This window comes from Ruegeria sp. BB1 (genome assembly GCF_056539465.1).
Genome location: NZ_JBQFVB010000002.1, coordinates 1 through 230,686, shown reverse-complemented (window position 1 = coordinate 230,686; position 230,686 = coordinate 1). Strand labels below are relative to the sequence as shown.

The 230,686-nt window shown below is 56.9% G+C and carries 194 protein-coding genes and 2 tRNA genes (1 of these 196 cut by a window edge); 93 read left to right on the top strand and 103 right to left on the bottom strand.

What is annotated here, in order from left to right; translation table 11 throughout:
* From ACR0AL_RS08810 to ACR0AL_RS08795, 4 genes are all read right to left on the bottom strand, one after another.
* On the bottom strand, window positions 1–773 hold the beginning of the coding sequence (locus ACR0AL_RS08810) for a sulfatase-like hydrolase/transferase (RefSeq protein WP_480662701.1). The gene continues 916 nt to the left of window position 1, outside the view; 773 of the gene's 1,689 nt are visible here — the first part of the coding sequence; the start codon lies at window positions 771–773; the stop codon falls past the left edge of the window.
* A gap of 64 nt (window positions 774–837) precedes the next feature.
* Window positions 838–1,080, bottom strand: coding sequence for a (Na+)-NQR maturation NqrM (gene nqrM / locus ACR0AL_RS08805; protein ID WP_170350034.1), 243 nt, complete (start codon window positions 1,078–1,080; stop codon window positions 838–840).
* Between the two features lie 15 nt (window positions 1,081–1,095).
* Window positions 1,096–2,121 carry an FAD:protein FMN transferase gene (locus ACR0AL_RS08800; RefSeq protein WP_480662699.1) on the bottom strand — a complete coding sequence of 342 codons (1,026 nt, stop codon included), beginning with the start codon at window positions 2,119–2,121 and terminating at the stop codon, window positions 1,096–1,098.
* A 66-nt stretch (window positions 2,122–2,187) separates the two neighbouring features.
* Entirely contained in the window at window positions 2,188–2,373 is a 186-nt protein-coding gene (locus ACR0AL_RS08795) for a hypothetical protein (protein WP_170361640.1), read from the bottom strand.
* Window positions 2,374–2,498: 125 nt separating this feature from the next.
* On the opposite strand from ACR0AL_RS08795, the gene ACR0AL_RS08790 reads away from it, so the two are divergent.
* Window positions 2,499–3,023 (top strand): CBS domain-containing protein, encoded by a 525-nt coding sequence (locus ACR0AL_RS08790; protein WP_170350031.1) that lies wholly within the window; start codon window positions 2,499–2,501, stop codon window positions 3,021–3,023.
* Between the two features lie 75 nt (window positions 3,024–3,098).
* Here ACR0AL_RS08790 and nqrF read toward each other — a convergent pair whose 3' ends face one another.
* Genes nqrF through ACR0AL_RS08760 form a run of 6 tightly spaced genes read right to left on the bottom strand, consistent with a single transcriptional unit; the run spans window position 3,099 to window position 8,971 of the window.
* Window positions 3,099–4,322: an NADH:ubiquinone reductase (Na(+)-transporting) subunit F gene (gene nqrF / locus ACR0AL_RS08785; protein ID WP_170394674.1), complete on the bottom strand. Its 1,224-nt coding sequence runs from the start codon at window positions 4,320–4,322 to the stop codon at window positions 3,099–3,101.
* A 10-nt stretch (window positions 4,323–4,332) separates the two neighbouring features.
* Window positions 4,333–4,941 carry an NADH:ubiquinone reductase (Na(+)-transporting) subunit E gene (gene nqrE / locus ACR0AL_RS08780; RefSeq protein WP_170350029.1) on the bottom strand — a complete coding sequence of 203 codons (609 nt, stop codon included), beginning with the start codon at window positions 4,939–4,941 and terminating at the stop codon, window positions 4,333–4,335.
* Complete coding sequence (locus ACR0AL_RS08775) at window positions 4,941–5,594, bottom strand: NADH:ubiquinone reductase (Na(+)-transporting) subunit D (protein WP_170350028.1); 654 nt, start codon at window positions 5,592–5,594, stop codon at window positions 4,941–4,943. The genes nqrE and ACR0AL_RS08775 overlap by 1 nt, the downstream gene beginning before the upstream one ends.
* Window positions 5,594–6,421, bottom strand: a complete 828-nt coding sequence (locus ACR0AL_RS08770; protein WP_170394677.1) for a Na(+)-translocating NADH-quinone reductase subunit C — start codon at window positions 6,419–6,421, stop codon at window positions 5,594–5,596. Before ACR0AL_RS08770 ends, ACR0AL_RS08775 begins: the two co-directional genes overlap by 1 nt.
* The gene (locus tag ACR0AL_RS08765; RefSeq protein WP_170394680.1) at window positions 6,414–7,622 is read right to left on the bottom strand and encodes an NADH:ubiquinone reductase (Na(+)-transporting) subunit B; all 1,209 of its coding nucleotides are present in this window, start codon (window positions 7,620–7,622) and stop codon (window positions 6,414–6,416) included. The genes ACR0AL_RS08770 and ACR0AL_RS08765 overlap by 8 nt, the downstream gene beginning before the upstream one ends.
* Before the next feature lie 5 nt (window positions 7,623–7,627).
* The gene (locus ACR0AL_RS08760; protein WP_480662697.1) at window positions 7,628–8,971 is read right to left on the bottom strand and encodes a Na(+)-translocating NADH-quinone reductase subunit A; all 1,344 of its coding nucleotides are present in this window, start codon (window positions 8,969–8,971) and stop codon (window positions 7,628–7,630) included.
* Window positions 8,972–9,259: 288 nt separating this feature from the next.
* Between ACR0AL_RS08760 and ACR0AL_RS08755 the strand changes: the two genes are divergently transcribed.
* Window positions 9,260–10,375 carry a THUMP domain-containing class I SAM-dependent RNA methyltransferase gene (locus tag ACR0AL_RS08755; protein ID WP_480662695.1) on the top strand — a complete coding sequence of 372 codons (1,116 nt, stop codon included), beginning with the start codon at window positions 9,260–9,262 and terminating at the stop codon, window positions 10,373–10,375.
* 114 nt (window positions 10,376–10,489) lie between these two features.
* Window positions 10,490–10,566 (top strand) — tRNA-Pro (locus ACR0AL_RS08750).
* A gap of 820 nt (window positions 10,567–11,386) precedes the next feature.
* On the opposite strand, the gene ACR0AL_RS08745 is transcribed toward ACR0AL_RS08750, so the two are convergent.
* The 3 genes from ACR0AL_RS08745 to ACR0AL_RS08735 form a co-directional block, all read right to left on the bottom strand.
* Entirely contained in the window at window positions 11,387–12,283 is an 897-nt protein-coding gene (locus ACR0AL_RS08745; protein ID WP_480662693.1) for an EamA family transporter, read from the bottom strand.
* A gap of 58 nt (window positions 12,284–12,341) precedes the next feature.
* The gene (wrbA, locus tag ACR0AL_RS08740) at window positions 12,342–12,965 is read right to left on the bottom strand and encodes an NAD(P)H:quinone oxidoreductase (RefSeq protein ID WP_170350022.1); all 624 of its coding nucleotides are present in this window, start codon (window positions 12,963–12,965) and stop codon (window positions 12,342–12,344) included.
* Window positions 12,966–13,071: 106 nt separating this feature from the next.
* Window positions 13,072–13,962, bottom strand: coding sequence for a LysR family transcriptional regulator (locus ACR0AL_RS08735; protein ID WP_170350021.1), 891 nt, complete (start codon window positions 13,960–13,962; stop codon window positions 13,072–13,074).
* Window positions 13,963–14,779: 817 nt separating this feature from the next.
* Here ACR0AL_RS08735 and ACR0AL_RS08730 point away from each other — a divergent pair.
* Window positions 14,780–19,897 carry a RecQ family ATP-dependent DNA helicase gene (locus ACR0AL_RS08730; RefSeq protein ID WP_480662691.1) on the top strand — a complete coding sequence of 1,706 codons (5,118 nt, stop codon included), beginning with the start codon at window positions 14,780–14,782 and terminating at the stop codon, window positions 19,895–19,897.
* A 242-nt stretch (window positions 19,898–20,139) separates the two neighbouring features.
* Here ACR0AL_RS08730 and ACR0AL_RS08725 read toward each other — a convergent pair whose 3' ends face one another.
* Window positions 20,140–20,541, bottom strand: coding sequence for a helix-turn-helix domain-containing protein (locus ACR0AL_RS08725; protein ID WP_480662689.1), 402 nt, complete (start codon window positions 20,539–20,541; stop codon window positions 20,140–20,142).
* Window positions 20,542–20,681: 140 nt separating this feature from the next.
* A complete protein-coding gene (locus ACR0AL_RS08720; RefSeq protein ID WP_480662687.1) occupies window positions 20,682–21,170 on the bottom strand; it encodes an Lrp/AsnC family transcriptional regulator in 489 nt (162 codons plus the stop codon).
* 82 nt (window positions 21,171–21,252) lie between these two features.
* Here ACR0AL_RS08720 and ACR0AL_RS08715 point away from each other — a divergent pair, with 82 nt between their 5' ends.
* On the top strand, window positions 21,253–22,452 hold the full coding sequence (locus ACR0AL_RS08715; protein WP_480662685.1) for a methionine gamma-lyase: 1,200 nt from the start codon (window positions 21,253–21,255) through the stop codon (window positions 22,450–22,452).
* Window positions 22,453–22,466: 14 nt separating this feature from the next.
* Window positions 22,467–24,839 (top strand): 1-deoxy-D-xylulose-5-phosphate synthase N-terminal domain-containing protein, encoded by a 2,373-nt coding sequence (locus ACR0AL_RS08710; RefSeq protein ID WP_480662683.1) that lies wholly within the window; start codon window positions 22,467–22,469, stop codon window positions 24,837–24,839.
* 291 nt (window positions 24,840–25,130) lie between these two features.
* On the opposite strand, the gene ACR0AL_RS08705 is transcribed toward ACR0AL_RS08710, so the two are convergent.
* From ACR0AL_RS08705 to ACR0AL_RS08690, 4 genes are all read right to left on the bottom strand, one after another.
* On the bottom strand, window positions 25,131–26,237 hold the full coding sequence (locus tag ACR0AL_RS08705; RefSeq protein WP_480662681.1) for a lyase family protein: 1,107 nt from the start codon (window positions 26,235–26,237) through the stop codon (window positions 25,131–25,133).
* Window positions 26,230–27,744, bottom strand: a complete 1,515-nt coding sequence (locus ACR0AL_RS08700) for a tripartite tricarboxylate transporter permease (protein ID WP_170361827.1) — start codon at window positions 27,742–27,744, stop codon at window positions 26,230–26,232. The genes ACR0AL_RS08705 and ACR0AL_RS08700 overlap by 8 nt, the downstream gene beginning before the upstream one ends.
* Before the next feature lie 6 nt (window positions 27,745–27,750).
* Window positions 27,751–28,218: a tripartite tricarboxylate transporter TctB family protein gene (locus ACR0AL_RS08695; protein ID WP_480647388.1), complete on the bottom strand. Its 468-nt coding sequence runs from the start codon at window positions 28,216–28,218 to the stop codon at window positions 27,751–27,753.
* Between the two features lie 65 nt (window positions 28,219–28,283).
* On the bottom strand, window positions 28,284–29,243 hold the full coding sequence (locus ACR0AL_RS08690; protein WP_480647386.1) for a tripartite tricarboxylate transporter substrate binding protein: 960 nt from the start codon (window positions 29,241–29,243) through the stop codon (window positions 28,284–28,286).
* 103 nt (window positions 29,244–29,346) lie between these two features.
* Here ACR0AL_RS08690 and ACR0AL_RS08685 point away from each other — a divergent pair, with 103 nt between their 5' ends.
* From ACR0AL_RS08685 to ACR0AL_RS08675, 3 genes are all read left to right on the top strand, one after another.
* On the top strand, window positions 29,347–30,264 hold the full coding sequence (locus ACR0AL_RS08685) for a LysR family transcriptional regulator (RefSeq protein ID WP_170350012.1): 918 nt from the start codon (window positions 29,347–29,349) through the stop codon (window positions 30,262–30,264).
* 324 nt (window positions 30,265–30,588) lie between these two features.
* On the top strand, window positions 30,589–32,319 hold the full coding sequence (locus ACR0AL_RS08680) for a type I secretion system permease/ATPase (RefSeq protein WP_170350011.1): 1,731 nt from the start codon (window positions 30,589–30,591) through the stop codon (window positions 32,317–32,319).
* On the top strand, window positions 32,309–33,625 hold the full coding sequence (locus tag ACR0AL_RS08675; RefSeq protein WP_480662679.1) for an HlyD family type I secretion periplasmic adaptor subunit: 1,317 nt from the start codon (window positions 32,309–32,311) through the stop codon (window positions 33,623–33,625). Before ACR0AL_RS08680 ends, ACR0AL_RS08675 begins: the two co-directional genes overlap by 11 nt.
* A gap of 12 nt (window positions 33,626–33,637) precedes the next feature.
* Here the strand turns inward: ACR0AL_RS08675 and ACR0AL_RS08670 are convergent, their stop codons facing one another.
* Entirely contained in the window at window positions 33,638–35,677 is a 2,040-nt protein-coding gene (locus ACR0AL_RS08670; protein WP_480662677.1) for a hcalcium-binding protein, read from the bottom strand.
* Between the two features lie 156 nt (window positions 35,678–35,833).
* On the opposite strand from ACR0AL_RS08670, the gene ACR0AL_RS08665 reads away from it, so the two are divergent.
* The 5 genes from ACR0AL_RS08665 (at window position 35,834) to ACR0AL_RS08645 (ending at window position 45,394) form a co-directional block, all read left to right on the top strand.
* Window positions 35,834–39,730 (top strand): beta strand repeat-containing protein, encoded by a 3,897-nt coding sequence (locus ACR0AL_RS08665; RefSeq protein WP_480662675.1) that lies wholly within the window; start codon window positions 35,834–35,836, stop codon window positions 39,728–39,730.
* A 56-nt stretch (window positions 39,731–39,786) separates the two neighbouring features.
* Window positions 39,787–40,605: a SapC family protein gene (locus ACR0AL_RS08660; protein ID WP_170350007.1), complete on the top strand. Its 819-nt coding sequence runs from the start codon at window positions 39,787–39,789 to the stop codon at window positions 40,603–40,605.
* A 106-nt stretch (window positions 40,606–40,711) separates the two neighbouring features.
* A complete protein-coding gene (locus tag ACR0AL_RS08655; protein WP_170350006.1) occupies window positions 40,712–41,956 on the top strand; it encodes a TolC family protein in 1,245 nt (414 codons plus the stop codon).
* Window positions 41,953–44,100 (top strand): type I secretion system permease/ATPase, encoded by a 2,148-nt coding sequence (locus ACR0AL_RS08650; protein WP_480662673.1) that lies wholly within the window; start codon window positions 41,953–41,955, stop codon window positions 44,098–44,100. Before ACR0AL_RS08655 ends, ACR0AL_RS08650 begins: the two co-directional genes overlap by 4 nt.
* Window positions 44,084–45,394: an HlyD family type I secretion periplasmic adaptor subunit gene (locus ACR0AL_RS08645; protein ID WP_480662671.1), complete on the top strand. Its 1,311-nt coding sequence runs from the start codon at window positions 44,084–44,086 to the stop codon at window positions 45,392–45,394. Before ACR0AL_RS08650 ends, ACR0AL_RS08645 begins: the two co-directional genes overlap by 17 nt.
* A 66-nt stretch (window positions 45,395–45,460) precedes the next feature.
* On the opposite strand, the gene ACR0AL_RS08640 is transcribed toward ACR0AL_RS08645, so the two are convergent.
* The 4 genes from ACR0AL_RS08640 to ACR0AL_RS08625 all read right to left on the bottom strand — a co-directional run bounded on the left by ACR0AL_RS08640 (window position 45,461) and on the right by ACR0AL_RS08625 (window position 51,691).
* A complete protein-coding gene (locus tag ACR0AL_RS08640) occupies window positions 45,461–47,227 on the bottom strand; it encodes an ABC transporter ATP-binding protein (RefSeq protein WP_170376926.1) in 1,767 nt (588 codons plus the stop codon).
* A gap of 270 nt (window positions 47,228–47,497) precedes the next feature.
* Window positions 47,498–48,199: a response regulator transcription factor gene (locus ACR0AL_RS08635; protein ID WP_170350002.1), complete on the bottom strand. Its 702-nt coding sequence runs from the start codon at window positions 48,197–48,199 to the stop codon at window positions 47,498–47,500.
* A complete protein-coding gene (locus tag ACR0AL_RS08630) occupies window positions 48,199–50,064 on the bottom strand; it encodes a hybrid sensor histidine kinase/response regulator (RefSeq protein WP_480662755.1) in 1,866 nt (621 codons plus the stop codon). Before ACR0AL_RS08630 ends, ACR0AL_RS08635 begins: the two co-directional genes overlap by 1 nt.
* A gap of 94 nt (window positions 50,065–50,158) precedes the next feature.
* Window positions 50,159–51,691 carry a sulfatase-like hydrolase/transferase gene (locus tag ACR0AL_RS08625; RefSeq protein ID WP_480647374.1) on the bottom strand — a complete coding sequence of 511 codons (1,533 nt, stop codon included), beginning with the start codon at window positions 51,689–51,691 and terminating at the stop codon, window positions 50,159–50,161.
* Window positions 51,692–51,967: 276 nt separating this feature from the next.
* On the opposite strand from ACR0AL_RS08625, the gene ACR0AL_RS08620 reads away from it, so the two are divergent.
* The 4 genes from ACR0AL_RS08620 (at window position 51,968) to ACR0AL_RS08605 (ending at window position 55,866) form a co-directional block, all read left to right on the top strand.
* Entirely contained in the window at window positions 51,968–53,080 is a 1,113-nt protein-coding gene (locus ACR0AL_RS08620) for an ABC transporter permease (protein ID WP_480647372.1), read from the top strand.
* Between the two features lies 1 nt (window position 53,081).
* A complete protein-coding gene (locus tag ACR0AL_RS08615; protein WP_170349998.1) occupies window positions 53,082–53,897 on the top strand; it encodes an ABC transporter ATP-binding protein in 816 nt (271 codons plus the stop codon).
* Between the two features lie 5 nt (window positions 53,898–53,902).
* Window positions 53,903–55,219 carry an MlaD family protein gene (locus ACR0AL_RS08610; RefSeq protein WP_170349997.1) on the top strand — a complete coding sequence of 439 codons (1,317 nt, stop codon included), beginning with the start codon at window positions 53,903–53,905 and terminating at the stop codon, window positions 55,217–55,219.
* A gap of 95 nt (window positions 55,220–55,314) precedes the next feature.
* Window positions 55,315–55,866 (top strand): ABC-type transport auxiliary lipoprotein family protein, encoded by a 552-nt coding sequence (locus ACR0AL_RS08605; protein ID WP_254428493.1) that lies wholly within the window; start codon window positions 55,315–55,317, stop codon window positions 55,864–55,866.
* A 46-nt stretch (window positions 55,867–55,912) separates the two neighbouring features.
* On the opposite strand, the gene ACR0AL_RS08600 is transcribed toward ACR0AL_RS08605, so the two are convergent.
* The 3 genes from ACR0AL_RS08600 to ACR0AL_RS08590 all read right to left on the bottom strand — a co-directional run bounded on the left by ACR0AL_RS08600 (window position 55,913) and on the right by ACR0AL_RS08590 (window position 60,040).
* A complete protein-coding gene (locus tag ACR0AL_RS08600; protein WP_480662669.1) occupies window positions 55,913–57,862 on the bottom strand; it encodes a vWA domain-containing protein in 1,950 nt (649 codons plus the stop codon).
* A complete protein-coding gene (locus ACR0AL_RS08595) occupies window positions 57,859–58,398 on the bottom strand; it encodes an RNA polymerase sigma factor (RefSeq protein WP_480647370.1) in 540 nt (179 codons plus the stop codon). Before ACR0AL_RS08595 ends, ACR0AL_RS08600 begins: the two co-directional genes overlap by 4 nt.
* 61 nt (window positions 58,399–58,459) lie before the next feature.
* Window positions 58,460–60,040, bottom strand: a complete 1,581-nt coding sequence (locus ACR0AL_RS08590) for an FMN-binding glutamate synthase family protein (RefSeq protein WP_480647368.1) — start codon at window positions 60,038–60,040, stop codon at window positions 58,460–58,462.
* Window positions 60,041–60,237: 197 nt separating this feature from the next.
* Between ACR0AL_RS08590 and ACR0AL_RS08585 the strand changes: the two genes are divergently transcribed.
* Window positions 60,238–60,645, top strand: a complete 408-nt coding sequence (locus tag ACR0AL_RS08585; protein WP_368040139.1) for a CrcB family protein — start codon at window positions 60,238–60,240, stop codon at window positions 60,643–60,645.
* Window positions 60,642–61,004 carry a fluoride efflux transporter FluC gene (locus ACR0AL_RS08580; protein ID WP_170349992.1) on the top strand — a complete coding sequence of 121 codons (363 nt, stop codon included), beginning with the start codon at window positions 60,642–60,644 and terminating at the stop codon, window positions 61,002–61,004. The genes ACR0AL_RS08585 and ACR0AL_RS08580 overlap by 4 nt, the downstream gene beginning before the upstream one ends.
* Here the strand turns inward: ACR0AL_RS08580 and ACR0AL_RS08575 are convergent.
* Genes ACR0AL_RS08575 through ACR0AL_RS08545 form a run of 7 tightly spaced genes read right to left on the bottom strand, consistent with a single transcriptional unit; the run spans window position 61,001 to window position 67,418 of the window.
* On the bottom strand, window positions 61,001–62,524 hold the full coding sequence (locus ACR0AL_RS08575; protein WP_170349991.1) for a DHA2 family efflux MFS transporter permease subunit: 1,524 nt from the start codon (window positions 62,522–62,524) through the stop codon (window positions 61,001–61,003). The two genes, ACR0AL_RS08580 and ACR0AL_RS08575, sit on opposite strands and share 4 nt — an antisense overlap.
* Window positions 62,521–62,865, bottom strand: coding sequence for a hypothetical protein (locus ACR0AL_RS08570; RefSeq protein ID WP_480662667.1), 345 nt, complete (start codon window positions 62,863–62,865; stop codon window positions 62,521–62,523). The genes ACR0AL_RS08575 and ACR0AL_RS08570 overlap by 4 nt, the downstream gene beginning before the upstream one ends.
* Before the next feature lie 20 nt (window positions 62,866–62,885).
* Entirely contained in the window at window positions 62,886–63,503 is a 618-nt protein-coding gene (locus ACR0AL_RS08565; RefSeq protein WP_480662665.1) for an HlyD family secretion protein, read from the bottom strand.
* A gap of 22 nt (window positions 63,504–63,525) precedes the next feature.
* Window positions 63,526–63,852: a cytochrome o ubiquinol oxidase subunit IV gene (locus ACR0AL_RS08560; RefSeq protein ID WP_170349989.1), complete on the bottom strand. Its 327-nt coding sequence runs from the start codon at window positions 63,850–63,852 to the stop codon at window positions 63,526–63,528.
* On the bottom strand, window positions 63,845–64,477 hold the full coding sequence (locus ACR0AL_RS08555; protein ID WP_170349988.1) for a cytochrome c oxidase subunit 3: 633 nt from the start codon (window positions 64,475–64,477) through the stop codon (window positions 63,845–63,847). Before ACR0AL_RS08555 ends, ACR0AL_RS08560 begins: the two co-directional genes overlap by 8 nt.
* A complete protein-coding gene (locus ACR0AL_RS08550) occupies window positions 64,474–66,558 on the bottom strand; it encodes a cbb3-type cytochrome c oxidase subunit I (RefSeq protein ID WP_480662663.1) in 2,085 nt (694 codons plus the stop codon). The genes ACR0AL_RS08555 and ACR0AL_RS08550 overlap by 4 nt, the downstream gene beginning before the upstream one ends.
* Window positions 66,555–67,418 (bottom strand): cytochrome ubiquinol oxidase subunit II family protein, encoded by an 864-nt coding sequence (locus ACR0AL_RS08545; RefSeq protein WP_480662661.1) that lies wholly within the window; start codon window positions 67,416–67,418, stop codon window positions 66,555–66,557. Before ACR0AL_RS08545 ends, ACR0AL_RS08550 begins: the two co-directional genes overlap by 4 nt.
* On the opposite strand from ACR0AL_RS08545, the gene ACR0AL_RS08540 reads away from it, so the two are divergent.
* From ACR0AL_RS08540 to ACR0AL_RS08505, 8 genes are all read left to right on the top strand, one after another.
* On the top strand, window positions 67,417–67,692 hold the full coding sequence (locus ACR0AL_RS08540; RefSeq protein ID WP_480639259.1) for a hypothetical protein: 276 nt from the start codon (window positions 67,417–67,419) through the stop codon (window positions 67,690–67,692). The genes ACR0AL_RS08545 and ACR0AL_RS08540 overlap by 2 nt on opposite strands.
* Window positions 67,692–68,927, top strand: coding sequence for a lytic murein transglycosylase (locus tag ACR0AL_RS08535; protein WP_480647353.1), 1,236 nt, complete (start codon window positions 67,692–67,694; stop codon window positions 68,925–68,927). Before ACR0AL_RS08540 ends, ACR0AL_RS08535 begins: the two co-directional genes overlap by 1 nt.
* A gap of 391 nt (window positions 68,928–69,318) precedes the next feature.
* Window positions 69,319–70,947 (top strand): peptide ABC transporter substrate-binding protein, encoded by a 1,629-nt coding sequence (locus ACR0AL_RS08530; RefSeq protein WP_170349985.1) that lies wholly within the window; start codon window positions 69,319–69,321, stop codon window positions 70,945–70,947.
* 66 nt (window positions 70,948–71,013) lie between these two features.
* Window positions 71,014–71,937 carry an oligopeptide ABC transporter permease OppB gene (gene oppB / locus ACR0AL_RS08525; RefSeq protein ID WP_170349984.1) on the top strand — a complete coding sequence of 308 codons (924 nt, stop codon included), beginning with the start codon at window positions 71,014–71,016 and terminating at the stop codon, window positions 71,935–71,937.
* Window positions 71,938–71,947: 10 nt separating this feature from the next.
* Window positions 71,948–72,877, top strand: a complete 930-nt coding sequence (locus ACR0AL_RS08520) for an ABC transporter permease subunit (protein ID WP_170349983.1) — start codon at window positions 71,948–71,950, stop codon at window positions 72,875–72,877.
* A gap of 1 nt (window position 72,878) precedes the next feature.
* Window positions 72,879–74,684: an ABC transporter ATP-binding protein gene (locus tag ACR0AL_RS08515; protein WP_170349982.1), complete on the top strand. Its 1,806-nt coding sequence runs from the start codon at window positions 72,879–72,881 to the stop codon at window positions 74,682–74,684.
* Between the two features lie 305 nt (window positions 74,685–74,989).
* Entirely contained in the window at window positions 74,990–75,883 is an 894-nt protein-coding gene (gene galU / locus ACR0AL_RS08510; RefSeq protein WP_170349981.1) for a UTP--glucose-1-phosphate uridylyltransferase GalU, read from the top strand.
* Between the two features lie 206 nt (window positions 75,884–76,089).
* Window positions 76,090–77,166: a DUF2793 domain-containing protein gene (locus ACR0AL_RS08505; protein ID WP_480662659.1), complete on the top strand. Its 1,077-nt coding sequence runs from the start codon at window positions 76,090–76,092 to the stop codon at window positions 77,164–77,166.
* Window positions 77,167–77,199: 33 nt separating this feature from the next.
* On the opposite strand, the gene fcl is transcribed toward ACR0AL_RS08505, so the two are convergent.
* The 3 genes from fcl to ACR0AL_RS08490 form a co-directional block, all read right to left on the bottom strand.
* Window positions 77,200–78,177, bottom strand: coding sequence for a GDP-L-fucose synthase (gene fcl / locus ACR0AL_RS08500; RefSeq protein ID WP_170349979.1), 978 nt, complete (start codon window positions 78,175–78,177; stop codon window positions 77,200–77,202).
* A gap of 10 nt (window positions 78,178–78,187) precedes the next feature.
* Entirely contained in the window at window positions 78,188–79,312 is a 1,125-nt protein-coding gene (gene gmd, locus ACR0AL_RS08495) for a GDP-mannose 4,6-dehydratase (protein ID WP_170349978.1), read from the bottom strand.
* Window positions 79,313–79,453: 141 nt separating this feature from the next.
* On the bottom strand, window positions 79,454–80,335 hold the full coding sequence (locus ACR0AL_RS08490) for a phytanoyl-CoA dioxygenase family protein (RefSeq protein ID WP_480662657.1): 882 nt from the start codon (window positions 80,333–80,335) through the stop codon (window positions 79,454–79,456).
* Between the two features lie 103 nt (window positions 80,336–80,438).
* On the opposite strand from ACR0AL_RS08490, the gene ACR0AL_RS08485 reads away from it, so the two are divergent.
* Window positions 80,439–81,329: a LysR family transcriptional regulator gene (locus ACR0AL_RS08485; RefSeq protein WP_170394828.1), complete on the top strand. Its 891-nt coding sequence runs from the start codon at window positions 80,439–80,441 to the stop codon at window positions 81,327–81,329.
* Here the strand turns inward: ACR0AL_RS08485 and ACR0AL_RS08480 are convergent.
* Genes ACR0AL_RS08480 through ACR0AL_RS08470 form a run of 3 tightly spaced genes read right to left on the bottom strand, consistent with a single transcriptional unit; the run spans window position 81,302 to window position 83,749 of the window.
* Window positions 81,302–82,381: a helix-turn-helix domain-containing protein gene (locus tag ACR0AL_RS08480; protein ID WP_170377159.1), complete on the bottom strand. Its 1,080-nt coding sequence runs from the start codon at window positions 82,379–82,381 to the stop codon at window positions 81,302–81,304. The two genes, ACR0AL_RS08485 and ACR0AL_RS08480, sit on opposite strands and share 28 nt — an antisense overlap.
* 58 nt (window positions 82,382–82,439) lie before the next feature.
* Window positions 82,440–83,180 carry a hypothetical protein gene (locus ACR0AL_RS08475; protein WP_480647346.1) on the bottom strand — a complete coding sequence of 247 codons (741 nt, stop codon included), beginning with the start codon at window positions 83,178–83,180 and terminating at the stop codon, window positions 82,440–82,442.
* Window positions 83,177–83,749, bottom strand: a complete 573-nt coding sequence (locus ACR0AL_RS08470; protein WP_480647344.1) for an RNA polymerase sigma factor — start codon at window positions 83,747–83,749, stop codon at window positions 83,177–83,179. Before ACR0AL_RS08470 ends, ACR0AL_RS08475 begins: the two co-directional genes overlap by 4 nt.
* A 48-nt stretch (window positions 83,750–83,797) precedes the next feature.
* Here ACR0AL_RS08470 and ACR0AL_RS08465 point away from each other — a divergent pair, with 48 nt between their 5' ends.
* From ACR0AL_RS08465 to ACR0AL_RS08455, 3 genes are all read left to right on the top strand, one after another.
* The gene (locus ACR0AL_RS08465; protein WP_480647342.1) at window positions 83,798–84,736 is read left to right on the top strand and encodes a c-type cytochrome; all 939 of its coding nucleotides are present in this window, start codon (window positions 83,798–83,800) and stop codon (window positions 84,734–84,736) included.
* An 85-nt stretch (window positions 84,737–84,821) separates the two neighbouring features.
* Window positions 84,822–85,853, top strand: coding sequence for an Ldh family oxidoreductase (locus ACR0AL_RS08460; protein WP_480662655.1), 1,032 nt, complete (start codon window positions 84,822–84,824; stop codon window positions 85,851–85,853).
* Window positions 85,854–85,917: 64 nt separating this feature from the next.
* A complete protein-coding gene (locus ACR0AL_RS08455) occupies window positions 85,918–88,224 on the top strand; it encodes a Tex family protein (RefSeq protein WP_302477249.1) in 2,307 nt (768 codons plus the stop codon).
* 35 nt (window positions 88,225–88,259) lie between these two features.
* On the opposite strand, the gene ACR0AL_RS08450 is transcribed toward ACR0AL_RS08455, so the two are convergent.
* Window positions 88,260–89,519 (bottom strand): replication initiation protein, encoded by a 1,260-nt coding sequence (locus ACR0AL_RS08450; RefSeq protein ID WP_170412243.1) that lies wholly within the window; start codon window positions 89,517–89,519, stop codon window positions 88,260–88,262.
* A 580-nt stretch (window positions 89,520–90,099) separates the two neighbouring features.
* Between ACR0AL_RS08450 and ACR0AL_RS08445 the strand changes: the two genes are divergently transcribed.
* Window positions 90,100–91,485: an AAA family ATPase gene (locus tag ACR0AL_RS08445; protein ID WP_170349970.1), complete on the top strand. Its 1,386-nt coding sequence runs from the start codon at window positions 90,100–90,102 to the stop codon at window positions 91,483–91,485.
* A complete protein-coding gene (locus ACR0AL_RS08440) occupies window positions 91,478–92,563 on the top strand; it encodes a ParB/RepB/Spo0J family partition protein (RefSeq protein ID WP_170376975.1) in 1,086 nt (361 codons plus the stop codon). Before ACR0AL_RS08445 ends, ACR0AL_RS08440 begins: the two co-directional genes overlap by 8 nt.
* Window positions 92,564–92,738: 175 nt before the next feature.
* On the opposite strand, the gene ACR0AL_RS08435 is transcribed toward ACR0AL_RS08440, so the two are convergent.
* Window positions 92,739–93,722 (bottom strand): LacI family DNA-binding transcriptional regulator, encoded by a 984-nt coding sequence (locus ACR0AL_RS08435; protein WP_170349968.1) that lies wholly within the window; start codon window positions 93,720–93,722, stop codon window positions 92,739–92,741.
* A 152-nt stretch (window positions 93,723–93,874) separates the two neighbouring features.
* Here ACR0AL_RS08435 and ACR0AL_RS08430 point away from each other — a divergent pair, with 152 nt between their 5' ends.
* The 4 genes from ACR0AL_RS08430 to ACR0AL_RS08415 all read left to right on the top strand — a co-directional run bounded on the left by ACR0AL_RS08430 (window position 93,875) and on the right by ACR0AL_RS08415 (window position 99,841).
* Entirely contained in the window at window positions 93,875–96,196 is a 2,322-nt protein-coding gene (locus ACR0AL_RS08430; protein WP_480662652.1) for a DUF1989 domain-containing protein, read from the top strand.
* Window positions 96,197–96,231: 35 nt separating this feature from the next.
* On the top strand, window positions 96,232–97,200 hold the full coding sequence (locus tag ACR0AL_RS08425) for an ABC transporter substrate-binding protein (RefSeq protein ID WP_170349966.1): 969 nt from the start codon (window positions 96,232–96,234) through the stop codon (window positions 97,198–97,200).
* A 63-nt stretch (window positions 97,201–97,263) separates the two neighbouring features.
* Entirely contained in the window at window positions 97,264–98,313 is a 1,050-nt protein-coding gene (locus ACR0AL_RS08420) for a quaternary amine ABC transporter ATP-binding protein (RefSeq protein WP_170349965.1), read from the top strand.
* A gap of 10 nt (window positions 98,314–98,323) precedes the next feature.
* Entirely contained in the window at window positions 98,324–99,841 is a 1,518-nt protein-coding gene (locus tag ACR0AL_RS08415; protein ID WP_480662650.1) for an ABC transporter permease, read from the top strand.
* A gap of 59 nt (window positions 99,842–99,900) precedes the next feature.
* Here ACR0AL_RS08415 and ACR0AL_RS08410 read toward each other — a convergent pair whose 3' ends face one another.
* The 5 genes from ACR0AL_RS08410 to ACR0AL_RS08390 all read right to left on the bottom strand — a co-directional run bounded on the left by ACR0AL_RS08410 (window position 99,901) and on the right by ACR0AL_RS08390 (window position 103,585).
* On the bottom strand, window positions 99,901–100,407 hold the full coding sequence (locus tag ACR0AL_RS08410) for a hypothetical protein (protein ID WP_480662648.1): 507 nt from the start codon (window positions 100,405–100,407) through the stop codon (window positions 99,901–99,903).
* A gap of 162 nt (window positions 100,408–100,569) precedes the next feature.
* Window positions 100,570–101,133 carry a TetR/AcrR family transcriptional regulator gene (locus tag ACR0AL_RS08405; protein WP_480647333.1) on the bottom strand — a complete coding sequence of 188 codons (564 nt, stop codon included), beginning with the start codon at window positions 101,131–101,133 and terminating at the stop codon, window positions 100,570–100,572.
* Window positions 101,134–101,249: 116 nt separating this feature from the next.
* On the bottom strand, window positions 101,250–101,918 hold the full coding sequence (locus tag ACR0AL_RS08400) for a cupin domain-containing protein (RefSeq protein WP_480662646.1): 669 nt from the start codon (window positions 101,916–101,918) through the stop codon (window positions 101,250–101,252).
* Window positions 101,919–101,956: 38 nt separating this feature from the next.
* Window positions 101,957–102,577: a glutathione S-transferase family protein gene (locus tag ACR0AL_RS08395; protein ID WP_170361783.1), complete on the bottom strand. Its 621-nt coding sequence runs from the start codon at window positions 102,575–102,577 to the stop codon at window positions 101,957–101,959.
* A gap of 120 nt (window positions 102,578–102,697) precedes the next feature.
* Window positions 102,698–103,585, bottom strand: coding sequence for a LysR family transcriptional regulator (locus ACR0AL_RS08390; protein ID WP_170412265.1), 888 nt, complete (start codon window positions 103,583–103,585; stop codon window positions 102,698–102,700).
* 126 nt (window positions 103,586–103,711) lie between these two features.
* Here ACR0AL_RS08390 and ACR0AL_RS08385 point away from each other — a divergent pair, with 126 nt between their 5' ends.
* The 5 genes from ACR0AL_RS08385 (at window position 103,712) to trhA (ending at window position 110,740) form a co-directional block, all read left to right on the top strand.
* On the top strand, window positions 103,712–104,335 hold the full coding sequence (locus ACR0AL_RS08385; protein WP_170349959.1) for a glutathione S-transferase family protein: 624 nt from the start codon (window positions 103,712–103,714) through the stop codon (window positions 104,333–104,335).
* A 64-nt stretch (window positions 104,336–104,399) separates the two neighbouring features.
* Window positions 104,400–106,457 carry an FAD-binding oxidoreductase gene (locus tag ACR0AL_RS08380; RefSeq protein WP_480662644.1) on the top strand — a complete coding sequence of 686 codons (2,058 nt, stop codon included), beginning with the start codon at window positions 104,400–104,402 and terminating at the stop codon, window positions 106,455–106,457.
* Between the two features lie 79 nt (window positions 106,458–106,536).
* A complete protein-coding gene (gene cysK / locus ACR0AL_RS08375) occupies window positions 106,537–107,616 on the top strand; it encodes a cysteine synthase A (RefSeq protein ID WP_170361779.1) in 1,080 nt (359 codons plus the stop codon).
* A gap of 69 nt (window positions 107,617–107,685) precedes the next feature.
* Window positions 107,686–110,034 carry a fatty acid cis/trans isomerase gene (locus ACR0AL_RS08370; protein ID WP_480662642.1) on the top strand — a complete coding sequence of 783 codons (2,349 nt, stop codon included), beginning with the start codon at window positions 107,686–107,688 and terminating at the stop codon, window positions 110,032–110,034.
* 37 nt (window positions 110,035–110,071) lie between these two features.
* Window positions 110,072–110,740, top strand: coding sequence for a PAQR family membrane homeostasis protein TrhA (trhA, locus tag ACR0AL_RS08365; RefSeq protein ID WP_170349956.1), 669 nt, complete (start codon window positions 110,072–110,074; stop codon window positions 110,738–110,740).
* A gap of 12 nt (window positions 110,741–110,752) precedes the next feature.
* On the opposite strand, the gene tolA is transcribed toward trhA, so the two are convergent.
* The 5 genes from tolA to ACR0AL_RS08340 are packed head-to-tail and all read right to left on the bottom strand — an operon-like array spanning window position 110,753 to window position 115,278.
* The gene (gene tolA, locus ACR0AL_RS08360) at window positions 110,753–111,571 is read right to left on the bottom strand and encodes a cell envelope integrity protein TolA (protein ID WP_480662640.1); all 819 of its coding nucleotides are present in this window, start codon (window positions 111,569–111,571) and stop codon (window positions 110,753–110,755) included.
* Complete coding sequence (locus ACR0AL_RS08355; RefSeq protein WP_480662638.1) at window positions 111,568–111,951, bottom strand: ExbD/TolR family protein; 384 nt, start codon at window positions 111,949–111,951, stop codon at window positions 111,568–111,570. Before ACR0AL_RS08355 ends, tolA begins: the two co-directional genes overlap by 4 nt.
* Before the next feature lie 4 nt (window positions 111,952–111,955).
* Window positions 111,956–112,327 carry an ExbD/TolR family protein gene (locus tag ACR0AL_RS08350; RefSeq protein ID WP_170412279.1) on the bottom strand — a complete coding sequence of 124 codons (372 nt, stop codon included), beginning with the start codon at window positions 112,325–112,327 and terminating at the stop codon, window positions 111,956–111,958.
* 4 nt (window positions 112,328–112,331) lie between these two features.
* Window positions 112,332–113,165, bottom strand: coding sequence for a MotA/TolQ/ExbB proton channel family protein (locus ACR0AL_RS08345; RefSeq protein WP_480662637.1), 834 nt, complete (start codon window positions 113,163–113,165; stop codon window positions 112,332–112,334).
* A gap of 58 nt (window positions 113,166–113,223) precedes the next feature.
* A complete protein-coding gene (locus ACR0AL_RS08340) occupies window positions 113,224–115,278 on the bottom strand; it encodes a TonB-dependent receptor (RefSeq protein WP_480662635.1) in 2,055 nt (684 codons plus the stop codon).
* A gap of 316 nt (window positions 115,279–115,594) precedes the next feature.
* Between ACR0AL_RS08340 and ACR0AL_RS08335 the strand changes: the two genes are divergently transcribed.
* The 10 genes from ACR0AL_RS08335 (at window position 115,595) to ACR0AL_RS08290 (ending at window position 124,809) form a co-directional block, all read left to right on the top strand.
* Window positions 115,595–116,641, top strand: coding sequence for a hemin-degrading factor (locus tag ACR0AL_RS08335; RefSeq protein ID WP_480662633.1), 1,047 nt, complete (start codon window positions 115,595–115,597; stop codon window positions 116,639–116,641).
* The gene (locus tag ACR0AL_RS08330) at window positions 116,638–117,489 is read left to right on the top strand and encodes a heme/hemin ABC transporter substrate-binding protein (RefSeq protein ID WP_170361772.1); all 852 of its coding nucleotides are present in this window, start codon (window positions 116,638–116,640) and stop codon (window positions 117,487–117,489) included. Before ACR0AL_RS08335 ends, ACR0AL_RS08330 begins: the two co-directional genes overlap by 4 nt.
* Window positions 117,482–118,546 carry a FecCD family ABC transporter permease gene (locus tag ACR0AL_RS08325; protein WP_170361771.1) on the top strand — a complete coding sequence of 355 codons (1,065 nt, stop codon included), beginning with the start codon at window positions 117,482–117,484 and terminating at the stop codon, window positions 118,544–118,546. Before ACR0AL_RS08330 ends, ACR0AL_RS08325 begins: the two co-directional genes overlap by 8 nt.
* A gap of 3 nt (window positions 118,547–118,549) precedes the next feature.
* Complete coding sequence (locus ACR0AL_RS08320) at window positions 118,550–119,320, top strand: heme ABC transporter ATP-binding protein (protein WP_480662631.1); 771 nt, start codon at window positions 118,550–118,552, stop codon at window positions 119,318–119,320.
* A gap of 106 nt (window positions 119,321–119,426) precedes the next feature.
* Window positions 119,427–120,407: a biotin synthase BioB gene (gene bioB / locus ACR0AL_RS08315; protein WP_170349946.1), complete on the top strand. Its 981-nt coding sequence runs from the start codon at window positions 119,427–119,429 to the stop codon at window positions 120,405–120,407.
* Window positions 120,404–121,537 carry an 8-amino-7-oxononanoate synthase gene (locus ACR0AL_RS08310; protein WP_480662629.1) on the top strand — a complete coding sequence of 378 codons (1,134 nt, stop codon included), beginning with the start codon at window positions 120,404–120,406 and terminating at the stop codon, window positions 121,535–121,537. The genes bioB and ACR0AL_RS08310 overlap by 4 nt, the downstream gene beginning before the upstream one ends.
* Window positions 121,534–122,154: a dethiobiotin synthase gene (gene bioD / locus ACR0AL_RS08305; RefSeq protein WP_480662627.1), complete on the top strand. Its 621-nt coding sequence runs from the start codon at window positions 121,534–121,536 to the stop codon at window positions 122,152–122,154. The genes ACR0AL_RS08310 and bioD overlap by 4 nt, the downstream gene beginning before the upstream one ends.
* Complete coding sequence (gene bioA, locus ACR0AL_RS08300) at window positions 122,151–123,437, top strand: adenosylmethionine--8-amino-7-oxononanoate transaminase (protein WP_480662625.1); 1,287 nt, start codon at window positions 122,151–122,153, stop codon at window positions 123,435–123,437. The genes bioD and bioA overlap by 4 nt, the downstream gene beginning before the upstream one ends.
* Window positions 123,434–124,054 carry a pimeloyl-ACP methyl esterase BioG family protein gene (locus ACR0AL_RS08295; RefSeq protein WP_170412309.1) on the top strand — a complete coding sequence of 207 codons (621 nt, stop codon included), beginning with the start codon at window positions 123,434–123,436 and terminating at the stop codon, window positions 124,052–124,054. The genes bioA and ACR0AL_RS08295 overlap by 4 nt, the downstream gene beginning before the upstream one ends.
* Window positions 124,051–124,809: a methyltransferase domain-containing protein gene (locus ACR0AL_RS08290; protein WP_480662623.1), complete on the top strand. Its 759-nt coding sequence runs from the start codon at window positions 124,051–124,053 to the stop codon at window positions 124,807–124,809. Before ACR0AL_RS08295 ends, ACR0AL_RS08290 begins: the two co-directional genes overlap by 4 nt.
* Window positions 124,810–124,815: 6 nt before the next feature.
* Here the strand turns inward: ACR0AL_RS08290 and ACR0AL_RS08285 are convergent, their stop codons facing one another.
* Window positions 124,816–125,424 carry a GntR family transcriptional regulator gene (locus ACR0AL_RS08285; RefSeq protein ID WP_170349940.1) on the bottom strand — a complete coding sequence of 203 codons (609 nt, stop codon included), beginning with the start codon at window positions 125,422–125,424 and terminating at the stop codon, window positions 124,816–124,818.
* 273 nt (window positions 125,425–125,697) lie between these two features.
* On the opposite strand from ACR0AL_RS08285, the gene ACR0AL_RS08280 reads away from it, so the two are divergent.
* Window positions 125,698–126,939, top strand: coding sequence for an acyl-CoA dehydrogenase family protein (locus ACR0AL_RS08280; protein WP_170349939.1), 1,242 nt, complete (start codon window positions 125,698–125,700; stop codon window positions 126,937–126,939).
* A 4-nt stretch (window positions 126,940–126,943) separates the two neighbouring features.
* On the opposite strand, the gene ACR0AL_RS08275 is transcribed toward ACR0AL_RS08280, so the two are convergent.
* Genes ACR0AL_RS08275 through ACR0AL_RS08265 form a run of 3 tightly spaced genes read right to left on the bottom strand, consistent with a single transcriptional unit; the run spans window position 126,944 to window position 130,905 of the window.
* Window positions 126,944–127,723 (bottom strand): carnitinyl-CoA dehydratase, encoded by a 780-nt coding sequence (locus tag ACR0AL_RS08275; protein ID WP_170349938.1) that lies wholly within the window; start codon window positions 127,721–127,723, stop codon window positions 126,944–126,946.
* A gap of 3 nt (window positions 127,724–127,726) precedes the next feature.
* Window positions 127,727–129,742, bottom strand: a complete 2,016-nt coding sequence (locus tag ACR0AL_RS08270; protein ID WP_480662621.1) for an acetate--CoA ligase family protein — start codon at window positions 129,740–129,742, stop codon at window positions 127,727–127,729.
* A 2-nt stretch (window positions 129,743–129,744) separates the two neighbouring features.
* Entirely contained in the window at window positions 129,745–130,905 is a 1,161-nt protein-coding gene (locus tag ACR0AL_RS08265) for an acyl-CoA dehydrogenase family protein (RefSeq protein ID WP_170349936.1), read from the bottom strand.
* A 97-nt stretch (window positions 130,906–131,002) separates the two neighbouring features.
* Here ACR0AL_RS08265 and ACR0AL_RS08260 point away from each other — a divergent pair, with 97 nt between their 5' ends.
* Entirely contained in the window at window positions 131,003–131,926 is a 924-nt protein-coding gene (locus tag ACR0AL_RS08260) for a GlxA family transcriptional regulator (RefSeq protein ID WP_425081932.1), read from the top strand.
* 17 nt (window positions 131,927–131,943) lie between these two features.
* Here the strand turns inward: ACR0AL_RS08260 and ACR0AL_RS08255 are convergent, their stop codons facing one another.
* Genes ACR0AL_RS08255 through napF form a run of 8 tightly spaced genes read right to left on the bottom strand, consistent with a single transcriptional unit; the run spans window position 131,944 to window position 138,450 of the window.
* Window positions 131,944–132,201 (bottom strand): hypothetical protein, encoded by a 258-nt coding sequence (locus tag ACR0AL_RS08255; RefSeq protein WP_170349935.1) that lies wholly within the window; start codon window positions 132,199–132,201, stop codon window positions 131,944–131,946.
* A gap of 13 nt (window positions 132,202–132,214) precedes the next feature.
* Window positions 132,215–132,916, bottom strand: a complete 702-nt coding sequence (locus ACR0AL_RS08250; RefSeq protein WP_425081933.1) for a NapC/NirT family cytochrome c — start codon at window positions 132,914–132,916, stop codon at window positions 132,215–132,217.
* A 29-nt stretch (window positions 132,917–132,945) separates the two neighbouring features.
* A complete protein-coding gene (locus tag ACR0AL_RS08245; RefSeq protein WP_170349933.1) occupies window positions 132,946–133,383 on the bottom strand; it encodes a nitrate reductase cytochrome c-type subunit in 438 nt (145 codons plus the stop codon).
* A gap of 12 nt (window positions 133,384–133,395) precedes the next feature.
* A complete protein-coding gene (napH, locus tag ACR0AL_RS08240; protein ID WP_480662618.1) occupies window positions 133,396–134,313 on the bottom strand; it encodes a quinol dehydrogenase ferredoxin subunit NapH in 918 nt (305 codons plus the stop codon).
* Window positions 134,310–135,128 (bottom strand): ferredoxin-type protein NapG, encoded by an 819-nt coding sequence (gene napG / locus ACR0AL_RS08235; protein WP_170349931.1) that lies wholly within the window; start codon window positions 135,126–135,128, stop codon window positions 134,310–134,312. Before napG ends, napH begins: the two co-directional genes overlap by 4 nt.
* A 27-nt stretch (window positions 135,129–135,155) precedes the next feature.
* Window positions 135,156–137,648, bottom strand: coding sequence for a nitrate reductase catalytic subunit NapA (gene napA, locus ACR0AL_RS08230; protein ID WP_170361756.1), 2,493 nt, complete (start codon window positions 137,646–137,648; stop codon window positions 135,156–135,158).
* Entirely contained in the window at window positions 137,645–137,938 is a 294-nt protein-coding gene (locus ACR0AL_RS08225) for a chaperone NapD (protein ID WP_170361755.1), read from the bottom strand. Before ACR0AL_RS08225 ends, napA begins: the two co-directional genes overlap by 4 nt.
* Window positions 137,935–138,450, bottom strand: a complete 516-nt coding sequence (gene napF / locus ACR0AL_RS08220; protein WP_480662616.1) for a ferredoxin-type protein NapF — start codon at window positions 138,448–138,450, stop codon at window positions 137,935–137,937. Before napF ends, ACR0AL_RS08225 begins: the two co-directional genes overlap by 4 nt.
* A gap of 312 nt (window positions 138,451–138,762) precedes the next feature.
* On the opposite strand from napF, the gene ACR0AL_RS08215 reads away from it, so the two are divergent.
* Genes ACR0AL_RS08215 through ACR0AL_RS08205 form a run of 3 tightly spaced genes read left to right on the top strand, consistent with a single transcriptional unit; the run spans window position 138,763 to window position 143,730 of the window.
* A complete protein-coding gene (locus ACR0AL_RS08215) occupies window positions 138,763–141,174 on the top strand; it encodes a DUF3141 domain-containing protein (protein ID WP_480662614.1) in 2,412 nt (803 codons plus the stop codon).
* A complete protein-coding gene (locus tag ACR0AL_RS08210) occupies window positions 141,171–142,565 on the top strand; it encodes a bifunctional enoyl-CoA hydratase/phosphate acetyltransferase (protein ID WP_170349926.1) in 1,395 nt (464 codons plus the stop codon). Before ACR0AL_RS08215 ends, ACR0AL_RS08210 begins: the two co-directional genes overlap by 4 nt.
* Complete coding sequence (locus ACR0AL_RS08205; RefSeq protein ID WP_170377040.1) at window positions 142,558–143,730, top strand: acetate/propionate family kinase; 1,173 nt, start codon at window positions 142,558–142,560, stop codon at window positions 143,728–143,730. Before ACR0AL_RS08210 ends, ACR0AL_RS08205 begins: the two co-directional genes overlap by 8 nt.
* A gap of 3 nt (window positions 143,731–143,733) precedes the next feature.
* Here ACR0AL_RS08205 and ACR0AL_RS08200 read toward each other — a convergent pair whose 3' ends face one another.
* The 5 genes from ACR0AL_RS08200 to ACR0AL_RS08180 form a co-directional block, all read right to left on the bottom strand.
* Window positions 143,734–144,207 (bottom strand): hypothetical protein, encoded by a 474-nt coding sequence (locus tag ACR0AL_RS08200; RefSeq protein WP_170551961.1) that lies wholly within the window; start codon window positions 144,205–144,207, stop codon window positions 143,734–143,736.
* Window positions 144,208–144,217: 10 nt separating this feature from the next.
* Window positions 144,218–144,475 carry a hypothetical protein gene (locus tag ACR0AL_RS08195; protein ID WP_170349923.1) on the bottom strand — a complete coding sequence of 86 codons (258 nt, stop codon included), beginning with the start codon at window positions 144,473–144,475 and terminating at the stop codon, window positions 144,218–144,220.
* A 145-nt stretch (window positions 144,476–144,620) separates the two neighbouring features.
* Window positions 144,621–145,292, bottom strand: a complete 672-nt coding sequence (locus tag ACR0AL_RS08190; protein WP_480662612.1) for a D-lyxose/D-mannose family sugar isomerase — start codon at window positions 145,290–145,292, stop codon at window positions 144,621–144,623.
* 17 nt (window positions 145,293–145,309) lie between these two features.
* Complete coding sequence (locus ACR0AL_RS08185; protein WP_480662610.1) at window positions 145,310–146,236, bottom strand: carbohydrate kinase family protein; 927 nt, start codon at window positions 146,234–146,236, stop codon at window positions 145,310–145,312.
* Between the two features lie 38 nt (window positions 146,237–146,274).
* On the bottom strand, window positions 146,275–147,330 hold the full coding sequence (locus tag ACR0AL_RS08180; RefSeq protein WP_170349920.1) for a glucokinase: 1,056 nt from the start codon (window positions 147,328–147,330) through the stop codon (window positions 146,275–146,277).
* A 372-nt stretch (window positions 147,331–147,702) separates the two neighbouring features.
* Between ACR0AL_RS08180 and ACR0AL_RS08175 the strand changes: the two genes are divergently transcribed.
* The 7 genes from ACR0AL_RS08175 (at window position 147,703) to ACR0AL_RS08145 (ending at window position 155,765) form a co-directional block, all read left to right on the top strand.
* Entirely contained in the window at window positions 147,703–148,254 is a 552-nt protein-coding gene (locus ACR0AL_RS08175) for a hypothetical protein (protein WP_170349919.1), read from the top strand.
* Between the two features lie 74 nt (window positions 148,255–148,328).
* Window positions 148,329–149,081, top strand: a complete 753-nt coding sequence (locus ACR0AL_RS08170) for a sugar phosphate isomerase/epimerase family protein (protein ID WP_170349918.1) — start codon at window positions 148,329–148,331, stop codon at window positions 149,079–149,081.
* Entirely contained in the window at window positions 149,081–150,127 is a 1,047-nt protein-coding gene (locus tag ACR0AL_RS08165) for a LacI family DNA-binding transcriptional regulator (RefSeq protein WP_170349917.1), read from the top strand. The genes ACR0AL_RS08170 and ACR0AL_RS08165 overlap by 1 nt, the downstream gene beginning before the upstream one ends.
* Before the next feature lie 22 nt (window positions 150,128–150,149).
* Window positions 150,150–150,899, top strand: a complete 750-nt coding sequence (locus tag ACR0AL_RS08160) for a basic amino acid ABC transporter substrate-binding protein (RefSeq protein WP_170349916.1) — start codon at window positions 150,150–150,152, stop codon at window positions 150,897–150,899.
* A 65-nt stretch (window positions 150,900–150,964) separates the two neighbouring features.
* Window positions 150,965–152,608, top strand: a complete 1,644-nt coding sequence (locus tag ACR0AL_RS08155) for an amino acid ABC transporter permease (protein ID WP_425081947.1) — start codon at window positions 150,965–150,967, stop codon at window positions 152,606–152,608.
* Window positions 152,605–154,569, top strand: coding sequence for a beta-galactosidase (locus tag ACR0AL_RS08150; RefSeq protein WP_480662608.1), 1,965 nt, complete (start codon window positions 152,605–152,607; stop codon window positions 154,567–154,569). Before ACR0AL_RS08155 ends, ACR0AL_RS08150 begins: the two co-directional genes overlap by 4 nt.
* Before the next feature lie 71 nt (window positions 154,570–154,640).
* Complete coding sequence (locus tag ACR0AL_RS08145) at window positions 154,641–155,765, top strand: ABC transporter substrate-binding protein (protein ID WP_226689454.1); 1,125 nt, start codon at window positions 154,641–154,643, stop codon at window positions 155,763–155,765.
* A 3-nt stretch (window positions 155,766–155,768) separates the two neighbouring features.
* Here ACR0AL_RS08145 and ACR0AL_RS08140 read toward each other — a convergent pair whose 3' ends face one another.
* The 10 genes from ACR0AL_RS08140 to ACR0AL_RS08095 form a co-directional block, all read right to left on the bottom strand.
* The gene (locus ACR0AL_RS08140; protein ID WP_480647280.1) at window positions 155,769–157,688 is read right to left on the bottom strand and encodes a beta-galactosidase; all 1,920 of its coding nucleotides are present in this window, start codon (window positions 157,686–157,688) and stop codon (window positions 155,769–155,771) included.
* On the bottom strand, window positions 157,685–158,545 hold the full coding sequence (locus tag ACR0AL_RS08135) for an SMP-30/gluconolactonase/LRE family protein (protein ID WP_170349911.1): 861 nt from the start codon (window positions 158,543–158,545) through the stop codon (window positions 157,685–157,687). The genes ACR0AL_RS08140 and ACR0AL_RS08135 overlap by 4 nt, the downstream gene beginning before the upstream one ends.
* Window positions 158,542–159,147 carry a 2-dehydro-3-deoxy-6-phosphogalactonate aldolase gene (locus tag ACR0AL_RS08130; RefSeq protein ID WP_170349910.1) on the bottom strand — a complete coding sequence of 202 codons (606 nt, stop codon included), beginning with the start codon at window positions 159,145–159,147 and terminating at the stop codon, window positions 158,542–158,544. Before ACR0AL_RS08130 ends, ACR0AL_RS08135 begins: the two co-directional genes overlap by 4 nt.
* Window positions 159,144–160,037 carry a 2-dehydro-3-deoxygalactonokinase gene (locus tag ACR0AL_RS08125; RefSeq protein WP_480639312.1) on the bottom strand — a complete coding sequence of 298 codons (894 nt, stop codon included), beginning with the start codon at window positions 160,035–160,037 and terminating at the stop codon, window positions 159,144–159,146. The genes ACR0AL_RS08130 and ACR0AL_RS08125 overlap by 4 nt, the downstream gene beginning before the upstream one ends.
* A gap of 4 nt (window positions 160,038–160,041) precedes the next feature.
* Entirely contained in the window at window positions 160,042–160,809 is a 768-nt protein-coding gene (locus ACR0AL_RS08120) for an SDR family NAD(P)-dependent oxidoreductase (protein WP_170349908.1), read from the bottom strand.
* Window positions 160,809–162,518, bottom strand: coding sequence for an IlvD/Edd family dehydratase (locus ACR0AL_RS08115; RefSeq protein ID WP_170349907.1), 1,710 nt, complete (start codon window positions 162,516–162,518; stop codon window positions 160,809–160,811). Before ACR0AL_RS08115 ends, ACR0AL_RS08120 begins: the two co-directional genes overlap by 1 nt.
* A 24-nt stretch (window positions 162,519–162,542) precedes the next feature.
* The gene (melA, locus tag ACR0AL_RS08110; RefSeq protein ID WP_480662606.1) at window positions 162,543–163,883 is read right to left on the bottom strand and encodes an alpha-galactosidase; all 1,341 of its coding nucleotides are present in this window, start codon (window positions 163,881–163,883) and stop codon (window positions 162,543–162,545) included.
* Window positions 163,884–163,904: 21 nt separating this feature from the next.
* Window positions 163,905–164,753 (bottom strand): carbohydrate ABC transporter permease, encoded by an 849-nt coding sequence (locus tag ACR0AL_RS08105; protein ID WP_480662604.1) that lies wholly within the window; start codon window positions 164,751–164,753, stop codon window positions 163,905–163,907.
* Window position 164,754: 1 nt separating this feature from the next.
* On the bottom strand, window positions 164,755–165,678 hold the full coding sequence (locus ACR0AL_RS08100) for a carbohydrate ABC transporter permease (protein WP_170349904.1): 924 nt from the start codon (window positions 165,676–165,678) through the stop codon (window positions 164,755–164,757).
* Between the two features lie 97 nt (window positions 165,679–165,775).
* Complete coding sequence (locus ACR0AL_RS08095) at window positions 165,776–167,035, bottom strand: ABC transporter substrate-binding protein (RefSeq protein ID WP_170361732.1); 1,260 nt, start codon at window positions 167,033–167,035, stop codon at window positions 165,776–165,778.
* A 141-nt stretch (window positions 167,036–167,176) separates the two neighbouring features.
* Between ACR0AL_RS08095 and ACR0AL_RS08090 the strand changes: the two genes are divergently transcribed.
* The 8 genes from ACR0AL_RS08090 to ACR0AL_RS08055 all read left to right on the top strand — a co-directional run bounded on the left by ACR0AL_RS08090 (window position 167,177) and on the right by ACR0AL_RS08055 (window position 177,082).
* Window positions 167,177–167,983, top strand: a complete 807-nt coding sequence (locus tag ACR0AL_RS08090) for an IclR family transcriptional regulator (RefSeq protein ID WP_170349902.1) — start codon at window positions 167,177–167,179, stop codon at window positions 167,981–167,983.
* Complete coding sequence (locus ACR0AL_RS08085) at window positions 167,980–169,038, top strand: ABC transporter ATP-binding protein (RefSeq protein WP_170349901.1); 1,059 nt, start codon at window positions 167,980–167,982, stop codon at window positions 169,036–169,038. The genes ACR0AL_RS08090 and ACR0AL_RS08085 overlap by 4 nt, the downstream gene beginning before the upstream one ends.
* 160 nt (window positions 169,039–169,198) lie before the next feature.
* A complete protein-coding gene (locus ACR0AL_RS08080) occupies window positions 169,199–170,158 on the top strand; it encodes a dihydrodipicolinate synthase family protein (protein ID WP_170349900.1) in 960 nt (319 codons plus the stop codon).
* On the top strand, window positions 170,149–171,081 hold the full coding sequence (locus ACR0AL_RS08075) for a 4-hydroxyproline epimerase (RefSeq protein WP_170551915.1): 933 nt from the start codon (window positions 170,149–170,151) through the stop codon (window positions 171,079–171,081). Before ACR0AL_RS08080 ends, ACR0AL_RS08075 begins: the two co-directional genes overlap by 10 nt.
* The gene (locus tag ACR0AL_RS08070; protein ID WP_480647264.1) at window positions 171,078–172,316 is read left to right on the top strand and encodes an NAD(P)/FAD-dependent oxidoreductase; all 1,239 of its coding nucleotides are present in this window, start codon (window positions 171,078–171,080) and stop codon (window positions 172,314–172,316) included. The genes ACR0AL_RS08075 and ACR0AL_RS08070 overlap by 4 nt, the downstream gene beginning before the upstream one ends.
* 9 nt (window positions 172,317–172,325) lie before the next feature.
* Window positions 172,326–173,351, top strand: a complete 1,026-nt coding sequence (locus ACR0AL_RS08065; protein ID WP_480662601.1) for a trans-3-hydroxy-L-proline dehydratase — start codon at window positions 172,326–172,328, stop codon at window positions 173,349–173,351.
* Window positions 173,352–173,511: 160 nt separating this feature from the next.
* Window positions 173,512–174,273, top strand: coding sequence for a tetratricopeptide repeat protein (locus ACR0AL_RS08060; protein ID WP_480662599.1), 762 nt, complete (start codon window positions 173,512–173,514; stop codon window positions 174,271–174,273).
* 595 nt (window positions 174,274–174,868) lie between these two features.
* The gene (locus tag ACR0AL_RS08055; protein WP_170349895.1) at window positions 174,869–177,082 is read left to right on the top strand and encodes an NADP-dependent isocitrate dehydrogenase; all 2,214 of its coding nucleotides are present in this window, start codon (window positions 174,869–174,871) and stop codon (window positions 177,080–177,082) included.
* Between the two features lie 285 nt (window positions 177,083–177,367).
* On the opposite strand, the gene ACR0AL_RS08050 is transcribed toward ACR0AL_RS08055, so the two are convergent.
* The 12 genes from ACR0AL_RS08050 to ACR0AL_RS07995 form a co-directional block, all read right to left on the bottom strand.
* Entirely contained in the window at window positions 177,368–178,474 is a 1,107-nt protein-coding gene (locus ACR0AL_RS08050) for a transporter substrate-binding domain-containing protein (protein ID WP_170349894.1), read from the bottom strand.
* A 44-nt stretch (window positions 178,475–178,518) separates the two neighbouring features.
* Complete coding sequence (locus ACR0AL_RS08045; RefSeq protein ID WP_480662597.1) at window positions 178,519–179,781, bottom strand: substrate-binding periplasmic protein; 1,263 nt, start codon at window positions 179,779–179,781, stop codon at window positions 178,519–178,521.
* 22 nt (window positions 179,782–179,803) lie between these two features.
* Complete coding sequence (locus ACR0AL_RS08040) at window positions 179,804–180,589, bottom strand: PP2C family protein-serine/threonine phosphatase (protein ID WP_170361723.1); 786 nt, start codon at window positions 180,587–180,589, stop codon at window positions 179,804–179,806.
* Between the two features lie 3 nt (window positions 180,590–180,592).
* Complete coding sequence (locus ACR0AL_RS08035; protein ID WP_480662595.1) at window positions 180,593–181,624, bottom strand: FHA domain-containing protein; 1,032 nt, start codon at window positions 181,622–181,624, stop codon at window positions 180,593–180,595.
* Between the two features lie 208 nt (window positions 181,625–181,832).
* Window positions 181,833–184,001, bottom strand: coding sequence for a serine/threonine protein kinase (locus ACR0AL_RS08030; RefSeq protein ID WP_480662593.1), 2,169 nt, complete (start codon window positions 183,999–184,001; stop codon window positions 181,833–181,835).
* 338 nt (window positions 184,002–184,339) lie between these two features.
* The gene (locus ACR0AL_RS08025; protein ID WP_480662591.1) at window positions 184,340–185,626 is read right to left on the bottom strand and encodes a dynamin family protein; all 1,287 of its coding nucleotides are present in this window, start codon (window positions 185,624–185,626) and stop codon (window positions 184,340–184,342) included.
* Complete coding sequence (locus ACR0AL_RS08020; RefSeq protein ID WP_480662589.1) at window positions 185,623–187,665, bottom strand: dynamin family protein; 2,043 nt, start codon at window positions 187,663–187,665, stop codon at window positions 185,623–185,625. The genes ACR0AL_RS08025 and ACR0AL_RS08020 overlap by 4 nt, the downstream gene beginning before the upstream one ends.
* A 67-nt stretch (window positions 187,666–187,732) precedes the next feature.
* Window positions 187,733–188,605 carry a hypothetical protein gene (locus tag ACR0AL_RS08015; RefSeq protein WP_480662587.1) on the bottom strand — a complete coding sequence of 291 codons (873 nt, stop codon included), beginning with the start codon at window positions 188,603–188,605 and terminating at the stop codon, window positions 187,733–187,735.
* A 24-nt stretch (window positions 188,606–188,629) separates the two neighbouring features.
* On the bottom strand, window positions 188,630–189,031 hold the full coding sequence (locus tag ACR0AL_RS08010) for a hypothetical protein (protein WP_170349886.1): 402 nt from the start codon (window positions 189,029–189,031) through the stop codon (window positions 188,630–188,632).
* A 22-nt stretch (window positions 189,032–189,053) separates the two neighbouring features.
* Window positions 189,054–190,793, bottom strand: a complete 1,740-nt coding sequence (locus ACR0AL_RS08005) for a dynamin family protein (protein WP_480662585.1) — start codon at window positions 190,791–190,793, stop codon at window positions 189,054–189,056.
* 8 nt (window positions 190,794–190,801) lie between these two features.
* Window positions 190,802–192,811: a dynamin family protein gene (locus ACR0AL_RS08000; protein WP_170349884.1), complete on the bottom strand. Its 2,010-nt coding sequence runs from the start codon at window positions 192,809–192,811 to the stop codon at window positions 190,802–190,804.
* Between the two features lie 2 nt (window positions 192,812–192,813).
* Window positions 192,814–193,299 (bottom strand): hypothetical protein, encoded by a 486-nt coding sequence (locus ACR0AL_RS07995; RefSeq protein WP_226689470.1) that lies wholly within the window; start codon window positions 193,297–193,299, stop codon window positions 192,814–192,816.
* 671 nt (window positions 193,300–193,970) lie between these two features.
* Here ACR0AL_RS07995 and ACR0AL_RS07990 point away from each other — a divergent pair.
* A tRNA-Leu gene (locus ACR0AL_RS07990) sits at window positions 193,971–194,055 on the top strand.
* Between the two features lie 111 nt (window positions 194,056–194,166).
* Here ACR0AL_RS07990 and ACR0AL_RS07985 read toward each other — a convergent pair.
* The 3 genes from ACR0AL_RS07985 to ACR0AL_RS07975 form a co-directional block, all read right to left on the bottom strand.
* Window positions 194,167–194,655: a TlpA family protein disulfide reductase gene (locus tag ACR0AL_RS07985; protein WP_480662583.1), complete on the bottom strand. Its 489-nt coding sequence runs from the start codon at window positions 194,653–194,655 to the stop codon at window positions 194,167–194,169.
* A 51-nt stretch (window positions 194,656–194,706) separates the two neighbouring features.
* The gene (locus ACR0AL_RS07980; protein WP_170349882.1) at window positions 194,707–194,961 is read right to left on the bottom strand and encodes a hypothetical protein; all 255 of its coding nucleotides are present in this window, start codon (window positions 194,959–194,961) and stop codon (window positions 194,707–194,709) included.
* A gap of 110 nt (window positions 194,962–195,071) precedes the next feature.
* Window positions 195,072–195,464 carry a hypothetical protein gene (locus tag ACR0AL_RS07975; RefSeq protein ID WP_480662758.1) on the bottom strand — a complete coding sequence of 131 codons (393 nt, stop codon included), beginning with the start codon at window positions 195,462–195,464 and terminating at the stop codon, window positions 195,072–195,074.
* Between ACR0AL_RS07975 and ACR0AL_RS07970 the strand changes: the two genes are divergently transcribed.
* Together ACR0AL_RS07970 and ACR0AL_RS07965 are read left to right on the top strand one after the other, a co-directional pair.
* Window positions 195,354–195,695, top strand: a complete 342-nt coding sequence (locus ACR0AL_RS07970; protein WP_480662581.1) for a substrate-binding domain-containing protein — start codon at window positions 195,354–195,356, stop codon at window positions 195,693–195,695. The two genes, ACR0AL_RS07975 and ACR0AL_RS07970, sit on opposite strands and share 111 nt — an antisense overlap.
* Window positions 195,696–195,931: 236 nt before the next feature.
* Window positions 195,932–196,222, top strand: coding sequence for a hypothetical protein (locus ACR0AL_RS07965; protein WP_170361712.1), 291 nt, complete (start codon window positions 195,932–195,934; stop codon window positions 196,220–196,222).
* A 104-nt stretch (window positions 196,223–196,326) separates the two neighbouring features.
* Here ACR0AL_RS07965 and ACR0AL_RS07960 read toward each other — a convergent pair whose 3' ends face one another.
* Window positions 196,327–199,134 carry an autotransporter outer membrane beta-barrel domain-containing protein gene (locus ACR0AL_RS07960; RefSeq protein WP_170349879.1) on the bottom strand — a complete coding sequence of 936 codons (2,808 nt, stop codon included), beginning with the start codon at window positions 199,132–199,134 and terminating at the stop codon, window positions 196,327–196,329.
* Between the two features lie 310 nt (window positions 199,135–199,444).
* On the opposite strand from ACR0AL_RS07960, the gene ACR0AL_RS07955 reads away from it, so the two are divergent.
* Entirely contained in the window at window positions 199,445–201,541 is a 2,097-nt protein-coding gene (locus ACR0AL_RS07955; protein WP_480662579.1) for a tetratricopeptide repeat-containing sulfotransferase family protein, read from the top strand.
* A 630-nt stretch (window positions 201,542–202,171) separates the two neighbouring features.
* Here the strand turns inward: ACR0AL_RS07955 and ACR0AL_RS07950 are convergent.
* Window positions 202,172–203,440, bottom strand: coding sequence for an arylsulfotransferase family protein (locus ACR0AL_RS07950; protein ID WP_480662577.1), 1,269 nt, complete (start codon window positions 203,438–203,440; stop codon window positions 202,172–202,174).
* A gap of 337 nt (window positions 203,441–203,777) precedes the next feature.
* Between ACR0AL_RS07950 and ACR0AL_RS07945 the strand changes: the two genes are divergently transcribed.
* The 4 genes from ACR0AL_RS07945 (at window position 203,778) to ACR0AL_RS07930 (ending at window position 208,597) form a co-directional block, all read left to right on the top strand.
* Window positions 203,778–205,151 (top strand): arylsulfotransferase family protein, encoded by a 1,374-nt coding sequence (locus tag ACR0AL_RS07945; protein ID WP_480662575.1) that lies wholly within the window; start codon window positions 203,778–203,780, stop codon window positions 205,149–205,151.
* Window positions 205,148–205,411 carry a hypothetical protein gene (locus tag ACR0AL_RS07940; protein ID WP_254440209.1) on the top strand — a complete coding sequence of 88 codons (264 nt, stop codon included), beginning with the start codon at window positions 205,148–205,150 and terminating at the stop codon, window positions 205,409–205,411. Before ACR0AL_RS07945 ends, ACR0AL_RS07940 begins: the two co-directional genes overlap by 4 nt.
* Window positions 205,408–206,901 (top strand): sulfotransferase, encoded by a 1,494-nt coding sequence (locus tag ACR0AL_RS07935; protein WP_480647229.1) that lies wholly within the window; start codon window positions 205,408–205,410, stop codon window positions 206,899–206,901. The genes ACR0AL_RS07940 and ACR0AL_RS07935 overlap by 4 nt, the downstream gene beginning before the upstream one ends.
* A gap of 232 nt (window positions 206,902–207,133) precedes the next feature.
* A complete protein-coding gene (locus tag ACR0AL_RS07930) occupies window positions 207,134–208,597 on the top strand; it encodes an arylsulfotransferase family protein (protein WP_480662573.1) in 1,464 nt (487 codons plus the stop codon).
* 282 nt (window positions 208,598–208,879) lie between these two features.
* Here ACR0AL_RS07930 and ACR0AL_RS07925 read toward each other — a convergent pair whose 3' ends face one another.
* Window positions 208,880–209,917, bottom strand: a complete 1,038-nt coding sequence (locus ACR0AL_RS07925; protein ID WP_170349873.1) for an SGNH/GDSL hydrolase family protein — start codon at window positions 209,915–209,917, stop codon at window positions 208,880–208,882.
* Window positions 209,918–210,160: 243 nt separating this feature from the next.
* Here ACR0AL_RS07925 and ACR0AL_RS07920 point away from each other — a divergent pair, with 243 nt between their 5' ends.
* The 11 genes from ACR0AL_RS07920 (at window position 210,161) to ACR0AL_RS07870 (ending at window position 222,334) form a co-directional block, all read left to right on the top strand.
* Window positions 210,161–210,331, top strand: a complete 171-nt coding sequence (locus tag ACR0AL_RS07920; protein WP_480662571.1) for a hypothetical protein — start codon at window positions 210,161–210,163, stop codon at window positions 210,329–210,331.
* A gap of 18 nt (window positions 210,332–210,349) precedes the next feature.
* A complete protein-coding gene (locus tag ACR0AL_RS07915; protein ID WP_170349872.1) occupies window positions 210,350–211,552 on the top strand; it encodes an MBOAT family O-acyltransferase in 1,203 nt (400 codons plus the stop codon).
* 180 nt (window positions 211,553–211,732) lie between these two features.
* Window positions 211,733–212,761: a hypothetical protein gene (locus ACR0AL_RS07910; protein WP_480640770.1), complete on the top strand. Its 1,029-nt coding sequence runs from the start codon at window positions 211,733–211,735 to the stop codon at window positions 212,759–212,761.
* Window positions 212,762–212,893: 132 nt separating this feature from the next.
* Window positions 212,894–214,717, top strand: a complete 1,824-nt coding sequence (locus ACR0AL_RS07905) for an HAD-IIIC family phosphatase (RefSeq protein ID WP_480662569.1) — start codon at window positions 212,894–212,896, stop codon at window positions 214,715–214,717.
* The gene (locus tag ACR0AL_RS07900) at window positions 214,714–214,962 is read left to right on the top strand and encodes an acyl carrier protein (RefSeq protein ID WP_170349869.1); all 249 of its coding nucleotides are present in this window, start codon (window positions 214,714–214,716) and stop codon (window positions 214,960–214,962) included. Before ACR0AL_RS07905 ends, ACR0AL_RS07900 begins: the two co-directional genes overlap by 4 nt.
* A gap of 201 nt (window positions 214,963–215,163) precedes the next feature.
* Window positions 215,164–215,724 (top strand): dTDP-4-dehydrorhamnose 3,5-epimerase, encoded by a 561-nt coding sequence (gene rfbC / locus ACR0AL_RS07895; protein ID WP_170349868.1) that lies wholly within the window; start codon window positions 215,164–215,166, stop codon window positions 215,722–215,724.
* Window positions 215,721–216,761 (top strand): dTDP-glucose 4,6-dehydratase, encoded by a 1,041-nt coding sequence (gene rfbB / locus ACR0AL_RS07890; RefSeq protein ID WP_480662567.1) that lies wholly within the window; start codon window positions 215,721–215,723, stop codon window positions 216,759–216,761. Before rfbC ends, rfbB begins: the two co-directional genes overlap by 4 nt.
* Window positions 216,758–217,609: a dTDP-4-dehydrorhamnose reductase gene (gene rfbD, locus ACR0AL_RS07885; RefSeq protein WP_170349866.1), complete on the top strand. Its 852-nt coding sequence runs from the start codon at window positions 216,758–216,760 to the stop codon at window positions 217,607–217,609. Before rfbB ends, rfbD begins: the two co-directional genes overlap by 4 nt.
* A complete protein-coding gene (gene rfbA, locus ACR0AL_RS07880) occupies window positions 217,606–218,478 on the top strand; it encodes a glucose-1-phosphate thymidylyltransferase RfbA (RefSeq protein ID WP_480662565.1) in 873 nt (290 codons plus the stop codon). Before rfbD ends, rfbA begins: the two co-directional genes overlap by 4 nt.
* Before the next feature lie 131 nt (window positions 218,479–218,609).
* On the top strand, window positions 218,610–220,610 hold the full coding sequence (locus tag ACR0AL_RS07875; RefSeq protein WP_480662563.1) for an acyltransferase family protein: 2,001 nt from the start codon (window positions 218,610–218,612) through the stop codon (window positions 220,608–220,610).
* Between the two features lie 257 nt (window positions 220,611–220,867).
* Window positions 220,868–222,334, top strand: coding sequence for a glycosyltransferase family 39 protein (locus ACR0AL_RS07870; protein ID WP_480662561.1), 1,467 nt, complete (start codon window positions 220,868–220,870; stop codon window positions 222,332–222,334).
* A 39-nt stretch (window positions 222,335–222,373) separates the two neighbouring features.
* On the opposite strand, the gene ACR0AL_RS07865 is transcribed toward ACR0AL_RS07870, so the two are convergent.
* From ACR0AL_RS07865 to ACR0AL_RS07840, 6 genes are all read right to left on the bottom strand, one after another.
* On the bottom strand, window positions 222,374–223,636 hold the full coding sequence (locus ACR0AL_RS07865) for a right-handed parallel beta-helix repeat-containing protein (RefSeq protein WP_480662559.1): 1,263 nt from the start codon (window positions 223,634–223,636) through the stop codon (window positions 222,374–222,376).
* A 94-nt stretch (window positions 223,637–223,730) separates the two neighbouring features.
* Window positions 223,731–225,293 carry a carbamoyltransferase C-terminal domain-containing protein gene (locus ACR0AL_RS07860; RefSeq protein ID WP_170412491.1) on the bottom strand — a complete coding sequence of 521 codons (1,563 nt, stop codon included), beginning with the start codon at window positions 225,291–225,293 and terminating at the stop codon, window positions 223,731–223,733.
* A 9-nt stretch (window positions 225,294–225,302) separates the two neighbouring features.
* On the bottom strand, window positions 225,303–226,115 hold the full coding sequence (locus tag ACR0AL_RS07855) for an alginate O-acetyltransferase AlgX-related protein (RefSeq protein WP_480662557.1): 813 nt from the start codon (window positions 226,113–226,115) through the stop codon (window positions 225,303–225,305).
* Between the two features lie 75 nt (window positions 226,116–226,190).
* Window positions 226,191–228,032, bottom strand: coding sequence for a carbamoyltransferase family protein (locus ACR0AL_RS07850; protein ID WP_170349859.1), 1,842 nt, complete (start codon window positions 228,030–228,032; stop codon window positions 226,191–226,193).
* A 9-nt stretch (window positions 228,033–228,041) separates the two neighbouring features.
* Window positions 228,042–228,191, bottom strand: a complete 150-nt coding sequence (locus ACR0AL_RS07845; protein ID WP_170349858.1) for a DUF5989 family protein — start codon at window positions 228,189–228,191, stop codon at window positions 228,042–228,044.
* Between the two features lie 9 nt (window positions 228,192–228,200).
* The gene (locus ACR0AL_RS07840) at window positions 228,201–228,605 is read right to left on the bottom strand and encodes an SxtJ family membrane protein (protein WP_170349857.1); all 405 of its coding nucleotides are present in this window, start codon (window positions 228,603–228,605) and stop codon (window positions 228,201–228,203) included.
* A gap of 789 nt (window positions 228,606–229,394) precedes the next feature.
* Here ACR0AL_RS07840 and ACR0AL_RS07835 point away from each other — a divergent pair.
* Window positions 229,395–230,686: right-handed parallel beta-helix repeat-containing protein (locus ACR0AL_RS07835; RefSeq protein ID WP_480567109.1), on the top strand; the 1,292-nt coding region annotated here is incomplete at its 3' end.

Below are 230,686 nucleotides of genomic sequence, written 5' to 3'. Positions count from 1 at the left end.
ACCACAGGCAGCACATGTTCGGGACCATACATCGAGGCATAGGGCTCGGGCACGATATAAGGCCAATGCGGCTTGATGAAACTCAGGTGACAACACCACGGGCCGTCCTGCGTTTCCATGAACTCGATACCGCGGCCAGTCAGATATGGGGTTTCGCTGTCTTCTTCGGCTATATTGGCGGGTTCGGGGGAGTTCTTCAGGAACCAGCCAGACAGGACGTTGCCATCCGCATCCAGCCCCGAGTTGGCAAAGTCGTGCCAGGGGTTGTCGCTCTCATATCCCTTGGCGCTGAGGTATTTGTTATATTCCCTGGCCCCGTCCGGATCGTAAAACCCGTCCGGCCCCTCGGGACGCATCCCATCATCGCGTTCAAACACGTCAAAGCCGCATTCTGCCACGCGGGCACCGATCAGGCTGTCGGGTTCCAGCCCCAGCCGTGCCATGCCTTCGGCATCCGCGCGCATATGGGTTTTGCCGACCAGCCAGCACCCCATCCCGGCCTTGCGAAGATGATCGCCCATCGTCATCTCGCCCACTTTCAAGGGGATGCCATTCCAGGACGCACCATGCGAATGCACATAGCGCCCGGTATAGGTCGACATGCGTGAACTACCGCAAATGGGGGACTGGATAAAAGCCCGGTCAAACCGCACACCCCGCGCGGCCAAACGATCAATGTTCGGAGTGTGCAGATGCGGATGGCCGTAGCAACTCAGGTAATCCCAGCGCAGCTGGTCGAACATGATGAACAGAATGTTTTTGGCTTTGGCCAACGCGGCACCTCCCCGATAGTCAGGGACTTAGTTAGCCAATTCCCGGCCCGCAGCGAAGCGTAATTTATGCTTCGGCCTGCCGCTCCATCTGTTCCAGCATCTTCTTGGCGCGTTTGCACTGCAACTGATCACGCAACGGGCTGTCAGGATCAATGTCCTTGTGGCAGACCACACATTTGTCCGCGCCCGAGATCGCGTTCAGGCCACCACAACTGCCTTTGATGGTTTTGCCCATCAGCATAACACCCAACGACATACCTACCATCACAAGGGCAAGCAGAATAAAGGCCAGAATAAAGGTGCTCATTGTGGTACCTACCAGTCAGTTGGTCTCAAGCGCGTCTTTGAACGCGGTGCTGTGTACCGTGATATAGGCTTCTTCGCCACCCGTCACATCCCGCGAGATGAAATACACAGCAAGTTTATGTTCTTCGGCCAGCTCAAGGCCCTTTTCCTGCCCCAGCGCCAGCATCGCGGTTGCCCATGCATCCGCCATCATAGCGTTTTCAGCCAGAACAGTCACCGATGTTGTCCGGTGCGTGATCGGGCGCCCGGTTGTTGGATCGATGATATGCGAATACCGCACACCGTCTTGTTCAAAGAAATTCTTGTAATCGCCCGAGCTGGCCATGCCCAGATCGCTGACCGACACAATCAGCTGATAGGTCTGCGCTCCCGCTTGTGGTTTTTCGATACCGATGCGCCAGGCCTCGCCCTTGTCGTTCTGCCCCATGGTGACCAGATCGCCACCGATCTCGACCAGATAATCTTCAATCCCGGCGTCGCGCAGGGTCTTGGCCACCGCGTCGATACCATAACCCTTGGCAATAGCGGACAGGTTGATCCCAACACCGGGTTCAGATTTGGTCAGCGTTCCCGCTTCGGCATCCAGAGTTAGCAAACGCCCCTGCCCCACGCCGTCGAGTGCTTTCAGAATTTCGACATCCGAAGGCACCGGGTCTTCCGGCTTGCGGGGCCCAAAGCCCCACAGTTCGATCAATGGTCCAAGGGTGACATCAAAGGTGCCGCCGGTTTTCTCATGCACATCATTCGCGGCGGCCATCACTTGTGCGAAATCTGCGGAAACCTGCACCGGTTCTGTGCTTGTCGCGGTGGAAAAGGTCGAGACCTCGGAATTTGGGTCCCAGTTGGACATCTTGGCGTTAACGTCTGCCAGAGTTTCTTCGACCGCCACAGCCAGCGCGTTTTCGTCCAGGTCCTGGCCAATTGCGGTGATGTTGAAGGTTGTTCCCATCGTTTCGCCCGATAGACGAACCAACTCTGGCTCTTTGTCGAACAGACAGCCGGACAGCAAAGTGACGAAGGCCAAAACTGGCACAAGACGCATGGGGCGATCTCCTGGAAAATCAGTGTCCGGCATATGCCAGCCACCCCCGCCAGAGTCAAATCGACTTCACAGTTTCAGCGGCAAAAAGCCCAGTACCAAAAGGCCAATTCCCGCCGGCACACCAAACAGCCAGGCCCGTTTCTGCCATCCCGGCGGCTGCTGTTTCCACGTCTTGCGGAAATTATGGCCGCACACGACCACCACAAAGAAAATCAAGGCAGCCACCGGCGGGGTAAGATACAGGTCGTTCAAAGGCTTAAGCGTCCTTTTTTTGATGGGGGTTTCTGCCGATCAGCGCAATTGCACCCTATACAGGTCGTTTAGCTGCGCTAAGGTAAAAGGGAAAGACTTTGCAAGAACCATGAAGGAGATTGCCCATGGCCCCGACCTCTTACCAAGCCCCCAAGCGCGGCGACAAGGCTGACAAGACCACGTACAGCCAATCGACGGAATCGAACTTGTCGCATGCGCAGACAACTGTGGCCAAGCTGATGGATGGTAAAGGGGATGCGGTGTTTTCGGTCCGCCCGAACGATACGATCCATTCAGTGGTCAATACGCTGAAGGAAAAGCGGATTGGGGCGGTGCTGGTGACCGACCAGAACGGCACATTGCAAGGCATCCTGTCCGAGCGCGACATCGTACGGCGCATGGCGGATACGCCCGGCCAGACGTTGCCTCAAGCGGTCGAGGATCTGATGACGCGCGAGGTCAAGACTTGTTCGCCGGACGATCTCCTGGATGATGTTCTTAAAACCATGACCGACGGTCGGTTCCGCCACATGCCAGTGCTTCGCGATGGCAACCTGTGCGGCGTGATCACAATTGGAGACGTTGTGCATTTCCGTCTCAAAGAGCTGGAATACGAGGCGCTTCGCATGAAGCAGATGATCGTCGGCTAATGGCTTTGATCTAGAAGGCCAGCAACCTTGCGGCTTTTAAAAAAACCGGCGCTGAATGCGCCGGTTTTTCGTTTCTTACCCACCGAAATCGTCGAGCATAATGTCTTCGCGGTCCACACCCAGATCCAGCAGCATGTTGATGACCGACTGGTTCATGATTGGCGGGCCACACATGTAGAACTCACAATCTTCGGGCGCGGGGTGGTTCTTGAGGTATTCCTCGAACAGCACATTGTGGATGAAGCCGGTATAGCCTTTCCAGTCATCCTCGGGCTGCGCGTCGGACAAGGCCACGTGCCATTCGAAATTGTCGAACTCTTCGGCCAGCGTGTCGAAATCCTCGACAAAGAACATCTCTTTCTTGGACCGCGCGCCGTACCAGAAGCTGATCTTGCGATCACGGTTTTCAAGACGTTTGAGTTGATCAAAGATGTGGCTGCGCATCGGCGCCATACCGGCACCACCACCGATGAAAACCATCTCTTTTTGCGTGTCGCGGGCGAAGAATTCGCCGAACGGACCCGAAATGGTGACTTTGTCGCCTGGTTTCAGATTGAAGATGTACGACGACATCTGACCCGCCGGAATACCTTCGGAACCCGGAGGCGGCGAAGCGACCCGGACGTTCAGCATGATCATGCCTTTCTCATCCGGATAGTTGGCCATCGAATAGGCGCGCTCGATCGGTTCGCTTACCACGGATTCGTACTGCCACAGATTGAAGCGATCCCAATCCTCGCGGTATTCCTCTTCAATGTCGAAATCAGTGTATTTCAACTGGTGTGCGGGGGCTTCGATCTGGATATAACCACCGGCGCGGAAGTTCACATCTTCCCCCTCGGGCAGGTCCAGCGTTAGCGCCTTGATGAAGGTCGCCACGTTCTCGTTCGACCGAACGGTGCATTCCCATTTCTTGACGCCAAAGACCTCTTCGGGGACTTCGATATCCATGTCCTGTTTGACCGCAACCTGACAGGACAAACGATCGCCGCATGCAGCCTCACGCTTGGTGATGTGACTTTCTTCGGTTGGCAGGATCGACCCGCCGCCCGAATGCACCTTGACCCGGCATTGCGCGCAGGTGCCGCCACCGCCGCAGGCCGACGGGACAAAGAGCTTCTCAGCCGCCAGCGTTTGCAGCAACTTGCCGCCTGCGGGCACCGAGATGGTTTTTTCGCCATTGATAGTGATGTTCACATCACCGGTGGATACAAGTCTGGAGCGTGCCGCCAGAATGATCGTTACCAGCGCGATAACGATCAGGGTAAAGAGGACGACGCCAAGGCTAAAAGTTTCCATTCGTCCCTCCTTAAAGTTTCACGCCCGAGAAGGACATAAAGGCCAGCGCCATCAGTCCTGCGGTGATGAAGGTGATCCCCAGACCCTGCAGGCCGTCAGGAATATCCGAATATTTCAGCTTTTCCCGAACCCCTGCCATCGCGGTGATCGCCAGCGCCCAGCCAAAGCCCGAAGACAGACCATAGGTCGCGGCTTCGGCAAAGTTATAGTCGCGTTCCACCATGAACAGCGAACCACCCAGAATTGCGCAGTTCACCGTGATCAGCGGCAGGAAGATCCCCAGCGCGTTGTAGAGCGGCGGAAAATACTTATCCAAGATCATCTCGAGGATTTGCACCATCGCCGCGATCACACCGATATACGAGATCAGGCCAAGGAAAGTCAGGTCCACATCCGGGAACCCGGCCCAGGCCAGCGCGCCCGGTTTCAGCAGATAAGTCAGCAGCAGGTTGTTGGTGGGCACGGTGATCGCCTGAACCAGCATCACCGAAATGCCCAGACCCAGCGCGGTCGAAATCTTCTTGGAAACGGCGATGAAGGTACACATCCCCAGGAAGAAGCTTAGCGCAAGGTTTTCGACAAATATGGCCTTTACAGCCAGTGAAATCAGACCTTCCATTAGTGGGCCTCTACCTGCTGAATTTTGTATTCACGTTCTTCAACCTGGCTTGGCTTCCACGTGCGGAAGGCCCAGATGATCAAACCGATGATAAAGAACGCCGATGGCGGCAGCAGCAGCATGCCGTTGGGCACGTACCAGCCACCATTGTTGACGGTTTGCAGAATGGTCACGCCAAACAGCGACCCCGCCCCGAACAATTCGCGGAAGAAACCGACCAGCAGCAGGATCAGGCCATAGCCCATCCCGTTGCCCAATCCATCGATGAACGATGCGACCGGAGGGTTCTTCATCGCAAACGCCTCGGCGCGGCCCATCACGATACAGTTGGTGATGATCAGACCGACAAACACCGACAGGGTTTTCGAAATCTCAAAGGCATAGGCCTTGAGAACCTGATCCACCAAGATCACCAGCGAGGCGATGATCACCATCTGCACGATGATCCGGATCGAGCTGGGGATCTGGTTGCGCAGGCACGAGATAAAGAAGGACGAGAACGATGTCACGAAGGTCACCGCCAGTGCCATCACGAACGACACCTGCAGTGACGAGGTCACCGCCAAAGCCGAACAGATGCCAAGCACCTGCAGGGTGATCGGGTTGTTGTCGACAAGCGGGTCGACCAGCATTTCTTTCTTGGTCTGGGACATCAGATCTCTCCTGCTTGCAGTTTGGCCAGGAACGGAGCGAAGCCCGCATCACCCATCCAGAATTTCACCAGGTTATCGACACCAACCGAGGTCAGTGTGGCACCGGCCAGCGCGTCGACGTAAAAGTCGGGGCCAGCTGCCGGTTGCGATTTCGCAACGGTAATCTGCAGATCACCCGCGTCATCACGCAGTTTCTTGCCGCTCCACAACGCTTTCCAGCGGGGGTTGTCCACCTCGGCCCCAAGGCCCGGCGTTTCACCATGCTGATAGAATTGCAGGCCGTAGATATCGTTGCCGTTGTTTTCTAGCGCGATAAAACCATAGAGCGTGGACCACAGACCATAGCCGTGCAGCGGCAGGATCACCTTATCCAGATCACCCGCATCATCACGCAGCAGGTAAATCACACGATACTTAGCTTTGCGGCCGATCCCGGCCGGGTCGTCGTCCAGCGCAACGCTCAACTCAGGATCACTTGCGGCTGCGATGTCGTCAAAGGTGGCCGGATCAAACTGGTCATCGACGAATTCGCCGGTGGACAGTTCCACAACATGCGGCTCAAACGCGGCGAAGGCTTCGGTCACGTCGACGCCGGGTTCATAAACACCCGCGACCTGCAGGACGTTGACCTGTTTGTCCTTCAGCTTGTTCGCTTCTTGCACGGGGCGCAGACTTACAGCAGCCGAGGACACGACCATCGAGGCGACAAGGCAGACAGCGACGGCGATAAAGATCGTCTTGCCGACCGAATCCGGCGAGGCTGCCAGGAACTTGGCAATCGCCCCCTTGGGTGCCTCGTTATTGTCTGGGGATTGCGTATCAGACATGGCGACGCGCCCTCCGTTTGATGTTGGCCTGAACGACGAAATAATCGATCAGCGGTGCAAAGACGTTGCCGAACAGAATGGCCAGCATCATGCCTTCGGGGAAAGCCGGGTTAATCACACGGATCATCACAACCATGACACCGATCAGCGCGCCATAGATGTAGCGGCCCAGATTGGTGTGGCTGGCCGAAACCGGTTCGGTGACCATGAAGGCCAGACCAAAGGCATAGCCACCAACGACCAGGTGCCAGTACCACGGCATTGCAAACATCGGGTTAGTGTCCGAACCGATCAGGTTCAGCAGCAGGGAAAAGACGATCATGCCCCCCAGACAGCCAACGATCAGGCGGAAGTTCGCAATACGTGTCACCAACAGGAAGCCCAGGCCAATCAGACAGGCCAGTGTGGAAGTTTCGCCAAAGCTGCCCTGCATGAAGCCCATGAAGGCATTCCACCAGGTCAGACCTTCGGCTGCCAGCGCCTGATAGCCTTCGGATGCTGAAACCGACAGCGCAGTTGCACCTGAAAAACCGTCAACTGGGGTCCAGACTGTGTCACCCGACATATTCGCCGGATAGGCGAAATACAGGAAGGCACGCCCGACCAGCGCAGGATTAAGAAAGTTCTTACCGGTGCCGCCAAACACCTCTTTGCCGATGACCACACCGAAGATGATGCCTAGAGCCACCTGCCACAGCGGGGCGGATGCGGGCATGATCAGCGTGTAAAGCATTGAGGTTACGAGGAAACCTTCATTGACTTCGTGCCCACGCACGGTGGCGAAGATCACCTCGAAAATACCGCCTGCAACCAGTGTGACGATGTAAATCGGCAAGAAGTACATCAATCCGTGCATCACGTTGGCGAAGATGCTGGACGGGTCCAGCGAGATGCCAAATGCCTGCAGGATGGCGATACGCCAGCCAGTTGCCGCATCCGGGCCAAGGGCTGCAATTGCGCTGTTAGCCTGATAACCGGTATTCCACATCCCCCACAGGATACAGGGGATCGTCGCGATCACGACATAAGTCATGATCCGCTTCATATCTATGTAGGACCGCGCGTGCGGGGCGACGGTGGTGACGGATTTCGGAGTGTAGATAAAGCTTTCTACCATCTCGTAGATGGGGAAATACTTCTCGTACTTGCCGCCCTTGGTAAAGTTCGGCTCGATCCGATCGAAGAAGCTGCGCAAACCCATTTGGATCAGCCCTCCTTTTCAATCTTGGTCAGGCAGTCGCGCAGCGCCAGCCCGTATTCATATTTTGCCGGACAGGCAAAGCCGACAAGGCCCAGATCCTCTTCGTCCAACTCCATCGCACCCAACGCTTGGGCGCTGTCAGTATCCATCACCAGCAGCGCGCGCAGCAGTTGTGTTGGCAGATAATCCTGCGGCATCAGCCGCTCAAACACACCCGTCGGCACCATCGCGCGGCGACCGCCGTTCAGGTTGCTGGTGAACTTATAAAGTTTGTGCGAAAATGCCGAGCCCAGCACCGGTTGAACTGAGTATTTCGACGGCATCGGACGAATCCAGCCCATCGGAATCTGGTCGTGATCTTCGCGGATGATGCTGATCTGACGCGCGAAACGTCCCAGATATGCGGTTGGTCCTTCAGCCTGAGTACCCGACAGGATCGACCCCGAAATGATGCGCGGAGTGCCATCCACGTCGATCTCGTCGTTGGTCAAATCGTCGGTCGAAGCACCCATGACGGTGCGGATCAGACGCGGTTGACGCGCGCCCGGGCCGCTGAGTGCGATCACGATGTTCGGATCCAGATGACCGGACTGCATCAAGCGACCAATGGCGATCACGTCCTGATAACCGATGGTCCAGACCTGCTTGTCCCCCGCCAGGGGTTCAAGGAAATGAATATGCGTCCCGGCCAATCCGGCGGGATGCGGGCCCGAGAAAGCCGCAGCTTCGACCCCCGGCACATCCGCGCCCGGAATGGCGTCGCCTTCCTTGTGGCACAGATAGGTCTTGCCTTCGGTCAGCTTGGTGATTGCGGCCAAACCGGCTGCAAAGGCCTCACCGGCATCGGCAATGATCACGGCCGCGTCTGCCGCCAACGGTTCACTGTCCATGGCGGTGACGAAAATCGCGGCCGGAGCGGTACCCGGCATCGGCAATTTCGAATAGGGCCGGGTACGGAAGGCGGTCCAAAGACCGGCCGCGCACAGCTTTTCCGTCACGCCTTCGGCACTGTCCGCATTGCCCACACCCGAGAAATCAATCCCTGTATCGTTCGGGTCCGAAACCTCGATCACGACGCTCTGCAATACACGGCGCGCACCGCGATTGATTGCCACGATCTTACCACTCAGCGGGGCGACCATCATCGCCTCGGGCGCATCCTTGTGGCAGAACAACGGCGTACCGCGCTGAACCGCGTCACCTTCCTGCACCAGCATGCGCGGTTTCAGGCCTAGGTAATCCCCGCCCAATACCCCAACGGTTTTAAATTCAGGTCCCGGCTGGATGGTTTGATCCGGCGCGCCTTGCACCGGCAGCTCCAACCCTTTTTTCAGTTTGAAAGTTTGCATGTTGCTACTGTCTTCCAAGCCTCTTTATCTGCGCCGGTTAGACCAACACTTTAACAGTGTCGGACAATAACGCAGGATTTTTTAACAGTCGTCGCAAAAGCGTCGAAATGCGTCCAAATTCCGCGGGCGTAATTCCGATTTGGGCTCCTTTACGCGGGGATGATGCTAAAAGCAAACCCGTTGCCGCCAAAATCACACAATGATTTTCACTTTCCTTTGAAATGTTTCCATTTTAGCGCCCAAAAATTGCTGGTCGCGCCCAGTGCCCTTCCAGTGTAAGCACGCCCAATGGAACAGACGCGCGAATTTGAGATTTTTCTGGTGGCCACCCCGGGGCTTGAGGCGCCTTTGCAGGCCGAAGCCGTCGAAAAGGGATTCGCAGATGCCAAAATTGTACCCGGCGGGATAAGCTGCCATGGCGGTTGGCCCGAGGTTTGGCGAGCAAACCTGTGTCTGCGCGGCGCCAACAAAGTACTGGTCCGGATGGGCACATTTCCGGCAGTACATTTGGCGCAGCTCGACAAGCGGGCGCGCAAGTTCCCCTGGTCCGATTTTCTGCGCACCGACATCCCGGTCAAGGTTGAGGCGACAAGCCGGAAATCCCGCATCTATCATGCCGGGGCCGCCCGCCAAAGGGTCGAGCGGGCGATCTCCGAAACGCTGGGTGCGCCCATTTCATCCGACGCCGGGCTGCGCGTGTTGCTGCGCATCGAAAAAGACATTTGCACTTTCTCGGTCGATACCTCTGGCGAGCCCTTGCACAAGCGTGGCCACAAACCGGCGGTGGCCAAGGCCCCGATGCGCGAAACCATGGCTGCTATGTTTTTGCGCGAATGTGGTTTCGACGGGGCTGAGGCTGTTCTGGACCCGATGTGCGGTTCGGGTACTTTCGTTATCGAAGCGGCCGAGATTGCAGCCGGGCTGAATCCAGGCCGATCCCGCCGTTTTGCCTTCGAAGACCTGCACGGATTCGATTCGCGCGCTTGGGCCGAACTGCGCAAAGACGGACCGCCGGTAAACTTGGACACTGTCTTTTATGGCTCGGACCGGAATGCCGGGGCCGCCGAGGCCGCCGCCACCAATGCCGATCGAGCTGGGGTTGCCGCACACACCCGGTTTCAGTGCCGGTCGGTCAGTGACATCAAGCCGCCACCGGGCCCCACGGGTCTGGTCATCGTCAACCCGCCCTATGGTGCAAGAATCGGGGACGAGAAACGCCTGCGCTCTCTGTACGGCAGCCTGGGCAAGGTTCTGATGTCGCGGTTCAGCGGCTGGCGGGTGGGTATCGTGACCAGCAATCAATCACTAGCCCGCGCCACGCGCTTGCCTTTGCTCCCTGCCGGGCCAGTCGTCGATCACGGTGGCACGAAAATCCGGCTGTACCGCACGGATCCCCTACCCTAATTGCTAATGCAGCGGTGGCGCAAAGGACAGTTTCTGCTGGGCACGAAATCCTGCATTTGGTCCCATAATCCCCTTGCACATCCGATTCCTCGGGTATAGATCACCCGCCACGGTCGGAGTGTAGCTCAGCCTGGTAGAGCACTGTCTTCGGGAGGCAGGGGTCGGAGGTTCGAATCCTCTCACTCCGACCAGTAAAACTAGGCGCCCAAGGGCGCCTTTGTTGTTTGTAAGTCAGTAATCCGAGGTTCGTTGAACCTGAGCATTAGTCGAACTCCAACGCACTGGCAGCCTTTCGTAGATCTAAGCCCGATGCACATTGCAACCGTCTTTCTGTGCCATTTCGTCATACGGCTGGCGGCAACCACTTGGGGCGTCCGATGCTTTCCACCGGGGAGCGATCCAAAGTGATCTTTCCTGCACCTTCCAGATAGGTGACTCGCTGCCCGGTCATTTTCCCGGCGCCGGCGTTTCTTGTTGGTCTTGTATGAGATGTCAAAGAACATAGGCATCGAATCGCGTTGTTCTTGGCTGACTGCTTGCTGCTGCCGTAACGACTTCTTAAAAATACCAAAATTCAGCCTCGCCCATAAGGTGATTTCCAGGGCGAAATGCACTTTTATCTTGAGCGCGAGAGTTTTGCGTTTGGCACACGGGGCCAGTAGATATGTATAGAACACGCGCGCAATGCCGTAGCCTCCTATGCACATCAACAGGCCGGCTGGGACGTTCACTGGCAGCGTCCAACGCAGTTTTCGACGCAAGACAGCGCTGATGTCATAACGCACGCCCTGAGCGCCCTCAGCACTTAGCGAGTACGGCCACAATGTGACCATTGCGACAGGAGGTTTGGACCGTCCGGATGCTGCGGACCCAGAACCCATCCCCTTAATCATCCGTGGGGAAACCTAGGACTTCGATATTCCAGGGATCTGACGAACGGGCTTGAGCGAGGCGCTGAGCCATTCCTCGCCCACTTGCGTGATCGGACCCATTGTTTGCGCCTCAAACCCATCAGACAGATTCAGCTGCTGCTGATCTCCATTTTCTCAAATCCGAATTGTCCCTTCGACTCACGCTCTGGCCGACCACAACAGAGCCAATAACTATGACTGCTCCTATCGACTGAGTGAGGCTAAGCGTTTGTCCCAAGTATACCCAGCCGAGCACGACAGCTGTAACAGGACTCATCATGCCGAGCATCGAAACTGCACTGGGCTCCAGGCGCGCTATGCCGCGAAACCAAAGAGCATAGGTTGCTGCAGCACCGATCAACCCAAGCCAAATAAGGCCTGCGACATTTGTTGCGCTGAGCACAGGTAGAGGCGGCTCAAGGAACAGTGCGACTGGCAGCAGTATCAAACCACCGGCTGTTAATTGCCACGCTGTGAAACTCAGCGCCGAGACCGGAGGTTGCCATTTCCGACTGAGAACAGTGCCAGCAGCCATTGACGCGGCTCCTCCCAAACCCGCTGCTATACCGATCCAATCAAGATGTGCTTCTGGTCCGATCAGCAGCAGAGACACACCCGTTACGCCAGTTGCAGCGGCTCCAAGTGCGCCAAGTCGGATTGGAGTTCCAAGCCATCCCCACGCCATCAAAATCACGATCATTGCTTGCAACGATCCTAGGGTGGCGGCCACACCACCAGGTAACCGATAGGCAGCAACGAAGAGGAGCACCCAGAACAGAGCGAAATTGAGGCTGCCTAAGACGAAAGTTCGACCGAGCCATTCGCGTGGTGGGACGCAGCGCGTCACTGCAAGCAACAACAAGCCGGCTGGCAGAGCTCGTAACGCCGCTAGGGTAATCGGGTAGCCAGCCGGGAGCGCTTCCGTAGTTACCAGATAAGTGCTTCCCCATATCGCTGGAGCGAGTGAAGTGAGAAGAATATCGGTTGAGCGTGACATGGAGTGTCTCCCGTCTGAAGCGTTTGAGAATTAGAGTGAGACGTCAGAGGCGCGCGAGTTACGCTGCTTCCGCTTGCAGGTTTGATCCAGCGAGGCATGCTGTAATCCTTGCAACATGAGCACCCTGGAACCGCGCTCCGGCTAGGTCGGTTTCGGTAGGTGTGCGGGAACCATCAGCACCGGCGATCGTTCCGGCACCATATGGTGCGCCGCCAATGATATCTTCTGATGTAGTCTGGCCAGCAAATGTGTAGGGCATTCCGGCAATCAGCATCCCAAAGTGTTGAAGAGGGACTTGCGTTGTCAGAAGGGTGGCCTCGTGCCCGCCATGTTGCGAACCTGTTGATGCAAAGACCGCTCCGACCTTACCAACCAGTGCATTCCTGGCCCAAAGCCCTCCGGCTTGGTCAAGGAAGGACTTCATTTGGCCAGCCATCATGCCAAATCGGGTCGGTGTTCCAATGATGATTGCATCATAGTTTTCCAGATCTGTCGGCAAGGCGGCAGGTGTATCATCTACGACATAGCCAGCCTGCTGCCGGACCTCTTCAGGCACGGTTTCAGGCACACGCCGAATGTCAACTTCAGTGCCGGGAACACTTCTGGCGCCTTCAGCTTCGGCATCGGCCAATGTGCGGACGTGGCCATAGCTTGAATAGTAGAGAACGAGAATACGTGACATAGGATACCTCTCAGGGCTGTGACTTGTTCCCTGAGAGAATGGAATTTGTTGCGCCGCCAATTAAGGCGCGCTCTTTGACATCACTCTTTACCTGTATTGAATAATGTCAGGACCTGAGAGCCAGGCGCAGATGATCAAGAAAGGCTGTAACCTTTGCGTCCATTCCCAAGCGAGATGCTGTAACGGCGAATACTTCTGGCGCAGGCAGTTCGTGGTCAGGAAGAACTCGCACCAAGGCCCCGCTGGCTTCGGGAGCATCAGAGACGAACTCGGGCAATGTTCCGATGCCTTGCCCCGCTATCAGCATATCCCGCAAAACGAGGCTGTTGCCGACGCGCACGCGCGGATCAAGCTCTAATGTTGTGACACCTTCGGCGGCCGAGAGCTTCCAGCTCGTCAAATGATCAGCAAGCAAAAAGCCAATGATCGCGTGGTTTTTTTTTAGATCCGCCGGCTGGGTCGGTGTCCCGCATCGCTCCAAATAGTCAGGAGACGCAAAAATCCGCTGTCGCATCACGCCGATCCGTCGCGCAACAAGGGCCGAGTCCGGCATCGCGGCTCGGATTCGTATCGACAGATCGAACCCGCCCTCGACCATATCGATCACCTTGTCGTCCATCGAAAGAGTAAATCGCAGATCTGGATAGGCTTCTAAGAATTCTGGAAGCATCGGTGCGATAACGGTTTGGCCGAATGAACTTGACGCATTCACCCGAAGGTGCCCACGCACCGCTTTTGAACCTTCCCTGATGGTCTGTTCCGTTTTTTCGACCGCGTCGAGAATCCCAATTGCATCTTGGTAATAGAGACTGCCGGTGTCAGTCAGTGACATGGATCGGGTCGTTCTGGTGAGGAGGACGGTTCCCAGACTTTCTTCCAGAAGCTTGATTTCTCTGCTGAGAAGCGCAGGAGAGACACCAAGGTCTTCCGCCGCACGGGCAAAGCTACCGCGTTCAACGATGCGGCGAAAAGCTTGCATGACTGACAGTTTGTCCAAGATATCACCCTTCGAAAAAGCTGCTTTTGACGTGTTACGCGATAGATCGGGTCTATGACATGCCCAAAATCACATTCTTTCAGGTTGAGCTGAGCCAGTTCAATTCTGTTTGCGGAGCATCCATCACACCTGTGAACTAGAGCTCGGGAACATTTTTCGGTTCTGAGAGCTCCTCGCTACGATCTCCCCATCACCAGCCTCTTGTTTAGACAACCAGCTTTTAGGACGAAACTAGCACTACTTTGTATATCTAGACCCAGTCAGCCTCTACGCGGTGCAGCTCACTATTCACGACTATTCCCCCACTATTAGCAATCGTCGGTTTCTTCTCTCTGGAGTAGCTCAGGACACTGCCTGGCATAGACCTGTGCTTACGCTCTCAATGTGTTCATCTCTCAGGAGCGTTGTGAGAAGGCCTGAGTTACGTCCGTTCTCTTATGTGTGTCTGGGTCGTCTGGTCTGTGTTTCGTCGCTGAACGCGCTTTTCTGGCCTGTCTTCAGATATGTGTTTTCCAAGATCCGTTGTTTTTTGGGTTTGTCTGGATCAAAGGTTTACATTTTGGTCTGAAAAACTGGTTTTGAGCCGAAATCTGTCAACTTAGTGTAAACCTTTGGCCTGATTTTGGGGTGTTTTTGAGGTCGAAAAGTTTACATTCCGTCGATCCCGAGAGTTCGGATGTAAACTTTTTTCAACCTTTTGCAACCATTGAGGTTGCGAGGAATCCACATTGCGAAGAGCAATTTGAAACGCACCTTTTCTTTTGTCTGTAATCCGGTAGCTATCAAGAAGACACTGAAAGAGAAAATTTGGCGAGCAATGATAACGAACGGTCACGTGGACATTTCGCGCTTTCTTGAGCGCTATGTTTCGATTGACCTGGAAGTGGATCCTAAGTCCGCTCGGATATTCGCATTCGCTGCCACAACGAACGATGATTCCCGACCCGCTCTAGTTGAAAAAAGCAGCTCCGCCTCAGCACTGTCGCACCTCGACACATATTGTAAAGGTTTCGACAGTGTCATCGGCCACAACATCTTGCACCACGACCTGCCTCACCTGGCCGCTGCTGCGCCTCGCTTTGCCGCCTTGGCAGAGGCACCAATCGACACACTCTGGCTCAATCCTTTGGCCTTCCCGCGCAACCCCTATCACCATTTAGTCAAACACTATCACGACGGACGGTTGCAATCGGGTCATGTCAACGATCCCGAAAAGGATGCACGTCTAGTCTTCGACGTTCTGCAAAACCAGATCGAGGCGTTCGCCAAGCTAAACACCGCGACCCCAGATGCGCTGGCAGCCTATCATTTCCTTGCCACACGCCCCCCACGCAGCGGAGGGTTTGACGCACTTTTTACTGCTGTGCGTGGCATTAGCAGACCCAATGAACAAGAGGCTTTTGACGCCGTTCGCCGCCTTTTGGCTGGACAGGTCTGTTTGCATCGGCTTGAACAGACTCTTAGTCGGATGGAAAATCCTAACCTCGCCTGGCCCATGGCCTATGCCTTGTCGTGGATTTCGGTGGCTGGCGGCGACAGTGTCATGCCACCCTGGGTCCGAATGCAGTTCCGCGAGGCTTCACTGATTGTGCGCCACTTGCGAGAGGCCGCCTGTAACGATGCCGCCTGCCAGTGGTGTGTCGAAAACAACGATCCTAAACGCGCGCTTGATCGCTGGTTTGGCTTTCCTTCTTTCAGACCCGAACCCGTGGACGAATTCGGTCAACCCTTGCAGGAACGCATTGTGGCTGAGGCGATGGCAGGAAAAAGCGTTCTGGGCATTCTTCCGACCGGAACTGGCAAGTCAGTCTGCTATCAGATTCCAGCCCTTTCGCGGTTCGACAAGACCGGTGCGCTGACCGTCGTCATCTCGCCGCTTGTCGCACTCATGGCCGATCAGCTGCAGGGTCTGGCGAGAGCCGGGATATCCTCGGCCGTCACTATCAACGGTCTGCTGTCGCTGCCGGAAAGGCATGAGGCACTGGACAAAGTGCGCATGGGCGATGCTGCGATCCTGCTGATTTCACCCGAACAACTCCGCAGTACAGCGGTTCGAAGTGTGCTGACTCAACGAGAGATCGGCCTCTGGGTGCTGGACGAGGCACATTGCATTTCAAAATGGGGCCACGATTTTCGACCAGACTACCGTTATGTGAGCCGGTTCATAAAGGAAAACTCAGGCGATGCCCCAGCTCCGATCCTTTGCTTGACAGCCACCGCCAAGCCAGAAGTCGTGCGCGACATAAGGGAGCATTTCAAAACTCGATTGGGCCTGGACTTGGCCCTGCTTGATGGGGGTGCGTCGCGCTCGAACCTTTCCTTCGAGGTGCGCGAAACGCAACGCGCCACTAAACTGTCCGATATTTTGAACGCAATCGAACAGGGATTGCCGGCCTCAGGTGCCTCGGGTGCCGTAGTCTATTGCGCGACCCGCGGCGCGACGGAACGCGTGGCTGAATTTCTCAAGCAACAAGGCGTGAGCGCAGAGCGGTTCCACGCCGGCCTATCGCCTGAAGAAAAGCGCGAGATTCAGGAAGAGTTCCGCGTGGGCGAATTGCGGGTGATTGCAGCCACCAACGCCTTTGGCATGGGGATCGACAAGCCCGACATCCGCCTTGTGGTGCACGGTGATGTGCCAGGTTCGTTGGAAAACTACCTGCAAGAGGCAGGCCGTGCCGGACGCGACCGAGACCCGGCCAACTGTGTGCTGTTGTTCAACACCGAAGATGTCGAGCGTCAATTCAGCCTTTCGGCCCGTTCCCGCCTTGCCCGGCATGAGATCGGAGCAATCCTAAATGCTCTCCGGCGGTTGGATGGGCGCACCCGGGACGAAGGAAAGATAGTCGCGACGCCCGGCGAGATCGTCCGCGAGGAAAAGGACCACGAATTTGTGCGCGACAGCGCGACCGATGATACACGCGTCAAAACCGCCATCGCCTGGCTTGAAGAGGCGAGCCTTCTACGGCGCGAAGAAAACAACGTGCAGGTTTTCCCCGCCTCGCTGCGTGTGCGCAGTCTGGAAGCGGCAGCCGCGATATTGGATGGTCCTGATATCACCGGCACGCGGCGTAAGCAGCTTCTGGATATCGTGCGCCACATCGTCAACTCTCCGGCGGACAAGGGCGTTTCCACCGACGAATTGGCCGGGGTAAGCGGGCTTTCGACCACCGCGTTGCGCAAAGCGCTGTCTGATCTTGAAGCACTTGGCATTGCCAGCGATGATACCAATATCACCATCTTCGTTCATTGCGGTGTCGCTGATGCCTCGCAGGCGCGACTAGAACAGGCCGCGCGGCTCGAGGAGGATCTTGTCGCTCTGATGCGCGAAATGGCCCCCGATGCCGAGTATGCAGAGCCAATCCCATTCAACCCTTCTGATGCCTGTAATGAACTGCGACAGCTGGGCCATGGCGAGGTGCGTCCGGATCTGGTCGAGACCCTGTTGCGCGGCATGGCACAGGATGGACGCGACATGGAGGGGGGGCGCGGCAACATCTCTTTACGCAAATCAGCACATGGTAGCATCCTTGTGCGGTTGCAGCGGTCTTGGGACGTGACAGCTCAAACCGCCGAGTTGCGCCGTCAGGGTGCGCAGCGCTTGCTGACACATCTTCTGACCCTTGTGCCCAAAGGCATACGTGGCAAGGACCTTCAGGTCGAAACCACGCTGGGTGCAATGCTGTCCTCTATCACAGGCGATAGCCTTTTACGGAACGCCGTGAAGGACCCAAATCGCCTAATGGATCGCGCCTTGCTGTGGCAACATGAACAACAGGTTCTGACGCTAGGCCGAGGGCTGTCCGTTTTCCGCCCCGCCATGACAATGCATCTCAGACCCAAGGGTGGTGGTTTTACTGTCAAGCACTTCGCTCCGCTTGAGGAGCACTATACCGAACAAACGATCCAGACCCATGTAATGGCTGCTTACGCGGAAAAGGGGCTGGGGAACATCGAAACAGCGCATCGGCTGGCCGACGACTATTTCGTGCTGGAACAGGACGCATTCATGCGCCGATGGATGCCTGGGCGCGGGACAGAATTTCGACGTCAGGCAACTGGGGCCACCTACAAAGCCATCGTCGAAGATCTGGGAAACCCGGTGCAGCAACAGATTGTGCGCGACGACCGCGAACAAACCAACGTGTTGGTGCTGGCAGGGCCGGGCTCGGGCAAAACGCGTGTTTTGGTCCACCGCATAGCCTATCTTCTTCGTATCAAACGTGAGGACCCGCGCGGCATTCTTGTGCTGGCTTACAACCGCCACGCAGCAGCAGAAATACGTGAACGCTTGCGTCGATTGGTGGGCGATGATGCGGCAGTTGTTACCATCTCGACAGTTCACTCGTTAGCTATGCGTCTGGTCGGCGCCAGTTTTGTGGGCGCGCAAACAACCGACACGCCTGATTTCAAGGGCCTTTTGACACAGGCTGCGGCCCTGCTGCGCGGCGATGGTTTGAGCAGGCATGAAGCCGAGGCGCTGCGTGACACGCTGATTCAGGGCTATCGCTGGATTCTGGTCGATGAATATCAGGATATCGGCCCCGATGAATACGCGCTGATTGCTGCTGTGGCAGGGCGCACTCTGGACGATCCGGATCTGCGGCTCAGTCTCTTCGCGGTGGGCGATGACGACCAGAATATTTATGCTTTTTCCGGCGCCTCGATCCGCTACATTCGTCAATTTGAGCAGGACTACAACGCAAAACCGGTTTTCCTGACTGAAAACTATCGTTCAACCGGCCACATTATCAGCACCGCCAACGCAGTGATCGCGGGGGCCGTCGCGCGTATGAAACTGGGCCATGATATCAGCGTAGATCATGCTCGGACAAAGGCTGACCCAGGTGGGCCGCTGGCCAAATTGGACCCAGTCGCGCAAGGTCGTGTGCAAATCCTGGAATGTCCCCCAGGGAATGACTCGCAGGCCATGGCCGCATTGGAGGAACTAATCCGGCTGTCTCGACTTGACCCTGATTGGACGTGGTCACGCGCCGCTATTATCTCGCGCGATTGGCGTAAGCTGATACCCGTGCGCGATTTTGCCGAAAACTTCAGTATACCGGTTGAAATGGCAAACGAAAACATGCCCAGTCTCTGGCGCATGCGCGAGATGCAGTCGTTTGTCAAAGCCCTGCGCGAGACACCTACTGAACTATATACTCTGGAACGGCTGACCAACCTTCTCAACACCATTTCCACTTCACGCTGGACAGATCGGATTGGCGAGGGGCTGGGTCTTCTGGCACGCGAAGTGGGCGCGCGTAGCCTGCCCGTTCCCGACATCATCGAATGGTTCGCGGAATGGGCACGCGACAGTTGGGGCGAACAGCGGGGGTTGAAACTGCTGACCGCACACCGCGCAAAAGGATTGGAATTTGACGATGTGGTCATTCTGGATGGCGGATGGGAACGCCCATCGCGATCCGAGGATCAGGACGCCCCCCGCCGCCTGTTCTATGTTGCCATGACCCGTGCCCGCCGCAGCCTTGTAGTAATGAGCAACGACAATCATGAATACTTGCCAACAGGAGCACCTTCGGTTCTGACCCGTCGCGTTACGCCTGACATGGTAGCATTGCCCGGTCCCCGCCGCTTTTTTCGGGCAGCTGAGGCGAGGATGGTTGATCTGTCCTATGCTGGACGCCAGCGCCCGGGTCACGCCTCTCTCATCGCTATCCAAGAGGCCCGCGTCGGCGATACTGTAACGTTGGTAAAGGATGGCGACTTTTGGTTGCTACGCGACGAAAATGGGCGTGTACTTGGCCGTATGTCCAAATCCTTTTCTGCACCTCCAAACACCAAATTTGAGCGCGGAGAAATCGCAGCTATCCTTTCATGGCGAAAAGAAGACTCTGGGGAAGCATTCCACCACACGCTCCGCCGCGATGCATGGGAGGTGGTTTTGCCGGAGCTCGTGTTTGTGTCCGTCAACTAGGACTTCACCCAAAAATTTTTACGTCTTCAGAGGGATCCGGCGAAGCTCAGAACTTCAACCATTCCTCACCGCCGTCACGCCATGCATTTTCATCAAGCTCTCAGAGAGCTCGCGTATGCGCCGCAATAGCTGCACTCGCCGTAGGGTCGGCTCAGGATCACTTCCGTTGCTCACGTCACGGAGGAACCGCAACCAGGCGCGCTCATTCAATGTCAGGACATCTCTCTGGTCATACATGGCTCTTACTTCCCGAAGATAGTCTTGATCGTCGTCTCTGACCGGCTGGTCGGCCGAGGATCGGTGTTGTTGGAGGCCTTGCGTATTGCTTTCAGCCAGCCAAGTTCATTCGACGTGACAGGTTCTCCGAACACCTCGACAACTGCCTCAGCTGCAGTCAGGCCGATCGACTGCTCAATTGCGAGGCGCATAAGGTAGGCAGCGTCGCATTCCAAAGCTTTCGCCAAGGCCGGGACGCGATCCAGTGCCACCTTGGAACTACCCTGTTTAATTATTGTGATCATGTTCGGGCTTACATATCCCACCTGCGCTGCGATCTCGGCCTGGCTCTTGGTTGGTTTCAGTTCCAGCACCCTGCGTTCGACATACTTGGCCATCCGGGTTTCTTCATACGGTTTTTTGGTCATCGCAATCTTCTCAAAAGTGACGCAGCACGTGCTGCATGTTTTCTCTATAGCGATGATGACAATGGGAAGTTGCGACAGGAAAAAATCAATCAGAGTAAATGTTTAGCCATTTGGTAATAACCCATTCTAAGGCGGCCCATCTATCCAGGCGGAAAAACAGAAGTCTTTTTTACTGTTCCATAGACAAAGCTGGTATCGATCGAGGCTATCCCACCGATCGGATGAATTCGGTGGCGAATAAATTCCTCGTAGGCCTCGAGATCCGATACCAAAACCCGCAATTGGTAGTCCATTGCCCCGGTCAGCACATGGCATTCAAGAACTTCATCGATCATCCGAACGCGTTTCTCGAAGTTCTGAACGTCCGTTTCGTTGTGTCGCTCCAACCTGATGCGCACGAAGACGGTAATGGCCATCCCATACGCGGTAGCGTCAACGTCGGCGCTGTATCCCTTTATCACTCCGTTGGCTTCAAGGTTTTTGACCCGGCGCAAACACGGTGATGGAGACAAGTTCACCTCATCGGCAAGATCCTGGTTCGTCATGCGCCCGTCACGTTGCAGCGCTCGAATGATTTGCCTGTCCTTAGCGTCCACTTCGCCCTCATCCTTAGCAGAATCTGCCAACATTTACCCTTATGTTGGCATACTTTGAAATCATTAGCCCAAACTCAAGGCGCAAACTAGCTTCAACATGATTCAGGAGCTTGTAATGACTCGTTCAACCGGATTTGCCACCCGCGCCATTCACCACGCTTATAACCCTCTGGAAAATGACGGTGCGCTGACACCACCGCTGCATTTGACGTCCACGTTTACCTTTGAAACCGCCGAGGCTGGTGGAGAGATGTTCGCCGGCGAGCGTGAAGGTCATATCTACAGCCGCATTTCGAACCCCACATGCGACCTTCTTGAACAACGCATTGCCGCGCTTGAGGGGGCCGAGGCCGGGCTAGCTCTCTCAAGCGGCATGGGGGCGATCACGGCAGTGCTCTGGACCCTGCTGTCGCCAGGTGACGAAGTCATCGTGGACAAAACACTCTATGGCTGCACCTTCGCCTTCATGCGTCACGGTTTGGCGAAATGGGGGATTACGATCACACATGTAGACATGACAAAACCAGAGAACCTGAAAGCGGCCGTTTCTGACAAAACCCGCGTTGTCTATTTCGAAACTCCGGCCAATCCGAACATGCGCTTGGTGGACATCGCCGCAAGCGCCGCAATTGCGCATTCGGTCGGAGCAACGGTCGTCGTCGATAACACTTATGCCAGCCCGTATCTGACCCGCCCGATCGAGCGCGGCGCAGATATCGTTCTACACTCCGCTACCAAATACCTTGGCGGGCATGGCGATGTGGTTGCCGGCCTGGTTGTAGGTGCCGCCGAACAGATCGCTGAGATCCGCCTTGTCGGGATGAAGGACATGACCGGCGCGGTAATGGCCCCTTTCAACGCGATGCTGATACTGCGTGGTCTGAAGACACTGAACCTGCGTCTGGATCGTCACTGTGCATCCGCCAAGGTCGTCGCAGGTTTCCTCGAAGCACATCCTGCCGTCGGCGAGGTTTATTTCCCCGGGCTTGAGAGTTTCGCCCAGCATGATGTCGCACAGCGCCAGATGTCCCAACCCGGCGCAATGATAGCGTTTGAAATCAAGTCCGGCCTGTCTGGTGGGATTGATTTCATGAACCGTCTGAACATGATCCAGCGCGCGGTGTCCCTGGGCGACGCGGAAACCCTGATCCAGCACCCCGCATCCATGACGCATTCGACGTATACCCCGGAAGAGCGGGCCGAGCATGGGATCAGCGATGGCCTGATCCGCCTGTCCGTCGGGCTGGAGGATGTCGAGGACATCCTTGCAGACCTAGAGCAAGCTTTGCCTTACCCTGCTCGCAGCGCCGCCTAAACCCGGAGACCAACATGCACATCGATCCCACCCAACTGAAGATCGTCGAACAGCGCCTGTTGTGGTTGTCTCATTGGATGATCCACCATGCCAACCATGTCCGACCAAAGGTGGATGGGATCAAAATCGGTGGCCATCAGGCTTCGTCTGCTTCGATGGTATCGATCATGACCGCGCTCTACTTCTCGGCCCTACGCCCTGAGGACCGGGTCGCAGTCAAACCCCATGCGTCGCCAGTATTTCACGCGATGCAGTATCTCATGGGTAATCAGACCCGTGAGAAGATGGAGAATTTCCGCGGATTTGGCGGTGTGCAAAGTTATCCAAGCCGGACAAAGGATATTGATGATGTTGATTTCTCGACCGGGTCTGTGGGTTTAGGTGTCGCGATCACCTCGTTTGCCTCGATCATTCAAGACTACATCAAGGCCAAAAGCTGGGGTTCAGACGCGCCAATGGGTCGTATTGTAGCCCTGGTAGGCGACGCCGAACTGGATGAAGGCAACGTCTATGAGGCATTACAAGAAGGCTGGAAAAACGACCTACGAAACACGTGGTGGATCATCGATTACAACCGACAGTCGCTGGACGGTATCGTCCGGGAAGGACTGTTTGAACGGATCGAGAAAATCTTCGATGCATTCAGTTGGGATGTCGTGCGTGTTAAATATGGGGTTCTTCAACGCGCGGCCTTTGAAGAGCCCGGCGGCGACCGCCTGCGTGATTGGATCGACGCTTGCCCCAACCAGGATTACTCCGCTTTGACTTTCATGGGTGGTGCGAATTGGCGACAGCGCCTCATGGACGATCTGGGGGATCAGGGCGATGTGACTGCTTTGATCGAACGGCGCACGGATGCAGAGCTCGCAGCCCTTATGGAGAACCTCGGCGGCAACTGCGTCGAGACCATGGCCCAAACATTTGCCGACATCGATCATGATCGCCCAACATGTTTCCTGGCCTACACAGTCAAAGGATGGGGCACCCCCATTGCAGGCCACAAGGACAATCACGGCGGGCTGATGAACAATAGCCAGTTTGCCGCGTGGCAGTCGCATATGGGTGTGCCAGAAGGCAAAGAATGGGAGCCGCTTGCGACGGTCCAAGACCCAGACGCGCTCAAGGGTTTTCTGGCCAGCACCCCGTTCTTTGCCAAAGGTCCGCGCCGCTATTTTGATGACAAGCTGGATGTACCGACCAACGAGATCGACACCAGTCGCGAAATCTCGACCCAGATGGCGTTTGGCAAGATCCTTGACGATCTGTCCAAAGGCAACAGCCCATTGGCCGAGCGCATAGTGACAACCTCGCCAGATGTGACAGGCACGACAAGCCTTGGTCCTTGGGTGAACAGGCGCAAGCTATTTGCCCGATCCGAGCAAGCCGACGCCTTTATAGAACACCGGATCCCATCAACCGCAAAATGGGAATTCACGCCGGAAGGGCAGCATATCGAGCTTGGTATCGCCGAAATGAATCTCATGTTGCTTCTTGGGGCGGCGGGTCTGTCGCATTCCCTGTTCGGCAAGCGACTGATCCCAATTGGCACCGTCTATGACCCCTTTGTCAGCCGCGGCCTCGATGCGCTGAATTACGCCTGTTATCAGGACGCGCGTTTCATTCTGGTTGGCACACCATCGGGCATCACTCTCGCCCCCGAAGGTGGAGCACACCAATCCGTTGGAACACCGCTCATCGGGATGAGCCAAGACGGGTTGGCGGCTTTTGAACCCGCCTTCGCCGACGAACTGGCAGTAATCATGGAGTGGGCCTTTGACTACATGCAACGCGACGGCGAAGGGCAACCGGATGAGCGCACCTGGCTGCGCGATGAAACCGGAGGGTCCGTCTACCTGCGCCTGACCACCAACCCGATTGAACAGCCCGGAAAACGTGTTGACGACGAGTTCCGCCAAGGTGCCATTGATGGGGCCTATTGGTTACGAAAACCCGGGCCCAATTGCGAAGTTGTAATCGCCTATCAAGGAGCAGTCGCGCCAGAGGCAATCAAAGCCGCCGGTATGATTGGTGAAGGTCGTCGCGACATAGGTGTATTGGCCGTGACATCCGCAGATCGCCTGAATGCCGGATGGACCGCCGCGCAACGAGCGCGTTCTCGCGGTAACCAAGCGGCGCGCTCCCACATCGAAACCCTGATGTCCGACCTTCCGCCACACTGCAAGCTCGTCACCGTTATCGATGGTCATCCTGCAACTCTCTCCTGGCTTGGGGCGGTGCTTGGACATCAGACTATCCCCATGGGCGTCGAGCATTTTGGTCAGACCGGAACGGTCGGCGATCTATATCGCCATCACTGTATTGACGCAGACGCTATCCTGGAGAAAGTGAATGGCCTGACACATGGCAGGACCCTTCACCGTGCATAATCGGGTTGGATTTGGGCAATAATGTAGAGAGCAAACCAGCACTGAACAAAGACCAAGATAACTATTGGGCCATGTAGAGAGTGCTCTTAGGTTCAATGAACCTGCCGAACCCGAACTTGGCTGGTTTGATTGGAGAAGACGCCAAGGAAACAGGGCTCCTTTGGCAAAAAATCAATAACTTGGCTCTCTGCACCGGCCTTCGGGAGGCAGGGGTCGGAGGTTCGAATCCTCTCACTCCGACCAATATCGCCTAACAGACTAACAGATCTAAACGATGCAACCGCGTCTCTACTAATGATGCGTTTGCTGTTCGGCAGTAAGTTTGGCCGAGAGCGATCTACTCATCGCGTCCGTATCAAAAACCAAGTTTTTCAACATCCGTTCCAACCACTGCAATGCGCCCGAGGTCAGAAGAAACGTCTCGGGCACCGTCACCCATTCAGCAATCCAAACGCCACCGGATCGTTCGTGTTCATGCAGGGTCAGTTCGCCTATTTGCTCGGCGCGTTGGCGCCCAAGGCGGGCTACGGCTTCGCCGAATTCCGATGCACGTTGGTTTCGTTTGTGGGCCATCGCGGAAGACGCGCCTTGACCAGGTTCCTGAACCTCAAGAAATTCTCCGATGTCAGACGACGACAACTGATTGACGTTATGTGCAATTTTACAAAGCGTCCCGCACAGCGCACCTAGTGCAGTGATGATGTCAGCCACCCCGTCCCGCGCATTCTGCCAATGAGGCTCGACCACATTCAGTCCAAGAGATGCGGCGATACCTTGTTTGATGCGCTGACCGGTCCCGTTTTCATAGCCACGCAAATCGCCAACAGGTCCACCAATCTGGACATTCAACCCACGTCCTGACGCATCTTTCAGCGCCTGTGAACGGCGTTCAAGTTCCGATCGCCAAACCAATAGCTTTGTGGCCAGCTGAATCGGCACTGCGAATTGCCCGTTTGTGCGACCCATCATCATTGTGTCGGGATGAGAAGAAATATGATGATCAATGGCCGCGATAACGCCATCCAGAGCGTCTTGAACAAACTCTAGCCCCAGCTTCATCTGCAAAGCCATCGCAGTATCCATAATGTCCTGCGTGGTAGCACGGAAATGCACATAGGCGGCGTATTCCGGAAGGAGGGTGCGCATCTGTTTGACCAATCCGACAATCGGGCGACCGACAAACATCATTTCCTCTTGCAGATCGGGCTTGTTAAGATCGCAGATTGACAGGGAATTTATTGCCTTCGCCGCCTCAGCTGGGATCACGTTGGCCATTGCCTGATGCTCGGCTAGCACCTGCTCCACGCGCAACCAGGCCGAGATGACTGTATGTTCCGACCAGATGGACCGCATGTCGGCGCTGGAAAAACAATCCCGGTAGATACCATAATCAAGCATCTCCAAGCCCTCCTTGTGCGATCCGGCGCTCTTTGACGATACCGCGAATTCGGAATGCCATCGCCGCTAGCCCGACCAGCAGGAACGCAAGCGCGATGGGGCGTTCCACAAAGACCAACGCCCCACCTTCGGACATCAGCAACGACTGGCGAAAGGTTTCTTCCGCGCCTTTGGCCAACACAAAAGAGATGACGAATGCGGCAACATTGAAATCAAATTTGCGCATCAGCCAACCGGCGAAACCTGCAACTGTCATGACGGTCACATCAAACATCGACCCACGTGCGGAATAGGCCGCCACAAACGAGGTCAGAAAGATCAGCGGATAAAGAACATTGGTCGGTATCTTCAGGATCAACCGCGCAACCTGCGTAGCCCCGAAATAGCCGATCAGACCGTAGGCAAGAATGCCAAGCATTCCACAGGCGAACAGTTTATAGACCAGTTCCTTATCCGTAAGGAACAGGGTCGGGCCAACCTGAATGCCGTGGATCAGGAAAACACCCAGCAGGATTGCACCGATGGTTGAACCCGGAATACCAAGCGTCAACAGAGGTGCCATTGATGGGCCGGAAACCGCGTTATTGGCGGCCTCGGGCGCGGCCACGCCTTCCAGCGCGCCCTTGCCCCACATTTCCGGGTTATTGGCGCGGCGCTTGCCTTCACCGTATGAGATGAACGCGGCAATGGCTGAACCCAGTCCAGGCAGAACACCGATGCCCGCACCGATGAACCCGCCTCGGAAAGCGTGCGGCAGGCAGGGTTTGTACTCTTCCCATGTCAGAGTGTTTCCGTCCGCCGTGCTTTCGTTCTCTTTGGTGTCACCCGTGGCTTTGCGCCGGGTTTCAAGCTGTGCAAAGACCTCACCCAGAACGAATACGCCGATCATCAGCGGCACAAGACCAATGCCGTTGGACAGCTCGAATGAGCCGAACGTATAGCGTTCTTCGCTTGAGATCGGGTCCAGTCCGACCATTGCAATCAGGATACCCATCAGCGCCGACGCCAACCCTTTGACGATGGAGTTTCCGATGACCGATCCAATCACCACAAAGGCTGCAAAATAGATGGCGAAGGTTTCCGGCGGGCCCAGTTTCAGGGCAATGGCCGCAATGAAACCGACGCCAATGACCAATAGAATGTCTCCCATCAAATCCCCGATGATCGATGAGATTGTCGCCACCTTCATTGCTTTGCCCGCCTTGCCGGCGCGTGCCAGCGGATAGCCGTCAATCTGGGTCGCCGCGCTGGCCGCAGTACCGGGCGTATTGAACAGGATCGCCGCAATCGACCCGCCATAGCGGCCGGATTTTCCGATCACATACAGAAAGGCGAGTGCAAAAATCGGCGACATGTAAAAGGTAATGGGCAACAGCATGGCAATCGCAGCCGATGCCGTGAGGCCGGGCGTGGCACCCACGATCATGCCAACAACCGCAGCAAGGACAATTGCAAACAGCAGCGTGGGGTCTGTGATAACCGAAAGAAGTGCGGGAAAGATTTCCATAGTGGATTACCCCTGAATCCAGCTCAGCAGATCGAAAACCTCGCCATAGGGAGGGTAGACGCCGAGCAGGACAAAAAAGATGAGATGGAAGATCAGCGGGCAAAGGATGACAGACACGGCCAGCCCGATCCGGCTGCGCACACCGAAAAAGTAAAGGACAAGTGGTGCGACAATGGCCGTTGGCAGTAAGTAACCGAACCAGCGGAAGGATTGTTGATAGATCAGAGCAATGATGAACAAGCCAATGATCTGCAAGGCCGCGCCATTATCTTGTGCGTGGCTCGCTCCACCCGTCGTCTGACGTGCTGCACCCACCAGCATAAAGCCCGAGAGAAACAGCAGGGCAACTGCGGCAGAGAACGGCACAATCCCGGCCCATGTATCCCCTGGAGATGCCGCAGGCACCTGCCAGGCGCCCCAGATGGCAAAAATCGAAATGAGGGCAAGCACCAGACCTTCTGCATAGGCACGCATGACGATCCTCTCTATTTTCCGTCGTTAGAATTGGGCCGGGGGATGATCCGCCGGCCCCGGGAGCTTTAGTTGGTCAGGTTTTCAACCAAGGGGGTGGCGTCTTCTTTCATCGCCGAAAGCGCCGCCTTGGCCTCCGCACCGCTCTGATAGACCGGGCCGGTCCCGCGTGAGGCGAGAAGTTCGGCGAATTCCGGCTTGGCAGCGATCTGTTCGAGCGCGGCCTCCATCGCGGCGACCACCTCTGCAGGCGTCCCTTTCGGAGCAAACACGATTACTGGCGAGGATACTGCAGCAAATGGAATACCCAGCTCCCCAAAAGCGGGCACCTCATTCATAATGCCGTCACGCTCCTGACTGTTGACCGCCAGCGCGCGCAGTTGTTCTTCAAAACCTGCCAGTTGCTGAACTCCAAGGAAGCCGAAATCAGCCTGTTCACCGATCAACGCGGCACGGGTCGGCCCGCCCCCTTTGAACGGCACATCCTGAGCTTCGATACCGTTATTGGCCAAAAAACCCATGCCGCCAACGTGATGGAAACCACCGCGGCCCGAATGAGCCCACCGCAATTGGCCGGGGTTGGCCTTAGCGGCATCGATCACATCCTGAACGGATTGAAAGGGGCTGTTGACCGGAACCATTAGCGAAGTCTGCAACTGGCCTACCTGTGCAACGAAGTCAAAGCTTTCCAATGCGTCGATATCGGTATCGCGGGTCATGGTCGACAGCAGGAACGACCCCCCCGACGTCATCATCATAGTGTACCCGTCAGGACGCGCGCCAACGACTGCATTGGCACCGTTCAAACCACCCGAACCGGGTTTATTCACAACTACCACAGGCACGTCCAGAATACCTTCGGCAGCGGCCGAGATAGCGCGCGCATAAGCATCTGTGCCGCCACCCGCCTTGTAGGGGACAACAAGGTTGATCGGGCGTTTCGGCCAATCCGCGGCAAAGCTTGCTGTAGCTGTGGCGGTGACGGCAACTGCCGCGATGGCAACACCAAGAAGAGTTCTGCGTTTCATGAGTAACCTCCCAATTTCACTTGGGATCAAATTACGCGATTTCTTCAATTGTAAAAAATGCAAAGGTGTTATCTACTCTTGCAAATTATGAAAGAGTAGAAGGATGAATATCAAAGCCCTACGCGCGTTTCGCGCTACTTTGTCCGAAGGATCCCTTGTCGCCGCCTCTGAGATCCTCCATCTCAGCCAACCTGCTGTCAGCCGTTTGATCACCGGGCTTGAGGCCGAGCTGAAATTGACGCTTTTTGATCGCGGTGGCCGCAACCTGACGCCGACGCCGGAAGGGTTGGCCTTTTACAAAGAGGCCGGCAGGATTCTGGACAATCTTGACGAAGTTCCGCGCATCGCAGCCGAGATCAAAGCGGGGCGCACCGAAACGCTCCGCATTGTGACGATGCCCCGGATTGCACAATCCCTGTCCGCGCCTGCGGTGGCACGGTTCATGCAAGAGAACCCCAGCACCAATGTAAACCTGGATGTCCGGGCAAGACGCGAGGCGGGAAAATGGCTGGCCGGGCGGGAATACGATATTGGAATTGGGGCGTTGCCCGTCGATCATCCCGGCATCGTCTCCAAACCCCTCTTCCGAGTAAAAGCGCAGGCGGTTTTGCCCGCAGGCCATCCGCTTTCATCCCGAAGTCATTTGACGGCGGACGATCTTGCCGGGGAACCCGTTATACGTCTGATGCATGGTCTGCTGTTGCGGGATCAACTGGACGACTTCTTTCGTTCCGCCGGTGTGACGCCCAGACAAACCTGCGAAGTCGCCGCCTCGCAGCTGGCTTGCGCGCTGGTGGCAGAGGGCGCGGGTATCACGATCGCGGATGAATTGGTGGCCGCTCAGGTCGCGTCCGCAAACCTTACGCTTGTTCCCGTGGCCCCAGAGCGGTGGATGACCTTTGGGCTGCTCTATCCGGTTTCCGAAACAGGGTCTAAAACTCTGCCGCTGTTCGAAAAGGCCTTGTTCGACGTCGTCAACGAATTGGCACAGCAGAGTGAGACGCTTGAACCCACCAATTAGAGCAACCTCAGGAACCGGACATTGGCGACAAAGGGTCGTCCGATATGCGAAATGCGCGGCGGTATCTTGACGGTCCGATTGCCGCGGGGTCTCAAGTAGCTCGGTCCTTTAGCGGCGCGGCAACTGAACCCAGTATGGTATCGGCATGAGCGTATGCGCGCCCACCAGCGTTCCTTTGCCTTGACTGCAAGTAGCTTTTCGCCGATCCACCAATTCTCGCATTTTCTCCGTTGTGCCATAGTTTAAGATGCGGCCCATCGCCACCACTCTGGTCCGGCAGAGAATCAGTTACTAAAGGCCCTGTACGTGAATATTGAAAACCGCATGACACTGCCGCCTCGCCATGAGTTGCGAAATGTGCGCAATCGGGGCATTACTTTCCTGGCCCTGGCGTTTCTGTTCAGCATCTTCGTTAACCTTCTGATGCTGACCGGGCCTTTGTTCATGCTGCAGGTTTACGATCGGGTCCTGGGCTCGCGCGCTGTGGAAACGCTGACAGCACTGTTTTTGCTGGTAGCCCTGCTATATGGCCTTATGGCGATGCTGGATTTTGCCCGCGGCAGAATCGTGGCTAGATTTGGTGCCCGGTTCCAGTCTGAACTGGATGAACGTGTGTTCGACGCCACCCTGCGCCGATCACTTTTTCCACAAGCACGGTCCGCTCCGGCCACGGCATTGCGCGATCTTGAGTCGATTCAGAACCTGTGTGCCTCGCCCGTTCTTTTGGCGGTGATGGATATTCCGTGGACACCAGTATTTCTGGCAGCAATCTTCTTGTTTCACCCGTTGCTAGGCTGGTTGGCCGTAGCGGGCGGGAGTTTGCTTATCCTGATCGCCTTGTTGAACCAGTGGCTAACCCACAGCAAGGTGGCTTCGGCACAAAGGGCGTCGGCCCAGGCCAACGCGTTTTCCGAACACGCAAGACAAGCGGCCGAAGTGGTGCGATCGCAAGGCATGCAAGAGGACATAACCCAGCGCTGGCAGCGGCAGCGCACCAATGCCCTGCGTCAGACCATAGCCGCCAGTGACTGGACAGGCAGCTTTACCTCGCTGACCAAATCACTGCGATTGTTTTTGCAATCGGCCATGCTGGCGCTTGGCGCTTGGCTGGTGCTTCGCAACGAACTGACGCCAGGGGCGATGATTGCCGGGTCTATCTTGTTGGGGCGGGCGTTGGCACCCGTTGAGCAGGCGGTTGGCCAATGGGGTATGGTTGAACGGGCCCGCACGGCCTGGAGTTCGCTTAATCGGTTTCTGGATGCGACCCCACCTGAAAAACCTCGCACCAAGCTGCCTGTGCCCGAGGCCCGGTTGACCGCAAAAAGCCTAACTGTCATTCCTCCGGGTGCGGACAAGCCGACGCTGCGCAATGTCGCTTTGCGGCTAGAACCAGGTAAAGCGCTTGGCGTCATCGGTAAAAGCGGCTCGGGGAAATCGACGCTGGCCAAAGCCCTGTTGGGCCTGTGGCAACCTGCCGCCGGGGAAATACGGTTGGGTGGTGCAACACTGGATCAATATGATCCCGACGATCTGGGCCAGCATATTGGTTACCTGCCGCAGGAAGTTACTCTGTTCAACGGATCCGTGGCTGAAAACATTGCCCGCATGTCGGAAAATCCCGACCCTGACGCGGTTGTAGCCGCAGCAAAAATGGCCAACGCGCATGATCTGATCCTGTCATTGAGCAAAGGATATGACACATTTCTGGAAGGCAATGACAGCCAATTGTCGGGCGGGCAAAAGCAACGTATCGCACTGGCCCGCGCCCTTTACGGCAACCCGGTTCTGTTGATTCTGGATGAGCCGAACTCGGCCCTGGATGCCGATGGGACCGAGGCGCTGAACGCCGCTGTTCGAGGTCTGAAAGAGGCCGGAAAATCAACCATCATCATGACCCACCGTCCTCAGGCAATTTCGGAATGTGACGATCTGGCCGTTGTCGAAAACGGGCAAGTTGTGAAATCCGGCACTCGGGATGAGGTGCTGGGTGCAATGGTACAAAACGCTGGCGCCATCAAACGCGGCCTCAGTCAGGTGAAAAAAGATGCAGGATAAGACGGGTAAAGACACGCGCCCGGTGTGGCACATCACGATACCAGCCTTGGTCGGTTTTGTGGCCTTGCTGATTTTGGTTGGCGGGCTTGGCATCTGGTCCGTGCAGACTCGACTGGCAGGGGCGATCATATCGCAAGGAACAATCGAGGTTCAAAGTAGCCGACAGGTAGTGGAACATCCTGATGGTGGCGTTGTGGGCGAGATTTTCGTGCGCGACGGTGACGAAGTCGCCAACGGAGACATGCTGGTCCGTTTAGATGATACGTTTTTGTCTTCGGAGAGAACCATCGTTGAATCTCAGCTGTTTGAGTTGTTGGCACGTAGAGCCCGATTGGTGGCAGAACGCGACGGTGGCGATGCCCCAGCCTTAGCAGCTCTGCTTGAAGAGATTCAAAAGCAGGACGATATCGACGCTGAACTGATTGCCGGTCAGCAAAGATTGTTCGAGGCCCGTCTGGAAACACTGGACCAACAGACCCAACAATTGGGCAAACAACGGGTTCAGATCGACAGTGAAATCGAAGGAACCGAGGCACAGCTTGTATCCCTTCGTCGTCAGGTGGAATTGATTCAAAACGAGCTGAAGGACCAACAAGACCTGTTACAACGTGGTTTGACTCAGGCCAGCCGCGTGTCCGCCTTGCAGCGGGAAGAGGCCAGCCTGACGGGTGAGATTGGCAGGCTCGAAGCTGCTGTGGCTCGCCTGAAAGGTCAGATTTCAGCAACCGAGATTGAGATTGTCGAATTGACGGCCACGCGGCGGGAAGAGGCTATTACCGAACTGCGGGACGTGCAGACGCAGATCGCTGAGTTGGCTGAGCGACGTCTTTCTCTGGAAGAACGGCTATCAAGGTTGGACATTCGCGCACCCGTTGCGGGTACGGTCTATGGCAGTCAGGTTTTCGCCCTGCAATCGGTGATCCAACCCGCTGAGCCGATGATGTATGTTGTACCCCAAGACACGCCCTTGCTGGTGGCAGCGCGCGTTGATGCCATCCACGTAGATCAATTGCATATTGGGCAACCAGTGGCGTTACGGTTCCCCGCATTTAATCAACGTGAGACGCCCGAGATTGACGGACGGGTCATCACCGTCTCGGCGGATACATTCACTGATGACGTAACTGGTCAGACCTTCTACCGCGCCGAGGTCGCCCCCGAAGACAATCAAATCGAGCGGTTGAATGGGCAAGCCCTGTTACCGGGCATGCCGGTGGAAACCATGATCAAGACCGACGAAAGAACCCCTTTGTCCTATATGGTCAAACCCATGGCCGACTATTTCAACCGGGCTTTCCGTGAATAATGGGCTGCGGTTTCAGACCGGTTCGAGGTTGCCCAGAAGGATCGAGGTCATATCGGTGCTAATCACATTGTCGACCACAGTGACATCGACACCGGTTTCATAACTGACATTGTTCTCGGTAATCCCGGACAGGTCTGCGTCATCATCAAGGAAAACCCATTCCGCTTCATGCGCGGTGGGCAGACCTACGGCTATTTGCAAGATGGCCAGCGCATCCAACGCATTGACCATTCCGTCCTGTGTAATATCGGCCGCGATCAGGTTCTCGGGCGTGGCCGGACCCCAGGTCGGGTCTAACCCGACCGACATGCGCAAGACCTGCAACGCATCCAGCGCCGTGATCTCATAGCTGGCCGTCGAATAGGTCTTGATGATATCCAACTCCCCCTCGAATGTGCCTGACGGCAAATCCAGATCGAACCGCCCCTCGTCATCCGCCCTGACGCTGATGGTTCCGCCGCCATCCGGTGTAAATCGAATCTCAGCGTCCGACAGGCCAGGATTCGCGGTTTCGGAGGCGACAGTCACAGTGCCCTGCACCCCATCCGAGCTGCCAGGATCTAACCCACCAAAATCACCAAAATCGACAGGGATATGATCCGGCCCGCCAAAGCCCGCACCAAAGACTTCGGCGCTGGTCAGGGGCCCTCCGGTTGAAGAGTTGATCACGATGACCTCATCGAGAAATTCAATCTGCGCCCCCTGCGCCGTGGCTGTGAACATCAGTTGCCCTGGAGTGCGCAGCAGCGGATAGTCGAATAAATCCAACCGGTCGGTTCCGGCCTGAAAACCGTTAATTGTTGTGGGGTCACTGCCGTATTGCATAACAAAGATATCCGCGCCGGCACCCCCATGCATGGTTGTTGCGCCGATACCTGCGATCAGAATGTCGTCACCTGCGCCACCCATCAGGGTTGTTTCGAGGATACTGCCGCTGAGCATGTCATTCTGCGCAGTTCCCGTCACCGTACCAAAGCCATCGCGCACGATGCCCAAATCCGCAATCGAAACGCTGAGTTGCGTCAAGCCTTCATCCTGTTGCGCGCCGACAAGAATCTGAAGCTCGTCCCCGACATGGGCAACACTCAATGTTTCGACATTCTGCAACCCGCTATGAATAGTGTCGGCAAAGCTGTCCTGATGCACCAATTGCCCGCCAGGTGTCAGCGTGAAAAGGGAAACGCCATCATCGCCGCCACCAGCAACAATAAACACATGCCCGTCAGCCTCGATCACGGCCAAATCCTGAACCGTTTCGAACCGTGTATGCAAGGAATCCAAAACATGATCCGTGGGGATCAATCGCCCGTCACCCGCTAACTCCATAACGCTCAGCGAGTTGCTGCCTGCCCCTGCCACAATGACCCAGGATTGGCCATAGGCTTGCACCACTTCGACCGCCGTCGGTGAAGTAATCCCTAAAGTCGCTAGCGCGTCGCTGTTGTCGACCACTGTCAAAGCACCGGTGTTTTGATCGACATTGTAGGTGCTGATCGTGCCGGTGGTCGCGTCGGCTGCAATCACGAAATGATCCGCCCCGGCTTGCAGAACTTGCATCGAATCAGCCTGCCCCGCGATCGACGCCGACAGGCTCAATGTGCCGTCCCCGTTCACGGTATAGGTTGCAATCTGCCCTGTCGATTCGTGCGCGATGGTCAGGATATCGCCGAACTGCACTAGGGCCGAGATATCTCCGCCGCCGGTCAGTGTCCCCGTTTCCTGAAGCGGGCCTACGGTTCCATCTGGGTTCAGGTCATACCCGATCAATCCAGTCGCCGTACGTACATCCAGAACAAGCTGATCGTCTCCGGCCAGCGTTACAGGCATACCGATATCGCCAACCTGAAACGTTATCGTTCCACTAAAATATTCGGTGTCTTGCAATTGCGGCAGCGCACCTTCGACCAGCTTCCAAACCGCGATACCGCCGCCCGGACCGGTCACGCTGTACAGGTACGTGACGTCATTAAGCGTTTTTAAAGCCGTATGGCCGATACCTGAATCGAGCGCTGCGCTCCCCGTTGCAACCACTCCTTCGAACTGAAGCATCATATCCAATCACCCCACGCCACACCCGGCACCGATTACAGGATGATCCGATGCCCAGTCCGAAACCAAAGCTGGAATGTGGAGAAAACGAGGAGTTCGGCTTCAGTTTAACTCAATTTTTTCTGGTCCGACCGCATGAGTCACCGAAGAGAAAGACAGATGAACAAAACCTGGATTCTTCGAGCGGATGCGGAAACCACATGTGAGGGCAAGATGACCAAAGAACCTGAATCCAAGATCAACCCGGCCGATGCTCAGCCTGATACCGAACGCAAGCGACACATCCGCCAGTGGATTGACGGCAAGATGCGCCGTTGGGCCGGACGTGGCATTGTTGGCGGGCTCGGGTCAACGATCCTCGCGCTGCCCGCCCTGGCGCAGGCCACAATCGAAGAGCTTTATGCATTCCAATTCGCGGAAACGATTCCTGGCGTAAGATCCGTCAAGCTGTTGGACAATGGCGACGTTCTTTTGAAATTGGCCGATGGTCGCAAGATGGTTGTCGCCGCCGAAAACGTACAGGTGCTTGATAGTGGCGCAATCATGATCGCCGAAGACGCCGTGTCCGAGATTGCCCAGTTCAGCCTGGCAGAGGCCGGAGGCGCTGCAGCGGCAGGAGGTCTTAGCGGCGCAACCGCGGCGCTGGGTGGTCTTGGTTTGGCGGGTGCTGCAGCCGCTGCCGGGGGTGGCGGCGGCGGTGGCGGAGACGACGATACCGCGCCGTCACCCGCACCTGCGCCTGCACCGACACCCAGCTATCCGGTTCTCAACTTGGCAGGTTCGCAGGGCGATATGCTAAGCACGGCACGCACTGGACTGACTGCACCAGAGGGTACTGAAACTGTCGAAGTGACAATCGGATCGCTCACCAAAACCGTAACCCCCGAAGATGACGGAAGCTGGAGCCTTTCGCTGACTCCTGCCGAGGCCGCAACCTTGCCACAGGGCGTGCAAACCGTAACGGTCCGCAATCTCGACGCCGAGGGCGCGGAATTGTCAGCAGAAACAGTGACATTTGCCGTGGATACCATCCCACCGACCCTGACCATTACAGGGTTTTCGGACGGGGCGGTGATGAATGCCTCGGAACAGACCACTGATCTCAACGTAGTCGGGACAACGAACGCCCAGGATGGGCAAACCGTAGTCGTCACGATCAACGGACAACCCTTCACCGGTACTGTTGCTGGCGGACAATGGAGCGTATCGGTCCCTGCCGCCAATCTGGCGACCCTGCCGGACGGTGCCACGATTGCGGTCACCGCAGATGTCAACGATCAGGCAGGTAACTCGGCAACACAAGCCGATGCCAGCTTTGATACAGACTTTACCGCTCCGACGATTACTCTGGACCCTGTTGCCGGCGGGTCTATCGAATTGATCGATGTCAGCGCCGACCTAACCCTGACAGGGTCAACCACAGCTGTCGACGGTCAGACGGTTTCCGTCACATTTGACGGTCAAACATATTCAACCACGGCCACGGGTGGCGCATGGAGCGTAACAGTCCCAAGCGCCGATCTGACCGGGCTATCGACGGGTGTTCCGGCAACCGTCAATGTCACGGTCAGCGATGCCGCCGGCAACATTTCGGTCCCGGCTTCGGCTTCTGTTCCTGTTGATTTGACGGGCCCGTCTATCTCCGTTTCTCCGCTATCCGTTGGCGGGGTTCTCAACGCGGTCGAGGTTGGGTCCGATCTGACAATCTCGGGATCGACGGCCAATGTTGAAGACGGCCAGCAGGTCACCGTTACCTTGAACGGCCAAACCTATACAGACACGGTCTCGGGCGGGAGTTGGAGCGTGACAGTTCCGGCCGCTGACCTGGCATCCCTGGCTGACGGAGGAAGCTTTGCGGTGACTGCTGACGTTTCCGATACCGATGGGCTGGCAGCACCTCAAGCCAGTGTACCTCTTGCCAAAGATGCAACCGCCCCGACCCTGTCCATTGACAGTTTTTCGGATGGCGCTGTTCTGAACGCAACCGAGCAGGGAACAGACTTGACCATCAACGGTTCGACCACGGCCGAAGATGGTCAGCTCGTGACGGTTTCGATGAACGGTCAGACCTATACCGGGGCGGCCTCGGGTGGCGCATGGTCTGTCACTGTTCCTGCGGCGGATCTTGCCGCCTTGTCTGACGGTGTCACCATTCCGGTCACGGCAGACGTGTCCGACACGGCGGGAAATCCGGCGATCCAGGCCAGCAACAGCTTTGATACAGACTTTACCGCCCCTTCGATCAGCGTCACAGGCCTGTCGGATGGCGCCGTCATGAATGCCGTGGAACAAGGCACAGACCTGACTGTCAGCGGTACCTCTGACGCCGCAGACGGCACGGTTGTCACGGTCGAAATCGCCCGACCCGACGGAACCGTGGATGTCACGGGCACCGCTACGGTCAATAGCGGCAGTTGGAGCTATACAGCCTCGGCTGCAGATCTTAGCGCATTGCAGGATGGCGTATCATATGATGTCGATGCTTCGGTAACCGACGCGGCAGGCAACAGCGCGCAGGACACCACAAGCTTTGCCACTGATTTCACTGTTCCGACAGTGACTCTCGACCCCTTGCCGGTTGGAACCGAATTGGACGTGACCGAGCAAGGCAGCGACCTCACGATCTCGGGCACGACCAGTGCCGAGGATGGGCAAACCGTTTCCGTCAGCCTGAATGGCCAAACGTATACCGGTACCGCGTCGGGTGGTTTCTGGTTTGCAACCGTTCCTTCCGCTGATCTGGCGGCCCTTGCAGACAGTACGGGCTATCCGATTTCAGCCAGTGTAGCCGATCAGGCCGGAAACCCGGCCACCTCGGCGACCATCACATTGACCACTGACCTTCGGCCCGTATTGACCATAAACCCTGTCGGTTCAAACGGCGCTGTGTCGTTGGTCGACGCGCAGGCGTCAGGTGTAACCGTATCGGGCACATCTGCCGGACTAAGTGCAGGTCAGGCGGTGGACGTCACCCTGAACGGCAGCCCCGTCGGTTCTGCGACGGTCGCCGCAGATGGAAGCTGGTCTCTAGCTGTTCCTGCCTCGAATTTCTCGGGGATTAACGCAGGTGACGACCTTGATTTTGCAGCGGACGCAACTGTTTCCGGTGGTCCTTATCCCCTAACCGCAAACGATGACAATACGGCCCATGAACCAGCCGCTTACGTCATTACACAGGCCGGAATCAGCGGGAACACCGTGACATTCGAGATCTATGCAGATGCTGATCGGGATATCTCAAGCGGTCTTGCAATGACGGCAGAACTGGGCTTTGACCCATCCGTCGTAACCTTCGACACTGGGTCGGATGTTGGCAACGGGGCATTCGATTTCTTCGTGTCCAACCCGATCGGAGGGAACGTGATCCGCTTTGCCGGTGCAGCAACCACCTTCACGGATCTGAACCAGCCTCTGGTTACATTCGAGATGACCGTTGTTGACCCAAATCAGCCCATCGAGTTGACGATCACGACCCCGGATGGTGGTCCAAGCGTTTACCAGATTGGCACCAGCGGCGACGACACCTTGGTAGCCTCTGATTTGGATAATTTTATCCGCGGTCAAGACGGTGATGATGCGATTGACGTTTCAGACGCTGGGCGCGACGTCATCCTATTCGAAGCTGATCCAGCCGCAAACGGCGTCGATACAGTGACAGGCTTTTCAATTGGAACCGCGACCGAAGTGTCTGATGCTGTGATGTTCAGCGGCCTAAGCTTCGGAACACTTCGCGGAGATGGCACCGATGTCGAGACACTGGCCGTCGGTGACGCCATCGGCGCAGATACCGGGGTCGTCGGTCTGACTACGGTATTGGGCGACCTGTCTGAGAACACGATCGAAACTGCAGTTGAAAGCCTGACCGGGATTCAAACTGGCGACGAGATTTACGTGATGGCGACGGATGGGACCGACAGTGTGCTGGTCAAAGTCGACTATACCGCCCCGAACTCTGCAACGGTTGAAACCGTGGCGCAATTCTCCGGATTGGATGACCTAAGCGGTCTGAGTGCGGACAACATCCTGCACACCGACCCCACCGGGGCCACAGCCTGAACAGAAATTCGGCTGCCGCCGTTTCTGGCGGCGGTCACTCAAATCACGGGGTAAAAATGGCGCAGAATGGCCTGGTTCCAGTCACCTTTTCCCGGCATGGGCGGCGTTACTGGACACGTTTCATGTCTTACCAATTCGCGGCCAATCGCGCTGAATGCGCAATTGTCTTTCAAGAAGCTCAACAAGCGGCCGCCACTTTTCCCATTTTGTTCAAGAAAACAGCCAGAGGTTATGAGCCAACCGGTATATTGTCCGTTCTCAAAGATAGGCCTACTCCATTTGTATCGCAGGCGGGCCGGTGGCTTGCCGCCTATGTGCCCTCTGCTTTACGTTGCTATCCTTTTCAGGCCGCACCCACCGGTCGCAAAAAGGCAGATCAGGCACCTCTGTTTCAATTAAATGTGGATGAATCCTCTGGGTTGCTAAGCGACGACCCAAAGGACGAAGCATTTTTTGACAATACCGGAGCCGTTTCACCTGCTTTGCGTGAGGTGAAAATCTTTCTTCAAGCCCGCGCTGCGGCCTGTGAGGCAACCCTGGCCCTGTGTCAGATCATCGATAGTCTTGGGTTGTTCGAATTAATTGCGTCACATGATGGGATACCCCTGCCGCCGGACAAGTTTGGGGTGTCAGTCCAGCGGCTCAAGACTTTGTCGCAGGTTGAAAAGCTGAAACTGGTCGATTCGGGTGCTCTTTTCTTGATCCACGCGCATCAGATTTCACTGTCACATTGCGGGTGGTTATCCCGGGCTCATCAACAGCTTGCACAGCAAAACCCGCAAGAAAAATACACGGAAAATTCAGATATTTCCGGTTTCCTCTATGCCATGGCCAACGCTCAGAATGACGACTTTCTTGGAACCAGTGGGGTGTGAAACACCTATGCCAATACATGATCGCAAAGTAAAATTTGCAGCTTTAATCTGTCTCGCCGCGTTGTCTTCGGCTTGCACGCCCGCACCCGAACTGACGGGGGTTGAAATGTCGCTTTCCCGTGGCTCAGTGGGCGCGGGCGCGAACGCTCCTTCACCGCGGCTTGCGCAAAGTGCATTTGGTCAAAAGGTCCGGGTCGCTGTCGAATCCAACCCCGACTTGGCGCAGAGCGCAACTCGACTTGAAGTCGCTGCTGCCAATGAGGACGCCGCCAAAGGGGCGTTCTTACCGCAAGTGTCCATCGGCGTAAACGCACGATCCGAGCGCATTGAATCGGATATTGCTGACGTTACCCCCTATTTGCGAATTTCGCAGCTAGTCTATGACGGCGGCGCGGCCTCGAATGACCTGGCTGCCGCAAAAGCCCGCGTGCTTCAAAGCCGGGGCGACCAGTTGCAAACCGCAGCGGCAATCGCGCTTTCGGCAATCGAGGCCTATGTTGTGGTTCTTGACAGGCGGAAAATCCTGGGCATATCGGAACAGAACGTGTCGGCTCACGAAGAAATGCTTCGCCAAATAGCCGAGCGAACCGCGCAGGGTGTAGGTTCAAATGCGGATGTTCTGGCGGCCCGTTCTCGCATGGCTGACGCGCAGACAAGATTGGCGGATGCTGAGGCCAGACTAGATCGTGCGGATGCTCAGTTTCGCGAATTTTTCGGCTCTGCCCCCGGGGTATTGCCCCCTCCGGTTGCGGCCCCAAAACTGTCGAGAACTGATGCTCAGATCGTGATGGACAGCCCACAGGTTCGGCGGGCGGATGCAGCGCTGCTATCCGCAAAGGCCGAGCAGGCTGCTGCTCAATCCCGGCGCCAGCCTGGCGTTCAGGTTGCAGCCTTTGCTGATCGGGATGATAGGAATGACGCGAATTTCGGCGTCGACCTGTCATTCAATTACGAGATCGACAGCACAGGACAGCGCCGCGCTGCAATTGCGGCGGCAGAGGCACAGGTCAAAGAGGCTGAATTCACACGAGAATCTGTAATCCGGGACATACGGCGAGAGTTGGAATTTGTTCGCTCGGATCAGCAAGCTGGCGCAGTGCGGCTGCAGGCCGCCCGCATCGCAGTGCAGGCCAACGCCGACAGTGTCTCAGCAGCACGCGAGCAATTCACAATAGGACGGCGCAGTCTGATCGAAATCCTGGACGCGCAACGAGATTATGTGAACGCTCAGGAAAGATTGATCCTGGCTGAGCAGAATTTTTTCCTGACCAACTATGCCGCGCTCAGCCTCACTGGTGACATTCTGGACCTTCTGGGGATTTCATCGGCCAAGTGGGGTGAGGGTCTATGACACAACTGCTGCCAATTTCACGAGACCCCGAGCTTACGCCTTTGGAAAAATGCCTGTTGCATGTCGCGGCTCAATTGGATCGGCCGATGACAAGCGCCACTTTGTATGCCGCGCAATCAGGAACGACCGGGGAACTTACCCTCCGTGACGCCATCGAAGTGGCACAAAGGGCTGGTTTGCAGGCCGGATACGGCAAACGAAAGCTGCGGGATTTCGACACCCAACTGGCACCAGCGCTTTTGCTGTTGCAAGACAATAAAGCCGTTGTTTACCACGGTCGTTCGCCCGATGGGCATCTTTTGATTTTCGACCCTGAGCTTGGGGCTGATATCGGTGAAGTGTCAGAAGATAAGTTGAGGCACATTTACACCGGATATGCCCTTCTGTTTCGCCGCAATTATCGCGACGAAGTATCAAACAGCGATTCCTCATATTCCGGGCACTGGTTCTGGTCGGCAATGGCCGCAAACCGATGGTCTTACACACAGGTTATTCTGGCGGCAGCGCTCGCCAATCTGCTTGGCCTTTCAACGTCGATCTTCATCATGGTGGTTTATGACCGCGTTCTACCCAACGAAGCGACTGAATCCCTGATTGCGCTGACCGCTGGCGTCGGCCTCGCACTAGGCTTCGATTTCATCCTAAAGCTGTTGCGCGCCGGGTTCATTGATCGCGCCGGGCAAAAGGCCGACATGCTGATGGGGCGTCGTGTGTTTGATCAGGTTCTGAACATCCGAATGAAATCGCGTACAGGCTCGACTGGCGCCATGGCCAGCACAGTTCGTGAGTTCGAAACTCTACGCGAGTTCTTTACTTCGGCCACGCTGGTTGCGCTGGTTGATCTGCCGTTTATCGCGCTGTTCATCTTTGTCATCCATCTGGTGGGTGGACCGCTGGCGCTTATCCCGGCCCTCGCGGTTCCAATTGTGTTGCTTGCGGGAATTGCCGTTCAACCAGTGTTGGCACGCCTGGCAGAGAAAAGCTTTTCAGACGGGCAATCCAAGCAATCCGTTCTGGTGGAAACGGTTTCAGGGCTTGAGACCATCAAAACCACCGCAGCGGCCAGGCAAATGCGAACCCGTTGGGAAAACGCGATAGAACGACAATCGTCACACGGCGCGCGAAGCCGCACGGTGACGCAGTTTGCCCTGAATCTGACCGGTTTCACCCAACAGGCTGCACAGGTATTGATCGTCTTCTATGGCGTGTTTCTGATCACCGACGGTCAGGCCAGCATGGGGGCGCTGGTTGCCTCGGTCATGCTAACGGGGCGCGCTTTGGCCCCGTTGGGACAGCTTGCCCAAACCTTGACCCGCGTCAACCAAGCCCGAAGCGCTTACCGCAGTCTGGATGCCTTGATGCAGGCCGAAAGCGAAAGGCCACAGGGACGCAATTGGGTAAGTCGAAACGGTTTCGAAGGCCGGATCTGCTTCAAGGATGTTCACTTCGCCTATCCCGATCAGACCGAGGACACTTTGGCCGGCGTGTCATTTTCAATTGAACCGGGTGAGAAGGTCGCGATTTTGGGGCCAATCGGCTCGGGTAAAAGTACTGTGGCCCGGCTGTTGCTTGGACTTTACCAGCCGCGCTCGGGGTCGGTTCTGCTGGACGGGGCAGATATCCGGCAGATCGACCCTGGTGATCTGCGTCGAAACGTCGGGTCGATCCTACAGGATATCTGGCTGTTTTCTGGCACGGTACGCGAGAACATAAACAGCGGCACCGTCAGGCCACGCGATCAGGACTTGATCCATGCTGGGAAGGTGGCCGGGGTCGAAGATTTTATTGCCCATACCCCCAATGGATACGACCTGAAACTGGCGGAACGGGGCGAAGGTTTGTCCGGTGGTCAGCGGCAAGCCATTGCTTTGGCCAGGGCACTGGTCGGACGACCTCCGGTCCTGTTGCTGGATGAACCGACCAGCGCGATGGATGTAAAAACCGAGGCCGAAGTGATCCGTCGCCTGAAACAGGCAACGCAGGACACAACGATGGTCATCGTCACGCATCGCACCAGCCTTCTGGAGCTGGTGGATCGGGTCATTGTGATCGAAGGCGGGCGCGTAGGCGCAGACGGCCCGAAAAGCTTGCTGGCCCAACACGCCCGCAAAACACGGAGGCACCTGAATGTCGCGGCATCCTGATCTGGCCACACTCGCGCGTGAAATACGTGGACGCTCACCTCTACGTGGATCTCTGCTTTTGTTGGTGATTACGTCCTGTCTCATCGTGCTTGGACTGTGGGCGCATCTCACCGTATTGGACGACGTGACGCGCGTTGACGGTCGGATCGTGCCTTCGGCTGACATTCAGGTGATCGAAGCCACTGAACCCGGCGTATTGCAATCCCTGAAAATTCGGGAAGGGCAAGTGGTTGAAAAAGGAACGCTGCTGATGGAGTTCGAAACCACCCAAATCGACAGTCAGCTAAACCAGGAACAACAGCGTGCATTCGGGCTGATGGCGCGCACCCAACGTTTGCAGGCAGAAATTGACGGGACCGAACTGAGGTTTTCGCCGAACCTGATCAAAGGGTCCCCCGAGGTCGTGCATTCGGAAACCGCGCTGTATCAGGGGCGCCAATCCGAATTGCGTGCTGAAATCGCAATTCTTGAAAGGCAGCGTCAGCAACGCCAACAGGAATACGAGGAAGAGCTGGTGGATCGTGTGACAGCAGATCAGACGCTTAAGTTGCTGGCCGAAGAACGCGCGATGATGCAGCCACTGGTGGAAAAGAAAATGGAGCCAGCCACAACGCTTTTATCGCTCCGCCGTGGTGAGGCCGAATGGGAAGGCCGCAGAACGCGGGCCGTGGCCGCGACCAACAGGCTGAAAACTGGTCTAGACGAAATAGACGACCGCATCCGCGCAACGCGCAGCCGGTTTCGCAGCGCCGCGCTGACTGATCTGGCGCTGGCGACCACAGAGCTTGCGGCGTTACAACCCATTCTGCCAGCACTGCGCAACCGGGCCGACAGAGCACAGGTGCGATCGCCGGTTCGGGGTATCGTGAACCGGGTGCATCGCAGCACAATCGGGGGATTGGCCCGCAGTGGAGAGGAATTGATTGAAATTGTGCCCTTGAACGACACCTTGCTTGTCGAAGCCTATGTGCGGCCAGAGGACATTGCCTTTCTTCACTCAGGGCAGCCGGTCAAGGTCAAGATCACAGCCTATGACTTTGCCCGTTATGGGGCTTTGAACGGTCAAATCACGCGCATCGGTGCAGACACGATCACGCGGTCCGAACGTAATGACGAAGAAGTTTTTGTCGTAGAAATTGAGACCAGCAACTCGATGCTGGATGCCAATGGTCTGGCCGTTGAAATCATCCCCGGCATGATTGCCGAGGTTGACATTCTGTCGGGCAAAAAGACGGTAATGGAATACCTTCTGCAACCTGTGGTCAAAGTCAAAGACAGGGCACTGCGCGAATAGGTCAAAACGAGCTAAGCCCGGTTATAGGTCCACGTTACTGACCAGATCCTACAGAATGGGCGGCTGTCAGGACACCGGTTGTTTGAACTGCTTGTCAAACAATTTCCGGAACACCCCATCGTTCTCGACCAGAGTTTCCAAGTTGCCTTCCTCTATAACCTCACCGTCCTGAATGACAATGATCTTGTCCGCTTCCAACACGGTAGACAGCCTGTGGGCGATGACAATCGTTGTGACATTCTCGGTCAGCTTGTCCAGCGCGGTTTTCACAAGGGTTTCAGATTCTGCATCAAGGGCACTGGTGGCTTCGTCCAGCAACAAGATTTCAGACTTTCGCAGAATTGCTCGTGCAATGGCCAACCTCTGTTTTTGCCCGCCAGACAAAAACGCGCCATTCTCACCCACTTGCGTGTCATAGCCGAATTGCATCTTGCTGATAAATTCATGTGCATGGGCGGCCCGCGCGGCTTCGGTCACCTCTTCGTCGGTTGCCTCGGGACGCGCAAATCTGAGGTTCTCCATAATCGAAGCGGAAAACAGGAACGTTTCCTGACCAACATACGAGATCTTTTGGCGCAATGAGGCAAAGCTTGCCCCCTGTAGGTCCTGCCCGTCTATTTCAACCGTTCCGCTATCAGGATCATAAAAACGCATGATCAGGCCAAAGATAGTAGATTTTCCGCCACCGGACTGACCAACAAGAGCCGTTGTCTTTCCAGCCTCAAATGTCACGTTCATATCCGAAATGACATTGGGGTTTCCCTTGTACCCAAAACTGAGATCCCTTAGCCGAATTTCACCCGGTCCAGATTCCAGCGGTTTGGCATCGGGGCTTTCCCGCATGGGCTCTTCTTCGTCCAGCAAATCAAACATCAGACCGATCGGAACCAGCGCCGTTTCAATGACAACGCGCATCTTCGACAAACGTTTTGCCGGCTCGTATGCCATCAACAGCGCCGTGATGAACGACATCAGCTGACCTGCGGTGGTTGGGCCGCTTCCTGCGATACCTATGGTGCTAATCACCAGAACCCCGGCTATGGCAAGGCCCGCCAGAAATTCCATCAGCGGGCTGGCGACCGATTGCAGTTTCGAAATCGAGTTCGCCCGTTTTTCAACCGATCTGATCGCCCCATTCATCCGTCCGACCATATGATCTTCGAGAGCAAAGACCTTGATGATAGTTATGCCACCGGAGGTTTCCTGAAGAACCTTGATGATCTCGGACAGCGCCGCCATCTCGGACTGCATGATCGAGCGAACGCGCTTGAGCAGGAAACGAACACTCACCAAGGCAACCGGGCCCACGACAAAGAACAGCACTGACAATAAAGGCTGCTGATAGACCATTACGAAAACCAGACCGATCAATGTCAGTAAGTCTCGCACAAAGCTGGTGACAACGACGTTGACCAGCCGTCTGGCCGCCTGAGCCCCCTGCGTCACGCGCATCAAAAGGCCCGAGGATTCGTTTCTGGAGAAAAAGCCCACACCGCGCTTGATCAGCTTGGCATAAAGACGTTCTTGTTGAACGGCAATGATGCGGTTCCCAGCCCGTGCCAAAAACACTGCCTGTACGTAAGATGCAGCCGCCTTGCCGAAAAACAGCGCAATTACAGCCCCGGCAACCAGAAAGACCTGCGAGCGCATCTCAGGCTCGGTCATGGTGTTGACGATGTTTTCCATCATCCACGCGGTACCGGCAGTGGTTGCAGCAACCACAACCATGGCCATCATCGCGATCCCATACAACCAGCCCTGGCTGCGCAGGCTTTCGCCCAGCAAACGGCCGATATGACCGGATTGCCATTTGGCCAAGGTTTTTTTGATCATTCTACTCTCCAAAACCCTTAGCTGTTCCGATACCCGGCAGCGTCATGGTCTTAACCCGCATTGCACCGGCAACCCCCGGACAGGATGGTGTTAGTTATGCGCGACTGCGCCAAGAATCCATAGCCCGCGCGCAGATAATAAAAGCGATGTGTTCCAGCTGACATCAGGTTTAGGATTTTGTCCTATTTTTTGTGTAACGAAGTGGTTTTGCTAAATTATTCACAACATGAGCTCTAGTATAAGACCGCCTTCCAGCTATTGATAGGCGCTTTACCGCCACTCGACGTCCCCCAGAAAAATGTAACCTGCGCCGTAGATGGTCTTTATCAGGCGCGGGTTTTTCGGATCTTCGCCCAGCTTGGTGCGCAACCGAGAGATGCGCACATCCATTGCCCGGTCAAAGCTGTCGCCAGCCGCACCGCCCAGTGCCTCTTGCATCTGAGATCGGCTGATCAGGCGTTTCGGGCTGTCCAAAAACAATCGCAGAACTTCCCCCTCCGCATGGCTGAACGGTGTCTCTGCGCCACTGGCATCGATCAGGACATAGCGGTCAAAATACGCAGTCCAACCATTGAACATCGCCACATCCGACTGCGAGGTCTGCTGGCGAGGGGACCGCAATCTGGCCCGAATGCGGGCCACAACCTCGGCCGGGTCGAACGGCTTGGTAATGTAATCATCCGCCCCAAGCTCTAACCCGGTCACACGATCTTGCACCTGCGCCCGACCTGAGATGATGATCACCGCTGCCCCCTGTTCCAGTGCCAGCCGATGCACCAACGCCAACCCGTCCGTATCGGGTAGGGACAGATCAACCAGGCACACATCCGGTGTCACACGTTTCAGCGCAGCCTCGAATTCCCGCGCCCGGGCAAAGCTTTGGGTGCGGAATCCGGCCTCTTCCAGCGCGTCGGTCAGAACACGTCGGATTTCGGGTTCATCATCGACAATGGTGACCAGCGGTTGAGTCATCAGGTGCCCTCGGTTCGGATCAGGGCGGACAGCTGTGCCCGCGTAAATGGTTTGCTCAGGACCGGCGCCAGTGTCAGCGCTAGCCGGTGCAGCGGGTCAGAATAGGGCAACGAGGTCATCAAAATACACGCCAAGCCTGGTTTCAACTGCGCCAACAGGTCAAGACCCGTCCCCTGCCCTTCCAGTCGGATGTCTGACAGTACCAGCGCGATATCGTCAATATCCGCCGTCAAAGCCAGGGCTTCATCGACCGAGGTTGCCTCGATCACCGAACATCCAAGATCGACCAGCATATCGCGGAACTGCCCGCGCAGATCATCATTGTCTTCGACAAGCAGGACCAGCCCATCCTGCACCGGCGGGGCTGGACGATAGGGCAAACGCATGGCCACCGCTGCGCCCGAAGGCGTGTTGCGCAGGTTCAGGTCTCCGCCTGCCAGTTTTACAGTATCATAGACCATCGGCAGACCCAGCCCCGATCCTTTGCTGCCCTTGGTCGTAAAGAAAGGGTTCAGGGCTTTCTCCAAACCTTCCTCGGAAAAACCCGGTCCGGTATCGGTGACCGCAATCTCAATCCAGATCTCTCCGATCTTATGCGCGCTGATCGTCACCTGACCAAATCCACCACAGGCATCGCGCGCGTTCAGAACAAGGTTCAACAATGCGTCCTGCACCATGCCCGGGTCCAGCATCAGCGCCTCATCCGGCAGAGTGTTGACTACCGACAGGCCGACGCCGCGCGGCAGGGATGGCGAGGCGAGGATGCGTAAGTCTTCCAACAAGCCGCGCATGTCGGTTGCTTTTGGTTGAAATGTTCGGTTGCCGGTCATATCCGCGATCCGGTTCAGCAATTGCCCGCCCCTCAGTGCGGTTTGCTGGGTCGCGGCCACAAGCTCTCGCGCGGCTTCGGACAAATCCATCTTTTCCAACCGGGACTGCATACCCAAAATGATGGTCAACAGGTTCGAGAAATCATGCGCCAACCCACTGGTCATCTGCGCCGCCATGGCCCGGCGACGTGTCTGTTGCAGGGCCACACGCGCCTGCGTTTCCTCGGTAATATCGACAGACATCACATAGACGCCCCCCTCACCATCTGGTGAAAACGACACGCGGATGCGGCGGGAATCCTGATCCTCTGTGAACTCGAACACCGACGTTTCACCGCCATAGGCTTTGAGCAGGTAAGGTTCTACACGGGTAAAGGCCGCAGCACCCAACGCGTCAGATATGTGCATATCCAGAATTTCAGAAGGTCGGCTCGGCATGACCGAGCTGAGCCGTCGGTTGGAGTAATCATACCGCCCGTCCGGATTCAGATGGGCAATATGGGCCGGCATCATCTCGGTCGTCATGCGTGTGCGGGCTTCGATCTCGGTCAGCTGACGTTTGGCCTCTTCCAGCGCGGAGTTGGTCGCCGCTAGTTTCCGGTTGGCTGCCAAAAGCTCCTCGGCGCGGTCCAGCAATTGATCCGACAGTTCCTCGGACCGGGCACGCAGCAGGGCCTCGGCCTGTTTGGTGTTGGTGATATCGGTGTAGACGGATACCCAACCGCCTGTGGGCAAAGGCGCACCTTCGACCGAAATCACGCAGCCGTTGGCGCGCACACGTTCCATGTAATGAGGCTCGAACGCCAGCGCCTGTTGAACCCGCTGAGCGACGGCATCCTCGACATCAGTAACTTCACCATATTCACCGTGCGCAACCAGATAGCGGATCGTGTCGGCGAACAGCGCTCCGGGCTGCACAAGTTCATCCGGCAGGTCGAACATATCCTGAAAACGGTGGTTGCTGACCACAAGCCGCAATTTGCTGTCGTAGATCGACAGGGCCTGACCGATCAGGTTCAGACCCGCACTGGTCATCGACTTTATCTGTTGTTCAGTTATGTCCAATTTCGCCCTCTCCGCGAACCATGCGTAGCATCGGTTTCGTCACAGGTGTATAGGACAGATTGGATCAGTACCGCGGTTTGGACTTTGCCCCATCCGGCGTGATAGAATGCAGCGACAGCGTATGGTCCATGTTTCGCATCCGATGCCGCAACATTTGCCGCCCCAAACGCGCCAGGTCCACCGCATGATCGGGGTTGCTTGCAACATCCTCCAGCTCGCCCTTGCCGTCGTGATCGAAAAGCAACGGCGGCAAATCAGCAGCAAATTCGACCAAAGTGAATCGGTCGTCGCGCAGAATGCCCAAACACGAGTCGCTGTTGCCCGTGCCCAATTGCTGTTGCCACAACGTAGGGTTTTCGGGTTCCGAGAAATCAAGCTCGCTAAAAGAATAGCTGCGCCAATCCTCAGGTACTTCGCCACGCAAAAGCGGCAACAAGGACCGGCCATCCATCGCATTCGGAACCGTCTGACCAACCCATTCAAGGATCGTCGGGGCTATATCTACCGACTCGGTTGGCGCAGACATTACCTTGCCCGCCTGAGATTCATTACCCGGCACCCGTATCATCAGCGGCGTATGATAGGCCGCGTCATAGACTGTCATCTTGCCCCAGCTGTGCCTATCACCCAGCATCTCGCCGTGATCGGCGGTGATCACCAGCAGCGTATCGTCGTATTGCCCGCTGTCCTTCAGGTACTGGATAACGCGACCAACATGATGATCCACTTCGGTTGCCAGCCCCAGATAGACCGAGCGCAGCGTCTGGATATTCTCAACCGTGGGGTCAACGTGATCGAAACCCAATACGAAATCCGCCGCCGTCTGCTTGTCCATCGTCGGGCCAAAGAAGGGATGCATCGCCCGTTCCTCAGCTGCTTCAGAGCAACCCGCAGGCAGCGGCAATGACGCCGGATCGTACATGTCATTGTACGGCGCGGGGGCAACCAGCGGTGGGTGTGGTCGGATATAGGTCAAATGGGCAAACCAGTTCTGGCCCTTGAGCGGGGCAAGACTGTTCAGGAATGTGTCGGTCAAAAAGGCCGTGTCGCTGTCTTCGGCCCGGTACAGGGCCGGATCATTCAGGCGCGGTGCATCTCCGGTCGGTGACACCGGTTTGTGAACGTCCCAGTAATCTTCAAAGCGGTATCCTTTCTGCATCAGGTGGGATCGCCACGGGTAGGATTCCTCCAACCGCATCTCGACGATTTCATCAAACCCGGCCATCGGGTTCTCATAGGATTTCAGAACTGGGTCACCTGCGTCATGCACACGCGGATCGGCCGAGGTATCGGTATAGCCGAACAGCATGGGCAGGTAACCGGCCTTACGCATCTCGGTCGCGATATTGGGTGTGTCGTGCCGCAGCGGTGTGCCATTGCGGACCGAGCGGTGATTCATCGCATACTGCCCAGTCAGGATCGAGGCCCGCGAAGGCCCGCAAGGATTGGTGACCGAAAAGTGGCGGTCAAATGTCACGGCCTCATCCATAAACGCCCGCATGTTCGGCAGATCGACGTGATCCGCAAGGGCACCGTTCAGGCAATCTGCCCGCAACTGATCAATAATGATGAACAGGACATTTCCCGCGTGCTTCATGACACTTACCTTGATTCCAACGAGGCGTTTCCGCTGCAGACTGTGACTTGGTTCCGTGGTCGCGGCAAGCCGTTCATCGCTCTGATATTTGAGCACGCTTTTTTTCGTATCACGTACAAAAAAAACAGTCATTTAAGGGGATGGCGCACATGGCTAGCGTCAGGCGGACCCAAATTGTCACACCCCTACTATGGTATGGCGGCAAATCTGGTCACAGCGTAAAAATCCGTTGCAGCACAACGTGGTTTCACATCACATACGACCATGACGCAGCCCATGATACATTCGGAACATGACGCCGACGGCGTCTGCCTGCGTATTTCGGGTGAAATGCTCACCAAATCTCTGGCGTCAGTAGAACAGGCTTTCGCCTCAACTCAACCCCAGGGTGGCAACGTCACGTTTGATCTGTCTCAGGTTGAGGCGCTGGATACGGGTGGCGCATGGCTGGTTGCCGATTTGGCCCGGCGAAACAGGGCCGTAGGCGCCGAGGTTCGGTTCGAAGGGTTAAGCCCGGCTCAGTCCGCCCTGTTGGACACTGTAGCCAAGAACATACCTGACGATTCCGGCATCGAAGCGGAACACCGCAGTTTTGTTGATTGGGTCGCCAGCGTTGGTCAACGCACGGCGGGGGCCTGGGAAGACACCCTTTCGATGCTGGGCTTTCTGGGCCTGACTCTGCATCGGTTAGCCCGCACCATAATTATGCCATGGCGGCTGCGACAGGCAGCGCTGGTATCCCAGATGGAGGAAACGGGTTTTAGGGCCATCCCGATTGTTGCCCTGATGGGGTTTTTGATCGGCGTTGTGCTGGCCTTTCAGGGGGCCACTCAGCTGAAACAATTCGGAGCCGAGATTTTCGTGGTCGAACTGATCTCGATCTCGGTACTGCGCGAGCTGGGCATCCTGCTGACAGCCATTATTGTTGCGGGCCGGTCCGGGTCGGCTTTCACCGCGTCAATCGGATCGATGAAAGTGCAGGAAGAGATCGACGCCATGCGCACGCTGGGCCTTGACCCGATCGAAGTGCTGGTGATCCCGCGCGTCGTCGCTTTGTTGATCATGTTGCCGATCCTGGGTTTCATTGCGGATATGGCCGCCCTGATCGGTGGGGGTTTGATGAGCTGGATTGATCTTGGCATCAGCCCCGGCATGTTCGTGACGCGGCTGAAGGAAAGCACCGGCATCTGGCATTTTGCCATCGGCATGATCAAAGCCCCGTTTTTTGCCGTGGTCATCGGCGTTATCGCCTGTTGGCAGGCAATGCAGGTGAAGGGATCGGCCCAGAGCGTCGGCCAAAGAACAACAGCCTCCGTTGTGCAGTCGATCTTTATGGTAATTGCACTGGACGCGCTGTTTTCGATCTTCTTCTCGGTGTTGGAGGTCTGACATGGACGGGAGCGTGCTTGAAAAGACCTCGGAAACCGGCGCTCAGCGCGAGGCAGTGATCCGCGTGCGCAATCTGACCAACCAGTTTGGAACGCAGGTGGTGCATCAGAACCTTAACCTGGACGTCTGGCGCGGTGAAGTATTGGGCATCGTTGGCGGATCGGGCACCGGCAAGTCGGTGCTGTTGCGCACGATTGTTGGGTTGAACAGACCCGCCGCAGGCAGCATCGAAGTATTGGGTGTCGACGTCCTGAACGGGCCCGAACAGGAACGTCGCCGCATCGAACGGCATTGGGGCGTGGCCTTTCAGGATGGCGCGCTGTTTTCGTCTCTGACAGTTTTGCAGAACGTCATGGCCCCGCTGCGCGAACACACCGGGTTAAGTGAAAAGCTGATGTGTGCCCTTGGCAGCCTGAAGATCAGCCTTGTAGGTCTGCCACAACTGAGCTGCGGCAAGTTTCCGTCAGAACTGTCCGGGGGTATGCGCAAACGCGCAGCCTTGGCCCGCGCACTGGCACTGGACCCCGAGATCGTGTTTCTGGACGAACCCACTGCGGGGTTGGACCCGATCGGGGCGGCGGCTTATGACGAGTTGATCGGCGAGTTGCAACACGCGCTGGGGCTGACCGTGTTTATGGTTACGCATGATCTCGATAGCCTCTATGCCATTTGCGATCGTGTCGCAGTGCTGGCCGAAAAACGCGTTCTGGTTGAAGGACGGATTGAAGAAATGACCAAAGTCGACCATCCTTGGGTGCAGGAATACTTCACCGGCCCCCGGGCGCGCGCGGCGCAAAAGAAGGGGCAGGACAGGTAGAGGCCATGGAAACCCGAGCGAATTATATCCTGATCGGCGCCTTCACCCTTGCGGGTATCCTTGGCGCATTCGGCTTTTTCCTATGGTTGGCGAAATTCGAGGTGTCGCGGCAATACGCCTATTATGATGTACTGTTCGACAACGTATCTGGCCTGTCTGCGGCAGGCGGCGTCAGCTACAATGGTCTGCCGGTCGGTCAGGTTATTTCGCTGAATCTGGACGAGGACGACCCGTCCAAGGTACGGGTCAGGCTTGAGGTCGACGCAGACATCCCCGTAACCGAAGACACAATTGCGCAGTTGCAATCACTGGGTGTCACGGGCGTTAGTTACGTGGAACTGACCGGCGGGTCCGCCAGCGGCACAAAACTGCCACAAGACAGTGTGATTAAAAGCAAGCGCAGCGCCATTCAATCGTTGTTTGAGGGCGCCCCGAAGGTGCTGGACGAGGCCGTTACCCTGCTGGAAAACCTCAATGCCGTAGTCGATGACAAGAACCGCAAATACGTCAGCGACATTCTCGACAATTTGGCTTCCGCTTCAGGCAAGTTGGAAAAGACGCTTTCGGATTTCGAAAACCTGTCGACGGACCTTGGGGGCGCCGCCAAAAAGCTTGGCGATTTCACAGATCGACTGGATCAGTTGGCCGACACCGCCGAAACGACCCTGACAACCGGCACGGATACGCTGAAAAGCGTGAAAACCGCATCGGACTCGGCAACCGCAACTCTCGACAGCGCCAAGGTCACAATCGAAACAGCGGATCGCATAATTCAGGAAGATATCCGTCCCTTCATCGAACGCGCCACAAACCTGGCCGAGAACCTGAACGGTCTGACGAGCGAGGCCGAAGTCTCGCTGGCGACTATCACCGAGACATTCTTGAATGCAAATAAAACGCTGGGGTCAATCACGGGTGCGATGGACACGGCAAAAGGCACGCTGACCTCGGCAGAACGTGCCTTTGACTCGGCCAACAAAGTCATAACCGAAGACGTCGGCACTGTAATGAACGACATCCGTACAGCCGCAAATGAGGTATCCGCGACTGTGAAGAACGTCACCCAACGTCTAGACGACATATCCGCCGATATCCTGAGCGCATCGAAATCAGCCTCGGAACTGCTGGGCACCATCGACGGTATCGTCCAGGACAACCGCCGTCAGCTGTCCGATTTCCTGCGGGTCGGTCTGCCGCAGTTCACCCGCTTCATCGAAGAATCGCAACGACTGGTCATCAGCCTGGATCGTCTGGTGGATAAGGTCGAACGTGATCCCGCGCGTTTCCTTCTTGGAACCCAAGCATCGGAGTTTCGCCAATGATTAGGCATTTACTTGTGGTTCTCGCCCTGGTGTCTCTGGGGGGATGCGCGGGGCTGGGAACGCTCAGGCAGGCATCAAAGCCTAATGATTTGTACTTGTTGACACCAAAAAGCACGTTTTCGTCTTCGTTGCCGCGCATTCAAAAACAGGTCGTGGTGCAGGAACCAACGGCCACCGCAGCCGTCAACACCGATCAGATTGCTATTCAACCCACCCCGTTGCAGGTCCAGTATCTGCCACGGGCGCGTTGGGTGGACCGCGCGCCGCTGATCGTTCAGGCGCTGCTGGTGGAAAGCTATGAAAACAGCGGCAAGGTGGCTGCCGTTGGTCGTTCGACCGTTGGATTGCGCGCGGACTACGTCATCGTTCCGGACTTGCGGGAATTTCAGGGCCTTGTGATCGCTGAGGACGACGGATCGTCAACTGTACGGGTCGAAGTTCGAATGAACATCAAGATCATCGACGAGTTCGAAGACAAGATCATCGCGTCAGATTCCTTCCGGGAATATGTGGTCGCCGCCAGCGATAAAACTCCTGATCTGGTCCGAGCGTTCGATGATGCGTTGGGCAAGACCATGCGGGATGCGGTGGAATGGAGTGTGCGCAAGATCAACACCCACGCCGCGAATAATTCTGATCGATTTTAGGGTAGGTAAACGGGCGCTCTTAGGTTTCAGCGCCCGCATACCGGTTTCATTGAGACAATGTCTGGGCCAAACGCATCAATGTGATGGCTTCGGCACGATACCCGAACGGGTCCTCACCCTTTGCCTCATTTGCAAGCGCAATCGCATCCGCATAGGACCACGAGCCCAAATATTCTCCGCCGCGCAACAACTGGCCAAAGCCCGCAATGGCGTATGAGAATTCCACCTCTTCGGTCACGGCCCCTTGCCCCGGCAGGATTGGATGCTGGATCAATTGGCTTTCCGCAGCCCCTGGAGTTTTGTACCGCAGTTTGAAAAATCCGATCTCGTCCGACCCCTCGGACACCGCTTGTTCCGCATAGCGCAAGGGACCATTTCGGATGGCGTCCGAGCCCACAGGTGTCACTTCGTAAATCGCAGTCACCGTATGACCGGCCCCGATATCGCCCGCGTCCACCTTATCGTTCGCGAAATCTTCGCGCTGCAAAGCACGGGTTTCATACCCGATCAGACGGTATTCGGCGATCTGCGCCGGGTTGAATTCGACCTGTATTTTGACGTCATTGGCAATCGGAAACAGCACGCCGGTCAGCTGATCGACCAGAACCTTGCGTGCCTCGCTTAATGTATCGATATAGGCCGCCTGCCCGTTCCCATTCTGCGCCAGCGCCTGCATGGTCGCATCGTCCAGATTTCCCCGACCAAAGCCCAGAACGCTTAGAAACGTGCCGCTGTCGCGTTTTTGGGCTATGAAATCTTTCAAAGCGTCCGGGTCCGACAGGCCAACATTGAAATCACCATCCGTGGCCAGGATAACGCGGGTAACCTCGCCATCCTCAACCATGCTTTCCGCCACCTGATAGGCCTGCTGCAACCCGGCCTGCCCGGCGGTCGAACCCCCGGCCTCCAATTGGTCCAGCGCGTTTAGGATTTTGGACCGTTCCGACGCCGCCGTCGGCTCCAGCACTTGCCCGGCGCCGCCCGCGTAAGTGACGATTGACACCTGATCTTCGGGCCGCAATTCCGATAGCATCAGGCGGAAAGATTGTTTCAGCAGCGGCAGTTTGTCGGTGTTTTGCATCGAACCCGACGTGTCGATCAGAAACACTAGGTTCAGCGGTGGGCGATCTTCGATTTGCGGAAGCGCACCCTGAATGCCGATATGGACCAGCTGCGTGCCTTCGTTCCAGGGTGTTGGGGTCACCGAAATCGAAGGCCGGAACGGCACATCACTTTCGGGCGCGAGATAGCTGTAGGGGAAATAATTCACCATCTCTTCAACCCGCACCGCATCTTTCGGCGGCAACTGACCACGCATCAGCGACGACCGGACAATCGAATACGAGGCCGTGTCGACATCAATCGAGAAAGTCGAAACGGGATCTTCGGCTGTCACCTTTAGAGGGTTGGTGGCAGTGTTGGAGAAGGTCTCGGTGTTTTGATTATCACCGATGGCACCTAGTACTCTACCTCCAAGAAATGGCTCAGCGGTATTAGGTGCAATCTCAAACAAAACTGAACCATCGCTTTCGGCAGTAAACCCTTCCTGCCGTTTCGCTGTCCGTGAGACCACCACAGGGACATCTACAACCGGCTTTTCCAGCGGAGCTGCAGCTGTTTCCTCTAAAGAATCCGCTTCGAGCTCAGTAACCGAATGGGGAGCCTGCGACGTCGTGGATCGACTCTCGATTCTCGAATTCGGCTCCAGAACATAATCCCGCGTCTGCGGTAGAATCGCCACCAAGGCCACAGCAGCAATTGCGGTTGTCGCGGTCAATGCGCCGCGATGCGTCAAGACATTCAACATGGACTTCGCTCCTTCTGTCAGGCGGGCTATTGGGCCTCGCTTGACAGTCGGACGCGCGCCAGACTGCAATCCTTGGGCGCGGGCGAAACTTTTCTGCGCCTGCTGTAGATTTTCCACCCGACGCTGCGCATCCGGCGCGGGGGTGGCGGCATTCATCAAGGTTTTGAAATCTTCAAGATCGTCTGTCATTGAGCCAGCTCCTCTTGCCGCAAGGCCCGCAGGCGTTTGCGGATATCCGACATGCGCCAAGACACTGTGCCTTCAGATACGCCCAGCACATCAGCAGCCTGGGAATGGGTCATCTCTTCCTCAAGCGTCAGGGCCAAAGTGTCCTGCAATTCTTGCGGTAAGGCGCGCATGGACCGTTGCAACCAATCGACCGCTTCGGCGGTCTCCGCCGCTTCGGCCCGGCGCATCTGCTCAACATCGCCCCACCCGACCGCAGCACGGCTGTGACTGGCTTGCCGACGGCGCGCATCTTCGGCGGCGTTGACGACAACACGATACAGCCAAGTGGTGAATTTGGCCTGCGCCCGAAACCCAACAATCTTGGTTGGTAAGGCGGCGCAGATATCCTGTGTCAAATCTTCGGCCTGATCACCGCGCCCACTCAACCGAAAAGCCAGACGAAAAATCCGGTCGTAATGGCGCGCAAGAAGGGCAGCGAACGCATCCGCGTCCCCCTTCGCGGCAGCTTTGGCCAGATCCTCATCCGAAGTTGTCATACGCATCACGATGAGTAAGACGGACCAGAAAGGTCAATCCTTGGCGGCGGGTCGAAAAAAATTAAAAATGACTTGCCGATGCCATTTTCCAATCCGCAGCAAAGGCTTCGGGGGGCGTATCGGTCAGCAAGGCGCCTTCATCAATAAAAGTGTACATTTCGGCATAGGATCGCTCGTGTTCATCCGCGTTGCGACAGCGGATATCGCTTGGATGCAGGTCAGAGACTTTTTCTTTACCCATAGCACCCAAAAGCTCTCGAAAGCTTTCCAGCGTGGCGTCATGAAAGCGCTGCACCCGAACGCGTTTTTGCGGCACGTTCACTGCCCGTCCCCGGACCGGGTCTTGTGTGGCGACACCCGAAGGGCAGCGGTTCGTATTGCAATGCAACGCCTGTATGCAGCCGACCGCAAACATCATCGCCCGCGCCGCGTTGCACATATCAGCCCCAAGCGCAAATTTCTCGACCATGTCATAGCCCGTGGCCACCTTGCCCGAGCAGATGATCCGCATCTTGTCGCGCAAACCAGCGCCACGCAGGCAGTTGTTAACAAAGATCAACGCCTCGTTCAGGGGCACGCCGAGGCGGTTGGTGAATTCAACCGGAGCCGCCCCGGTGCCCCCCTCGGCACCGTCAATGGTAATAAAGTCGGGCAAAATTCCAGATTCCAACATCGCCTTGCAGATCGCCATAAACTCGGAAGGACGTCCAATGCACAGCTTGAAACCGACGGGTTTTCCGCCTGACAATTCACGCAGGTGCTGAACGAAATGCATCAAACCCGTCGGACCTTCAAAAGCCGAATGGATGGGAGGAGATATGACGTCCTGATGCTCGGGTACGTGGCGGATTTCGGCGATTTCCTTATCCACCTTGGCCGCAGGCAGAACCCCGCCATGGGATGGTTTCGCGCCCTGCGACAGTTTGATTTCAATCGCTTTGACCACATCTTTTTGGGCTTTTTCAGCGAATTTATCCTTATCGAACGTACCTTCGAGCGTACGGCATCCAAAATAGCCCGTACCGATCTGCCAGATGATATCACCGCCCTCGGCCAGATGGTGCGGAGACAACCCACCCTCACCCGTGTTATGCGCAAACCCCCCATCCTTGGCACCGCCATTTAACGCCCGGATCGCATTGGCGCTGAGTGCGCCGAAACTCATGGCGGATACGTTCAGACGCGAGGCATTATAGGGTTTGGTACACTGGGGTCCGCCCAGCATGACCCGTTCCTCACTTTCGGCCACCTCTTTGGGTGCAAGTGAATGGTTGGCCCGGTGATACCCTACGGTCATGATGTCGAATTGTGTGCCAAAAGCCTGTGTATCCATCTGCCCCTTGGCGCGGGAATAGACCAGGCTGCGGATGATACGGTTATAGGGGCGCCCGCTTTCGTTGGTCTCAACAAAGTATTGGCGGATTTCCGGGCTGACAAATTCCAGCATGTACCGGAAATGCCCCAGAACCGGATAATTGTTCAAAACGTTATGCTTTGTGGTCAGCATGTCATACAGGCCAACCACTGCGTAGGGGATCAGCAGGACCAGTAACCAATGCGCCGGTGGCCAGTACAGCCCCCACAACACAGTCAGCGGCAAACACACGTAGCTGAGGAAGTAATAGAGTTGACGTACAATCATTTTGCGCTCTCCCAAGGTGTTGCCAAACCGGCTAATGGCAAGCGTGGATCAATTCGGCTTTTGATTGCAAGCGTTTGAACCAAACGTCACGCGATCAGGTTAGATTACAAAACAGGCAGAATACAGAGCCACTGTTGATCCCCCTTGCCCCAATAGGTATGCCAAAACAAAGGTGAAATTGGGCAGGAATCCAGGCCGTGACACAGACCCGACCCGCCGTCCGGACCACGGCCATCACGTTTGCTGCCGTTTTCGTAGGGGGCGCTGCGGGGTCGTTGCTGCGCGAGGCGCTCTCGGCCCAGATCCCCGGCGCTCCGATTCTGACGGCCACGTTTGGGATCAATATTGTGGCCTGTTTCATACTCGGTTGGCTTTATGCAGTGCGGTATCGCGTGCATGCGCATGTATTGCATCTAGGCGCCGTCGGGTTTTGCGGTGGTCTGTCTACGTTTTCCTCATTTGTGGCTGAGCTGGAGCGTATGGCGGCAACGCATCTTTGGGGCGCTATTTCGGCTGCTGGTCTGGAAATAGCGGTTGGCCTCGCGGCAGCCGTTCTGGGTGAGGCTATCGGACGGCGTCTCCTAGGGCAGAGGCCAGCAAAATGACTGAGCTGTACCTGCACGCCATGTTCGGGCTGGGCGGCGGTCTGGGCGCAGTGCTGCGCCATTGGGTCGCCCTGCGGGTTCGCCACGACCTGCCGTTTGCAACACTGATTGTAAATGTTCTGGGCAGCCTGCTTCTTGGTCTGTGGATCGGTTTCCTGGGTGGGCCAGTCGATTTGGGCGAAGAAGAAAAACGGCTGGTCTTCGGGTTCTGCGGCGGGTTCACCACTTTCTCAAGCTTTGCTTATCAGTCGCTGGAGTTGCGGCGGCAACGCACGATTGCGCTGGCGGCGGGGAATATTCTACTTAGCCTGATCTTGTGTTGGCTTGCCTTGTTGCTGGGATTGTTCCTGACACACTAGTGCGCGGGAACAGCAGACTGTGTGCCTGGCTTAGGAGCGCGGCAGAAAAACAGCAAAGGAATCGTCGCCAGGGCCAGCAAACCCAGGTTATTGAAAACGGTCAGATATGAAATCAGTTCAGCCTGCTGGCTGATCGCTTGCCCCAGTATGGCAGCGCCTTGCGCACTGTCGGGCGTCAGGCCAAGCGGTTGCAGATAAGCCTGCGCAGCCGGGTTGTAAGGGGTCACATTCTGGCCAAGCACAGCGGTATTCGTCTGCAACCCGCGCACCACCCATGTCCCAACAAGCGAAATTCCAACCGACGACCCCAACTGACGGGTCACGTTGAACAATCCAGACGCTTCGTCCTGCCGGGTTTTTGAAATACTCTCGAACGCCAGAATCGACATGGGCACAAAGACCAACCCCATACCCAGACCGCTGACGGCACCTGGCCAGGCCAGCTCCCAAAACCCCGCATTCATATTCAGCGCGCCCATCATGAAGTTGCTTACCGCCGTCAACGCCATGCCCAGCCCGGCCAGAATACGCGGATCAAAACGATGCACCAGTACAGCGCCAGTAACCACCATGGACAGACCCGCCGTAATACCCCGCGGAATGAACAAATGGCCTGAGGCGATGACCGGATAGTCCAGCAGGTTCTGCACAAAAGTTGGCAGGATCGCGATGCCTCCGAACAGCGAGATCGCAAACCCTGCGATGACCAGATTGCACAGGGCAAAATTCCGGTCCGCGAAAAGGCGTAGATCAACGACGGGGCGCTTCGAGCTGAGCGCATGAACAACAAACCCCAACGCGCCCAGAACCGACGCGATCAGCGCCACCTGTATCACACGAGAGGTCAACCAATCCTTGGTTTCCCCCTGATCCAGTATGTATTGCAGGCACCCAATGCCGATGGCCAGCAAGGCCAAACCGATCCAGTCGATCTTGACCTCTTCGGTTTCATCATCCGGCAGCTCTCCGGCCAGCAACAGCAGGGCCATGGCCGCCACCGGCAGGTTTACGAAAAACACCATTCGCCACGAGAAATACTCGGTCAGGATGGCCCCGACTGTCGGCCCCAAGACGGGGGCAACCACGACGCCCAGACCAAAAACAGCCATCGCCTGCCCGCGTTTTTCGCGGGGATAGGCATCAAACAGGATGGACTGCGACAACGGGATTAGGAACGCACCGAACATGCCCTGCGCCAGTCGGAAGAAGACGATTGTCTCAAGGCTCCACGAGAGGCCGCACATGACGGACATAGCGGTAAAGCCCGTGATGGCGGTCAGGATCAGCCGTCGCCGTCCGACCCGGCGGGAAACAAACCCCGTCAGCGGCATGACCACGACAGCCGAGACGATATAGCTGGTCAATATCCACGTTGCCTGATCGGTTGTGGCCCCGAAAGCGGCCTGAATATGTGGCAGTGCAACATTGACGATGGTGCTGTCCAACACCTCGAGTATAGCGCTGAGAACAACGGCGATCACAATCACCGGATTGACGCGGCTGGCCGCCGATCCCGTCATTTTTCTGCCTGATCGACGGTCGTATCCACAGTCACTTTGCTGCTGCCACCCACACGTAGGGGCACATCGGTCGGATCAAGTTCAACGCGCACCGCAAAGCGGCGGGTGACCTTGACCCAATTGCCGCTGGCATTCTCGGACGGCAAAAGCGAGAAAGTATCCCCCGAGCCGCGCCCGATCGAGGCGACCTTGCCCGTCAGCGTCACACCCGGCAGCATGTCGATCTGAACCGTAACCGGTTGGCCCGGGCGAATGCGCGGCAGAGCGGTTTCCTTGAAATTCGCATCCACCCACCACTGTGACGACTCTACAATCGAAAACTGCGGCGCATTGGCGGCCACCGCTGAACCTGGCCGTAAGGTCAGGTTAGCAATCCAACCATCCGCCGCTGCATAAACCTTGGTCCATCCCAGATCCGCCTGTGCGATCTCAAGCTGTGCGCGGGCAGACAGAACGTCATCTTGCTTTGCGGCCACACCGCTTTGCAGGGCAACAGGCCGGACTGGCTGGCGGTCAGTCTGGCCGAGGCCTGCGCGAATTCTGTCGTTGCCTGGTCCAATGTGACCTGCGCCACATCTCCATCCGCAAAAAGCGCCTTGTTGCGTTCAAAATTGTTGTTGGCCGTGTTGAAGGCGGACTGAGCTGAATCGACCGCTGCCTTGGCCGCTGCGATCTGGGTCGAAAACGTTTGAACCTGCTGTATGGCTCTGTCCAGATCGGCCTGCGCCTGATCGACGGTTGCCTTGAATTGCGTATCGTCGATGGTGAACAGTAGGTCCCCTGCCTTGATTGGCTGATTGTCATTGATCGGCACCTCAGCAACCTTCCCGGTTACCTGCGCCGCCACGTTGATGATATTAGCACCGACATAGGCGTCTTTGGTCGTGGGGTACCTTTCCTCATGGCGCCAATACAGCAACAGACCAGCGGCGATGGCAATCAGCATGGCGGCAACGGCGACGCCTTTAATCGATTTCATGCGTCAGACCTTATACAATTCGCTACATCGGGTATGTGTGCATTCGCACCGCCAAATTGCCCATAATCCAGACAGTCCCAAGGATGATGATCAATAGCACCAGCGTGGAGAAAAGGATCAAATCCAGGTCTTCCCGGCTGCTGCGGCGGCGATCAATATGCAAGAAATAAACCAGTTGCACGACCAGTTGCGCCAACCCCAATAACGCGATTGAAAGGTAAACCCCCTTGGTCTCGATGCCGTATTTATAGGCTATCGCGAACACCGCCCCTGTCAGCAAAAGCGAGCCACCATAGCCAATTATGTAGCGCCGACGCTCGCGCCGGTGCATCTCGCTGCGCTTATCCATAGGTCAGCCCTCCGAAATAAACGATGGTGATAATCCCGATCCAGATCAGGTCGAGAAAGTGCCAAAACAATGCCAACCGCACCACGCGCGACATCAGCAGATCGGTCAAGCCAAACAGGCGCAGCTGAATGCCCAACACGATCAACCACAAGCACCCAGCAGCCACGTGCAACCCATGCAGCGGCACCAGACCGTAGAAGGCCGATAGAAACCCGCTGCGTTGAGGGACACCGCCTTTTTCGGTCATCGCCACGAAATCGCGGATTTCCAGCACCAGAAAGCTGAGTCCCAGAACCAGCGTCACGCAGAACCAGAACACGATCCGCCATCTGGGCAGGTTGTATTTCAGCGCCAGCATTGCCAGCCCCACGGTAAGGCTACTGGTTAAAAGGATTATCGTCTGGGCAAAGATGCTTCTCAGATCGAACAGCTCGTGCGGGCCGGGTCCGCCAGCCTGTGCATCGATCATGGTGATGTAGATGGCGAACATCAGGCCGAAATAGACCAGATCGCTCATCAGAAAGACCCAGAATCCGAAAGTGACGACCTCGGCGGCCTGGTCCGCGCTTGCATGCCGCCGGCCGAGGTTCAGCCCCGGATAGCTGTGCGTCGGTGCGCGCTTCATGTCACTGCCTCCAGGTCAGGGCGGGCAAGGCCGCGATTTTCCGGAGCGATTTCATGATCGCGATCCACAGGTGCAGAGCTGCGCACCAAATCAAGCCAGGCTTCGTGTTGTTTGCGAACCTCCTCGGCGGGGATGACCTCTTCTGTGTCCAGCCGGAAGGTCCACAGGACAAAGGACAGCAACATCAGAGCAGTTACCAGTGCGGCCAGCCACCAGATCCACCAGACCAATGCGAACATCCAGACTCCGCTGAGTACACACAGGATGAACCCGATCCCAGTGTTGCGCGGCATCGAGATATCTTCGTACTCATCAGGTGTCGGATAGGCCTCACCCCGTTCCTTTGCGGCGGCAAAGTTATCCCGATCCGTCACCTGCGGGATGACGGCAAAATTGTAGGGCGGCGGCGGCGACGGGATCGACCATTCCAGCGTGCGCGCATCCCACGGATCGCCGACTGGTACGCGGGTGTTTTCCCGGTCGCGGATACTGACCCACAATTGCATAACCACCGCCAACAGCGCCGACAAGATCACCAGCGCGCCGATGACGGCGATGATCATATAGGGGTGGAAACTGGGGTCTTCCCAACTGAACGACCGGCGCGGCATCCCCATGAGGCCAACGAAATAAAGCGGCAGGAAAGTCAGCATGAACCCAACCGTCCACAATACCACTGTGATGCGCCCCCAACGCTCGTTCAGCCGGAACCCAAAAGCTTTGGGGAACCAGTAATTGTATCCGGCCAGCAGGCCGAACAGTACGCCCGGCAACAGAACATTGTGGAAATGCGCCACAAGGAACAGAGTGTTATGCACCTGATAATCGACCGTCGGGTTGGCAAGGATCACACCCGACAAGCCACCAATCACAAACAACATCAGAAAGGACAGACCGTACAGCATCGGCACCGAAAACCTGATACGGCCACGATACAAAGTCGCCATCCAGTCATAGACCTTCACCCCGGTTGGAATGGCGATCAGCATGGTGGCGATGCCGAACACAGCATTGATCAGAGCGCTTTGGCCCATAGTAAAGAAATGGTGCAGCCAGACGGTAAAGGACAGCACCGCGATGCACATTGTGGCAATCACTAGCGAGTTGTATCCGTAAAGCCGTTTGGCCGAGAATGTGGCGAAAACCTCGGAATAGATACCATAAGCGGGCAGAACCAGCAGATAGACCTCGGGGTGGCCGAACAGCCAGAACAGGTTGGCATAGTTCATCATGTTGCCGCCAAGGTCGTTGGTGAAAAAATGGAAATCCAGATACCGATCCGCCGCCAGCATCAGTGCGGCCACGCCGAGCGGCGGCATGGCAAAGATGATCAGGATCGAGCTGCTGATGATTGTCCAGCAATACATTGGCAGCCGCATGAACTTCATCCCCGGCGCCCGCAGCTTATAGATCGTGACTGCAAAGTTGATCCCCGTCAGCGTGGTACCGATGCCTGAGACAACAATGGCCCATATCCAGTAGTCCGGCCCCACGCCGGGGTTAAAGGCAGCACCGGTATAGGGCGGATAGGCTGTCCACCCGCCGGTCGAGAAATTGCCAACCACCAGCGACACCATCAGCATCATGCCCGCCGAGACGGTCAGGCCCAGACTGATCTGGTTCATTACCGGAAAGGCCACATCCCGCGCACCGATCATCAGTGGAATAAGGTAATTCGCGAGCCCGAAGACAAAGGGCACGGCGACAAAGAACACCATGATCGTGCCATGGGTGCTGAACAACTCGGCAAAGTGTTCGGCCTCAAGGAAACCATCGCCCGGCCCGGCTGCTTGTTGGGCGCGCATGACAACGCCTTCAAGCACGCCGCGCGCCAGCATGACGATGGCAAAGACGATGTACATAATGCCGATTTTCTTGTGATCTGCGCTGGTTAGCCAGTCGCGCCACAAAGGCCCCCACAGGCGGAACCATGTCAGTGATCCGACCACGACAATGACGCCTACTATCACCACGGCCGCCGCCGCGTTGGCCACAATTTCGTTTGCGTTAGGGTTTTGGATCAGACCAGTGATCGGGAAGGCATCCCAGTTCAGGCGGCCAAAGAATCCTGTTTCGGTCATTGCGCGCCCTCTTGCCCATATTCAGTGGTTCCCGGTTGTTGATCGCGTGGCAACGGTTGCCCACCGTGATAGCGGTGCAAAATGGACTGGAACAGATCACCGTCCTCCAGCGTAAAATACAGCGCATTGAGTGGCATCAGTGAGGTCCCCAATGCTGCCTGTACCTCATCCCGATCCGTGCGCATGGCCAGCGTTCTGTACGTGTCTTCGGTCAGAGGGATCCCATGGGTGCGAACACTTTCAACCCAGGCATTGAAGTCTTCGGGCTGCATCGCCTGAGTCAGAAACTTCTGCTTGGTAAAACCCCGCCCATTATACTGCGTGTTTTCGCCCTGCATCGTCTCAGGCGTATCGGCGACCAGATGCAGCTGAGTCGTCATCCCCGGCATCGCGTAGATCTGCCCCGCCAGGGCAGGGATCATAAAGGATTGCATCACCGTATCCGTCGTCAGCGTCATCGCCACTTGCTGTTTGACAGGAATGCCGAACTCTCCAACGGTGGCGATACCAAGATCGGGGTAAATGAACAGCCATTTCCAATCGAGGCCAACAACCTGCACGTTCAGCGCGGGTGTTTCACCGAACGGAGCGGCGTAAGGGTCCAGCCGGTGGGTGGCTTTCCACAGGTAAAACGAAAGCAGCGCCACGATCACGACCGGTACGCCCCACATGGCAAATTCCAGCTTGCCCGAGAAATCCCATTTGGGCCGGTACTCTGCCGCGCTACCCTTGCGCCGCTGGTACCGCAAGGCGATCAGCGGCACCAATACTAAAACCGGCAATACGGCGATCATGATCAGAACAGTCGCCCGCAGCAGGTGGGTTTTCTGAACCGCCGCAATAGGGCCTTGCGGGTCCATGAAGCTGTTGCTTGCCCACGCCATCTGTGCCGAGGTCACAACAACCGCGATCACCAATGCCATTGCTGAAGGTTTGAGTAAGGCCACGCCTGATAGTCCTCTTAAGCCTTCGTTTCGGCCAACTATCGGCAGAGTCACAGATTTTCTCAAGGTTTTTTCCAAAACCGTCGATTGTTTCACGCCCTGCCTGAACAACCACAGCATTAGGATCGTGCAAATCGCCTTCGATGATGCGGTTGACTTGGCATCGCAGCCGGGTGAGACATTTTGGTGATGCGTTGGATTATTCTCGCCCTCGGCCTTTGGTGCCTTACGACAAGTGCAAGCGCACAGGATCGCGCGACGGTGGAACGCCAGTTTCAAGCATGGCTGCAGGATACAGTCTGGCCGCGAGCCAAGGCCAAAGGTGTTTCACGCGCAACCATGCAGCGGGCCTTTGATGGGGTAACGCTCAACTGGAAGTTGCCCGATCTGGTGCCGCCGGGCAGTTCTGCTCAGACACCCAAACAGCAAAAACAGGCTGAATTTGGATCACCTGGCCGATACTTCAGTGCCGGTTCCGTTCAGGGTGCAACTGCTACGGGGCGGCAGATGGCGCGGCGTCACGCCAAGACCCTGGCGCGGGTCGAGGCGGAAACCGGGGTTCCCGGACGGATCATCCTGGCCATTTGGGGCCGGGAAAGCGGGTATGGCCAAGTACCCATCCGCCACGATGCCTTTCAGGTGTTGGGGACAAAAGGGTTCATGAGTACCCGGGCCGCGTATTTCACCGACGAGTTGATCGCCGCACTGCAAATTGCCGAGGCCGGCCACGCCCCAACGGGCACGTTGAAAAGCAGCTGGGCGGGCGCGTTGGGTCAACCGCAATTCATGCCTTCGAACTTCCTGACCTTTGCCGCGGACGGAAATGGCGACGGGCGGTCCGACATCTGGGGCTCGGCCGAAGATACAATCGCCTCCATCGGGCATTTCCTGTCGCAACATGGCTGGGTCACCGGACGCGACTGGGGGTTCGAGGTCACGGTTCCAACCCAGATAACCTGTGCGTTGGAAGGACCGGATCAGGGTCGACCTATTCAGGACTGGGCTGCCATGGGGATCACCCGCGTATCTGGCAAGCCATTTCCACCACACGAACTGCCGGGTGAGGGGTTTCTGATGATGCCAGCTGGACGCAAGGGACCCGCCTTTATCGTCACGCCGAATTTCTACGTTCTCAAGGATTACAACAAAAGCGATCTCTACGCTCTGTTCGTGGGCCATGTCGGAGACCGCATTCAGTATGGCGTTGGGGACTTCAAAGCCCGCTGGGGCAAGGTTGATACCTTGTACCGGTCAGATATCGCAGCCATGCAACGGGCGTTGGAAAACCAGGGCCATGATGTCGGTGGTGCGGATGGATTGCCGGGGTTCAAGACTCGCCGCTCGATTGGGCGCTGGCAACAAGTGACGGGGCGCAGCCCGACCTGCTTCCCAGAAACCAGCATGAAATCCGCTCTGACGCAGTAGCGATTCGCTGCAAATTTGATGTGAATCGAGCTTCCTTGGCGTCAAGTTTGCGGGGTGACCTTCACGAAAATGTCAAGAAACGATGAAGTTTCATTATTAAATTTCCCAACCTACGTCCATTTCGTTCACGATCCACCTGTAGTTGCTTAAATTGTGGGCACCATCTTTATCCCGATTTGAAATAATGCCACCTTCACCGGCAGTGAAAGGCGACTTTCGCAAACACGTTCCCGACTGCAAACCGAAAGACTGCGACGCGGTGTTCCTTGCGCTCTGAAAAAGCAAAATTCGAACCCGTCCTGGTCTTGTTCAGGGTCGGACAAACAAGGTGGCCTGTACCCATCCTGAAAGGATGCGCGTGCCGGACCCCTAAAAACGGGAGTAGAAAAACATGAACAAGTATATTCGTACATCTCTGGCGGGGTTGTTGACCACGACCATGATCACCGGGGCCGCCTTTGCTGCAGGCACCCATCCTACAACCGGCGAAGCGCTGGCGGATGACCAGACCTTTATCTACCGCCTTGGCGATGAACACAGCTCGGTCGACCCGCAGGTTGTCGAAGATACCTATGGGGCCGAAATCACCCGCGACCTTTTCGAAGGTCTGATGAACCAGGACGAAGACGGCAACCTGGTTCCTGGCGTTGCCACCGGTTACACCACCAACGACACCAAGGATGTTTATACCTTTACACTGCGCGACAACGCCAAGTGGTCGAATGGCGACCCGGTGACCGCAGGTGATTTTGTCTATGCCTGGAAACGCGCTGTCGATCCCGAACTGTCCTCGCCCTATGCCTGGTTCATGGAGCTGATGTCGATCGAGAATGCTGCTGAAATTATTGCCGGGAACAAGCCTATTGACGAGTTGGGCGTCAAAGCCCTCGACGATCACACTCTGGAAGTCACTCTGAGCGCGCCCCTGCCCTATTTCCCGCAGATGACCACGCACTCCACCACCTTCCCGGCCCCGCAGAAAGTGATCGAGGAACATGGTGACGCTTGGACCCGGCCCGAAAACATCGTCTCGAACGGTGCCTATATCTGGACCGAACACCTGCCGCAGGAACGCTCGGTCCGTGAACGTAACGAGATGTATTGGGATAATGAAAACACGATCTTGGACAAAGTCGTGACGCTGGTCATCAACGACGAAAACGTCGCTTTGACCCGCTATCTGGCTGGCGAACTGGACCGCACCGAAGTTCCCGCAGGGCAGTTTCCCCGCATGAGCCAGGAACACCCGGATCAGGCCATCAGCTTCCCGCGCCTGTGTAACTACTATTACACATTCAACCTGACGGAAGACGGTCCCGAAGCGTTCAAGGACCCTAATGTCCGCCAGGCACTGTCACTGGCCGTTGATCGCGAGATCATCACCGAAAAAGTCATGGCTGGTGGCCAGCCGCAGGCTTACACTTTCGCTCCCGAAGCGACCGCTGGATTCACGGTCCCCGAGGTCGAGATGGCCTCGATGACTCAGCCCGAGCGGGATGAACTGGCTAAAGAACTGCTGGCCGGTGCCGGTTACGGCCCCGACAATCCGCTGAGCTTTGAGATGGTCTACAACACCAACGAAGATCACAAGAAAGTCGCCGTGGCGCTGAGCCAGATGTGGAAACAGAAACTGGGCGTGAATGTCGAGCTGGCCAACATGGAATGGAAAGTCTTCCTGGAAGAGCGCGGCAACCAGAACTTCGATCTGGCCCGCGGCGCATGGTGTGGCGACTATAACGAGGCCTCCACCTTCCTGGACCTGCTGCAATCGCAATCAGGCTATAACGACGGCAAGTACAACAATGCCCGCGTTGACGAACTGCTGGCTGAAGCCAAAACCTCGGACGATCCTGCACCTCTGTACACCGAGGTAGAGCGGATCATTGCACAGGAAACGCCTGTGATCCCGATTTACCACTATGCCGGCGTCTACATGATGGACACCGACGTAGGGAACTGGCCGATCAACAACGTCGAGCAGAACTGGTACTCGAAGAACCTCTACAAACGCGCCGAGTAATCGTCTTTGAACCTCGCCCTGTCCCGGATGCAACCGGGGCAGGGCCAATAAACATGGGGGCATGAAATGCTTGCCTATAGTCTGCGGCGACTGCTGGTCGCCATACCGACGATCCTGTTGCTGATCGTCGCCTGTTTCTTTCTTATGCACTTCGCGCCCGGTGGGCCCTTTACCTCGGAACGGCCTCTGCCACCGGCGGTTCTGGCCAATATCGAGGCCCGCTATGGGCTGGATCAACCGCTGTGGAAACAGTTGTGGGATTACCTCTACAACATCGTCGTGCATTTCGATTTCGGCCCGTCCTTCAAGTTCAAGGACCGCGATGTGAACGACATCATCGCACAGGGTTTTCCAATCTCGCTGACCTATGGGTCGCTGTCGTTCCTGGTTGCTACCACCGTTGGTGTGGGTCTGGGGATCGCCGCCGCAATCAAGCACAACAGCTGGATCGACTATTTCGCCGTGGGTCTGGGCATTGCTGCGCAGGCGCTACCGAACTTCATCATGGGCCCGATCCTTATCCTGACTTTCACCCTGTGGCTGGGGCTGCTGCCCGGCGGTGGTTGGAATGGTGGTCAGTGGCAATATCTGATCATGCCGGTCATTGCGCTGGCGACTTCCTACATGGGGTCAATTGCACGGATTACACGGTCGTCGATGCTTGAGGTTCTGAACTCGAACTTCATACGCACCGCGCGTGCCAAGGGCCTGCCGACCAGAACCGTGATCTGGCGCCATGCGTTGAAGCCGACCCTTCTGCCTGTTGTGTCCTATCTTGGGCCGGTCTTTGTCTACGTGCTGACCGGTTCTGTCTTTGTCGACATCTATTTCTCGACCGGTGGATTAGGTCAGGCCTATGTCGGCTCGGCCCTGTCGCGGGACTATGCCGTGCTGTTGGGCGTCACGATCCTTTATGGCGCGCTGACCGTTGTCGTGAACTTGCTGACCGACCTGGCCTATGCCTGGTTCGATCCGAAAATCCGGTACTGAGGGGCTGGCAATGCTTGGAAAATCACAAAAAGCCGCTCAGCTGGCCGGAGACGTAACCGACTATACGGTTATTCAGGGACGTTCGCTGTGGCAAGACGCACGGATGCGTTTTGTTCGAAACAAAGCCGCAATGGCCAGCGTCTTCATTCTGACCATGATCGTCCTGTTCACAATCTTTGGCCCATATTTCGCCGTCTGGAGCAACGAGGAAATCGACTGGAACGTTATGGGGGACGTGGCTGGCATGGGCATGCCCTCAATCGAAACCGGGCACTATTTCGGCGTCGACGATCTGGGACGCGACCTTTACAGCCGCGTCATTCAGGCCACTACAACATCGCTGCTGGTCGGGCTTATCGGGGCGGCAACCGCACTGATTGTCGGAACCTGCTACGGTATCGCCGCCGGATATATCGGCGGGCGCACCGACGGTGTCATGATGCGGTTTGTCGACATCCTGCTGGCGATCCCGGCCACATTGATCGTCATCTTGCTGCTCGTCGTGGCGGGGCGGTCGTTCTTCATGTTGTTCATCGCACTTGGCGCGGTGGGCTGGCTAACCATGGCGCGGATCGTTCGAGGGCAAACCCTGACCCTGAAAAACCGCGAGTTCATCGAGGCTGCCCGCGCTGCTGGTGTCAGCGAGTTCACCATCATGTATCGCCATATCCTGCCAAACCTTTTGGGTGTGGTAATCGTCTATGCCTCGTTGTTGGTGCCGGAAATGATCCTGATGGAAAGCTTCATCTCGTTTCTTGGATTGGGCATTTCGGAACCCTACACGTCCTTGGGTCGTTTGATTGCCGAAGGCGCAGGAACGATGGCTTACGGGACGCTGTGGCAGTTGATGTACCCGCTGACAATCTATGTCGCCATCATCATCTCGATGTTCTTCATCGGCGATGGTTTGCGTGACGCTCTGGACCCGAAGGATCGCTGATATGAGCCTGTTCTCTGTTAAGGACCTGAGCGTCCAGTTCAATACGCCCGATGGTGTGGTCGAGGCCGTCAAAGGCATCAGTTTCGACATCAATCCGGGCGAATGCCTTGGCATCGTGGGTGAAAGCGGGTCAGGCAAAAGCCAGACCTTCATGGCCGCGATGGGATTGTTGCCGCCTGCCGGACGGGCCATGGGGTCCGCTACTCTAAACGGCAAGGAAATCCTGAACCTGCCTATCAACAAGCTGAACAAGATCCGTGGCGATGATGTCGGCATGATCTTTCAGGACCCACTGACCGCGCTGACACCGCATCTGCGGATCGGTCAGCAAATGCGAGAGGTTCTGCAGGTACATGAAGGGCTGCAAGGGTCCGCCGCTCGGGCTCGCTGTCTGGAATGGCTGGATCGCGTCCGCATCCCCGAGGCAAAACGGCGGCTGGATCAATACCCGCACGAATTGTCGGGCGGTATGCGTCAGCGCGTGATGATTGCAATGTCGATGCTGTGCAATCCCAAGCTGCTGATCGCGGATGAACCGACCACGGCGCTGGACGTCACTGTGCAGGCCGACATTCTCGACCTGATGGTGCGCCTGCAAAAGGACGAAGGCACGGCGATTGCCCTGATCACCCATGACATGGGCGTTGTTGCGCGGATGTGCGATCGCATTCAGGTCATGCGTCTGGGTCAGTTTGTCGAGGCCGGAGACACGCGCGAAATCTTCCGCGCACCGCAGCACGAATACACCCGTACTCTGCTAGAGGCGATGCCGCGGATCGATGCTGGCGATGCGCCGAAGGCTTTGGACAAGGTCGAAGACCCGCTATTGAAAGTTGATGACGTCAAGGTCCATTTCCCGATCCACGTGCCGGGTGGCATATTTGGACGCAAGGTGCCATTGAAGGCGGTCGATGGCGTCAGTTTTGACATCCGCAAAGGTGAAACACTGGGTGTTGTAGGCGAATCTGGCTGTGGAAAATCCACTCTAGCAAGGGCGGTTCTTCAACTGATCGAGCCCAGCGGTGGCAATGTCAGCTGGCTGGGCCATCCCATTGTCGGGTTAAAACGGGCCGAGCTGAACAAATACCGCAAAGACTTGCAGATCGTGTTTCAGGACCCGCTGGCCAGCCTCGACCCGCGGATGACGATCTCGGCCTCAATCGCGGAACCGCTCAAGACCTATCGTCCCGATCTGACGGATCGGGAACGAAAGGAAATGGTCGCCGACATGATGGAACGGGTTGGTCTGAAGGCCAACATGATCAACCGTTATCCGCATGAGCTGTCCGGCGGGCAAAACCAGCGGGTCGGCATTGCACGGGCGATGATCAATAAACCCAAGTTGATCATCTGTGATGAGGCGGTTTCGGCGCTGGATGTGTCCATTCAAGCGCAAATCGTGGAATTGTTGCGCGAACTGCAACAAGAGTTCGGCCTGTCGATGATCTTCATCAGCCACGACCTGTCTGTGGTACGTGCGGTCTCGAACCGGATCATGGTTCTGTATCTTGGCCGAATAGTCGAGCTGGGGGATGGAGAGGTGATCTGTTCTGATCCAATCCACCCTTACACAAAATCCCTGATCTCGGCGGTGCCGATCCCGGACCCGGATGTGGAACGCAGCCGACAGCGGTTGAAGCTGCCTGGTGAACTGCCCTCACCCATGGATCCCAAAGCCGCATTGCGGTTTCTTCCCAGCCGGTTGGCCGCAGGTCAGACCGATTATGTGCCGCAGCTGAGCGAGGTGACGCCGGATCATTTCGTGGCCGAACACGACCCGCTGGAAATCATCATGAACGGGGCCTGACCCTGCTGCCCCGAAGCCGTTCACCCGGCTTCGGGGTTTGAATTGGACCCAGTGATTACGGCAACTGTCGGCAAGGCGAATCTATGGCAGGCAGATATCCGTTTCTGCTGCAGATAAGGGCAGAAATCCGCAATGTCGCGCAGGGTAAATCCCGATCGTTTTGACTTCTACCGCACCGGGTGGCACCATCCATTGCAAATGATACGTTGGTTGTTACAGAGCGTTGATTGTTCGGACCACAGCGCCTAAGAGACCCGCGTAGTACGCTAACAGTCAGACATTGTTTTAGTAACTTGAGAGGTCAAATGACACGTAAGGTCACAAAGGCGATCTTCCCCGTCGCAGGGCTTGGTACGCGGTTCCTGCCCGCGACAAAGTCGGTCCCGAAAGAGATCATGACGTTGGTCGACCGCCCGTTGGTACAATACGCCATCGACGAAGCGCGTGCCGCCGGCATCACTGAATTCATTTTCGTGACCTCTCGCGGCAAGTCTGCACTAGAAGACTATTTCGACCACAACTTGGTGCTTGAGCAGGAGCTGAAAGCCAAAGGCAAGGAAGACCTGCTGGAAACGCTGAACGCCACCAATATGGAAAGTGGCGCGATTGCCTATATCCGTCAGCACAAAGCGTTGGGTCTGGGTCACGCGGTCTGGTGCGCCCGGCGCCTGATCGGCGACGAGCCTTTTGCGGTAATGTTGCCAGACGACGTGATTGCCGCCGACAAGCCTTGCCTGCAGCAAATGATCGAAGCCTATGAGGAAACCGGCGGGAACATGGTGGCGGCCATGGAGGTTCCCGAAGACAAGACCAGCGCTTACGGTGTGTTGGACGTAGGTGAAAATATCGGAACGGTCGTACGCGCCCGCGGCATGGTCGAAAAACCCAAGCCCGAGGATGCGCCCTCGAATCTGGCCGTTATCGGCCGCTACGTGTTGGGGCCGTCGGTATTGTACAATCTGAACCAATTGAAAAGAGGCAGCGGTGGTGAGATTCAACTGACCGACGCGATCGCCGAAGATATTGGCAATGGCGTGCCGGTCTTTGGGTACAAATTCAACGGACAGCGGTTCGACTGCGGCTCAAAATCAGGGTTCCTGCAGGCCACGGTAGCCTTTGCGCTGGCCCGCCAGGACTTGCGCGAGGATCTGAGCCAGTATCTGCGTGACGTTGTGGCGACGGATCAGGCTGCTCAGTAACAACTTCTGACGACACATCGACCGGGGTTTTCCTCGGCACGGCATTTCCACAAGCCGGGGCGCTCAGCGCCTCGGCTTTTTTGATGCTTCTGAAAAGTTAGCAATTGGTTTTTCGGGCGTCCGGCACGGTCAGACGGGATTCATCCACCAAAAGGCAATGTGGCGCGCAATGCAATTGTCGGACCGACAGCCACAGGAGGACGCCCGTGCCACAAAATTCACCCCGATTGAACCTTCCATTTCTGCAACCCTCACAGGCCCAGAAACACGTCACCCATAACGAGGCGCTGCGACAGCTGGATGTGGTTACCCAACTGAGCCTGGCCTCGACAAACGCGTCGACTCCACCTGCCGTTCCAAACCAGGGCGAAGTTCACGCATTGGGCAACGCACCAACAGGGGATTGGACGGGTCAGGCCGGAATGTTGGCTACTTGGCTGGACAACGCCTGGTATTTCGCCGCGCCCGGCACAGGCTGGCGCGCATGGGATGAAAGCACCGGTCAAATGAAAGTCTGGGACGGTGGGGCCTGGATCGATCCCCCGGTGGCGACGCAGAATTTGGACGGAGTGGGTATCGCCACAAGCTATGACAGCACGAACCGCCTGTCGGTAAGATCTCCGGCCACATTGCTCAGCCACGAAGGCGGTGGGCACCAGCTGAAAATCAACAAGGCCGGTGCAGGCGACACCGCGTCCTTACTGTTTCAGTCCAATTGGACCGGCCATGCCGAGATGGGTTTGTCGGGCACTACAGGCTTTTCCATCAAAGTCTCTCCCGATGGCAGCAACTGGACTGACGCACTAAGCTTTGACCCCACGACCGGCATTGCAGATGGCGCGGCAATTCAGGCCAGCCCTGATGATATCACACCCGGGCGCCTGATGCGGGCTGACTACGGTTATGGCCCTGGCAACCTGTTAGGGTCCGTTTCCGAAAATGGCGGTGTACCAGACGGAGCGGTGATCGAGCGGGGCTCAACCCCCAATGGCGACTACGTGCGTTTTGCGGATGGAACGCAGATTTGCACCGTCACCCTGCCCGCAACGGGCTGTATAAATGCTGATGGCGTGCTTTTCGCAAGCGGCGCGGCTGTTTGGGACTTCCCGATGACTTTTGCAACCGGTTCAACCATTTCGGTCAGTGGCAGCGGAGGGGCCAGCAATCGGTTCATCGGCTTTGAAGCCCCGACCGAAACGCAGGTAGGTTTCAAGATTTTGGCCACCAACAGCGATGCGACGGCGCGGACACCAACGGCCATTGCCATTGGCCGCTGGTTCTGACGGAACGAACTGCCCGGGTCCCGACCTGAGCAGTTACTTAGCCCTCAAATCCGCCGCTGCCTGATCCAGGAACCAGGCATAGGTTTCGCGAATGCCGTCTTCCAGCCCTACGCGCGCGCGCCAGCCCATGTCGGCCAGACGGGACACATCCATCAGCTTGCGCATGGTACCGTCCGGTTTGTTGACATCCTGCGTGATCCGACCGGTATAGCCGGTTGTTTTTGCCACCAACGCCGCCAGTTCCGCGATCGAAATATCCTCGCCACAGCCCACGTTGATGTGGCTCAGCATCGGTTGGGTGTTTGCCTCATAAGCATCGCGCGGCAGGTCGAGCACGAACAGCGACGCCTCGGCCATATCATCCACATGCAGGAATTCGCGGCGAGGTTTGCCGGTGCCCCAGATCACCACTTCGTCCAGACCATCGCGCTGCGCCTCATGAAACCGGCGGATCAGGGCGGGTAGAACATGGCTGTTTTCGGGGTGGAAATTGTCACCCGGACCATACAGATTTGTCGGCATGACCGAGCGGTAATCGACCCCGTGTTGCCGATTATAGCTTTCACACAGTTTGATCCCGGCGATCTTGGCAACAGCGTAGGGCTCGTTTGTGGGTTCCAGCACTCCGGTCAGCAACGCATCCTCGCGCATCGGCTGTGGCACGGCACGCGGGTAGATGCACGAACTGCCCAATTGCAGAAGATGTTTCACCCCAGCGGCAAAGGCCTGATGGATCACATTACATTCGATCATCAGGTTGTCGTAAATGAAATCCGCCGGATAGGTATTGTTGGCGTGGATGCCCCCCACCTTGGCAGCAGCAAGGATCACGACATCCGGGCGTTCAGCCTGCATAAAGTCGCGCACGGCGGCCTGATCGGTCAGATCTACTTCGGAATGTGTACGCGTGATCAACTCAAGCGCTTCGCCGGCTGCCTGACGATCCTGCAAACGCCGCAGAATAGCGCCACCTACCATGCCGCGGTGACCTGCTACGTAAATCTTGCGCATGTCGTGTTCCTCAGCCGTTTTCCAGACTTACCGGCAGTTCGTAACCATGCTCTTTCAACAGCGCATGGCGTTTCGCGGTTTTCAGGTCTTCGACAACCATTTCGGCGCACATTTCCTGCACGGTCAGTTCGGGCTCCCAGCCCAGCTTGGTTTTCGCATTCGAGGGATCGCCCAGCAGTGTTTCCACCTCGGCCGGGCGGAAATATTGCGGGTCGATGCGCATGATCACGTCGCCAGGTTTCAAGGCCGGCGCGTTTTCCCCTTCAATCGACGTGACGGTTGCGATTTCATCCACGCCGTCGCCCGAGAATTCCAACGTGATACCCAACTCGGCAGCGGACCATTCGATGAATTGGCGGACCGAATATTGCACGCCGGTAGCAATTACGAAATCTTCGGGATTGTCCTGCTGTAGCATCAACCACTGCATCCGCACGTAGTCTTTCGCGTGGCCCCAATCCCGCAGGCTGTCGATATTGCCCATGTACAGGCAATCTTCGAGACCTTGCGCGATATTGGCCAGACCGCGGGTGATCTTGCGGGTCACAAAGGTTTCGCCGCGGCGCGGGCTTTCGTGGTTAAACAAGATGCCGTTGCAGGCATACATACCATAGGCTTCGCGATAGTTGACGGTGATCCAATAAGAATACAGCTTGGCCACCGCGTATGGCGAACGGGGGTGGAACGGGGTCGTCTCACGTTGCGGCGTTTCCTGGACCAGACCATACAGCTCGGACGTGGACGCCTGATAGAACCGCGTTTTTTTCTCCAGCCCCAGAAAACGGATCGCTTCCAGCAGGCGCAGGGTTCCGATGGCGTCTACATCTGCCGTGTATTCCGGAGATTCAAAGCTGACCGCCACATGCGACTGCGCACCCAGGTTGTAAACTTCGTCCGGCTGCACCTCCTGAATGATTCTCGTCAGGTTCGACGTGTCGCTCAGATCGCCGTAATGCAGGTGCAATTTGGGGTTGGGGTCATGAGGATCTTGATAAATGTGGTCGATCCGCTGCGTGTTAAAGGACGACGCCCGGCGCTTAATCCCATGAACTTCATACCCTTTTTCCAGCAGGAATTCGGCCAGATAGGACCCATCCTGCCCGGTAATACCTGTAATCAACGCCTTTTTCGTCATCTTATTTTCCCACGAAATACTGTGTGCATCTTTTCCACCTCAGAAACAGCAAGAACTCGCGGAATGCAACCCAACGCATTAAATCACTGAAAATACTGGCGGCTATTAACCGCCAGCCTGCGTATACGTCACTATTTAACGTCAGGACGTCCCGTAGAGCGGCACATCGCTTTTAGCACCATCCGCCAGCGCTTTGCTCTGATCCCGGCGTACTTGTTCATATAGAGCCAGCGATTGTTCAGAGAACGCCGCGCTCGGGGGGGCGACATGAACAAAGTTTGACCGTTCGTCCTGACCGCGCACCAACATGGCATAGTCTCGGTCCGCAACCAGTTGCCGAGCGTTAGGGTTGAGATAGCGGATCGCCAGACCAATTCTGCGATCACCCGATCGGTTCGGACCCGAGCCATGAATAGTCAGCCCGTGATGCAGCGACAATTGCCCAGGGACAAGTTCGATATGGGTTTTGTCTTCGTCTGCGACATCAACGGCGACTTCCTGCCCGCGCGACAACAGGTTGGTGTCGGAATAGGTGTCGTTATGCGGCAGGATCGGGTTTTTATGACTGCCCTGTACGAAATCCATACAACCGCTTTCGACCGTGGCCGGGGACAGCGCGATCCAGGCGGTCACTTGATCCGGTGTCTCACCCATGCCCCAATAGGTCAGATCCTGATGCATGCCCACCGTGTGTTCGGTATGGGCCTCTTTGACGAAAAACTCGGCGGACCAGACCATGATATCCGGCCCCAATACGCCTTCAACCACATCCAATACCCGCGGGTCCTGTGCCACCCTCGCGGCCAAAGGTATGACCAGATGTGCGTTTACACGTTTGTAGGTGTTCAATGGCAAAGGCAGATCTGCAGATAGCCAGTCGGTCTCGAGTCGTTCAAACTCTGCGCGGATTTCGGCGATCTCATCTGGAGAAAATATCGTCAGAGGGAACAGAAATCCGTCTTCCCAGTATTTCTTGGACTGGTTCACCGTCAGGGCGTGGGGTGAGTTAGCTGTTTGCGGCATGAGGCACCTCTTGAATGCTGGTTCACGCAGGATAGGCCGGAACGCCACAAGGTCAGCGCACAACCTCTTGCCCGTTAGACTAAGTTCAGCTTAGCCTCTTCTCATGTCGTCCCGTATCCCGTCCCTCAACTGGCTGCGCGTGTTCGAGGCCGCCGCCCGCACCGAAAGCTTTGCCCGCGCGGCCACGCAGTTGAACATGTCGGCTGCAGCCGTCAGCCAGCAGGTGAAAGCGCTGGAAACGCGATTGGGCACGCCGCTGTTTCACCGCCACGCCCATGCCGTAACCCTGACCGAGGCGGGGCGGGCCTATCTGCCGTCGGTTCAACAATCGCTGCTGATGTTGGAGACCGCCACCACGGGGCTGTTCGGTGAAACGCGGGAACAGAGGTTGTTTGTGCAATCCATTCTGCTTTATGCGCACGGCATTCTGGCCGGTGGGTTGCCAGACTTTCACGCATCGCATCCGCAGATCAGCCTGTCCTTGACCACTGGCAATCTGGTTTCAGATTTCGCCAACCAGTTCACCGATTTGCAGATCGTGTTCGGCAATCCGACGCTCTATGGCGCGGACAGTGATGTGTTGTTGCATGAACGCCTTTATCCCGTAGCCCCGCCAGATATCGCCAATCAGATTCACCACCCCCAAGATCTGTTCCGTTTCCCTTTGATCGAGGTTTCGACTCACCGCGCCAGTTGGCTGCATCTGTTCGAGACCTTACGTTTGCCGACAGGTCAGGCGCGGTTTTTCTTTGCGGATAACTCCCTGATAGCGGCCGAGATATCGGCCAGCGGCGGTGGCATCGCACTGGCCCGCGCGCCCGCATCAGATCGGATCATGGAAATGTCGGGCCTTGTCCCCTGCCTGCCCGACATTCAAGTGGCAGGTCACGAAACCTACCATCTGGTCTATCCATCCCGCGCAGCCCTGCGGCCACCGGCGCGTGCCTTTCGCGAATGGCTGCTGGATCACAATGCGGCGGTCCAGACCCGGTAACGCCCCTGCCCTGTCACCTCGCGGATCAGGCCGCGCCGGGTGAACCGGTCGATATTGCGCTGTACAGCTGCACGTGACGCTTTTGTCAGTTCCTCGGCAAGTGGGGCCGAAACCATGGGCCAGGCAGTCAGAACGTCGATCAACAAAGGCGGTGTCCGCCCGCTCAGCCCGCTGGTTGCCTCGCGCGCGCGTTGTTCCCAAGCGCTGACCCGATCAAGATGCATCAGCGCGGCTAAGGTTGCCTGCCCTGCCCCTCTGATCCAGGCCGAAAGCTTTTCGTCTACCTCGCCAACCCCGCGTAGTGCCCCGGGACCGGACAGCGCCAAAGGCATGAACGTCGCCCCGCCCCGCCCCATCGTTGCCGCGTGGCGGGCCGCGATAATTGCGGCTTCGGTATCCTGCCCGATCCCCTGAGACAGCGCGCGCCAGGCATGGAACCCCATGGCCGCCTGTGTCACCGGATGCAAGCCTTCGGCATTGCGCATCACTTCGGCCAGATCGGCCACTGCCTCGGGGATGTCTTCGATACCTTGCGCCATGCGATCCAAAAAGGCGGTCAGGCCAATTTCCCATCCATCCGAAGACGGGCCCGGTCCGGAAGTTAAACGCCGTACCGCCCAACCGGCCCGAAACAAAGCCTGAACGTCATCACCGGTTGCACCGATCCGCAGACCGGTCCACAACGCCAGCCGGTCAACACTGATCCGGTCCCCGGTCCACCAGCCCAGATCGGATACATCCATCAGCGCCAGCCGATGCGTCCATCCATCCGGCCCGGCCCGCAACCTCTCATCCAAAGCACCGAAAATTGCCGCCAGGTCGGCCAGTTCAAAAGACAGCTCGGCCTGAGCCGCACGCCAATCGCGCGGATCGAACAGCAAACGGCGATCCACTTTCGGGCCCGGGGGCAAAAAATCCTCGACCGCCTCTTCATCCTCGGGCGGCAGAAACCACAAGTCATCGTCTTCGGGCGGGTCCACATCATAGATACTGGGTGGGCCTACCGCATCGGCGTCCTCATCCGGATCAGGCATGACGGGCTTTTTCTTCATACCCATTATATTTCGAGGATTTGCCTCGCTTCACAAGGCGTTTTTGCGCATTACGCGTTTAACCCGCAAAACTTTCAGTAAGAAAATCCAGCTGACCGCTCAGATCGGTCTGATCGTTACTCCCGATCAGCATGTAGCCATATCCGTCCTGCGCCCAGTTGGCTGTGGCCAGACCGCTCAGCACGGCCTGTTGCACATCCTTGTTCGGCGCGCCCTCACCCTGTCGGATGACACAAAAGGCAAAAGGCAGACCTTCCGCATCGGCAAACACCACCTGAACCAACGGCTTGCCCTTAAATGACAGGACCTGCGCGCGTTTCAGCTCCATCCCCGGCAGGGTTTCAAGCTCTTCGCGGTTCAACGACCGACCCAGCTGTGCCTCAGCCTGCGCGAACTGCTTGTCTAAAGCCTGAGAGGAACTGTCCAGCGACACAATCGTCTCTGGCACATACAACGACTGATAAATCGCTGCCTGTTGAACCCAGCCCAGCGGCTCTGGACGGGTCGCCCAAAAGGTCGCCGACGCAGCAACGACCGCGACCGAAGCCGCAACGGCAAGCAGACGCAGCCCACCACCGGCTCGCACGACCGGGGCCACCGGCTGTGGCAAATCAACCTGGGGCGTTTCCACTGGCACACGTTCGAAAACCGCCTGCACCACAGGTGCGAACGGGTCCAGCGCCATCAGGCGCTGTTCCAATGCGGGATCCGCCTCAACCGCGCTTTCGATCGCGGCGGCTTCGGCCTCATCCAGATTGCCTTCCAGATACGCCAACAGCGTCTCATCGGAAAACTTCATTTGCCACTCCGTCGAACGGTGTCTGCCGCCTCATGCTGCATCACAGTTTTCAGTTTCTGCCGGGCATTGGACAACCGGCTCATGATAGTTCCTATCGGCACCTCCAGCAACGCGGCAGCTTCGCGGTAGCTATAGCCCTCGACGAACACAAGCACGACCGTCTCCCGCTGCGCCTCTGGCAGCTGCATCACTTGTGTAAACACTTCAGTGGCGAAAATATTCGTTTCTGAATCGTTTCCGGGTGCAATTAAGTCTGCTTCGGGCGTCACGGACAGCGCCTGCGCCTTGCGAACCGAACGCGACCGCACCTCATTCAACCAGATCGAGCGGCAGATCGTCATCAGCCAGCTATCCAGCCGGTCATGTGACGTGACCTGGTGGTGTCGTTCCAACGCGCGCAGACATGTGGATTGTAGCAGATCGTCGGCCACGTCGGATGCGCCGGACAGTGCCAGCCCAAACCGCCAGACGCGTTTCGAATGCATCTGGATCGCGCCGCGCACGGCCTGTTCCGAACTAATCTCACCACCCATCGAATAAATCGCGACCTGTGTGTGTTTGCTTTCCACGGACCGGGCCCGCGGGGTCAGGACTGACATAACCCGAGGAGGAAAGAAATGAAACTTCTGTTGAAGGCAGTCACGATTGCGTCGGCAATTGTTGCAACCCCGGCGCTGGCGGACGGCTGGACCCTTGTCCCCGAAGGATCGCATCTGGCCTATGGGACCATCAAGAAAGACACCGTGGGCGAGGTCAATTCCTTCACCAACCTCAGCGGTCATGTCAGCCCGGACGGCAAGGCCGAGATTCAGATCGACCTGTTCTCGGTCGAGACCAATATCGACATCCGTAACGAACGCATGATCGAGTACGTGTTTCGCAAAGCAGGTACTGCGGCGCTGACGGCCACGTTTGACATGGCCGAAGTCTCAAGTCTGGGTATTGGCAAAACCACCACCGTCGATACCGAGGCCGTGTTGTCCCTGGCTGGAACGGATGTGGCCTTCGACGCCGAGATGTTTGTGGCCCGCCTTTCTGAGTCCTCGGTGATGGTGTCGACCAACGACATGGTGTTCATCAGCGCCGAAGACGCAGGCGTCAATGCTGGGGTCGAAAAACTGATGGAGCTGGCCAGCCTGCCCGGCATCACTCGCACGGTTCCGGTGACGGCCCGGCTGATCTTCAACTTGGATGGCGAACAGGCTGCGGTTGCCCCTGCTGCCCCGTCTGCCGTCGCCGCAGTGGAAGGAGACATCAAGGCGGGTAAGAAAGTGTTCCGCAAATGCAGCGCCTGCCACAAGCTCGAGCAAGACCGCCACACTGTCGGTCCGTCACTGCACGGGGTTATCGGCGCCACAGCCGGACAGGCGGACGGGTTCCGGTATTCGGCCCAATTGCAAGAGTCGGGCATTGTCTGGACCGCTGACACCCTGACCGCGTTCCTTTCTGACCCGCGCAGAACGATTCCCGGTAACAAGATGCAGTTTTCCGGCCTGAAAAAAGACGAAGATATCACCAACCTGATCGCTTATCTGCAGGCCGAAGCGCAGGGCTGATCCCGAACCCGGCGAAAACCGGGTTCCCTTTGCCCGCTCTGCCACGCTATCCCTTGTCTCAGTCACGATGAGGGAGACGCAGGGCATGAGCGAAACGGTCAAACTGTCATTGGACGAAGTCCGAGACCTCAGCCTTTCTATTTTGACCACGTCTGGTTTCGGGCCGGATCATGCCGCAGCGATCGCCGATACGCTAACCACCTGTCAAATCGACGATTGCCAATCACATGGATTGTTCCGCCTGTTCATGTGCGCCGACACGATAAATGCGGGTCAGATCGACGGGCATGTAGATCCAATCCTTGAACCGTCGGAAAACGCAGTCGTTCGGGTTGATGCGCAGGGAGGGATGTCCCTGCTGGCGTTCGAAAAAGCATTGCCGGTTTTGATCGAGAAAACCCGCACCCAAGGTATCGCCGCCATGGCGATCAACCGGTGCTTCCATTTTTCGGCACTCTGGCCCGAGGTGGAGCGTCTGTCCGCGGTTGGTCTGGCGGCGATGGCGATGGGCCCAAGCCACGCCTGGGTCGCCCCCGCCGGTGGCACGCGCGGCAGCCTTGGCACCAACCCGCTGGCCTTCAGCTGGCCTCGCCAGAACAAAGACCCGTTTACCTTCGATTTCGCCACCAGCGCCTTTGCCCGGGGAGAGATAGAACTGTACCGCCGCGCAGGCAAGCCCCTGCCCGAAGGTGTCGCCATCGACAAACACGGCAACCCGACCACCGATCCACAGGCCGCGATGGACGGCGCGATGCTGACCTTTGGCAGCTACAAGGGCTCGGCCCTGTCGATTATGATCGAACTGCTGGCCGGTCCGCTAATCGATGATCTGACCAGTCTGGAAAGCATGGAATTCGCCGATGGCGCCGGCGGCGCACCTTATCACGGGGAAATCCTTCTGGCCTTCGATCCTGCGCAATTCAGCGGCGGTCGAGTCGATGAGAATGACGCGCGGGCCGAGCGTTTGTTCGCCGATATCACCGATCAGGGCGCGCGTCTGCCGTCGCAACGGCGCTTTGCCGCGCGGGCCCGCAACACCGAACGTGGCTATGTCGAGGTTGCCAAGACCCTGCACGACGACCTGCAGGCTTTGGCCGAACAGGCGCAGGCACGCTAAAGCCTCTTTCCCTTGGCGATGTGGCTGGCTAAGAAGTCCCTCCAGACATATTCAGGAGGCCCCCTTGGACCGCATCGCCCGCACCATCGCCACCGAAATCAATGCCCGCCCCGAACAGGTGGGGGCCGCGGTGAAATTGCTGGACGAAGGGGCCACCGTGCCTTTTGTCGCCCGCTACCGCAAAGAGGTGACGGGTGGGCTGGACGACACCCAACTGCGCACCCTGTCTGACCGCCTGACCTATCTGCGCGAACTGGAAGCGCGGCGCGAGACGATCCTGGGCTCGATCAAAGATCAGGGCAAGCTGACCGACGATCTGGTCAAATCCATCGCGCAGGCCGATACCAAGGCGCAGCTGGAAGACATTTACCTGCCCTACAAACCCAAGCGCCGCACCAAGGCGATGATTGCCCGCGAGAATGGGTTGGAACCGCTGGCGGATGCCATTCTGGCGGATCGGTCGGCTGACCCAGAAATTCTGGCGCAGGGCTATGTCACCGAAGCAGTGGCAACCGTCAAGGACGCGCTGAACGGCGCGCGGGACATCATCACCGAACGGCTGACCGAAAACGCCGCCCTACTGGGTGAGCTGCGCAATTTCATGCAGCGCGAGGCCCTGCTGACTTCAAAGGTAATTGAAGGCAAGGAACAGGAAGGCGCGAAGTTCAGCGACTACTTCAGCCATTCGGAGCTTTGGGCAAAAGCCCCGTCGCATCGTGCGTTGGCGATGCTGCGGGCCTCGAAAGAGGGGATCGTGACACTGGATATCGCGCCCGATCCCGAAACCGGCGCCGCCCGTGCCGAAGCGATTGTCGCCGCGCACCTTCACACACGTGGAGGCGGTCCCGGAGATCTGTGGCTACGTAAAGTGGCGGGTTGGACTTGGCGGGTTAAGCTGTCGCTGTCGATGATGGTCGAGCTGATGGCGGATCTGCGCGGCCGAGCGCAGGATGAAGCAATTGATGTTTTCTCGCGCAATCTTAAAGACTTACTATTTGCCGCACCGGCGGGTGCCAAGGCAACCCTGGGTCTGGACCCCGGCATTCGAACTGGCGTCAAAGCTGCGGTGGTTGATGCCACAGGTAAAGTGGTCGCGACCGATACGCTTTATCCGTTTCAACCCAAGAACGATCTACGCGGCGCGCAGGCCGCCATTCTGAATCTGATCGCTGCGCACGAGATTGAACTGATCGCCATCGGCAATGGCACCGCCAGCCGGGAAACCGAGAAACTTGTGGGTGATACGCTGAAACTGCTGCCAAAAGCTGTTTCGGCACCGACCAAGGTTGTTGTGTCCGAGGCTGGCGCATCGGTCTATTCCGCCTCAGAACTGGCGGCGCGCGAATTCCCCGATCTTGACGTGTCGTTACGTGGTGCGGTTTCCATCGCTCGTCGGCTGCAGGACCCGCTGGCCGAACTGGTTAAGATCGAACCTAAATCCATTGGGGTCGGCCAATACCAGCATGACGTGGACCAGCACAGGCTGTCGCAATCTTTGGCATCGGTGATCGAAGATGTGGTGAACGCGGTGGGGGTTGATCTGAACACGGCCTCAGCCCCCCTGCTCTCTCATGTCTCGGGGTTGGGGCCCGGCTTGGCCGAAGCAATTGTCATGCATCGCGACATGAATGGCGCATTTCAATCACGTAAAGAGCTGCTGAAGGTCACCCGCCTTGGCCCGCGCGCTTATGAGCAAAGTGCAGGCTTTTTGCGCATACGCGACGGGTCGGAACCTCTGGACGCCTCTTCAGTTCACCCCGAGGCCTATGACGTGGCCCGCCGGGTTGTTTCGGCCTGCGGGCGCGACATCCGTCAGATCATGGGTCACGACGGAGCGCTAAAGGGGTTACGCGCAGAACAATTCGTCGACGACACCTTCGGCTTGCCGACTGTGCGCGACATCTTTGCCGAGCTGGAAAAGCCTGGCCGAGACCCCCGCCCCAGTTTTGTCACCGCCTCGTTCACCGACGGTGTCGAAGACATCACCGACCTGAAACCGGGCATGGTGTTGGAAGGCACAGTGACAAATGTCGCCGCCTTTGGCGCTTTTGTGGATATCGGGGTGCATCAGGACGGGCTGGTCCATGTCAGTCAATTGGCCGACCGCTTCGTCAAAGACCCGCACGAGGTGGTCAAGACCGGACAGGTCGTCAAGGTCACCGTGGTCGAGGTGGATGTTCCCCGCAAGCGGATTGGCCTAACTATGCGCAAGGATGGCGGAACATCATCTCGCGAAGATCGGGCCAGTCGAGGACCAAAAAAGAACTTCGGCCCGTCAAAACCCAAAGGATCGCAACGCGCAAAATCTGATAGTAATGCGCATAACAGCGCATTTGCGGATGCGTTGAAATCTGCGATGAAGGACCGTTGATGAAAACGGGCATTCACAGCCTTTGCCTTTGACGCCTAGGCGAAGGCGTCCGGCTCAAGCTCTTCCCAAAAATCAAAGATGGCATTGGCGTTCAGACCAGAACGCCAGCCATGGGCGCGGAAGTGTTCCCGGTCCAGATCATTGTCGAGCCCTGCCATAAACAAGCGTTTGTCCGCATCCCGCTGGGTTGGGTTTCGCCGCGAAACCAGTTCTTCAACGATAGACAGCTTTCGCGACCGCTCGGTACGCTCAGCCACTCGGGCTGCGTAAGCCTGATCTTCTAGCGCCTTCTCAACGTCCCGTACGCGCGCGGCCTCGACGGCTTCGGGGCTGGGTTCAGGCGGAGAATCGTTTTCCGGCGGTTGATAGTCGTCGCGCAAGGCGGCGGACAAATATCCTACCGTTGATTTCACATCCCCCTGCCCGCTTACATAATCCAATTTTTGCTGCACATAGTCTTCACCATGTTCCGCAATCCACTGTCGCGCCAACCGGTCGGACACCCCTTGCTTACGGAGCGTCTTGTAAACTTGCAGATTGCGGACGCCATCGCTGTCATCGATTTCGAACATCGCCTTCTGTGGATTACCTTTGATCAGAAACCGGATATCCGTAACCGTGCGGCCCTTTTTTTGAAACTGTGGCTCTATCAGTATGTCCGAACTTTTATTCACCTCAGCCACGGCGGGTTTGATGATCTTGGCGTTGAGGTGTTTGAAGCTGCCGTAATAGTCGCTGCCGTCTACCCCCATGAGTTTGCGGAACACGTCCAGCGCCCACCAGCCCGTAGAACCGGTTCTGACGAACCTATAACAATTCTCATACAGCGCCAGGCCATGCCCAGAGCTAAAGTTCCTTTGGATCTGCACATTGATCAGGGCATAGATTTTCGGATCATAGAGCTTTTGGGCCAGCGCCGGTGAGTAGGCGTATTCACAGACCCCGTTCTTCAGCTTGGCGAAGCTGAGCAATGAGGACACGCCCCATTCTTGTCTGCCCTGCTCATCCAACATGTCCCACTCCGCGACGGTCTCGGCCAGCGCTCGCAAACTCGCCCGCAGCGTATCGAAGTCGTTTGAATTATAGCCGACCATCATCGCAAGCGTCCGCGCGTCGATAGTATGTGTCTGTGCTGAGGTCAGTGCGTCATACGCGTTCAACAACAGGACATTCGAGAGCTTACGCTGCAAAAGCGTAAGCTTGCCGCTGATGTGAATCGCGGCGACGTTTTTCTTAACCGTCTCCCGGCGCAATGCACCAGAGAGCTGATCCATATCCAATTGTGTATCCGGCATGATTCTGCCTGGCTGCTCGTTTTGGTATTTCTTGCACAAAAAGTACCCATGGATCAATTCTATTTGGGTACCCAAATACAGGAAAGAGGGAATCCTGTATCTGGGTACCTGACCTGAAAATCCTCGCAGTTATCCACAGAACCGGATCGAGGGTCGCCCAATTAGAGGGTTTTACATGTACTGCGACCCGGCGAAAAACGAAAATTTAGGGTCTAATCTGGTCGAAATTTCAGCGTCCTGCGAATCGGCCCCCTTCTTCCTGAAACTCGGCACTCAGCAACCTGTAGACGGGTACCTTTGATACCGGAATCTGGTCCCTTTCATACCGTAAACAGGTTCTAAAGTGAGTTTAATTCTTTGGTTTTAAACACTATTTTTCTTGTAAAGTCTCTAAAACATCTAAAATAAATAAACTCTTTGTTAGCTTTGGTGTTGCCTATTTTACTGGTTTCGTGACGAAACCCACTCAGAGGGGCTTATTCTGTGGAAAACTCTCACTCTGAGGATAGCGTCATTAGAAAATGTTCGCTATGTTGGGCAATATACGCCGCTAAGGCGAACATTACCCGAGGCATCGACAGTGAATAAATCTAACCAACCTCCTCTGCCGCCCTATTTGAATCTGGATCCAGAGCTAGCAGCGCAAAAGTTGCCTGATCCTATCGGAACTTCTCGATTCGCCAAAGCGGCTACATTCTGCGCAAAAGGGCGCGAAGACCTGGCGCGACGTGGGTATGCTCCGGACGGGGAAAAAAGACTGCGTAGATTTTCCATCTGGGAGATCACCAAATACCTGATCCCGGTTGCACCAGCGCATCTGCGACGTGTGCTCAAAGCCAATCCCGAATTGCCGCAGGGTGAAGGCGAGGCTGGCTCCAAGTGGTTTTCGCTGGAGGAAGTACTGACCCTCCGACAACACTTTGCAGCCGAGGGTGTGAGCACCAAGGAATATCTGCCGTACCGACCAGATGGCCTTCCTGCAAAGGTGGTTGCTGTGGCCAATTTCAAAGGGGGTGTAGGTAAGACATCTACTGCCGCGCATCTGGCAATGTCAGCTGCGCTGGACGGATATAAAGTATTGGTTATAGATCTGGACAGCCAGGGATCGATGACCTCAATTCTAGGTGGGAGTGTTGCAGATGAATGGCAAACGGTTTTTCCACTTATAGCCAAAGATTACGCGCGTGCCGTACAAGAGGAAAACCGGGTCCGCAATGCGGCTGGGCAGCCTGAAATCCCCCTGGATGAAACGCTGCAAGAAGCGCTCAATACCCTGCCCCGCGATGTTATTCAGAAAACGCATTGGCCCAATATCGACCTGATTGGCGCCCAGTTGAACCTGTATTGGGCCGAGTTTCAGATACCCGTTTGGCGCATGGGTTTGCGCAGTTGGCCGCTTTGGGATGGTTTGACCAACTTTCTGCAGGATGAAGGAGTGTTGAACGACTACGACATTGTTTTCCTCGATACGCCTCCTGCACTTGGGTACCTAACGATCAACGCGCTGGCTGCAGCTGATATTTTGCTTGTGCCGTTGGGGGCCTCGTTTCTTGAATTTGATTCAACGGGCCGGTTCTTTGACATGCTCTACACGACTTTTGCCAGCATCGAGGACGGTGAGAACGCGGCGCAAAGGGCGGCTGGTTTACCCGAGCTCAAGTTTGAATGGGACGTGGTCAGGGCCATAATCACTCGGTTTGATGCCAGCCAGCAAACCGATATGGCAAATGTGATTCAGGCCTATTTCGGGGACTTCATGAATGCATACCGTCAGGACTATACCGCTCTGGTTGGCCAGGCGGGTGAGCAGGTCAACGGTATCTACGAAGCGGATTACAGGGACTTCAATCGCGATACGTATGTACGAGGTCGGGAAACATTCGACCGGACCTATGCCGAATTCAAGCAGGTCTTGATCGGCTGCTGGTGGCGCGACGCTCAGATGGAAGGAAACGCAGATGGCTAAACGCAGAAGACTGACCGCTCCGGACACGTCAGAATTGGAACAGCTTGAGGCTGGTTTCGCGGCGAAACCGTCGATCAGCCCGTTTGAAACCAAGTCATCGACGCCTCCGATTGCACAGGTCGCGGCTGAGGCTGCAACGCTCAACGGCATGGCAGCGGTGACCGATCGCCTTGCTCTGGCGCAGGATCAAGGTGATGCAGCTCGATGGCGCGATGCGCAGGATGCCGGACTGGTGGCGGAAATGCTATCGCTGGATCAGATTGATGCCGATTTCATTCGTCGCGACCGGATGGTTGAAGATGAAGAAGCCATGGCAGAACTTTTGGAGTCCTTGCGCGTTCACGGGTTGCGCACACCAATTGAGGTCACGCGTGACGGCGAAGGTTACGGGTTGATTTCTGGCTTCCGACGATTGAATGCCTTCCGGCGCCTGGCCGAGACCGATCCGCGGTTTTCTGAAATCCCAGCCTTTGTCCGAGAGGCTGGTTCGGGGCAGGGCGCCTATGTCTCAATGGTCGAGGAAAACGAACTTAGGGCAAATCTCAGCCCTTATGAACGTGGACGCATTGCGGTTTTAGCCGCGGGACAGGGGGTATTTGCATCGACCGAAGCCGCTGTTGACGTTTTGTTTGCTGCTGCGTCCAAGGCAAAACGATCCAAGGTTCGTAGTTTTGCGGTGGTACACGAAGCACTTGGTGACTTGTTGCAGCACCCGGTCGCCCTGTCCGAAAAAGCAGGACTGAAACTAGCGGCCGCATTGCGGGAGGGGGCACAACCCCAATTGCGTCAGGCTTTGGCCGAGGTGGGCGAGCTGGACCAAAAATCGGAATGGGCGTTGCTGGAAGCCGCCCTAAAGACGTCACCTGCCCCTGTGAAAGACAAGGCGAGGGGAGGGCGTCCGCAACAGGTTCAGCGCCTGGCTCCGGTGGCGTTGACCGGAGGCAGCGACATTCTGGCCGAAGTGTCCGCAGGCGAATTACGCCTTCGTATTCGTGGAATGGATATCCCTGCCGAAGACGCGCAGAACATCGTTGAACGGTTGGCCGATTACCTGCGTGAGTTTCGCGGCAAAACATAAAGCGGGAAGGTGAGATAGGACCGCAAAATCAGACCCGCTATGTGGTGCGCAAAATGACATATTTTTGCGCACCAATTGGGTCGACCGTTTGACACCATAGGACGCTGGGATTCCACGTAATGTGCCAACGGTTATGAGGATCATGCCGTACCTGTATGAAACGGGAACTTGGTTTTCAGGACGTCAAATGGGACGGGTTCGGAATGGCTGACCGCCGTTCGATCAGCTGACCGTCAAGCCGTTCGGCACTGGGTCTTTCTTGATCCGAAATCCAGCGTGCGAGGGCAACGGCGGCTTTCTCGCCCATTTGAGACACCGGCAAATGCACTGTGGTGATGGCAGGCACTGCGACAGCAGAACTGGGCAGATCGTCGACCCCAACCAGAGAGATATCGTCGGGCACGCGGACATCCTCGGCCTGAAGACCGAACAAAACCCCCAAGGCAACGACATCTGACAGGCACAAAATGGCGTCCGGTTTTTGAGCCTGTCCGCAGATGAGTTTGGCACTTTCCGCGCCGCCACGATGGCTGATCTGGGTCTCGTAGCAGGTTAGCTTTCCGTCCCAGGGCAGGTCCTGCAGACCGGAAAGTCGTGCGCGTGTTCGGTCATTATCATGCACCGGGCCGTGTACGACAGCTATGTGGCGATGCCCAAGGTCGGCAAGATGCTGCAGGGCAAGCTGAGCCACCGCTTCGTTGTCATACCCGATGGTCGGCAGAGGGTTTGTTGCGTCATAAAAGGATGTGATGATCGTCGGCAGCATCGTCCGATCGATCAAGTCGTGCAGTGCGTCGCTGTGGGTGGCACCTGTGATAATCAGACCTTCGGCTCCGATATCAACAAGGCTTTGCGCTTTCTCGGCTTCGATTTCGAGGTCCGAGTTCGTTGTCGCAACGACAAGGGACAATTGGTGTTCGGACAGCTCACGCTCTAGCGCGGCAAGGAACCGGGCAAAGATCGCGTTGTCCAGCGTTGGCACCAAAGCTCCGACAAATCGGGTGCGGCCGGAATTGATCGCCCGTGCGGCGGCGCTGGGTACGAATTTCAACGCGTCAATGGCAGCCTGGACTTTCTCAAGCGTGTCTTTCTTCACCACGCCTGGTTCATTGAGAACCCGAGACACCGTTGCGACCGATACACCCGCCGCTTTGGCCACGTCTCTGAGATTTGCGCGTTTTTTGGGTTCAGGGCTTCTTGGCTTCACCGTTTTCTGGGTCCGTTTCTACGGTCGTATAAGAAAGTGTTGACATATGTAACTAGTTTCAGCAACCTCTGTAACTAGTTACATTTTGGCTATCTGGCTGCACCATGCACGGATCTTCAGTCTTACATACGTTCGCGAATACGGGGTTTAACGGCCTTGGCCGGCGGTTTCCGGGCTTTCCGAAAATCTCAGATGCGCGTACGCATATCCTGGCCCCGCGCGAGGCGTTGCAACTGAAAATGTCCGCTGGGGATTTGCTGTCGATAGAAGGGGTTGGCCCGGCGCAACCTCTGGATTTGACGGCATTTGACGAGGTTGGGCAACCAATGTTGGCAACCTTGGGGCTTACTGCAAACGGACAGATCGCAGCGGGCGACTTTGATAGTGCCCGATTTTCAGGATGGATTGCTGCGCAAGGCGGGGGGGAACCGGTTCCCGGACACAGGTTGGATCAAGTGACCGATCCGGTGATTCTGCGCGCCGACACGTCCGTTACGGTCTGGGTGATCCGTCCCATTGAGCGTTCGGGGTTGATCGAAGGTGCAGGGGCCGGATGCGTTACGGTTCAACACAAATCATCCGCTGCGCAAGACCCGCACCTGCCACCTTTGCTGGGTGATACACGGGATGAATTCACCGTACCGCGGGGCAGGGCAGTTGCCTATGAACTGAAGGCAGGAGAATTTGTTCAGATCATCGACGTCGAAGGCCAGCAGTGTTCAGATTTCATGGCGCTGCGCGCTGATGGGTTGGATTGTGGTGACGAATGGATGATCGACTCGACCGCCACCCGCTCGATGGTGCGTCGTGCATTCCCGGGGCCCGGGTTGCTGGACAAATTTTTTGATCGCGAGATGCGTCCGCTGTTGAATGTCATACAGGATACCTGCGGGCGGCATGACACTTTCGGTCTGGCTTGCACCGCACGCGGGTATGAGGAGCGGGGGTTTCCCGGTCATCTGAATTGTTCCGACAACATGTCGAATGCCTTGGCCCCGTATGGCGTCGCACGGCGTGCGGCCTGGCCGGCCATCAATTTCTTTTGGAACACATGGATCGACCCGGCGACCCATCACATCCAGACCGAAGAATCCCATTCTCGTCCTGGGGACTATGTCGCGATGCGCGCGATCGAGGATCTGGTCTGTGTCTCGACCGCCTGCCCGGATGACATTGATCCGATTAATGGTTGGAATCCGACAGATGTGCATGTGCGCATCTATCGCCCCGAAACACCGATCCGCCGCGCGGTGGCCTATCGCGAAAAGGAAGATGCCCCGATGTCGATCAGTCAGGAATCCGCGTTTCACGACCGGCTCGCTCCGCTGACCCAGCATTTCGCGCCGGCGCGCGATCTGTGGGCGCCGGTCAGCTATCCCGCCCACGGCACGCTGGGAGAATATTGGGCCTGCCGTCAGGCGGTGACGGTTCAGGATATGAGCGGGCTGCGCAAATTCGACATTATCGGCCCGGATGCCGAGGCGTTGTTGCAGCTGGCGACCACGCGAAACGTGGCCAAGTTGCCGGTGTGGCGTGGGTCTTACACTTTGATGTGTGACGAAAGCGGGGCCGTTATTGATGACGGCACCTTGTTCCGCCTTGCGCCCGAGATTTTTCGCTGGTGCTGTGGCTCGGAAGAAAGCGGGCGCGTGTTGCAGACGCTGGCGGATGAACGCGGTTTGCAGGTGCGCGTGCATGCATTGCGCGGTGCGATGCCGAACCTGGCAATCCAGGGTCCGAAATCGCGCGACCTGTTGCGCAAGATCGCCTTTACGCAACCTCATGTGCCCGGGCTGGATCACCTGAAATGGTTTGGCGTCACCGTCGCCCGTCTGCGCGATCGCGAGGGCGCGCCATTCATGCTGTCGCGCTCAGGCTATACCGGAGAACTGGGGTATGAGGTCTTCTGCTCTAAATCCGATGCAGTCGCAATCTGGGACGCGGTGATGGAAGCGGGTGAGGAATTCGGGATCACGCCAATGGGTTCGGCCGCGCTGGACGTTATCCGGATCGAGGCCGGTCTGGCCGCCGCCAACGCCGAATTCGAGCCGGGTGTCGATGCGTTCGAAGCGGGGTTGGGTTTTGCCGTCGACCTGATCAAATCCGACTTTACCGGCAAGGCTGCGCTGGAACGCAATGCGCGCGAACCGCGCCGGGTACTCAAGGGGCTGCTGATTGGCTGCGATGATGTACCCGCCCACGGTGCCCCTGTCTTCGCAGGTGAGCGGCAGGTGGGTGTGGTCACTTCGGCCACCCGCTCACCGATGTTGGAACACGCCATCGCGATGGCGCGGCTTTCGGTCGAACACGCGGAAAATGGCACCGAACTTGAGATCGGACAGCTTGATGGGCGGATGAAGCGCCTGTGTGCCACCGTCTCGAACATTCCATTCATAGATCCGCAACGCAAGCGGGCGCGCGCCTGATGGCGCATGCAACTCAACGCAACGGGAGAAGACATATGAGGAAACTAACATTCACGGCAACCTTGACCATGATCTTGGGCGCAACAACGGCAATGGCGCAGGAGAAGGTCATGGTGGGTGAACCCAGTTGGCCCGGTGCCAAAATCATGAGCCGGGTAATCGGTCAGGTCATCGAAACCCGTTTGGGCGGCGAAGTCGGATATGCTCCTGGAGCCAACGCGGTGATCTTTGCCGCCATGGATGGCGGGCGCGGCGATATCGACGTACACCCGGACGTCTGGTTGCCAAACCAGTCTTCGTTCACCGATGAGTACGTTGATCAGAAGGGTACTGTTGGACTGTCTTCGGGCAGCTACGAAGGCCGCGCCGGGATTTGCGTGCCAAACTACATGGTCGAAGATCACAACATCAAATCCATCTACGATCTGGCCACCCCAATGGCGCAGGAGCTGTTCGATTCAGACGGTGACGGGCTGGGCGAGGTCTGGGTCGGCGCGTCCGGCTGGGCGTCGACCAACACGTTCAAGGTGCGGGTACGGGACTACGGCATCGAAACCTTCCTGACACCCACCACCGAAGACGAAACCGTGTTTTATTCGCGTCTGAAGGATCAGATCGACCAACAGAAAGGGGCCGCGTTTTACTGCTATGCGCCGCATTATGTGCATGCCCTCTATGACGTAACCATTCTGGAAGAGCCCGAGCATGACGCGGCCACCTATAAGATGGTGCAGCCGGATCAGGATGCCGACTGGTACAACAAATCCCATGTCAGCACCGGCGAGCCGGTTAAAACCGTGACCGTGGCGCATTCCAAGTCTTTGGAACAGCGCAATCCGGCGGCTGCCTCTTTTCTGGCCAATATCGACATGGACGCAGCTCAGCTTAGCGGATTGACCTACGAGGTCGTGGTCAAGGGCCGCGAGATTGACGAGGTCGTGGCCGAATGGATCGCCGGAAATGGCGATACCGTTGATGGTTGGCTTGGTCTGAAAACAAACTAAAGCCGTCGCGCCCCCGGTGTTTCGGGGGCGCCCTGTAACACTCTCAACAGCGGTGGGGTCAGTATGACAGCGGATATCGCAATTGACGCAAAAGGCGTGTGGAAAGTATTCGGCGCGCGCTCGCAGGAGGCTTTGAAAGCCATCCACAGCGAAGGGCTGAGCAAGGCCGAAGTGCTGGACCGCTTCAACTGCGTTGTTGGCGTGGCCGATGCCAGTTTCGAAATTGAGCGTGGGGAGCTGTTCTGTGTCATGGGCCTGTCTGGTTCGGGCAAATCGACCCTCGTGCGCCATGTAAACCGACTGCTCGAGCCAACGGATGGTCATATCTATCTGGATGGCGATGACGTGATGGGCCTGAATGACGAAGGATTGCGCGATTTACGCAACCGGCGTGTTGCCATGGTGTTCCAAAACTTCGGCCTGATGCCGCACCGCACCGTGCGTGACAACGTAGCGATGCCGTTGGAAATACGTGGCACCGGCAAAGCCCGCCGCTGGGAAGAGGCGGACCGGGTGTTGGAGCTGGTCGAACTAAACGGATGGGAAGACAAATACGCCCATGAGCTTTCGGGTGGCATGCAGCAGCGCGTGGGCCTTGCCCGCGCCATTGCAGCCGATCCGGAAATCCTGTTGATGGATGAGCCATTCTCGGCCCTCGATCCGCTGATCCGAAAACAGTTGCAGGATCAGTTCATGGACCTCAGCCACAAGCTGAATAAAACGACGATGTTTATCACCCACGATCTGGACGAGGCCATTCGCATCGGCCACCGCATCGCGATTATGAAAGACGGGCGTATCGTGCAGATTGGTACGCCGGAAGAGATCATCCTCAACCCCGCCGACGACTATGTTGCCGATTTCGTTGCCGGTATATCCAAGCTCAACATGATCTTCGCCCATTCGGTGATGAAACCGGTGGACGAATTCGAGGCCCATCATGGCGAAGTGCCGGAGGATGCAAAGGAAGCGCATCCCGAGATGGATTTGTCCGATCTGATGAACCTTTGCGTCGACGGCCACGGTGTCGTCGCGGTCACGCAGGATGGCAACACGGTCGGGGTGATCAACCGCGCGGGTCTGATCCGCGCCATTCAGGACAGCCAGGCATAAGGGGACCGATATGAAACATGTTGATGTGCAACAGATCCAACCGGAAACCGCTGATCGGCTGAACGGGCTGATCGCCGATTTCGTGGGGCAGGGGCAGGAATACTACCAAAAAACCTTTGCCTATATGATGCAGGCGCCCGGTTATCGGTTCACGCTGAACAAGGCCGCAGCGATCCTGGGGCCGATCTGGTTTGGCGCGCGTGGGTTGTGGTCGTGGTTTCTGGGCTTTCTGGTGCTGGAAACACTGGCCTATATCCAGATCGGGCTGGGGCTGTTCGGTGATCTTGGTCGCGAGTTCCGTGAACGCGCAGCCCAGATCGAACAGACGCTGGAACTGCGCCGCCAACAGATTGCCGCTGCCGAACAATCCGGTTCCGCCACGTTGGAGTCGTTGAAACGTGCGGCGGAATCGCTTGAGGGCGCGTTGGTCGGGGCCCAAGAGGCCGCGCGCAGTGCGGATTCCACCGGTGTCGCTTATCTGATGGTTGGAATTGTGCTGTTGCTGGCGGTCAAGTTTCTGGCAGCGTCGCTGGCAAACTGGACGCTTGAGGGTCAGTTTGCGCGCTGGCGCTCGGACACAAGTGTCGCAAATGGCTGGTCGACCCCGCGGATGGTTGTGGCCGCGGCATTGACGGGCATTGTCGTTGTGCTGTCGATGATAAAATTTGCGCAGCCTGACGCTTTGGCGGTGCTGAAAACCTTCCCGACCAATCGCGACTGGCGGCTGAATGTGGGCGACGGGGTGCAGGCGGTTTTTGAATGGACCAAGACCGCCGGGCGCGGCTTCTTTGACGGCCTGACCTATGGCATGCGCACCTTGCTGGACTGGATTGAGGTGGTGCTTGTTGATACGCCCTGGCCGGTGGTGGCTCTGGTGATCATCATGCTGGCCTACCTGTCCGCCGGTGCGCGCGTGGCAATCTTTACCGGGGCAGCGCTGGCCTATCTTGGGCTTTTGGATTTCTGGGAAAAGGCGATGACCACGATTGCCTTGCTGGGTGCAGCGGCGTTGATTTCGATCACGCTGGGCATCCCGCTGGGTATTTATTGCGCCCGCCGCCCACGTGCCTTTGCCATCGTGCGGCCCATTCTGGATTTCATGCAGTCGATGCCATCCTTTGTCTACCTGATTCCCGTGGTGGCTTTCATCGGATCAGGCAAACCAGCAGGCGTCGTGGCCACGATGATTTTCGGTAGTCCCCCGGTGATCCGCTTCACCGTTCTAGGTTTGCAGCAGGTGCCGGAAACGGTGCGTGAGGCTGCGCTCGCCTTTGGGGCCACGCCGCGTTACCTGCTGTGGCGAGTGGATCTGCCGCTGGCGCATAAGACCATCATGGCAGGCGTCAACCAAACCATCCTGATGTCGCTGGCCATGGTCGTTGTAGCCTCGCTGATTGGTGCTAAGGGTCTGGGGGAAGACGTTCTGGAAGCGTTGCAGTATGCGGCGGCAGGTCAGGGTATTCTGGCCGGTCTGGCGATCCTGTTCTGTGCGCTGATTCTGGATCGGATCGTGGCCGGTAAGAGGTAGAGATTGAGCAGGATCCAAAGCGATCTGGCCGGGGACGGACCCCGGCCAACGCTTCCCGTTTACGACCAGCGTTCGATCAGGCGAATGGCCCAGACCAGAACGATGCCATAGATTACATGCCCAACCAGCGCGACCCATGTGATACCGGTGAAGTTCAAGAAGAACGGCAAACCGGCGATGGTCGTGATACCGCCAATGGCAAATACCCAAAGCCCAAAACCGTAGACTGCTGATCCCACAAATATGTAGCGGCCTTTGAACAGCGTCGCCCAAACCGGGTTGAAGACGTAGAGCCAGCCAATCGGATAACCGATCAGGCCAACCAGATAGAAGTGAACGAAATACCCGGCGAAATCGCCATTGGGCAGGCCCAGTGTTCCGAGCAAGCTGCGCGCAAGCCCGTGCGGAGACAAATTGGCAAACCCCAATGACGGGCTGATCAGCTGCCCCCACAGGTCAAACGCATTGGACGCGAAGAAACCTGAAATGAACATCATACCCAAAAGCGGGATGTTGAATCGTGGGAACAGACCCGTCGAAGAATGCGCAGTTTCTGACATCGCCATGGGATGACCTTTCATGCCGGTTGCGTTGCTTTGTGCCTTTAAAATTGTGAAACGGCGGCTGAATTCAACGAATTGAAAGAGCTTTCACGCACAGGTGACAAAGCGAAGAATATTGAAACAAACCTGTGGGGATGGCCAGCTATCTGCGGCGTGCGGCTCGCCTCAGCAGCGGGATTTCAAAACGTCCACGACCGCATCAAAGGCCTGTACATCTTGTTCGGCGCGGGCGGTTAAAAGCGCCCCTTCCAACACGGCCAAGGTGGCGCGGGCCTCGGCCGCTGGATTTGTCACGCCTGTGATTGACTTGTCTTGCAGGCCCAGTTGAAAGATCGCTTCGATCTGCTTGATCACCATGGCGCGGAAGGCTTTGATCTTTTCAATCACTTCGTCTGACAGGCTTTCAAGGCTGCTGATCAGCGAAACGCACAGGCACAGGGTTTTGCCATCGTTGAGTGCATTTCGGTACAGCCCGATCAAGGCCAGCAATCGTTGCGACGCGGTGTCATGGGCGGCCTCGGCTTTGCGGCATTCGGCCTCAAAGGTCGAGTGGTAGCGATCCATCAAAGCAGCCGACAGGGCGGCCTTGGTGGGAAAGTGATAATGGATCGAAGCCTTGCGAATACCCACCGCATCAGCCAGATCGGCATAGCTGAACCCATCGAACCCGCGCGCTCGGGCGGCATGTTCGGCAACATCCAGCAAGGCGGTTTTGGTATCGGTCGCCATCTGTGTTCAATCCCTTTCCGAGCTATTCAAAGGCAGCGGTGATCCCCCTGCCTTTGACACCCTCAAAGCAGTACCGGCCCGGCCCCTAAAATGCCAGAGGGATCGCGTTTCACGTGCTAGACCGCCGGAGCCTTGGCAAAGGGCAAATGCCCGGTTTTCATCCAGACTTTTGCGCCATGGGAACCCGCGCTGGCTGAAAGGGCCTGGCCTTCGGGCAGGCGCAACCAGCCATCTTTGGTCAGGTCATCACCGCCGGTGGTGATGGACCCGTCAATGACCAAAAGTTCGATGCCGCCAGCGGCGTCAGAGTTGAGAACCGCGCCCGGATCAAGATGACTGTAGGTGACGATCTCACGGTCATCCTTGTGCAGCGTGGCGGTTGACACGCCATTTACCGGGGCGGCCAGTTCATCCGCCATGGTCTTGCGGAACTGGGTGCGGTCGTCCAGATCGAACTGCCATAGCTTGACGAAGATAGTGCAACCGGGTTCTGATCCGGGCGTATGCGCCGAGGTTGGAGGATTGCGCACATAGGTTCCTGCGGGGAAGTCACCGTGTTCGTCCTGAAATACACCATCGAGTACGATGAACTCTTCACCGCCAGTGTGAGTATGAGCCGAAAACTTGCTGCCCGGCGCGTACCGCACGATGGTGGTGGCGCGGGCAACTTCGCCGCCGATCCGGTCCAGCATGCGCCGGTCCACACCCTTCATGGGCGAGGCTTGCCACTCAAGCTGATCAGAGTGAACGACGACGCGGGACGAGAAATCCGAGTTGAGTTCCATTGATAGTATTCCTTTCGACTTCAGTGGCAGGGGCTGGTTCAGGCCGCGATGGACGGGCGCGTCGCCATTTTTGCACGCCATGCCTTTAGATGGGTCAGGTTTTCCGGGATGTCGACCTTGGCGAAGTCGGCAAAAGCCAATCCGGCGAAGGCCGTGATGTCTGCCACCGAGAAAGTGTCGCCCGCAAGATATTCATTCTCGGCCAGAACTGAATCCAGATAAGCCATGGTTTGCCCGGCCACCTCTTTCTGTTTCAAGCCCCATTCAGCACATTGATAGGTTTCAAGATCCGGTCCAAGGCCGGGGGTGGCGTGGTGGAAATATGTGCCGACCGCGTTCAGCAGACCGTTTTCCGCCCGCAGGTTCATCATCGAGATTTGCGCGCGTTCCTTGGCTGTTTCCCCAGTCAGCGATGGGCCGTCGAATGTCGCATCAATATATTCGGTGATCGCGTTGCACTGCGCGATATGTGTGCCATCGGGCAACTCCAGGCAGGGAACTGCGGCGTCAGGGTTTTTAGCTTTGAATTCAGGGGTGCGGTGCTCACCGCCCATCACGTCCACCGGAATGAACTCAACTTTGTCAGATGCGCCCTTTTCAGCCAAGGCGATGCGGATGCGGGTTGGGTTTGGAAACCCTTCGATATCATGGATTTTCATAGGTGCGATTCCTTTGGAAGTATTATCAATGAATACCTACCTATCAGAAGGTAGTTTATTTTGCAACCATGGTTCAGCCCCCACATCTTGCGGTTAGAAATATTCGAAGGCGTTGAGGCTCTAAGCTCCGCGTAACTGTTTCACCAGAAAGTCGATTAACGCTCGAATCCGAGCGGTCAGGTGGCGGTTTTGCGGATAGGCTGCGTAGAGTCCCAGCGATATTGCCTCTTGTGCTTCAAACAGCAATTGCAGACGGCCCGTGTCCAAAAAGGGCTGTGCCGTGTACAAGGGAATCCGGCCAATCCCCAGCCCGTCCGCTGCCATATGCGCCACAGCGCGAGGGGAATTTGCGCGAAAGTTTCCGGATACAGAAACCACGTATTCCCCGTCCGATCCCTTGAAAGCCCAATTGTCGATCATGTTGCCGGTGGTCTGCAGTAGACAGTTGTGGGTGGATAAGGCGGCGGGCTCTTGCGGCGTCCCATGTTGCGCCAGATATTCGGGCGACACACAGCAGACAATACGCATGTCCGTCAGCTTGCGCGCCACAAGGTTGGAATCCTTCAGTGCGCCAAAGCGAATGGCAAGGTCATACCCTTCTTCGACCATCGAGACGTGATGGTCAGACAGGTGCAATTCGATCGTGACTTTCGGATGTTCGGTTTGGAACGGTTTCAGCAGATGTATCAGTTCGGCCGAGCCAAACCCGGTTGGCGCGGTGATCCGTATACGCCCCGCCAATTCGGTCTGCCGTTTCTGGACCAGCCCTTCCAATTCATCAAACTGGTCCAGCAGTGAAAGGCAACGCTCGTAATAGGACCGTCCGGTATCGGTCAGGGTGACGCTGCGGGTGGTGCGGTTGAACAATTGCGCGTTCAGGCGGTCCTCAAGCTGACCGACATATTTGCTGGCCAGCTTGGTGCTGATGCCGATCTGTTTTGCGCCTTCGGTAAACGAAGAATGCGCCGCCACCGCCGCAAAGGTGCGCATGCCTTGGATCGTGTCCATTGTCTACACTTCGTTCATAGTAATTCTCTGAATGCGTATATTATCGCCTCTGATAAAGCAATCTAAGTTTGGCGCATAGATGCTGACCCTCAGCCGAACCCCTTCAATCAGAGAAAGAGCTTTCAAATGTCCAACGCAATCCGAATTCACAGCTTCCCCCTGTCCGGCCATGCCCATCGTGCCGTCCTGTTTGCCAGCATTGCCGGTATTAATCATGACGTCATCGATGTGGATTTGGCTGGTGGCGAGCATAAGCGCGAGCCGTTTTTGGCGATGAACCCAGCGGGGCAGGTACCGGTGCTTGAAGATGGTGATGTGGTCATCACCGACAGCAACGCCATTCTGGTCTATCTGGCGCGCAAATATGCACCGTCCTATCTGCCTGCGGACCCAGTGCATGAGGCCGAAGTGCAGAAGTTTCTGACCCTCGCAGCTGGTGAGATCGCCTTTGGCCCTGCCGCTGCGCGTTTGATCAATGTTTTCAATGCGCCCTTGAACAAGGACTTTACCCACGCCACCGCGGCAAAGGTTCTTGCCAAGCTGGATGCGCATCTTGAAGGCCGCGAGTGGCTGGTTGGGGATGCCCCAACAATCGCGGATGTCGCCATCTACAGCTACACCGCGCATGCGCCTGAAGGTGACGTTTCGCTTGAACCTTACGCAAACGTGCGCCGCCTTCTGGCCAATGTCGAGGCGCTGGACGGCTTTGTCCCGATGCCTCGCACCGCGGTTGGTCTGAACGCGGCCTGATCCACCCCTTGGCCAGCTGCGCATTTGTGGCTGGTCAACCCGCCCCTGACATATGAGGTCTGCCATGAACGCCCCGACCGCATCAGATACATCGCCTTTCCACGCAGGTGAACGGGATATGCAATCCCGCATCGGCAAACGGGAAAAGATGGAGGCTGTTGGCCGGAACTACATCCGCCCCTACATGCCCGATCAGCATCGAGAGTTCTTTGGCAAGCTGCCTTTTCTTGTAGTGGGCAGCGTCGATCCTGATGGTTGGCCCTGGGCGTCGATGATCTCGGGTCGGCCGGGGTTTATCCATTCACCGCATGACCGTCGGCTTGATGTTGACGTCCAGCCTCTGCCAGACGACCCGGTGCGAACGGCGCTGAAGCCCGGCGCGCCCATCGGTGTCGTCGGGGTCGAACTTTCCACGCGGCGCCGCAACCGTATGAATGCCACCGTTGGGCGGGTCGAAAATGGCGGTTTCTCTCTGGATGTGGTGCAGTCATTCGGGAATTGTCCGCAGTACATCCAGACCCATGATGTTACCTTTGTCCGAGAGCCGGACGCCAACGTCGCCCGCTCTGTCGATCGGCTATTTGAGCTGGACCCAAGAGCCCGGGACATGATCGCGACGGCCAATTCGTTTTATGTCGCCAGCCACGCCAACACCCCCGACCATACGGGCGTTGACGTTTCACATCGTGGCGGGCGGTCGGGGTTTGTGCGGGTTGAGGGCAACAGCCTGTTGGTTCCTGATTTTGCAGGCAATAATTTCTTCAACACGCTGGGCAACTTCCTCGTAAATCCGAGGGCGGGCCTAGTATTTCCGGATTATCAGACCGGCGATGTGCTGATGCTGACTGGGACGGTTGAGGTGCTGTCAGAAGACCATCCCGATATCGCGGGCTTCCATGGTGCAAGCCGGGGTTGGTGGTTTCATCTGGATCACGGCCTACGCCTTCATGACGCGCTGCCCTTCCGAGCTGAATTTCTGGAGTTTTCGCCCAACAGTCTGATGGCGGATGACTGGCAAACAGCCGAGGCCAGGCGAGAGGCTGAAGCACTGCGCCGTCAGTGGCGAACCCTGCGGGTGGCTGCTGTTCAGGATGAAAGCGACGTGATCCGGTCATTCATCTTCGAGGCCACGGATGACCTGCCTCTGTTGCCGTTTGAAGCAGGTCAGTTTCTGACACTTCGCACTAGCCCCGATGGCACGGCGCCGGCAACGCGGACCTACACGGTATCCTCAGCGCCCGGCGATGCCGGGTATCGGATTTCCGTCAAGCGCGAACCGGGTGGCGTGATGTCAAACCATTTGCACGAAACACTGTCGGTCGGTGATCTGGTCGAGGTCAAAGCCCCGAAAGGTCAGTTCTTTCTGGATGCGTCTGAAACCCGGCCTGCTGTGCTGTTTGCGGGCGGGGTCGGTATCACACCGATGATGTCGATGACCCGCCACGTGATGCACGAAGGCGCGCGAACCCGCCACACGCGCAACCTGACCATTTTTCACGCCGCGCAAACCGTGGGACAGCGGGCTTTTCACAGTGACCTGCAACAGGCTGCGGCCGAGGGCGGCGGAAAGATCCGTTATGTCTCGGTTGTCTCACAGCCCGAAGAAGGCACCCGCGTGGGGGTGGATTTTGACGCAAAAGGCTACATCACGCCCGAACTGATCCAAGATACGCTGCCTCTGGATGACTACGACTTCTTTCTTTGTGGCCCGGCCCCTTTCATGCAAGCGATCTATGACATGCTGCGCGGTCTCGGCGTGCGGAATGACCGTATTTATGCCGAAGCCTTTGGCCCTGCCGCATTGGCGCGGCGCGTCGACGAGAACGCCGTCGCGTTCCAGCCCGAACCTGAGGCCGAGGCCGCCAATGTGGAATTCAAAGCCAGCAATCAAAAGGTGCAATGGGCGCAAGGCGACCCGACCTTACTTGAGGTGGCCGAGGCGCAGGGATTGACACCAACCTTTTCCTGCCGTTCAGGATCATGCGGCAGCTGTCTAACCCGCAAGATTGCCGGTCAAGTTGCCTATCGCACCGAACCATCAGCTGAACATTCAGAAGACGAGGTGCTGATCTGTTGTGCCGTGCCCGCCAAGGGGTCGGACACGGTTGTGCTGGATATCTGAGGTGAAAGGTTTTCGGGACATTGTCCTAAGCGCCGGGTAAACAGGTCTGATGAAACGCGCGACCATGTAAGGAAACCCAATGACTGATGCCAAACTTAGAACCACATCGGGCAATGGCCGGATCTTTGACAGTGTACTCGACACGATCGGAAACACCCCCACGATCCGCATCAACAATCTGGGACCCGAAGCCGTCAACCTGTTCGTTAAATTCGAGGCGTTCAACCCCGCCGGATCGGTCAAGGATCGTCTTGCCGTCAATATCATCGAAGCCGCAGAACGCAGCGGTGCCCTGAAACCTGGCCAGACGGTTGTCGAGGCCACCAGTGGTAATACGGGCATCGGTCTTGCGATGGTCTGCGCGCAAAAGGGTTATCCGCTGGTTGTGACTATGGCCGAAAGCTTCTCGACTGAACGTCGTCGCTTGATGCGAATGCTGGGTGCAAAGGTTGTTCTGACGCCAAAGGCGGAAAAAGGCTTTGGCATGTACCGCAAGGCAGTCGAACTGGCCGAGGAACACGGCTGGTTTCTGGCGCGTCAGTTCGAAACTCAGGCCAATGCTGAGATCCACGCCGCAACAACCGCGCGGGAAATACTGGGTGACTTCAATGGCGACAGGTTGGACTATTTCGTGACAGGCTATGGCACCGGTGGCACGGTTACTGGGGTGTCGCGGGTTTTGCGCGCTGAAAGTCCTGAGACCAAAATCATCCTGACCGAACCGGCCAACGCGCAGTTGGTGAGCAGCGGCATCGCGACCGAACGTGGCAAGGATAGCGATCCAGTTTCAAGCCACCCCGCGTTCGAACCGCATGTCATTCAGGGCTGGACGCCAGACTTTATTCCCGCAGTTTTGCAGGAATCCATCGACAACCGCTATTTTGATGAGCTGATCCCGGTGGCCGGTCCGACAGGGGTTGAATGGGGGCAGAAGTTGGCCAGCCAAGAGGGTATCCTGACCGGCATATCCGGCGGCGCGACCTTTGCCGTCGCAATGCAGATTGCTGAACAGGCCGAGCCCGGCGCGTCGGTCCTGTGCATGCTGCCTGACACGGGTGAGCGGTATCTGAGTACACCCCTGTTCGACGGGTTCCCGGTTGAGATGACAGAAGAAGAGACTGCGATCTCACGCTCGACACCCGGATATCACACCGGCTGACGATCAAGCGATTCTTGCCTAATGCCACCTGTAACTGCAATGATATCGGCAAGTTACGGGGGAGCGCAGATGCGAAAACGTCTATTGCTGCTGAAAATCGCAATCGCGATGACTGTGGTCAGCATTGGTATTTTTACCCTGGATGCCCGGGCCCAGGGAACGACCAGCCCCGCTGCGCAGGGTCAAAGCTTGGCTGATGTGAAATCGATCATGGACCGTCGCTGTGTCGTCTGCCACAGCTGCTATGACGCACCCTGTCAGTTGAAACTCACCTCGCCCGCAGGCGTTCAGCGCGGGGCAAGCAAACAGGCCGTTTATCATACCGAGCGTTTGACCGATGCCCAGCCCACGCGGTTGGGGATTGATGCGCAAACGGTCCCCGAATGGCGGGCGCTGGGATTTCACACGGTAACCCGTGATCCCAATGATGCCGAAAATTCGGGTCTGGTGGAACGGTATCTTGAGCTGGGGCGACAGAATCCGATGCCGATTAACGCGCCACTTCCGAGCGAGCTTGGTCTGGCGCTTGATCGCCCTCTGGTTTGTCCGACATCCGGAGAATTTGATCAGTTCAGCCGCGATCATGAGCTTGCCGGCATGCCCTATGGCACAGCGCCACTGGCGGATGCCGAATTTCAGGCCCTCATGACCTGGGCGCGCAGCGGCGCAGCGCTGCCATCTGTTGCAACCGAAATTCCCTCAGAGATTCAGGACCAGATCACGCAGTGGGAGGTATTCCTGAATTCAAACGACATGCGCAGCCAGTTGATGAGCCGGTATCTGTACGAACACCTGTTTCTGGCCCGCCTCCATTTTCAGGGCGACGATGCGCGGCGGTTCTTCCAACTTGTCCGCTCGACCACAGCGCCGGGTGACACCATAGACATTATTGCCACGCGGCGGCCATTCGATGATCCGGGGGCGGGTGCGTTCTACTATCGTTTGCAGCAGGTCACCGAAACGATCGTACACAAGGAACATCTGGTCTATTCGATGGGACCAGATCGCATGGTGCGCTATCAACAATTGTTTCTGGATCCCGATTGGACACTCACTGAGCTACCCCCCTATGGCGATGCCAAGGGCGGCAATCCATTCAGCACCTATATGCAGATGCCCGCCAAAAGCCGCTATCAGTTCCTGTTGGATGATGCGCTGTTTTTTGTCCGCAGCTTCATACGCGGCCCTGTCTGTCACGGAGCGACCGCAGTTGATGTGATTGAAGACCGGTTCTGGGTCAGCTTCCTTGACCCGGAAGCGGATTTGTCAGTTACCGACCCCAGCTTTCTGCAAGACGGGGCCATCTATCTGGAGTTGCCCGTGTCAGAGGCCGACGCCAGTGCATTGGGCGCGTTGCCGGGGTTTTCGCACAAGAACCAGGTTCGGTATCTCGAGTTTCGGGACGCACGGTACAAGAAGGCCCCGATATACGAAACCGGGTTTGACTATGGCTCGATCTGGGACGGCGACGGCTCTAACCCCAACGCTCTGATCACCGTGTTCCGTCACTTCGACAACGCCTCGGCCATGACCGGATTTCACGGCGGCATTCCCGAAACCGCGTGGGTTCTGGATTTCCCGGTGTTCGAACGTATCTACTATGACCTTGTCGCGGGCTATGATGTTTTCGGCCGGGTCGAACATCAGCTGACAACGCGGCTTTATATGAACGAGCTGCGGATGGAGAGTGAGGATACGTTCCTGTTTTTCATGCCACGGGGTGTCAGGTCGCAGATGCATCAAGGCTGGTATCAGGGCGTGTTGGCCGAATGGCTTACCTATTGGCACCGTCGCCACGTTGATGGTCATTTCCCCACCGGCATCACCTTTGCAACCACCACTCCTAAGCAAGAGTTCCTCTTGACCTTGCTGGAACGTGGCAATGGCCTGTGGCCCACCACCGACCCGATCAACCGATGTTTGGACGGTGATTGCCCCTCGGATCAGTCAGGCATTTTGCTGCGCGATCTGGCGGATCAGACCGGAGATTGGGTGAAATATCTGCCCGACCTGTCCGTTCTTGTGGTCGAGCAAGATGGCGGCGCGGCAGAGCTGTTCACCCTGGCCCATGACAAGGCGCATTCCAACGTCGCCTTTCTGTTTGAAGAAAAGGCGCGCCGACTCCCGGCCGAGGACAAGGTGACAATTCTTCCGGGCCTGATCGGCAGTTATCCCAACTTTTATTTCCATGTCCGACAGAACCAGTTGGCCCCCTTCATAACCGCGTTGAAATCCGTCAGATCGCAAGGCGATTACATGGCCTTGGTGGCAGAATACGGCGTGCGCCGGACAAGCCCCGAATTCTGGGCGCTCAGCGATCGGATTTACGAGATGTTCCTGGATCAGAAGCCAATTCAGGCAGGGGTGTTTGACCTGAACAGGTACAAAGACCCCAAGGCAGGGGATGATCCGACCTAAACTTGTCGGGTTGCGATCCGACCCCTAGATTTGAGACATGTGGTCTTTTGCAGATATCCGGCCGGCCTATACCCGGGCCGAACGTATCAGCGATGGGGTTGTACACGTATTGGGCGTGGCCGCGGCCCTTGTTGCCGTGCCGGTTCTGATCACGATCACCGCCCAGCACCGGTCCGAGCCCGAGGCAGTACTGGGAGTTTCGATCTATGGCGTGACGCTGGTGTTGATGCTGACGTTTTCCGCCCTCTACAACATGGTCGACAATGACAGATGGTCCGATCTACTGCGCCGGCTGGATCATTCGGGTATCTACGTCAAGATCGCTGGCACTTACACGCCGTTCGTTTTGCTTTCGGGCGGGCAGGCATGGGGGCTTTTGATTGGCTTATGGTCGTCGGCGACGCTGGGATCAACATTGAAGCTGATCGATCCAAACCGGTTTCGGTGGTTTGGTCTGGGCCTGTATCTGATGATGGGATGGGCCATCATTTGGGCCGGACAATCCATGCTGACCGAGCTGTCGCCGACAATAGTGTGGCTGATGATGGCGGGCGGTGTCGTTTATACCGTCGGCGTTGCATTCTATCTTTCGGAACACCTGCCGTTTCACAATACCATCTGGCACGTGTTTGTCCTGACCGGCAGCGCGCTGTTTTTCATCGCGATTTCGGTTCGAATTCTGTTGGAACCACACCCGTTTTCCTGACGGTGGCGCCGGTTAACGGGGCTCAAACCTGATCGGTACAGAAAAGCGAAAGCTGTCGCCCTGTAACCCCTTGGGTGCTTTCGGTACGCGCTTTGTACGGGCCACAGCGCTAAGCGCGGCCTGATCCAGTGCCGAATTGCCCGATGATTTCAACAGTTTATGCGACAACAGACGCCCATCGCGCGAAACGGTCAGGGTGATCATGGCGCTGCCACCATCCGTGCGGCGCAACGATTGCTTGTTGCGCTCGATGCGGGCGCGAACTTTTGCACCCCAAAACACCTTGAGCTTTGCTTGCTTTCCAGAGGACCCAGCGTTCACTTCCGCCGATCCCGCCCCGGCCTGCGATCCGTCACCTGAACCTGCGGCAACCTGTTTGTTGACACCTACGGCGGTTACCTTGGCTTTTCGACCGTCCTGCGCGGGTGTCTTGTCTGGCTGTTGAGATTCACGCTCGGCCCTTTCCGTCGGCGTGGCAACTGGTGGCGGCTGTGCCGTGTCCACCTGCGGCAGCTTCTCCGGTTCTAGCGGGGCAAGTGCGATTGTCATTTGAGCCCTTGGGGCCTGATCGATTTTCAAGGTTGGCCCGGCGGGGACGGCCGGGGTTTGCGGCACTTGCACGGTCGGCGTCTGCCGGGGGGGCGTGATGGGCGCAGCCTCCCACGTTTTGACCATCTCGGCCACCGAGGGGGCGGCAGCTTTTATCGTTGCCAGATCTGCGCCACCAACACCGCCCGCAACAACACCAGACTTTGGCTGGCTGGCAAAGGCGGCGAGATGCAAGGCGGCGGCCAGAGCAACAAAAACAAAGACTTCAACCCAGCGTTTCATTTTCGGGCCACCACAAGCTCGACCCGGTTCAGCCCCGCTTGTGCAAGACCACGCAGCAGCCCCGACATCACTTTGGCCTCAAGCTGCGCATCGGCGCGAACCTGGACGATGCTGTTGGTTTCGCTAATCGTTGCCAAGGCGACCAGCGCCGCGTTTCCTTCCTTCCCTTCGAAGGACATACGGCCAGTTTTGTCGACATAAAGCACCCGCTTAACCTTGGGGTCGGTGTCGGATGTCGATTTTGGCGGGGTAACTTCGAACGGCTCGGGTTTGATCAGGTTCGCCGTCATCAGGAAAAAGATCAGCAGTAGAAACACGACATTGATCATCGGCAGGATGGATGCAGGGCGCGGTTTGCCGGATGGGTCCGAGAAATTCATCGCGCTATTCCACCAAAACGACCGAAATAAACCCGGCGTCACGCAGGATCTCGGTGACGGTCACGATCCGTTGCAATGTCGCGCCATTCCTGCCGCGCAAGATCACCAAATCCGTGGGGGCCTGCATCAGTGGTGCAAGATCGCGAGCTATATCCGCGCTTGCGATGCCGTTCAGCAACTCTTGGTTGGGCAGGACGTCAATCAGGCGCGGTGGTCCGCTATATTCCTGGCCCGCAGAGGCCAGCGGCAGCGGCAAGATGGACTCGATGCCGAAGCGGGACGCCAACATGAAGAACACCAAAAGCAGGAACACCACGTCGATCATCGGCGTGAGGTTGGGCTTGCGTCTGGGTTTTGCAATTGGGGCGAATTGCATCAGATCACTCGGCAGCCAGCTTCAGATTGCCCGGCTTGCCTGATACGAAAATACGGGTTGCGCCGTCTTCCAAATCGCGGCGGATGCGGTCGATTACGGCCTCGAACCACGTCAGCGCGGCCGAGGCTGGGATGGCCACGGCCATACCTGCCGCGGTGGTCAGAAGCGCCTCCCAGATGCCGCCAGCCAATAGGGAGGGATCGGCGCGGTTGCCTGACTGTTGCAGCGCCTGAAACGCTGCAATCATGCCCAGAACTGTGCCTAACAGACCCAACAGAGGTGCGATCGTTGCGATTAGCTCCAGCGCTCGAAGGCCGGTACCGGCATCGGCAATCTCGCGTTTGGCCACGCGCGAAACCTCTTCGCGGGCGCGGTCTTCGGGTAGGGTGCGAATGGACCGGATGGCATGGCTCATCACCTTGGATCGAATTCCCCGGCGGCCATGGAGTGTCGTAGCAGCGGCATCGGGCTCCCCAGTCTCGAACAAATCCACGGCCTGACCGGCCTTGCCTCTCGACCATGCCCCGATCAGGGCCAGCCGCCAAATCTTCCACAGGATCAGGGCAACGGTGACCACAGACAGTGCCGCGATGGCCCAGATCGATGGTCCGCCTTTGCGCAGAAACTCGGCCGCCTGGACCGAGGCATCCTGTGCGGTTTCCACACTTGTGCTGTGTCCAGGCACGGGCTCGTTGGGTTCAGCCGAAACTGGTTGCGCTGGTCCAATCTGGTCGCCTGACACCAGAACCTCTGGCACTGGGGGTGTCAGGGTGTCTTGCGCGGCGAGGGCAACCGGTACCATCGCAAGGGCCATAAACAGGATCAATCGGGATATCATAAGGTTCTCCTGTGTGCAGGGCCAACCGGGTTACCCCGTGGCCCCGCTGTTCTCCGGGTCAGAAGGTTGCAGTGACGAATAGGTTGATATTGCGTCCTGCAGCCGGGATCTGGTCATTGGCCCGGTAGGACCTGTCGAGGATGTTGTTAAGCTCGAGCGTCAGCAATGCGTTCTCGGTCAAATCCACGCTGCCGCGGAAGTTCAGCGTGGTCCAGCCCGAGGTCGGGTTGGTGCCGGTGGCTGTCCCGCTGTCGACGATATTGCCGTTTTCGTCGCGCAACTCGGCCGCGCTTTCGCCCCGCAGGAACATATCCCAGGTGCCCGTCAAGCTGGCTGTTTGCCAGTCTGAGCGCACACCAAGCGTCCCTGTCCATTCCGGGGTCCCACTGTCTTTGGTGCTGAACCCGTTAGAATAGGTGAACTCTCGGGTCACATTCGACACGATGACATAGGGGCGCACACCGCCCCAGCCGGGGTCAACCTCGGCCGCGATTTCAATGCCCCAGCTGTCTGCGCTTTCGACATTGTCATAAATCAGCTCGACCGGATTGACCGGATCGGCCACGGTGGTGATGTAGTCCTTGGCTTCGGTATAGAAAATGGCCGTATCCAGCACGAAGTTCCCGCGATCCACACGCGCACCGATTTCATAGTTGGTCGCGGTTTCGGGTTTCAGGTTCGGATTGCCATTGATGACCTGGCCGCCAGCCGACGAGGACAGGTACAGCTCGGACAGGGACGGGAATGTATAACCTTGCGAGATGTTGGCCCGCAGGATGGCGTCATCTGACAGATTGTAGACGGCACCAATCGAGCCCAGCCAGCGGTCATCGCTGTTGCTGGCATCCGGCAGCGGAAACCCGTTGACCGTGCGTTCGTTCAGATCGCTTTCGACGCTATAGTATCGCGCGCCGACCGTGGCGACGAAATCGCCAAAGGTTGCTTCGTGCTGTCCAAAAATACTGGCTGTTCGGATTTCCGCATCCGTGAAAGAGGGCACGCTGATTTGGCTGGGCGGTCCAAAGGGCGGAATGACCGTGATATCAGAGGTCTTGGTGGTCTCTAACCGGTCATCGTCATATTCAAACCCGATGACTGATCGGTGACCGGGTGCAAATTCAAAGTTTGCTGTTGCCACGAACCCGCTTGTTGTCTGTTCATCGTCCGATCCAGCGTTGACAATGGTGGTGACCGGCCCGCCGCTGCTGGTGAATTCGCTGTCGAACACGCGGTCGACCTTTTGCGTATAAGCGCTGAACTTCAGCATCGACATCCAGGGCGTCAGGTCTTCGCCTTCGTAGAACGCGCTGTATTTGCGCAGGTCCCGTTTGGGCAGGTTGATCTGGGCATCCGGGCTGCCGGTGAACACCTCGGTCGAGGCGTCGAAATCCTGTGCGCGCAGGCCGACATAGCTGTTGCCAAAGCGGTATCCGACAAAGCCCAGCACGCCGTGTTCTTCACTGCTGGAGGGCACCAGATCACCGTCGGGTGTTTCGCGGTCGTTCAGATCCAGTTTCGAATACGACAGACGATAGTCAAAATCGTTGAACGTACCTGCGATGCTGGCAGCGGTGCGATAGCCGTCATTGGCCCCGATGTAACCTGCGGTGCCGGAAACCTCGACCGGTTTGTCGGCGCCGCGTTTGGTGATGATGTTCACGACACCCCCGATGGCCCGATTGCCTGAGACAACCGATGAAGGGCCACGCACGATCTCGATCCGTTCGATATCGGTGGGTGACACCAGCAGAGGTGTGCCATAACGGTTGTGATCCGACAGGCGCTGACCGTCCAGCAGGATTGCGACGCGCTGCGAATCTTCGCCACGGATACGGATACGATCCAGATCATTCTCGGATACCTGAACGCCCGGCACATCCGACAACAGATTGGCGACTGAGGCCGGGGGGATTTCGCGGATTTCACCGGCTTCCACAACGGTGACGGAGGACGGGCTGTCGAAAACCTCGGTTGGAAGCCCGGTGCCGGTGACGATGATGTCATCGAGTTGGATGATGTCGTCTTCTTGTTCTTGCGCCCATAGCGGCGTTGCCGCCAAAACGGCGCTGGTCAGGGCCACGCTTGCGGTAGGCCGCTTTAATGCTGATTTCATTGAAACCCCCAGTATGTGTATCGTGCAGTCAGAGATGCACCCGCCTGAAACAGGCGAAATTCAGATGCTACCTCGCGATGTGCTGGGTGTTTCTACGGGCCTGCGCGCTAGATGCTGCGCGCTGTGGTCCATGTGGGCGGCTCCTTAGCGGATTAGATTTTTTAATACCATACTATTTTTGTCAGAAAACTGCTGCGTGCCCTTGATGCCACAGGCCGGACCGCTTAGGACAAGGGCAAGGAAAGCTAAAAACAGCGCGCAGCCCGGTCGTCTCGGTCCCAGCCAAATGCGTTTCGATACCATTGTGGAGACGACCATGACCCATCCAAGCCCTTCTGAAATCCGTACTGCGCGGTTGGAAAACCCCAAGCGGCGCGAGCGTGATCTGGCGGATCAACTCGGCATCACCGAGGCACAGCTGGTGGCCGCGCATGTCGGACACGGAGCCACCCGCATAAGCCCCGACATGGACCGGCTGATGCCCTTGGTGAACCGATTGGGCGAGGTCATGGCACTGACTCGCAACGAAAGCTGCGTGATCGAGAAGGTGGGGATTTACGATGATTACCGTGGCGGCCCCCACGCGGCGCTGATCGCCAATCATGAGATTGATCTGCGCATGTTCCCGCGTCACTGGGTTTACGGCTTTGCCGTGGCCAAAACGCTTGAGGATGGCTCGGAACGCCTGTCCCTTCAGATTTTCGACGCCGCGGGTGATGCGGTTCACAAGGTCTTTTTGCGCGATACCTCTGTGATCGAGGAATGGGATGCCGTGATCGAGGCCCTGAAACTGCCGGACCAGTCAGACACTCTGACAGTTGAACCGCGCGCAGCGGTCGAACCTGCCAAGGTCGACCCCGAGAAAACTGACCGTCTGCGTGCTGGATGGGATGAAATCACAGATACCCATCAGTTTCTCCAGATGGTTCGCAAGCTTAAGCTGAACAGGTTGGGGGCCTATCGCATGGCCGGGGCGCCATATGTGCGGCCTCTGGCGATATCGGCTGTCGACACAATTCTGCACAGCGCCGCAAAAACAGGCCTGTCGATCATGGTTTTTGTTGGCAATCAGGGGTGCATCGAAATTCACACCGGACCCCTCAAAGAGGTCAAGCAGATGGGCCCATGGCTGAATGTGCTGGATCCTGGCTTTAACCTGCACCTACGCACCGATCACATCGCCGAGGTCTGGCAGGCCAGGAAGTCCACCAAACGAGGCGATGCGATCTCGGTCGAGGCGTTTGACGCGCAGGGCGCACTGATATTGCAAATCTTTGGCGTGCTGGCCGAGCCTGCCTCAGCTGCAATCTGGAACGACCTTGTTGCGTCGCTTGAGGGCCGCCCAGAGGAGGTTCCGGCATGACTCGGGTGCGCGCAAAACTGAAACTTGCCGGATTGGTGCTGTTGGTATCTGCATTTGGTCTGCATGCCGACCCGGCGCAACGCATTGTCTCGGCCGGGGGATCGATCACCGAGATCATTTATGCGCTGGGACAAGAACACCGGTTGGTGGCACGCGACAGCACGTCGAACCATCCGCCGCAGGTCGCCGCATTGCCAAACATAGGCTACGTGCGCCGCTTGTCCGCCGAGGGGTTGCTGTCGGTCAGCCCCGATCTGATCTTGGCAGAAGAGGGCGCAGGCCCGCCGGAAACGCTGGAGGTTCTGGCCGAAACTCATATCCCTTTTGTCAGTATACCGATGGGCCATGATCGCGCGGCGGTTGTCGCCAAGATCAAGGCCGTTGCCAAGGCGCTGGATGTTCCTGACGAGGGCGAAGCACTGGCGCAACGCGTTGGCGGCGCAATCGATGCCGCCACTGCGCACAGTGAATTGGCCGATCAGCGTGTTCTGTTTGTACTGGCAATGCAGGGTGGGCGCGTGCTGGCCGCAGGGCAGGATACAGCAGCGCAGGGTATTATCGAACTGGCCGGGGCCACAAATGCTGTTGAGGGGTTTCAGGGCTATAAACCATTGGGGGATGAGGCGATCATTACAGCAGCCCCCGATGTCATCTTGCTGATGGAGAGCGGTCGACAGATTTCCCTGACAGATGAAGAGGTTTTCAAACACCCTGCGATTGCGGCCACACCGGCAGGTCAGAACGCTAAATTGTTGCGGATGGATGGCATGTTGTTGTTGGGTTTTTCGGTGCGCACCGGGCAGGCCATCTCTGATCTTGCAGCTGGATTGCGCGGCGCCAATGGCTGACCAAACCGCTGACGGGATGACAATCGACGGCGACCGGAGCGTAACCGCGCGTCGGCTCAGCTGGGTTTTGATCCTTGTATTGAGTGTGGTGGTGCTGACCGGGCTTGCAACGGGGTCGGCGGGCACGTCGTTGTGGCAGGCATTGATCGATATGGCACAGGGCCAAGACCTGTCCTTACGGGACCGGGTGGTTTTGCTGGATATCCGCGCGCCCCGTGTGATCATGGGTTGTCTTGTTGGGGCGGCGCTGGCTGTGTCTGGGGCAGTGCTGCAGGGCTTATTCCGCAACCCGCTGGCCGATCCGGGCATAGTTGGCGTCAGCGCCGGGGCCAGTTTGGGGGCGGTCGGTGCGATTGTTCTGGGCGGGACTTTGACCGTTGCCGCCGGGCTGGCAACATGGCTTGTCCCGATTGCAGCGTTTCTTGGCGCCTGGATCACCACAATGCTGCTCTACCAGGTCGCGACGCGGCATGGCCGAACCTCTGTTGCAACGATGCTGCTGGCCGGGATTGCGCTGACCGCGCTGGCGATGGCATTGACAGGCATCCTTGTCTATGCGGCGGATGACGCGCAGTTGAGGGATTTCACCTTTTGGTCCATGGGCTCTCTGGCGGGCAGCAGTTGGGGCAAGATCATGGTTGCGGCCCCGTTGATCCTGATCCCCCTAATGCTGTCGCCATTTCTGGCGCTGGGTCTGAACGGTCTGGCCCTGGGCGAAGCCGCAGCCGGGCATATCGGCATCCGCGTGCAACATCTGAAAACCTGCGCCATTCTAGTCGTCGCCGCATCGACCGGGGCAGCTGTGGCCGTCAGTGGTGGGATAGGGTTTGTGGGTATCGTGGTGCCGCATCTGCTGCGACTGGCCTCGGGGCCCGATCACAAATACCTGCTGGTCAATTCGGCCCTTCTGGGTGCGGCGCTTCTGGTGCTGGCCGATCTGATCAGCCGAATGATCATCGCGCCGTCTGAGTTGCCCATTGGGATTGTCACCGCAGTCATCGGCGCGCCGTTCTTTCTGTGGATTTTGTTGAGGCAACGCGGAATTGTGGACCTTTAGACCATGTTGATTGTCACAGACCTGAGCGTTCAGCTGGGGCGCCGCACGATCCTAAGCAATCTGTTTTTCTCAGCCCAGCCCGGACAGGTGACTGCCGTTGTGGGCCCGTCGGGGGCGGGTAAATCTACCTTGTTGGCCGCGCTGACCGGCGATCTGGACCATGACGGGGCCGTTACGTTGAACGGTCGGGATATCGCGCGAACCAGCGCTGCTGAGCTATCCGACATTCGTGCCGTCTTGCCACAAGCGACTCCGATGAGCTTTCCTTTCACCGTGTTAGAGGTGCTCCGCATGGGGCGTATGCGCAGGGCCATGGACGACCGGATTGCCCTGCATGCGCTGACTCGTGTCGGTTTGGGTGGATTTGAAGGGCGGTTCTATCAGGAACTGTCAGGGGGTGAGCAGCAGCGTGTTCAACTGGCCCGCGTTCTGGTGCAGGTGTGGCAACCGACCGGGCCGACAGGGTCGCGCTGGTTGTTTCTGGACGAACCCGTTTCCAGCCTGGATATCGGCCACCAATTGCAGGTGATGCAAATTGTTCGGGATTTCGCGGCCAGCGGCGGCGGGGTGGTCATGGTGATGCATGATCTGAACCTGACGGCCATGTGTGCCGACAATGTGATTCTACTGTCGGATGGGCAAATCCTCAGCCAGGGCACGCCGGTGGATACATTGTGCGACGATTTGCTCAGTCAGGCGTATGGCTGCCGTATTGCGGTCAATTGTGCCCCTGAAACAGGAGTCTACCTTTTACCGCAGGTGGCTGGGCTTTGATCACGCTTCGCGGTTCGGCGCTGTTGAATTAGATTTAAGTTGTAGTTTGTCGGATTATCGATATTAGAAAAGCTAGGCATGGAGTTTTGGATAGATTATCGATAAAATGGAAAACACCTCCCCCACTTGGACCCGCGAGGCGGCGCAGGCCGTATATGATCTTCCCCTGATGGATTTGCTGTTCCGCGCGCAGACCGTGCATCGCGAGAATTTCGATCCCAACAAGATTCAGACCTCCAAGCTGTTGTCGATCAAGACAGGTGGCTGCGCCGAGGATTGTGCCTATTGTTCGCAATCGGCGCGCAACGGCTCAAAACTGTCGGCCTCGAAACTGATCGAGGTTCAGCGCGTGTTGGCCGAGGCCCGCAAGGCCAAGGATGGTGGTGCTACCCGGTTCTGCATGGGCGCGGCCTGGCGTGAACCGAAAGATCGCGACATGGATGCGCTGGTAGCCATGGTCGAAGGCGTTCGCGAGATGGGTATGGAGACTTGCATGACACTGGGCATGCTGGACGACAACCAGGTGTTTCGCCTGCGTGACGCGGGCCTGGACTATTACAACCACAACATCGACACGTCCGAGCGTTATTACCCCGAAGTGATCACCACCCGCACCTTTGCCGACCGGATCGATACAATGACCCGCGTGCAAGAAGCCGGGATCAAAGTGTGTTCCGGCGGTATCCTGGGGATGGGTGAAGAGGTCGGCGACCGTGTCGATATGTTGGTCACACTGGCCAATATGGGACCCGCACCTGAATCAGTGCCGATCAACATGCTGATGCCGCAGGAAGACACACCGCTGGCGGACGCCAAGCCGATCGATCCGATCGAGTTCGTGCGTGTGATCGCCACCGCCCGTATCATGATGCCGAAATCCTATGTTCGCTTGTCTGCCGGACGCAGCGATATGACCGATGAGCATCAGGCCATGTGTTTCTTGGCCGGGGCGAACTCGATTTTTGTGGGGGAAACGCTGCTGACGGCAGAGAACCCAGAAGAAGACACCGACGCGATCCTGTTTGCCAAGCTTGGGCTGCAAGCCGAAACCGTGGCCGGGCAAAGCTGCGCGGAAGCTGCTGAATGAAAGCATTGGGTCGCCTGAACTCGATGCTTGAAACATTAGGCGCCCGGCATCGTCGCCGGGTGCTGACCCCGAGGCGTGGGCTGGACTTTGCCTCGAATGATTATCTGGGTCTGTCCGAATCTGCATGGCTGCAAGGTGCCGCGCAAAAGGCGCTGGATCGCGGTGTGCCGCTGGGATCGGGTGGGTCGCGGTTGCTGCGCGGCAATCACCCGGAACATGAGGCGTTGGAGGCTGAGGCCGCCGCGTTTTTCGACGCCGAGGCCGCCTTGTTCATGGGTGGCGGGTTTCAGGCCAATCAGGCGATTTTTTCGACCCTTCCCGCCGGTGGTGATCTGATCCTGTATGATGATCTGGTTCATGCCAGCGCTCATGAAGGCATGCGTATTGGCCGGGCCGACACGCGGGCCTTTGCTCATAACGATGTGGCCGACGCACGCCGTGTTATTGCCGACTGGCTTTCCGCAGGAGGGTCCGGTCAAATCTGGATTGCCGTGGAAAGCGTTTATTCGATGGAGGGTGATCTCGCGCCCCTGAACGCGCTGTCCGATCTGGCTGTGGAGCAGGAAGCGGTGTTGGTCGTGGACGAAGCCCATGCGACCGGTGTTTTCGGCCCACATGGCAAAGGACTGGCGCATGGGTTGAAGGCCGAAGTGCTGACATTGCATACCTGCGGTAAGGGTCTGGGCGTTTCGGGCGGACTGATCTGTGGCCCACGGCTGATGATCGACGCGCTGATCAACAGGGCACGGCCGTTCATTTTTGCGACCGCGCCATCTCCGTTTAACGCGGCCCTGGTGCGGGCTGTACTGGCGCATTTGCAATCAGACACCGGACTGACCGACGCGGCAGACTCCCGCATGCATCATGCCCATGCCGAAGCGCGCCGGAATGGCGTGTCGCCGGGTGTGCTGAACAGTCAGATCATCCCCGTCATTCTTGGGGACGAAGCGCACACGATGCAGACTGCCGCAGCCCTGCAGTCGCAAGGCTTTGACGTGCGCGGCATTCGCCCTCCTACGGTTCCGCGCGGCACATCGCGGCTACGGGTTTCGATTACAGGCAATGTTTCACAGGCCAATATTACCGCCTTGTTCGAAACCCTAGCGCAGCAACAAAGCGAGGCCGCATGAGCCCTGTCATCGTAGTCGGAACGGATACGGGCATCGGGAAAACTGTCTTTGCAGCGGGCCTGACAGCAGCCCTTGGCGCGCGGTATTGGAAACCTGTGCAGTCGGGGCTGGAAGAGGCCACCGACTCGGAAACCGTCAAGGCCCTGACCGGGGCCGAGGTGCTGCCCGAGGCGTATCGGTTGAACATGCCCGCCTCGCCACATCTCTCGGCCGAGGATATGGGGATTGAAATCGACCCGGCCCGCCTGACCTTGCCGCCGGTGCCCGGCCCACTTGTGGTTGAAGGCGCGGGCGGGTTGATGGTGCCGCTGAACCGTCAGGTCTTTTTCCTGGATGTGATTGCGCAGTGGCAGGCCCCGATTGTGCTGGTGGCGCGTACCGCACTGGGTACGATCAATCACACGACCCTGTCCCTGATGGCGTTGCGCAATGCAGGGTCCAAAGTGATTGGTGTGGCCTTTGTTGGCGACCCAGAGCCGGACGTGGAACAGACCATCGCCGAAATGACCAATATCCGCCATTTGGGCAGGCTGCCCTTCGTCGAAAACCTTTCACGCGAAACCCTGTCCGACGCATTCTCTGCCATCGACATTGACGCGATCCGAGGTGCCTTATGACACCGCTGGAGTTTGATGCCCGCCATCTGTGGCACCCTTACACAAACGTGCTGGAACCCGGCCCGATGCACCTGATCACGGGGGCAGACGGGGTTTGGCTGACGGCTGAGGATGGCACGCAGATGATCGACGCCATGTCGTCCTGGTGGTGTGCGGTGCACGGGCATCGTCACCCGGCCATCATCGCAGCCATGCAGTCGCAGTTGGATCAGATGCCGCATGTGATGTTTGGTGGGCTGACACATGAACCCGCGATTGAACTGGGCCGGAAAATGATCGGGCTTTTGCCCGACGGGCTGGATCGCATTTTCTACAGCGACAGCGGGTCGGTCGCCATCGAAGTAGCCCTGAAAATGGCGGTGCAGTACCAAATGGCGCAGGGTCGCAAGGGGCGAACGCAGTTTGCCACCATCCGCGGCGGCTATCACGGCGACACCTGGAAAGCGATGAGCGTGTGCGACCCGGTCAACGGAATGCACGGGTTGTTTGCGGGCGCCCTGTCCGTTCAGCATTTCCTGCCGCGCCCACAGATCGCCTTTGGTCAGGACTGGTCCGAGGATGGTGACCTGAACGGACTGAATGCACTGGAACAGTTGCTGGAGGCGAAAGCTGACCAGATCGCGGGGCTGATCCTTGAACCTGTGGTTCAGGGGGCAGGGGGGATGTATTTCTACCACCCGACCTGGCTGCAGCGCGCCCATGAGATGTGCAAGGCACATGACGTGCTAGTTATCTTCGATGAGATCGCCACTGGCTTTGGCCGCACCGGTGAGCTGTTTGCCCTGCACCATGCCGACATTGTGCCAGATATCCTGTGCGTGGGTAAGGCGCTGACAGGTGGGCATATCACGTTGGCGGCCACGGTCACCACCGAAACCGTCGCACGACGGATTGGGGAAAGCGAGGCCGGCGTCATGATGCACGGGCCCACCTATATGGCTAACCCGCTGGCCTGCGCGGCGGCGGTGGCCAGTCTGGAACAACTCTCGGTCCGCGATTGGCGGTCGGAAGTGGCGGGTATCGCTGCACAGATGACGCAGGAGCTGGCTCTGGCGCGTGACTTGCCCGGTGTGGCGGATGTGCGCGTCTTGGGTGCCATCGGTGTTATCGAGATGGAAGGCTGGGTCGACCCTTCTGTGGCGCATGGGTTGGCATTGGAAACCGGCGTCTGGCTGCGACCGTTCGCGCGCAACATCTATTGCATGCCTCCCTATATCATCTCATCAGATGAGCTAAGCCGCGTAACCTCGGCCATGGTATCGCTGGTTCGAGGGATGTCATGAAACAGCGCTGGTTGTCCCGCTCAGGCACGGCCGAGGTGCTTTTGGTTTTCGGGGGCTGGGCCCTTGGCCCGGGTCCTTTCGAAAGCCTGGAGGGCAATACGGATGTCTTGTTCGTCGACGACTATATCCGTTTGGATAACCCGCTGAGCGAGCTGTCTAACTATGACAAGGTCACCCTGATCGCGTTCTCGTTTGGCGTGGCCTCGGCCGCGCATTGGTTGGCACAAACGGGGGTGCGGCCAGATCGGCTGATCGCGGTCAGCGGCACATTGCATCCCGCCGATGTCGAACGCGGCATCGCGCCAGACATGATCCGGGCCACGGCCGATCAACTCAGCACCGCCAGCTTTGCCAAGTTCTGCCGCCGAGCTGGGCTGGAAGGTCCGGCGCCCGAAATAGATATCGACACGGCAAAAGCAGAGTTGCACGCGGTGATCGAACGTGGCCCGGCACCCGATCCCGGGTTCGACCGGATTTGGATGCCGCTGAGGGACCGGATCATTTCCACATCCGCCCAAAAGGCAGCGTGGGTTGATCAACAAGAAGCAGTCCGAACTGTTCCAACCGCGCATATACCCTTTGCCAACGGTCAGAACTGGCAGGAGTGGATCGCATGAATGCCCAGATGACCAGCCGCGTCCAGCGTAGTTTTAGCCGCAGTTTCCGCTCGTACCACGAGGCTTCCAACCAACAGGCGCGGATAGCTGAGCGATTGGCGAAGGATTTGCAACGTGACGGTGCTCCGACGCATTTTGAGTCCGGATTGGAGTTTGGCTGTGGCACCGGTCATTTGACCCAAAGGCTTTGCGCGCAGTTCGCGTTTGATGGTTTGACCGTCAACGATCTGTCACCCGAGGCATATGAGACCGCCGCGTCCTTTGGTGCAGGATTTCTGTGTGGTGATGCGGAAACGGTCGCATGGCCTGCGAAACCGGATCTGATTGCCTCGGCGTCAATGATCCAGTGGTTGCCAGATCCCGCCGCGTTCCTGCACCGGGCCGCGCGGGCGCTGGCCCCCGGAGGCTGGCTGGCGGTTTCCGGTTTTGGCCCGCTGCAATATCAGGAACTGGTGCAGATTGGATCGGCGGCGAAGGCGCCCGGCCTTTGTGGACCGGAGGTTTTGACCGCTGCTGTCGAAGGTATTCTGAACGTCGTCAGTGCCGGAGAATCCAAACAGCAGATGCAGTTTTCCTCTCCTCGCGACGTGCTGGACCATCTGCGCAGAACCGGAGTGAACGGGCGCGCGCAGAAGCCGTGGACAAAGTCAAGCCTGCTTTCCTTCAATAATGACTATGTTCGGCAGTTTGGCGGCAAGGACGGGGTTCCGTTGACCTACCACCCGACCTGGATCATCGCCCGGAAACCCGACTGATCCCGCCTAGGGCAGGCGGGTCAGGTGGCGCTGCATGACCGAATGCGCCTTGGCCGCATCGCGATCCTTGATGGCGGCCAGAATTGCAGCGTGATCCGGATCGGCGCGCGGTCGCCATTTGGCGGTGTACAGGTTGTTGAAATGCCACGTGTACAGCACTTGCAGGTTCCTGATCTCGTCAATCATGCGCGGCATGTTGCAGGCCGCGATGACGGCCATATGAAAACGCTGATTTGCGTCTTCCCAATCTTCAGCAGTTTGGGCGCTGTCGCAGTCTTCGTGTACTTGTTCGATCTGGGCAATCTGCTGGGCCGTCAGGTTTGGAACGGAATGTAGCAAGGCCACCGGTTCAAGCGCGCGTCGCATCACGCGCAGCTCTTGAATGGCGTTCTGGTCCATTGGCGCCACGCACATACCTCGGCGTGGTACAGCGACGGCCAGTCCTTTTGATGCCAGATTCAGCAGCGCCTCGCGTACAGTGACCTGGCTGACTCCGAACTCACGCGCGATCAGGTCCTGCCGCAGCTTTTCGCCGGGTTTCAATGCGCCACGGACAATCCTGGTCAACAGTTTCTGCGCAATGTCATCCGATTTTTTGATCTGCTGCTCAGACACCTGAACTCCGTCGCTTTGGTGCTTTGGTCATATGATCAGACGATTATCGCTCTGCAAGGTGATGGGCAACAGGTGATGGTTGTCGTCGCAACAGCTTGGTCGTTAACTCGGCCACGCTTGACGATACAAAACCCGGCAAGTCCTGTCGCAACTCAAATGACCTTGCGGCAAAAACCGTTGGAAACCAACTGGCAGCTTTCACAAATGCGGTGGGTGCGGATAGGGTACCCGCAGAGGCAACGTAGTGTTGCAACGTTCTGAAAAGGGACCGTCATGGACTTTGCCCCATCGCCACGCGCTGCGGAAATCCGCGAGCAGCTGAAACGCTTCATGCAGGCGCATATCTACCCTCGCATCCGTGCTCATAAGGAAGAGATTGAAGCAGGCAAATTCCCGGTCTCATTCATGGAAGACCTCAAGGCGCTGGCCCGGGCGGAAGGGCTGTGGAACCTGTTCCTGCCTTCCTTGCGCGACGATGAACCCGGCACCCGGCTGAGCAATCTGGAATACGCCCCGCTGGCCGAGTTGATGGGGCAGGTCAGCTGGTCCTCTGAGGTGTTCAACTGCAATGCGCCGGACACCGGCAATATGGAGCTGTTGCACATGTTCGCCACGCCCGAGCAGCGCCAAGAATGGCTGGTGCCATTGCTGAACGGCGAAATCCGTTCGGCCTTTGCGATGACGGAACCGGATGTGGCCAGTTCGGACGCGACAAACATCACCACTTCGATCCGGCGCGAGGGGGATGAATATGTCATCAACGGGCGCAAGTGGTTCATCACCAATGCCTGTCATCCGAACACCAGAATGTTCATTGTCATGGGCAAGACCGATCCCAATGCCGACAGGCATAAACAGCAAAGCATGGTGATCGTGCCCAAAAACACATCCGGCCTGGAGATTGTCCGAAACCCCACGATCCTGAATATGCATGACCCCGAAGGCCATGCCGAGCTGCTGTTCAAGGATGTACGCGTGCCGGTCGGCAATCTTCTGGGCGAAGAAGGCAGCGGGTTTGCTCTGGCGCAGGCGCGGCTGGGGCCGGGACGTATCCATCACTGTATGCGCTCAATCGGGGCCGCAGAGATGGCGTTGTCGCTGATGGTTGAACGCGCGCAAGAACGGAAAACCTTTGGCAAGCAACTATCAGACCAAGGCGTAATCCGGGAATGGATCGCGAAATCGCGGCTTGAGATCGAACAGGCACGTTTGCTGACCCTGCAGGCTGCGTGGAAGATTGACCAGGTGGGCGCCAAGGCGGCGCGGCGTGAGATTTCCCTAATCAAAGTGGTGGCACCCAATGTGCATGCCGCCGTGACCGACCGCGCAATGCAGGTCTTTGGTGCCATGGGGATGACGCCGGATACGCCGCTGGCCGACAGCTATACATGGGCGCGGGCATTGCGATATGCGGACGGCCCGGACGAGGTGCATTTGCAGGCCATCGCGAAACAAGAGATCAAAGAGTCAAACTTCGGGATGTCAGCGCAATGGCTGACTCCGCCGCCGCGCTGAACGCTTACTTTCCTTTCCAGACCGGGTCGCGTTTTTCCGCAAAGGCGCGCGCGCCTTCCAACTGATCTTCGCTGGCATACAGCACATCTACCGTGCGCAACTGGCGCTTGGTGATGCGGTTCATGGCATCCTGGAACTTACTGTCCTCGGCGTCGCGCACGACCTCTTTGATCGCGGCGTAAACCAGAGGAGGGCCCGAGGCCAGCAGCCGGGCCAACTCCCACGCGCGATCCATCAACTGATTGGCGGGGATGATTTCGTTCACCAGCCCCCAGCGGTTGGCTTCTTCGGCGTCGAACCAGCGCCCGGTCAGCAGCAGCTCCATCGCGATATGGTAGGGGATACGCTTGGGCAGTTTGACGCTGGCCGCATCCGCAACAGTGCCCGAGCGGATTTCAGGCAGGGCGAATGTGGCATGCTCGGCCGCCAGGATCATGTCGGCTGACAGAGCCAGTTCCAAACCGCCGCCACAGGCGATCCCGTTTACCGCTGCAATCACCGGCTTGTTCAGATCGCGCAGTTCCTGAAGGCCGCCGAACCCGCCAACGCCGTAATCGCCGTCAACTGCATCGCCATCGGCAGCGGCTTTCAGATCCCAGCCGGGGCAGAAGAACTTTTCGCCCGCGCCTGTCAGAATGGCGACGCGCAATTCGGGGTCATCGCGAAATTCGGTAAAGACCTCACCCATTCTGCGGCTGGTGATCAGGTCGATAGCATTGGCCTTGGGCCGGTCCAGCGTCACCTCAAGGATCGCTCCGTCGCGTCGGGTTTTGATCGGGTCCATGTCTCAGGCCTTTCTAATCAGGGCATCCACTGCAACCGCCGTGTCGGGCGTGCAGAGAAGCGGGTTAATTTCGACCTCGCCAAGCGTGTCGGCATTTTGCATGACATAGGCCTGAACGGCCTGAATTGCGGTGATGATCGCATCCATATCAGCGGCAGGTTGGCCGCGATAGCCCGCAAGTAACGGGGCTATTTTCAATTTGGCCAGTGCGGCGCGGATATCGTCGGATGTGCTGGGTACCAACAGCGACGCGGTATCGCGTAGCACTTCGGTCAGCACACCGCCTGCGCCCAGCGTCAGGACGAACCCATGCGCCGGATCGCGGACGACGCCGATTAAAAGCTCGACTACGGTACCGGTGATCATCTCTTCGATCAGCACCTCATCCGTCCCGATATCGGCGGCCACATCGGCCACGTCGTCAACCTGGACGCCAAGGCATACTGCGCCGTGTTCGGATTTATGGGCCAACCCGATGCCTTTGATGGCAAAGGGCGCGGTCATATCCGACGCCGCAGCGCGTGCTTCATCAGCGCCCCGAACTGTGCGGTTCTGAGGGACGCGCAAGCCACACACTTCCAAAGCTGATTTCGCCTCGGCCTCGGTCAATGTACGCGTTGCCTCGATCGTGCCGGGCAGGCAAACTAGGGCCTCGGCGGGTGCTTTGACCTGACCCGCTGCACGGGTGGCGCTAAGCGCTTCTTGCAGACCCATAAGAGGGGCGACGCCACCGGCCATAAGGTCTTGCGCGATGTCCTGGGGCAGAAGTTCAGGCAGAGTTGCCGCGATAGCGAAACGAGCTCCGGTCTCGGCCCGCACTTTCAGCGCCGCTCGCGATGCGCAGGTCCAATCTGTCGGATCAGTGGTCGGGTAATCGACGATCGAGAAGGTCAGGTCGATATCGTCGCCTGTCATTCCCGACCACGCTCGCGTCATCGCACCCTCATCGCGCCAGATATAAGTGTGGTAGTCCAGCGGGTTATTCAAAGCGACCATCGGACCAAGCGCATCACGCAGTTGGGTTTTCTTGTCGTCAGTCAACTGAGGGAAACTCAGACCAGTGCCAATGGCCATATCGGCGATTAAGCTGGCCTCGCCCCCCGAGCAACTGATCGAGGCGATGTTGCCACCCGGCAATGGCCCGTAGCAGTGCAATAGTTTCAGCGTTTCCAGGAAATCAGGCAAGGCAGACAGGCGCGGTATGCCCAACCGCTCCAGAAGCGCCTGCGCCCCGGCGTCGCTGCCTGCCAGAGACGCGGTGTGCGACACGGTTGCCGCCTGCGCCTGTTCCGACGCGCCGACCTTGAGCGCTATCAGGGGGATGCCCTTTGCATGCGCCTTGGCGGCCAGCGCCTCCCACTGTCGGATATCCTTGAACCCTTCGATATGTAGGCCAACGGCGGTCACGCGCGGGTCGTCGATCAGGGCCGAGGCAATCTCGGCCTGACTGGTTTGCGCCATGTTTCCGCAAGTCACCATATAGGCAATCGGTAGCGCGCGTTTCTGCATCGTCAAGTTGATCGAGATGTTCGAGCTTTGCGTCAAGATCGCAACGCCCTTGTCCTCCGGCGTTGCACCATGCTGATCCGGCCATAGCAGCGCCCCGTCGAGCGCGTTGATGAAGCCGTAACAATTCGGTCCCAGAATGGGCATGTCTCCTGCGGCGGCTAGCAGCTGCTCCTGCAGGTCCGCGCCGGTGTCATCTTCGGCCACTGCTTCGGAAAAGCCCGAGGCGAAGCATACCGCCCCACCGGCACCCATGGCGGACAGCGTCTGTACCGCCTCAATCGTAGCGTGTCGGTTGATGCCGATGAAAACGGCATCCGGGGCCTGTGGCAAGTCTTCCAGACGGGCGAAAACCGTGTGCCCTGCGATGTCACTTGCCTTGGGATGGACCGGCCAGACCTGGCCGGCATAGCCCATGCGTTCCGATTGCAGGATGACCTGCTGACACCACGCCCCACCGCCGATAACGGCAATGGATTTCGGGCGTAGCAGCCGGTTCAGATCTTTGCTCATCTTCAGGCGCCCAAGGGACGCAGCAGATCGCGGCTGATGATGTGGCGCTGAATCTCGCTGGTGCCGTCCCAGATACGTTCAACTCTTGCATCGCGCCAGAACCGTTCGATCGGGAAGTCATCCATCAGACCCATGCCGCCGAAGATTTGCAGTGTGGTATCGGTCACCCGCGCCAGCGTCTCGGAGGCATAGAGCTTGGCCGAGGCGATCTCACGGTTCGATGGCAAGTTCTGGTCCAGTCGCCACGCGGCGGCGAGGGTCAGCCAGTCTGCAGCGTCAATCTCGGTGATCATGTCGGCGATTTGGAAACCGACGCCCTGAAACTTGCCGATGGGTTGGCCGAACTGCTTGCGTTCGGCCGCATAATTCAGCGCATAGTCAAAGCACCGGCGCGCGCGCCCGACTGAAAAGGCCGCGACCGTCAGCCGGGTAGCATATAGCCATTCGTTCATCACCGCAAAGCCACCATCGACTTCGCCGAGGACCTGCGCATCGGGCAGGCGGCAATTGTCGAAATAAAGGATGTAGTTCTTGTAACCTTTATGGCTGACCGAGTTATAGCCCTCGCGAACCTCGAACCCCGGCGTGCCGCGATCCACGAGAAAGGTGGTGATCCGCTTCTTTGGACCTTTCGGGGTCTCATCGACCCCGGTTGCGATGAAGACAATGAAGAAATCCGCGTGTTCCGCGCCCGAGATGAAGTGTTTCGAACCATTGACGACCCAGTCCCCGCCATCGCGCACGGCCTGGCATTTCATGCCCCGCACGTCCGACCCGGCATCCGGTTCGGTCATCGCCAGCGCGTCCATTCTTTCACCACGCACGGCGGGCAGCAGATAGCGCTCGCGCTGATCATCGTTGCAGGCCATCAGGATGTTTTGCGGACGGCCAAAGAAGTGGGTCAGCGCCATGGAACCGCGGCCCAATTCACGTTCGACCAATGTGAAATCCAGATGCGACAAACCAGCACCGCCGACTTCTTCGGGGAAGTTGCAGGCGTAAAAGCCAAGGTCGATACACTTCTGTTTGATCTCTTCGCCCAGCTCTGATGGCACGGTTCCGCTGCGCTCGACCGCGTCTTCGTGGGGGTAGATCTCTTTCTCGACAAAGCTGCGGACCGTTGAAACGATCATTTCCTGTTCTTCTGACAGACCGAATTGCATAGCGCGTGTTCCCTGGCTGGTGGTTGACGAATGAAACGCCACAGGTCACGGTCACGACATGCAAAGTTAGCCGCTTAGTATGCAGAGTTAGAAAAAATTGTCCCAACGCTATAACATTCTATTGTTTGATGGGTTTTCGAACCACTGCCTCGCCAACATGGTCGAACCGCTACGGGCGGCCAACTCGTTGTCGCGGCAGACGCTGTATCTCTGGCGATTCTGTTCGTTGGATGGCAAGCACGTGCAAAGTTCCAGCGGGCTGGTCGTCACGCCGCATGGGGCCTTGCACGATCACAGCGGCGATGTATTGGTCGTGATGCCATCTTACGGCTATTTGTCGCTGGATACCCGTGCCACCACGCGCGCCCTGCTGGCGGCGGCGCGGACCCATCCGCAAGTGGCCGGGCTGGATACCGGCAGTTGGCTACTGGCGCGCGCTGGCTTGCTGGACGATCACCGCGCTACGATTCACTGGGATGAGCTATCGCGGTTCGAAGAAGCCTTTCCAGCAGTTGACGTTGTGCAGGAACGCTTTGTCATAGACGGCAATCGGTTGACTTGTTCGGGGGCGATGGCGGCCTTTGATCTGGCCTCGGCCCTCATTCGTCGGGATCATGGCCCGCTACTGTCGATGGAGGTAGCCCACCTGCTGATGAGCCGCAGCGCGACCGATCCCTATGCCTTACCTTTGAAATCCGAAGATACGCTGGTCAATCGCACGTTGACGGTGATGCAGGGGAACATAGAAACGCCGCTGACGATCCGGGACGTTGCCCGCAAACTTGGCTGTTCGCAAAAGAAGATCGAGATGCGGGTTCAGGCCGAATTACGCACCACGCCGCAGGCGCTGTATCGGCGCCTGCGGCTGACTATGGCCCGGAAACTGGTCGAGGAGACCGAACAAACCATCGCGGAAATTGCCGGTCGCTGCGGGTATGAAAACGCCAGCGCCATGACCCGTGCGTTCAAGGCCGAATTCGGGCGAACCCCAACTGCATTCCGCAGCGGGGCGCCGAATTGATGCAAAGCTTGGCGAATTCAGACTGTCGCACCCTTGATGCGGATGACCGAACCCAACGTACCTGCGCACAGGCCGATGACGACGGCGATTAACAGTTCGACCATACTGACATTGGCAAAGTTCCAATGGGCGAAGATCACCGTTTCCAGCACGCCGACCACGGCCCCCATCAAGCCGCCCAGCCACAGGCGGCGGGTCATCATGCCAAGCGCAAGGCCCAGAATGCCCGGAAGGCTGATGATGTTGGCCCCGATTGTTCCCAGAAGTTCCAGCATATCGTGCCTCTCTTTAATCCGCGCTCTTGTTCAGAAATGACCGGATCTCATCGCTGCTATCTGCAACCTGATGCGATTGTGCGCCCGTTGTCTCATCGGCCAGCTCATCCGTAACTCTCTGGTATTCCTCAAGGTAATCCGAAGGCAGGCTGTGCGCGATGCCCTGGTGGCAATCGATGCACGTCATGTTGGTGTCGATGGCGCGTTGGTGTTCGGATGCGGCGCGAGTTTCCTGAATGGTGAAATCCATATAGTCGAAGTTGTGGCAATTGCGGCATTCGCGGCTGTCCGACGCCTTCATCTTTTTCCAGACGGCCGAAGCCATGCTCAGACGGTGCGCTTCGTATTTTTCGGGCGTGCTGATGGTTCCGGCCAGTTCGTGATAGACGTCTTTGACGGCCATGATCTTGGCCTTGATCTTGTGGTTCCACTCATGCGGCACGTGGCAGTCGGAACAAATCGCGCGCACGCCGGAATGGTTGTTGTAGTGGATCGTTTCGCGATATTCGCCCAGATTGACCTCCATCGTGTGGCACGAGGTACAAAACTCCTCGGTGTTGGTCAGTTCCAGTGTCCAGTGGAACCCACCCCAGAACAGGATGCCGGCCAGAAAGCCCGCTAGGATCAGAAAGCCCGAGCTGAACGCCACGGCCGGTGTCCAGATCCAGTTCCAGAGGCGGCCAATCCAACCGCGTTTTTCGGGGGAGTCTGCCATCTTGGTGCTCCTTTCAGACATGCGTTGGATTAGTTGCCGGACGAGGGTTCAAACACGTTGTCGACCAATGCAGGCGCGTCTGCCTGAGGCACGTGACATTGGTTGCAGAAATAGCGGGTGCCCGCAATGTGATCCAGCTCGTTGCCGTCGCGATCCAGATAGTGGGTCATCGACAGGGTCGGAGCGTTGCGTTCACCTGCTTTGGTCCAGTCGTGGCAGGACAGACACTGATTGGTGCGCACGTCGATCTGGTATTGTTCGATCGAATGAGGAACCAGCGGCGGTTGCTGGCGATAGTTGCGCTGCATGCGCCCTTCGACATTTTTGTGGATCTGATCGAGTGGAATAAGCTCATCCACTTCCGCCCCACGCAGGGTTTCCACTTGGGCCGACTGGGCAAGGGCGAACCCGCTCAGGAGCAAAACGGGGATCAGGGCCATTCCGCCTGTCACGATTGATTTTTTCATCTTGGCACTCCCTTAAATAGGTCTGGCTGCGCGCCGGTCGGGCGCGGGAACTGGATCGGAAGGCGCGGCGACATGGTCGTCGAACCGGTGAGTAAAGGTGAAGACATCGACAGCGCATACGTCGATGCAGCGGCCGCAATTGGTGCAGTCCGGGGAAAGGATCAGTGGCGTTGTCCCGGGCTTGCCCTTCAATGCGGGGGATATGATTTGATTTTCTGGGCAGACGGCATAGCAATCCATGCAATCGTCACAGGCCGCCCGGTTTGCGGCGCTGACCCGCAGCAAGCTTTTGCTGCCGATCAGACCATAGAAAGCGCCGACCGGGCAGATATGACCGCACCATCCGTGGCGCGCGACGAACAGGTCAAAGATAAAGATCGCAGCAACCATGGCCCAGATAAAACCCGCACCAAAAATCAGCCCGCGATGCAGCATGGTGATGGGGTTGATCAGCTCCCAAGCGATCACGCCAGTCAGGCCCGACACGACCAGAACCATTGCCAGCACCCACAGGCGTGTGCTGCGTTTTGGTTGCCAACCTTTCGGCAGGTCCAGTCGCCGGTGCAGCCAATTGGCGGCGTCGGTTACCGGGTTGATTGGGCAGACCCACGAGCAATAGACGCGGCCCCCGATCAGCGCATAGGCGACCAGAACGATTAGCCCGCCGATCAGAGCAGTCAATTCAGGCCAATGCCCGGCAATGATGCTTTGCAATACGATAAACGGATCGGTCAGAGGCAACACGCCTAGAGTCAGGGACCCGGCCAGTGTGCCTTGCACGATCCAGATGCCGAACCAGGGGCCCAGCAGGAACAGGACCAGAAAGAACAACTGGCTGGTGCGACGCAGTAGCAGAAAACGATGCGCTCCGATCCAGCCTTTGGCTTCGATCGCTTCGTGACCGACAGGTATATGCGTGCGTGCGCTCATTGGCCTACCCCCGGCAGGTCATATGACGGTGCAAAGCCGCCCGGTGTGGTCAGGTTGTCTGTGCCCGGTCCCGGCAAGCGGTCGGGCAGATCGATCAAGCCGTCCACCAAAGGCCCGCCATGGGCCTCTTTTTCTTCCCAGCCTTTGCGATAGTGGTCGGCCGCGCTGCCCCGCGCCAGTCGTTCCGGCAGAACCTTGATGGCAGCTTCCGGTAGGACACAGCTTTTTTCGCACATGCCGCAACCGGTGCAGCGCTCGGCATGCACGGTGGGGATGAACATCGCATGATGGCCCGATCGGGCGTCATGGGCCGCTTCCAGCGTGATCGCGTCATCAATGACGGGGCAGACACGATAGCAGACGTCGCAGCGCAGGCCCTGAAAGTTCAGACAGTTCTCCTGATCGACCAGAACGGCAACGCCCATTTTCGCGTCGTCGATATTGTCCAGCCCTGGGTCCAGCGCACCCGTGGGGCAAGCGGCAACGCAGGGAATGTCGTCGCACATCTCACACGGCACATTGCGCGCCGTGAAATAGGGGGTGCCGGTGGCCACGGCATCCACCCCAAGTTCGGCCAGTTTCAACGTATCGTAAGGGCAGTCCCGCACGCACAGCCCACAGCGGATGCAGGCCGACAGGAACGCCTCCTCAGGCAGTGCGCCGGGTGGACGCAGTGCCTCGGCCGGTAACGCACGGGCATCACGGGCCAGCCAGGCCAGCAAAGACCCTGCGACCACGCAGCCGCCTGCCGCGCGCGCCGAATCCTGCAGGAAACGGCGCCGTTGCGGCGAGAGGGGTGTACCAGCCAGAGACATGGGGGCTACCTTTGCGATCCGGGCCGGTTACGCGCGCTCGACCTTGCAGGCGCACTTTTTATAGTCGGTTTCTTTCGACAGTGGGCAGGTCGCGTCCAGGGTCAGTTTGTTGGTCAGCTGGTGTTCGTCGAACCACGGCATGAAGACCAAACCGCGCGGCACCTTGTTGCGTCCGCGGGTTTCGACCCGGCTGGTGACCTCGCCGCGGCGAGTGGACAGAACGATCTCTTGCCCGCGGCGCAGACCCCGATCCTTGGCGTCCTGCGGATGCATGTAGACGACAGCGGATGGGAAGGCGCGGTGCAATTCCGGCACCCGGCGGGTCATCGAGCCCGAGTGCCAATGTTCAAGCACACGTCCCGTGGACAACCACAGATCAAATTCTTCATCCGGCTCTTCAGCCGCGGGTTCGTAGGGCGCAAAGATGATCTTGGCCTTGCCGTCCTTGTGGCCGTAGAATTTTACGTCAGCACCTTCGGGAACGTACGGGTCAAAGCCTTCGCGGAAGCGGTACAGCGTTTCTTTGCCGTCCACGACCGGCCAGCGCATACCGCGTGCCTGGTGGTACATTTCGAACGGTGCAAGGTCGTGTGCATGTCCGCGCCCGAATTCAGCGTATTCTTCGAATAGGCCTTTCTGAACGTAGAACCCAAAGTGCTCGGCGTCGTCATTGTGGAACCCTTCCGCTGTCTCGGACAGCGGGAACTGATCCACCTTACCGTTGGCATAAAGCACGTCGAACATGGTTTTGCCCCGGTGTTCGGGCATCTTGGCCAGCAGTTCTTCGCCCCAGACCTCTTCGACGGTGAAGCGTTTGGAGAATTCCATAAGCTGCCACAGGTCGGACTTGGCCTCACCCGGGGCCTGCACCTGTTGCCGCCAGAACTGGGTGCGGCGTTCGGCGTTGCCATAAGCGCCTTCCTTCTCGACCCACATGGCGGTGGGCAGGATCAGGTCGGCAGAGACGGCGGTGACGGTGGGATAAGGGTCAGAGACAGTGATGAAGTTTTCGGGGTTGCGATAACCGGGATAGCCTTCTTCGTTGATGTTGGGCGCGGCCTGCATGTTGTTGTTGCACTGCACCCAATAGGCGTTCAGCTCACCATCTTTCAGCTTGCGGTGTTGCAACACAGCGTGGAAGCCCGGTTTGGGCGGAATGGTACCTTCGGGGATGTTCCACGCAGTTTCGCAAATCTCGCGGTGTTCATCATTCGCCACCACCATGTCGGCGGGCAGGCGGTGGGCAAAGGTGCCGACTTCGCGTGCAGTCCCGCAAGCTGACGGCTGACCGGTCAGCGAGAAGGGAGAGTTGCCCGGTTCGGAAATCTTACCCACCAGCAGATGCACATTATACATCAGCGAGTTCACCCAAGATCCGCGGGTGTGCTGGTTGAAACCCATAGTCCAAAGGCTCATGACCTTGCGGGTCGGGTCCGCATATTGCTGCGCGAGCTTCTCGAGCTTATCCGCCGGAACGCCCGACAATTCCGAGGTGTATTCCAGCGTATAGGGCGCAACCGCTTCGGCGTATTCTTCAAAGCTGATGCTCTCAAGCGCGCCAGAGTTCGGGTTTTCTGCCTCTTGTTGCAGCGCGTTGGTTTCTCGCAGGCCATAGCCGATATCGGTGGCAGTCTTCGTGATGTTGACGTGATTTCTGACGAAATACTCGTTCACCGCGTTGTTCTGGATGATGTAGTTCGCGATGTAATTCAGGATCGCCAGATCGGTCTGTGGTTCAAACACGATGCCGTTGTCTGCCAGTTCGAACGAACGGTGTTCGAAGGTCGAAAGCACGTGGACTTCACATCCCGGCTTGGTCAGGCGCGTATCGGTCAGGCGCGACCACAGGATCGGGTGCATCTCGGCCATGTTCGAGCCCCACAGCACAAAAGTGTCCGCGTGTTCGAAATCGTCATAACAGCCCATCGGCTCATCAATGCCGAATGTGCGCATGAACCCGACAACGGCGGATGCCATACAGTGCCGCGCGTTGGGATCGATATTGTTAGACCGGAATCCGGCCTTCATCAATTTGGAGGCGGCATAGCCTTCCCAGATTGTCCACTGACCCGAACCGAACATTCCAACACTGGTTGGACCCTTCTTGGCCAGGGCCTCTTTCCACTTGGCGGCCATGACGTCGAAGGCTTCGTCCCAGCTGACCGGCTCGAATTCACCGTTTTTGTCGTATTCGCCATTGGTCTTGCGCAGTAGTGGCGTAGTCAGGCGGTCCTTGCCATACATGATCTTGGACAGGAAATAGCCCTTGATGCAGTTCAGGCCACGGTTGACCGGCGCGTCCGGGTCGCCTTGCGTGGCCACCACACGGCCATCCTTGGTGCCGACCAGCACCGAACATCCGGTACCACAGAACCGGCAGGCCGCCTTGTCCCAGCGGATATCGGGGGCCCCGGCCTGCGCGTTGGCCTGACCGGTGGCCAGAGGAATGCCAGCGGCTGATGCAGTGGCAGCGGCCGCTGAGGCCTTGAGAAAAGTCCGGCGAGATTCTGAAGTAGTCATAGCGTGAGCCTCCGGCTGGTGGTTTGGCTTGGGGCATCGGGATGCGGGGTAGCCTCCGCAAGATCCTCGAAATGGTGATAGGTCAGCGTCAGTGAGACCACTCCGGGGATCTGATGCAAATCCATGATGATCTCGGACGCCAGGTGATCTGATGTGTCTTCGACGACGACGACGAAACGGCCGTCTTCGGCCTGGGCATGCACCTCGACGCCTGGTGTGTCGCGCATCGTTTGCGCCGCGGCCTCAGCTTGGTCAGGGACGATATGTACAAGGCAACCGCAAATATTCATTGTATCGCTTCCGTTTTAGATGTGGGCTGACGGTCAAGCGCGATGGCATTGACAGGGCAGGAGGGCACGCAGGCACCGCACCCAATGCAGGTGTCGGCATCCAGCGAAGGCTCGGCCCGACCGCCCAGTTGTAACCTGAAGCGGATGGCATTCTGTTCGCAATTGTCCTGACAGACGCGACAGCTGACCCCGTTCACGGACAGGCAAGAGGATGCCTCAATCGCCGCGCGCCAGGGCCAGTCCGGCAGGCGTTCGATTTGCAACGCGTCTGTCGGGCAGACCGTGGCGCAATCGCCGCAAAAGGTGCAGGGGTTTTCACTGGGCTTAAACACGGGGAAACCGTCCTGACCGACGACAATCACCGTTTCCTGACAGGCGTCGACGCAGTCGCCACATTTGGTGCAGTGATCCAGGAAACCCGGCACATGTGATCCCGGAGGACGGACAATGCTACTGTCCTCCCGACATACTTTGGCGCTTAGAAACGCCCGACGACTGGTCATCTGGCTCATTTGGCTGGACTGTACGCGCTTGATTCCCTTACTAGGTTATCCCAATAGCGATTTCGAATGTGATGAATCTTGATCCAGATCATTATTGAAACATTTATTTTTCGCCTTTTCGCCAGTCACCTGACAGTTGAAGTTGTCCAATGCCGCTCAGGAGGTGGCTGCACCAACGGTTAGAACCAAGACGGCGCGGCGCAGAGTTGGGTTTGAGTATCATTTCGAAACAAACTATGCTGCGTCGCAGAAATCGACTCGGCCACTGGCAGAATTTTACGGTGGTGGCGCATGTGTTTTCGATGTTTAGAGGACAGGCTCATGGTGACCAATGTGCAGAAGACCTCTTTGAACCTTCGGTCCGAGACGGCTGAAAATGCGGCTGCGGTTCAGGACCGAACGGTTGATATCGTAACCCGCGCTTTGGATCGGTCCGGCGTACAATGGACCCTGTTGTCCCAATCCGCCCGGCTGCAATCGACGCGGATTATCGAAACGCATTCAGAGCGGACCCGAGATCTGATGCAGGGCTTCGCCGAGGTTTCGCAGCGCATTGCGCGTTCGCAATCGATTGTCGACGATTGGACAGCTTATCTGAAAGACGCCACCCAGCGCGTGGTGCTGACCTTGGACGCGCTGCGTGAACGCGGAGACGTTTTTCTGGAGCATGAAGCTGCGGGTTGCCCGCCGGTGCTGCTCTATGACTATGAGGTCATCGTCGACGGGGCGACCCTGAAACGCCCCTGCAATTACCAACTGCTGCGCATCCTGCCGCCCAAAGGTGTAACCATTGACGACACCCGGCGTCCCTACATCATCATCGATCCGCGTGCCGGTCACGGCGGCGGGATCGGTGGATTCAAACCAGACAGTCAGGTTGGCGTTGCCCTGTCAAAAGGGCATCCGGTTTATTTCGTCAGTTTCGGACGAGACCCTGTGTCGGGGCAGACCCTTGCCGACGTCATGCATGCCGAGGCCGGGTTCGTGCGCACTGTCCGCGCGCGCCATCCCGACAGCCCGCAGCCGGTCGTGGCTGGCAATTGCCAAGGTGGCTGGGCCACTTTGCTGATGGCCGCCTGCAACCCGGATCTGACCGGACCGCTGATCCTGAATGGCGCCCCCATTGCGCCATGGTCGGGCGAGGTAGGAGAAAATCCGATGCGATATAACGCCGGTGTTCTGGGTGGCACCTGGCAACCGATGTTCTGGTCGGATGTTGGAGCGGGCCTGTTCGATGGCGCCAATCTGGTGATGAATTTCGAGCAGCTGAACCCCAGCCGGAATTATTTCGGCAAGTATTTCGACCTCTACCGCGACCCTGACGGCGGTCGGAAACGCTTCATTGATTTTGAGCGCTGGTGGGGTGGTTACTTCCTATTGAACGAGGCCGAGATTCACTGGATCGTCGAGCAGCTGTTCGTTGGCAATCGGCTGATCAAGAACACCGCGCAGTTGGAACCGGGCGTGCCGATCGACATCAAGGCGGTGAAAGGCCCGATATTTGTCTTTGCCAGCCAAGGTGATAACATCACCCCGCCCCAGCAGGCACTCAACTGGATTGCCGCCACATACGCAGATGAAGAGGAAATCCGTCTGCGCGGTCAGCGGATCATCTACATGTTGCATGATGAGGTTGGCCATCTGGGCATTTTTGTTTCGTCCAAAGTGGCGCGTAAGGAACATACGCAGATGGCTTCGACCCTGGAAACGGTCGAAGCAATGGCACCAGGCCTCTACGAGATGGTGATCGAAAACACCCAAGGCGAAGGCCAGGATAAACAGTTCGAGGTTCGGTTCTATGACCGCACGCTCGGGGATGTAGCCGCGTTGGACGACGGCCAGCAGGATGAGGCCAGCTTTGCCGCGGTGGCCCATATGTCCGAAGTGCAGGCGAATGCGTATGAAACCTTCGGGCGCCCTTTTGTGCGGTCCGTGTCGACACCGATGGGCGCAAAGGCATTGCGTGATCTGCACCCTCTGCGCGTTCAACGCGCGGCGATGTCCTCGGACAATCCGGTGATGAAGGGGGGTGCGCAATTAGCCGGGATGACGCGCGAACTGCGCGCCCCGGCGACAGCTGATAACCCGTTTCTTGAGATGGAAAAGCTGACCGGCGACTGGGTCGAACAGGCCATGGATCTGAGTCGAGACCTGCGCGACGCCTGGTATGAAGGGATGTTCTATGTGCTTTGGGGTGGTCCGCTGGCCGCGTGGTTCGGCAAGAAGAACGCTGCCCACCGTACCTTGCCTGATCCTGAAACCCTGAAAGCCCTGCCCGAGGTTGAGGCAGCATTGGCGCATATGAAACAGGGCGGGCTGCCCGAGGCCGTGATCCGGTTGTTGCTGTTGCTGGCCTCAAGCAACCAAAGTTTTCGGGCTGAAATTCTGCATCGCTGGGCGCATGTGTTCCAACATGAGGCCCCGTTCAGGGATCTCACCGTCGAAGACCGCCAACGCATGTTGCGCGAACAGACAGTGATTGTCACTTTTGACGAAAAGGGTGCGATCGATACGTTGCCCGACCTGTTGCCGCGGGTTGCTGACAGAAAACAGGCGGTTGATCTGCTCAAGCGTGTTCTGGGTGAAATTCCGAACCCTTCACCTGAGCTTGTCGAGATGGCACAAGCACTGTACGACACGCTTGATCTTGCTGAGATCAAACAGAAAACCGGAACTCGGTCCAAACCTAAAGGGCGCAGTTCGGCTGCTGCGAACAAGGCCAAACAGAAATGAAAATAACAGAAAACCGCACCTACACGCAGATCAAGGTCGGGGACGTGGCGCAGGTGACGCGCTTATGTACGGTCGATGATCTTTATGCCTTTGCCTCGGCCTCGGGCGATCATAATCCATTGCATCTGGCGGGATATGATGGCGATGGCGACGGCCACCCCGAGGCAGTGGCCCCAGCCCTGTGGCCTGCCGGTTTGATTGCGGCAATTTTGGGCAATATCCTGCCCGGCGCGGGCACCCAGGCGCGGTCGGCGAACCTGTCTTTTCATGCGCCTGTTCTGGCTGATGACGAGGTGACAGCGACGCTGACCGTGACCGAAAAGCGGGACGACGGTGATTTGCTTTGTGCGACCGAAGTGCGCCGCGTGGGCGACAACGCTCTGATCCTCAGTGGTGAGGTGCAAGTGACGCCGCCAGCCAAACACCTGACGTTTGACTCGGTTGACGTGCCCGGCCTGATCGTTCAGCGCCATCGCCATTTCGATGCACTGATCGCAAAGGCAAAGCCTCTGGATCCGATGCCCACAGCCGTGATCGCCCCGGAAGAGCCGAACTCGCTGGGCGGCGCCTTGCTAGGGCATTCCAAGGGTATTATTGCGCCGATCCTTCTGGGTGATCCTGACAAAATCGCTGCTGCAGCCGCCGAGTTGAAGGCCGATTTGTCGAGTATCGAGATCATTGAAGCCCGCAGTCATGAAAATGCGGCCCATCGCGCTGTGGACCTGGTGGTTGAAGGTAAGGCGCAAACCCTGATGAAGGGGCATTTGCACACCGATGTTTTGCTGCGAGCGGTTCTGCGTCGGGACAAAGGTCTGCGGACAGGCCGTCGCTTGTCGCATGTGTTTGTGATGGATGTGCCAGGCTTTTCACGGCCCATCATGGTGACGGATGCGGCCGTGAACATCGCTCCGGACCTCGAGACCAAGGCAGACATTGTGCAGAATGCCATCCATCTGGCACACTCGATCGGGATAGAAACACCAAAGGTTGGCGTCTTGTCGGCGGTTGAGACGATCAACCCGCATATGCCCTCGTCTGTGGATGCGGCGCTGTTGTCGAAAATGGCCGAGCGGGGTCAGATCACCGGTGGGCTGGTCGATGGCCCACTGGCGATGGACAACGCGGTTGATCTGAAGGCGGCGCGAACAAAGGGCATCAAGTCCGCCGTCGCCGGGGCGGCGGATATTCTCGTGGCCCCGAATATCGAAGCTGGCAATATGGTGGCCAAACAGCTGACTTACATTTCCCATGCCGAGGCAGCGGGAATTGTGGTAGGTGCCGCCGCCCCGATCATTCTGACGTCCCGAGCGGATGATGATGCCTCGCGGTTGGCTTCCTGCGCGGTAGCGGCGCTGCATGCGCAGGCAAATAAGGGTAAAATTCATGGCTGACCATGTGCTGGCGCTGAACGCCGGGTCGTCTTCGTTAAAATTCGGGCTGTATGAACTGGTCGAAGGCAATCGCCCCAGCATGCGTTGGCACGGCCAGATCGAACGCTTGGGGGATGCGCCGCGCTTGTTGGCGGAATCTGCCGGGGGCCGCTCGATCAACCAGGCGCTGACGGATACCCAAAGCCATGACGAGGCAATCCAGGCCTTTCTGGACATGACACGCGAATATCTGCCGGACATCCAAATCCGGGCCATAGGTCACCGGGTTGTGCATGGGGGGACGGTGTATTCCGAACCCGTGCGGATCGACGACAAGGTTCTGGATACTCTGGCCGGGTTCATCCCCTTTGCGCCGCTGCACCAGCCATTCAGTCTGGCCGGTATCCGTGCAGCCAGCGCCGCCTTTCCAGACACGGTTCAGGTGGCCTGTTTCGACACCGCCTTTCACCGCACCCATCCATGGGTCAACGATACCTTCGCCCTGCCGCAGAGCTATTATGACAAGGGCGTGCGCCGGTACGGCTTTCACGGCCTGAGCTATGACTACATCACGCAAAAGCTAAAAGAGACCGCGCCCAGCCTGTATGATGGCCGCGTTGTCATCGCGCATCTGGGCAATGGCGCGTCGATGTGTGCTGTGTCAGGCGGGCGGGCTGTGGCGTCGACCATGGGTTTTTCCGCATTGGACGGCCTGCCGATGGGCACCCGCAGCGGTCAGCTGGACCCGGGTGTCGTGCTGTACATGATGCAGCAGGAAGGGATGAGCGCGGATGAAATCGCCGACATGCTCTATCGTAATTCCGGCCTGCTGGGTCTGTCGGGGATGTCATCGGACATGCGCACCCTGCTGGCCGCCGAAACGCCCGAGGCACGCAAGGCGATCGATTATTATGTCTTTCGCATTCGCCGAGAGCTTGGCGCCATGTCTGCTGCGCTGGAAGGGTTGGACGCGCTGGTATTCACGGGCGGCATTGGTGAGAATGCAGTACAGATCCGTCAGCGGGTTTGTGACGGGATGCGCTGGATCGGGATTGAAATGGATCCCAACAGGAACGCCGACAATGGCACGGTTCTGTCGACCGATTTCAGCCGCGTGCGCATTCTGGCAATTCCCACGAACGAAGAGATGGTGATCGCCCGCGCCGCCGCCCGGATGGTGCAATAGTCGCTATTGCTCGGGTTTGTCTTTGCGACGCTTGGCGTATTTGATCAGCGTACTCAGAATGGCGCTGATAACATCGGGTGTCAGGGCACCCAGCGGGTCGCGCCGGATGCCTGTCACGGTGTTACGTGCGTCGGACAGAGTGTCTTTGATCTCGGTTTCGATATCTAACAGTGCCATATCGCGCAATTCGACCGCGGCTGTCGTATCCGCCTGCGCGTTCTGCGTGTTGGCCATCAGAACCAGGATCACACCCAGCAACAGGTTGGCCCCAGCCATGATCAGCGCGGCCAGCGGTTTGGACAGGGTTGCGGACAACCAGAAAAAACCGGCCACGTTCAGCATGATGACAGCCAGCCCCACGGCCAGCCCCGCTGCAGCGTAAAAGCCGGTACGCCGTGCGGCCACGGCAACGTGGCGTTGGGCAATCAACCGTTCGGCGCGCAGAATGATCGAGATATTGCGGGAAATGCGGCTCATGTTCAGGCTCCTACCGGGATCGGCCTAGCAGATAGCCAAGCGTAAAAATGCCAAGCGCAAACAGGATCGGTCTTTTGTGCGGCAGATCCTCCAACTCGGTCAGGGCTTCTTCAAGCTGTCCGGTCCAGTTGTCGATGTTCTCGGCAATCCTGTCGGCCACAGTATCGTGTGGTTCCGGCCTTTGTGCCTGTTCACGGGTCGCAGTTTGCTCGGCCAGTTGGCGGCGCAGATCGGCAACTTGCGCTTCAAGCTCGGCTTTCGTGACCATTGGACCGGCCCCCTAACAGTTGTTGCGCTAACAGGTCAGGGTTGGAACCCCCACCCACGGTTTCGCAGCCCATGTTAATGCGTTTTTCCGGTTTAAGAAAAGCGACTTATCATTTTGCGGGTCAGGTCAGCCTGAAAACTGCGTATCACGAGTAGTAATCCGCGACCAACAGGAAATCCGGCGCGACGTCTTCTTCGATGGTTGCAAAGCGCGGGATCGGGTCTTCGAACACGTTGTCGGTTCGGTCGTCATTGACGGTCGAGACCTCGCCAATCAGGCAATCGCCTTGTTCGGCCCAGAAGGCGTGCCATATGCCGGGCATCAGAGTGACGCTTTCGCCGGGTTTCAAGCGAAGCAACTCACCGGGCCGAATTGTGACGGGGCAACCGTCGCTGGGCACGACAACAGGATTTTCACGGTCGATACCGCCTTGCGGGTCCGAGGCATAGATCTCCATCACCAGATCACCACCGCCGCGGTTTATGATGTCTTCGGCTTTCACAATGTGGCGGTGCATTGGCGACAGCTGTTTGTCTCGCGACACCAGCAGCTTTTCGGCATAGAGCATGCCCCGACCACTGTTCAGATCACCCACATCGCCGTTGCGCAAGGTGAACAGGAACAGGCCCAACTCATCAAAGCGACCCTGCCCGTAATCGGTGATGTCCCAACCCAGCCCGCGTTCGCGAATGCCTGCGGCTTTGTCACTGCGCATTTGGTCAGGCGACCAATTGGCAAAGGGGGGCAGGACCGCACCGAAGGAGCGTATAAAGGCCTCGGCTTCGGTTTTGATGGCGTTGATGTCAGAACGTTTCATTTAGATCTCTTTGGGGTTCAAAGCTCGTGCGCCCAGGGCGGGTTGGCCCCGGCGCGGGAAACGGTGATGGCTGCAACCTCTGCGCCTTTGGCCAAAGCGGCGCGCAGGTTTTCGGTACTCAGGGTGCGCAGCGCGGTTTTGGTCAGGTGCCCACCGCGCTCCAGCTCGGCCAGCACACCGGCGTTGAACGTGTCACCTGCACCGACGGTATCGACAACTTGAACCGGTCGAACGGGGACTGAGGTTTCGGACCCGTCCGCCAGATAGCCTGACGCGCCGTCACCGCCACGCGTTACAATAATCACGGCAGGCCCGGCTTGCAGCAACAGCGGCACTTTCTCAGTGATGCTTTCCGGGCCGGGAATGATCCAATCCAGATCCTCGTCCGAGACCTTTACGATATCCGCCTGTGCGATCATCCGGTTCAGACGGGTGCGATACCGGGTTTGATCCTTGATGAAATCGGGCCGGATATTGGGATCAATCATCACCGCCCGATCCGCCCCTTGCCGGTCCAGCAATGCGGCGTAAGCGTCGGCGCAAGGCTCGCAGGCCAGGCTGATGCCGCCGAAATACAGCGCCGAAATAGCGGGGAGCTGATCCGGCATATCCTCGGGCATCAGCATGCGACCCGCCGAGTTTTCGTCGATAAAGCTGTAAGAGGCGTGCCCGTCCTTCAACTGCACAAAGGCCAGCGTCGTGGGGCGATCTGCTCGGATCACATGGCTTGCATCCACATGGCTGGTCTTCAGGGCATCGGTCAGTTGCTCTCCGAACATATCCGAAGACAGACCGGTCAGCAGCCCAACCGGCGACCCCAGCCGCCCCAAGGCAATGGCAGTGTTAAAGACCGCGCCACCGGAATGGGGCACAAATCCATCACCGCCCGAAATGGTCGGGGTGGCGATCATGTCGATCAGGGCTTCACCGCAGCACAGGATCATGCCGGGTCCTTTCTGTCTTGTGGGATCAGGCGGCCATATTAACGCGCGAGCGCACTTTTACAGAAATTGTTAGCGCCAACAATGCCAAATTCGTCCTGTTCCGAAACATACAGGCTCATTGACCTTCGCAAATCGGTAAACCGCCCGCCTGCGTTGAACGCATCGCGGAAGGCTTCCTTGAAGAGCCAGCGGTTTTTCTCGGCCACACCGCCCACAAGGAACACACCGCCCACAGGCATCAGCACGACGGCAAGATCACCCATCACTGCGCCCAGATGGGTGGTGAACATATGCGCCGTTTTTTCGGCGATCGGATCTGTCTGCGCGCGCGCGTCATCAAGAATGTCCTTGGCGCTGCGCATTGGCGTGTTGGTCTGTCCTGCGGCCATGCTTGCAGCTTGATAGAGGACCGGCAGACCTGTGCCGCTAAGGAACATTTCCGCCTCAAGCACCAAAGTTTCATCAAAGAAACAATCCGGCGCGATGTGCCGGGCGGCTTTGAAAATCTCGACCTCATCCACATGGCGCGGTGACAGGCCAATATGGCCGCCTTCACCAGATGCGGTGTGATACCGGCCCTCAGAATAAAGCAACGCCCCAACCCCAAGACCTGTGCCGGGACCGACAACCAACCGGGTGCCAGGGGGTGGGTTCGCGGTGCCTTGCAACACCTCGACATCATCGCCTGTGATTTCGGCCACCGACCAAGCAGCGGCGGTAAAGTCGTTGATGACAAAGGTATGCTGCGCGCCCGTGGCCTTGCCGATATCACCCTCGGACAGGTCGAGCTTTGCATTCGTCAGGCAGATCTTCCCGTTCTTCACAGGCCCGGCCCCGGCGGCCACCACGGCGCGTGGATCGGTGCCGATCTCATCGCGCAGGGTGTGAAAGGCGTTAAGCAATTCTGGCAGGGTGCCGGTTGGGTATTTGCGCAGATCGGTCAGCTTTCCGTCAGCGATCACGCCCAAGCGCGTATTGGTGCCGCCGATATCCGCGACCAAGTTCCAATGCGCGCGGTTGGAAGCAGTGGGTTGCAATAGGGGCAAAGAATCTGATTTTCCAGACAGGGTGGTTTTTAAGTCCTTGGTAGACATTTCAGATTGCGTTCCAGTTATGAGAATTCTATGTCAACAAAGCCATTCTGGCATAGTCGATCGTGTGCCCGAGCATCCCGATCCAGACGTGAACAGAACTCTGCGGGGAAATCGATGCAAGTGTAGTGCATTGTAGAAGCCTGTCGGAACGCATTGAGATGCCAACTAACAGTTCAGCCATCTGCAATCCAGTTTTAAACAGACCGGCTGCGGATTTGACACACTTGGCTTGCAGGAGCATCAACCCATCGATCACAAGGAAACAGGCAACCCTTACGACCCAAGACCAAGGAGTAACCTCTTGTTATTTCTTGTGTACCGTGAGAACAGATTTTGGCTTGGAAAGTAAAATAGGCGGTACCCAGCTAGGATATGTCTGACAACAATAATACTGTATTTTATCTGAATTTGATTGAAAAAGAAAATGCACTGGTAAACCAAAGGCTGCATTGGGGCATGATTTTTCAGGGTATACTGTTTGCCGCCATTTTCATTGGGTCCGGCAACAAAGGCGGTTTTTCCCTGACTGCAGAAAACATTGTTCTTACCAGCCTGGGTGCAGTAGCTTCGATGTCCTTGATTTTGGGTACCCTAGCCGCACACTTCGTAATCCGTGGATCGCAAGCTGAAGTTCAAAAGCTGACTAATCGTGTTGGTGCCGCTGAGCAAACCGGTTTGAACTCAATCCTCTTTACGGTGCTTATGCCACATTTTTGTCTTCCCGCGCTCAGTCTGGTGTGCTGGGTCTATCTTGCAACACATGCTTTGATCTCCAGTAGAACGGATAAATTGAGCAATTCAGCGCAGGACCAGTGGCAATTCCTGTTTGTTTTGAATTTCGCAGTGATATTGCTGTTCCTCGCTGTCTTTTCCACACTGGTAGTTCAGAAAGTACTTCAAAATAGGGCTACCGTTCCAAGCTAAACGCTGGGCTTGACAAACATAGTGCGGCTGTTTCACCGTTATTGAAACGTTTCAATCGCGGTGAATCTCAGGAAATGCGGATAGCGGCACAGCTTTATACCGTCAGGCAGCTCGGGGGTCTGGCTGCGCAGTTGGATCTGATCCTCGCCTGCGGTATTGCGGATGTTGAAACAGTTGGATTTCACGATCTGTCCCCTAAACACATGGCGTTGCAGGTTGCGCAGTCGGGCCTGACCGTCCGGTCGGCGCATTTCGATTGGGAGGAATTCGAAGCCCGGTTTGACGATATTCTGACCCTGCTTGATCTTTTGAACTGCCCGGTTGCCGTGATGCCATGGCTGGCGCCACAGGCCCGCCCCGGCACGGTCGCGGGATGGCAGGATGTAGCAGACCAACTCTCTGCTTGGGCGGCGCGATTGGCGGGCCAGGGGGTTCGACTGGCTTATCACAACCATGATTTTGATCTGGTTGGCCCTGTTGGAGAAACGCCTTTGGACCTGATCCTGGCCCATGACACGCTGCATTGGCAGCCCGATATCGGATGGTTGGCCGTCTCGGTGCCGGACCCGGCCGAGGTGTTGCAGCGGTACGCGGGGCGGATCGTATCAGTACACGCCAAGGATGCAGAACCGGCTTCGGGGCAGGGTGATGATCGCTGGCGCAATCTGGGGCAGGGCGTGGTCGATTGGCCCCGGCTGTTGCGCATTCTGAATGACAGCCCCTGCAGCGATCTGTTTGTCGAACACGATGAAACGCCCGACCACGCCGAGACCTTGCGGACGGGGCGAAAGTTTCTGATGGGACAGATGTCTTCGGAGGTCGGATAATGGCGCGCGCAACGATCAAGTCAATCGCCAAGGAGACGGGCTATTCTGTTGGCACCGTCTCGAACGCGCTGCGGGGGGCTGCGTCAGTTCGGGAAGAAACACGCCAAGAGATTCAGGCTGTAGCCACGCGTCTCGGGTACCGTGTCAATATGGACGGTTTGAAGCTGCGCACCAACAAATCCTACCGTATCGCGGTGCTGGTCAGCGTGTCACCTGACGCAGCAGAGGAATGGGAAGGGGTAGAATTCACCCGCATTCTGGCCGGTATCTCGGCGTCCTTGCAGGGTTCGCGATACGAGATGTCTGTGTTCAACGTGGCCGATCTGCCGGATGCCATGGCCGTTCTGGCGCGGATTGTTCAGGACGGTTTGGCCGATGGTGTCATCTTTTCGGGCACATTGCAGGGCGACCCGCGCATCGCTTTTCTACAGCGACACAGTTTTCCCTTCGTGACCATGGGTATGAGCGACAGCAAGACAGCCCATGCCTATGTCGATTTCGACAGTCAGGCGGCTGCGTTTGACGCAACCGCGCGGTTGGTGGGGTTGGGGCACTGGCGTATTGCCTTGGTGAACCCCCCGGCCGAACTGATCTATGCAGCACAACGTCAAACCGGATACGAACAGGCTTTGGCCAATGGTGGCCTTGCGCCTGACCCAGCGCTGATTTTCAATGGCCCCACAACCGCTCGTACTGGGCAGTTGTGTTTTGAGGCACTGATGCAGCTAAGCGACCGACCCACGGCCTGTATCTGCGCGAATGAGGCGATGACACTAGGCGTTTTGTCCGCAGCCCATGCTGCGGGTGTGCAGATTGGCCGGGACATGGTGGTGATTTCCACCGATGATCTGCAACTCAGTCGATATTTCGTACCCCCGCCCAGCACCTATTATGTGCCCATCGAAGAAACCAGCCGTCTTCTGGGCGAGTACATGTTGAAAGCTTTGGAAGGGGGTGACCCGTCCGAGACCCAGAAAAAGATCAGGGCCACGCTGATCGAGCGCCAACCTGACACCCCCGCGCCGCAAAAGGCGCCCACCACGTAAATCAACTCAGGAGGACTTGAAGATGTTTAAAAATCTACTGGCCGCAGCGGTCGTGACCGCGATAGCAGCCCCCGCAGTTTTTGCTGCCGACCTGGACGGGCGCGTTCTGAAAATCGGAACCGACGCCACCTATCCGCCGATGGAAACTGTCGATGAGACGACCGGTCAGATCGTGGGTTTCGATGTGGATGTGATGAATGCGATCTGCGAACGGGTCAATTGCGTCCCGAATTTCGTCAACACCGCATGGGACGGCATCTTTGCCGCGCTTCAGCAGGGTGAGTTCGATCTGGTGATCTCGGGCGTCTCAATCACGCCGGAACGCGAAGAGACGATGGATTTCTCAGAACCCTACATTGTGGTCAGTCAGGCCATTCTGCTCCAGGTCGACAATGCGGACATGACGCTTGAGGATTTCAAAGCCGGTGGTCAGAAGCTGGCGGCGCAGACCGGTACCACCAACGCGCAATTGGCCGAGGATCTGGTAGGGCGCGAAAATGTCAGCCTGTATGACAACTTCTCTGCCGCGATCCTGGCACTGCAAAATGCGGATGTGCAGGGTGTGATCATCGACGGCACCTCGGCCGCCGCATACGAGCAGGAGTTCGCGGGTGAGCTGACCGTGGGCATCACCGGCCTGCAATCCGACCCGCTGGGTATCGTGTTTCAGGAAGGCGACGCAACGGTCGACGCCATCAACGAAGGGCTGGCAGCGATCAAGGCCGACGGCACGCTGGACAAGTTGGTCGGCAAATACTGGGGCACCGAATAAACCTGTCCGATCCGAAACGGCCCGGTGCCGATGGCAACCGGGCCGCCTGTTTGCAGTGAGGTCCCATGAAGCGTCTAAGCTCGATCCGCCCGAGCAATCTTGTTCTGCTCGCCGCGGCCCCGTTCATTATCTACCTGTTCGCTACCTCTTCAAAATACCTGCGCTCTTTGATCGCAATTCTCGGGATCGGGAATAATGCCGGCCCGATTTTTGTCGGGTTCCTGCTGGTTCTTGCGGTGGCCATTCTGGGATATCTCTGCGCCCGAAACGCGCGGTTTCAGACGGCGCCGAGTTGGGTGCGTATCTCGGCATGGGCGGCCTTGCCCGCAGCGTTGGCGCTGGCGGTCTTGGTTTTCGTCGCGCCGCAGGTGCTGATGCCATTTGCCGAGTCCGTCTTCTTTCATGCGCTCAGCGAAAATACTTCGACCTTGATCGACCGCTCCGCGCAGACTTGGGTACTTTTTCCAGACGTTGTTGATCAGGTTCAGACAGGTCTTCAGGTGTTACTGCTAATCTATGCGCTTGTGGTTGCTGGTATTTTGCTGTCGGGCCGTTTGCCCGTCAGGGCGCGGGGACTTGCTCAGCTTGGGTTTGAGATCCTGACCGGGGCCGCGCTGTTCTATCTGATGTTTATGGCCCATTGGCAATTTGCAACCGGAGTGGCGATCACGTTTCGCGCCGCCATTTTTGCTTATATCTTCGCCGCCATTCTGGGGCTGATCTGGGTCGGGCTGCAATCGTTCAAACCCAAGGCGCGCACGACCGTTGTCTATGGCTGCATCAGCTTGACTTTGCTGGGTGTATCGGCGTTTTTCTTCATGCAGCCACAGGTCAAATACGAACTGATAGGTACGCTGGATGCGCGCATCGCCATTGTGCGCGGCACCCCGCAGGCGCAGGCCGACATCATCAGGTTTGGTGAATTCGACGGGGGCGAAGACCAACAATACCGCATCCGTAGCGCCCCAAACGCTGCCAGCGCGGTGGAACAGATCGAAACCGTCGACAGCGTGTCGGGCGCCTTTGTCCCGGTCGGTGCCAACACCAAGGGCTATCCGGTGATCTGGCAGACGCAATTCCTGCCGGATCAGTACCGCAACCCAGCGCTGGCTTTTGCCGTGTTTGGTTTTCTATTGCTGACGCTGACGGTGGGCGGTGCGCAGCACAAGCTGCATCCGCTGGCCGTAGGGGCCGAGTTCTTCGTGGACACGATCCGTGGCATTCCGATGCTAGTGATCATCCTCTATATCGGTCTGCCTTTGGCTGGGGCGGTCAAAGATGCCACGGGTGGCGGTATCGATATGACCAATATGACTCGCGGGATCATCGCGATCTCGGTCGGCTATTCCGCTTATATGGCCGAGATTTTCCGATCCGGGATCGAGGCCATCCCACGGGGTCAGATCGAGGCTGGTGGCTCGCTGGGTCTTTCGCGCTGGCAAACTGCGCGGCTGATCATCCTGCCGCAGGCGCTGCGCATCGTCACGCCGCCCTTGGGCAATGAGTTCATTGCGATGATCAAGGATACCTCACTGCTGTCGATCCTGTCAGTCCGCGATATGACCCAGCGGATGCGCGAATTTCAGGCCGCCAGTTTTCTGCCCTTTGCGCCGTTTAATACAGCCGCAATCCTCTATGTGGTGATCACGTTGGGCTGCGCCAGCTTCCTCAAATGGATCGAACGCCGCACGGCAAGGGAAGATCGATGAGCAGGTTGGAACTTGGGGTATGCTATTACCCCGAACAATGGGACCGGTCGCTCTGGTGTGAAGACGCGCAGCGAATGGTCGAGATGGGACTGGATTGGGTGCGCATCGCCGAATTCACTTGGGGCCTGATTGAACCGGAGCGCGGCGTTTTCCACTGGGATTGGCTGGATGAGGTGATCGACATTCTGGGCGAGGCAGGCCTGCGCGTGATGATGTCCACGCCCACCGCCGCCCCGCCGAAATGGCTGATCGACGAACATCCGGAAATTCTGCCAGTTGGGCCGGACGGGCGCGTGCGAAGGTTTGGATCGCGGCGGCACTATTGCTTTTCCAGCGATTTCTATCTGGCCGAAGCCCGTCGGATTGCCACCGAATATGCCCGTCGTTATGGCCAGAACCCCTATGTTCACGCTTGGCAGATCGACAATGAATATAACGATCACGACACGGTGCTTAGCTATTCGGATGCGGCGCGGGTCGGATTCCAGCGGTGGCTGGCGGATAGGTACGGGTCGATCGCGATACTGAATGAAATTTGGGGGACCGTGTTCTGGGGATCTGCCTATTCCAGCTTTGACCAGATCGAATTGCCCAACGGGCTGGTGGCCAGCCCCAACCCAACCCATGCACTGGATTTTGCGCGATACTCCTCGGACCGGGTGCGGCTTTTCAACCGCGCGCAGGTGGATGTGCTGCGTCAATACGCGCCGGGTCGGGACATCACCCATAATTTCATGGCGGGCAGTTTTGAGTTCGATCACCATGCCGTTGCCGCCGATCTGGATATTGTTGGCTTCGACAGTTACCCCTTAGGAAATCTGTTGGGATCGACCCTGTCTGACGACGAAAAGCACCGCTATTTGCGGACTGGCGCGCCGGATTATCAGGGGTTTCACTGCGATCTGTATCGCTCTCAAGGCAAGGGGCGGATGTGGGTGTTGGAGCAGCAACCCGGCCCGGTGGACTGGGCCGAGAAAAACCCCTCACCCGCGGACGGGATGGTGCGACTGTGGACCTGGGCAGCCTATGCGCATGGCGCGCAGGCGGTGATGTTTTTTCGCTGGCGACAGGCTAAATTTGCGCAGGAACAGTATCACACAGCATTGTTGCGTTCGGACGGCAGCCCGGATCAGGCCGCCGCGGAATTGGCGCAGGTCGCGGCAGAGCGCGACTTGTTGCCCGCCGTGGTACGTGAGCGGGCGCAGGTGGCCATAATTCTGGATTACGAATCCATCTGGGCGGCGGATATCCTGCCGCATGACGATGCCTTCCCAAATGCTCAGGTCATCCGCGAATGGTATGCCGGGCTGTGCGCGCTTGGGGTCGATCTGGATTTTGTGGGGCCACAAGATGAGCTGAACGGGTATGCCCTGATTGTTGTCCCGCAAAGCATGATCGTTCCAAACGATCTGGCCAACAAACTGCGGGACAGTGGGGCGAAACTGCTGATCGGCGCGCGCGCGGGCAGCAAGACACCCGACATGCACACACCGCACAACCTTGCGCCCGGAGCGTTGGCTGAGCTTACCGGTGTGACGGTCTTGCGGGTGGAATCGCTACCAGAACTGGCGCAGGAATCGGTGCGCTTGCAGGACGGAACGACGTATGACTTCACCGGTTGGCGGGAAATCATCGACACCAGCGGAATGGTAACGGCAGAGTTTAGCAGCGCATACCGGGATGGCAGCCCGGCGATTGTACGCTCGGACCGAGCGATCTATCTGGCAATGATCCCACGCGGCCAATTGCTGCATGCCATACTTTCGGACGCGTTAAGCTGGGCGGGCCTTCCCGTCACGGATTGCGGACCGGATCTGCGGATCACACGTCGCGGAGGATTGAAATTTGCCTTCAATTTCGGGGCAGATGGGTTGTCATTACCGACTGACGAACCACATGCCTATTTGGTTGGGGGCACTGAAATCCCACCCTATGGGGTTTCAATCTGGCGGGACACGTGATCTTGCCAGTCCACATTCCTGTTGGCAGCAAGTAGAAGGCTGCAAAACAACTCAATAGCAGGAGAATCAAAATGGCTGAACGGAAAACCCTTTCCAGACGCTCGATGCTGAAAGGCGCGGGCGCGGCTGTTTTGGCGGCTCCGCTTTACAGCAAAAGCGCGCTGGCCTCTTCGGGTGAGATCAACGTGGTGATGTGGTCGGATTACCTGCCGCCTGAGTTCCTGGAAGGGTTCGAAGCGGAAACGGGGATCCGGGTCAATCATATCGGGATCGGATCGAACGAAGAAATCCTCAACATGATGACTGCGTCGAATGGCCAGGGGTTTGACCTTGTCGCGCCTACCAACATGCGGTCTTTGCAATGGGCGCCGCTGGACCTGCTGCAACCGTTTGATCTGGATAAGGTGAACCTGGACGCGGTTAACCCTTCCATGGTTAGAATTGGGACCGACGCTTGGAATTTCAACAAAAGCGGAGCGCACTGGCTGCCGCATATCTGGGGGACTGAGGGCATAGCCTACCGTACCGATCTGTGGTCGCCCGAAGGCGACGCTCCATCCTATGGGGATGTCTGGGCGGAAGAAAATGCCGGTATGACCATGGGTCGTGCGCATTCTATGATGCTGTGTGCGGGTCTGTATTTGGAACGCTTGGGTGAGATGGAGCCCGAGTCCGTCTGGGATGCCTATGACGACGAAGACACCATGCGCAGGGTCTGGGACCGGATCACGGACTGGTGCATTGAACGCAGGGATCGGATCAAGCTGATTTGGAACGATGCTGAAACTCAGAAATACGGCTTGCTGAATGGCGGCGTGGTTGTGGGGCAAACATGGGACGGGCCGCCGCTGGCTTTGAAATCAGCAGGGGAACCGGTGAATTATCAGGCTCCGATCGAAGGAGCGATGGCGTGGGTGGATGGTCTTGCAATGCCAGTCGGTGCGGAAAACATCGAACAGGTCTATGCGCTCATCAACTATTTGTACCGACCTGAGCCAGCCGGAGCTGCCGCTGCAGTGAACGGATATAACACAGCCGTACTGGGCGCCGAGGATTTCGCGGGCGATGAGTTCAGAAAGAACTTTGCCGAGGCCTATCCGGGCGACGCGTTGGCCAACCTCAACCCGTGGCTGGCCGAAGCTCCGTGGTATGCCAAAGCACGGGCCGAGTTTGTCGACAGATTTTTAAACGCCTGAGCATTACCCCTGTGCGGGTGGACCCTTTGGTAGGATGACGACGTCACACGCTGCGATTTCGTGCCCGTTCCAAAGGACGGGTGCGGCGGTGTAGTTGATCAGAAAAATATACTGCACGGTTTCCCGTCGGCGCAGGCCCTCGGGCATTGCATGCAAGGTCAGGTCGACCGTTTTGGCGGCCATCGAGATGACCCTGTCCCAAAGAGCCTCATCCGGGAAACCCGCAAGGTACCAAAGACCGTTTTCGCCTTTTAGGGCAGATGTGCCATCAACAAAGGTCAAAAGGTCTGGGGCATCTCCGGAGAGGCGGTCAACCCAGTGTTGCGCCGCGCCACCTCCGTTAACATCACGCTGCACGTTAGGGGGCAGGGTTTCCACAAGATCAACTCCGCAATCCAGCCCGGACAGGCCCGGGCGGCCTGAGGTTGGAATTTGGAAATCGCGAGTGATCGCGCCTGTACGGGGGCCAAGGATGGCCAGATCACAACCCTCAGTCAGGCGGGTTTCCAGATCGTCATCCAGCGTGGCAAGACCGGGGGCGAGGATCAGTTTGTAACCGGTCTTGGGCGTTTCCGAGGCCGCAATGAAGTCCACCGAAAGCCCGGCCCGCCGCAGCGCGCGATAGGCTGAAAAAACCAGCCGGAAATAGTTGAACCCGGCCCCTTGCGGTTGTGTCGCCCAGGCCCAGTCCGAGGCATAATCGAACACAATCGCCACGTCCGCCTGCGTTTGCGTCAGCGCGCCAAGCTCGGCCAGATCAACTGCGGTTTGACGTGCCTCAGCCAGTGCCGGGGCGGGTGTGTTGTTCGGTGTCAAAAGGCCAGCGTGCATTTGTTCCTGCGCGAACGGAGCCTGCCGCCAGCGGAAATAGCTGACCACTTCGGCCCCATGAGCCACCGCCTCAAGCGACCACAGGCGCACCATGCCGGGCAGGGGGGCAGGGTTATAAGGAGCCCAGTTCACCGGGCCCGGTTGTTGTTCCATCACCCACCAGCGCCCGCGCCCAACGGCGCGATAAAGGTCGTGATGAAAGGCCTGCATATCCGGATCGCCCTGTTGCAGGAACGCGGCTTTATGGGCCTCGTCCGCCTCAAGGCGGTCTGAGAGAAACCCAATCGGGTAGCTGTCCCATGTGGCGATATCCAGATCCGCACCGACTTTGAAATGATCGAAATCCAGAACCCGACCCATATAATTATGCAGCAGTGGCGCGTCGGTCAGTGGCCGCAACGCATCAACCTGCGCTTTGTTGAACATCACCACCTGATCCGAGCTGAACCAGCGGAAGGCCAGAACATGCGCTGGGTTGGGTTCGGTCACAGTCAGATTGGGCAGGTCGATCTGATCGAAACCTGCGTATTCCATCGACCAAAACACATTGCCCCAGGCGGCGTTCAGAGCGTCGACCGAGCCATATTGATCGGCCAGCCACCGCTGAAACTCTCGCAAGGCAGGCTGGCTGTAGCTGACGGTCGTGTCATGGCAGCCATATTCGTTGTCGATCTGCCAGGCGGCGACATGCGGGTTGCGCCCATACCGTTCGCCCATGAGCCGGACAATGCGGGCGCATTCGGCGATATATCCCTGATGACTAAAGCAATAGTGCCTGCGTGAACCGAATTTGCGCGGCTGCCCCTGAGCATCCACCGCCAGCATGTCAGGGTGTTTCTCAAGCATCCATCGGGGCGGCGTTGCTGTCGGCGTGCCCAGAACAACCTTAAGGCCCACAGCCCCCAGCACCTCAATCGCTCGGTCCAACCAGTCGAATTGCAGATCACCCGGAGTTGGCTCCATCCGGCTCCAGGCAAACTCACCGATCCGCACCCAGCTCAGGCCGGTTTCGACCATCTGCGCGGCGTCCGTGGCCCACATTTCTTCGGGCCAGTGTTCGGGATAGTAGCAAACACCAAGTTCGGGCTTCATAGAATGACTCTGTGTTCGGCCTGCCCAGTACCCGTGCTGGGGGCGGCAAAGGTCATACCGTTGGTAGGGTGTGCAGCAAGCGTGTCCTCGTCCAGCCCCTCGCGGGCAGTGGTGCAGTAGAGTGTGGTCAAGTCGTTGCCGCCAAATGCGGGGCATGACACATGGGTGGCTTCAAATGGGATGGCCGTCAGGAACTGTCCTGACGGTTTATAGGCTGCAACACGGCTTGCACCCCATTGCGCGATCCAGAGGTTGCCTTTCGCATCAACCACGGCGCCGTCGGGGTTCAAACCGTCGACGCGTAGGTCCAGGAATACCGTGCTGTCGCCCTTGGGCCAGCCGGTTTCGGAATTCAGCGGCCATTGAATGACCTGCTTGGTGGCCGTGTCCGTGTAATAGGCGCAAGACCGGTCCGGGGCGAAGCAGATCGCGTTCGAGATCGTGACATCGTTCACCAGTTGCCGAAGTTCCCCCCGCCAATACCGATAAATCGCGCCTGCACCGGGTTCGGCGGTTTTACCCATCGTCCCGATCCAGAACCCACCCCAAGGATCCGCACGCCCGTCATTTGAGCGCGTGACCGGATTGTCCGCCTCAAGTGGGGCGATCAGGTCTTTCTGGTCGTTTTGCAGGTTGAACCGCCACAGGCCCGTTTCAGAGGCTATCAACAGCCTATCCCGGTCTACCCAGCCCGCGGCCGAGACATGTTCGTCGAACTGCCAATTGCGCTGCGCTTCGCCGTCCCGTGTCATCAGACGTTTGCCCAGGATGTCAAACCAGAACAGCTGTTGCCGTTCCGGGTGCCACAACGGCCCTTCGCCCAGTTCACAGGCGCGGTTGTCGTAGACGATGCTCATCCAGCGGCCTTGTCGTAGGCGGTGACGATTTGGGTCGCCCGCTCTGCGACTTCCGAGGCGGTCATGCCGGGTTTGAACAGCGCCGATCCGATGCCGAACCCATCAGCGCTTGCCTTGATCCACAGGTCGAAATTCTCGGGGCCTGCCCCGCCGACGGCATAAACCTGCGTGCCTGTAGGTAGCACCGCACGTAAGGCCGCCAACCCTGTTGGTCCTGCCAGCGCTCCGGGGAACAGTTTCAACCCTGATGCCCCTGCTTGGAGCGCGGCGAAAGCTTCGGTCGGGGTAAAAATACCCGGCCAGCTTTCCAGTCCCAGCCGATGTGTGTGCGAGATCACCTCGGGGTCGCAATTCGGTGAGACGATCAGACGACCGCCGACCTCTGATACCATGTCGACCTGCTGGGACGTCAAAACCGTGCCTGCCCCGATCAAAGCACGATCACTGAACTCATTGGCCAGAACGGCGATCGAGGCCAGCGGATCGGGTGAATTCAGCGGCACTTCGATCTTGTCGATGCCAGCGTCGATCAGCGCCCGTCCAACGTCGGTTGCGTCCGAGGGGGCTATTCCGCGCAAAATGGCGATGATGGGTCGGCTCATGCGGTTTGCCTCGTGAGGTTGCGGGCCTGTTGCAGACCAGCCAGGGTACATTTCGTGCTGTTGGCGGTTTCTACAAACGCGCCCTGTTGTTGTAGCGCCTTGGCATAAACTTCCGACAGGCTCTCGGCCCCGATGATTGCCAATTGCTGACCCAACCAATAGGGGCGGGTGGCCGCCAATTCCGCGCCGATCAGATAACCTGACAGCCGTGCCCGGATAACGCCGCCATCCTGCCCTTGCAGCAGATCAGCGGCCCGCAGGCCAAACAGACGCGCCGCCAGTTGTTCAGGTTTCGACAACGCATCGGCAGTGGCCTCGGCAAAGGCGGCATCCTCCCAGCCCTCGCCGATCGAATGTTTTAGCACCGATTGCCCGCCCAGCAGATCGAACATCTCGCCCGTCATGAAGGTGCGAAAGCTGACAACCTCTCCGGCGCTGACCTGCACCCATTTCGTATGGGTCCCGGGCAGGCAAATCACCCCGTCCCAGTTTTGATGAGTGGCCAGAAAACCAGCGATCTGGGTTTCTTCGCCGCGCATGACGTCCGGCGGGGCCGTTTGTTTTAATCCGGGCACCACAAAGGCGCGAATTCGGGGATCTGTATTCGGCACGCGGAAGGGGGCAACCGGTGTCGGTTCACACGGAACCGCCGAATACGGGGCCTCGACCCAGCCCTGGCGCGCGCCGACCATTCCACAGGCCACCACATCAATCGGAGCAGTGCTCAGCCAACCTTCGATCAGTTCGAACAGCGCGGCTTGGAACCCGCCTTTGTCCACCCGCGCCATGCCTTTGACCGACTGCGCCTGATCCAGCACCGCATCACCCTGCATCGCCCAAGCCCGCAGATGCGAGGTTCCCCAATCGACTGCAATCCATTCCGTATTCATGGCTTTACCCCGTTACGACAACGCCGCCATCGACGGCCATGCATTGCCCGGTCATCGCGCGGCTGGCGTTTGAGGCCAGAAACAAGGTCGGTGCGACCATGTCCTCGGGCGTCAGGTGTTCTTTCAGGCATTGACGGTCCAAATGCGCGGCCAGATCTTCGGGCGTGGCCCACATGTCCAGCTGTTTCTGCGTCAGAACCCAGCCCGGAGCCAGCGCATTCACGCGGATGTTCTGCGGCCCAAGCTCGCGCGCCAAGGATCGCGTCATCCCGGTGATCCCGGCATTTGAGGTGGTGTAGATCGGATAGCCTGCATTGCCCATCATATAGCTGATAGAACTGAAATTGATGATTGCTCCACCCTTGCCCTGCATCTGGCGCGCGGCCTCCTGACAGGCAAAGAAATAAGCCTTGAGGTTCACCTCGATCATCCAGTCCCAGAATTCGGTGGTGGTTTCGTCCAGCGAATGGCGTTTGTCATTGGCGGCGTTGTTGATCAGCACGTTCAGCGGGCCATGCGCCTCGGCGGCTTTTTGCATGGTGACGTGAAGCAGCTCGGTGTCGGTCATGTCGCCTTGCATGAACAGGGGCGCGCGGCCGTGTTTGTCGCGCATTTCCTCGACAAACCCACTGGCGTCGGACCGGCCGATGAAGGCGACATTGGCGCCCTGCGCAAGAAACCCATCGGTCAGCGCCGCGCCAACCCCCGAGCCACCGCCGGTGATATAGACCGAAGCCCCGTTGAGATCGTGGAAAGTGGCTGGTTGATCCATCAGTGGCTCTCTCTGGTCACAAGGCGGGTGTCTTTGCCGACAAGAAAATCAAGGTCCGCGCCCTGATCGGCCTGCAGCACGTGGTCGATATAGAGTTTCGCATAACCGCGTGTGTAATGCGGGTCATCCGGTTGCCACGTGGCGCGACGGGCGTCCAGTTCCTTTTGATCGACCAACAGTTCCAGCTCACCCTTGCTGGCGGAAACCCGGATGCGGTCACCGGTTTTGACCAGTGCCAGCGTGCCGCCTGCCTGCGCTTCGGGGCTGACATGCAGGATGACGGTGCCATAGGCGGTGCCGGACATGCGCGCGTCCGAGATACGGATCATGTCGCGCACACCTTCCTTCACCAGCTTGGCCGGGATCGGCATGTTGCCGACCTCGGGCATCCCCGGATAGCCCTTGGGGCCGCAGCCCTTGAGCACCAGAATGGTCTCGGGTGTCACCGGCAGGTCGTCGCGGTCGATATTGGCCTTGAGATCTTCGATGTTCTCAAAGACATAGACTTCGGCCTCGGTCTCCAACAGCGCGTCCGTCGCGGCCGAGGGTTTCACGATGGCGCCGTTCGGGGCCAGATTGCCGCGCAGCACGCGCAGGCCCGCGGCGGGTTTCACCGGATCGTCAAAGGGGCGGATGACGTCGCGGTTAAAACATTCAGCCCCTTCAGAATGGGCCGAGATATCCTTGTTCAAAACCGTTTTCGCGGGCCGCAGGAAGGGTTTCAGCTCGGACAGAACGACGGGAACGCCGCCTGCGTAACAGAAATCCTCCATCAGGTACTTACCCGAGGGCATGCAGTTCACCAAAAGGGGAATGTCTGAACCGATTTCGAAGTCTTTCAGGGTCAGATCGACTCCGACGCGGCCTGCCAATGCCAGCAAATGAACCACCGCATTTGTCGATCCACCCACGGCTGCATTAGCCAGGATGGCGTTTTCAAACGCTTCCTTGGTCAGGATGTCCGAGGGTTTGAGGTCTTCGTCCACCATCTCGACAATCCGTTTGCCGGTCAGATGTGCCAGCGCCATGCGACGGGCGTCGACAGCGGGCAGGGCGGCGTTGGTGGGCAGGCTCATGCCCATCGCCTCGACCAGCGACGCCATTGTGCTGGCCGTGCCCATCGTCATGCAAACGCCCGCACTGCGCGACATGCCGGATTCCGCACTCATGAAATCCTGCAGGGTCATTTCACCTGCGCGTACGGCTTCAGAGAATTTCCAGACGTCTGTGCCTGACCCGATATCCTGGCCGCGATATTTACCATTCAGCATCGGGCCGGAACTGACCACAATAGATGGCAGATCAACCGAGGCCGCACCCATCAATTGACCCGGTGTGGTTTTGTCGCAACCTCCCAACAGGACAACGCCGTCGATACCATAGGCGCGGATCGATTCCTCAACATCCATCGCCAACAGATTGCGAAACAGCATGGCGGTGGGTTTCATCTGCGTCTCGCCCAGCGACATGACCGGAAACTCAACCGGAAAACCTCCGGCCTCCCACACGCCGCGTTTGACCCCTTCGGCCAGGTCACGCAGGCCCGAGTTGCAGGGCGTTAGTTCCGACCATGTGTTGCAGATCCCGATGATGGGGCGCCCGTCAAACGCGTGGTCTGGAAAGCCCTGGTTCTTCATCCACGAGCGGTGGATGAACCCATCTTTGTCCAGCTTGCCATACCAGTGCTGTGATCGGCGTTTCTTAGTCATTTGGTCTGCCTTCTATTCTTGGGGTCAGGCGGCTTTTGCCGGTTTGCACCAGTCCGGCAGCCAATCGGCATGGGCGATGAGAAGATCATCAACCAGGTTGCGGATTTGGCGCAGGTCCAGTTCGGCGGCAGTGTGCGGGTCCATCATAGCGGCGTGATATATGTATTCGGGGTTCCGGTCGACCAGCGCACGCACCGTTAGCTCCTGCACGTTGATCTGACTGCGCATCAGCGCGATCAACTGCGGTGGGATGTCCGCGACCACCGAGGGCTGCACACCGTTGCTGTCCACCAAGCACGGGGTTTCAACCGCAGCCCCCAAGGGCAATTGCGGGATTTGGCCTGTGTTGGGCAGGTTGCCATAGGCAACGTAGGGCGTGTCGGTGACGATGGCGTTCATCAGATCGGCGGCGAATTCATGGCTGCGGGTGACATTAATATTGCGCCCGTCGGTCAGGGTCTTGGCCTGTTCTTTCCAACTGGCCACCTGTTCGACGCAGCGGGTGGGGTATTCGTCCAGCGGGATCGAAAACTGCTCGATCAGGTCCGACCGCCCATCCTTGATGAACCACGGCACGTATTCCGCCAGATGCTCGGAGCTTTCGGTGCAGAAATAGCCCAGATGGTCCATTACCTCATACCGGACTTTGTTGGGGCAACGTGGCATCAGCAGCGGGGCCTTGGGTATTTGACCGCTTGCGTATCCCTGCCGCAATGCGGGGTAGAGATCGCGCCCCTGGTGTTCCAACCGTAGAAAGAAGGCGACGTGATTTACGCCAGCGACCTTATAGCGAAACTCGTCCTTAGGCAGGTCCAGATCATGGGCCAGCTCTTCGACCGTGTTCTGAACCGAGTGGCAGAGGCCAACATGCTTCACCGCTGGAAATTGCTCGGCCAGCGCCCAAGTGTTGATCGCCATTGGGTTGACGTATTGCAACAGGGTTGCATTCGGGCACAGCTGCATCATGTCTCGCGCCACATCCCACAGCACAGGAACCGTGCGCAGGCCGCGCATGATGCCCCCAATGCCCAGCGTATCAGCTATGGTTTGTCGCAGACCGTATTGCTTGGGAATTTCAAAATCGGTGACTGTGCAGGGTTCATAGCCGCCAATCTGGAAGGCGGTGATCACGAAATCCGCCCCGTCCAGCGCCGCGCGGCGGTCATTATGGGTGGATACGGTCGCACCCGATCCGACCGAGCGGATCATCGCACGGGCGACCGCCTCGCTTTCAGCCAGGCGTTCGGCGTCGATATCCATCAGCGCAAAGTGGCTGTCGGCCAGCGCAGGGGTCAGCAGGGCATCGCCCACGATGTTCTGCATGAAAATCGTGGAACCCGCACCAATAAAGGTGATCTTGGTCATAAGGCGAACTCCGGTTCGAAGCTATTTGACGGCACCGAGGGTCAGGCCCGCGATGAAGTGTTTCTGCATCAGGAAGAACATAGCGACCGGCGGCAAGGCTGCCACGATGGAGCCGGCGCTCATCAACTGATAGGCGGCGCGGAATTGCGCGTTAAAGCTGGTGATGCCTGCGGTAACAGGTTGGCTTTCGGCCCCTTGGGTCAGGACAACGGCCCAGAAATAATCGTTCCAGATGAAGGTGAAGATCAGCACGCTGAGCGCGGCGATGGCTGGTTTCATCAGTGGCAGGACCACATACCAGAATATACGCCATTCGCTGATACCTTCGACCCGGGCAGCTTCGATCAGCTCAAACGGAAGGGCGCGGATGAAGTTGCGCATGAACAAGGTGCAGAACCCAGTCTGGAAGGCGATGTGGAACAGCACGAGCCCGGTTTTGGTGTTGTAGAGACCCAATTGCAGGGTCAGGTCACGAACCGGCACCATCAGAATTTGAAACGGCACGAAATTGCCTGCCACGAACATGAAGAATATCCAGATGTTCGATTTGAACTTGTAGATCCCCAGCGCGAACCCGGTCATCGTACTGAGCACGACACACCCGACCACCGTCGGGATGGTGATCAGGAACGAGTTCAGCAGATACCGTGGCATGTCTGAATTAAAGAAGACCTGCCCATAGTTGAACGCGCCCTCAAAGCTGGACGGCATGCCCCAATAGTTCGCGTTGGTGAAGTCCGCAGCCGGTTTAACCGAGAATAGGGCGACCGCCAGCAACGGACCCAACCACAACAGCAAGGCTAGTGGCAGCATGGCCTGATAGCTGATCTGCGCCGCGCGGGATTGTTTTTCGATGGGTTTGGGAAACATCTCAGTGCCCCTTTTCTTCACGGTACATCGACCACAGGAAGTAGGCGATGAAGCAGAGCATGATAAGGAACAGGATCACAGCGATGGCGGCACCATATCCCATACGGAAGCCGTATTCGGAAAGTGCGACCTCGAACATGTAATAGGCCAGCACGCGGGATGAGCCGAACGGGCCGCCCTGGGTCATGATCGAAATTAGGTCAAAGGACCGCAGCGCGCCGATGATGGTGACGACAAAGGCGATGAACGTGGCGGGGCGCAGTTGCGGCAGGATGATGTGCCATAACATCCGCAGGCCCTTGGCGCCGTCCAGACGCCCGGCCTCGATCTGTTCGGGGTCCACGGCGTTCAGGCCGGTCAGGTACAGGATCATGCAATAGGCCGTTTGCGGCCACAGACCGGCAAAGATGATGCCATAGGTGACAAAGCGTTCATCCCCTAGCACGTTCAGCGGCTCGATGCCGAACAGACCGAGGAATTCATTGAGCAGTCCGAAGGTCGGGTCATAGAACCACGTAAAAACGAGGCCGACGACGACCTGAGAAATAACGAAGGGGAAGAAAAACAGCGATTTGTACAGGCGGATGCCCCAGACCGTCTGGTTCAAGAGCAGCGCGATGAACAGGCCCGCCGGGATCGCGGCCAGATAGAGGATCAGCCAGATCAGGTTGTTTTTCAACGAGGTATAGAATGCATCCCGGTCAACCCATTCCCAATAGAGGTCTTCATAGTTGCGAAAGCCCACATATTCAGCCGCCCCAAGTCCATCCCATTCATAGAGGGACAGGTTGAAGGACTGGAACACCGGGATGATCACATAAACCATGAAGAACAGCAGGCCCGGGGCCAGAAACAGCCAGGGCGCAATGCGTTGTTGGTTTCTGTGGAACCAGCTTTCCTGTTCTGGGACGTCGACGGCTGACATGAGCAAACTCGGGTTTTAGGTACGTTGAGTAAGACGGGTTGCCACCCGTCTTACGCAGGATGAGGTGCAGGCCGGGCTTTCGCCCGACCCGACCGGTTCAGTTGTCGTAGATGCGCTGACGTGCGCGTTCCAGTTTGGCCAGAATGCGGTCGGCATTGTCCGGCTTGACCATGAATTCCTGAAACCCTTCCATTGACACTTTGGCCATTTCGGCAGGTGCGTCACGATCCCAGAACTGCGCCACGCCACCGGGGCTGTTCGACGACAGCATCTCGAAACCCTGTAGCAGGAACTTGTCGTCATCCACGGTTGATTGCGCGTTCACTGGCAGTTGGCCGAGATTGGCGCCGTTGTTGATCTGGGACTGTTCATCCGCGGATACAACGAAGCGCAGGAACTCACGTGCGGCTTCCTTGTTCGATGCGTTGGCCGGGATGTGGAACGTGTCGGTCGGCGCGTCCTCGGCCAGTTCAACGTCAGGGTTGATGGCAACGAACTGGTAGAAATCCAGTTGATCATCGGTCAGCCCGGCCTCGCGCAGCGGAGCGACGGCGAAGTTGCCCATCAGATACGCCGCGGCCTCGCCGTTGACCATGAAGGGTAGGGCCTCTTGCCAGCTATAGGTCTGGTGGTTGTCGATGAACGCACCCATGTCGATCAGCTGTTTCCAATTGGCGAAGGTTTGCTTGACCCGGTCGTCTTCCCAGCTGATTTCGCCATTGGCAAGTTGGTTGTGGAAGTCGAAGCCGTTTGTGCGCATGTTCAGGTAGTCGAACCAGCCACCGGCAGTCCAAAGGAACTTGGTGCCGATGGTGTAACAGGCGCGACCGGAATCGACGATCTTCTGACAGTTGACCAGCTCTTCTTCCCAGGTGGTCGGCTCGGTCAGGCCCAGCTCATCAAAGATGTCTTTGCGGTAGTAAACGCCCCATTGATAGTAGGTATAGGGCACGCCCCATTGCTTACCATCAAGGGTCATCGCGCCTTTGGTCGAGGCGAGATTGTCTGCGATCTCGGGTTCGGCCCAAAGATCGGACACGTCTTCGAACAGGCCGGCCTCAACATAGGGCTTCATCCGGTTGGCTGCATACCATGTCGCAACGTCCGGTGTGTCCGCCGTAAGGAAGTTTCGGATCTGCGTCTTATACGCCTCGCGGTCGATCACGGTGGTTTCAATCTCGAGCCCCGGATGCTGTTGCGCGAACCGATCGATCATCGCTTCCATCGTCGCGCGGGGCGCCGGGTTCGATGTGTCGAGGAAGATTCGCAGCTCGCCGGACAGTTCGGCTGCTACGGGCGCGGCAAGTGCCGCACTGGCCGCCAGCGCCACCGCAGTACGCTTGAACATGGAATGCATGGTTTCCTCCCTTAGCTTCCATTTTTAGTTTCAAATAATGAAACCGTGTTTTATATATTGAAAACTACACATCGACTCGGTTAGTCTTGTCAAGACCCTCGTGAAGATGGCGATGGGTCAATAGGAGGAGAACAGACGCCCGTGGCAGGTGACGGAACAATAGGAAAAGCATGTGAGGTGCTGGATCAGGTGGCGGCTTTTGCACGCCCGGTCCGATTTGCGGAACTGTTGGAGAGCAGCGATTTCCCCAAGGCTACGCTCTATCGGTTTCTGCAAACGCTGACCAATCAGGGCATGTTGTCATATGACCCTGATCGGCAAACCTATACGCCCGGTTTGCGGCTGGTGCGGCTTGCGCATTCGGCCTGGACACAAAGCTCATTGGCGCCGATAGCGCGGCCGTTTCTGGATGCTTTGAGCGCAGAGACTGGGGAAACGGTGCATCTGGCGCAGCTGGATGCCAGTCAGGTTCTGTACGTCGACAAGCGCAACGCCGCGCAACCGATCGAGATGTATTCGCAGGCGGGCAAGGTCGGCCCGGCCTATTGTACCGGCGTCGGTAAGGCGATGATGGCGTATTTGGATGAGGTCGCGCTGGAGCGCGCCGTTTCTCAGCAGAGCTATCACCGATTCACGGATAAAACCCTAACCTCTGAGGCGGCGCTGCGCGCTGACCTCGACCTGATCCGCAGTCGCGGCTATGCCATCGACGATGAAGAACACGAGCCGGGCATTATTTGCATCGCTTGTCCGATTCTGACGTCGGGCGGGCGGATGCTGGGGGCAATTTCGGTCACCGGATCGACCGAGCGGATGAATTTCGAACAATTGGAAACCTGGATTCCCCGTGTTCGCCGAGTGGCCGAACAGATCGGAGCCGAAGCACAGGCCTGGCGGTTCCCCGAGACCCGCCAAAGCGCCGACAACAACAGGATGCAAGCGACATGACCGGAGTTACTCTGAACCAGGCGATCAAGCGATATGGCGAGACGCAGGTAATCCACGGTATTGATCTGGACATCGAAGATGGTGAGTTCTGTGTTTTCGTTGGCCCCTCTGGCTGCGGCAAATCCACTTTGCTGCGCATGATCGCGGGGCTTGAAGAGACGACCGAGGGTCAGATTAATATTGGTGCGCGAGACGTAACCCATATGGATCCGGCCAAGCGCGGCGTGGCGATGGTGTTTCAGACTTACGCTCTGTATCCGCATATGACTGTGGCCGAGAACATGGGCTTTGGTCTGCGTATGAACGGGGTCGCCAAATCCGAGATCGACCAAAAGGTTCAGCAGGCGTCGAATATCCTGAAGCTGGATCAGTACCTCAAGCGTAAGCCCAAGGCCCTGTCTGGCGGTCAGCGTCAGCGGGTTGCCATTGGCCGCGCCATCGTGCGGGGACCCGAGGTGTTTTTGTTCGACGAACCTCTGTCTAACCTCGACGCTGAATTGCGTGTCGAGATGCGGGTGGAGATCGCGCGGCTGCACAATGAGATCGGCGCAACGATGATCTATGTGACCCATGATCAGGTCGAGGCGATGACCATGGCCGACAAGATCGTGGTATTGCGGGACGGCCGGATTGAACAGGTCGGCGCGCCGATGGATCTGTATCGCGACCCGGACAACCGCTTTGTTGCGGGGTTCATCGGCTCGCCCGCGATGAATTTTCTGGAGTGTGATTTTGCGGACGGTAAAGTCTCGCATCCCGCCCTTAGCGCACCGTTGGAGGTGACGGCCAATGTACCTGCGGGTCTGAACAAGGTGACCCTGGGCATCCGCCCCGAACATATCGAAGTTGATCGTGCAGCCGAAACCTGCGCCGTTGATCTGACCGAAGCGCTTGGTGGGGTAAGTTATACCTATCTGTTGACCCCCAATGGCGACAAGCTGATCATTGAAGAGCGCGAAGACCAGCGTAGCAGGCAAGGCGAGCGTATCGGTATCACCGTGCGGTCAGATCGTGCAATGCTATTCGATCCTGAAACCGGGCAACGGTTCCGGTAATCGCAAGATCCTGAGTGAAGCAAAACGCACCGGTCTCTGTGATCTGGTGCGTTTTTTGTCAGTCGTAAATTTTCTGGATTTTGTATCCAATATCCGTTATGGCGAGTCAAAAGGGTGAATTCAACCCGCCTCTACGTTGCCTTTTGGAAGGAAAACTTCGATGACGACCAATGTTTTCACCGGCACCATGCCTGCTCTTATGACCCCCTGTAAGGCTGATCGCACGCCTGATTTCGACGCGCTGGTGCGTAAGGGAAAGCAGATGATCGACGCGGGAATGTCAGCGGTGGTCTATTGCGGCTCGATGGGGGATTGGCCGTTGTTGACAGACGCACAGCGGATGGAGGGTGTTGAACGGTTGATCGATGCAGGGTTGCCCGTGGTGGTCGGGACCGGGGCCATCAATACAAAATCTGCTGTGGCCCATGCGGCCCATGCGCAAAAGGTTGGGGCGGTTGGCCTGATGGTGATCCCGCGCGTGTTGTCGCGTGGCAGCTCTCCGGCAGCGCAAAAGAACCATTTCCAGGCGATCCTGACCGCCGCGCCGGATGTGCCCGCGATCATCTACAACAGCCCGTATTACGGATTCGCCACGCGGGCAGACCTGTTTTTTGCCTTGCGCTCCGAGCATCCAAACCTAATCGGATTCAAGGAATTCGGCGGCAAGGAAGATCTGCGTTATGCGGCCGAGAACATCACCAGTCAGGATGATCAGGTCACCCTGATGGTTGGCGTGGATACCGAGGTTTATCATGGCTTTGTCAATTGCGGCGCGACGGGCTCGATCACCGGGATAGGCACCGCCTTGCCGCGTGAGGCATTGTTGCTGGCCGGGTTGTCCAAAAAGGCGGCCCAAGGCCATGCCGAGGCCCGCCAGCGCGCGCGAGAGCTGACCGAGGCGATCCATGTGCTGTCCAGCTTTGACGAAGGTCCGGACCTGGTGCTGTATTACAAGCATCTTCTGGTGCTGAACGGGGAACAGGAATACCGTCTGCACTTCAATGAAACGGACGAGTTGACAGGTGCGCAGCGCAACTATTGCGAACAGCAATATGACCTATTCCGCACATGGTTCGCCGACTGGTCCAAACAGGGCGGAGTAATCGCTGAATGCATGTGATCGACAGCCACACCGGGGGCGAACCCACACGGGTTATCCTAAGTGGCGCACCCGATTTGGGTTCCGGCCCGTTGGGCGAACGCGCCCACCGGTTGGCGACAGACCATGAGGAGTTCTATCGCTCGATCATGTTAGAGCCGCGCGGTCAGCCTGCCATGGTTGGCGCGCTGCTGGTCGAGCCGGTTGATCCGACCTGTGTGACTGGCGTGATCTATTTTGACGTGGATGCCGTGCTGGGCATGTGCGGTCACGGAACCATCGGGCTAACCGTCACGTTGGCCCATCTGGGGCGGATCGGTGTTGGACAACATCGCATTGAAACGCCTGCTGGGATCGTGACGGTCGACCTGCACGACGCCAACACTGTCACCGTCACGAATATCGAAAGCCGCCGGGTGCATCGCGGGGTGACGCTGGATGTGCCGGGTTATGGCGCGGTGACCGGCGATGTGGCTTATGGCGGCAACTGGTTCTTTATTGTCGATCCCAGCCCGATACCGGTGGAAACCGAAAATATCCCTCAGCTGACCGATATGACCGTTGCGATCCGAGAGGCCTCGATTGCGCAAGGGATTGGCGGAGAACAGGGTGAACCGATTGACCATGTGATCTTTCAGGACGCTTCGGATAATCCGACGGTCCATGGTCGCAACTTTGTGCTGTGCCCGGACGACAATTATGACCGGTCCCCCTGTGGCACCGGCAGTTCCGCGCGTCTGGCCTGTCTGGCCGCTGATGGGGTGCTGAAACCCGGCGAAGAGATTGTGCAACATAGCGTCATCGGCAGCGCCTATCACCTGTCCTATCAGCCCGGCACGAATGGTGGAGTCATCCCGTCGATAACCGGGCGGGCCCATATTATGGCCGAGGCGACGCTAATCTTTGGGGACAATGACCCCTTCAAGGCGGGCATCAACTTATGACCTCGCGGGTCGTCGTGATCGGCGCTGGCGTGATCGGCATCACAACCGCGCTTGAGTTGCAGCGCCGGGGCCATCGCGTTCTGGTTCTGGATCGTGAGGGTGTTGCAGCACAGGCCTCGGCCGGGAACGCAGGCGCGTTTGCCTTTTCCGAGGTCGAACCTCTGGCAAAGCCAGGGATTATGCACAAGGCACCTAAATGGCTTCTGGACCCGCTGGGGCCGCTGTCCGTACCACCTGCTTATGCACTGAAAATCGCGCCGTGGATGTACCGGTTTTGGCGGGCCAGCCGACCGGGACGGTATCAAGACCACCTGCGCGCGCAGGCGCGTCTGATGGACTTGTCCTGCGCGGCTTTGGACCGTTTGGTTACTTCGGTGAACGGCGAAGCGATGATGCGGCGTGACGGACAAATGCAGCTGTACGAAAGCGAGGCCGAGTTCCGCGCCAGCCTGCCCGAGTGGGAGCTGCGGCGCCAACATGGGATCGATTTCGAACTGCTGGACAGTCGCGAGGCACTTGCCGAAAAACAACCCGGCCTGAGCCCCCGTTTTACCCATGCAGGGTTCACGCCGAACTGGATGAACACTGTCGACCCAAAGAAATGGGTTGCGCATCTGGCCCAGACCTTTCGCGATCGCGGAGGGCAGATTGAAATTCATGACACGCGCGGGCTGACTGCTGATGAAGGCGGCGTTCGGATCGCACTGTCTGACGGTGAGAAAAAGGCAGCCAAGGTGGTTCTGTGTGCTGGCGCATGGTCGCATCACCTTGCGTGGACACTGGGCGACGCGATTCCGCTTGAGACTGAACGTGGCTACAACACTACCCTTCCTGCTGGTGCGTTTGACCTGCGCATGCATCTGACATTTGCGGGCCACGGGTTTGTCGCCACGCGGATCAATGGCGGCGTTCGGATCGGCGGAGCGGTTGAATTGGGTGGGCTGACCCTTCCGCCGAATTACAAACGAGCGGACGCGTTGCTGAAAAAAGCGGTGCAATTCCTGCCCGGATTGAACACCGATGGGGGATCGCAGTGGATGGGGTTCCGCCCATCCCTGCCAGACAGTCTGCCGGTGATCGGAGCCTCGCCGAACGCGCCGGACGTCATTTATGCCTTTGGCCACGGTCATCTGGGTCTGACGCAATCGGCAGGAACGGCTGAATTAGTCGGAGCTTTGATTGACGGTCAACCTTCTCAGATTTCCCTAACCCCTTTTTCCGCCACCCGGTTCTAAGGACAAGACATGCGCAGCATCAAAACCATTCACGTGATTTCGGCCCATGCAGAAGGTGAGGTGGGGGATGTCATCGTCGGCGGGGTCCAGCCACCGCCCGGAGAAACCCTGTGGGAACAGCGCTCGTTCATCGCCCAGGATCAGACTCTGCGCAATTTCGTATTGAACGAACCCCGCGGCGGCGTGTTTCGCCATGTCAATCTGTTAGTGCCACCCAAAAACCCCGAGGCGGACGCCGCCTTTATCATCATGGAGCCCGAAGACACGCCGCCCATGTCGGGATCGAACTCGATCTGCGTGTCGACGGTGTTGCTGGATGGCGGGATCATCCCGATGCAGGAACCGGAAACGGACATAACGCTCGAGGCGCCGGGCGGATTGGTCCGGGTCCGCGCAGAATGCCGGGACGGCAAGGCCCAGCGTATTCACGTGCAGAACTTGCCAAGTTTCGCCGACAAGATCGCAGTGCCATTGGAGGTTCCGGGCGTTGGCACGTTGACCGTGGACACGGCCTACGGCGGCGACAGCTTTGTGGTGGTCGACGCCGCCGCGCTTGGGATCGAGATTGTTGAAAATGAGGCCCGCGATATTGCGCGCATGGGTGTGGCGATCACGAATGCCGCCAACGAACAGCTTGGCTTTGCCCATCCCGAGAACCCGGATTGGAGCCACATCTCATTCTGCGCCTTTTGTGGCCCGCTTGAGACCACGGAGACTGGCCTGACCGGCAAATCCGCAGTTGCCATCCAACCGGGCAAAGTTGACCGGTCACCCACCGGTACCGCAGTCTCGGCGCGTATGGCATTGATGGCGGCCAAGGGGCAGATGACGGTCGGCCAGACATTCGAGGCGGTGTCGATCATCGGCTCTCGCTTTACCGGTCGGATTGTCGCCGAAACCCGCGTCGGCGACCGCCCGGCCATCACCCCCGAGATCAGCGGCCGTGGTTGGATCACCGGCATCCACCAGCACATGCTGGACCCAGATGACCCCTGGCCCGGGGGATACCGGTTGAGTGACACCTGGGGCGTGTGATTGATCGCCAAGGTTGCGCGTGTGGTTTTTATGGCTCACTTACAGCAGGTTGACGGCTTAGGCATCTTGAGAATGGGTCGAGGATCACCACTTAAAGGTGAGTATCTCTGACCCAAAGGAGCCTTGATGCATATACGCCTTGCTGCCCTGATCATTGTGATTGCTGCTTTCGTTTAATTCACCTTCCAGATTGGAAGCGAAATACACGCAGCTGACCGCAACATGTCTAGGCAACAATGGCAGTACGGCTACGGTTGTTTCGGCATGTACGGCATTGATAGAGGTCGATGGGCTCACTCCGGATCAGAGAAATGAACTGATGAAGGCGCGGGGGTGGGCCTATTACTGCGGTCGGCGTTACGCTGAGGCCATTTCCAACTATGATGCGGCTTTGGCCCTGCGACCGAACGATGCGACCTCGCATCTAAGACGCGGCATGGCGTTGGACGCACAGGGAAATTTCGATGCGGCTGAAACAGAGTATGCCAAAACGCTGCAAATTGATCCGAACAACATCAATGCCTTGCTTGAAAAGTCGAAAATTGACGAAAAACATGGGCGTCTTGAAGACGCTGCCCAAGGTCATAAACGGGTGCTCGAGATAAAGCCGGACAGCAGCAAAAGCGGTTATGCGGTTGCACGCCTACTAAATCGTATTGACGGGAAAGATGGGGTAAAGGCGTTTTTGGATCAGGCTTCAACGCGTTGGCCGGAACAGGCTTGGGTTCACAATGTGCGAGTTTACTATCACCTTGGCTACACAGGGGACCTCTCGCGCGCATTGGAGGCAGTGTCAGAGGTTGATCGTTTGACTTCGGATGTAGAAGGGGTGTTGCTGATGCAAGCAACTATCCACCTTACAATTGGAGAGGAAGAGCAGGGGATAGAATACGTTCAGAGGCTTGCTGCGTACATGAATTAAAGCGATGAGCATTTAAAAGGAATATTCATTAAAAGATGGTTCTACGCGGCTATTAACTGGCATTTGTAGAAGGACAAAAGAGAAGCGTTGTGGCGCGGTCATCTTTTTGCGGTTACGGGTCGCCCGGATTTGGCGACACCAGAATTAGAGAGTGCTCTACCAACGCTTGCGTACAAAGGCCGAAAAGCGGTCTTGGACATGTTTAGCAAGCGAGGGGTGTCAGTTGCGCCACAAGCCTATGCTGGGTCGACTAAACATCTGAACGAAGCGGTTGCAGACTACGTTATACAAGCCGGGAAGTTGTTGGAGAACCTCAGCTTTCGCTCGGAAAATGCGACATCAGGTAACTAGAGAAAGTGATTGCCGGCTCAAGTTTAGCATTTTCCAGCTCGTATAGCCCTGTAATCTTACGACCCGTGTCAATTTGCGCCCCCACTAGACGATTGATCCCAAGGCAAACCTGATTTAAGGGAGACCCTGTCAAATCAGAGTCACCATTGGGGCGCTTGGATTCCCGCGCCCCAGTACCAGCCACGCAGATGTGGCGCTACTCTTGGATCGCACGCCCCGAAAGGCTGAAAAAAGGTAAAAGAATATGGCAGAAAATTCGAACTTCGATATATTGTATACCATTGTAGACGAAGCGCCCGAGCTGGCCAGCGCGTCCTTCCTGCCCATCATTCGCAAATTCGCTGGCGCCGCGGGTGTCAGTGTTGGAACCAAGGATATTTCGTTGGCAGGACGTATTCTTTCGACCTTCCCCGAAAACCTGACCGACGAACAGCGCATCACCGATGATCTGGCCGCGTTGGGTGAGCTGGTGAAAACGCCCGAGGCCAACGTGATCAAGCTGCCGAACATCTCGGCCTCGGTCCCGCAATTGGTTGCGGCCATCGAAGAACTGCAATCGCAGGGCTATGATATCCCGAACTACCCCGAAGAGCCCTCGACCGAAGAGGAAAAGGCGATCCGCGCGCGGTATGACGCGATCAAGGGTTCGGCCGTGAACCCGGTTCTGCGCGAAGGCAACAGCGATCGTCGCGCCGCGAAGGCCGTCAAGAATTATGCCCAGAAAAACCCGCATTCGATGGGAGAATGGGCCGCTGACAGCAAGACCAAAGTGTCGTCGATGTCCGGCAATGACTTTTATGCCAACGAAAAATCGGCCACTATCACCGCGGCACAAGCGGGCGATGCAAAGATCGAATTCGTCGGCAAAGATGGCAGCGTGACTGTCCTGAAAGACGGCTGGCCGCTGGACGAAGGCACCGTGGCGGACGCCACCTTTATGTCGGTCAAAGCCCTGTCTGCCTTCCTGACCGAAGCCATTGAGGACACTAAGAAAGACGGCACCATGTTCTCGCTTCATATGAAGGCGACCATGATGAAAGTGTCGGATCCGATCATCTTTGGCTATGCCGTCAAAGCCTGGTTGGCGCCGGTGTTCAAAAAATATGGCGCTGAGCTGGATGCTTTGGGTGTGAACCCGAACTCGGGCCTGGGTGATCTGCTGGACCGCGTCAAAGGCAACGCTGAGATTGTCGCCGCCATTGACGCCCTGAAAGCTGACCGTCCGTCCATGTATATGGTCGACAGCGACAAGGGCATTACCAACCTGCACGTACCGTCGGATGTGATCATCGACGCCTCGATGCCCGCAGTGATCCGCGCGGGCGGCAAGGGTTGGGATGAGGCTGGCGCCAAGGGCGACACCAACTGTGTGATCCCTGACCGCTGTTATGCCGGTGTTTATGATGAGGCGATCAACTTCTTCAAAGCCAATGGCGCGCTGAACCCGGCCACAGCCGGTGCTGTCGCCAACGTTGGCCTGATGGCGCAGAAAGCCGAAGAATACGGCTCGCATCCGACCACGTTCGAAGCGCCTGCTGATGGCGTTATCCGCATCGTGCTAGCTAACGGTGACGTCCTGCTGTCACATGAGGTGGAGGCTGGCGATATTTGGCGCGCGTGCACCGTCAAGAAAGCTCCGATCGAAAACTGGATTCAACTGGCGCTGGATCGGCAGCGTCTGACCGGATCCGAGGCAATCTTTTGGCTGGACGCAAACCGCGCCCATGATGCCGAGCTGATCAAATACGTCAAACCGGCGCTTGAGGCTGCTGGCGTGGCGGATAAGTTCCTGATCATGGCGCCGCGCGAAGCGACCCAGCAAAGCTTGCAAACGATCACCGCTGGCAAGGATTCGATCGCCATCACCGGCAATGTGTTGCGGGATTACCTGACCGACTTGTTCCCGATCCTGGAACTGGGCACCTCGGCCAAGATGCTGTCCATCGTCAAGCTGATGAATGGCGGTGGCCTGTTTGAAACCGGTGCTGGTGGCTCGGCTCCGAAACACGTGCAGCAGCTGGTTGAGGAAAACCACCTGCGTTGGGACTCGATGGGTGAGTTCTGCGCGTTGGGTGAATCGCTGAACTTCCTGGCCGACAGCAAAGGCAACGCCAAGGCAGGTGTTCTGGGTGCCGCAGCCGAGGCCGCGACACAGGGCATTTTGGACAACAACAAATCGCCCAGCCGTAAAGTTGGCCAGCCCGACAACCGCGACAGCCACTATTGGTTTGCGCGCTATTGGGCCGAGGCACTGGCGGCACAGTCCGACGATGCAGATCTTGCGGCCGAATTTGCGCCAATCGCCAAAGAGCTGGCCGAAAAGGAAGGTCAGATCCTGGGTGAACTGGCCGCCGCGCAAGGCGCGCCTGCCGATCTTGGTGGCTACTATCACACCGACCCGGCCAAGGCCGCCGCTGTGATGCGCCCCAGCGCAACATTGAATGCGATCATCGGCTGATCGCCGAAAGTCACGCCTTTAGGCGTGGCTTTTTCGCTCTAAAATGGAGATCAAAATAGAAAAAAGGGCCGACCCCCAAAAGTCGGCCCTTTTTTGAGTGAGTGGGGAGGCTGCGCCTCTCCGGTATAGTTGATTTCAGAATATCACTCTGAGCTATTCCGGGTATTAGGGGATTCCCGTAGGCTCCGGATTTTGAACCCCAAGAAATTGACCGAATAACGGTACCAGAAACCAAAAAAGGCCGGTCCTAAGACCGGCCCTAAGGGTTTCAGGTGAACTAAAAGATCAGTTCGACGCTGCGTTCAGCTTTTCGTTCTGCTCACGCAGGGTATCCGAGATGATCGCGTACCACTCGCCGGACTCACGCATCTCAATCAGGCCTTTGTTCATCATCGCAATGTATTCGCGTGCGAACGGGTTGGTGCGGTGCGCGAGGAAGCTCATCGAGGACAAGGTGGATACATATGGGTTTTCAACGATGTCAGCCGAGGTCAAGCCCATGTCATTCATTGTCGATGCGAACAGATCCACTTCGAATGCCGCCACATCTGCGGTGCCGGTCAATACGGCATCCAGACACTCACGGGCTGTATTGGGCTGGACCACGGTTGTGTTGTTGTGGTTCAAGCCTTGCTCTTCAAGCACCACCATGCTCCAGCCTGCCATGCGGCAGATGGTCGAGCCTTCAAGGTCCTTGAAAGAAGTCGCACTTGCATAGTCGCTTTCCGGCAGTGTGAAGAAGCCACCCACGATGTCATAGACCGGGACCGATGCGACAAACTGCGTGCAGCGGGCTTCGGTAGCTTCAGACCACTCATACGAGCGGTTAGTGCAGTCCGGAACGGTCCATGCGATCGAGATGTCAAACGCCCCAAGCGGCAACAGGGTGTCCAGGTGCGAGCTCCAGTCATCAACAAAGCTGACCGAGTATTCGCGCTGGTTGCCCGCACGCTGAAGGCTGGTTGTTGCCAGACGGGTCATAATACCGCCACCGTTCAGGGTTTCAGTTGTAAATGGCTCCCATCCGTTGCCCGCGACCATCTTGATCGGCGGCGCATAGACATTCGAACGCTTGACGCTTGCCGCACGCTGTTCCTCGGCCGCAATAACTTCCTGAGCGGATTGACCGTTCGGCAGGCTGCCGTCTTCACAAGGCAGCGCAAGAACCAGACCAGGGGCCAGATCGTTCGGGTTGGTGATCAGGTTGCGGTTCGCGTTGAAGATCGGCTGATAGTTCGACGTGCCATAGGCTGCGATGGCGATGGTGGCCATCGTGTCGCCATCCGCGACGGTATAATTGGTGCAGGCTTCTTGTGCGGCGGCGGCTCCGGCGCTCAGGGCGGTGACGGCTGTTGCCGACAGCGCGACTTTCTTCAGGTTGAATTCAAACATGTCCACTTCCTCCAGACTTTTTAGTTGTCAGGCCGGTTGAGGCCTTAGCCATTTTCCATTTGATGACGCAGAGCGGTCGAAACGATGTCACGCCATTCGCCAGATTGCTGCATGATTGCCAGACCCTGGTTGAGCGTCTCAAGGATCGCTTCCCCATCCGGATTATCTTTGTGGGTCATGACGTTAAGCGACTTGATCGCCGCCAGGTTGGGGTTTTCGAGAATGCGATGCTCATAGCCCAGGCGGCTGATTGCACCGACGGCCAAGTGAGCTTCGATCGCGACGATGTCGGCGGTGCCTTCCATAACCGCGTGAAAGCAATCATCTGGTGACACCGGGCGCATCAGCGTGATCGCCGGTTCATAAAGACCCACTGCATCCATATGCGACAGTGACCAACCCTCGGGGCGGCAGATCGTGGTGCCTGCAAAATCGGCATAGGTCAGCGTCTGTTCATAGCCCGAGCCTTCGCGGGCAAAGAAGGTGTCCACAACCTCATAGAACGGGTTCGAGAAATTGTAAGTCTCGCACCGCGCGCGGTCATTTTCCGAGAGGGCTTCGACCGTTTCGCAATTGGGGCGCGACCAGGGGAAGGTGCCGTCAAAGGCCAGTGTCGGCATCAGCAGGTCCAGATGCGAGGACCAGTCGTTGACGAACTGAATCTTGTAGGCCTGCTCGGGTGCAGCCCGAAGCATCGCGGTTTCCACCAGATTTGTATAAAGGCCGCGATGGGGCAGGGCCTCATCTGTGAACGGCGCATAGTTGCCGCCGGTGATCAGCAGCAACTGGCGATCCCGAATATCGGGGCGGGTCCCGCCATCCGCATCGCGGATCAGTGCGGCACCCTCGGCGCGGGCGGCTTCGATTTCTTCGCGGGCCGCGGCTTTGGCTGCAACCACCGCGTCCTCGCTGGTCTTTTTAGCTTCGGCCTCGGCTTCTGCTACGCGGGCTTCGGCCTCGGCTATTGCTTTAGCTGCCCGCTTTTCGGCTGCTGCGACCAGTTCGGCTGCCATCTCGGCTGCCATGGCTTCTGCTTCTGTTTGCGGAACTTCCCGCGCACGCCCGATATCTTCCAGACAGGGCAGGGTCAGCACGTCGCCCACGCGGATGATGTTCGGGTTGTTGCCGATCACGTCGCGGTTGGCGTCAAAGATGATGCGGAAATCCTCGGTCGAATAAACATTGATCGTCAATTCGCGCAGGCTGTCGCCTGATTGGATTTCGTAGGTTGAGCACGCCTCTTGCGCCGAGGCGGCTCCGGCCGCGGCAGCAAGTGCCAGGCTGGATATGAACAGATGGGTTTTCATGGGTCCTGTATCTTTGCCTTGGTTAGTTTCTTGTTAATTTCACAACACCGATCGAGGCATTGTCCTGATCGGGGTCAAACTTGGCGTGAAGCGCCTGCAACAACGCTTCGGCGATGTCCTGCGCCCATGCATGTGCGTTGGCCTGCACAATGGTCTGAATTTCCGCGTCGCTGAGGAACTGCAACCCGTCGCTGCCCAGGATCAACACATCTGCTGCAGTCAGGTGCAGCGGCTCTTCCGGGCAATCGACCTTGGGGATTTCGGCCCCCATGACCACTGATGTCAGTTGGTTGCGATCCGGGTGAACCTGCGCTTCAGCCTCTGTCAGAGTGCCTTGGGCCACCTGCGCGTCAATGACCGGAGCCATGGAGTGATCTTCGTTGATCTGGCGCAGCACCCCGTCGCGGAACAGGTACAACGGGCTGTCGCCGATCGAAATCCAGAACACGCGCTGTTCCAGCAACAGCACCCCCAAAAGGGTAGACCCCATGTTGAGGCCCTCGCCGTTTTCCTCGCAGCGCGCGGCAATTGCGGCATTGGCTTGCATGGCAGCCAAGGGCAACGCGTCGATTATCGCGCTTTCGGTCGGGGTATTGCTCTCAAGCTCAGCGTCCAGGGCCTCGCGCCAGGCGGCAATCACAAGTTCCGAGGCGACTTCGCCTGCCGCATGACCACCCATGCCGTCGGCGACGACAACATAGCTGGCATTGGCCGCATCGAACATGCGCGCCGCGATCGCGTCTTCCTGCGAGTCGCGCTGACCCTGTTCCAGGATCAGAGCAATGTCATATGCCGGTTGCGCCAGCATCTATTAAGCATCCCGCCAGTCAAAGCCGTCATCGCAAAAGGCGGCAAATCGAACTGAGGTTTCGCTGATCCGGATCAGGTCGCCACTGGACAGCGCAACAGTACTCAGCACCGGTTTGCCGTTCAGACGGACCAGGTTGGCTTTGCCGCCGTGACCCAGATAGCATTTGCGGTCTTCGGGATCATAGGCGATCACCGCATGATTGCTGCGTGAAATGCCGGTGTCGCCAAAGTCCAGTTGAATAGCCTGATCGTCGTTGCGGCCAATCTGCATCAGCCCCTCAGTCAGGGTGATGCAGGATCCACGACCCGGTCCGGCGGTTACGACCAGCCAACCCACAGGGAAGGTTTCCTGCGCAGTCTCGGTCTTGGCTACCGGTTCTGCGCTTTCGATCATCTCCTGAACGTGCGTGTCGGCGCGTTCAAAACCAAGGAACGTGGTCTTGACGCGGCCACGGCGGTCCTCGGAGGCGGGCGCTTGAACCGGCTGAGGCAGTTCCGGTGTAATTTCTGGTTCAGGCGCGATTTCAGCGACTGGTTCGGGTTGCGCAGGTTCAACCGGCTCGGGCTGAGCGGTCTCAAGTGTTTCAACAACAACCTCAAGAATGGCCTCTTCCTGCGGTTCCTCGGCCTGTGCGGGTTCTTCCGTCTCGACCTCTTCGTCGGTGGCGATGTGCAGGGTTACAACCGGCTCTTCTGGTTCGGGCTGGGTTTCGGGTGTTTCGAAGATGTTATCCTCGGCCTCTTCGACCACTTCGGTCACCACGACGTCATCCGAGGCATCTTCTTCCGGATCGTCGGAAAACTCGGGCATGTCCTTTTCGGGGATCAGTTCGTCAGCTTCTTCGTAGGACTCCGACGACATGTTGCCACCGGCCAGCGCGTTACGCAGTGCGTTGAAATCCGCAATCGGCTGGGGCTTTTCCGCCTCGGGCTCTGCGGCTTCTTCCGCGACCACTTCTACTTCGGTTTCTGCTTCTTTAGGTTTGCCGGCACCTTCGAGAAGCCGGCTGAGAGGGCTTTTATATTTGAACATGGTGTCGACACCTTTGCTTTTTGACACAGGGTTTTCGTCCTGCGGGGCTGCTACTCGCCTCTGCGCGCATCGGCACAACGGCACTTACAATTTGGAAACCAAACCAACTTTTATCTGCCGCGACGGGCCGGTCCCCGTCAGGGTGGCGGATTTCCAGGCACCACCCTTCGTTTTCACTTTGCGGCAGATCACTTTCGAACCGGTCAGATTACTCCTGCGCTAGCTGCATCACGGACTCAGCTTCGGCCCCGTTGCGCAGCACGGTCAGTCGGGCCTGCGTAAGATTGTCCGAAACCAGAGCTTCCAGCAGGGCATCCAGGCTTTCTTCTTCGTTCAGGATGGCCCCGGTTTGCGCTTCCGAGATTAGAACGTCACCAGTCCGAAGGCTTCCCGCCGTGTCGGTGGGGGTGCTCGTTACAGTCGCCTTCCAGCCCTGACCGTCTTCATTGCGGACGGTAAAGCCAATGCCGTTTTCCAAACCGATCACACGGATGGCAGGCAGGGCCAGCAAGCCGTTCTGGGCCAAGGTCTTGCCCAGCGGACGATAACGCGCGGTCACACGGATATACCCGTCAGGATCAACGGACAGATCATCCAGAACATGCGCGGCGAAGCTTGCGTTCTCGCGGATGGGTTTGCCATTCAGCGTATAGATCGCAGCGCCGCGCGTTACCCAATCGCCGATCACCGACATGTCTTGTGCCGGGTCAACACCTGTAACGGCGATGATGCTGCCGGTGGATACACGACGTCGCGAGAACTGGAACGGAATTTCGACATCCCAATGCGAGAAGGCAACTTGCGTTTCCGCAGGGGTTCCCGACGAAACCTCTGCGGGTGAAGGTTCGGCTGTCTGGGCTTGGGCCTCTTGTGTGTTAGCCGAGGGGGCCTGTGTCTGCTCGACAGGCTCTGGCGTCGGTTCTGCCGTAACGGGCGCCGGTTCAATTGGTTCCGGCGTAGGTTCGGTGTTGGCCACCTGCTCGACAGGGGCTTCGGTATCAGCAGTCTGCTCGACAGGTGCTGCCGTTTCAGTTTCGACCTGGGTTGTTGCTGGGGTGGTGGCCTCGGTCGTTGCGGGTTCGGCCACAACCGCAATGTCCTGTGCGGGTTCCGGTTTTTCGCTGGTCATCAGGAAGTATCCGCCCGCCGCCAGACCGGCCACAACAACGGCAATGCCCGCAACCAGTTTTCCGCTGCCGCCTGATCCACTTTTGACCACAGTGTCAACGGCGACGGCCGTGTCTTCCTTGGACGTGAACTTGGCCAGTTCATCGTCGTTTTTATCTTCGTTGCCCAGAGCTAGATCTGCGTTGCCAGCCAGCAGTGCGGTGACCACCGCCTCGGCGTTTTCGCTTTCGGCTTTGATCCGGGCTTTTTCAACCTCATCATCCTTACGGTCCATCGCAACGATGACGGAAACCGGACGATAGTCGAACGTATCGAACATCACGCCCGGACCGCGGAACATGCGCAACCAATCCAACGCGCTTTGCAGGCGGTCAGTGACGTGAACCTCCATCGCCTTGTCGATCGCTTCAAGGAACCCATCCGGGTAGCCTTTGAACTGCCCAGCCAACGGAGAGTATGGGTCGTCCTGGTCATTGTTGAATGCGTTCAGGCGGGTCTGACCATCAATTGGGCGTTCTCCGCTGATGGCGTGATACAGCGTGGCGGCCAGCACATAGAGGTCACTGCTGGGGCCTTGATCGGCGCCACGCACATAGAATTCGTGGGGGGAATAACCGTCCTTGATAACCCGCAGGGTCAACAGAGCCGCGGATTGCTGTGCCGCTTGCTCGCGCGCGGCGCCGAAGTCGATCAGCACCGGATCGCCGTTCTCGTTGATCAGGATATTGTCGGGTGAGATATCCCGGTGCAGCATGCCGCTTTGGTGGATGAAGGACACCGCAGACAACATCCTTTCGGTCACCTGTACGATGAAATCCGGCCCGGCCTTGTTGTCGGAGTTCTCAACGTAATCCAACAGATCGCATCCCTTGATGAAATCCATCGCGATATAGGCGGTGTTGTTGTCTTCAAAGACCTGGTGGACGTCTACGATATTGGGATGCACCAGACGCGCGTGGTTGCGTGCCTCTTGAATGAACAAATCAATGATGGCGCGCAGATCGTCCTTGTGGTCAGGATCGGCGGGTTCGACCGTGTCGCCATTGCGACGGCACAAGGCACCCGGAAAGCACTCTTTGATCACCACGTCACGCTCTAGGCTGTCGCGGGCCAAATAGGTGATCCCAAAGCCGCCATTGCTTAGGAAACGCAGGATTTCATACTGACCGCGCAGTAGTTTTGCGCCGGGTTGAAGTCCTTCAATTTTCGGTTCGTCGTGCGATGCACCGACCGCCTGGTTGTGGCTCATTTCTTTCCGCCCGTTCTGATCGTTTTGCGGTTTATTTAACTGGGCAAATCGCCCTCGAACTCACAACCAAACACAACCGCAGGACACTTAAGACGGTTAGACGTTTCAAATTTGACTTTATTGGGGCCGCCTCATGGCTTCACTATGGACCGTTTTCGGGTCAATACTACATATTGTATTTCGGTGAGGTAGAGTCACTAAATGTTGAAAAGCAGCCTGCACAAAATGCAAGCTGATCGACTGTTTGTCTCCGCTTGGTCAACGGAGTCAGAAAGTTTTAGGTGCGATTCTGGGGCATTCGAATCGCTGTATCGCGACTCAATTTTAACGAGAAGTTATCAGGTTCCGGTTTTTGGCTGCGCCGAATCCACTCGGCTGCCTGCCCAGGCCAGGTTATCGCTGAGCTGTGCCAGAATGCTGATCGCGTCCTTCAAGGGGGCGTCACCGCTTTCAAATTGCAACAACAACAACAGGTCGGTGGCCTTTTCGAACTCGCCCGGGATCCAGTCGGCCGTGGGGTCGATTTCGCCCCCTTGCTCTAACCGTTCGGCGAAATCTTCGACGATTTCCTGGCACGAATGCAAAAAGGCCGACGGTTCGATATCCGACGATTCACGCAGGTCTTCGTAGATGCTGGCAATTGCGGCCAGCCAGTCCTCGAGGATCGGGTTTTCAAGCGGCGGCAGTGCGGATTCCAGCGTGGCATGCATCGAGGCAGTGTCGGCCGGCTGCGGCTCGGCCTCGGGCAGGTCCAGCGTTTCCAGAAAGGGCAGAAAGTCCTGTTTCAGGTCTGCCTGTGCGGCTTCAAGGTCAGCCAGACGGCGGGCGGATGCGATCTCTAAAATCTGTTCCGCCAGATTTTGGCCACCACAAGTTTCCCACAGGGTAAAATCGGGCTCGGGCTCCTGCGCCATGGCGCGGACGGCAACCGGCGTGCCAATAGGCACGACCGAGCGGAACAAATCGCCCTTTTCCTTGTTGAGCCGCGACAGAACCCGATCCAGTGCTTCGCTGACATGCGGCAGATCGGTGTGGGTGACGGCCAGCAGACTATTGGCGCGCAGCTCTTGCGGGACTTGTACCCACAGATGCCGTTCGGTTTCACGCCAGGCATTGGTCCCGTTGGTACACCAGATCGCACAATCGACAAATTTCAGCAGATCGAGCGTCTCTTTGTAATTGTCGTCCAGCGCGCCGGTTCCCGGCAGATCGAACAAAGAGATTTCCTGCAGGGCAGGGGTGTTCAGCCCAACCGAAATGAAATCGGGTTCATCCGCGGCTGCTTTTTCCAGAGCGATGCCGGAATAAACCTTGGGTTCACGATCCCACCAGCCCACGGTGGTTTCCGGAGTTTCGGAATAGGCGACGATAACCAGTGGCAATTTCAGGTGTTGTGGCCCGGTGGGCAGGATATCGGCCCCGGCCAACATGTTGGCAAGGCTGGACTTGCCAGCCCCGAATTCCCCGGCAAAACCGATGTTGACCGCGTTGGACAGCCGTTCGGCATGGGCCAGCGCTCTATCGCGCATATCGCCCAGTGCCTCATCGGCTGTCAGGTTTTCGGTCACGGTCAGAAAGCGTTCAAGTTGTCTTACTTCCTGTTCGGTTCCGGGAAATTCGATCATTCCGCCGCCTCTGCTAGTAATTTGTCTACGTCATCCGCACCGAATACGGCGCTTAGTTCTGCCACGATGCGCTGTGCCTGATCAAAGGCCATTTGAGCCTCGGTGCGCTCATTGGTCTCGCCGCTTCCAATGCGATGTTCAAGATGCCCGGCCAGCAAGGCCAGATAGTGATCCAAAACGGTGTTCAGGCGCTCCAACAAATCGCTGCGGGCGGTGTCTACCAGATCATCGCCGATCATCTCGAATTCCTGAACGATCATGCGTTCGGCGCGGGCGACAACGCTTTTGCGTGAAATCAGACGCGACAGCCAGCTGACCCGCAGTTCAACCGTAATGCCGCGGGTCAGAGCTGTGGTATCCGGGCGGAACCAGCGTACGGCACTGGTATTCATGCGGTTGTCGCTTGGGTCTTGCCAGCCGGGCAGGGCGCGCAAGGCGGCATTGCTTTGCATATCAATCGAGTACAATTCGCTCAGCATCCGCTGCCGCACCACTTGCGTGGCCCCTTGAACCAACTCGCGCATTCGGTCGCGCAGCGGAGTGAAGTTTAGTTCGGTATCCCCACCCTTAGAAAGCAGGGGTGAGTCGCCATTCGGTCCCCGAACCACAGCCGAGACAGACTCGGCCACGGTATCGTCCATGACCCCGCGTAGATTGGCCAGAACATCGTCCATGTCATTGACGATTTCCGAGGTTTTTTGCGTTACCAGTGTGCGCAGATCGGCGAGCGTCTTACTATTCTCGTCACCGCTGTCGGGGGCAGGGCTGATTTCCTCTTCGATGACGCGCAGATGGGCCTTGCTGCGCTCAAGCTCGCCTTGGGCAAAACTGTTGAGGTGCTGCCAAGCCATCCGCAGCTGTTCATTGCGCGGTCCCTCGGTCAGCGCACTGGTCACATGACGGCGCAGGTCTGGCAAGCCCGAAGCGATCATGGCGGCAAACCGCAAGACGCCTTCGCGGCTGATCGGGCCCGAGCCGCGTTTGATTTCTTCGACCCCGTCCAGATATTGCTTCATTTGTTCCGGATGCGCGCGCAGCCAGGCCAGGACCTCATCATGGTTGATACCTGTTTCGTCCCCGGTCAGCGCATAGTGCGCCCACTGGGCGCTGCCCATCAGCACATCGATATCCGAATTGCCAAGTGCTTTTTCCAGACCGTCCATCACATCGGCCCGGACCTTGCCCGCATCTTCGGCTCCACCGCCCAATTCGTCGACGCGGTTGATGAAGACTACGATCTGACCCAGTTCCAGCGCCTGCATCAGGCGAAACAGTTTCAGATCGGCGCGGGACAGGGCCTGATGCGCAGACAGAACCACAACAAAGAAGTCGGATTCCTTGAGGTACTGGCGCGAAATCTCCTCGCGGATCAAAAGCGGGTCGTTGACGCCCGGCGTGTCCGTCACCGTCAGCGGGAACGGGAAGTGGCCGATGTCGAAATAGACCTCGGCCTTGCGGGTGATGTCGCTGTAGAGACCACGATCTGATCCAGGGTCGTGCTCACCCTCTTCGGTTGGATCATCCCCGGCACAGACATAGCGCGCCAGATCGTCTGAATTCAGGTCATCCAGATCGTGATGCTGACCCAGCAGGTGTTTATAGCTTTCACCCAGACGCAGTTTGGCGCGGGTTTTCATCGCCTCGACCTGCTCTTCGATCATTTCGCGCTTATAGCTGTCCTCGTCATCGGGGAACATGTTGCGCAGCTCTTCGCCTTCGGCGATCAGCGCTTGCCACTGGCGGTTGTCGAAAAAGTGGAATTCGGCCCCTGCGGTGCGTCCCGATGGGTGGCCGAAATGCATATCGGTAATCACCGTCGTCCACGGGTTCACATCCGACGGCAGGTATTCGGCCTGCCCGGTGAAGCCGTTGATCAAACGGGATTTGCCGGCCTTGATCTGCCCGACAAAGGCAATCGAAGGTTTCAGATTCGTCAGGTCGCTGACAATTCGCGAAATGAACTGGCGGGTCTCTTCATTAGAGGTGCCGTTCATGTCATCGGCAATACGGATTAACTCGCGACGGTTGTTCTCACTCATAAACTTTACCCTGGTAACTTGTAATCACGGATAGAATTAGTCGAAAAATTGAATGTTTTGGCCGAAATCATCCGTCCGGCCTCTTCAGGTTGGTCCACAGATTGACGACGGCACCCAGCTTGCGCGCCTCGTGTACGGCCATTGCCAGGTTTTTACCATCGTTCAGGATTGCCAGCCCGGCGTCTTTGCCACCCGAAGGGCGCATGACAATCAATTGCGGATGGTCCATCACAGCGGCGCTGTCGCCATTCCAACCAGCAAGATCGCGGGCAAAGCGGGCCAGCAGGTCAGAATCGGGGTGTAATGATCCATTTTCTTGGCAATCACCTGCCATTTGCAGTGCTGCCCCGTCGGCCCCGGCTGCCAGAACACGCCCCTGTGCAAACCGCTCGGACCCGTCATAGAAACGCTGCGCCAGAGTGTCGTTTTCTTCGCTTTCCAAAGCTTCATCGGCGGATGCTATTTCGTCCGGGTCGGCATCCGCAACAATGGAAATAACCGGCTCTGTCGGCACTTCTATGTTTTCACAGGCGGTTTCGATCTCGCTGTAGGTTATGCCAACGTCATCCGCCTCAAGCGCCGTGTCTGGTTGCAGGGAAACAAGCTCAAGCGGAGCAGGAGCGCAGGCGATGTCCGTGACCAGCTGCGCCAGTTTGACGGCCAGATCCTCACGCGATTCCGTTTCGAAATCCGGGGCGATACCAGATTGCACGCGAAACACATCCGTCACCCGAGAGCTGTTGACCTCAATCGCCAGGCAATCGCCGTTGGCGGCGGTGAATTCCAACCGACGGGGCAGGATGGTGCCGCGAATGGTACGCAAAACCTTTTTGCGCCGCGCCTGGGCTGTTTCGCCTGGTACGGTCACCGCCGGATTCAGGCGGGCGACAGATGCGCGACTGATATCGTCGAGCAGATCAAGTATGTCCGTGTCCATCATGCCGTGACCCCCCTCTGGTCCGGTCTAAACTGCAGCCGCTACCGGCCCCAGGCTGAGATGCGATTTGGTCAACGCCAACCCGACATTGGCGCTGTTGTGACAGATGTAGCAGACCACGTGATCGGGATATTCCCGGGTCCGCAGAAAGATGTGCAGCCGATCGTTAGAAAACACCGCGATTTCCCCAAATCCCGGACTATCCGACTCTTCTGCTGTAGCCGAGCGCAACAATTCCTCAAAGGCTTTGACGCCGCGACCCTGAAACAGGTTAGCCACGGCAATGGCCAAAGTGTCCAGAACGTCCGCGCTGTCTGTGTCCAAGGTGTTGGTCGCCAGCAACATCCCCGTTTCCATATCGACATACCCGGCTGCAATGCAGTCGGGTATGGTGTCCATCGCGGTGTTCAATGCGGCTTCGATTGTCATCGCTTGCTACCTGCGCTTCGGGTCACAACACATGGAATTCCGCCCCGCCGTTTTTCGAAGCGTTCGGAACCGTATGCATCGAATCCTTGGCCTGACGTGCGTAATGCTCGGCTGCGATCTGGTCGAATTCCTTGAGGAACGCGTCGAACACATTTTTCATGCCTTCAGCGTCGTCCGGCAAATCCTCATCCGCAGTGATGTCGCGCCACATGGATGCCGCGCTCAGCGGTTTTCCTGCCGGTACGTTCAGCAAATCTTCCAGTTTTTCGCCGTTTTTTGCGGCCGGGGTTGCCTCGTCAGGGGCAGCACCGTTGGACAGCGGCACAACTTGCATGTCCACAAGACCACTGGATTCGGGCTCGGGCTCATACTCATCATCTGCGCCTTTCGCCTGTTCCGCCAGCAAAGCCGTAATTGATGACACCGAGACATCGGCGCGACGGTCTTCCGGTGCTTGTTCGGCGCTCTCACCCTGCTCGGACGTGTCTGCCAACTCGTTTTCGGGCGAGGAAAGGATCGGGTCCGAAGCGGCCAGTTCTTCGGCAGGGCTCTCCACCTCGGGGTCAGACAACAGGTTGATATCGTCATCTTCGTCCAATTCGTCATCATCCAGCAGATCGAACGAGTCTTCCTCGTCGAAACCCCGCACGTGTTCGGACAGGTTCAGGCCGGTATCCGGTGTGTCGCGGAAAAAGGCGCGCAGCTCGTCCTCTTGGGCGTCCTGGACGGGTTCAGCATCCTGTTTTTCCGCCACCATTTCGGCGCGCAGGCGCTCGGCCTCGGCCGCATCGATGCGTTCTTCCCGGTCGGTTTCTTCGGCGCGGCGCTCGACACGCGTTGGACGAATTGGGAAGTTGGTGACCACTTCGTCTGCGCCACCCGCCTCGGATTCGGATACGGGGTCGACCAGTTTCAACGGCGCCGGTTCGTCGGCCTGTTCTTCCTTTCGCTTGGGGCGAATTGGCTGAACACGAAGGCCGCCTGAGAGGCTGTTGTCGATCTGGTAGCGCGCCAGCATATCGGCGCGGTTGTCCATGATCTGTTCAGTGATTTCGAGGAAGCTGTCGACCATCTTGCCGCCACCGCTGCGGGCCCACAGTTCGGCGTCACCGCTTTTGTCCCGCGCCGTGATCGCGTCACGAGCCGAGAACAGGATCGATCTGTTAAACAGATGACCGGCTTCGCGGTTCACGCGGCGCAGCACTTTTTGACGATCTTTCTGGCCCAACACATCTGCGCGGGTCACCAACAGCAGCGAGTTATGCTGCAACCGTTCGGGCAAAGACACCCACGTCGCCCGCTCGGTCTCGCGCCAGGCTTGGGTGGCATGAGTACACCACAGAACGCCATTGGCTTGCCCGACCGCGCGACGCCAGACATCGCTGGAAATTTTCGGGTCGGAAATGCCGGGGGTGTCGATCAGGTCCACCGCTTCCAGAATGTCGGATTCAAGGAAAATGCGAACGAACTGAACGTCGTTGACCCCTACGGTATCAAGCTGGTCCAGCGTTATGTTCTCGCGGCTACCATCGTGGCGCTGCACATAGGCCGAACCTTTTCCCCAACTGAACCAGACGGGGGGCAGTTGCGTGGCCGTGACCTGCGTTGGCAGCGCGTGCGAGCGCAGCAAAAAGTTCATCAGCGTCGATTTTCCGGCACTGAACTCTCCCATCAGCGCAAAGATCGGTTTGCGCCGGGACCACTGCTCGATGCGTTCCCATGCCTTAGGAGAGACGAAGCGGGTTTGTGTGTCTTTTGCCATATCGCTACTTATGCTGCCTCGTTACTAAGATCTTTCAGGATGTCACCCAGGATATCGTCGCGCGATTTCTTGGGTGCTATACCGGCCATAAGCGCGGCCTGGCTTGGGTCTTGCTCGGCTGAGGCCGAGATGTTCAACAGAGTCTCGGCCTGCTCGCGCAGGAAGTCAGACAACCCGGCCCGGACATTTTCCAGAACCGCAGCGATCTGATTTTCCTCAAGGTCCTTGGTGATCGAGTTCGCCTCGGATGCGATCAGGCGCGTATAATCGGCAGCGTATGCTTCGAACCCTTTGCGGCGTTGCCACCAGCGGCGCCACCATGTGCTTTGCAGGTCCAGCGCAATGGTGCGCCCGATGCCCAGTGGCGGAGGTACGCGAGGGACGATTGGGGCTTCGATGCTGAATTCACCCAGATGGTTGCCCAAAAGCTTCTGATACAGCGCTTCGACATCCGCCGCGGCGGTACTGTAAAGCGCGCCTGCCTCTTTGCGCATCGCGCGGGCAAAGCTGAAATAGGCCGCTTTCTGCAATGTGCGCAGACCCGCCGGGTCATATTGCCAGGTGCCTTCCTCGCCATTCTGTTCGAGATGCGAAATCAAAGAGTCCGTTGCGCGTTTGACAAAGTTCGCCTCGGCCGATTTCAGACGTTCCAGCACTTTGTCGCGCAAGGCGGTCGTCAGTTCCGCAGCCTTCTTATCGTATTCCTCAGCAACCTTGGCGATTGCCTCTTCGGGGGACACACCATCCAGATCCCGCACGACCCCTTGGCCGTCGGACAGGTTCTTGGCCACAGCCGTCGCCCGAATCTGGCTGGCGATATTGCGGGCGCGATGCCGGACGCGATCCAACAGGCGAGTACCCGCTCCGTCAGCGATCCGTTCATTCATCGCCAGTAGCAGATCGGGAAGACCCGACAATGCCCAGATTTTATCCAGCGACGGGGCCTGATCACCAAACCCTGCTGCCAAATAGAAGGTATTCAGAGCTTGCCGCGACTCTTCTGTCAGAATGTCGGGATTGCCGGTCAGGGCGGCTTCGGCCCAAAGGGCACTGCCGAACACAACGCTTGTGCTCGTGTCGATATTATTCTGTTTCAGCGTGTCCTGAATGCGGTCGCGGATTTCCGGCACTTGATTGACCGGATCTGACAATTCGTCGATGCGGTTCACAAACAGGATGATCTGGCGGTTTTCAAACTGTGCGATGATCCGCATCAGCGCCATATCCATGGTGGTCAGCGCCTGGCTGGCGGCCAGAACAACAACGCAAACCTCGGACCCGCGCAGGCTGCGCAGCGTGATCTGTTCGCGCACCATAAACGTATCGTTCACGCCGGGTGTATCGCAGAGTTTCAGCGAAATCGGATATTGCGGAATGTCCATGAACAGTTCCGCAGATTTGGTGACGTCGGCAAAACGCCCGGTCTTGGGGTTGATATCCGGGTCTTCGTCATCGCCCAGACAGACATAGCGCTGGATCAGTTCGTCGTCGAAATAGTCATACTGGTGGCTTTGTCCCAGGATCAGGTCAAAATGCTGGCCCAGGCGGGATTCGGATTTGGCCTTCATCTCGCCGATCTGGCGGCGAATATCTTCCATCTCATCATCGGCCCCGGCGCGATTGGCCAGTTCTCCCAATCGGCCACCGCCGACCATCAGGTTGTCCCACTCTTCTTGTTCGAAGAAGGTGAACTTGGCTTTTTTGTCGCCTTCTGTGCGGGTGTTGATGTTCAGCGTGGTTACCACCGAGGTCCACGGGTTCACATCCGACGGCAGCAGGGCGGGGCGCCCGGCCAGAATGTTCACGATCGAGGATTTGCCAGCCTTGACCTGCCCAACCAGTGTCACACTGGCCGTAAAATTCTCCATCTTCGTCTTGAGCGTTGCTAACCGCGCCGAGGATCGCGCATCTGCTACCTCTGTCAATTGGTCGATCTGCGTAGACAGGGCAGTCATGGCCGAAGTCATCGGCGTCAGCGCCTCATTTCCAACGGACAGAAGATGGTCGTTTCGGGCCATGGTCAGCCTCCGGTTCCAGTGGCAGCGATGGGATTATGGTCCTGACCGTCATGAGAGCTGGTCATGATGTCGATACGAGCAATCAGATTTAGCGCGGTGCCCAGAATATCGGCCTCGTCACCGGGTGAGATCGTTTCATACGCTTGAGAATCGGCAAGCACTTCGATCTCGCTGAACTGTTCACTGTTTTCCAGCAGAGCCAGGCGACGCCCGGTCGGAAAACTTTTTGATTTCGTTCGGGGCAACGGCATGCGCGAGTTGGCCAACAGGTAGTGACCCCCCGAATGCGTACGCAATGACACGCCGAAGCCTGTGTTCGGATGATTCCGGTTCAAGGACTTCAGTTCACCAAGAAAACTTTCACGGGCAAGACCAATGGCGTCTTGCTCGGCAGAAGCAGCGTTCATCATATTGGTCACGGTTAAGATCCTCGTGTTCGAGTTGAGCAAAAAAGAAACTCGTACTTGCCCGAAGGCAAAAAGACTCATTAATTCCCGCTCTCCATAATTGTTGGCAAGGCGGTGTTATTTTGACGCGAATAAGATTTTTTGGCGTTTGAATTGTGGCGCAAATATGGTCGCAACCCCTACAATCGCTCAACTCATGGCCGAGTATGAAGAATTTCGACACTGAAGGATCAAGGCGCCATAGCTGAGCAAGGCGTTGATTGTAGGATGAACTATCTTGAGGGATTGGCGGTTAATATATTGTTTTATAACAATATAAATCCGATAAGAGATTTTATCTACGAGCTGGTTTTCCGACCCTCCCGGTGCGATGATCGAAGCAACCGTGTTAGGTGCGCCCGTCGTTCAATCAGATAACTCAACGTAAGCGAGTGTTATTTTTCGGCCATCTTTAATGTGCATGAATCGTCAACTATTGGTAGGACGACCAATTGAGGGATCAAATGCTGTCGTACTGATTTTTGCCAGGGATCTAAATTCCAAATATTCAATAAATTGGGACTATTGGCCCGATTCAGTCTGCTCACGCACCCTCAGAGGCTTGAATTCTGCGCGCCGGGTATGACGATCAGCCTCGCCAAGATTGTCGCCAATAAGGGGGCAATAATCTTTGCCAAAAGCCAATTTCCCTCTCGCACTCGGTCGCAGCCTTTGTTATTGAGCACGTCAATCCGGCGCTCAAGGCCGGTCGTGCGGGTGTGGCGAAATTGGTAGACGCACCAGATTTAGGTTCTGGCGCCGCAAGGCGTGGGGGTTCAAGTCCCTCCACCCGCACCACTTTTTCTGATTGTTTGCGTATCACCACTGTCCTGAAGAAACTGTCCAAACCTAATGTCTGGTTGGGCAGCAGCACCGCGCAGGCGCGCGTTGCTTTGTTCGTTGCGACACTTATGCCGCCGAGAAGGCCTGAATGCTGCCGCGCAGTTCGAAGACGTGCAGGAACGCGTCGGGATGAGGGCGTATGCGATAGTTGTCCGTCTCATCGCCGAAGATCACTGTGCCATCTTCATCCAGTGCGATGACAGTCGCTTTGACAGTATCGCTAGGGTAACCGGGCATCTCAGACGGTGCTCCACCCAATTCTTCGATACCCAGGGTCTTGGCGGCAGCCAATCCGTTGTCCTGAAGGATCTCGAAATGGGCCGGTAACATCAGATTCTTTGCCAGTTTCTCGGAATTCTTGATGCCTTGGTTAGGGATGAACTTTACCTTCACACCCGCCTTTGCCTTCACCTCTTTGAGCTGGTTCATGCAGAAAGGGCACCAGATGGCGCGAAAAAACACCAGCAGTGTTTGTTCGCCTGTAAAGGACGCGGAGGTCGTGTGTGTTTCGTCCAGCCGTTGCAGCGGCAATTCAGATAACGCTTGGCCTTTCACAATGGCAACGTTCGGCTTGCGGCCATAGTTCGAGAAGATGTGGATGTACCATTACATGGTGATCGCGCCAAACAAGGCCAGTCCTACGGCAACGTATTCACTTGGGGTCGTGAAACCGCCGCGCGCGGAAATTTGGTAGACTACCCAAGCTACGGCAGACAGGTTGATAAGTTGGATCACCGGCAGGTTCTTCGAGGTTCGGGAAATGACCAAAGCTCCGGCCAGCACCATCAGAAAGAACGGCATGGTGAACGTCGCAAAGAATGAACCGATCCAGATCGGATCGTAGCCTGACATCCAGAACATAATAGCTAAGCCAGCGTCCCTGGCCTTCTTGCGGCGCCAGGGTGAGAACGTCGCCGGGCTTCACGCTAAGCTCACTGTCCAGTACCGCGCGGAACTGGTGCCCTTCCACGTCACACGTCACCAGCATATGCGCGCCCAATGGCTCCACAAGCTTGGCCCGCGCCAAAGCCCTGATCCGAAACGCGCAAATCTTCCGGGCGAATGGCCCATTTCAGGTTTTTGCCGCTGGCTGGGCCCTCAAGGCATTGCCCTGCAACTGTCCAGCGACCAGAGCCCGAAGACTCAGCCGGAAGGAAATTCATTGGCGGATCGCGGATGAAACTGGCCACAAACTCGGCCGCTGGATCCCGATATACCTCGATGGGTGAGGCTGCCTGAACAATTTTGCCCTGATGCATGACACTGATCCGGTCAGCCATGGACATGGCCTCGACCTGATCGTGAGTCACGTAAGTGGCAGTGGTTTTGCTTTCGGCCAGAACCCCCTTCAACTCGGCACGCATTTCCATCCGCAACAGCGCGTCGAGGTTCGACAGGGGTTCGGCGATATCGAAGACACGGCCGTTTCGACGCCGGGCCTTTCAATCATGGCAATCAACCCAAAGAAACTAGGCACGCGATCGGCTGAAATCCTTCTGGACCGAATGCGAACACCCGAACTGCCAGTCCGTCATTTTGAGTATTCCGCGACCTTGGTTGCACGGGGAACATCAGGGCAAGCTCCTGACCATTGAACCTATTCCCAGAATTTGTTGTAGGTATTTATCGCTGTTCTCGCTGACATTGTGCGAGCAAGGGAGCGGTCATATATGATCGGCGCAGCGAATGTTCGGTTCGAGCCCGTACTTTGCAACACAGCCTGGGAAAACGGCCCTTTACGTTCAGCGGTTCTCTGCGATTTTGACAAGCTACACTAATTAATCTGCGCTCATCTAGCGCCACACGACAGCTCTAGCGTGTAGAATGCTAAATGCCCCAAAATCGTTTTGATGAACTGATGGATTTCGTCTGCGTCCGCTATGGCTATTGCGGAGGTGTCGTTGATGGGAAACCGATACATGTAGCGCATTTCATTCCTGAATATGGGAACGTAGCTGCAAGTGAATTTTCTGAATGGGTGATGTTGGCAGAAGATATTGGTCCGGATTCGAACTTGGGTTTTCGTGACCAGCATAAAAAGGACATAGAGGCTGCATTCATAAAGATCATGGGAAGCGCAGTAGTTCCTGCCAAAGAATTGAGATGGGATGCAGAAGACTAAGTGACTTGTGTCGAAGCAGTTGAAGCGAATGATGCTCTATCCGCAATGCGTGAGTTCGACCAATTGGAATTCCGCGGCACCCTCCCGGGTGCCGCGGAGATTTTTTAGAACGACCAGCGAAGTCCCGCCCGCAAGAAGGGGCCCTGGGCGTCGCTGCCGATTTCTTGTTCGGCATTCAGTTCAAGCTGAATGTCCTCAACAATATCTTGCTCGTAGCCAACCGCGACACGAGCGCCGGTGAAGTCGGTAGATGCAAAGATCAGCGACTGAGTCGATGAGAATACGGTCACATCAGCATCCGTTGTTCCCAGATCGCGCCGCAGAACACCGCTGAGCTGCCCGCTTAGGATACCGCCATTACCGAACTGCTTTTCAGCTTCTACACCCAGTTGGGCTTCGATGACTTCGGTGGTGACATCTCCGACCGTGGCGTTGGCGCTTGAGCGTGTTTCGGTGTAACCATCGTCCTTTTGGTTGGTATAGCGCGCGTTCGCAAATCCGAGCAGCCCGAAATCACCACTGACGTCGAACCCGCGTTCGACCGCGATATGCGCTGTCAACAGCCTGCTGTCATAATCGGCATTAGCATCATCGCTGCCATTGATTTGACGGGTGCGGTCTGTCGAGAGCCAGCCATAGCCAAACCCAGCTTCAAGCGTATAGGCACCAATCTGTCGACCCACGGCGGCGTCAAGAAAAAAGCCGGTCGTGTCAAAGTCCGCGGACTCGTTATCTCCGTCCGCCGAGAACACGCCCATGCCAACAGCCAACGCAATGCCGTTGTCCATCTGGCCGGAAATCCCGGCGCTGCCGCTGAAAAGCGATACGTCCAGATCGCTGCCGGTTTCAGGGTCGAACTCTCGATACTGTGCGTCGATCATCGCAAATGGCCTGAAGCCCGCAAAGGTGAACCCCTGCGCAACTTGCTCTGACGGTGCATAGTTCAGCGCGTTGCCACTGCTGCCTACGACGCTGCCGTAAAAGGCGACGACGTCGCCTGAAACCGCAAAATCATCAGCATCTACAGCAGCATATATCGGTGCTGCTCCGCCCTCATCCTGCACGAACCAGACAGAGCCCTCTTCGGACACGGTGGTCGTGAAAACACCCGCTCCGGGCGTGGCGTCTTCAAAGTTGAACACAGCGCTGCCGCCCTGCGCGTCGAGATTTACGTTGTGCGCGTCGACCCGTATGACGCCGTCGACATCATCATTGGTGTCAGCGTTAAGCGTGCCCGAACCCGTCCCGAGATAAACGGCATAAACTTCGTCATTGCCGGAAACCCGGATGGTTCCCAGGCCGTCGATCGTGCCGTCAAAGTTGTCGAATTGGATACCGGCAGCACGTGTCCCGGCAGAACCGGTCCCATGAACAGTGATCTGTCCGGTGTTCGAGAACGATCCCTGCATGTCGTTGGCGTAGATACCGATTGCCGTTGATTGGTCCGGCGATAGTCCACCGCCATCCATCCCACCCTGGGCGGTGACCGTGATATTGCCCGAGTTCGAGATGTCTCCGGTTGCGATTTCGTCGACGTATACGCCGTAGGCTTCGGCCTCGGTATCCCGCGAGATGGCGGTGGCCGTGATATTGCCCGAGTTTGTGATGGTGCCGCTCAGATTGTCTGTCAGATAAAAGCCTGCGGCAGTTGCCGAGTCTTCGGCAGCCTCGGCGCGCAAGGTCATGGTCCCCGAGTTGGTGACCGTTCCCGAAACGTCATCGCCAATATACATGCCCGAAGCTGTCGCCTCGTCACCGGTATTTAGAGAAAGCGCGGTCCCGGTGATCGTACCCGAGTTGATTACGGTGCCTTCAACCAGATCTTCGAGGTAAAAGCCGCCTGCATAGGCCTCATCATCGGTATCGGCACTTGCGAATGCAGTGATCGTGCCGCTGTTGATGATGGTTGCGCCTTCCAGCATATCGTCATCGACGAAGATACCATATGCCGAAGCGTCGGATTCAACCGCCAAGGCAGTTACTTTGATCGTACCGCTGTTTTCAATTCGGCCGGACAGATCGCTATCGACAGCAATGCCATAGGCGATCGCTTCATAGGTCGTTGGAGCAGATGCGAAAATGTCCAGAGTGCCCGTGTTCAAGATCACACCGGACGCATCGCCATCAACGAAAATCCCGAATGCAGATGCAGTACTGTCAACGGTGGTGATGGCAACCGATTTTATGGTGCCCGAGTTCACAATCTCACCGGTCTCTAGCAGGTCATCCTCGACATAGATGCCCCAGGCATAGGCGTAATCGTCGGCGAAGGATCTGGCGCGTACATCGATTGTGCCCGTGTTTCGGATGGAGCCGCCAACGTCGCCATCAACGGCGATACCGTAGATAGATGCGGTGCTTCCCGCGGAGGTGTTGATAAGCCCATCGACCCTTATCGTGCCGGTGTTCAAGATTTCGCCGGTCTCTGTAAGGTCTCCGTCGACATAGATACCCCAAGCTTCGATGTCCCCATCAGTCGATTGCACATCGACCTCTATGGTGCCGTTGTTCACGATCGAACCGGCGACATCACCATTGACCTGGATTGCATAAATATCCTGAGGGTCAGAGCCCGTAATATCCAGCGATATGGAGCCGTTGTTCACCAGTTCGCCGCCCTCAAGCAGGCCGCCATCCAGGCGCAGGCCCGTCGCCGTATCCGTGTCGGTGGCAGTGACCGAAATCGACCCGTTATTGGTAAACGTGCTTGAGTAATCCGTAGTGATCGTCAGGGCGGCGGCCGTCGAAGATGTAATCTCAATCGCGCCGCTTGCTGTCACTTCGTGATCCGCATCGGTTGCGAAAACCTGAGGCGTCGTCACCACATTCGAGATCGTATCCGCATGTACGTCCCCGGCAGTCAGTGCAACCATCGATACCTGTGCCAGCAACGCAGCAGGAGCCGCACTCACAATTTGGCCTTTCCACTTGAAAAGACGCCCCCCACGGAGCTTGGGGGCGTTCACCCCCGACCCATTTTTAGACATTTACTATCCCGTTAGATTTTTTTTGTCTTTTTTTGTCGAAGCTTGCCGCGTATTCGCGATCGGCTCCGCTTATGAACTGTTAAAAAGTCGTTAACATATATGCAATCCACCAATTTTGCATTGCATAAGATGATCTATTGCTGTTGGAAATTCGTAGGAAAACTGCAACACAATGTGGCAATTTGACGGCGCTTGGTATCAGGTTGCTATCATGCGCCAGCCCGGAGCTACTTGAATGCCAAAAAACCAGACTTTGTCTATCGGAGAAGCCTATAACCAAGGTGTTCAGGCATTTGAAACAGGGCAATTGAACAAAGCTGTCAAGGTTCTGAACCAAGTCCTCAAGGCTGCGCCCGAATATGCCCCTGCGCATCAACTGCTTGGCGTAATTGCGTTTCAAACCGGTCAGACCGGACCTGCCGAAAATGCCATGCGCGAAGCGATCCGATTGCAGCCAGACAATGCCGGGTTCCTGTCAAATTTTACCGAGGTATTGCGCACGAACGGAAAACCTGAAGAAGCACTCAAGGTCGGTAAACGTGCGGTTCAGCTTGCTCCGGGGGTTGCAAATGCGCATTCAAACCTTGGGTTGGCCTATTATGATATGGGTGAACTGTCCGAAGCCGAAGCCTGTCAGAAAAGAGCGTTGGCCCTAAACCCCGATCTGATTGCGGCGTTGAACAATATGGGATCGATCGCGCGCGACAACGAGGACAGAGAAGGGGCAATTTCATTCTACCGCCGGGTGCTGGACCTGCGCCCGGGCTATCTGGAGAGTGTCAACAACCTCATTTCCGTATTGATCGAAGCTGAACAGTCGGAAGAGGCCACAGAGCTGGCAGATGATTACCTTGGCAAGGGATATGTTTCCGCAGAGTTGCATCGCAATCGGGGACGGTTACACGTTTTGCAGTGCGAATGGGACGAAGCCGAACGCTGTTTTCGGAATGCAATTTCGCTGGATGAGAAGAAGCCCGAATCCTATGTCGGGCTTGCACAGGTTCTGACCGAGAAAAACCTGCATGAACTTGCCCTTGTCGAGGCTGAAAAAGCGCAGCGCTTAGACCCCAGCCACGCACCTGCGTATCACTATATAGCCGTCTGCAAATCGCACCTTGGCGACCTTGAGGCCGGTTTTGCCAATTACGAAAAGACCCTTGAACTAAAACCAGATTTTTCGGCCACGATGATCGCATTGGGGCATCTGGAGATGGAGCGCGGCAACTTTGACGCCGCCCGCAGTTGGTTCAATAAGGCGGCTGAAAGGGACAAGGCGCGTCTGAATGCGCAGATCGCGTTGGTCAGGTTGGACAAGGTTGCCGAAGACAACCCTGATTTTCAGGCTCTTGTGGCCGCGTTGCCCGGGGTCGACAAGTTGCCGCCCGAACAATCGGTTTCGTATCACTACGCTTTGGGGAAATGCTATGAGGACCTCAAGCGCTACGACAGCGCTTTTGAGCATTTTGCAAAAGGGGCCGCACTAAAGCGCAGCATTATCGATTTTGACGCGGACCAGATCGAGGAAACCGCCGACGATCTGATTTCGATGTTTACGCCAGAGCTGGTCCAAAAGCTCCGCCAAAATTCTGTAGATAACAGCCAGCCGATCTTTGTTGTTGGTATGCCCCGATCTGGAACCACGCTGACCGAGTCGATCCTCGCCAGCCACCCCTACGTTTTTGGGGCCGGAGAGTTGAGCTATATGCACAAGCTGTTTACCGATCAGCTGCGTGGTGGAAACAAGAAGACGGGTAGTCTGATCGCCGCTCTGCCGGATCACGAGATTTCGAAACGCGCCCAACAATATATCCAGCAGCTTGACGCGCACGCGCCTGGTAAACCGTTTATCGTCGATAAGATGCCTGCGAATTTTCTGATGGTTGGTCTGATACACGCGATCATGCCCAACGCACGGATCGTGCATGTCGCGCGCAATCCAATGGATACGTGCCTGTCCTGTTTCACACGGGTTTTTCAGCGCAGCCAGTATCACAGCTATGACCAGGTCGAGCTTGGCCGGTACTTCAACGCCTATGTTCGCGTCATGCAACACTGGAATGATATCCTTCCGTCGGGCAGTTTTCACACCGTTCACTATGAAAACCTGGTCGAGAACATTGAGTTTGAAGCGCGTCGCCTGATCGCCTTTTGTGGTCTTGAATGGGATGATCGCTGTCTTGAATTTCACAAAGATGCGCGGCGAGTTCGTACCGCCAGTGTTCAGCAAGTGCGCCAGCCGCTGTACAAGTCCTCAAAGGAAAAATGGCTAAACTACAAATCTCATCTAACCCCGCTTATTGAAACTATCGGAGGAGCAAGGATTTCTTTCTGAAAGATTTTGGCTGAAACTTAAAATTGAAGGTTGCCGGTGTGAAGAAGGGCGCTGTTTTCGATCCAAAATCACCAATGTCAGCTGGTTTAGAACGCCCGGAATGTGCGTTTCGCGATTTGCTAAAGGCTCAGAACCTAACTCTGGCAATACGTAGATGAACCGATTTATTCCCGCCGCACCATCACGTGATGCATGACCAAGTTCAGCACTTCGACATCATCCTGATTAAATGTCCGATAGCGAAACCGTACCGTTCCCCGGTCGGGTTAGGAACGAGACGGCGTAAGCGCTTCGACCGTAACACGAGCGCAGAGCGTGTCGTCCGGGAAAACAGGAGCAAGCCACCGAACCTCGTCCATACCACGACCGCCCAAGTTGGTGCCGGTGAGTATGCCGGTGTCACGAAAAAGGCGGAAGGTGAGGGGAATGGTTTGAAACCTACTGGCAATTCCTAGCTCCTGGTCCATCAGTGCTATCGCTCACCAACGTCAGAAGTTACCGTCCCTTCGAGTGTGCAGCAGACGCGGTCTCTAACCACCGAATAGTTACAGGTTCGCGGATATCAACTCGTTAAATTTCCAAGCATGACGATCAACACTTGCAACAGAATGTTTGAAACACCCTCTGAGGTTATGGGCAATTCCAAGCAGCGACTTCCTCGGCAGTTATTGGATATCTTGTCGCCTCCATCACCTCGGGCACCTGACTTGCATCATATCGGTCCATGACCCATTCCCAGACGGGATCGCCCGTACTGGTCACTTCCAGCGCTCGTCCGGCGCGGGATTCGGTTAGCAGAAGATTGCCATTGGGCAGCTTTTGCCATTTCCCGGACCACTTGGTGTAGAACGGTTGGTCGGGCCGTTTGGGAAAGAGAATGGCGCGTTCTTGCGTATGGGGTTGCACTGCGACGACGCGGGATCCTCCCTGCAGGCCTCCACCCTCGGTTCGGTCGTAGTTGTTGTCGAAGATGCCGATCCATCCGTCACCGATGAAATCCGGGTCGTGCTGAAACAGAGTGTCTGAATAGGTGCGCCATTTCACCTTTAGCGTATCCGGGTCCAGCACCATGACCATATGTAGATCCCGCAGGGAAACAACGATGTCGCCCGCATCGAACAACGGATATTCAGCGGCCATATCCGGTGACAGTTCTTCTATGTCGTTGAGGTGAAAGATATCGCCATGATAATTCCTGCCTGTCCTCAGGTACACGTCGCTCAGGCCATTTTTCTCAAACACTTCGATCGAGCTGATGGATTTCAGGACCTCGCCATCGGCGCTGACTTTCATAAAGTAATCTTCGTAGACGGGGAAGGACAGGATATTCAAAAGCTTTTCATCGCGCCCATCGCGCGAGCGAAGCTCTTGATTGCCGGACACCCAGAACGAGCCGTCATCATTTGCCGAGATTGAATGATGTGCCCGAGGCTCTGAAAGGGCCCACAACACATCGCCACAGGCCGACATCCGGGCGATCCCGATAAATTCGAAGTTGAACAGGATGTCGCCGTTGGGAAAAAGATGCGAGCCGTGAATGTATGGGTAGTTATGCCGCCCGCCGAAAATCTCGCCGGGGTCAGGCGCCCAGGAGTGCAGGACAGCGCCGGATTCGTCGATCAGCCGAACACCTGCATGCCAGTCGAATTCCGGGAAATACGATGTGATAAGCGTAGAACCGGGGGCAATGGCGTTGGCATCGTGAATGCGTACACCTTCAAAATCATACCGCACCGGCATCAGCCGGTCAGGTTCCTTCATAAAGGCTTTGATCTCCCCCCAAGTCTGAACGGCGATCCTGTAAGGGGCAAGATACAGGTAAGCTGATGCAAGCCCTGCCAAGAAAGTGATTGCCAACAGGCAAGCCAGCGACAGCAATGCAAGCAGGCGATCAGACATAATTTCAAAATCCTAAGCTACAATCTGTGTGACAAAGTTGGAATTTTGTCTGTTGGTGATCAAGCTTTAATCAACTCACACTGCCCATTTTGCGGCATATCCATTCAGCTTCGTGCGCTTTTTCGGGCAATTGAAGGGTTTGGGTCACCTTTTAACTTGCGCCTACATAGGCATCTGAATTGGCAATAATACAACTGATCTCGCAAAGTTGTTGCCAAATCGCTGCAATATGAGCGTCTGTTATTCGTAATTTTTGCAAGCTGGTTTAGTTGTCGATGACAAGGTGTAATTTTTGCTTGGTGTTGAGTGTCGTGTTACAGAGTTTGAAGAACAGACAATGAAGCCTGCCTTTGAAAAGTTGCCAGAACGGCTGTTCCGGGTTTGCCTGGTCTTTTCGGTTATCTGTGTGTCTGTTCTTTATGGGATGTTTGCGCAAAAGAAAAATTGGCCTCCGGCCCCGCAATTTCGGACGGCATATAATGTCCTGTTCGTCTATGAAGCTTTGTCACGCAAAGCCAGAGCATACCGTCAGCATCTTCAACCGTCACGCGGTCAAGGCGACGGCGTCATGGTAAACGAACACCCTGACCGCCAGGATGCGATCCTGCTGATGGGATATTTCGAAGGAGAGAACCAGGCGAGGCTTGTGAAGCGAGACGGCAGTGTGATCCGAAAGTGGACACTAGACTACTTTCAACATTACCCCGATGTTCAAGATCGTCCCTGTGCCCACCTTACAGCCCCTTTGTTGACAGATGTGCACGGCGCGTTGCTAACGCCAAAGGGTGAGCTTGTGTTCAACTACGAGTATTGCGGAACGGTCAAGTTGGATCAGTGTTCCAATCTACTCTGGCGGTTGGATGAAAAAACACATCATTCGATGGTTGCATCGGAAACAGGCGGGTACCTGACGCTTGGCCGCAATGTTTGGAATGCGGCCGAGGTTGTTGACCGTTTTCCGCCGTTTTCGACACCGGCGACAAACGATTTGATATGGGAAGACGTGGTCTTGAGGCTTGATGACAATGGCCAGGTACTAGAAAGGGTATCGATCCCAGGCATGATCATGGACAGCGGTCTGACAGCGTTGCTTACAGCAAACAATGAAGAGATCACATCCGCAAAAGTGGTTCGGAACGAGCTGCTTCATTCAAACAAGATTGATGAACTCCCGTCTGAACTGGCGGAACAGTTTCCAATTTTCAATGCCGGTGACTGGGTTATTTCGATGCGAGGGCTGAACCTTGTCATCGTAGTTGACCCTGCCTCACGGGTGGTGAAATGGCACCAGACCGGTCCATGGATTCGTCAGCACGACCCAGAGTTTCGCCCTGACGGTAAAATTTCGATATTCAACAATAATGCTTATCTGACCTCATACGACAAGCACAAGAAGACAAGGTTGGCTGCGCCTCGAGATACGAACATTGTGATTATTGACCCGGTCACACGAGAGACCGAAGTTGTCTTCGGCAACAAGCCCGGTCAGGAAATGTTATCGGTCATTCGGGGACAACATGAGGTTTTGGAGGACGGCGGGCTTCTGATCACGGAGTTCGACGCGGGCCGAGTGCTAGAAGTGGACGGCGCCGGAAACGTGACCTGGGAATATATTAATAAATACGATGCTGAATTTGTGGGTGAGATCACCAATGCAAAACTCTACCCATTGAGTTATTTTGAAACTGATTGGAAGGAATGCATGCAATGAAATGGTTCAGGAGAATCTGGGTAGGAGAACGTCTGATCCCGCTTTGTCTTACCGGAGCGCTGTCTTTTCTGATTCAGGCAAGCCCGGCTCACGCCTATATCGGGCCCGGTGCCGGGTTAGGCGCGGTCGCGGTCACGATTGCTGTGGTGCTGGGCGGCCTCTTTCTTATTGTCGGGCTCGTCTGGTTTCCGTTGAAGAGAATGCTCCGCGGCAAGAAAGTCGCGGCTGAAGCAGGTAAAGAGACCGACGCGGCGCAATGATACAGGCTGTTGCCGTTTCGCTTTTGGCGGTGGCGGGGTTCATTCTTGCTTTGTGGTGGACGAATATCGCGGATATTGCCCGCGGGATTGTTGGTGCAAGCATGGCGGGTGTGGCCGCCCTGTTTGACAACCAGTTGTCTGACGATGCCAAAGAAGTTGCAGCGCGGCGGGCAGGGGGTCAGTTAATTTTAGGGGGATTAAACCTGGCAGGGCGCATTGTTGTGGCGTTGGCTGCGGCGGGCCTTCCCATCTTGCTGGCGGATTTTGTGGGCCTGGTGCCCGGCAGCGCGGTTCTGGATGTCATGCTGCGGTTGGATTACATCGTCATCGTTTCCATCCTGGCCTTTGCAACGGTGAAGATCGTCAACCGTCTGCGTCGTACCGATGCAGCGGCAGAGAATAGCGGCCCCCAATATTCGCCTGTGGATCAGTTCGTTCACAACTTAGCCTTTTCCGGCCCCGGGGTTCAGAAAATGGCCGCACGGGCCGAGGCGCGCCTGATACCGCGCCCTCCGATGCCCGACGTTTCGCAACCCATTTTTGTGACGTCCCTGGCGCGTGGTGGCACCACAGCGGTTCTCAACGCCCTTCATGATGCACCCGAAGTGGCGACTCACACGTATCGGGATATGCCTTTTGTTACGGCACCTGTGCTGTGGAACAAGCTGGCCGGCGGCAAGAGACGCGGGGTGCGCAGACGGCAGCGTGCCCACGGCGACGGAATGGAGATCGACCTTGAAAGCGCAGAAGCGTTTGAGGAAGTGATCTGGAGAATGTTCTGGCCAGAGAGGTACAAGGAAGCCTCAATCCCGCTGTGGCAGGCCGGGGATACAAATGAACAGGCCGACCGGTTTCTACAAAACCACATGAGCAGCATTATCCGGGCGCGCAATCTTCAGGCCGGGCCGCAGAGCGTTGAGAAGACACGCTATTGTTCAAAGAACAATGCCAACATTGCCCGGATTCCCTATCTGCTGAAATCCTTTCCTGATTGCAGGATCGTGGTTCCCGTAAGACGTCCTGAAAGCCATGCTGAGTCCCTACTGCGGCAACACAATAACTTTAGCAAGCTGCAAACCCAGGACAATTTTGTGACCCGCTACATGGCCGATATTGGTCATTTCGAGTTCGGCAATCTGCATAAGCCCTTTTTGTTTTCCGGAATGGAACCGACGCAAAAGGACACCCACACACCTGATTACTGGCTGCAATACTGGACTTGCGCCTTTCGGGAACTGCTTGAGTACAAGGATAGGTGTATCTTTCTTCTGCAGGACGATTTGCGCGCATCGCCTCAGGCGACGATGGAGGGGTTGTATGACACCCTTGAGCTTTCGTCTGATGGCCAGAGTTTCGAACAGTATTTTCATTCGAAGCCTGACGTGGCTGCCGCAGAACATTTCGACCCCATCTGCCTGAAGGCCGCGCAAGATGTCTATGAAGCATTGGAAGAATGCGCCCATCGGAACCTGCTGCGAAACGTGATTTGAGACTGGTACGAATAGAACTACAAGTTTTGAGAACAAGTTCCTGCTGACCTGCTTCAAGCGGAATAAGTCATACATTCAATCGCCGAGAGCATTTTTGTTCCAGGCAGCGTGTGTCGCGCTAACCTTCACATTATTTGCCCTCAATATGAACTGGCAATGAACATCGCGTTGTACGTGAGTTCAAGCAAAATGGCCTTTAATTGCTTCGTTAAGTTCGGGATTGGTAATGCAAATGAAGTTAGTACGATTTTTGGAGAAACATTTCTCCGCGGTGTTGTTTGGGCTTTCGATTTTGAGCGGAGCGTATATCTACGGAGTAGTCAGCTACAAATATGAATGGTTTCCTGTTCCAATTCTGCAAAAAGCCAAAGCAGGATACGACGCTTGGCGAAAACTTGAAGCCAAAGAAGAAATTTTCGGAAAGGTGGAATATGTAGCAGTCCCAAAGGAAGATCTGACAACCTGGCTTGTTGAACCTAGGGACTACGACGATCTGTTGCTGATTACAGGTGGGTTCGAGGAACAGCCCGAACTCTGTCCGGAGGTCGGTTGCATCGCCTGGATAATGGATCGCCAGGGGAACGTATACCACACTTGGAGCGTGTCGAGAGCAGACCTTTTTGATGGGCAAGAATTTGAAGGCTTCAGCGGACAACCCGGAAGAGACAATGTGAATGTGTTGGGAGTTGACCTAGACGACAACGGTGATCTGGTTGTTACGTTTCAGGCCAAAAACATGTTCCCTTACCATATTGGTTCGATGCGAATTGATCGGAACAGCAAAATTCTCTGGTCTTTTATTAATCACGCACATCACTGGCCTTATGTTGCGGACAACGGCGAGGCCCTTTTACCTTGGGCTCAACTTGAGCAGCCTCCGGAACAGTATATTGGACCCACTCGGATCGAAACCAATTGTTCAATACTTGGAGCGGTTTACGAGGAGGGTTTCCAAATCTTCGATCGGGCTGGGGAGAGAATACGTGCGGTACGGTTTGAAGATCTTTTTGTACAAAATGGGCTGATGGGGCTAGCGTACTCAGTGCGCGAAGGGTGTGACCCTTATCACATCAATGGGGTTGTGGAGATAAATGAAGCAACCGCTGCTAAGATTGAGGGGGCAGAGGCGGGCGATATTGCTATATCACTACGATCCTCGAGCTCACTAATTGTTGTCGATCGGCACGATGATACTATTCATCGTGTCATAATGGGGCCAATGGTTGCTCAGCATTCGCCAGTCGTCACAGAGCGCGGCACTTTCGTACTGTTCGACAATCTTGGTGGTCTCGCGTCGCAAGGTGGATCTCGTATACTCGAAATAGACCCTGTATCTGGTTTGGGCACATCCCTTTTCCCATTGGCTGGTGATACAGAACACTATCTGTTCTCAAAAGAGCAGGGCTTAGTAAGATTAAGCGAGAACAACGAACGGGCGCTCGTATCGGTTTCCGAAACTGGCCAGGTTTTAGAAGTTGACTTATTGGAAGGCAGACCAATTTGGGAATACCTTAATCAAACTAGTCTCTCAGCGTTCCAACGTCGCATTGGCCAAGTCACAGATGTCAATTACGCTTTAATGGAAACTCTAGGCGCAGACTATGTGTCCCGGGATTTTGTGGAAACGGTGTTGGGTGGAACAGTGCCAATTGGAGCAGTTCAGCCAAGAGCTAGCGATAGGAATCATAACCAATAATTGACGGTTGCATCGAACACGATGGTGGGTGGGAAGACCTTGGTTTGGCGGTCATTGCGCGTCGCGTCCGTTAGTTTCGTCGCTTCTCCGGCAAGGCCATCAACCCGTCGTAGATTCTGTAAATTTCCATTGGCTTTTGTCGGTTGTTGTCCATTTTCTGATCGCCGAAGTAGATCGGTTCAATTAAGGGGGCTCAGGTTCTCGATGGGCTATTTGCGCCTCGCTCAGTCAAAAAAGATCACCTTTCGATCCCTGGGCGCAGATTAAACAGATTGATGGAAATCAATTTGAGCCAAACTTTAAGTCTGCTTGACCAAAAATTTGGTTCTCAACTATCGCACGGGCAAGCTTTTGATGACCCGTTTCCGACAAATGCCCGTCCGGGAAAAGATAGTCCTCGGGCTCCAGTATGTCCGGCGTATGAAGGATCGTTAAGTCAGATACCTTTGCGCGCAAAAGGTCGAGGTCTGGCGAGGTCGAGAGGACTTCGGTGAAACGCCCCCCCCGACCGCCTGTGTTCACGTCGAATACAATCAGGTGCGGTGGGGTGGGGCCCCAATCCCAATTGGCCAAAACCTCGATCAACACATCGGGGCCACTCAGGTCTGCCATTTGCAGATCGTACTGCTCATCCTCGCCATCCTCGCCGCCAATGAAACGCCAGCGAAGCTCATTAAGGAAGGCGGGCAAGTAATGCCCAAACCCTCCGCCTGTCCCTTCGTTTTCGGCGACGAGTTTGGCATAGGTTTCTTGCGACATAGCAGACAGCGTGCCGTCGTGAAGATAGCGTCGGTTTTCGTAGCCGTCATTGTCGCTGTATTGGACAATCACTGTCTTCAGGTTGCTGCGGTCAAGTCGGTCCAGCGTCATAAGCTCTCGGACTGTGCCATAGGACGACACGCCGGTGTTCAGCGTTTTGCGCCCGGTTTCGGCCTCGATAACGTCGGCAAAGGTCATTCCTTGCCCGACACCCCAACCCATTGCCTGGCTATCGCCAAGAACCACGATTTCGGGCGCATCAAGAGACGCCTCATCATCGCGGTATCCTGCTGAATTCACTACAAGCTCGGTTGAAAAGCCAGTGTTTTCGAAGGTGCAATTGCCGGGCTGCAACGTATAGCCCAGCTCAGAATCGTAGCGTGCGCATTCCGGAAGGTATTGAACATACGAGACATTCGCCCAGTAAATCTTTTGCGCAAGCCGGTCCACTGCGCGGATGCCCGTCGGAGACTCCCGCGTGACAAGCCAGGCAAGCGTGGCTTCCAGACCAATCAGAAGAACCGCAAGGATCAAGGCATTTATAGCAACGACGCGCCACATCCGGTTTCAGTCCAACCCACAGCTTATTTTGTTGCCTATTGCCTTCGACTGGTCCTGACCTTTAATCCGCAACACGACAAACCCTTTAACAAAGTAACATTCCGCTCATAGCACAAAATGCCGCGTCAAGGGAACGATGTTGTCTGCCACTCAGAATGCCAGCCGCGTTGGTCTGTGGCCTTTTTTGTCCTTTTGGCCTCGTTCCTCATGCCTTTCATCTCTTCGCCTGAGAATGAGACAATGATGCTTGATTGGAAACAACGTCAGGATTCCATTGACTTGCTCAAAAATGCTATGAAACTGACAAATGGTGTACCTGTAAACGGCCCGATCTGTGCTGAAACTATTTGGTTTCAGTATCTGATGTTTTCAGGGGTCGGCACGCGGGAAAGGGTGAAAAGTATTCGGTTTTGAGTATTAGTTCAGAGTGAAATGTTCATAGATTTGCTATCTTGGGAATTCCTGCTGTTTTCGGCGTTTGCCATAATCTTGGTTGCGTCTTCGACAGGGCCTGTGCGGACGGTCGGCTTTCTTGGCGCCAATATCGCCTTCATTTTTGCGCTTCTCGGTCCAATCGGTTTGGCTTCAACTTTGTTCTTTTCAGGTTTGGGGTGGGGGCTGACCCGGGTGCATCTTACGGCGTCCAGATGGGCGGCAATTCTGTCGGCAACTCTGCTGGTCCTCGTTTTTATCTACATGCTGGACTATGAATTCCTGGGATTGTTCCTGCCGGAAGCAGCACGCCTGTCATTCCTGCAAACAGTTGGTTTGAGCTTTCTGTTGTTTCGTATCTTGCATGTCATGATTGATGCCCGGTCGGGTGTCATCGACCGCATTGATCCCGCTGTTTATCCCAACTACCTCTTGGCGTTTACAACGTTCATGATGGGTCCGATCCAACGGTATCAGGATTTTCGCGACCAATGGGCAGATCGTACCCAAGCCATCGAGATGACGTATGAAGCTCATCTTGATGCCGGGCTGAGAATTCTCTGGGGGCTTGTCAAAGTATACGTCATCGGAACATTCATCTTCCGTTTTGCGCTACAGCCCAACACCGATGTCCTTGCGTTGAGTTTGGGTGAATTCTGGCTTCAATTGGTAGCCTTCTACTTTTTTCTTTATATGAATTTTTCCGGCTACTGCGACGTCGTGATCGGTATCGGCAGTCTGATGGGCATTCGGCCACCCGAGAATTTCAACAACCCGTATTTTGCCCAGAACATCGCTGATTTCTGGCTCCGCCAGCACAGAACTCTCACGTTGTGGTTAACGGACTACGTGTTCAACCCGGTGTATAAAAAGGCCCTCAGTTCCAGTTCATTCGCCAGTTTGCCGCTGGCTGCCGGGATCATTGCGGCCATGCTGACCATGCTTGTTTCTGGCCTTTGGCACGGCACCACAATCGGTTTTTTGATCTTTGGTCTCGTGCATGGGACGTGGCTCGCGATTTATCGGATATGGGATCACGTTTTGGTGGCGCGCCTTGGGAAAAAACGGCTGCGAAAGATCAGGGCAAGCTGGCCCGGACGGGTAGTCGGAATGGCGATTACCTTGCACGCGGCTGCCTTTGCGTTCCTGTTCTTCCAGTTGGACACACCAAGCGTCATTGCGTTTTTGAAAGGTCTTTTGTGATGTGGTCGGCCCTTTTCCCCAATCGGTCTGTTCGGATGACCATGAAGATTCTCGTCGCAGCCGGGCTTGTTGGTATTCTTTTTGTTTTCTCCGCGACGGAGGTCGACTTTGTCTACACGGGTTTCTAGGAAACTGCGCCTTTCGCTCGCGGCCCTTGGGACAATTGGGGTCGTCGTTGTGTTGGTCTTTTCGGCGCTGACATGGCTGGCCATCAGCGCCGAGCGCAGCTTTTTCATGTTCCCATATAAACAGGAAAGCTGGTACCGCTTTCTGCTGCCGTCGCAATTTGTGGTCCAGGACAAACCCGTCATCATGTTGGCTGGCCCCTCTACAGTACGCGAGAACCTGCGATGGGAGCAGGTGCAGGAGGCGTTTCCCGATTATCACATCTATCAGGGGGGGATCAGTCTGGGCACGATTGAAGACGTGACAATCTCGCTGAAACTGATCGAGGCAGCATACGGTGAAGACGCGTTGCCGGATTATGTCGTCCTTGGCCTCGGGCCCCGTTTCATTGCCAACCTGCCGCCCGATCGGCCTTTTAAATCAATTGTTGATACCTACAGCCCCTGGTTCGTGACAACTGGTCCAAACGGGGTTGAGCTGCACAAAAAATCGCTATTTGGCGCTGCGCGGGCCAAAATCCGCTTTGTCGGAAAGCAGCCCGAGCGTTTCAGGTCTGCGCTGCGTGCTTGGGCTGCCTATTGGGGTCGCGAGTTCGAAGAATGGCCCATTGGCGAGTCTGTCTTGCGCCAAACCGGGTTGCTGAATATGTGGCAATCGCAGGTCGAAAGGCAGGGAAGGCTTGTATCACCTTACAAATTTGCCAGAAGTGCTGGCCTGAGCGAAGCGGATCTTGCTAATTTTATGTCAGGCGGCTGGTGGGAGTCCGTTTTCGATTGGGATGCGCGCAAGAATAGCGGCGCTGCAGCTGAACGTCTGCGCCAGCTTATGGAGTTCCTTGATGCGCATGGCATAGGCGTCGCAGTCGTAAATATGCCCGAGCGGTCATATTCCCGCGAACGATTTACTTTCGAGTATGACGACTATCTCGGAGCGATCCACGACGGCATTGGTCAAGCACCGTTTCTCGATCTGAGTGTTTTTGCGCACGATAGTGAATTTTTCGATGCTGAACACACCATACCAGAAGGGTCACAGCGTTTGACGGCCCACGTAACAGCTTGGATTCAGTCATTATTGAATTAATGTGAGGGGGAAAGAGAATTTATTGTCGAAGTGATTGATTATAGTGTTACTAGTTAAGCAATTACCCTGAATTTTGGGGGAGGTTAAATGGTTTCAGGTGTAAAGGCAGGGAGTTTTTCCCCTGACACAGCTATGCCCGACGAACAAACGCGGACCCGGATTCTGGGTTCTCTGCGAGCGACTGAGTCCATTCAGGACTATCTCTCGTTGTGTCGCAAATGGCGCAAGATCGACCGGACCGCCGGCGATGACGGGCGCGCCGAATTGCGGGTTGCGCTTCTGAGCGGCGCAACAACGGACTTCCTTGAACTTCCTCTTCGTGCAGAGCTTGACAGCTTTGGCCTTCGCGCCCGCATTCACCGCCCGGACTTCAACACTCATGTCTCCGAGCTTATGGATTCTGCCAGTGCTACGGCCGAGTTCTCTCCGCAGATTGCAGTTCTTCTGCTTGGGGCATCAGATATCACTGAATGGCCAGCCGTGGGGGATACTGAGGCGGGCGTGGCAAAGCTGGCCGACCGGTTTGTTGACCTGTGGCTGAACAACATTTGCGCAACGTTCAATCGGGAATCCGGGGCTGAAATCATCCTTGGCAACCTGCATCTGCCACCGACTTCATCGACCGGTCACCTTAGCCGTCGCCTGCCTTGGGACCGAACCAATTTCGTGCGTCGGATCAATCAGCTTTTGACGGAGCGGGCACCAAAATATGTCCATACACTGGACCTGGAGCTTCTCTCGGCCCAATACGGGGTCCAACAATGGTTTGACCCCCGCTTTTGGTACCATGCCAAACAACCTGTCTCATTCGATTGCATGATCCCGCTTGTGCGCGACATGGCTGGGATTATCGCGGCCATCTACGGCAAGACTTCGAAATGTATCGTGCTGGATCTGGATAATACCCTGTGGGGCGGAATTGTCGGTGACGATGGGGTGAATGGCATCAAGATTGGCCAGGGCAGCGCTGAAGGTGAGGCCTTCCTGGCCTTTCAAAACTATCTGCTTGAGTTGAAGGCGCGTGGCATTCTTCTTGCCGTGGCCTCAAAAAACGAAGACGCCAACGCGCGCGCGCCATTCGATACGCTGGATGACATGGCGTTGAAATTCGCCGATTTCGTGTCGTTCAAGGCAAACTGGGGACCCAAGCCCGATAGTATCGCAGCCATCGCAAAGGAACTGAACATCGGGCTCGACGCGATCATATTTGTCGATGACAACCCGGCGGAGCGTGCTTTGGTACGGCAGAGCTTACCGGAAGTGCGTGTTCTGGAAGTGGGCGACGATCCTTCGGAATACCCATATCTTCTAAGCAGGTCCGGCTGGCTTGAGACAATCGAGATTACCAGTGAGGACCGCAAGAAATCCGAACAATACGCAGCCAATCGATCGCGTACCGAGCTTGCGGAAAGCGCAGTAGACTATGACAGCTATCTGCGCTCGTTGAATCAGAAAGCGGTGATCCGCCCGTTCGAGCCAGAGCATTTCGACCGGATTACGCAGCTTATCAATAAAACCAATCAGTTTAACCTGACTACCCAACGGATGACGCAATCCGAGGTAGAGGCACTGGCAGCCAGTGACAGCACGCTTACGGCGTATATGAGGTTGAAGGACAGCTTTGGTGACAATGGCCTCATCAGCGTAGCTGCAGGATCTGTTGTGGGTGACACGCTGACACTCGATCTTTGGCTGATGAGCTGCCGCGTTTTCAAAAGAGGCGCCGAGTTTGCTATGGCGAATTATCTTTTGCAGGAAGCCGTGCGCCGAGGGATTGCAAATGTAAGGGGTCTCTACCGGCCAACGGCAAAGAACGGCCTGGTCGAAAACCTCTATGCCGACCTTAACTTTGAAAAGGACAGTCCTGCGGAACAAAGTGGTACAAATTGGAGCCGAACACTTGCAGGGTTCGAACCGTTTCCAGTCAGCATTGAAATAGTGGAGGATTTTGCGTGACCGAAAGTGAGGTATGGCAGCGTTTAACATCGGTCTTTCAGGACGTCTTCGAGGATGACGAGATCACCTTGAGCCCTGAGACCACGGCCGAAGCGATTGAGGATTGGGATTCCCTGACGAACATCCAGTTGCTGATCGCCATCGAGAAAGCTTTTCCAGGGCTTCAGTTCAGCACCGGTGAGGTTGCGAACCTCCAAAATGTGGGCGATCTGGTGTCGGCGATAATAAAGCGCGTTGCAACTTGACGCCTCCACGAACAGGATTCGATGCAGTTGGTGACGGATTTACTCGGCACGTTGCCGATGCGCGGTGATCGATCCACCTGTTTGATCAAAGTGTGGGCTGGTCTTTGGGTGCAACATGATCTGCTCTATTCGCGCGCCCATTCATGACAGCCCTGTATTCAATTGCTAATAATATGTTGTGTTAACACGGGTTTTGAGTGCATGCAGATTGAAGAAACCGCCTTATCTGGCGTCCTTATCCTGACGCCTAAGCGGTTCGGGGATGAGCGCGGTTTTTTCTCTGAATCCTGGAACCGAAAAACCTTGGGCGCACATGGGATCGTCCTGGACTTTGTGCAGGATAATCATTCGGTTTCTGCTGGTGTTGGGACTCTGCGGGGGTTTCATTTCCAGTCGCCGCCCCATGCGCAGGATAAGCTTGTGCGCTGTGGGCAGGGGGCATTGTTTGATGTAGTGATCGATATCCGCAAAGGTTCACCCACATACGGGCGGTGGCTGGGTATTGATCTGACGGCAGAGAACGGAAAACAGCTTTTGGTGCCCAAGGGGTTCTTGCACGGATTTGTCACGCGGAAAACCAATACTGAGATTTGCTATAAATGCACCGACTATTATGCACCCGAGTGCGAGGCAACAGTGCGCTGGGACAGTTGCGGTGTGGATTGGGGCCTGACCGGCGACCCGGTGCTGTCTGACAAGGACGCAGTGGCCCCCATATTAGCCGAATTCGACAGCCCATTTGTCTGGGAGGGCAGGCCATGAAGCTGCTGGTCACAGGGGGTGCGGGCTTTATCGGATCGGCCGTCGTGCGGCGGGCGGTTCGGGATGGGCATCAGGTGGTCAATCTGGATGCGCTGACCTATGCGGCCTGCCTCGACAATGTGGCCGAGGTGGCGGATGAACCTAACTACACCTTCATAGAGGCTGATATTCGGGATCGCGCGGCCCTGAACCGGGCGCTGGCGGAATATGCCCCGGACGTGATCATGCACCTTGCGGCTGAAAGCCATGTGGATCGCTCGATCGACGGGCCCGGTGCCTTTATCGAGACCAACGTGACCGGCACCTATACCCTACTTGAAGCGGCCCGATCATATTGGGAAGGGCAGGGGAGGTCAGACAACTTCCGGTTCCACCATATCTCCACCGATGAAGTCTATGGCTCGCTGGGGTCAACCGGTCAGTTCACCGAAGAGACGCCTTATGATCCTCGCTCGCCCTATTCGGCCAGCAAGGCCGCTAGCGACCATCTGGTGCGCGCTTGGTGCGCAACATATGGCCTGCCGGTGGTGCTGACGAATTGTTCGAACAATTACGGACCGTATCATTTCCCTGAAAAGCTGATCCCGGTCACCATCCTGAACGCTCTGGAGGGTAAGCCATTGCCGATTTATGGCGACGGGTCCAATGTTAGAGACTGGTTATACGTGGAAGACCACGCCGAAGCACTGCTTTTGGTGGTCCAGAAAGGTCAGATCGGGCGCAGCTATAACATTGGTGGTGAAAACGAGTGCACCAACCTGCAACTGGTGCAGATGCTGTGCGGTATTCTGGATCGTCTGCGCCCCAGGGCCACGCCCTATGGCGACCTGATCACCTTTGTCGCTGATCGTCCGGGTCATGATGCGCGTTATGCTATCGACCCGACCCGTATTCGACAGGAACTGGGCTGGCGACCCTCTGTCAGTGTTGAAGAAGGCTTGGAGCGGACCGTTCAGTGGTATCTGGACAATGAAAGCTGGTGGCGCGCGCTGCAGAACCGCGACGGCGTTGGCAAGCGATTGGGTATGAAAGCATGACCATCCTTGTCTTTGGCCGAACCGGGCAGGTGGCGCGGGAACTGGCGGCGTATGCGGGTGTGACATGCCTCGACCGTTCTGAGGTTGATCTGGAACAGCCCGCCTCCTGTGCAGCGGCAATCCGCGCGGCGGCTCCACAGGCAGTGATCAATGCGGCGGCCTATACGGCCGTTGACCGGGCGGAAGAAGAAGAGGCGCTTGCAACCGTCATCAACGCGGCGGCTCCCACTGTGATGGCGCGGGAATGTGCGGCGTTAGGCATCCCTTTCGTCTCTATTTCGACGGATTACGTGTTTGACGGCTCGGGGGACGCCCCGTGGAAACCCGCAGATCCCACCAGACCGTTGGGGGCGTATGGGCGTTCCAAATTTGCAGGAGAACAAGGCATAAAGCAGGCCGGAGGGGCCTACGGCATCCTGCGTACTTCGTGGGTGGTGTCGGCCCATGGCAACAACTTCGTCAAGACGATGCGGCGGCTTGGAGCCGAACGAGGCCAGTTGTCGATTGTGGCCGACCAGATCGGCGGCCCGACGCCCGCACGGAACATCGCGGCGGCTTGTCTGTTCATGGCGCAGCAACTGATCAAGGATGCGGGCAAAACGGGTATCTACCACTTTGCGGGCGCACCAGACACCAGTTGGGCCGGGTTTGCCCGGGCAATTTTTGCCGAATTAGAGATTGATTGTGATGTAACGGACATTCCGTCCGGCGAATATCCCACCCCCGCCAGACGCCCATTGAATTCCCGCCTTGATTGTTCCTCACTGGAAACAACTTTTGGCATTACACGTCCTGATTGGCGGCAGGGGTTAAGGGATATTTTGCAAGATTTGGAAAACGCGTCATGAGTGCACGGAAAGGCATCATACTTGCGGGGGGATCGGGTACACGCCTCTATCCGATCACGATGGCCGTCTCGAAACAGCTGTTGCCGCTTTATGACAAGCCGATGATCTATTACCCGCTGTCGGTGCTGATGCTGGCCGGTATTCGCGACATTTGTGTGATCACCACCCCGCAGGATCAGGACCAGTTCAAGCGCACGCTAGGGGATGGCAGCCAGTGGGGGGTTAGCCTGACCTATGTGGTGCAGCCCAGCCCTGACGGTCTGGCGCAGGCATATATTCTGGCCGAAGAATTTCTTGCCGGCGCGCCTTCGGCGCTGGTTCTGGGGGACAACATCTTTTTTGGCCACGGCCTGCCCAAATTGCTGGCCGCCGCGGATGGGCATGCCGAGGGTGGGACTGTGTTCGGCTATCACGTGGCCGACCCTCAGCGCTATGGCGTGGTTGCTTTTGACTCGGATGGACGAGCACGCGAGATTATCGAGAAGCCTTCGGTACCTCCTTCGAACTATGCCGTTACCGGCCTTTACTTTCTGGATGGTTCGGCACCTCAGCGCGCCCGACAGGTCAAACCTTCACAGCGGGGCGAGTTGGAGATCACCGACTTGCTGCAGATGTACCTGGAAAAAGGTCATCTCAGGGTCGAAACCATGGGGCGGGGCTATGCCTGGCTGGATACGGGCACCCATGCCAGCCTGTTGGATGCCGGCAATTTTGTGCGCACCCTTGAAGAACGTCAGGGGTTACAGACGGGATGCCCCGAAGAGATAGCCTGGCAACTGGGTTGGATCAGTGACGCGCAGTTACGTCAGCGGGCCGAGATGTTCGCGAAGAATGAGTATGGGACTTATCTGGACGGTTTGTTGGAATAACAGACCGGCTGAGAGAAGGGAGCATTGAACAGGGGGCCGCAAGCCTTGCTGTATAAAGTCAAAAAATGCACCTTGGGATTTGGGTGAAATGAAATAGAAGTGGTGAAAATTTTCTGGGTTTAATAGTTTGTGTGAACGATGTGTCGAAAATTTCCTACAGACCGGACATTGATGGGCTTCGCGCGGTCGCCGTAGTTCCTGTTGTCCTGCACCATGCTGGTTTTAGCGCAGTTCCGGGCGGGTTCGTCGGTGTGGATATATTTTTCGTCATCTCTGGCTTTTTGATAACCAGAATTCTCACGCGGGAAATCCGGGACGGGCAGTTTTCGCTGCTATCTTTTTACGAACGCAGGGCCAGGCGCATCCTGCCCGCACTTTTTATAGTGCTTGTCGCATGCCTGGCTGTCGGCTGGTTTCTTCTACTGCCCAGCCAGTATGACGCGCTTGCCAGGTCTACGGCTGCAACGCTGCTTTTTGTGTCTAACGTCTGGTTTTGGGATGCGGCTGGTGACTATTTCGGCAGGGGGGTCGAATTGGCGCCGCTGCTTCATACCTGGTCTTTGGCGGTCGAAGAACAGTTCTATCTTGGATTTCCAATATTATTGTGGGTAATGGCGAAACAATCGCGCCGCTTTTGGGTTGGTGTGATTGCGCTGATTTCACTCATATCTCTGGGGCTTTCGATATGGGCGACGACCGCTGCGCCGATTGCCAACTTCTATTTTACCTCAATGCGGGTTTGGGAACTGGGGCTGGGTGCGCTGTTGGCCATCGGTGCGTTTCCGGCACTCCGTCGCCCGCTGGTGGCTGAGGTAATCGGGCTGATTGGATTGGCAATTATCCTAGGCAGCATCGTTCTGATCTCGGACAACACCCCGTTCCCCGGGTTGATGGCTGTGCCGCCCTGTGCAGGTGCCGCTTTTTTGATCTGGGCGGGAATGAATAACACTACGTCTGCCGGCCGGTTGTTGGCCTTGCGCCCGATAGTCTGGATTGGGCTCATTTCCTATTCGCTGTACCTGTGGCATTGGCCGGTACTGGTCGCGGCCAGAGTGCAAAACGGCAGTGCGGATCTGCCCGCTATGACGGCGATGATTTGTGTATTTCTGTCTGTTCTGCTTGCAGCGGCTAGCTTGTATCTGATCGAGCGACCCTTTCGCATTCCGGCCAGCAAAGGGGGCTTTTCGCGAGCCAGTATTTTTACGGGTGCAGGCACAGGTGCCACGCTTATATTGGGGCTAGCCGTCATACTTGTTGTGAAAGAGGGCGTTCCAAGCAGGATTCCGGCTGAGTTGGCAGCCAAAATGAACAAGTTCAAGGAATCCCATTATCTGATGGATGCGTGCAGACAGTGGGAAGACGGTAAAGAACCCTGCAAAATAGGAGCATCCAATCAGGCCGACGCAGAACCTCGCGTCGTCGTGTGGGGGGATTCCCATGCCGGGTCTTTGTTACCCGGCATAGATTCCTGGCTGAAAGACAACAACATTCCGGGCGAGGCCTTTGTAAAGTTTGGCTGCCCTGCGCTGTTGGGGGTCCGCCGCGCCGACATGGCGCCTGCTCATGGTTGCGACACTCATAACGAATTGGTGGTGCGCTATATCGAACGACTGCCCGAATTAGACGCGGTTGTCGTGGCGTCGCGTTGGGCTTTGGCGACCGAAGGTGTTCGGGTTTCGGGCGAAGAGGGGAGAATAGCCGTTCTGGCGGCAACCGATGAGCGCCCCACTGGGGTTGAGGATAATCCAAAACACGTGGAACAGGGTCTGAAACGGCTGCTTCAAAGGCTGGAAAGCCGGGGTATCGAGGTTCTTATCGTCGGGTCAATACCAGAGATCGGGTTCAACGTCCCCGATGCCCTCGCAGGCAGCGCTGCGTTCGGGACTCAGTTGCGCGTGCCCCCGTCACGGGAAGAGTTTGATCTACGCAATTCCCGCTCTTACGCAATTCTGGCGGATGCCGGGCGGGAATTCGACGCGGCGCTTGCGCGTCCGGCTGATATTTTATGCGATGAGTTCTGCCGTATTCATCTGGACGGTCGCCCTCTTTACCGGGATGACGATCATCTGAGCGAGTTTGGAGCAAACTGGGTTATGCCGGCCTTGCTGGATCAGCATTTCCTGCGAAATTAGTGCATTCCGTCTGTACACTGGGGCATATCCGCAAGGCTGGACTGCCCGACCCCACAACAATCTGGGCCATTTAGTGAAAATGTCTGCAATCAAGAGACAGTCCATATCAAAATACACCAGCGACGGTACATTCGCTTCGACGCGTGGGATGGAAACGAGGATAATCGGACAAGTTTCAGCGGGCGGCTGTGTCTGGCTCGTGCAAGGTTAGGATAGGTTTGGTACCCGGAGATGCGCGCGTGATCGGAGAAGCTGACATGAAGCCGCCATCCCCCGCGATTGGCCGCAGTGATTTGGCAATTCTATTGTTCATTCTGCTGCTCGCTGCCGCGTTGAGAATTGCAGGGCTGAACTCACCGCTTTGGTATGATGAAATCTGGACTGTCGACACGCATATTCGTTTGCCCTGGGGCGACATGATGCGCGAATATTCCATGAACCATCATTATTTCTTCAGCATGAAGGCAAAGCTGTTTTCTCAGATATTCGGAGAGGAATCCTGGGTCTACCGTTTCCCAGCCGTAGTGTTCGGCGTCGGCATCGTCGCCGCGATCTGGTGGCTGACCAAAGAGGTCGCAAACACCTGGATCGCGCATGTCTCGGCCTTGCTCGTGGCCTTGTCCTATCATCAGGTTTGGTTCTCACAGAATGCGCGCGGGTATACCGAGCTTGCTTTTTGGAGTGTGCTTGGCCTCATTCTGTTTCTGCGGGGTGTGCGGCGTCCGGCGATGAAAACCTGGATCGCCTTTGGACTGACCGCCGCCGCCGCTGTTTTCACGCATTTGACGGGTGCATTTTTCTTTGTCGCGCTAGGGTTCGTCTGGCTGATCTCACTGGTGACCGGGTTCGGTCGTGAGGCCCCCCTGACTCGCGAATGGATGCTGCAGCCACTGATCGGCGTTGCCCTTGCGCTGGTTCTGACCTTTTTAGCCTATTTGCCGATTTTACCCAGTGTTCTGAATACCATGGGTGAGATATCGGCGACGTCCTCTGTCGACAAGATGCAGGTCTATCAAAACCCGATCTGGACTATGTTCGAAGGCGTGCGAACTGCAATTGGTAATACCGGGCCATTGACAGTGATCGTGGCCGTGGCAGGGTTGGTGACCATTGCTTTTGGCGCGTTGGGGACGCATACGAAACAGCCTCTGTTTTTTGTCACCATCGCCATGCATATCGTCGTGACGCTGGTTATTCTCATGTCGCTGGATATGCGGATTTGGCCGAGGTTTTTCTTTGTCGATATCGGTCCGGTTATTGTTCTTGTCGTTGTCGGTTGCGGCTATGGTGCCGGTCTGGTGGCGCGGCTGTTCAGACGGCCTCAGATTTCGCGGCCGTTGTTTATCGCAGGTGTTCTGGTGATGGTTGCTGTGTCCATGTTTCTGGTACAGCGCAACTATGATGCTCCTAAACAGAACCTGGCCGGGGCTTTTGCCTTTGTCGAAGAAACGCGCGGCCCTTCAGAACGCGTTTATGCCATCAATCCCGGCGGCCCTGTTTTTGAAAGTCACTTTGATGCTGACTGGAAAACCATCGGCGATGCAGAGGGCTATGCCAAGGCGATGGAACAACCCGGACCTGTGGCGCTGGTGGTTTTGTTTCCGAACCGGATGCTGCGCGTCATTCCACGGCTTGGGACGGATGCTAATAAGGAACTGGAACTTGAACGCACCTTTGCTGGCACGCTTGGGGACGGACACGTTCTTATCTATCGGCGCAAGTGACGTCGCTATAGAAACAACTGATAGAAGGCGTGCAGGCTCCTATTGGCGTGTCGGGTAATTATTGACGAGCGTGGACCCGGCTTTAAGGCGGTCGACCTCGCTGCCAGGGCGCACCCCGTATTCGTGAAAGCCATTGGCGGCCCCGGTCGCATAATAGATGAACTCTCGGTCATAATAGCCGGGGCTCGAAGGGGACTGATCCTGAACAATGACGTTGTTGAGTACGGCCCAATCCTTTTGGTTCTGGTACCCGTTGATCCCGCTGACTACGTTTTGCTCGATTACGACAGAAGTCGAATATGAGATATTTATGCGCGGGATCGATACCTTGCCGCCTTTCGGTTGGCGGACCCGGATGATCGAGTTTTTGCGAATCGAAAGATTGTCGGCCCCATGAACCGAAATGCCGTGCATATGCGCGTTGTAGATCACGTTGTTTTCAATCAGCACGTTCTTGTGCCGCAAAAGGGGGTCACTTGTATTCTTACCGCTTTTGCCCATGAAAATCGTCTGGGTATAATCTCCGGCTCCGATGTCAAAGACGTTGTCCCGGATCACGATATTCGAACTGCCTCGGTTCGTCGTCCGCATCAGTTGGATCATGTCCCGGTGATCGCGGCTGTTGCCGCCGCGGAAAGTGTGAAACCTGTTGAGTTCGATCGTCAGGTTGTCAATTCCGCTTAGGGCCATTCCATCAGCCCGAATGTCATAGAACTGATTTCGGCTCAGCGTCAGATGTGTGGTTTTGAACGCAGTCAGCGCTTTCCACCATTTACGAAACAGGCTGTTCGAGATGGTTATTTTAGAACTGCCCGTGATCTGCAAGCCAAGGCCGTGCCCTATGCCGGTGTTGTAATCCCCGTCGAATACGGAATTGGTGATGGTGATGTTGTGACCGTTAGCAATGCCGAAATGGTTAGTACGGTGCTTGTCGCCACGCTGGAAGGAATAGTCGAACATCAACCCATCCAGCATGAGATTGCCAGCATTCTTCAGGCGTAAACCTGTGAAACATGCCGGTGAACTTGGATCAGCAGACCGGATCGTGACTGGGGTTTTGAAAGCCCTTTTTACGATCAAAGCGTCGTAGTTTCCCCCGGCCAACAGCAAGGTTTCCCCGCCGTTGGCATGATTGAGGGCTTGATTGAGGCCCTGGGCGTTTTGGATAACCTGGCCGTTTTGCGATTGTGATCCGCCTTTAAACCCAGAGCAAGCCGACGCTGCAAGCAATGGCGTTGCCAGAGATGCGAACACAAGAATGGACCAAAACAGGATGCCAACAGAGATATTTATACGTCTCATAGGAGTAACTCTTTATAATATTGGCTGTACAAGAAATATTAGGCACATAAGAAAGCCTTGTCTATCGCGGCCCTGTTACCAGTCAGAGCGCGTCTTAGAGCCGATAAAACGATCTGCCGGCGACAAAACCATCAAGTCCAACAGAGCGCGCGAATTTGTAAAGGTCGCTTGTCTTGTTGATAAAGCCCGAGCGTTTGAAGTTCAGCGACGTGTTGCATAAGACGCCGACGCCGCTGGTTGCCTTGAACTCGGTTAGCAGGTCATACAGCATCGCGTTCTGGTCTTTAGTCACGGTCTGCACCCGTGCCGACCCGTCCACATGGCTTACCGCCCTAAGGTTTGGGTTAGTCACTTGCTGAAAATGAAGCATGTGCGGCGAGGGGCCAGACCAGTCGAAATGGTTCGACACATCGTCCTCAAGGCAAACGGGTGACACTGGCGCAAGGCCCGCACGGCCTTTGATTCTGTTTACCCGGTCGCGTGTTTCGTTGGAAAAGGGCGCCGCCAGGATCGAGCGGTTCCCAAGCGCCCGGGGGCCAATTTCGCAATTTCCCATGACCCAGCCGATGACCATTCCGTCATGCAGCGCTTGTGCGACCTCTCTAAGATTCAATTCGCGGCTGGTGACACCTTGCATATCTACCCGGTCGTCGTTGAATGGCTGGCCTGCATACACCGTCCAGTCCAGTTTGGCCCGCCCCGTAAAATGACGCATGGCATCAACCGCTGTACCGATTGCACTGCCCGAGTCATTGGTGCATGGGGGGATGAAGACATCGCGGAACAGGCCGCTGTCCCGCCAACGCGTGTTCCAGCGATAGTTCAGGCCGCATTCTCCGGTAATCAACAGCGGATAGCGCTTGGTCAGATTGGCTTTTGCGAAGTCGTGGAAGCGGGAAAACACCGCGTCTGAATATCTGGCCGCAAGGTTGTGGAATCTGGGCGAAGTGACGCCAATGTTGTAGTAGGGTGAGTTTTTGAACGCTTCCTTGTTTAGGAAACCAGAATCCGCGCCGTTTTGTAACAGTGCGTCAATCAAACCCTGTGCGTCGCCATCAATCACGTTTGCCTCGCCATGTGCGCTGGCTGATTGCAGTTTGCTGGAAAACTCCTTTCCCGGGGTATTATCCGTTCCCGAAAAACTGGGGTCGGCAAGCGCATAGAGAAAGGAAAATCGGCGCCCGGGCGCAGCCAGCACCCGCCCCATGTGATGTATCTTTAGGTTGCGATCGATTTCATAGAAATCACCCAGCGCATCATCCCAGACTAGGACATAACAAGGCTCGCCCTGTTCGAAGGGCGACAGCCCATAAGCCGCCCAGATGAGCGAGCGTTCGTGCGAGGAAGAATAATAGTCCAGCCGTTTCCCGAAAAAGTTCTTTGTTCCGACAATGGCCGTGCTTTCGTCTATGCCAAAGCTTCCGGCACCGGATATGGCGGTATGGCTTTCCCCCGGCGTCGACCAACCGCTCAGCGCCAGAACGTCAGGAAGCTCGTTGAACCACAGCCCGGCGTCGAGGAGGGTATTCGGGTCAATTGGTGAGTTTCGGGGAAGGCTGTCTTTCTCGGCTTCATAGGAAAACATCAGATGCTGTTTTGGCGCGTCGACCCCTGCGACCGCCCCATCATGCCCGGATTTGAAGGAAAGAATTTTCATACCAGCACTCTAATCCAACCAGCCTTTCGTTGTCAGGTGATCAATCACTGCCCGTGCGGCGACCTGATGACCATTTGGGGTCCAATGCGCATCGTTCAGAAAATAAACCAATGTTCCGTCAGCGGCGGCCTTCCGCAAGGCAGGCGTCAAATCCATATAGCCTATGCCGTTCTCATCGGCCAATGTCTTAAGTTCAGCGGCCAGTTCCAATGACACCCAGTCCTGTAAGACGCTGTCATCGGGAAAGGCCAGCAAATCGCGATAAACATCTGTCTTAATCGGGATGTGCGCGACCAGAAGCTTCCCGCCATTTTCCCGAACAAGAGCATGCCCTTGTATCAATAGCTCTTTCAGATAGGCCAAGCGTGCCTCGACCCTATCGGGAGGGGGATAGGCGAAATGCATTACCGTTTCTTCAGACCAAGCCGCGTCAATGAAGTGACCAGACCGCGTGCGCGCGCCAAATGTTAACACGGCATCCCCCGGTCGTGTCTTGCTATACTGGTCGTTTTTGGGTTGGCTATAGAACCCGTCCGGCTCATAGACCCGGTTATGGGGTCCTAAAAGGCTAATTCTATTGGGTATAAAGATCTGCTGATAATCGATGAGGCCGGTCAAGGCGGACAGTTCAATCAACAGGGTCAAAAACCCGAGAGTTGCAACACTCAATGCAACGCTTTGAGCAAGGTCCCGGCGCCGGTCAATCTGCCCGTCCGACGTGACCAGTGCTTGTACCGACCATTTGTTGAACGCCACACTTGGGACCATCAGGAAAACCCCGAGCAGTTTCCGATAGCCGGACTTGGATCTTGCGAGCGTCATTTTGGTCTCATACATCGAATTCCAGTAGGCACTATACTGACCGTGTCGCAAACAACGCGACGAGAGGTATCTGTCCTAGTCCAGCTCAAACGCTTCTTTATAATCCTGTTTCAGCGCCTGATCCTGATCAGGTTTTCGCAAAATGCAACGGCCGATGACCAGCATGTCCAGCTCGGTGCCCATGAAGCAACGGAACGCGTCTTCGGGAGTACAGACGATCGGCTCCCCTCGGACGTTGAAGGATGTGTTGACCACAACCGGGCAACCGGTGCGCTGCTTAAATTCGCTAATCAGCGCGTGGTAAAGGGGGTTGGTTTCGGCATGCACGGTCTGAACCCGGGCAGAATAGTCGACATGGGTGACCGCCGGAATATCCGAGCGCACTACGTTAAGCTTGTCGATCCCAAAAAGCTGTGTTTCTTCCGAGGTCATCGTGCGGCGCATCTTTTCCTGAACATCCGCAACCAGCAACATGTAGGGGCTGTCATAGTCCAACTCGAACCAATCGCTTACATCTTCGCGCAGGACTGAAGGGGCGAAGGGGCGAAAGCTTTCCCGGTATTTCACCTTGAGGTTCAGCGTCTTTTGCATCGAAGGGGACCGGGGGTCGCCAATAATGGACCGTCCCCCAAGCGCGCGAGGCCCAAATTCCATCCGGCCCTGGAACCAGCCAAGCGCCTTACCGTCGACCAGAGCTGTCGCTGCCTCGGTGATCATGCCATCGGTTTCGAATGTCTCGAATTTTGCGCCAATCGCGGTCAGGCGTTGCTCAATGTCATCCTGTGCAAAGGATGGACCCAGATAAGAGCCTTGCATCTTGTCGGACGGGCTGCTGCTTTGACGCTCGTTTTTCAGTTCCGTATGCCATGCCGCCAATGCGGCCCCAACCGCGCCCCCGGCATCTCCGGCGGCAGGCTGCACCCAGATATCCTTGAACGCGCCGTCCCGAAGGATATGACCGTTGGCAACGCAGTTCAGCGCCACACCCCCGGCCATGCACAGATTTTCGATGCCATATTCCTGCGCGGCAGAGCGGGTCAGCCGCAGCACAATTTCTTCGGTCACGACCTGAACCGAGGCCGCGATGTCCATGTGGAACTGGGTCAGTGGGTCTTTTTCAGGTTGGCGCACAGGTTCGCCAAACAGGTCAGAGAAACGTTGGTTGGTCATCGTCAGACCAACGGCATAGTTGAAATACTGCATGTCCAGCCTGAAGGACCCGTCCTCCTTCAGGTCAACCAGGTTCTCTAGAATGACATCCTTGAAGCGGGGGACGCCATAGGGGGCCAACCCCATGACCTTGTATTCACCACTGTTGACCTTGAAGCCCGTGTAATACGTGAACGCCGAATAGAGCAGGCCGATCGAATGGGGAAAATGGATTTCCCTTTCAATCTTCAGGTCTTTGCCGCGCCCGATCGCCAATGTCGTCGTGGCCCATTCGCCGACACCATCCAGCGTCAAAACGACCGCCTCTTCAAAAGGAGAGGGAAAGAAAGCACTGGCAGCGTGGCTGAAATGGTGTTCACTGAACATCAGTTTGTCACCAGGCCGAAATTCGGGATCGTGTCCGCGCAGTTCCCGGCTCAGCAAGTCTTTTTGAAACAGCTTCTCGCGCAACCAGACTGGCATGGCCATTCGAAAGGAGTTCAGCCCGCGCGGAGCATAAGAGACATAAGTTTCCAGTAGGCGTTCGAATTTTAGGAATGGCTTGTCATAAAAGGCGATGTGATCGACGTCACCAATGCCAAGGCCAGCTTCATCCAGAACATATTCGATCGCATGAAACGGATATCCCGCATCGTGCTTTTTGCGCGTAAAGCGCTCTTCCTGCGCTGCGGCGACCAAAGAGCCGTCAACGACAATGGCCGCGGCGCTGTCGTGATAAAACGCAGAGATTCCTAGAATTGCAGTCACGACCCGGTCCTAGAACAGCGTGTAAATGAACGGGGCGATAGCCGAACCCTGACTTAGAACGATCAACCCGCCAAAAAGAACCATCATGACAAGGATCGGAAGAAGCCAGAATTTCTTTCGAAACCTGAGAAATTGCCACATCTCCATCAGAAACGACATCCGATACTCCTAAAATTGATTTTTCATCGAACCCACGTTTTCCGTGCGTTTAATCCAATATGTGTTTGTGTCCTTGTTTAGTTTTTGTCTTAAAAGGTCCTTTCCCAAGGCCCTCATGATCAGTCCGGTTGGTGTCACGGTCAGAAAAAAGACCAACGCCATAACGATAGGCGCAACAATTGCGCCCAGCAGTAGGCCGAACTTAGTCCACAGCCGGTTTGCGCCCGACAACAACGAGGGGCGCAGCAAAGTAACCAGCACAAACGCGACCGCAATCGCCAGCGCCCAATACCGCAAGCCTCCGCTGTGGATCAGCGGCCATAGACCAATGATGGTGAATACGGCTGCAAAAACGAAACCAAAATTACGGTTGCTGCCACCCTGGACTTCGTGTCGTGCCTCAATATCGATCATAACAAGATCATCTCATCGGATAACTTTAAGAACTCATACGCCGCCCTGCACAACCAGTCAGGGAAACCAACTTTGTTAATTTATACACTCAGGCTGTGCTGTTGTCGCAAATTTTTTTGGCAAATGGGCGCTATTCCCAAAATTCTGGGCGCAAGGACCGGTTTTGAGGTCGGTTTGCGCGCAGAAATCGCGCACAGTGTCGTGAATGCGGAAACAAACAAGATGGGATTCAAGGATTGGCCCGGTGCCGCCAGTATTGAGCGCCTGGTTTGGCTGTGCGGCCAGACGGGCTCACCCGGCCGAGGTGCGAAACCTTTTTTTATCGGTCTGCATCTGATGTCCAGCTGATTGCCAATTGCGCTCTGCGGTGTCGCCTCATCTTCTCATTGCCACTTTTCAGTATCGAAATGAAACTAAGTGAGCGTGGGCAGGGAGGCTCGCCGAGCGGTTGACGTTGGGGAACCCAGCAAGTGATTGCCGATGTCTAGCGCAGATACGCGAGGTCACGCCTGAATTATGGCATTTTGTTGACCATTGTTGCGACCCCGGAATCAATTCGTCACACCCTAAGATGACCGCTAAGGGATGGGGAACAATTCCCGGTATCGAGTATCGAGTTCACTCGGAAATGAAGGCAATGAGGCAAAACTGTCTCAATACAGGCAACAGTTTCCAAACATAGCCATATTCTGGCCAACCTGTCGCCCTTGTGCGGCTGTTCCCTTTGTCCCGGGTGAGCGGGTTCTCGTGCGCTGCCACTCACAGCGCCTATGAAACAGAAGGTGAAACATGTCGACCACAATTACGGTAACCTCTGCGGCCGAGCTGAATCAGGCTTTGTCTCAGGCGAAAGGTGGGGAAACGATACTTCTTGCAGCAGGTGATTATGGCGCGCTGAACTTAAGCGCGAACTATGCATCGACTGTAACAATCAAGTCCGCGGATGCGAACGCACCCGCTACGATCACGGCGATGAACGTGAACAACGCGTCGAACATTGCGTTCGAAGATCTGAATTTCGACTATAGCTTTAATGGGGAAGCAAAAAGCTATCGGCCGTTTTCAATCGTGAACAGCTCGAACATCACGGTTGATAACTCCACGTTCTCGGGGGATGTGGCCACCGGAGTATCCGCGACAGCTGACGGGTACGGATGGGGTCAGGGCTTGTTTGTTTTTCGTAGCGACAACATCAATGTTACAAACAACGAGTTCCACGACTGGCTAAAAGGGATGTATGTGGGGATCAGCACGGATGTGACTGTCTCGGGCAACAACTTACATTCGATCAGTGAGGACGGGATGTTTTATGAAAACATCAAAGGCGCCGTGATCGAAGGCAACTATATTCACGACTTTGAACGTAATCCGAATGCTGGAGGTCATGGAGACTTTATCCAGTTTTCGAGGCTTACGGGTGTAAGTACCGACATCATCATTCGCGACAACGTCCTGGACATGGGGTCCGGGGATTGGGCGCAATCGATTTTCATGGGGAACGGTAAAATCGTCCAGCCCTACCAAAATGTTCTGATCGAAAATAACACGATCTACAACGGCCACACACACGGAATTTCCGTGAGCGGAACTAACGGTTTGACGATCTCGAACAACACGGTTCTGGCAGTGCCTGGCGCGTTGACCGGCGGTGTGTCAATTCCGAAGCTATCTGTGGCCAGTGGTTCGACCAATGTCACGATTAATCAAAACGTTGTTTCCCAGATCAATGGCTATTCCGGCCAATCGGACTGGAATGTAACGGACAATGCTTTGGTCAAGACCCACCAATATGACGGCGTGTTCACGTATCATGCGACTGGCGCGCAAGATGGATACAACCAGTATGGCGTCATACCGGGCAGCATCGTTGACAACTTGAATGCGGGTTCGGATTTGGCTCAGCAGTTTCCGTTCTCTTATGACGCTTGGGTTGGAACCGCTACTAGCGGCGGCACCACTCAGCCCGGTGGTGGAACAACCCAACCCGGCGGTGGGACCACGCAACCCGATAGCGGGACGACCCAACCTGACAGTGGTACAACCCAGCCTGACAGTGGGACCACGCAACCCGATAGCGGGAC

What these genes read in the sequence shown, in the direction of transcription:
- ACR0AL_RS07905 (WP_480662569.1), top strand. Translation starts at nt 212,894, where the DNA reads ATGCCCGACGAACAAACGCGGACCCGGATTCTGGGTTCTCTGCGAGCG.
- ACR0AL_RS08665 (WP_480662675.1), top strand. Translation starts at nt 35,834, where the DNA reads ATGAACAAAACCTGGATTCTTCGAGCGGATGCGGAAACCACATGTGAG.
- ACR0AL_RS08545 (WP_480662661.1), bottom strand. Translation starts at nt 67,418, where the DNA reads ATGGACCCGCAAGGCCCTATTGCGGCGGTTCAGAAAACCCACCTGCTG.
- fcl (WP_170349979.1), bottom strand. Translation starts at nt 78,177, where the DNA reads ATGCGCAAGATTTACGTAGCAGGTCACCGCGGCATGGTAGGTGGCGCT.
- ACR0AL_RS08190 (WP_480662612.1), bottom strand. Translation starts at nt 145,292, where the DNA reads ATGAAACGTTCTGACATCAACGCCATCAAAACCGAAGCCGAGGCCTTT.
- ACR0AL_RS08280 (WP_170349939.1), top strand. Translation starts at nt 125,698, where the DNA reads ATGGACTTTGCCCCATCGCCACGCGCTGCGGAAATCCGCGAGCAGCTG.
- ACR0AL_RS08345 (WP_480662637.1), bottom strand. Translation starts at nt 113,165, where the DNA reads ATGATATCCCGATTGATCCTGTTTATGGCCCTTGCGATGGTACCGGTT.
- ACR0AL_RS08015 (WP_480662587.1), bottom strand. Translation starts at nt 188,605, where the DNA reads ATGATGGACACGGACATACTTGATCTGCTCGACGATATCAGTCGCGCA.
- ACR0AL_RS08415 (WP_480662650.1), top strand. Translation starts at nt 98,324, where the DNA reads ATGAAACATGTTGATGTGCAACAGATCCAACCGGAAACCGCTGATCGG.
- ACR0AL_RS08130 (WP_170349910.1), bottom strand. Translation starts at nt 159,147, where the DNA reads ATGAGCCGACCCATCATCGCCATTTTGCGCGGAATAGCCCCCTCGGAC.
- napH (WP_480662618.1), bottom strand. Translation starts at nt 134,313, where the DNA reads ATGAGCGCACGCACGCATATACCTGTCGGTCACGAAGCGATCGAAGCC.
- ACR0AL_RS08725 (WP_480662689.1), bottom strand. Translation starts at nt 20,541, where the DNA reads ATGACCAAAAAACCGTATGAAGAAACCCGGATGGCCAAGTATGTCGAA.
- ACR0AL_RS08710 (WP_480662683.1), top strand. Translation starts at nt 22,467, where the DNA reads ATGCACATCGATCCCACCCAACTGAAGATCGTCGAACAGCGCCTGTTG.
- ACR0AL_RS08185 (WP_480662610.1), bottom strand. Translation starts at nt 146,236, where the DNA reads ATGATCCTGTGCTGCGGTGAAGCCCTGATCGACATGATCGCCACCCCG.
- ACR0AL_RS08245 (WP_170349933.1), bottom strand. Translation starts at nt 133,383, where the DNA reads ATGAAAAAATCAATCGTGACAGGCGGAATGGCCCTGATCCCCGTTTTG.
- ACR0AL_RS07955 (WP_480662579.1), top strand. Translation starts at nt 199,445, where the DNA reads ATGCCAAAAAACCAGACTTTGTCTATCGGAGAAGCCTATAACCAAGGT.
- ACR0AL_RS08255 (WP_170349935.1), bottom strand. Translation starts at nt 132,201, where the DNA reads ATGCTGGAACTTCTGGGAACAATCGGGGCCAACATCATCAGCCTTCCG.
- wrbA (WP_170350022.1), bottom strand. Translation starts at nt 12,965, where the DNA reads ATGTCACGTATTCTCGTTCTCTACTATTCAAGCTATGGCCACGTCCGC.
- nqrE (WP_170350029.1), bottom strand. Translation starts at nt 4,941, where the DNA reads ATGGAAGGTCTGATTTCACTGGCTGTAAAGGCCATATTTGTCGAAAAC.
- ACR0AL_RS08645 (WP_480662671.1), top strand. Translation starts at nt 44,084, where the DNA reads ATGTCGCGGCATCCTGATCTGGCCACACTCGCGCGTGAAATACGTGGA.
- ACR0AL_RS08580 (WP_170349992.1), top strand. Translation starts at nt 60,642, where the DNA reads ATGACTGAGCTGTACCTGCACGCCATGTTCGGGCTGGGCGGCGGTCTG.
- ACR0AL_RS08390 (WP_170412265.1), bottom strand. Translation starts at nt 103,585, where the DNA reads ATGGACACGATCCAAGGCATGCGCACCTTTGCGGCGGTGGCGGCGCAT.
- ACR0AL_RS08565 (WP_480662665.1), bottom strand. Translation starts at nt 63,503, where the DNA reads ATGAAATCGATTAAAGGCGTCGCCGTTGCCGCCATGCTGATTGCCATC.
- ACR0AL_RS08020 (WP_480662589.1), bottom strand. Translation starts at nt 187,665, where the DNA reads ATGAGTGAGAACAACCGTCGCGAGTTAATCCGTATTGCCGATGACATG.
- ACR0AL_RS08335 (WP_480662633.1), top strand. Translation starts at nt 115,595, where the DNA reads ATGACCCATCCAAGCCCTTCTGAAATCCGTACTGCGCGGTTGGAAAAC.
- galU (WP_170349981.1), top strand. Translation starts at nt 74,990, where the DNA reads ATGACACGTAAGGTCACAAAGGCGATCTTCCCCGTCGCAGGGCTTGGT.
- ACR0AL_RS07925 (WP_170349873.1), bottom strand. Translation starts at nt 209,917, where the DNA reads ATGTGGCGCGTCGTTGCTATAAATGCCTTGATCCTTGCGGTTCTTCTG.
- ACR0AL_RS08265 (WP_170349936.1), bottom strand. Translation starts at nt 130,905, where the DNA reads ATGCAATTCGGTCTGTCAGAAGAACAGGAAATGATCGTTTCAACGGTC.
- napF (WP_480662616.1), bottom strand. Translation starts at nt 138,450, where the DNA reads ATGAGCCAGATGACCAGTCGTCGGGCGTTTCTAAGCGCCAAAGTATGT.
- ACR0AL_RS08270 (WP_480662621.1), bottom strand. Translation starts at nt 129,742, where the DNA reads ATGAGCAAAGATCTGAACCGGCTGCTACGCCCGAAATCCATTGCCGTT.
- ACR0AL_RS08790 (WP_170350031.1), top strand. Translation starts at nt 2,499, where the DNA reads ATGGCCCCGACCTCTTACCAAGCCCCCAAGCGCGGCGACAAGGCTGAC.
- ACR0AL_RS08610 (WP_170349997.1), top strand. Translation starts at nt 53,903, where the DNA reads ATGGAAACCCGAGCGAATTATATCCTGATCGGCGCCTTCACCCTTGCG.
- ACR0AL_RS08475 (WP_480647346.1), bottom strand. Translation starts at nt 83,180, where the DNA reads ATGAAGTTTTCCGATGAGACGCTGTTGGCGTATCTGGAAGGCAATCTG.
- ACR0AL_RS08105 (WP_480662604.1), bottom strand. Translation starts at nt 164,753, where the DNA reads ATGTTTCCCAAACCCATCGAAAAACAATCCCGCGCGGCGCAGATCAGC.
- ACR0AL_RS07980 (WP_170349882.1), bottom strand. Translation starts at nt 194,961, where the DNA reads ATGTTCTGGATGTCAGGCTACGATCCGATCTGGATCGGTTCATTCTTT.
- ACR0AL_RS08430 (WP_480662652.1), top strand. Translation starts at nt 93,875, where the DNA reads ATGCACGGATCTTCAGTCTTACATACGTTCGCGAATACGGGGTTTAAC.
- ACR0AL_RS08540 (WP_480639259.1), top strand. Translation starts at nt 67,417, where the DNA reads ATGAAGCTGTTGCTTGCCCACGCCATCTGTGCCGAGGTCACAACAACC.
- ACR0AL_RS07940 (WP_254440209.1), top strand. Translation starts at nt 205,148, where the DNA reads ATGAAATGGTTCAGGAGAATCTGGGTAGGAGAACGTCTGATCCCGCTT.
- ACR0AL_RS08125 (WP_480639312.1), bottom strand. Translation starts at nt 160,037, where the DNA reads ATGAATACGGAATGGATTGCAGTCGATTGGGGAACCTCGCATCTGCGG.
- ACR0AL_RS08205 (WP_170377040.1), top strand. Translation starts at nt 142,558, where the DNA reads ATGGCTGACCATGTGCTGGCGCTGAACGCCGGGTCGTCTTCGTTAAAA.
- ACR0AL_RS07965 (WP_170361712.1), top strand. Translation starts at nt 195,932, where the DNA reads ATGCCCCAAAATCGTTTTGATGAACTGATGGATTTCGTCTGCGTCCGC.
- ACR0AL_RS08720 (WP_480662687.1), bottom strand. Translation starts at nt 21,170, where the DNA reads ATGTTGGCAGATTCTGCTAAGGATGAGGGCGAAGTGGACGCTAAGGAC.
- ACR0AL_RS08290 (WP_480662623.1), top strand. Translation starts at nt 124,051, where the DNA reads ATGAATGCCCAGATGACCAGCCGCGTCCAGCGTAGTTTTAGCCGCAGT.
- ACR0AL_RS08410 (WP_480662648.1), bottom strand. Translation starts at nt 100,407, where the DNA reads ATGGCGATGTCAGAAACTGCGCATTCTTCGACGGGTCTGTTCCCACGA.
- oppB (WP_170349984.1), top strand. Translation starts at nt 71,014, where the DNA reads ATGCTTGCCTATAGTCTGCGGCGACTGCTGGTCGCCATACCGACGATC.
- ACR0AL_RS07870 (WP_480662561.1), top strand. Translation starts at nt 220,868, where the DNA reads ATGAAGCCGCCATCCCCCGCGATTGGCCGCAGTGATTTGGCAATTCTA.
- ACR0AL_RS08295 (WP_170412309.1), top strand. Translation starts at nt 123,434, where the DNA reads ATGAAACAGCGCTGGTTGTCCCGCTCAGGCACGGCCGAGGTGCTTTTG.
- rfbD (WP_170349866.1), top strand. Translation starts at nt 216,758, where the DNA reads ATGACCATCCTTGTCTTTGGCCGAACCGGGCAGGTGGCGCGGGAACTG.
- ACR0AL_RS08485 (WP_170394828.1), top strand. Translation starts at nt 80,439, where the DNA reads ATGTCGTCCCGTATCCCGTCCCTCAACTGGCTGCGCGTGTTCGAGGCC.
- ACR0AL_RS08150 (WP_480662608.1), top strand. Translation starts at nt 152,605, where the DNA reads ATGAGCAGGTTGGAACTTGGGGTATGCTATTACCCCGAACAATGGGAC.
- ACR0AL_RS08450 (WP_170412243.1), bottom strand. Translation starts at nt 89,519, where the DNA reads ATGCCGGATACACAATTGGATATGGATCAGCTCTCTGGTGCATTGCGC.
- ACR0AL_RS08140 (WP_480647280.1), bottom strand. Translation starts at nt 157,688, where the DNA reads ATGAAGCCCGAACTTGGTGTTTGCTACTATCCCGAACACTGGCCCGAA.
- bioB (WP_170349946.1), top strand. Translation starts at nt 119,427, where the DNA reads ATGGAAAACACCTCCCCCACTTGGACCCGCGAGGCGGCGCAGGCCGTA.
- ACR0AL_RS08050 (WP_170349894.1), bottom strand. Translation starts at nt 178,474, where the DNA reads ATGTTTGAATTCAACCTGAAGAAAGTCGCGCTGTCGGCAACAGCCGTC.
- ACR0AL_RS08635 (WP_170350002.1), bottom strand. Translation starts at nt 48,199, where the DNA reads ATGACTCAACCGCTGGTCACCATTGTCGATGATGAACCCGAAATCCGA.
- ACR0AL_RS08210 (WP_170349926.1), top strand. Translation starts at nt 141,171, where the DNA reads ATGAAAATAACAGAAAACCGCACCTACACGCAGATCAAGGTCGGGGAC.
- ACR0AL_RS08155 (WP_425081947.1), top strand. Translation starts at nt 150,965, where the DNA reads ATGAAGCGTCTAAGCTCGATCCGCCCGAGCAATCTTGTTCTGCTCGCC.
- ACR0AL_RS08035 (WP_480662595.1), bottom strand. Translation starts at nt 181,624, where the DNA reads ATGTTCAAATATAAAAGCCCTCTCAGCCGGCTTCTCGAAGGTGCCGGC.
- ACR0AL_RS08550 (WP_480662663.1), bottom strand. Translation starts at nt 66,558, where the DNA reads ATGACCGAAACAGGATTCTTTGGCCGCCTGAACTGGGATGCCTTCCCG.
- ACR0AL_RS08595 (WP_480647370.1), bottom strand. Translation starts at nt 58,398, where the DNA reads ATGACAACTTCGGATGAGGATCTGGCCAAAGCTGCCGCGAAGGGGGAC.
- ACR0AL_RS08760 (WP_480662697.1), bottom strand. Translation starts at nt 8,971, where the DNA reads ATGCAAACTTTCAAACTGAAAAAAGGGTTGGAGCTGCCGGTGCAAGGC.
- tolA (WP_480662640.1), bottom strand. Translation starts at nt 111,571, where the DNA reads ATGAAACGCTGGGTTGAAGTCTTTGTTTTTGTTGCTCTGGCCGCCGCC.
- ACR0AL_RS08215 (WP_480662614.1), top strand. Translation starts at nt 138,763, where the DNA reads ATGGTGACCAATGTGCAGAAGACCTCTTTGAACCTTCGGTCCGAGACG.
- ACR0AL_RS07920 (WP_480662571.1), top strand. Translation starts at nt 210,161, where the DNA reads ATGCTTGATTGGAAACAACGTCAGGATTCCATTGACTTGCTCAAAAAT.
- rfbA (WP_480662565.1), top strand. Translation starts at nt 217,606, where the DNA reads ATGAGTGCACGGAAAGGCATCATACTTGCGGGGGGATCGGGTACACGC.
- ACR0AL_RS07915 (WP_170349872.1), top strand. Translation starts at nt 210,350, where the DNA reads ATGTTCATAGATTTGCTATCTTGGGAATTCCTGCTGTTTTCGGCGTTT.
- ACR0AL_RS08625 (WP_480647374.1), bottom strand. Translation starts at nt 51,691, where the DNA reads ATGAAGCACGCGGGAAATGTCCTGTTCATCATTATTGATCAGTTGCGG.
- ACR0AL_RS08195 (WP_170349923.1), bottom strand. Translation starts at nt 144,475, where the DNA reads ATGGTCACGAAAGCCGAGCTTGAAGCGCAAGTTGCCGATCTGCGCCGC.
- rfbB (WP_480662567.1), top strand. Translation starts at nt 215,721, where the DNA reads ATGAAGCTGCTGGTCACAGGGGGTGCGGGCTTTATCGGATCGGCCGTC.
- ACR0AL_RS08100 (WP_170349904.1), bottom strand. Translation starts at nt 165,678, where the DNA reads ATGTCAGCCGTCGACGTCCCAGAACAGGAAAGCTGGTTCCACAGAAAC.
- ACR0AL_RS08175 (WP_170349919.1), top strand. Translation starts at nt 147,703, where the DNA reads ATGTCTGACAACAATAATACTGTATTTTATCTGAATTTGATTGAAAAA.
- ACR0AL_RS07995 (WP_226689470.1), bottom strand. Translation starts at nt 193,299, where the DNA reads ATGAGTCTTTTTGCCTTCGGGCAAGTACGAGTTTCTTTTTTGCTCAAC.
- ACR0AL_RS07935 (WP_480647229.1), top strand. Translation starts at nt 205,408, where the DNA reads ATGATACAGGCTGTTGCCGTTTCGCTTTTGGCGGTGGCGGGGTTCATT.
- ACR0AL_RS07930 (WP_480662573.1), top strand. Translation starts at nt 207,134, where the DNA reads ATGAAGTTAGTACGATTTTTGGAGAAACATTTCTCCGCGGTGTTGTTT.
- ACR0AL_RS07840 (WP_170349857.1), bottom strand. Translation starts at nt 228,605, where the DNA reads ATGATCGATATTGAGGCACGACACGAAGTCCAGGGTGGCAGCAACCGT.
- ACR0AL_RS08640 (WP_170376926.1), bottom strand. Translation starts at nt 47,227, where the DNA reads ATGATCAAAAAAACCTTGGCCAAATGGCAATCCGGTCATATCGGCCGT.
- ACR0AL_RS08065 (WP_480662601.1), top strand. Translation starts at nt 172,326, where the DNA reads ATGCGCAGCATCAAAACCATTCACGTGATTTCGGCCCATGCAGAAGGT.
- ACR0AL_RS08600 (WP_480662669.1), bottom strand. Translation starts at nt 57,862, where the DNA reads ATGACAGACGATCTTGAAGATTTCAAAACCTTGATGAATGCCGCCACC.
- ACR0AL_RS08745 (WP_480662693.1), bottom strand. Translation starts at nt 12,283, where the DNA reads ATGTCACGCTCAACCGATATTCTTCTCACTTCACTCGCTCCAGCGATA.
- ACR0AL_RS08340 (WP_480662635.1), bottom strand. Translation starts at nt 115,278, where the DNA reads ATGAAATCAGCATTAAAGCGGCCTACCGCAAGCGTGGCCCTGACCAGC.
- ACR0AL_RS08385 (WP_170349959.1), top strand. Translation starts at nt 103,712, where the DNA reads ATGTCCAACGCAATCCGAATTCACAGCTTCCCCCTGTCCGGCCATGCC.
- ACR0AL_RS08685 (WP_170350012.1), top strand. Translation starts at nt 29,347, where the DNA reads ATGAATATCAAAGCCCTACGCGCGTTTCGCGCTACTTTGTCCGAAGGA.
- ACR0AL_RS08380 (WP_480662644.1), top strand. Translation starts at nt 104,400, where the DNA reads ATGAACGCCCCGACCGCATCAGATACATCGCCTTTCCACGCAGGTGAA.
- ACR0AL_RS08355 (WP_480662638.1), bottom strand. Translation starts at nt 111,951, where the DNA reads ATGAATTTCTCGGACCCATCCGGCAAACCGCGCCCTGCATCCATCCTG.
- ACR0AL_RS08680 (WP_170350011.1), top strand. Translation starts at nt 30,589, where the DNA reads ATGACACTGCCGCCTCGCCATGAGTTGCGAAATGTGCGCAATCGGGGC.
- ACR0AL_RS08135 (WP_170349911.1), bottom strand. Translation starts at nt 158,545, where the DNA reads ATGAGCATCGTCTACGACAACCGCGCCTGTGAACTGGGCGAAGGGCCG.
- ACR0AL_RS08630 (WP_480662755.1), bottom strand. Translation starts at nt 50,064, where the DNA reads ATGACCAGTGCGGGTCTGAACCTGATCGGTCAGGCCCTGTCGATCTAC.
- ACR0AL_RS08775 (WP_170350028.1), bottom strand. Translation starts at nt 5,594, where the DNA reads ATGTCCCAGACCAAGAAAGAAATGCTGGTCGACCCGCTTGTCGACAAC.
- ACR0AL_RS08655 (WP_170350006.1), top strand. Translation starts at nt 40,712, where the DNA reads ATGTCGCTTTCCCGTGGCTCAGTGGGCGCGGGCGCGAACGCTCCTTCA.
- ACR0AL_RS08535 (WP_480647353.1), top strand. Translation starts at nt 67,692, where the DNA reads ATGCGTTGGATTATTCTCGCCCTCGGCCTTTGGTGCCTTACGACAAGT.
- ACR0AL_RS08075 (WP_170551915.1), top strand. Translation starts at nt 170,149, where the DNA reads ATGCATGTGATCGACAGCCACACCGGGGGCGAACCCACACGGGTTATC.
- ACR0AL_RS08670 (WP_480662677.1), bottom strand. Translation starts at nt 35,677, where the DNA reads ATGATGCTTCAGTTCGAAGGAGTGGTTGCAACGGGGAGCGCAGCGCTC.
- bioD (WP_480662627.1), top strand. Translation starts at nt 121,534, where the DNA reads ATGAGCCCTGTCATCGTAGTCGGAACGGATACGGGCATCGGGAAAACT.
- ACR0AL_RS08325 (WP_170361771.1), top strand. Translation starts at nt 117,482, where the DNA reads ATGGCTGACCAAACCGCTGACGGGATGACAATCGACGGCGACCGGAGC.
- ACR0AL_RS08440 (WP_170376975.1), top strand. Translation starts at nt 91,478, where the DNA reads ATGGCTAAACGCAGAAGACTGACCGCTCCGGACACGTCAGAATTGGAA.
- napG (WP_170349931.1), bottom strand. Translation starts at nt 135,128, where the DNA reads ATGTCTCTGGCTGGTACACCCCTCTCGCCGCAACGGCGCCGTTTCCTG.
- ACR0AL_RS08615 (WP_170349998.1), top strand. Translation starts at nt 53,082, where the DNA reads ATGGACGGGAGCGTGCTTGAAAAGACCTCGGAAACCGGCGCTCAGCGC.
- ACR0AL_RS07865 (WP_480662559.1), bottom strand. Translation starts at nt 223,636, where the DNA reads ATGAGACGTATAAATATCTCTGTTGGCATCCTGTTTTGGTCCATTCTT.
- ACR0AL_RS08460 (WP_480662655.1), top strand. Translation starts at nt 84,822, where the DNA reads ATGAGCGAAACGGTCAAACTGTCATTGGACGAAGTCCGAGACCTCAGC.
- ACR0AL_RS08730 (WP_480662691.1), top strand. Translation starts at nt 14,780, where the DNA reads ATGATAACGAACGGTCACGTGGACATTTCGCGCTTTCTTGAGCGCTAT.
- ACR0AL_RS08350 (WP_170412279.1), bottom strand. Translation starts at nt 112,327, where the DNA reads ATGCAATTCGCCCCAATTGCAAAACCCAGACGCAAGCCCAACCTCACG.
- ACR0AL_RS08690 (WP_480647386.1), bottom strand. Translation starts at nt 29,243, where the DNA reads ATGAAACGCAGAACTCTTCTTGGTGTTGCCATCGCGGCAGTTGCCGTC.
- nqrF (WP_170394674.1), bottom strand. Translation starts at nt 4,322, where the DNA reads ATGGAAACTTTTAGCCTTGGCGTCGTCCTCTTTACCCTGATCGTTATC.
- ACR0AL_RS08160 (WP_170349916.1), top strand. Translation starts at nt 150,150, where the DNA reads ATGTTTAAAAATCTACTGGCCGCAGCGGTCGTGACCGCGATAGCAGCC.
- ACR0AL_RS08095 (WP_170361732.1), bottom strand. Translation starts at nt 167,035, where the DNA reads ATGCATTCCATGTTCAAGCGTACTGCGGTGGCGCTGGCGGCCAGTGCG.
- ACR0AL_RS08400 (WP_480662646.1), bottom strand. Translation starts at nt 101,918, where the DNA reads ATGGAACTCAACTCGGATTTCTCGTCCCGCGTCGTCGTTCACTCTGAT.
- napA (WP_170361756.1), bottom strand. Translation starts at nt 137,648, where the DNA reads ATGACTACTTCAGAATCTCGCCGGACTTTTCTCAAGGCCTCAGCGGCC.
- bioA (WP_480662625.1), top strand. Translation starts at nt 122,151, where the DNA reads ATGACACCGCTGGAGTTTGATGCCCGCCATCTGTGGCACCCTTACACA.
- ACR0AL_RS08170 (WP_170349918.1), top strand. Translation starts at nt 148,329, where the DNA reads ATGCGGATAGCGGCACAGCTTTATACCGTCAGGCAGCTCGGGGGTCTG.
- ACR0AL_RS08145 (WP_226689454.1), top strand. Translation starts at nt 154,641, where the DNA reads ATGGCTGAACGGAAAACCCTTTCCAGACGCTCGATGCTGAAAGGCGCG.
- ACR0AL_RS08420 (WP_170349965.1), top strand. Translation starts at nt 97,264, where the DNA reads ATGACAGCGGATATCGCAATTGACGCAAAAGGCGTGTGGAAAGTATTC.
- ACR0AL_RS08770 (WP_170394677.1), bottom strand. Translation starts at nt 6,421, where the DNA reads ATGTCTGATACGCAATCCCCAGACAATAACGAGGCACCCAAGGGGGCG.
- ACR0AL_RS08480 (WP_170377159.1), bottom strand. Translation starts at nt 82,381, where the DNA reads ATGAAGAAAAAGCCCGTCATGCCTGATCCGGATGAGGACGCCGATGCG.
- ACR0AL_RS08555 (WP_170349988.1), bottom strand. Translation starts at nt 64,477, where the DNA reads ATGAAGCGCGCACCGACGCACAGCTATCCGGGGCTGAACCTCGGCCGG.
- ACR0AL_RS07945 (WP_480662575.1), top strand. Translation starts at nt 203,778, where the DNA reads ATGAAGCCTGCCTTTGAAAAGTTGCCAGAACGGCTGTTCCGGGTTTGC.
- ACR0AL_RS08695 (WP_480647388.1), bottom strand. Translation starts at nt 28,218, where the DNA reads ATGCGTGCCTATGCAGAAGGTCTGGTGCTTGCCCTCATTTCGATTTTT.
- nqrM (WP_170350034.1), bottom strand. Translation starts at nt 1,080, where the DNA reads ATGAGCACCTTTATTCTGGCCTTTATTCTGCTTGCCCTTGTGATGGTA.
- trhA (WP_170349956.1), top strand. Translation starts at nt 110,072, where the DNA reads ATGTGGTCTTTTGCAGATATCCGGCCGGCCTATACCCGGGCCGAACGT.
- ACR0AL_RS08575 (WP_170349991.1), bottom strand. Translation starts at nt 62,524, where the DNA reads ATGACGGGATCGGCGGCCAGCCGCGTCAATCCGGTGATTGTGATCGCC.
- ACR0AL_RS08520 (WP_170349983.1), top strand. Translation starts at nt 71,948, where the DNA reads ATGCTTGGAAAATCACAAAAAGCCGCTCAGCTGGCCGGAGACGTAACC.
- ACR0AL_RS08225 (WP_170361755.1), bottom strand. Translation starts at nt 137,938, where the DNA reads ATGAATATTTGCGGTTGCCTTGTACATATCGTCCCTGACCAAGCTGAG.
- ACR0AL_RS07975 (WP_480662758.1), bottom strand. Translation starts at nt 195,464, where the DNA reads ATGCGTGCCGAGTTGAAGGGGGTTCTGGCCGAAAGCAAAACCACTGCC.
- ACR0AL_RS08120 (WP_170349908.1), bottom strand. Translation starts at nt 160,809, where the DNA reads ATGGATCAACCAGCCACTTTCCACGATCTCAACGGGGCTTCGGTCTAT.
- ACR0AL_RS08755 (WP_480662695.1), top strand. Translation starts at nt 9,260, where the DNA reads ATGGAACAGACGCGCGAATTTGAGATTTTTCTGGTGGCCACCCCGGGG.
- ACR0AL_RS08030 (WP_480662593.1), bottom strand. Translation starts at nt 184,001, where the DNA reads ATGAGCCACAACCAGGCGGTCGGTGCATCGCACGACGAACCGAAAATT.
- ACR0AL_RS08765 (WP_170394680.1), bottom strand. Translation starts at nt 7,622, where the DNA reads ATGGGTTTGCGCAGCTTCTTCGATCGGATCGAGCCGAACTTTACCAAG.
- ACR0AL_RS07860 (WP_170412491.1), bottom strand. Translation starts at nt 225,293, where the DNA reads ATGAAAATTCTTTCCTTCAAATCCGGGCATGATGGGGCGGTCGCAGGG.
- ACR0AL_RS08465 (WP_480647342.1), top strand. Translation starts at nt 83,798, where the DNA reads ATGAAACTTCTGTTGAAGGCAGTCACGATTGCGTCGGCAATTGTTGCA.
- ACR0AL_RS08395 (WP_170361783.1), bottom strand. Translation starts at nt 102,577, where the DNA reads ATGAAAATCCATGATATCGAAGGGTTTCCAAACCCAACCCGCATCCGC.
- ACR0AL_RS08320 (WP_480662631.1), top strand. Translation starts at nt 118,550, where the DNA reads ATGTTGATTGTCACAGACCTGAGCGTTCAGCTGGGGCGCCGCACGATC.
- ACR0AL_RS08165 (WP_170349917.1), top strand. Translation starts at nt 149,081, where the DNA reads ATGGCGCGCGCAACGATCAAGTCAATCGCCAAGGAGACGGGCTATTCT.
- ACR0AL_RS08620 (WP_480647372.1), top strand. Translation starts at nt 51,968, where the DNA reads ATGATACATTCGGAACATGACGCCGACGGCGTCTGCCTGCGTATTTCG.
- ACR0AL_RS08070 (WP_480647264.1), top strand. Translation starts at nt 171,078, where the DNA reads ATGACCTCGCGGGTCGTCGTGATCGGCGCTGGCGTGATCGGCATCACA.
- ACR0AL_RS08515 (WP_170349982.1), top strand. Translation starts at nt 72,879, where the DNA reads ATGAGCCTGTTCTCTGTTAAGGACCTGAGCGTCCAGTTCAATACGCCC.
- ACR0AL_RS08180 (WP_170349920.1), bottom strand. Translation starts at nt 147,330, where the DNA reads ATGTCTACCAAGGACTTAAAAACCACCCTGTCTGGAAAATCAGATTCT.
- ACR0AL_RS08040 (WP_170361723.1), bottom strand. Translation starts at nt 180,589, where the DNA reads ATGCTGGCGCAACCGGCATATGACATTGCTCTGATCCTGGAACAGGGT.
- ACR0AL_RS08530 (WP_170349985.1), top strand. Translation starts at nt 69,319, where the DNA reads ATGAACAAGTATATTCGTACATCTCTGGCGGGGTTGTTGACCACGACC.
- ACR0AL_RS08370 (WP_480662642.1), top strand. Translation starts at nt 107,686, where the DNA reads ATGCGAAAACGTCTATTGCTGCTGAAAATCGCAATCGCGATGACTGTG.
- ACR0AL_RS08045 (WP_480662597.1), bottom strand. Translation starts at nt 179,781, where the DNA reads ATGAAAACCCATCTGTTCATATCCAGCCTGGCACTTGCTGCCGCGGCC.
- ACR0AL_RS08055 (WP_170349895.1), top strand. Translation starts at nt 174,869, where the DNA reads ATGGCAGAAAATTCGAACTTCGATATATTGTATACCATTGTAGACGAA.
- ACR0AL_RS08000 (WP_170349884.1), bottom strand. Translation starts at nt 192,811, where the DNA reads ATGGCCCGAAACGACCATCTTCTGTCCGTTGGAAATGAGGCGCTGACG.
- ACR0AL_RS08700 (WP_170361827.1), bottom strand. Translation starts at nt 27,744, where the DNA reads ATGGAAATCTTTCCCGCACTTCTTTCGGTTATCACAGACCCCACGCTG.
- ACR0AL_RS08010 (WP_170349886.1), bottom strand. Translation starts at nt 189,031, where the DNA reads ATGACAATCGAAGCCGCATTGAACACCGCGATGGACACCATACCCGAC.
- ACR0AL_RS08490 (WP_480662657.1), bottom strand. Translation starts at nt 80,335, where the DNA reads ATGCCGCAAACAGCTAACTCACCCCACGCCCTGACGGTGAACCAGTCC.
- ACR0AL_RS08405 (WP_480647333.1), bottom strand. Translation starts at nt 101,133, where the DNA reads ATGGCGACCGATACCAAAACCGCCTTGCTGGATGTTGCCGAACATGCC.
- ACR0AL_RS07970 (WP_480662581.1), top strand. Translation starts at nt 195,354, where the DNA reads ATGCATGACACTGATCCGGTCAGCCATGGACATGGCCTCGACCTGATC.
- ACR0AL_RS08425 (WP_170349966.1), top strand. Translation starts at nt 96,232, where the DNA reads ATGAGGAAACTAACATTCACGGCAACCTTGACCATGATCTTGGGCGCA.
- ACR0AL_RS08310 (WP_480662629.1), top strand. Translation starts at nt 120,404, where the DNA reads ATGAAAGCATTGGGTCGCCTGAACTCGATGCTTGAAACATTAGGCGCC.
- ACR0AL_RS08200 (WP_170551961.1), bottom strand. Translation starts at nt 144,207, where the DNA reads ATGAGCCGCATTTCCCGCAATATCTCGATCATTCTGCGCGCCGAACGG.
- ACR0AL_RS07950 (WP_480662577.1), bottom strand. Translation starts at nt 203,440, where the DNA reads ATGTCTGATCGCCTGCTTGCATTGCTGTCGCTGGCTTGCCTGTTGGCA.
- ACR0AL_RS08025 (WP_480662591.1), bottom strand. Translation starts at nt 185,626, where the DNA reads ATGATCGAATTTCCCGGAACCGAACAGGAAGTAAGACAACTTGAACGC.
- rfbC (WP_170349868.1), top strand. Translation starts at nt 215,164, where the DNA reads ATGCAGATTGAAGAAACCGCCTTATCTGGCGTCCTTATCCTGACGCCT.
- ACR0AL_RS08330 (WP_170361772.1), top strand. Translation starts at nt 116,638, where the DNA reads ATGACTCGGGTGCGCGCAAAACTGAAACTTGCCGGATTGGTGCTGTTG.
- ACR0AL_RS08650 (WP_480662673.1), top strand. Translation starts at nt 41,953, where the DNA reads ATGACACAACTGCTGCCAATTTCACGAGACCCCGAGCTTACGCCTTTG.
- ACR0AL_RS08705 (WP_480662681.1), bottom strand. Translation starts at nt 26,237, where the DNA reads ATGCTTGATTATGGTATCTACCGGGATTGTTTTTCCAGCGCCGACATG.
- ACR0AL_RS08005 (WP_480662585.1), bottom strand. Translation starts at nt 190,793, where the DNA reads ATGGCAAAAGACACACAAACCCGCTTCGTCTCTCCTAAGGCATGGGAA.
- gmd (WP_170349978.1), bottom strand. Translation starts at nt 79,312, where the DNA reads ATGACGAAAAAGGCGTTGATTACAGGTATTACCGGGCAGGATGGGTCC.
- ACR0AL_RS08660 (WP_170350007.1), top strand. Translation starts at nt 39,787, where the DNA reads ATGGCGCAGAATGGCCTGGTTCCAGTCACCTTTTCCCGGCATGGGCGG.
- ACR0AL_RS08275 (WP_170349938.1), bottom strand. Translation starts at nt 127,723, where the DNA reads ATGGACCCGATCAAAACCCGACGCGACGGAGCGATCCTTGAGGTGACG.
- ACR0AL_RS08675 (WP_480662679.1), top strand. Translation starts at nt 32,309, where the DNA reads ATGCAGGATAAGACGGGTAAAGACACGCGCCCGGTGTGGCACATCACG.
- ACR0AL_RS08590 (WP_480647368.1), bottom strand. Translation starts at nt 60,040, where the DNA reads ATGATTGTACGTCAACTCTATTACTTCCTCAGCTACGTGTGTTTGCCG.
- ACR0AL_RS08115 (WP_170349907.1), bottom strand. Translation starts at nt 162,518, where the DNA reads ATGACTAAGAAACGCCGATCACAGCACTGGTATGGCAAGCTGGACAAA.
- ACR0AL_RS07845 (WP_170349858.1), bottom strand. Translation starts at nt 228,191, where the DNA reads ATGTCGTTTCTGATGGAGATGTGGCAATTTCTCAGGTTTCGAAAGAAA.
- ACR0AL_RS08715 (WP_480662685.1), top strand. Translation starts at nt 21,253, where the DNA reads ATGACTCGTTCAACCGGATTTGCCACCCGCGCCATTCACCACGCTTAT.
- ACR0AL_RS08560 (WP_170349989.1), bottom strand. Translation starts at nt 63,852, where the DNA reads ATGGATAAGCGCAGCGAGATGCACCGGCGCGAGCGTCGGCGCTACATA.
- ACR0AL_RS08080 (WP_170349900.1), top strand. Translation starts at nt 169,199, where the DNA reads ATGACGACCAATGTTTTCACCGGCACCATGCCTGCTCTTATGACCCCC.
- melA (WP_480662606.1), bottom strand. Translation starts at nt 163,883, where the DNA reads ATGACCAAGATCACCTTTATTGGTGCGGGTTCCACGATTTTCATGCAG.
- ACR0AL_RS08085 (WP_170349901.1), top strand. Translation starts at nt 167,980, where the DNA reads ATGACCGGAGTTACTCTGAACCAGGCGATCAAGCGATATGGCGAGACG.
- ACR0AL_RS08250 (WP_425081933.1), bottom strand. Translation starts at nt 132,916, where the DNA reads ATGGCAGACTCCCCCGAAAAACGCGGTTGGATTGGCCGCCTCTGGAAC.
- ACR0AL_RS07855 (WP_480662557.1), bottom strand. Translation starts at nt 226,115, where the DNA reads ATGACGCTCGCAAGATCCAAGTCCGGCTATCGGAAACTGCTCGGGGTT.
- ACR0AL_RS08800 (WP_480662699.1), bottom strand. Translation starts at nt 2,121, where the DNA reads ATGCGTCTTGTGCCAGTTTTGGCCTTCGTCACTTTGCTGTCCGGCTGT.
- cysK (WP_170361779.1), top strand. Translation starts at nt 106,537, where the DNA reads ATGACTGATGCCAAACTTAGAACCACATCGGGCAATGGCCGGATCTTT.